Raw genomic sequence first — 227217 nt, 5'->3', positions numbered from 1 at the left:
CCGGAACGGCCGGGGGCGTTGTTCAACTTTCTGAATAAGCTGGGCGGGAAGTGGAATATTTCGATGTTCCACTACCGTAATCATGGGGCTGCGGATGGTCGGGTCGTGGCGGGACTGGTGGTGCCGGAGGATGAAAGGCACCTGGTGCCGAAGGCGCTGGCGGAGATTGGGTATCCGTATTGGGATGAGACGAATAATCCGGCGTATCGGTTATTTCTCGGCTGATGGGATCGCCTGAAACGGGGGGTGTCGGATATGGACGTACCCTCTTGATTCTGCCCGAAGGGCGTAGGAGTGCCGGGGTGGCGCTCCACCTTGCCTGCGATCCATTGCGCAGCAATGGCAAATCCAGCACACACGGTGGGTCTGAAATACCGCGTCAGCCGGGTTTACGACTGCTGCGCAGCCGATCGCGAGCAAGCTCCTACGCCTTCGGCAGAAGCGGACTGATGCCAAGCACGAAACCGCCTTCGGCAGAACCAGAGGGGTGGCCGCCTCAGGCACTCACTGCGCTGGCGTAGCCTCTGGCGCGGTTGTCGGCGCGGCTTCTGCGGCTGGCGTCGGGGCTGGCTCTGCTGGCGCAACGGCTTCAGCCTTCACCGGCTCAGGCTCGGCAGGCGCAGGCATCGGCTCGCTGCTTTGCTCGGCGGCGGCTGCCGGTTGCGTCGTTGGCGTGGCCAATGGCGCAGGGGTGGCAGCCGGGGCCGTGGCGGGCGCTTCGGCCGGTTTCTGCTCGGTCAACGCAGCCGCCTTGGCAGGTGCAGGCTCTGGCATGCCCAGATCGGTCTTGGGCTTTTCTTCGATGTGCGCCGCTTTCTTCACCTCAGGCGGCAGGAAATTTTCCACCAACCCAAAGAAGCGGTCATAAAACTTGGAAGACGCCACCGTTTCACTGGCGACCTTGACCATCGAATCATCGGTCGAGCCAATCGGCATCGACACCGAACCCAACACGCCCACACCCAGGCTCGCCGAGTTGTTCACCTTTTTCAACGCATAGCGGTCTTGCAAGGCGTTGGCGAACATCGTGGCCTTGCCATCGGCGCCACCGTCAGCGGCACAGACCACGTTGAAGCTGATTTCCATGTGGGTTTCGCCGGTCTGCTGGAAGCTCTTGTGACCGGCAATCATCTTAGGATCACTGCTGGTAATGATGTACCCCTGACTCAACAGGGCGCGGCGGCCCGCTTCGCAGGTGGCGGCATCGGAAACGGGATAGGTGCGTGAGAACGTCCCGGCGTCATCGAAGTTTTCGTGCTCGTAAATGGCCTGTTTCTTGGACGAGCAGCCTGCGGCGGCCAGCAGGGCGAGCGCCCAGCATGCAGTACGAAAGCTCAGTAATTTAGACATCAAACATCCCGGGGAAAAAGGTCGACAGAACAGTGGACCGGAGAAAACGCGGGTAAGTCTGCAACAAGCACCGCGCAGGATCAACGCAGAGTTTGCACAGATGTCGATACATACCGGGTTTTCACCGGTAATCCAGACGTCCCGGCCCCATCGCACGGCGCTATGGGGCAAATCGCAGACGCCATTACTCCACACATTAAAATCGCTGGACGGTCCGGACAATCGACCGACGGCCGATTTTACCCGCCCTAGAACCCTCACCAGACGGTCCATTTGCGAAAGCGTCGAACCCGGCATATTGTCTTTGTAACATTTGGTAATAACTTGCCAGTCGAGCACAGGGCATGCCCCTGCGGCGTCCGAGGACCATGAACTATGTCGCACGTTGTAAACTTCGCCGTGTCGGACTGGGCTCCCCGGCTGGACGCTGAAACCCAGGCAAGCATCATCGACGCACTTGAATCCGGTGATGTGGTGTTTCTGCCACAACTCGAATTCGTCCTCGAAGAAAAAGAACGCACCCTCTTTCAATCAGCCCTGCTGGGCCGCAGCAAAAACATCAGTTTCTTGCCCGCCAAAGGCGAACTCAAGGGCACCGACAGCATCGGCTCCGAACGGCACGTGCTGCAGGCCATGATGGCCCGTTTCGCCCGCGCTACAGCAGACCTCACCTCTCACCTGCTCGGTCTCTATGCCGGCGAATTGAAGCAAGCACGTACCAGCTTTCGTCCCGTGGAAATCGTTGGTCGCCAGACGTCCTGGCGCAAGGACGACTCGCGCCTGCATGTGGATAACTTTCCCTCATCACCCTGCGGCACGCAGCGCATTCTTCGGGTGTTCAGCAATGTCGACCCTGGCAACCACCCGAGACACTGGCGAGTGGGCGAACCGTTCGAATCGGTGGCCCGGCATTACCTCAAGACGCTCAAGGCGCCGCTGCCCGGCTCAAGCCGCGTCTTGCAAACCCTGGGCATCACGAAAACCCGCCGCAGCGAATACGACCACTACATGCTGCAACTGCATGACCGGATGAAGGCTGACACCGCTTATCAACAACGTGCAGGCTACACGGACGTCTCGTTCCCGTCCGGCAGCAGCTGGATGGTCTTTACCGACCACGTCTCTCATGCCGCCATGGCCGGGCAATTCGCGCTGGAGCAGACCTTCATGCTGCCGGTGGACGCGATGCATACCCCGAGCCAGGCCCCACTCCGAATTCTGGAAGGGTTGATGCAGCGACGGCTGGCCTGATACGCCAGCCGGGAAACGCCTCAGCGCTGACTCAGATCTCACCGTGTTCCAGACGCACGCCGAGAAACTCCAGCGCGCGCCAGTAGCCCGGGTACGTCTTTGCGACGCAATCCGGGTCCTGGATACGCACGCCGGACACTTTCAGCCCTGCCAAGGCAAAGCACATGGCAATGCGGTGGTCGGAGTGGGTGTTGATCAGCGCGGTGCTGCTGGTACCCGCGAGACCCGGATCGGACGCCACCAACAGATCGTCACCTTCGACCGTCGCCAGCCCCGGACGTACCTGGTTGAGGCCGTCATACAGCGCCTGAACGCGGTCGCATTCCTTGACCCGAAGATTGGCCAGATCGACAAAACGCACGGGGGTATTGTTGAACGCCGCCAATACCGCCAGCGTCGGGATCGCGTCCTGCATCTGCGAGCCGTTGATCACCGGCTGCATGTTCGGGAACTGCGCAATCATTTCCATCGCTTTCGCGTCTGGCTGAGTGAACGCCTCGGCCGCCACACCCAGATCGATCTTGCCGCTGGTGAGCGCTTCGGCCGCCCACAGGTAAGTCGCCGCCGAGGCGTCTGGCTCAATGTGGTAATCGCAGGCGGTGTAGCCGGTCGGCGACACGCGCCACAGGGCTTCATCCACCACCTCGACCTCAGCCCCGAAGGCGCGCATGCAGGCCAGGGTCAGATCGATGTAGCCACGAGCGCCAATCTCCTTGCCGGTCAGCGCCACTTCAATAGGGGCCTCACCGCAGGCCGCGACCATCAACAGGGCCGACACGTACTGGCTCGACAAACCGCCGTCGATTTCGAAGCGTGTGGCCTTGATCGCGCCCGTGCCATGGATCACGACCGGTGGGCACCCAGTGGCGCTTTCGGCGCTCAGACCGCCCTTGCGCAGCGACTCCAGCAATGGGCCGATCGGACGCTTCTGCATGTAATGGTCGCCATCAAGGGTGACGACCCCGTTGACGGTCGCGACGGCGGCCGTCAGGAAACGCACGGCGGTGCCTGCGTTCCCAAGAAACAGAGCCGCGTCAGGAACGTTCAGACGGCCACTGCTGGTGACCACAAAGCTGGTGTCGTCCGGCTCATCGATGGTCACGCCCATCTGCCGCAACGCGTTGGACATGTGCCGGGTGTCATCGCTCTTGAGCGCGCCGCGCAGGTGGCTGGTGCCCCTGGCCAAGGCCGCCAGCAGCAACGCACGGTTGGTAATCGACTTGGAGCCGGGGGGCGCGACATGTCCCGTCAACGGTACACCGGGTGGAATCACAGTGATGGTTTGGTTCATGCCCATGGTCCAGCTCTCCAAGTTCGAAATCAGCGCCGCTTTAAACAAGCCGCCAATCATGGCATTTATCGTGGTGATCTGCAGCAGCCCTATGCCACGAGCGCTGCAGGAAAAGTCAGCCGCTAGCGCGGGCTCTGTCGGTTGGCACGGTACTCACGCCCCACCTGCGCCAGCGAGGCCAGGGTGTCGTTGTGGGGCCGAAACCCCAACACATCGCGGGCTTTGCTGGAGTCCACCGTCAGCGAACCGCACAGCTTCGTGTAGGTGTCTTCCTTGCCAATCAGCCTGAACAGAAACGCCAAGAGCGAGGGCGGTACGGGAATGGACCACAGCCGCTTTTGCATGCCCTGCGCCAGCGCGACGAGGATCTGATGGGTGGACACGTCGGAGCCGTCGCTGGCGAGGAACAATTGGCCAGCGGCGTCAGGATGCTGAATAGCGAGCGCGATCAGATTCGCGAGGTTATCCACGGAGATCAGGCTACGGGCATTGCGCACCTGCGCAAGCGGGCTGGGCAGGCCTTTTTCGACCACTTTGAGCAGGGTTCGAAAATTGCCCAGCGCTTCAGCGCCGTAAACCAACGGCGGGCGAATGATCACCCACTCCGTGGGCGTTCCGTCGAGCAGCGCACGCAAACCGTTCTCGGCATCGAGCTTGGAGCGGTCATAGGCCACCACCGGTTGCGGCGCCGACGCTTCGGTAAAACGCTGCTGCTCGGAGGCATTGCCATTGACCCGGATCGTACTGACGAAGACGAAACGTTTGACCCCGGCTTCCAGAGCCAGCCGTGCAAGCCGAACAGTGGCTTCGTGATTGACCTCCCGGTAGAGCTCCGGCGCGTCATTGCGTGGGTCCATCACATGCGCCCTGCCCGCCAGGTGCACGATGCAGTCCATGCCATCAACGCAGTCCTGCAGCGAAGGCGTATCAATGAAATCCTTCGCACGATGATCGACACCGGCAACGGTCCCATTGCCTCGACGGGACAGTCCGATGACCCTGTGCCCTTGTTCGATCAACACCTGGCAAAGCCGCGTGCCAATGAACCCGGTGGCGCCTGTGACGAGAATCCGCATGATTCGCTCTCCATGGACTGGGCGGGATGATAAGCGCTGAAATGAGGGGCTGCTTTTCGCAGGCACAAAAAAAGCGACCCTGAGGTCGCTTTCTTTGTCGCTTCAAGGAGTTCAAGGGCCTTGAAGCTATGTATGGCGCAGCGGACGGGACTCGAACCCGCGACCCCCGGCGTGACAGGCCGGTATTCTAACCGACTGAACTACCGCTGCGTGTCGCACAGACTTTCATCTGTTTAACTCTTTTCACAGACTTTCGTCTGTTTAACACTTTCGAAACAAGTCTCGTGTACGTGTTTCGTATAACACTGATCGAAGGCCTTTGCTTTCAATCTCAAACCAGACTCGGAAGTCTGATCTGGAAAATATGGCGCAGCGGACGGGACTCGAACCCGCGACCCCCGGCGTGACAGGCCGGTATTCTAACCGACTGAACTACCGCTGCGCAGTGGTGGACTTTCGTCCTGCTGAATCTCAGTAGCCTTCAGCGTGCTTTAAAACTTCTCAACGATGGTGGGTGATGACGGGATCGAACCGCCGACCCTCTGCTTGTAAGGCAGATGCTCTCCCGGCTGAGCTAATCACCCTTTGCTTCGCTGAGGCCGCGAAATTTACGCAGGTGCCGAACCTAAGTCAATAGCCTGATTGAAGTTTTTTTTAAAAAGCAGTTTTGAGCTGCAAGCTTCAAGCGGGAAGTTAAAAGCAAAAAAGCGAACGCTGAGGTCCGCTTTTCACTTGAGGCTTGCAGCTTGAAGCTCGCAGCTGCCTCACTCAACGTAGATCATCTTCTTGCTCATGCCACCGTCGACCACAAACTCCTGCCCGGTCACGAAACCGGCGTTCTTCGACAACAACCACGCCACGGTCGCGGCCACGTCTTCCACCGTCCCTACCCTGCCCGCCGGATGCTGCGCGTGATCGGCGTCGGATAGCGGCTCGGCACGGCGCCTGGAAGGGTCACGGGCGTCGATCCAGCCGGGGCTCACGGCATTGACCCGTACCTGTGGGCCAAGACTCATCGCCAGCGCATGAGTCAGCGCCAGCAGACCGCCCTTGCTCGCGGCGTACGCCTCGGTGTCCGGCTCGGATTGTCGCGCCCGCGTTGAACTGAGGTTGACGATGCTGCCACCGTGGGCACGCAAATACGGGGCACAGTGCTTGGCGAGCAGCATAGGGCCGGTCAGGTTCACCGCCAGCACACGGTTCCAGTGGGCCAGATCGAGGCTTTCCAGCACCGTATTGCGAGGGTCGGCCACGGCCGCGTTGCAGACCAGCGCGTCCAGGCGACCAAACATGCCCAGTATTTCAGCGACGCCACTGGCGACCTGATCTTCACTGGACACATCCATGCCGATGAACGACGCGTTTTCACCCAGCACACCCGCCACCGCGTCGCCGCGCTGCCGATCGACATCCGTCAGCACGACCTGCCAACCCTCAGTGATCAGCCAGGCGGCGATGCCCAACCCGATTCCCCGCGCGGCGCCTGTCACCAAGGCAACGCGGCCGTTGTGCACACCGGCGGCTTCCACCACTAACTCATTCACAGGCATCACTCACAACGCGGCCAGGCCACGCGCCAGATCGGCCTTGAGGTCGGCCACATCTTCCAGACCCACCGCCACGCGGATCAGGCTGTCGCGAATGCCCGCTGCTTCACGCTCCGCCGGCGACAAACGGCCGTGGGACGTGGTGCTCGGGTGAGTGATCGTGGTCTTGGTGTCGCCCAGGTTGGCCGTGATCGAAATCAGGCGTGTGGCATCAATGAAGCGCCAGGCGCCCTCTTTGCCGCCTTTGACTTCGAAGCTGACCACGGCGCCAAACGCCTTCTGCTGACGCTTGGCCAAGTCATGCTGCGGATGGCTTTCGAGACCGGCGTAATGCACCTTCTCGATACCGTCCTGCTGCTCCAGCCATTGCGCCAGCTCAAGGGCGCTCTGGCAGTGGGCACGCATGCGGATGTTCAGGGTTTCGAGACCCTTGAGAAACAGCCAGGCGTTGAACGGGCTCAGGCTCGGGCCTGCGGTACGAAGGAAGCCGACGACCTCTTTCATCTGCTCGCTGCGACCGACGACCACGCCCCCCATCGCACGGCCCTGGCCGTCGATGAATTTAGTGGCCGAATGCACCACCACGTCCGCGCCCATGCGCAGCGGCTGCTGCAAGGCCGGGGTGCAGAAACAGTTGTCGACCACCAGCATCGCGCCTTTGGCATGCGCGATTTCAGCCAGTGCCGCGATGTCCACCAGCTCGGCAAGCGGGTTGGACGGCGACTCGACGAACAGCAATTTGGTGTTGGGCTTGATCGCCGCGTCCCAGCCGGACAATTCGGCCAGCGGGACGTAATCGACCTGAACACCAAAGCGTTTGAAATACTTCTCGAACAGGCTGATGGTCGAACCGAACACGCTCTTCGACACCAGCACGTGATCGCCTGCGCTGCACAGACTCATCACGGTCGCGAGGATCGCCGACATGCCAGTGGACGTCGCCACCGCCTGCTCCCCCCCTTCGAGCGCCGCGATGCGCTCTTCGAAGGAGTGCACCGTTGGGTTGGTGTAGCGCGAATAGACGTTACCCGGCTGCTCGCCCGCAAACGTCGCGGCCGCATCGGCTGCCGTGCGGAACACGTAGCTGGAAGTGAAAAACAGTGGATCGCTGTGTTCGCTCTCCGGCGTACGGTGCTGACCAGCGCGTACGGCGAGGGTGTCGAAACCCACGCCTTCCAGATCGCTGTCCAGTCGACCGGCATCCCATTGCTGAGTCATGCCGCCTACTCCTTGTCTGAATTAGTTGTTGTACAGATCGATGATCGCACTCACAGCCTGAGTCTTGACCTTGGAAGCGTCGTTACGCGCCTGTTCGATCTTGTTCAGGTAATGCTCGTCGATGTCACCGGTCACGTACTTGCCGTCGAAGACCGAGCAATCGAAGTTGTCGATCTTGATCTTTTTGCTGCCACTCACCGCCTCGATCAGGTCCGTCAGGTCCTGATAGACCAGCCAGTCGGCACCGATGAGGTCGGCCACGTCCTGGGTGGAACGGTTGTGAGCGATCAGCTCGTGGGCACTCGGCATGTCGATGCCGTAGACGTTAGGGAAGCGCACGGCCGGGGCCGCAGAACAGAAATAGACGTTCTTGGCGCCGGCTTCACGGGCCATCTGGATGATCTGTTTGCAGGTAGTCCCGCGTACGATCGAGTCGTCGACCAGCATCACGTTCTTGCCACGGAACTCCAGCTCGATGGCGTTGAGCTTCTGGCGTACGGATTTTTTCCGCGCCGCCTGGCCCGGCATGATGAAGGTACGGCCGATGTAACGGTTCTTGACGAAGCCTTCGCGGAATTTCACGCCCAGGTGGTTCGCCAACTCCAGCGCGGCGGTGCGGCTGGTGTCCGGAATCGGGATGACCACGTCGATGTCGTGCTCAGGGCGTTCGCGCAGGATCTTGTCAGCCAGCTTCTCGCCCATGCGCAGACGCGCCTTGTAGACCGAGATGCCGTCGATGATCGAGTCCGGACGCGCCAGATAGACATGTTCGAAAATGCACGGCGCGTATTTCGGATTGGTCGCGCACTGACGGGTGTGCAGCTTGCCGTCTTCGGTGATGTACACGGCTTCGCCCGGAGCCAGATCACGGATCAGGGTGAAACCCAGCACGTCCAGCGCAACGCTTTCCGAGGCGATCATGTACTCGACGCCTTCATCGGTGTGACGCTGGCCGAACACGATCGGGCGGATGGCGTCCGGGTCGCGGAAACCGACGATGCCGTAACCGGTGATCATGGCCACGACCGCGTAGCCACCGCGGCAACGGTTATGCACGTCGGTGACGGCGGCGAAGATGTCTTCTTCGGTCGGCTGCAGCTTGCCGCGCACGGCCAGCTCGTGAGCGAAGACGTTGAGCAACACTTCCGAGTCGGAGTTGGTGTTGACGTGGCGCAGGTCGGATTCGTAAATTTCCTTGGCCAGTTGCTCGACGTTGGTCAGGTTACCGTTGTGCGCCAGGGTGATGCCGTACGGCGAGTTGACGTAGAACGGCTGGGCTTCGGCCGACGTCGAGCTGCCCGCGGTTGGATAACGTACGTGACCGATGCCCATGTGTCCGACCAGGCGCTGCATATGGCGCTGATGGAACACATCACGAACCAGACCGTTGTCCTTGCGCAGGAACAACCGGCCATCATGGCTGGTCACGATACCGGCAGCGTCCTGGCCGCGGTGCTGGAGGACGGTGAGCGCGTCATACAGCGCCTGATTGACGTTCGACTTGCCGACGATACCGACGATGCCACACATGCGACACAACCCCTACTTAGTGGAACTGGATTTACCGATCACATCCTGCGGCGTTACCGACGGCAGGAGTTGATCCTTGAACGGGATATCAACAGGTACGCTGATCCCGCTGGCGAGCCACTTGCTGGACATCCCGAGAATCAGGTTTTTCGACCAGTCAGCGACCATTACGAACTGCGGCAGCAATCTGGACTGCTGCCACCATTGATCCTGTTGCACCGGGCCCAGGCTCAACAGCCCGACCGCAACCACAACCAGCAGGCCTCCGCGCGCGGCGCCGAAGACCATGCCCAGAAAACGATCGGTCCCGGACAGGCCGGTGACGCGAATCAGTTCCCCGATAAGAAAGTTGACCATGGCGCCGACCAAGAGTGTGGCGACGAAAAGAATGGTGCAGCCCGCAATCACGCGCGCCGAAGGTGTTTCGATGTAATTGACCAGATACTGGGCCAGCGAACCGCCAAACATCCAGGCTACGGCACCTGCGATGATCCAGGTCAGCAAGGACAGTGCTTCTTTGACGAAGCCGCGCTTGAGACTGATCAAAGCGGAGATGGCGACAATCGCAATGATCGCCCAGTCAACCGGAGTAAATGACACGTTGCAGCCTACAGACTGATGAGGCGGCGCATTTTAGCAGAGCGCTCGCCCGGCGGTAAGCAGGGATTGTGGGTGGGCGGCAATTAAGACAAACGATGGGGTCTGAGCGCGAAGCTTGAGGCTTCGCGCGAAACCTGCCTCTTATTTATGCTCGGGCTGAAAGCGCACCACGATACCCTTGAGCTTCTGCTGCTTGTCGAGCTGGTCGCGCAGGCGGTCGGCTTCGGCGCGCTCGATCAACGGCCCGACGAAGACACGATTCACGCCATCCGACGTCCGGATGTACGCGTTGTAGCCTTGGGTGCGCAACGTTTTCTGCAATGCGTCGGCGTTCGCCCGGTTCGACAGGCTGGCCACTTGGACAGCCCAGGTGATGGAAAGACCGTTCGCGTCGACTCGGTTGGTGTCCTGAGCCAGTGCAGGTGGCGCGGCAGGTGCTGGAACAGTTGCTTTTGCGGGGGCTGGTGCAGGCGCCGGAGCAGCCGGTTTTGCAGCAGGCGCAGGCTTGGATTGCGGCGCAGGCTTGGTGGGCGCCGGAGCGATCGGCATCGAAGGCGGCTGCTGATTGACCGGTTGCGTGGGCTGAGCCAATTCTTCGTCGCTCGGCACCGGCTCCTGCGGCAGCGGCTGCTGCTCGGGCACCGCCACCGGGTCAACCTTAATCTGCGCAGCGGCAGGCGCTTGAGGTGCCGCCGGGGCGTCCACCTGTACATGGCGTGCTTCATCCTGACGCGAAAACAGCATCGGCAGAAAAATCACCGCAATGGCAATCAATACCAAGGCACCGACCATCCGCTGCTTGTACGCCTTATCCAGCAAAGCCATGTGTCACTTCCTCCGTGACGCGCCAGCAAGCCATTCCAGGGCCTCGGCTACGCAATAAAAAGACCCGAACAGAACGATTTCGTCGTCAGCCGTGGCGTGAGCGCACTGCGCTTCAAGCGCCTGCGCAACACTGGGGTAGGACGTCACGACCGCGCCAAGGTTCTGTAATGCCTCGGCAATCTCTTGTGCCGAGCGACTGCGCGGGGTTGGCAACGGCGCCACGGCCCAGCTTTCGAAACAGGCGGTCAGCTCGCTCAACACGCCGTCCACGTCCTTGTCGTTGAGCAGGCCGAATACCGCCAGACGCTTGCCTTTGATCGGACGTTGATTCAAACGCTGGGCGAGGAACACCGCCGCGTGCGGGTTGTGACCCACATCAAGCAGGACGTGCAGCGGCTTGCCTTGCCATTCGAACGAACGGCGATCCAGACGCCCGGTCACTTGCGTATTCGATAGCGCCTGGCGGATCGACGCCTCCTGCCAAGGCAAGCCCAGCAGCAGGTAAGCCTGCAACGCCAGTGCCGCGTTCTGCATCGGCAGATCGAGCAGCGGCAGATCGCGCAATTCAACACGCTGGCCATCGGCACCCGTGCCGAACCAGTGCCAGCTCGATGCACCGAGGGTCAGATCGAAATCAGTGCCGCGCAGCGACAGCGGGCACTTCAAGGCGCTGGCTTGATCCAGCAATGGCTGCGGCGGGTCAATATCACCGCACAGCGCAGGACGACCTTCACGGAAAATGCCGGCCTTTTCGAACGATACTGATTCACGGGTGTTACCGAGCCATTCGGCGTGATCGACGCCAATGCTGGTCACCAAGGCCATGTCGGCGTCGATCAGGTTCACCGCATCCAGACGCCCGCCCAGGCCGACTTCCAGTACAACAGCGTCCAGCGCCGCCTGCTCGAACAGCCAGAACGCGGCGAGAGTGCCCATTTCGAAGTAAGTCAGGGATATATCACCCCGCGCCTTCTCGATGACGTCGAATGCTTCGCACAGCTGTTCGTCGGTGGCTTCGACGCCCTGCACCTGGACCCGCTCGTTGTAACGAACCAGGTGTGGCGAGCTGTAGACGCCCACCTTGAGGCCTTGCGCCTGAAGCAACGATGCCACGAACGCGCACGTCGAGCCTTTGCCGTTGGTGCCTGTCACCGTGATGACACGCGGAGCGGGACGACGCAGGCCAATGTGCAGCGCCACCTGTCGCGACCGCTCCAGACCCATGTCGATGGCCGACGGATGCAGTTGCTCCAGGTAGCTGAGCCAGTCGCTCAGAGAGCGTGCGGTCATATGTTGGCCGGTGCAGGGGGCACCACGATCGGCTCAAGTTTCGGCGCCACGAATTTAGGCGTCGGCAAACCCATCATTTGCGCCAGCAAGTTACCCAGACGCTGACGCAGCTCCTGACGGTGAACGATCATGTCGATCGCACCGTGATCCAGAAGGAATTCGCTGCGCTGGAAGCCTTCCGGCAGTTTTTCACGCACGGTCTGCTCAATGACGCGTGGACCGGCAAAACCGATCAGGGCTTTCGGCTCGGCCACGATCACGTCGCCCAGCATCGCCAGACTAGCGGAAACGCCGCCGTAGACCGGGTCGGTCAGCACGGAAATGAACGGCAAGCCTTCTTCGCGCAGACGGGCCAGTACAGCAGAGGTCTTGGCCATCTGCATCAGGGAGATCAGCGCTTCCTGCATGCGGGCGCCACCGGACGCCGCGAAGCAGATCATCGGGCAGCGTTTTTCCAATGCGTAGTTGGCGGCCTGCACGAAGCGCTCACCGACGATGGCGCCCATGGAGCCACCCATGAATGAGAATTCGAAGGCACTGCACACGACCGGCATGCCCAACAGGGTGCCGCTCATGGAAATCAGCGCGTCTTTTTCACCGGTCTGCTTTTGTGCAGCGGTCAGGCGGTCTTTGTACTTCTTGCTGTCGCGAAACTTCAGGCGGTCGACCGGCTCCAGGTCGGCACCGATCTCCTGACGGCCTTCGACGTCGAGGAAGATGTTCAGGCGCGCGCGGGCGTCGATACGCATGTGGTGGTTGCACTTCGGACAGACGTCAAGGGTCTTTTCCAGCTCTGGACGATAAAGCACCGCCTCGCAAGACGGACACTTGTGCCACAGGCCCTCAGGTACCGAGCTTTTCTTGACCTCGGAACGCATGATCGAAGGGATCAGTTTGTCTACCAACCAGTTGCTCATGCTTTCTTTCTCCAGTACCGGTGGCCAGAACGCAGTGGCATCGAAGCCACGCGCATGCCTTTAAACTAAATTCGTGTGCAGTGTCGCGAAGTGTCCTGCAACGATCGGCGCCAACGCCTGACCTGCTGCCACGACACATTCGTCGACACTGCCCTCAACTGCTTACAGCGAAACGCTTGCACGTCTTCGCCCGTTCAATTTTGGCGACCCGCGAACCGTGGTCGCAGGGTAGTGGACGGCGACCGCCGGTCTGTCGTCACATCGGCGGCCATCACCACCGGAAAAAACCGTTCAGGCCCCGTGGACCGCACTCATGAAGGCCCGGATCTTGTCGTGATCCTTGAGCCCCTTGGACTTCTCAACCCCGCCACTGACGTCCACGGCATAGGGACGAACCTGAGCAATCGCCTGGGACACATTGGCCGACGTCAATCCACCCGCCAGAATGATCGGTTTGCTCAACTGTTTTGGAATCAATGCCCAGTCGAAAGTTTCGCCCGTGCCACCCGGCACGCCAGCCACAAACGTGTCGAGGAGGATACCGCTCGCCTTGTCGTACAGTGCGCAACTGGCGGCGATGTCGTCGCCAGCCTGGACCCGCAGGGCCTTGATCCAGGGACGGTGGTAGCCCTCACATTGTTCGGGGGTTTCATCGCCATGGAATTGAATCAGGTCAAGCGGGACGGTATCGAGCAGCGCCTTAAGCGCCTCGCGTTCGGCATTGACGACCAGCCCGACGGTACTCACGAAGGGTGGCAATTGGGCGATGATCGCCTGCGCCTGCTCGGCCGTGACGGCCCGTGGACTCTTGGGGTAGAACACGAAGCCGATGGCATCGGCTCCCGCATCGACAGCGGCCAGCGCATCTTCTATGCAGGTAATCCCGCAGATCTTGCTGCGAACGGCTGACATGTAGTGAATACCTCAAGCCTTGCGAAAGTCACGGATGGTAGCAAATGCTGTTCCGGGCGTCAGCCGCCAAGTTCCGAGAAGCCTGTAAGAAAGTGCGGCCCGATGTAGCGTTCCGGCAACGGGAACTCGTCGCGGTATTCGACCTGAACCAGATAGAGGCCGAATGGGTGCGCCGTGACACCCCCCGTACGCCGAATGCGACTTTCCAGCACTTCCTTCGCCCACTCGATGGGCCGTTCCCCTGCCCCGATAGTCATCAGCACGCCCGCGATATTGCGCACCATGTGGTGCAAAAACGCGTTTGCTCGAATGTCGATGACAATCATCTTGCCGTGACGCGTGACGCGCAGGTGGTGGAGCTGCTTGATCGGTGATTTGGCCTGACATTGGCCGGCACGAAACGCGCTGAAATCGTGGGTACCCACAAGGTATTCCGCTGCCAGCGCCATGCGCTCAACGTCCAGCGGACGGTGGTTCCAGGTGATTTCCTGGCCCAGATGCGCGGGGCGAATCTGGTCGTTGTAGATCACGTAGCGATAGCGTCGGGCGATGGCTTTGAAGCGCGCGTGAAAGTGCGCAGGCATTTCCTTGGCCCACGTCACGCTGATGTCGTGGGGAAGGTTGATGTTCGCGCCCATGGTCCAGGCTTTCATCGTGCGCACCGCCTGGGTGTCGAAGTGCACAACCTGACCACAGGCGTGAACTCCGGCGTCGGTACGTCCGGCGCACATCAGGGAAACTGGCGAATCAGCGACTTTCGACAAGGCGTTTTCCAGGGTTTCCTGAACGGTCAGCACGCCGGTGGACTGGCGCTGCCAGCCGCTGTAGCGCGAACCTTTGTATTCCACGCCCAGTGCGATTCTGGAGAAACCTTCGTCGGCCATTTCGGAGGCCGCTGTTCCTGCCTCGGTGTCTGTAGTTGCCAAGTGCTTAAAGCCTGTCGATGTGCGCAAGGGCGGCCATTATACGGATGAAGGCAAAAGACACCATTGGTGACCGACAAAGGCTGGGCAATCGCAGTCGTTGTAGGAGCGAATTCATTCGCGAGAGGCCCATCTGGTCGACACATCTCTTTCGCCTGATAGATTTATCGCGAATGAATTCGCTCCCACAGGTTTCTTCTCCTTGTTTGGCCATAAACGAAAACGACCGCCGAAGCGATCGTTGTCGATGCAGCGTGAAGGTTGTCAGACCAATCGCGACAGCATCTCGCGAGCTTCGGTCTTCTGGCCGTCGTCACCTTCAGCCACGACTTCATCGAGGATGTCACGAGCGCCATCAGCGTCGCCCATTTCGATGTAGGCGCGGGCCAAGTCCAGCTTGGTCGCCGCTTCATCGGTGCCTGACAGGAAATCGAACTCCGGCTCGTCGTCCGCCAGCAGCGCGTCATCCTCGGTAAAGGTCGGCGCATCGTCGAACGGCTTGGCGATTGGCGGCTGTTCGAGACTGCTGGAAAGACGCTCAAGTTCGGCGTTGACGTCGTCGATCTCGGAAGCAAACGCTTCAGAAGCCTGATCGGTTTCGATCTCGTCCGCCAACGACAGGTCGAAGTCCGCGGGCAATTCGAGTTCGTCATCATGGCCCGGCTTGCTGGCGCCCAGATCGGCGGTTTCCTCGAACGGCGGCAAGTCGCTCAGTTCGTTGTCGAGACCCAACAGATAATCATCTTCGGCTTTGAGGGCGGGTTGATCTTCCGACAGGTTAAGGTCGAAATCCGCCAGGTCATCCGGCTCTGCCGCTTTCGCTTCAGTCTGTTCGCGAAGGATCGCGTCGAAATCCAGATCGTCCGCTGCCGCCCCACCAAACGGTGCGTCCAGGTCCAGATCATCAAGCCCGTTATCGGCATGAGGCGCGCCGTAATCTTTCACTTCGGTCGGAGAAGCGGCCTCCAGATCATCCAGACTGAGGTCGAACGCCGTGTCGAAATCGTCAGGCGGCTCAACGACAGGTGCAGGAGTAGGTTCAGGTGCAGGTGCAGGTGCAGGCTCCGCCTTATCGGTCAGCAAATCCTCAACATACTTGGCGTCCATTTCCGCTGCCAAAGCCGCCGCTGCTGCAACGCCTGCGGCCGCCGCGGCAGCTGCTGCCATGGCGGGATAGCGGGTCTTGAGCTGCTCGACTTCAGCGTGGTTCTTTCCCGTGGCCACCAACTGCCGCTCTTGAGCGACGAAACCGGCCTGATTGTCCTGCTGGGCGTAGATTTCCATCAGTTTAAGACGCAGTTCGCTGCGCTGGGGCTCTTCTTTTATCGCCTCTTCCAGCAGTGCGGCGGCCTGGTTCGTACGGCCATAAGCGATGTGGATTTCCGCCTGGACCAGCACATCAGCCGGGCGCTCACGGGTCGGCTCGATGATGACGGCCGACAGAGGTGCCGGCTTTACCGCTGGCGGAGGCACCTCCAGACCCTCAAAACTGCTTTCAGGCATGTTCATGTCGGACGCAAAGTCGGACTCTTCGGCCAGCGCACGCGCCATTTGACGGTGTCTTTCAGCCTCAAGGATGGCGTTACGACGACGCACCAGCAGCAAGACCAGTAGCAACAAGACCAGAATGGCAGCGCCACCGATCAAGCCCATCAGCATCGGGCTGGCGAGGATCTTGTCCAGCGAACTCTGGTTGTCGGGATTGACGGCATCGGGCGGCACCACCAATGGCTGATCAGGCGTCGCGCCAGTGACCTTGGCACCTTCGACCGGCAGCGCGTCTTCCGGCGCGATTTCATTCGGCGGCTTGCCAGCAGAATCCGGAGCAGCCGGTGGCGGCACGATCTGCGCAGGCATGGCCGGGTTCGCGGCGTTGTTCGGGTTGGTCACGCTGTTCGGGCTGACGGTGCCATTGGCATCGCTGGCCGGTGGCGGCGGAGGCACCGCAGCACCCGCCGCCTGCATCTTGGCCAGTTGATCGTTTTTCAGTTCGATCAAGCGCTGAAGCTTGTCGACCTGACTTTGCAGATCACCCATCCGGCTTTTCAGCTCGGCGTTGTCGCGACGGGTGCTGTCCAGATTCTCCTGGGTCACCGCGAGTTTGTTGCTCAGTTCGGCGTCGCCTGCCGCCCCTTTCGCGCCCGGTTTGTTGCCCGAGACCAGGCTGAGGTTGTCCTTGGCGTCGATCTGCGCAGGGGCTGCACCGGCGCGGTCGCGACGGGTCGCATCCACCTGGCGGGCGCCAGTCGGTAAACGACGGCCTTCGCGCCAGGCGCGGTTCTGTTCCGCGACTTCGGCCACGGCACGCGGTTGCGGCGTCGCGGTGGCTTCTTGCGGCGACGGCAGGCGCAAGACCTGACCTTTCTTCAGCCGGTTGATGTTACCCGCGATGAACGCATCGGGGTTCAACGCCTGAATCGCCAGCATGGTCTGTTGAACGGTGCCGCCATTGCGCACGCGCTCGGCGATCTCCCACAACGTGTCGTTGTTGGCGGTGGTGTATTGGGTGTATTTCGGTTCTGGGGGCGCTGCCGGGGTCGGCGCTGGCGTCGGTGCAGGCGGCGTCTGGGCAACAGGGGTTTGAGCGGGGGCCGTCGCCGGAGCAGTAGAAGGCAGCTGAGCCGTGGCTGCGGCCGCCGCTTGCGGGGAGACCTTCGGCGGATCGAGTAGCAGGCTGTACTCGCGCAGCGCCCGGCCATTCGGCCAAAGCACTTGCACCAGGAATTTCACATAAGGGTCGCGGATAGGCTTGCTGGACGTGATGCGCAGAACGCTTTTGCCGCCAGGCGTCACGACGGGGGTGAACGTCAGGTCATCAAGCACTGCGGTTTTACCGACCCCCGCCTGGGCGAACTCGGCAGAGCTGGCCAGACTGGGCACCACCTGCGCGGAAGTGAGGTCCTGCACTTGCGTGAGTTCGATCTCGGCAAGCAGTGGCTGGTTCAGGCTCGACTTCACGGTCAAACCACCAAGGCCCAGCGCCTGCGCCATTCCGGATGACAACGCCGAGGCTGCAGCGATTGCTAAAACCAGTTTACGAACCTGAACCATAGCCCATCCCTTGTTTAAAATTTCCCCGGCGACCGAGAAGATAAAGCCTGCTAGGGCGTAGGGCGTTTCTACAACGCCACAGCTAGAATGATTCTTTGAATTGTTGGCAAGTATCTTTTACACAAGCTCTTTTATCAACAATTCAGCGACCTGCACAGCGTTCAGCGCTGCCCCCTTGCGCACATTGTCGGATGTAACCCAGAAGCTCAGCTCGCGCGCATCGTCGATACCCGCCCGCAAACGTCCTACATAGACAGCGTCCTGCCCCACCGCATCGCCCACTGGCGTCGGGTAATCGCCCGCATCCACGAGATCGATTCCGTCCGCAGCATCCAGCGCAGCCCCGACCGCAGCCAGATCGAACGGGGAAGCGGTCTGCACCGACACACTCAGGCTGTCGCCAAAAAATACCGGCACTTGAATGCAGCTCGCGCCGACCTTGATTAAAGGCAGCGACAGCAGCTCACGCAACTCGTCGACCATACGTTTTTCCAGCGGGACGTGGCCTTGCGCATCCGGCACGCCGACCTGAGCGAGGACGTTGAAGGCCATTTGCCGGTCAAACACGCGGGGTTCCAGCGGGCGCACATTGAGCAGCTCGGCGGTCTGTCGGGCCAGTTCGGTCACCCCTTCCCGCCCCAGACTGGACACTGCCATGCAGGCCGTCACGTTCACGCGACGGATGTCCAGGAGGTCCCGCAACGGCCCGAGCACCATCGCCAGCGCTGTTGCGCCGGGGCTTGGGCACGCCACTTGAAAGGGTTTGGCCAGCCCGCTCAGCAACGCCCCGTTCACCTCGGGAATGAGATTCGGTGCTTGATCGACGGACAGGCCGCCCGACAGGTCGATCACCGAACAACCCGCCGCGGTCGCCCGGGGAGCATAACTGCGAGTCACCGCAGGGCCCGCCGCAAAAAACACAAGATTCACTTTGCTGAAATCGAACGTGTCGACTTCGCGTACACGCACGTTCTTGCCTCGATACGCGACCGAACTGCCTGCCGACTCGACGCTGGCCAGCAAATGCAGATCGCCCACAGGGAAGTCACGCTCTTCGAGAATCTGGACGATGGTTTCGCCGACAGTACCGGTGGCGCCGATCACGGCGATATCAAAGGACTGGCTCATGCAAAAACCTCAGAAAAATCGGGGGGCGGCACTTTAACCGCGAGAGGGGCGCCAGGCAATTCGCCTGGCAGATACAACGCTGAACCGTCAGGGCTCCAGGCCTATCGTGAAGAACTCGCCATGGCTCCAGACACCCAACCAACGCTTTCCGTCAATGACGCGGGTAACCGCCAGGTCCACCAGTTGATAGAAGACATTGCGATGGATCAGCGCCTCAAGATTGCTACGCACATGCACATAAGGCGCAGGTTCTTGAGTGACGGGGTCGATGCTGACCCGCAACGGGTGCTCGGCACTGGCGTCAATCACGTCATCGACCTGGGTGGTGAAACGCAAGACCTGTGACTCGCCCTCGCCTTCCACTTCCAGCAGGACAGCCACGAAGGGCGCATCGTCAACGGTGATACCGACTTTCTCTACGGGCGTGATCAGAAAGTAATCATCGCCGTCTCGCCGGATAATGGTGGAAAACAGCTTCACCATCGGCTTGCGGCCGATGGGCGTTCCCAGATAAAACCACGTGCCATCGCGGGCGATGCGCATGTCGATATCACCGCAAAAATCCGGGTTCCACAGATGTACAGGTGGCAAGCCTTTGCCGGTCTTGGGCAATTGCGCCAACAGGTCGTTGGCTTTTCCCGGACCACTCATACGCGACTCCTCAGCGGGCTTCGACGCCCAATAAGCTGCGAGCGTAATCCTCCATGGGTGGGCCTAGCAAATCTTCGGGCTTGGTGTCGTGCAGGGTGAGCAGGCCGCCACGGCTGTGAATGCGGGCGCTGTCGATCAGGTAACGGGTGTTGGTTTCAATCAGCATCAGTTGAATAACGCCGCTGTCGATGCCCAGACGGTCGAGGGCTTCCTGGTCGGACCACTCGTCAAAATTGCCGATACGGTCGTCTGCCTTGGCGAAACGGGTGTAGAGCAGATAATGCGCGCCTGCCGCACGGGCTTCGTTCATGGCCTCGTCCAGCCCTTCAGGTGCGCGAGCGCGGCGGACCATCGGGAAGTATTCGATGAAGCCGTTGAACGCCTCTTCGGCGACGACGTTCGGGCGCGGGTACGCTCCACCCGGCGGGGCAAACGCACCTTGAGCGATATAGATGAAGGAGTCCGGTTGCAGGCGGAAATTGTTGATCCGCCGCGTCGAGCTGTGGTCCAGCAGACCCGCGTCGCTGAGTTCGTCATGGGCGCCCTGTGCCAGATCGCTGACGTGCATGCAGCCACTCAAGGCCAGGACGGCCAGCAGTAAAACCAGACTACGCATTGTTTCCTCCAAAGTCCGACGACGGAAAACCGGCGAATGGCCGGGTAATGCAGCTTTTGCGCCATGTCGAACAATTGGGGAAGGGCCCGTCAGCCGCCAATAATCTTCATCACCGTCGCGCCACCGGAAAACGCCACGGCCTGCTTGTCATCCAGCGCCTTGACCAACAGACGTTGCAGCGCAGGCAGGGACTGGTGGCGCGGTTTGTCCAGCAGATCACCCACGTAGTGCCGATTGCTGGAAGACAAGCAGCCATGCAGCCAGCCCGTCGACGAGAGGCGCAAGCGCGAACACGTCCGACAGAACGGCACGCTTTCGTTGGCGATCACGCCAAAATACCCCTTGCCCGGAATCCGGTAGCGCACGGCGGTCGCATCCACCGGCGCGTCGGCCTGCTGGTATTCGTGATGCGCGCCAATCAGCGACAGCAGCCGGTCCAGGCTGACGAATTGCCGATGGAAACCGTTGGCGTCGTTCGCCAGATGCCCCATGCGCATCAGTTCGATGAAGCGCAACTCGTAGCCGCGCTCAAGGCAGTAATCGAGCAGCGGGACGACCTGATCCAGATTACGGTCGAGCAAAGGGACCATGTTGACCTTGATCTGCAGCCCGGCCGCCCTCGCCTGCTCCATGCCCTCCAGCACGGTGGCCAGATCGCCGCCACGGGCAATGGCTCTGAACGCTGACGGATCTAGCGTATCGAGGGACACGTTGATCCGGCGGATGCCCGCATCCAGCAGGATCGGCAGTTTGCGGGACAGCAACTGCGCATTGGTGGTCAGGCTGATGTCGGCCAGCCCCATGCGCCCCACCCGGCTCATGAAACGTTCAAAGCGAGGACTCACCAGCGGCTCACCCCCGGTGATCCGCAACCGCTCGATGCCCGCCGCTTCGATCAGGTACTCCACGCCTCGGATCATCGCCTCGGCAGACAGCTCATTGCGCGCAGCCACCAACCGCTTACCGTCGGGCACACAGTAGGTGCAGGCGTAATTGCACGCAGACGTCAGACTGATTCGCAAATTGCGGAAACGTCGGCCTTGGCGATCAACAATCATGAAAGCTCCGGGAGGTTAGGCAGCGCGCAAAAGCTGACTCATAAATCAGCTTTTAGCAAGCGTTATTCCGGACAGAGACGGTCATGAAGCGAGCGAGCAACCGCACGATGCCCTCTGACCCGCTTCATCAAGGAAACATCGCTCAGTTGCCGGGGACTTCCGGCTTGGGGTCGTGGCCGATTTCAGGGTCACGCTTGCGCTTGTTGCCCATGCGCACACCAATGTCCATCAGGAACTGGAAGAAGCCTTCCTGATCTTCCAGCACATTGCTCCAGAACGGCGAGTGATACAGCGCCACAGCGCCGTGCACCAAAGCCCAAGCGGCGCAGTAGTGGAAATACGGCGGAACGTCTTCCAGTTTGCCTTCGGAAATGCGGCCTTTGATCAACAGCGTCAAACGTTCGAAGTTCGAGGCACGGATATTGTGCAGCTGCTCGACCATCTCAGGCACTTGATTGCCCTTGACCACTTTCTCTTCCAGACGGTCGAACAGGCGATAGCGCTGCGGATCACGCATGCGAAATTCGAAATACGCGCGGGACAACGCTTCCTTGTCCTTGTCGACGTCGGCGGAGTGCAGCAGCTCGTTCAAATCGCGCTCGTAGTCGAGCATCAGGCGCAGGTAAATTTCCGCCTTCGATTTGAAATGCTTGTAGATGGTGCCTTTGCCGATACCCACGGCATCCGCGATCATCTCGACGGTAACGCTGTCTTCACCCTGTTCAAGAAACAGCTTTAACGCGATGTCTAGAATTTCCTGCTCACGGCGGCGAAACTCACGGACTTTACGAGGTTCTTTCTGCATAGGAAGAGACTGTCGGTTCAAAATCGAAGCCGCACATTATGCCTAATCGGTTTCAAATTGCACGGCTCATCCGACGATGTTCATGTTCAAGACCGATTAAGCCGCAATAGCTGCGTTTTTGACCCGCCACGCCGTGTCGGTCCACATTGCGAACGTCGGATGACGTGCTTTGCGGTATCAACAAACGCCTGGGTATTCCAAAACTGTTTAAAAAACGTACAGCCTTGCGCTGGACGCCTGCGGAATATGACCAATACTTAACACGTCGGTGCGGCATCTCCCCCAAGTGCTGGCACCGGTAAAGACACCAATGGATAGCGTGTCTTTGTTTACTCCTAATGGTCTTAACCCGGATTCACCCCCCAGAACCCGGGTTTTTTTTGCCCGTCATTTAACGCCGCGTCTCAGGCCGACTTCACCCGGGCCAGCGGGAACAGGCGCTTGAAATTGTCAGTGGTCTGCTCGGCGAAACGCTCGAAGCTCTCCCCTCTGAGCATCGCCAGGAACTCGGCCACTTCACGCACGTATTGCGGCAGGTTGGGCTTGCCACGGTAGGGAATCGGCGCCAGATACGGCGAATCCGTTTCCACCAGCAGGCGATCGGCCGGGACTTTGCTCGCCACATCCCGCAGCGCATCGGCATTGCGGAAGGTTACGATGCCTGACAGCGAAATGTAGAACCCCAGGTCCAGCGCGGCCTTCGCCATGTCCCAGTCTTCGGTGAAGCAATGCAGCACGCCCGCCTGAGGCAACGCGGCTTCACGCAACAGTTCAAGCGTGTCAGACCGAGCGCCACGGGTGTGAACGATCACCGGTTTGCCTGTCCGGTTCGCAGCCTCTAAGTGCAAGCCGAAGGACGCTTGCTGCAGTTCGGCCGCTTCTGGCTCGTAGTGATAATCCAGGCCGGTTTCGCCAATCGCCACCACCCGGGGGTGATTCAACTCGCCGAGTAGCCACTCCAGCGCAGGGGCTTCGCCCGGTTTGACGTCCAGCGGGTGAATGCCCACCGAGCAGTCCACATCGTCGTAACGATCAGCCAGGGCTTTGACGTCGCTGGCGTTGTCGGCGCTGACACCGATACACAGAAAATGCCCGACACCCCGTCCGCGCGCCGCTTCCAGCGCATTATCGAGAGAGCCTGCGTGTTGGGTGAGATCGAGACGATCGAGGTGACAATGGGAATCTACGAGCATGGGAACCGGAACAATTTACATCGTGTGAGTGGGACGGTCGGATTTGAGGGCACCGGCCAAGTAGTTTTCGATCATGTTGCGGGCGGTGTTGTCGCCGTCGTTGAACTGCACGCCAACGCCCGCCGCGCGGTTGCCCTGGGCACCTTTGGGCGTGATCCAGGTAACCTTGCCCGCGACCGGGATTTTTTCAGGCTCGTCCATCAGGTTAAGCAGCATGAACACCTCATCTCCCAGCTTGTAGCTCTTGCTGGTGGGGATGAACAGGCCGCCATTCTTGATGAACGGCATGTAGGCGGCGTACAGGACCGACTTGTCCTTGATGGTCAGGGACAGGATGCCGTTACGTGGACCCGGGCTCAAGGGGACGCTCATCTCAACTTCCTCATGGGTACTGATGTCATGCAGATGGCCAGTCTACCCCTGTCCGGTCAGAGATGCCCACTGCACCAATAACGCTTCGAGCAACAAAACACGGTTGAGGTTCGCTTTCGACAACACTTTCTGGCGCTGAAGCAGCACCCAGTCCTGCATCGCGAGGACTTTACCCTGTGGGGACTTCTGCGCCAGGTACTGCAACACCTTGCGCATGTCGGCCAGTCCCAGCCCGGTTTCGTCTTCGGTGAGCTGATAGCGCAGGATCAGGTTCGACCAGTCGCAGAACCAGTCGAAAAGCAGCAACAGCGGGACGTCTTTCCAGCCCTCAGCCAATTGCGTAGGCGATTGCTGGCCTTTAAGAAGCTTCTTGACCCCATCGACCACCAGCGCACGCTGTTCACGCACGCCTTGGGCCTGAAGACTGACGGCAGCCAGCGGCGAACCTGCGGCCAGGGTCAGCAGTTCGACCCGTTCTTCGTCGGTGCAGTCCGACAACGCATCAGCCAGCCACGCGACACTCATCGCTTCGCTCGGCAACGGACAGGCCTGTTGCACGCAGCGGCTCTTGATCGTCGGCAACAGACGGCTCGGTTGATGACTGACGAGCAACAGCACGGTATCGCCGGACGGCTCTTCAAGGCTTTTCAGCAACGCGTTGGCGGCGTTGATGTTCATCGACTCGACCGGCTCGATCAGCACCACCTTGCGCCCGCCCATCTGCGCGGTTTGCACCACGAAGCTGACCAGATCGCGCACCTGATCGACCTTGATCGCCTTGTCCGCTTCTTCCGGCTCCAATACGTAATTGTCCGGGTGGCTGCCGGCCGCGAGCAGCGAACAGGACTTACACTGCCCGCAGGCTTCAAGCCCGGAGGGACGCTGACACAACAACAGACGCATCAGGCGCTCAGCCAGCGCCCGCTTGCCGATTCCGGCTGGCCCATGCAGCAAATAGGCGTGGGCGTGTTGAGTGCGTCCGGCCAGTTGCTGCCAGAGGTTTTGTTGCCAGGGATAGGCATCAGCCATGCTGACGATCCGCCAGCCGCTTGAGCAGGTCCGGCACCAGTTCGTCGAGAGACGCCTGCACCTGATCCAGCGGCAGCGCGGCGTTCACCAGACGATAACGGTCAGGCGCTGCGGCAGCACGGTTCAGGTAGGTGCTGCGCACCGCGTCGAAAAACGCACGGCCTTCCTGCTCGAAACGATCCAGGCGACCACGGGCGGTGGCGCGGGCCAGACCGATTTCCACGGGCAGGTCGAACACCAGCGTCAGGTCCGGGCGCAACGCTCCCTGAACGAACGCTTCCAGCATGGCGATGCGTTCGACCGACAGGCCACGGCCGCCACCTTGATAGGCGTAGGTGGCATCGGTGAAACGATCGCACAGGACCACCGCGCCTCGGGCCAGCGCCGGACGAATCACGCCTGCCAGGTGCTGCGCACGAGCGGCAAAGACCAACAGCAGCTCAGTGTCGGCGTCCATGGTTTCATCGCTGGGGGCCAGCAACAGTTCCCGGATACGCTCGGCCAGCGGCGTGCCGCCGGGTTCACGGGTCAACACCACGTCAATACCGTGGCTGCGCAGGCGTTCGGCGAGGTGTTCACGGTTGGTGCTTTTGCCAGCACCCTCCGGGCCTTCCAGCGTAATAAACAAACCAGTCACAGGCAGTCCTTAATCAAAGTCATTGCGGGCGCGACTCGGCTTTATCGGCCTTGTCACTGGCCTCAGTCGGCGGCTGCGGTTTTTCAGCATTCGACGGTTCAGTCGTGGAAGGCTCAGCCCTCGACGACTCAGGCGTCGTGGTCTTTGAAGCGTCCTGCTCGGAAGGCTTCTCATCCGGAGCGGGCACCTGAGGCAAGGGAGCGGGCGCCGATTCCACCGCAGGCTTTTCTGTGGTCGGCACAGGATCGACGTCCGACGTTGGCACAATAGCCGGTGGCGACGCAGGCGCCGGGCTGGAACGGTAGTCCGCCCGACGTTTGAGCTGGTATTCCTTGACCGCCGCGTTATGGGCGTCGAGATCAGCCGAGAACACGTGACTGCCATCCCCTTTCGCAACGAAATACAGGCTGTTGCCAGCCACCGGGTTCATCGCGGCATGAATGGCTTCACGCCCCACCATTGAAATAGGCGTCGGCGGCAGCCCGGACACCACGTAGGTGTTGTAAGGCGTCGCCTCTTTCAAGAACGCCCGCGTGATCTTGCCGTTGTAGCGTTCGCCCAGGCCGTAGATCACCGTAGGATCGGTCTGCAACAACATGCCCTGTTGCAAGCGACGCACGAACACCCCGGCGATCTGCCCGCGTTCCTGTGGCACGCCCGTTTCTTTTTCCACCAACGACGCCATGATCAACGCCTGATAAGGGTCGACATAAGGAACGTCGGCAGCGCGCTTGTCCCATTCCTCTTGCAGCACATCGTCGAGGCGGTTGTAGGCCTGCTTGAGCAACTCGACGTCGGTCATGCCGCGCACGTAGCGATAGGTATCAGGAAAAAACCGGCCTTCCGGGAAGACGTTCGGATGGCCGATCTTGGTCATCAGTTCGCTGTCGCTCAGGTTAACGAGGGTTTGTTCCAGCTTGGGCTGCTTGGCCAATGCCGCGCGCACCTGGCGGAAATTCCAGCCCTCGACCAGCGTCAGGCTGTATTGCACCACTTCGCCCTTCTGCCACAGCCCCAGCAGCGACTTGGCGTTCATGCCCGGTGTCATGCGGTATTCGCCACTGTGCAGCGACTGGCCCGCGAGGTTGAAGCGCCAGTAAAGACGCAGCCAGAGCGCATCCTTGAGAATGCCTTCGCTTTCCAGACGATTGAGTACGCCGGTGGGCGACGCACCCGATGGCACGTCGAGCAGGCGCTCTTGCGTCAAATTCAACGGTTGTTGCAGCGCGTTGTTCTGCTGCCAGAAGGCCAGACCCAACAACAGCCCTGCCAGAACCACACCCGTTTCCAGCAAGACGAATAATTTTCGGATCACGAATCAGATATCCAGAAGCCCGCGGACAAGGTTTTGCAGTTTACGGGTGACAGGGCCAACGGGCCAGTTCAGTTGCTCGAAGGCGCGCACTGGCCAGATGCCGTACACGCTGTTGCACACGAACACCTCATCAGCTTTTTGCAGGTCCGACAGGCTCAGGTCCAGGGCACGTGCAGGCAGGTTGTTCTGCTCAGCCAAGGCCAGCAACTCTGCTCGCATGACCCCGGCCACGCCGCAGCGGGTCAGATCCGGCGTCAGCAGCACGCCGCCCTTGATCATGAACAGGTTGCTGTAGACGGCCTCGACGACACGGCCGGAGGTATCGCGCATCAGGCCTTCGGCGTGTTCGGCATCGTTCCACTCGGCGCGCGCCAGCACCTGCTCCAGACGATTGAGGTGCTTGAGCCCCGCCAACAGGGGTTGCTCAGCGAGGCGCGTGCGACAGGGAAATAACCGAATGCCGTGTTCTGCATGAGCCGCAGGGTAGGCAGGCAACGCGCTGGATTGAAGCAGCCGCCGAGGTTGGCCCCCCGAGGTCGGCGCATAGCCACGCAGACCTTCGCCACGGGTGACGATCAGCTTCATGACCCCTTCGTTCATCTGCGCCGCGAACGCCAGGCACTCGCGTTCGATCAGTGGAAGATCGAGCGTCATGGCCAGGCGTTTGCCACCCCGCGCAAGACGCTCCAGATGCCGTTCGAAGAGCAGTGGCTGGCCCGCCTTGACCAGAATGGTCTCGAACAGGCCGTCGCCGTAGGCCAGCCCCCGATCCTTGACGGACAGGGCGTCGGCCGGCACGCCATCGATCCAGCTCGGGATCATTCCGCGAACCGACGGAACACCAGCGAGCCGTTGGTGCCGCCAAACCCGAAGGAGTTGGACACCACGACATCGATCGGCATGTTGCGGGGCTCGTGAGGCACGAAGTCCAGATCGCAACCTTCGCCCGGCTCATCGAGGTTGATGGTCGGTGGAGCCACCTGACCATTGATCGCCAGCACGCTGAAGATCGCTTCGATGGCACCGGCCGCGCCTAGCAGGTGACCCGTCATGGACTTGGTCGAACTGACGGCCAGCTTATAGGCATGCTCACCGAACACCGATTTGATCGCGTGAACTTCGGCCAGGTCGCCTGCCGGGGTCGAGGTGCCGTGGGCGTTGATGTACTGCACTTCGTCCGGACGCACTTTGGCATCGCGCAACGCATTGGTGATGCAGCGGGCCGCACCAGCACCGTCTTCCGGTGGCGACGTCATGTGAAACGCGTCGCCGCTCATGCCGAAACCGATCAGCTCGGCATAGATGGTCGCACCACGCGCCTTGGCGTGCTCCAGCTCTTCGAGCACCAGCGCACCGGCACCGTCGGACAGCACGAAACCGTCACGGCCCTTGTCCCACGGACGGCTGGCACGGGTTGGTTCGTCATTGCGGGTCGACAGCGCGCGGGACGCGCCAAAGCCGCCCATGCCCAGACCGCAGGCCGCCATTTCTGCGCCGCCGGCGATCATCACGTCGGCTTCGTCGTACGCAATGTTGCGCGCCGCCATGCCGATGCAATGGGTGCTGGTGGTGCACGCCGTGGCGATGGCGTAGTTCGGCCCCTGCGCGCCCAAGTGGATCGACAGGAAACCGGAAATCATGTTGATGATCGAGCCCGGCACGAAGAACGGGGAAATCTTGCCCGGCCCCTGGTCATGCAGCAAACGGCTGGTGTTCTCGATGTTGGTCAGGCCGCCGATACCGGAGCCCATGGCCACACCGATACGCTCGCGATTGGCGTCGGTGATTTCGATACCCGCGTTACGCACGGCCTGAAAGCTGGCCGCCAGACCGTATTGAATGAAGAGATCGAGACGCCGCGCTTCTTTGGGCGACAGGTAATCCTCGACCTTGAATCCTTTGACCGAACCGCCGAAGCGAGTCGTGTAAGCCGAAAGGTCCGTGTGTTCGATAAGGCCAATGCCACTCTGGCCAGCCAGAATGCCTTGCCAGGTACTGGGCACATCGTTGCCCAATGGCGTCAGCATACCCATACCGGTGACCACGACGCGTCTACGCGACACAGGACTCTCCTTTTTTCTATTGACGAAACGCTGCACTGTTTAAAGAAAAAACCGCACGCCAAAGGCAGTGCGGTTTTTCCCTGACAGCGAGCAACGATTACAAAGTCTTAAGCCTGGTGGGCAGTGACGTAATCGATAGCAGCTTGAACAGTGGTGATCTTCTCGGCTTCTTCGTCAGGGATTTCGGTCTCGAATTCCTCTTCCAGAGCCATGACCAGCTCAACGGTGTCAAGGGAGTCGGCACCCAGGTCTTCAACGAAAGAAGCGGTGTTGGTGACTTCTTCTGCCTTGACGCCAAGTTGTTCGGCAACGATTTTCTTGACGCGCTCTTCGATGGTGCTCATACCGTGTGTTAACTCCTAGTGGACAAATTCGGGCAGCTGGCCGGTGGGTAAGTGTATAGAAGAGGTTTTGCGCATTTCAAGCTAAACGCAATTCCCGCTACGCCCATCGACCCTCTGCCCATTAATAGATTTCAGCTTTATAACGGATTTTAGACAGCCCGTATGACATTTTTTCGATACGGGAAGTCACATGTACATGCCGCCGTTAACGGGGATTGTAGCCCCGGTAACGTAGCCTGCACCTTCCGAGGCAAGAAAAGCGACCACGTGCGCGATCTCTTCGGCCTGCCCCAATCGACCCAGTGGAATCTGGGTCGTCAGGGAATCACGTTGTGCTTCCGGCAACTCACGGGTCATGTCGGTATCGATGAAACCCGGCGTCACCGAGTTCACGGTCACTGCCCGCGAACCGACTTCACGCGCCAATGCGCGGCTGAAACCTTCCAGACCCGCCTTCGCGGCGGCGTAGTTTACTTGACCGGCGTTGCCCATGGCACCTACAACCGAACCAATGCTGATGATACGCCCCCAACGCGCCTTGGTCATACCACGCAGGACGCCCTTGGTCAGGCGGTACAGGCTGGTCAGGTTGGTGTTGATGACGTCATGCCACTCGTCATCTTTCATCCGCATCATCAGGTTGTCACGGGTGATACCGGCGTTATTGACCAGGATCAACGGTGCGCCAACGCGCTCGGTGATCTGTGCCAGAACGGCGCTGACCGACTCATCGCTACCGACGTCCAGTGCCAGGCCGAAACCTTCGATACCGTTTTCCTTGAAGTAGGCGGTAATTTTCTCGGCACCGGCTTCGGACGTCGCAGTGCCGACCACGATGGCACCATTACGGCCCAGTTCCAGAGCGATAGCCCGGCCAATGCCACGGCTCGCGCCGGTGACCAGTGCAACTTTACCCTGACTCATGCAATTCTCCTTATCAGGCCAGCGCCGCACGGGTGGCGGCGAAAGCATCGGGGGTATTGAGGTTGGAAGTGTTGACGCCCTCGGCGCAACGCTTGTTCAGACCGGCCAGCACTTTGCCCGGACCGCATTCCACCAGTTGCAGCGCGCCATTGGCGGCCAGGGCCTGGATCGACTCGACCCAGCGAACCGGTTTGTACAACTGTTGCAGCAAATCGGTTTTCAGCGTTTCAAGGTCCGACACCACGCTGGCGCTGACGTTTTGCACCAGCGGGATCTGCGGCGCCTGCCAGTCGATGGCGGCGATGGACTCTGCGAAACGCTCAGCCGCTGGACGCATCAGTTCACAGTGCGAAGGGACGCTGACGGGCAACGGCAGTGCGCGCTTGGCGCCTTTGGCCTTGCACACGTCAATGGCGCGATCGACCGCAGCCTTGGCACCCGCGATCACCACCTGGCCCGGCGAGTTGAAATTCACGGCGCTGACCACATCCTCCTGGGCCGCTTCGGCACAGGCAGCGATGACGTCGGCGTCTTCAAGACCGAGAATGGCCGCCATGCCGCCCTGCCCCGCAGGCACGGCTTCCTGCATCAACTGACCACGACGTTCCACCAGCTTGACCGCGTCAGCCAACGACAGGCTGCCTGCAGCGACCAAGGCGCTGTATTCGCCCAGGCTGTGACCGGCGACGAACCCAGGACGCACGCCACCTTCGGCCAGCCACAGACGCCACAGAGCGATCGATGCGGTCAGGATGGCAGGCTGGGTTTTGTCGGTCTGATTGAGGCTTTCTTCCGGACCTTGTTGGGTCAGTGCCCAGAGGTCATAGCCCAATGCGTCGGAGGCTTCTTTGAACGTGTCCAGCACCAACGGGTACTGCGCGCCCAGTTCGGCGAGCATGCCGAGGGACTGCGAGCCCTGGCCCGGAAAGACGAATGCGACGGAAGCAGACATTGAAAAGCCCCTGATTATTGTCGTCTGAAAAAACGCTCGACCTGGCCGAACGCGAGAAAATTCAAAGTGTTACGACTGGCCAGTAGGATGACCCGCCAGTCACGAGGGTCACATTCTACTACAGCAATTCTTCCAGGCGCCCATGGAGACGCTCCGGCAAATTCTCCTGAATTTCGATCAAGGCCCGCTGAATGGCGCTCTGGAAGCCCTGAACCCCTGCCGAGCCATGACTCTTCACCACAATGCCCTGCAAGCCAAGAAAACTGGCGCCGTTGTGCCGTGCTGGTGCCAGATCAGCCTTGAGCCGCTTGAGCAACGGCATCGCCAACGCACCCACGGCCTTCGACAGCACATTCTGTCGGAACAAGGTTTCAATTCGCTCACCGATCATGGTCGCCAGACCCTCGCTGGATTTCAGCAGGATATTGCCGACGAACCCGTCACAGACCACCACGTCCGCCTCCCCGCGATACAGGCCGTCGCCCTCAATGAAACCGATGTAATTGAGGCCCGGCGCGGCCTGTAACAGGCTCGACGCCAGCTTGACCTGCTGATTGCCCTTGATGTCTTCGGTGCCGACGTTGAGAAGTGCGACTTTTGGCCGCGCCACGCCCAACGCTTCAGCGGCCACCGAGCCCATCACGGCGAACTGATACAGATTCTCTGCGCTGCAATCGACGTTAGCGCCCAGATCGAGCAGCTGGCAGTAACCACGCTGCGTTGGAATGGCAGCGACCATGGCGGGACGATCGATGCCCGGCAGGGTCTTGAGGACAAAACGCGACAGCGCCATCAGGGCCCCGGTGTTGCCTGCGCTCACGCAGGCCTGCACCTTGTCCTCGGCCAACAGACGCAATGCGACACGCATGGAAGAATCAGGCTTGCCCCGCAACGCCAGAGACGGGCGATCATCCATGGTGATGACTTCGCTGGCGTTCACGACGAGCAGGCGAGACCGATCGACACCAGAGTGGCGGGCGATGAGTTCTTCAAGAAGGGATTCTTGACCGACGAGGGTCAGGTGAAGCGAGGGTGTAGCGAGCAGGCAGGCAATACTGGCCTGAACAATGCTGCGGGGACCGAAGTCCCCGCCCATTGCGTCGATCGCGATGACCGGAGCGGACAAGAAATTACTCGTCAGCGCCCTTGTCGATCACTTTACGGCCACGGTATACGCCTTCTGGCGATACGTGGTGACGCAGGTGAACTTCACCGGTGGTTTTTTCTACAGACAGGGTGCTAGCCTCGAGAGCGTCGTGAGAACGGCGCATGTCACGGGCAGAGCGGGATTTTTTGTTCTGCTGAACAGCCATAATTGATTAACTCCTAAACGTTTGGGTCACGCTTTAACTGCGCCAATACACTGAACGGGTTGGACCGCGTTACCTCGTCCACGCTCGGTTCGGGCTCATCGGCGCCCGCCGGCTGCTGGCATTCTTTCGGATCATGAAGAGGCACGATGGGCAAGGCGAGCAGAAGCTCCTCCTCGATCAAGGCCTTCAGATCCAATGGATCTTCGCCGAGTTCCAGCACGTCATAGCCTTGCGGCAACGACTGGGTGTTTGCACCCTCCTTCACCACGGCGTAACTGCATTCGCTGTGGATCGGCAAGGTGACCAGCTCAAGACAACGCTGGCAAACCATTTTGACTTCAACGTCGATTTCGCTGTGGATAACCACGGCGCGTCGCTCGTCTTTTTCAAAAACGAATTTCGCCTGCACTGTACCGAGATTGTCAGCAAGCGGGTCGCAGAGTCTCTCCAAATCAGCCAGCAGCACTTCGCCCTGAAGGGTAGTGCCACGATCAGCTAATTTGCGTGGGTCAACGTGAGGTGGAATCGGGTCATTCAACATAGGCGCAGCATTCTAGGGATGACCCCGACGACTGTCAAAGGAAATTCAGGGCTGTTCGCAACCTGACCTGCTGATTACACTCGACTTTCACGTTTCGGAGAACCCCATGCTGCCTCTGCTCCTTGCCTCCAGCTCGCCTTATCGCCGGGAATTGCTCGAACGCCTGCGCCTGCCGTTCGTCTGGGCGTCGCCAGACATTGATGAAAGCCACCGCCCGCTGGAGCCGGCCTCCGAACTGGTAAAGCGCCTGGCCGGGGAAAAAGCCATGGCCTTGGCCGCACAGTATCCGGATCACCTCATCATCGGCTCCGACCAGGTGGCCGTGCTGGACGAGCAGATACTGGGCAAACCTCACACCTTCGAACGCGCCCTGCAGCAGCTCAGCGACAGCAGCGGCAAAAGCGTGAGCTTTCTGACAGGCCTTGCGCTGTACAACAGCCAGACAGGCCAGTGCCAGGTCGATTGCGTACCGTTCACCGTGCACATGCGCGACCTTGATCACGACCGCATCAGCCGCTACCTCCACGCCGAGCAACCCTACGATTGCGCGGGCAGCTTCAAGGCCGAAGGACTGGGCGTGAGCCTGTTCCGCAGCACCGAAGGCCCCGACGCCACCAGCCTGATCGGGCTTCCTTTAATAAGGCTGGTGGACATGTTGATGGCCGAGGGCGTGGCGATCCCGTAATTCTTTTTTGATTGCCACAAAAAAACCCGACCAATGGCCGGGTTTCTCACACACAACGAAATCAGCGCAGCGACGGGCCTGTGAAGCCTGCCCACATTGCGATCTGCTCGGCAACGCTGGAGCCCAGCTTCTTGGAGAAGCGGTCGAACGGTGATTCCTGAACGGTGTAATCCACCAGGTTTTTCTCGCCGATCACGTCGCGAGCGACTGAGCTGGCACTGCCCAGCCCATCGACCAACCCAAGACCCACCGCTTGTTCGCCAGTCCATACCAGGCCGGAAAACAGCTCGGGATGGTCTTTGTCTTTCAAGCGGTCACCCCGCCCTGCTTTCACGCTGGCAATGAACTGCTTGTGAGTGGTGTCCAGAACGGTCTGCCAGAACGCGGTTTCATCAGGCTTCGGCGCCTGGAACGGGTCGAGGAACGCCTTGTGCTCACCCGACGTGTACGTACGGCGGTCCACACCCAATTTCTCCATGGTGCCTACGAAACCGAAACCGGCCGCCGTCACACCAATGGAGCCCACGAGACTGGCCTTGTCCGCGTAAATCTGATCCGCCGCACTGGCGATGTAGTAAGCGCCCGAGGCGCCAAGGTCAGTGATCACCGCGTACACCTTGATGTCTGGCTTCTTGGCGCGCAGGCGGCGGATTTCGTCGTAAATGTAACCCGACTGCACCGGGCTACCGCCGGGACTGTTGATGCGCAGGATCACACCCTTGGTCTTCTCGTCGTCGAACGCGGCGCGCAGGCTGCCGACAATGTTGTCAGCACTGGCCGCTTCGGTGTCGGCGATCATGCCTTTCACTTCGATCAGCGCCGTGTGATTGCTACTGCGCGACGCGCTTTTGCCGAAGTCCATCAGCGGCGAGAACATGGCGAGCGCCACGAACAGATAAATAAAGGTCAGGGATTTGAAGAAGATCCCCCAGCGACGAGTGCGCCGATGCTCTTGAACATTCGCCAGCAGCGTCTTTTCCAGCAGTTTCCAGCTCTTTGCATCACCTGCCTCGTCCCGCTCTTGCGAAGACGGTGATTTCCATTCATCCGACATACAGCTTTACCCCAACGAAGACTCAACAACGCGCGCACACAGCCAGGTACGCAACTCGGAAAAATGATTGATGGCCAGTCGCGGCTCGTATTGCAGCAGGGAATCCAGCGCCTGAGCGCCATACCCGACGGCGACCGAATCCATCCCGGCGTTGCGGGCCATCTGCAGGTCGAACGACGCATCGCCGACCATCAGCGCTTTTTCGGGCGCGACGCCACAGTGTTGCAGGATTTCGTTGAGCATCAGCGGGTCTGGCTTGCTGGCCGTTTCATCCGCCGCACGGGTGGCGTCGAAGTAGTCGAGCCAGCCATGGGCCTTGAGCACACGATCCAGCCCGCGTCGGGCCTTGCCGGTCGCGACTGCGATCCGGTAGCCCTCGGCCCGGAAGGCCTCAAGGGACTCACGCACACCCTCGAACAGCGTCGAAGGCTCAACGTCCATGGCCATGTAACAGTCGGCGTAGTGCTGACGAAAATCGATCAGATCGTTGCCGGAAATGTCCGGGTACAACGTACGAATCGCTTCCGGCAAGCCCAGGCCGATGATTCCCTTGACGGCCAGATCGTCCCGCACCGGGCGCCCTGCCCGCAATGCGGCTTCGCGCATGGCGTCGACGATACGGCCAACGGAGTCGGACAGCGTGCCGTCCCAGTCAAAAATCAGCAGTTCGTAATCACGGCGCACTCAACAATCGCTCCACGGTCTTGGCCCACATTTCATCGACGGGCGCTTGCAGTTCCAACTTGCCACCATCGGGCAATGGCACGACCAACGCATAAGCATGCAAGAACAGACGCTTGCCGCCAAGGTCGCGAATCTCGCGGGTAAAATCCTCGTCGCCGTACTTACTGTCCCCAGCGATGCTGTGTCCGGCGTGCAGCGTGTGCACACGAATCTGGTGGGTACGCCCGGTGATCGGACGCGCCTCGACCATGGTCGCAAAGTCGCCGAAACGGCGCAGCACCTTGAACAGCGTCAGAGCCTCTTTGCCCTCTTCGTTCACTTCGACCATACGCTCGCCGGAGCGCAGGTTGCTTTTAAGCAGCGGTGCACGCACCTGCTTCTGGGCCGTTGGCCAGTTGCCACGGACCAGCGCCATGTAGCGCTTATCCACACCATCCCCACGCAATTGCTCATGCAAATGCCGCAACATGCTGCGTTTCTTCGCGATCATCAGCAAACCGGACGTGTCACGGTCCAGGCGGTGCACCAGCTCCAGCTCCTTGGCATCGGGACGCAACTGACGAAAGGCTTCAATGACCCCGAAACTCAGGCCACTGCCGCCATGGACCGCGATGCCAGCGGGCTTGTTGAGGACGATCAGGCCCTTGTCTTCATAAACGATGGCCGCTTCCAGGCGCTGTAACAGACCTTGCGCCACCGGCACAGGTTCGTCGCGCTCAGGCACCCGAACGGGTGGAACGCGCACAATGTCGCCCGCCTGAAGCTTGTACTCGGGCTTGGTCCGCCCCTTGTTCACCCGCACTTCGCCTTTGCGCAATATGCGGTAAATCAAGGTCTTGGGAACGCCCTTGAGGTACGTGATCAGAAAATTGTCGATGCGTTGACCGGCGTATTCCGGCGCAACCTCTACCAGCTGGACGCCGGGGGTTGGGGGGGTGATATTCGTCATGGCGCAAATCATAACAATTTTTTATGGATTTGAAGCACTTAATGATTGCTGCTATAGTCGCGAACGCCGCCAAAAGCGGCCTGGACAGCGGACAAACGGTATGACAACCGGCCCTGACCAACGCAATTCACGAGGGCGCGAGGCCGTCCTACGAGGCTTTCGGTGACAACGGAAGATCAGTGAGCGTAACGAGCGCAGGTGACATGAGGCCTGAAACAAGCCGGATCGCAGAGTGAAACACTCGCCATCGAGGCCCACGTTCAAGGCCAGTTCACAAAGTGCAGTCGCTGGCGATCGCTCCGGGCGAATGTGTCGGAAACCACGCCTTAATTTGAGCCATGAGGCGCGGACTTCCCATCGAAGTCCGCGTAAATGCAAACCCGCTGCGGATTCAGCGCGCGGCAGCACCCGAATTATCAGGGATACGTGTGGGGTGGAGACGCACAACCGTCGGACTGTGTAGCAAAAGGCTTTATAAAGACGCTTCATATCGTCCGCTACCGATGGTTGATTCCTCCTCCTGACAAAGCTTTTGCTGACAGGGTGTCATTTGTCACCACAGCAAGCAGGAAACGTCGTCGCGACGATGGCCCCTTTGGCCGGACATCGCTAGACACTGGAGTGTCCAAGCACTCCTGACGCGCCCTGACACCGACCGTGAGAAGTCGTGTGTGCCGAACGCCGTTTCCGGCAGCCCGGAAACCGACGGTACTACATGAAAAGAATGCTGATTAACGCGACTCAACCTGAAGAGTTGCGTGTTGCGCTGGTAGACGGCCAGCGCCTATACGACCTGGACATCGAATCCGGGGCCCGCGAACAGAAGAAGGCCAACATCTATAAAGGCCGGATCACGCGTATCGAACCGAGCCTGGAAGCGGCCTTCGTCGACTTCGGCTCCGAGCGTCACGGCTTCCTGCCGCTGAAAGAAATCTCCCGCGAATACTTCAAGAAGTCCCCGGAAGGTCGCGTCAACATCAAGGACGTCCTGAGCGAAGGCCAGGAAGTCATCGTTCAGGTCGAGAAAGAAGAGCGTGGCAACAAGGGCGCAGCCCTGACCACCTTCATCAGCCTGGCCGGTCGCTACCTGGTACTGATGCCGAATAACCCGCGCGCCGGTGGCATCTCCCGCCGCATCGAAGGCGAAGAGCGCAACGAACTGCGTGAAGCGCTGAACGGCCTGGTCGCCCCTGCCGACATGGGCCTGATCGTTCGTACTGCCGGCCTGGGCCGCAGCAGCGAAGAAATGCAGTGGGACCTCGATTACCTGCTGCAACTGTGGACCGCCATCAAGGAAGCGTCCCTGGATCGCGCCGCGCCGTTCCTGATCTATCAGGAAAGCAACGTCATCATCCGCGCCATCCGCGACTACCTGCGCCAAGACATCGGTGAAGTCCTGATCGACAGCGTCGAAGCCCAGGAAGAGGCCCTGACCTTCATCCGCCAGGTGATGCCGCAGTACGCCAGCAAGATCAAGCTCTACGAAGACAGCGTCCCGCTGTTCAACCGTTTCCAGATCGAAAGCCAGATCGAGACCGCCTTCCAGCGCGTGGTCGAACTGCCTTCCGGTGGCTCCATCGTCATCGATCCGACCGAAGCCCTGGTGTCCATCGACATCAACTCGGCGCGCGCCACCAAAGGCAGCGACATCGAAGAAACCGCCCTGCAGACCAACCTTGAAGCGGCTGAGGAAATCGCCCGTCAACTGCGTCTGCGCGACATCGGCGGCCTGATCGTCATCGACTTCATCGACATGACCCCGGCCAAGAACCAGCGCGCCGTGGAAGAGAAAGTCCGCGAAAGCCTGGAAGCCGACCGCGCCCGCGTTCAAGTGGGCCGTATCTCGCGCTTCGGCCTGCTGGAAATGTCCCGTCAGCGCCTGCGTCCATCTCTGGGTGAGAGCAGCGGCATCGTTTGCCCGCGCTGCAACGGCACCGGCATCATCCGTGATGTTGAATCGCTGTCGCTGGCGATTCTGCGCCTGATCGAAGAAGAAGCCCTGAAAGACCGCACTGCCGAAGTGCGCGCTCAGGTACCGATCCCGGTCGCCGCATTCCTGCTCAACGAAAAACGCAACTCGATCACCAAGATCGAACTGCGCACCCGCGCCCGCATCATCATTCTGCCGAACGATCATCTCGAAACGCCGCACTTCGAAGTGCAACGTCTGCGTGATGACAGCCCGGAAGCCCACAGCCTGCAGTCCAGCTACGAGATCGCCGCGGCCGCTGCTGAAGTGGAAGAAGTGCAGCCTACCGCCGCGACCCGCACCCTGGTTCGCCAGGAAGCTGCGGTCAAGACCGCACCGGCTCGCGCCAACGCGCCTGTGCCGACCGAAGTCGCCGCACCGGTCGCGCCAGCACCGGTCGCTCACGAGCCAAGCCTGTTCAAAGGTCTGGTGAAATCCCTGGTCAGCCTGTTCGCGACCAAGGAAGAGCCTGTTGCCCCAGCCGCCGTGGTTGAAAAGCCAGCTGCCGAACGCCCTGCCCGCAACGAAGAGCGCCGCAACGGTCGTCAGCAGAGCCGCAGCCGTAACGGTCGTCGCGACGAAGAACGCAAGCCACGTGAAGAACGTGCACCGCGTGCCGAGCGTGAAGAACGTGCGCCGCGCGAAGAACGTGCCCCACGTGAAGAGCGTGCACCGCGTGAAGAACGCGCCCCTCGTGAAGCCCGTGAAGACAGCGCTCCACGTGAAGAACGCGCACCGCGTGCTCCGCGCGAAGAGCGTCAGCCACGTGCCCCGCGTGAAGACCGCAAGCCTCGTGAAGAGCGCGTGCGTGAACTGCGCGAGCCTCTGGATGCTGCCCCGGCCGTCAACGTGCCTCGCGAAGAACGTCCTGAGCGCGCACCACGTGAAGAGCGTCAGCCGCGCCCGCCGCGTGAAGAACGCAAGCCGCGTGAAGAGCAGACCGCTGCTGCCGAAGACGAAACCTTGCTGAACAATGAAGAGCAGCAGGACGACAACCAGGAACACGCCGAAGGCGATCGTCCTCGTCGTCGCTCCCGTGGCCAGCGTCGTCGCAGCAACCGTCGTGAGCGCCAACGTGATGCCAACGGCGATGTGATCGAAGGTTCGGAAGGCAACGAAGGCGAAGAAAATGCTGACGAAGCCTCGAACGAAGGCGTTCGTCACGAAGGTAACCGTGCAGAAATCGCTGCAGGTCTGGCAGTGACTGCGGCCGTCGCCGAAACCGCGATCAGCGCGCACGCCGAAGCCGACGCACACCGCCAGGCTGAGCGTGCAACCGCTGCCGTTGAAGCCCCGGCTGTTGAAGCAGCTCCGGTCGAGAAAGCCGACGTCGTCGAAGCACCTGCCGTTGAAGCGCCCGCCGTTGAAACACAGGCGTCGACCGCCAAGCGTTCGATCATGCCTGAAGTGGAAGTGGCTCAGTTCGATGCGTCCCTCAGCCCATTCGAGCGTCAGGTCAAAGCGGCAGCCGAACAGGTCGATCCACCTGTCGTAGCCGAAGCGCCTGCGGTCATTGAAGCGCCGACGCCTGCGCCTGTCGCAGAAGTGCAGGCACCGGTTGAAACGCCGAAGGCTGTTGAGCCGGTCGTAGAGAAGCCTGCTGTTGAAGCGCCCGTTGCCGAGGCTCCCGTAGCCGCAGCGCCTGTCGCGCCAGCACCGGTCGTCGAAGCACCCGCCGAAACGGCCGCGCCGGAAATCGTTGCCGCCCCTGTTGCTGCCGAGCCAGCGCCAGTTGCAGCCGAGAAGCCAGCACTGCCGCAAGCCAGCACGGGGCGCGCACCGAACGATCCTCGCGAAGTTCGCCGTCGTCGTCTGGAAGCCGAGCGTCTGCAAAAGGAAGCCGAGGCTAACGCCGCTGCTGCCCCGCAAGTCGCAGAACCCGCACCTGTCGAAGCGGCTGCTCCGACCGTCGAGCACGTTGCCTCCACTCAGGAAGCCGTGACCGAGCACGCTGAAGCCGGAGAAAGCAAAGAGCCTAAACCGCTCTCGTAATCTTCACGAAACGAAAAAGCCTCACCTGTGAAAGCAGGTGGGGCTTTTTCATGCCTGCGGAATGCACAGGAACACGTTTGTCCGCGATGGCGAGCCGTGCCGCCACAGGGCGGTATTACCCTTTGAAAACCAGTGCCGAGGGTACGTCGATATCCCACAACACGCCGGGATCAGTGACCACAACCTCATTCACCTTCGCGGCTTTGAACAACCGCTTCGCCCCCTTCTCCCCCGCCAACCCCGTCAGCGATGACGCAAACCCGCGGCCGAACCCCACCGGGTGCCCGAATTGCCCTTGATAGACAGGCACACTGATCATGTCGGGCTGCAACGAGTCAGCCACACGTTTGAGGGTATCCGGATGAATGAACGGCATGTCGCCGAGCACGATAAGCCAGCCGCGATGATCGGGCTCTGCTGACACTGCAGCCGCGATGCTGTCGCCCATGCCGGGGGATTCCAGCACCACGACTTCGCCGCCGTGGCGCAAACCCAACTCCGCCACGCAGGAATATTGAGGACGGGTCAGCAGAACGATTTTGTCGACTACCCCGCTCAAATTTGAGAGCACATGCTCGATCACGCAACGCTCAACACCGTCGCGCCCCATGCACTGGGCCAGAAGCTTATTGCGATGGGCACCCGCCACCTCCCGATAGCGGGAACCCTGACCGGCAGCAAGGACAATGGCGCACAGGGTTTCACTCATGCTCAGCCTCTGATCAGGGATGATTCTGTAATGCGGGGTGCAAGGGCCACGCCAGAACGGCCGGCCCTTTTTACAACGGTGCTTCAGTACATGTTAGGTTCCATTTCCAGCGACACCCCAAACCGTTCAAGAATATCGGCCTGAATGCGTTGCGCCAGGTGCAGAATATCCAGACCCGTCGCCGCACCATGGTTGACCAGCACTAGCGATTGCAAGGCATGCACGCCTGCGTCCCCCTCGCGAAACCCTTTCCACCCAGCCTGTTCAATCAGCCACCCTGCCGCCAGTTTGACCTGACCGTCAGCCTGTGGATAAGCCACCAGGCCAGGATGCGTTTCGCGAATGCGTGCCGCCAGCTCGGCGGATACCAAAGGGTTCTTGAAGAAGCTGCCCGCGTTGCCGAGGGTTGCAGGGTCTGGCAGCTTCTCGCTGCGAATCGCGCTGATGGCTCGGCTGACGTGGATCGGCGTCGGGTTGGCGATGCCCTGCTCTTGCAAGCGCTGGCGCACCGGGCCGTAGTCCAGGTGCAGGCGAGCGGCGAAGCTGAGGCGGAAGCGCACCCGCAGGATCAGCCAACGGCCGACCTGATGCTTGAAAACGCTGTCGCGGTAGCCAAACGCACACTCCGACAGAGAAAACTCGCAGGTTTCGCCGATTTCGCGATCCATGGCCACGAGGCTGTCGAAGACGTCTTTGAGCTCAACGCCATAGGCGCCGATGTTCTGCATGGGAGCTGCGCCGACGGTGCCAGGGATCAGACTGAGGTTTTCCAGCCCCGCCAGCCCTTGGGCCAGAGTCTCTTGCACGAAGGGGTGCCAAGGCTCCCCCGCTTCAGCCTCGACCGTCGCGCCGTCGCAATTTTCATGGGTGATGCGAATACCCCGAGTGGCCACGCGCAAGACCAGTGCATTGATATCGCCGGTCAGCAGCAGGTTGCTGCCGCCACCGATGACCAACAGTTCGACCTTGTGTTCTTTCGCATACGCCAGCGCTTCACGGATGTCAGCGTCGGAGTGGGCCTCGACGAACAGCCGGGCCTTGACGTCAACGCCGAAGGTGTTGAACGGCTTGAGCGACACATTGGATTGAATCAGCAAACCCATGAACGCACCTGCTCCTCATGACGGCGACTCATCACCCTCAACCCTCCAGCAAGCGCCGTACGCGCTCCAGATCTTCGGCGGTGTCAACGCCGGCTGGCGGTGCTTCCAGCGCATCGGCCACATGAATCCGCACGCCATGCCACAAGGCACGCAGTTGTTCGAGGTTTTCGGTGTTTTCCAGCCAGCACGGGCCCCAGCTCACGAAGTCGTGAAGGAAACCGGCGCGATAAGCGTAGATGCCGATATGACGGCGGAACGGCACGCCCTCGGGCAGCGCGTCGCGGGTTTTGGCCAGTGCGTCCCGGGCCCAGGGCAGCGGTGCGCGGCTGAACGTCAGGGCCAGGCCGTTGATGTCCGAACTGACCTTGACCACGTTGGTGTTGAACAAGGCAGTCACGTCGTCGATGGGTTCTGCAAGCGTCGACATGCGGGCTTCGGGGTGCGACGCCAGATTGTCCGCGACCTGGTCGATCACCGCCGGGGGGATCATCGGTTCGTCGCCCTGCACGTTGACCACGATCGCGTCATTGGCCAACCCCAAGAGCGAGGCGACCTCGGCCAGACGGTCGGTGCCGGAATTGTGGTCATCGCGGGTCATCAACACTTCAGCGCCGAACGCTTCACAGGCTTCGACGATGCGCTGATCGTCCGTGGCCACCACGACACGCTGAGCACTGCTTTTACGCGCTTGTTCCCAGACGTGCTGGATCATCGGCTTGCCCGCGATGGTTTTCAGCGGCTTGCCGGGAAAACGGCTGGAGCTGTAACGCGCAGGGATGACAACGGTGAACGCTGCAGTCATTTGTCCAGACGCTCGTCAGTGGTCAGGGTGCGCGCTTCGCTTTCCAGCATCACCGGGATGCCGTCGCGGATCGGGTAGGCCAGACCGGCGCCTTTGCTGATCAGCTCGGTTTTGTCGGCGCTGAGCTTGAGCGGACCCTTGCAGATCGGGCAAGCGAGGATGTCGAGCAATTTGGTGTCCATAAGAAATCCTGAGCGAGTCATGGCAAAAGCCGGGTTAACTGCGTATCGAACCAACTGACGAAGGCCGGGGAAGGCACGGCTTCCACGGCCAGGTACCACCAGTCGGGCACCGCGAAGGAAGCACACTTCACGGCGTCTTTCTCGGTCATGACCAGTGGCAGGGCTGGCGTGAATGCCAAGGCCTCTGCGCTGAACTCGGCATGATCGGCGAATGCATGGGGAACCGGCCGCCAGTGTAGTCCTTCGAGGGTGTTGAAGAAACGTTGCGGGTTGCCGATGCCGGCGACGGCGTGCATGGGCTGACCGGGGGCGAAATGATCGACCGGATGGGCGTCACCGGTCTTGAGGTTGACCAAAGCGGTGGGCTTCAAGGTAAAGGCGTAGCCGTCGTCACGGTCTACAAGCGCACCGTTGTACAGCAGCGCGTCGACGCTTTGCAGCCGCTCGACCGGCTCACGCAACGGGCCCGCAGGCAGGCACCGGCGATTGCCCAGGCCCCGTGCAGCGTCGATCAGTACCAGTTCGAGGCTCCGAGCGAGGCGGTAATGCTGGAGGCCGTCGTCGGACAGAATCAGGTCGAGGGGTTCGTCCGCCAGCAATGCACGCACGGCCTGCGAGCGGTCCGGGTCGATCATCAACGGCACGCCGGTGCGTTTGACGATCAGCAGCGGCTCGTCACCGGCCTGCGCAGCGTCTTGCTCGGTACGAACCCGCCATGGAAAGCTCGGCGGTTTGGCGCCATAGCCGCGACTGACCACGCCCACGCGCAGCCCGCGCTGGCGACAGTGTTCGATCATCCACAGGATCAGCGGCGTCTTGCCGGTGCCACCCACAGTGATGTTGCCGACGACAATGACAGGCACTGGCGCGGTGTAGATGTCACCCTCGCCTGCCACGAAACGCGCACGCTTGCCGTTGACCACGCGCCGATACAAGGCTTCCAGCGGTCGCAGTAGCGTCAGGGCCGGATGGCCCTTGTACCACGCGTCAAGCAAGCGGTCGGTCAATGCCATCAGTTAGCCGATGCGGCCTCGACAGTGGTCATGCGCAAATGAGCGAAACCCAGCTTGCCCGCCGCGTCCATGGCCGTGATGACCGCCTGGTGCGGGGTTTTGCCATCGGCGCTGATGGACAACGGCAGGCTGGTGTCGCCACCGGATTCCTTCTGTAACGCGTCGATCAGCGTGTCCAGCTTGCTGTCGGCCAGCAGGGTGTTGTTCACCGAATAGACGCCGTCGGCGTTGATGGTGATGTCCACGTGCTTTTTATCCACATCGTCCGCCGAGGCGCCGGTGACGGCTTGGGGCAGGTCCACGCGTAATTGGGTCTCGCGGGTAAACGTGGTGGTGACCACGAAGAACAGCAACAGGATGAACACCACGTCGATCAGCGACACCAGGTTGATGTCGATGGTCTCCCGGGGTTTGCGGCGACGGAATTTCACTTCTTGCGGCCCTCGCCACGAGCGGCGGCCTTGAGGTCAGGCTTGGCATCGGTCAGGTCAACGTCGCGGTCGCCCTGCACCACTTCCACCAATTTGATGGCTTCCTGTTCCATGCCGACCACCAGTTCGTCCACACGGCTTTGCAGGTAGCGGTGGAAGAAGATCGTCGGAATCGCGACGGTCAGGCCGGACGCGGTGCAGATCAACGCCTTGGCGATACCACCCGCGAGCATGCCCGCGTTTCCGGTCATGCCGGTGCTGGTGAACGAGCTGAAAATGTCGATCATGCCGAGCACGGTGCCCAACAGACCCAGCAGTGGCGCCATGGCGGCGATGGTGCCGAGGGTGGCCAAGTAGCGTTCGAGTTCGTGAATGACCCGAGCGGCGGCCTCCTCGATGCACTCTTTCATGATCTCGCGACCGTGACGGGAGTTGGCCAGGCCTGCGGCGAGGATTTCACCCAGCGGCGAATCGGCGCGCAGCTCCTTGAGCTTTTCGCTGCTCAGCTGTTTGTCCTGGATCCAGCGCCATACCTGACCGAGCAGATGCGGTGGCGTGATGCGGCTGGCGCGCAAGGTCCAAAGACGCTCAATGATGATTCCGACGGCGGCAATGGAACTCAAAATGATCGGTAGCATCATCCAGCCACCAGATTTGACCAGCTCCCACACAGCGACCACCCCCTGAAAAAAAGTGGCGCTACTCTAACATACGGTCGGCACATCGCATCGCTGACTGATCCTGTCCGATGAATAACCGGCTGATCACTCTCGCCAGAAACGTCGGACAGCCCGCTCGAAGTCCACCTCGCCGAAGGTCCCCAATTGCAGCGTCAGAGCCCCACGTTCCGCACTGTCATGGGTGTCGATCTTCAGCCAGCGGTAGCGCGACATCACCAACGGATGAGGATGGCCGAACGCGTTGTTGCGGCCTCGGGAAATCAGCACACCGCGAGGCGAAACCGCCTGCAGAAAGCGTTTCGACGAAGACGTGCGGCTGCCGTGATGAGGCGCTTGCAGCCAGTCGGCGCGAACGTCGAAACCGTGCTCCAGCATGGCGCGCTCGGCAGGGACGTCGATGTCACCGGTCAACAACAGCCGCTCGCCGTTCGCTTCGACGCTCAGGACGCAAGAACCCTGGTTGCCCTCCCCGGCCTGTTCCCAGATCCAGGTGGCAAAGGTCACGTTGTCCCACGTCCAGCGCTCACCGTTCTGACAGCGCTCGACGGACAATTCGGGAGGCATGCGTTCGATGTCGCCGCCCAGCACCCTCGACACCGGAATGGCTTGATGAATGGCGGGCGCCCCACCCGCGTGATCGGCGTCGGCGTGGCTGAGGAGTATCAGGTCCAACTCGGTGATCCCGGCACGGCGAATGGCCGGAAGGACCACACGCTGACCGATGTCGAACTCGCCAAACCGTGGCCCGGCGTCATACAGCAGCGCATGGTTTTGCGTGCGCAGCAGGATCGCCAGGCCTTGCCCGACGTCCAGTTGCGTCACTTCGACTTCGCCCAACGGGACGCTTTTCTGCGGTGCGAACACGCACAGCAGCAACATCGGCCAACCCAGCGGGCGCAACGGCACGCCATTGGGCAGCAACAGCAGCAACGCGCCCAACAGACTGAAGGGCCAGACCCAGATCGGCACGGCAGGACCGGTCCAAGCGGGTATGAGGTCGGCCATCGGGCTGAGCACCCGGAAGAGCCCCTCCATCGCGCCGCCCGCCAGCCAGAGCAAGCGCTCGCCAATCGGCGGAATCACCAGCAGAAACGTGCCGAACAGTGCCAAGGGCAGGATCAAAACACTGACCCACGGGACCGCGACCAGATTGACCAGCGGCCCGCTCAGGCTGACCGGCAGGTTCAGCGCCAGCAGCACCGGCAGCAGACCGAGCGCGATCAGCCACTGGGCGCGAGACCAACTGCGCAGCCAGTGCCAGGCGCCGAGGCGTCCACCGAAGATCAGGAGGAGAATGCCGACCGCCGTGAACGACAGCCAGAAACCGGGGCGCAGACTGATCAGCGGCTCGGCGATCAACACGCCGTTGAGCGCGATCAGCATTGGCCAGACCACGCCGAGATGCCGAAACCGCAGGCGCCACAGCAGGACGAGTCCGAGCATGATGCAGGCCCGCTGCACCGGCACATCGAACCCGGCGAGAAAGCCGTAAATCAACGCACCACTCAAAGCGAGCGCGCAGGCTGAGGGCAACCAAGGGATGAACCGTGGCCACAGCCCCCAACGTGCAAGGCCCGCCACCAGACCGTAAAGCAATCCCGCCAGAAGCCCGATGTGAGTACCCGAGATCACCAGCAGGTGCACGGTGCCTGTGTCTTGCAGCACCTGCCACTGTGCCGCGCTGAGGCCCGAATCGTCCCCCAACACCAGCGCCGCGAGACCGCCCTCATGCCCTTGGGCATCGACTGCCATCAGACGCTGACGAATGCGATCCCGCCAGGGTTCTGCCGTGGCCATGATCAACTCGCCGTCAACCACCGTGCCCGTCGCTCCGATACGCTGGGCCAACAGCCAGGCCTCGTAGTCGAACGCGCCGGGGTTGGCCAGACCGCCGGGGCGTTTGAGTTTGACCGCCAACCGCCAGCGCTCGCCGCTGCGCACTTCGGCACCGCCGTACCAGGCGACGCGCATGCGATCCGGCAATCGAGTGCGCCGTGAAACAGGGTCTTCGAGCTGAAAACCCACCACGCCGTCGGCGCTCTGAGGCAAACCGACAACAGTGCCTTCGAGCCACAACGTCTGGCCGTCGAGCCGCTCGGGCAATCGATCGTCCAAGGCGGATTGCGCGGAAACGCTGGCCCACGTCAGTCCAAACAGAAAAAAAGCCAACGGGTAGGTGCGAAACGGCAACAGCATCAGCGCGAACACCGGCATCGCCAGCATCAACCAGACCGGCGGTAATGCCGGTAAAAAACGCAGGACCAACAGTCCCAGTGCAAGCGCCACCATCCCTGTGCGCATGAGGCTTTCCCCTGTCGACCGATGAAATTCACCTTCATGACTTAGCGCACAGGGGGAAGCGCGCTTTTATTAATTGTCACAATGTCTGAATTTTCATGCGTCACTATCCATGCATACTGGCCCGAATTTCTCGGCCAAGCCCCCGGATTTCCTGTATGCCACGCCACCTGATCAAGCGGTACATGCCCGATCCGAACAGCATCCGGGAACATAAATCCTTACGCTTTCTCGGCACCCTCCTTCATGACCCCAACCTCTGGCACCTCAATCGGCATTCCGTGGCGAGGGCGATGGGGATTGGTTTGTTTGCGGCGTTGATGCCGATGCCGTTGCAGATGCTGTTGGCGGCGTTTTTGGCAATCTGGCTACGCGCGAACATGCCGATTGCGGTGAGCCTGTGCTGGCTGACCAACCCGCTGACGATGCCGCCGGTGTTCTATGTCACCTACAAGATCGGCGCTCTGTTGCTGGGGCTGCCGCCGAGGCACTTTCCGGACGAGATGAGCTGGGACTGGATCAGCGGGCAGCTCACGACGCTGTGGCAACCGTTTCTGTTGGGATCGCTCGTGGCGGGCGTGGTGCTGGGGCTGGTGGGGTATTTCGGGACGATGGGGTATTGGCGGTGGTGGGTGGGACGGCAGTGGAAGCGGCGCGGGGCCAGGCGCGGATAATGCGGGCGGCGCAGAATCTGTGGGAGCGAAGTCATTCGCGAAAGGGCGATACATTCAATACATCCGTGTCGAATGTACCGCCGCATCGCGAATGAATTCGCTCCCACAGGTAAGCCCGCTGGCAGGCAGAGCTGCCGAAGGGTTACTGCCGCATACCGCGCCCGCTCACCAGCAGGCGTGCGCAGCCGAGGTACAGGACGATGGTCGCCACGACCATGAACGCCAGCGCAACGCTGATCTTGATGTCCGATACACCGAGAATCCCGAAGCGGAAGGCGTTAACCATGTGCAGCACAGGGTTGGCGAGCGACACGGTCTGCCAGAACGGCGGCAGCAGATTGATCGAATAGAACACTCCGCCCAGATAGGTCAGCGGCGTCAGCACGAACGTCGGGATGATCGAGATGTCATCGAAGTTGCGCGCAAACACCGCGTTGATGAAGCCCAACAACGAGAAGATCGTCGCCGTCAGCACCACCACAATGATGGTCACGCCCAGGTGATGCACCTGCAGGTCGGTGAAGAACATCGAGAGGATCGTGACGATCACGCCCACCATCAACCCGCGCAACATACCGCCGAGGGTGTAGCCGATCAGAATGGTGTGCGGCGAGACCGGCGACACCATCAGCTCTTCCACCGAGCGCTGGAATTTCGCGCCGAAGAAGCTCGACACCACGTTGCCGTAGGAGTTGGTGATCACCGACATCATGATCAGGCCCGGCACGATGTATTGCATGTAGGTGAAGCCGCCCATGTCGCCGATCTGTCGACCGATCAGGTTGCCGAAGATCACGAAGTACAGAACCATGGTGATCGCTGGCGGCAGCAGGGTTTGCGGCCAGATCCGCATGAAACGGCGGACCTCGCGGTACACGATGGTGTTCATGGCGATCAGGTTGGGGCGCAGCTCTGAACTCATACCGCCACCTTCGACAGATTTTTCTCGACCAGGCCCACGAACAGCTCCTCAAGGCGGTTGGTTTTATTGCGCAGGCTCAGCACCTGAACGTTTTGCAGCGCCAGTTGACCGAACAGCGCAGTGATGCCGACGGTTTTATCCACCTGCACTTCCAGCGTGCGTTCATCCACCAGCCGCGACGGATAGCCCGCCAGCTGCGGTGCTACGGCCATCGGGTCTTTGAGGTCCAGCAGGAACGTCTCGGCATGCAACGTATTGAGCAGGGTTTTCATCCCGGTGTTTTCGATGATGGTGCCGTGATCGATGATGCCGATGTTGCGGCACAGCTGCTCAGCCTCTTCCAGGTAGTGCGTGGTGAGGATGATGGTGATGCCCTTCTCGTTCAGCTCGGTGAGAAAGGTCCACATCGAACGGCGCAGCTCGATGTCCACGCCCGCGGTCGGCTCGTCGAGAATCAGCAGGCGCGGTTCGTGAATCAGCGCGCGGGCGATCATCAGGCGACGCTTCATGCCGCCGGACAATGAACGCGACGGCACGTTGCGCTTGTCCCACAGCCCTAATTGGGTCAGGTACTGCTCGGCGCGTTCCTTGGCGATCTTCGGCGGGATGCCGTAGTAACCGGCCTGGGTCACGACGATGTCGAAAGTCTTCTCGAACTGGTTGAAGTTGAATTCCTGAGGCACCACGCCGATCGAGCGCTTGAGCTGCGCTGGATTGCGATCCAGGTCGTGGCCGAAGATGTTCACCGTGCCCGTGGTCTTGTTGACCAGGGTCGAGATGATTCCGATGGTGGTGGATTTGCCGGCACCGTTAGGGCCGAGCAATGCGAAGAAATCACCCTCGGCGACGTCCAGATCGATACCCTTGAGGGCCTGGAAACCGTTGCCGTAGGTCTTGGTTAGCTGCCGGATGGACAGAGCTGAACTCATGACTGAAAACACACCAATAAAAGGAAAGAAAAGGAAAAGACGATGACAAAAGCCTGGCTGTCGGATCGTTCCGGGCCACTGATACTGCGTAGCCGAAACAATCCGTTGCAAAGTGGAACGAGCGTCAATGTTGCTTGCCCACGCCGCGCAAGTACAGCGAGATCTATTGATAGTCGTTATTAATCTAACGCGGTAACGCTCACGTCAGCGCTGTCATCACAGCCTTACGGAACGCGGGGCGCTGCTGCAAACGCTCGTACCAGGCTTTGAGGTGAGGCAGCTCTGCGCGTTCAATCGGCATTTCGAACCAGGCATAAATAAAGCTGCCCAGCGGAATGTCGCCCATACCAAACGCGTCGCCCGACAACCAGGGCTGGTGAGCGAGGGTTTCATCGACAATGCGCAGCAGGCCTTCGACGGTGCCTTTCGCAAGGTTGATCTGCATCCAGTCCTGTTGATCGGCGGGCGTGCGCAACACACCCCAGAACACGGTGCGGAATGGCCCGGCGAACGTCGACGTGGTCCAGTCCATCCATTTGTCCGCTTGGGCGCGGGCTTTGGGATCACTGGGGTGCAGCGCTGAATCCGGGGCGTATTGCGCGGTCAGGTACCGAACGATGGCGTTGGATTCCCACAGCACAAAGTCACCGTCTTCGATCATGGGCACCACGCCGTTGGGGTTCTTCGCCAGGTAGTCCGGCTGATCATTGAGGCCGAACGCGCCGCCCGCACTGATCGCCTCGTACGCCAGCCCCAGTTCTTCCGCGGCCCACAGGGCTTTGCGGACGTTGGAGGAATTCTTCCGGCCCCAGATTTTCAGCATGGTTGTTGTTCTCCTGAGTGCTAAGTGGGTGACGTTAGTGGCATATGCCTGCGGGCCGCCAGTCTAAACCATCGGGCGGGGTGGGACGTTGATTTGGCTTTACCCCCCGGTACAGAGTCCGAAATCCAGACCAGGGAAATGGCCCCGCCAAGGGGGTATTCGAGCCACACCCTCACGCGCATCGGCCATGGCTCGAACTCCCCCGACGGCGCGGGGTCACTATCGATGCGCGGGCCAGAGCGGCTGCCCGTGATGTCGATGGCGCCCGTTTGCGCCGTCATTTCGGAGGGATTCTTATGCTGTTGTTGTGGATCGTGGTGCTGGTGATCGGCGTGGCCTGGCTGGCCCATCGGCGTGTCGCCCCCTTCCCCGCCCTGGGTATCGTGGCGATTTATCTGCTGGTGATGGGATCGTTCAGCCATGCCCACGGCTGGATGATCATTCCATGGCTGCTGTGGCTGGCCGTCGCAGTGCCCTTGGCCCTGCCTGACCTGCGCCGCCAATACTTCAGCGCGCCGATGTTCGCCTGGTTTCAGAAAGTGCTGCCACCGATGTCGGAAACCGAACGCGATGCCATCGACGCGGGCACAGTCTGGTGGGACGGCGAATTGTTCAGCGGCCGTCCCAATTGGGACACGCTGCTGGCGTACCCGAAAAGCCAGCTGACCGAAGAAGAGCAGGCGTTCATCGACGGTCCCACCAACGAACTCTGCGCCATGGTCACTGACTGGGAAATCGGTCAGGCGATGGACCTGCCACCTGAAGCCTGGGCCCACATCAAAGAACACGGCTTCTTTGCGCTGATCATCCCCAAGGAATACGGCGGCAAAGGCTTCTCGGCGTACGCCCACTCACAAGTCGCGATGAAACTGGCGACCCGCAGCGGCGACCTGGCGTCCACCGTCATGGTCCCCAACTCCCTCGGCCCGGCCGAACTGCTGTTGCATTACGGCACCGACGAACAACGTAACCATTACCTGCCGCGTCTGGCCCGGGGCGATGACATCCCTTGCTTTGCGCTGACCGGCCCGTTGGCGGGTTCCGACGCGGGTGCGATGCCCGATACCGGCATTATCTGCAAGGGCCAGTGGCAGGGCGAAGAAGTCATCGGCCTGCGCCTGAACTGGGAAAAACGCTACATCACCCTCGGCCCCGTCGCGACCTTGCTCGGCTTGGCGTTCAAGGCGTTCGACCCTGAACACCTGCTCGGCGAAGAAGAGGATCTGGGCATCAGCCTGGCGTTGATCCCCACCGACACTCCGGGCGTGGAAATCGGTCGTCGCCACTTGCCGCTGGGCGCTGCCTTCATGAACGGCCCCAATTCAGGCAAGGACGTGTTCATCCCGCTTGAATACCTCATTGGCGGTCAAGACATGCTCGGCAAAGGCTGGATGATGCTGATGAATTGCCTGTCTGTGGGCCGTTCGATTTCCCTGCCTGCGGTCGGCACCGGTGCCGCGAAATACACCAGCCTGGTCACCGGCCAATACACGCAGATCCGCGAGCAGTTCAACGTGCCCCTCGCCGCTTTTGAGGGTATTCAGGAAGCCCTGGCGCGCATCGGCGGCAACGCATGGCTGATGGACAGCGCGCGGATGCTGACGGCCAACGCCGTGGACTTGGGTGAGAAACCGTCGGTGTTGTCGGCGATCCTCAAATACCACCTGACCGAACGCGGTCGCGAGTGCATTACCCACGCCATGGACGTGCACGGCGGCAAGGGCATCATCATGGGCCCGAACAATTACCTGGGCCGGTCGTGGCAAGGCGCGCCGATCTTCATCACCGTGGAGGGCGCGAACATTCTGTCGCGCAACCTGATGATCTTCGGCCAGGGCGCCATTCGCTGCCATCCGTTCGTGCTGAAGGAAATGGCCCTCGCCGGACGTGAGGATCATGATCAAGCGGTGAAGGAATTCGACGGCCTGTTGATGCAACACATCGGCTTCGCCGTGCGCAACGCGGCCAGCACGCTGGTGCTTAATCTGGGTGTCGGCCATTTCGAAAGCATGCCGGGCGATCGCTTGAGTCAGGGCTATTTCCGCGCCCTCAATCGCCAGGCGGCTGCATTCGCGATGTTGGCCGACCTGAGCATGATGCTGCTGGGCGGCGAACTGAAACGCCGGGAGCGGCTGTCGGCGCGACTCGGCGACGTGCTCAGCCACATGTACTTGGCTTCGGCGGCCCTCAAGCGCTACCACGATCTGGATTACCCGGAAGCGCTGGCGCCCCTGTTTCGCTGGTCGATGGAAGAGGCGTTGGGCGAATCGGAGCGTGCGCTGGACGAACTGCTGAGCAACTTCCCGAACCGGATTCTGGGCGCATTGTTGCGCGTGATCGTGTTCCCGTTCGGGCGCCGTCATAAAGGCCCATCGGACGTGCTGGATGCGGAAGTCGCGGAGATTATCGGGCGCGCCAAAGGCGATCCGGCGCTGGAATCGGTGCTCGCCGGTTGTTATCGCCCGACTTCGGAGAGTGATCCAGTGGGGGCGCTGCAACATGCGGCGGACCTGCTGACTGGCGCGAAATCGCTGCATGGCAAACTGCATCACGGCCTCAAGAGCGGGCAGGTGAAACCGGCGGGCGGTGAGCATGCGATCGATGCGGCACTGAACGCGGGCGTGTTGCAACCGGCAGAAGCCGAGAAGTTGCGGGCGGCGGAAGCGGCGCGCAGAAAGGTCATTGATGTGGATGATTTTGATAAGGAAGAACTGAAGGCTTCCGAAGGAAAAATCCGCTAACCCCGGATGAGCCCTCCCCTGTAGGAGTGAGCTTGCTCGCGATGCTGTTTGTCAGGCTCCATTAGTGGAGCTGACCCACCGTCATCGCGAGCAAGCTCACTCTTACAGCTCATCCTTAGCAGGCAGGCCCCATTCCAAATCATCTAATCCACCGCTCTAGCCTGCATATCTTCAATCCCTGTCCTACACTCCCCGGTAACAACAAGAAAACACCAAGGGGACGCATCATGATCGACCATCGCATGACTCATCGCTGCCTGCTTGCTGAAATCGCCTCGGGGGAGGACCTTCACAGCGGCAAACCCACCCAGACCCTGCAAACCCTTCTGCTCATCGGCTTCGTCACGCGCCAACCCAGCCCTGATCACACCTACGCCCATCTGGCCTTGACCGAGGCCGGGCATCGCTATCTCGCCGGTTTATGGCATTGAGGTAACCCCACCTTTACGCGTCGACCACTGACCACCAGTCCTCCGGGGTATCGGTCACGGGTTCGGGGAACTATACTCCCGCGCCTGTTTTTGTCTCTGAGGACTTCATCATGGCCGACGCCAATCTCGACCGCACTCTCAACCTGCTGACGCACCTGCGCGGCATTCTGGTCGCGCTCGGTGAAGCCGAACAAGTGCCCGAAGAAAGTCATGCACTGTTCATCGAACGCTATGACGAATTGCTCGGCCTGCTGCCGGTTGAGCCGATCGAAAGCCAATACCTGGGCCAAGACCTGCTGTGCCAGGTGATCCAGCGCTACCCGCAAATCGCCCATCTGGTGCCTCGCGACCTGCTCTGGTACTTCGGCGGCGACTGCCTGCACTTCATGCCCGACGACGAAATCGACCTGTACACCGCGCTGGAAGAACGCCGTTTCGAGGCCGAGGAGAACGAAGAACCGTTCGACTGGGATCAGGAAAAGCAACTGCTGGCGATGGGGCAGGAAGGGTCGCGGCACTGATCTGAGTGTTGGGTCGGCGCTGCTCTTTCAGGAAACGCCGATCTTTACTGTGAGCGAATTCATTCGCGAGAGGCCGGTACATCCGATGGAAATGCATCGTCTGGAAAACCGATTCGCAAATGAATTCGCTCCTACAGAGCTGAGCATCGAACACCTATTTCAGCAAGACGCCATGGGCATTCGGAAACACCTCCCGGTCCACCAGCCCTGACACTTGCACCGCCTGCGGAAAGATCTTCTTCGCAACGAACAGATCATCGACGCCCTGCAGGGCCGTCACATCCGACGCCTCCACCGGCTGCAACGACTCGACGCCCCAACTCTGCAAACGCTGCGACACCGGCAACGGCACATTGTTGGCGGTCGAGAACACCTGCGCATACTGCTCAGGATTCGCCTTGGCCCATTCGAACGCCTTGGCCAGTCGCTGGAGCACATCATTGAGGGCCTGGCGCTTCACCTTGTCCGCCAGCGCCTTATCCGACGCGGTGATAAACGTCAGTCCGGTGTTGATACCCTCCCCGCTCAGCAACAGCCGCGCACCGTTTTCTTCCGCGAAGGCCTGATAGATGCCGAACGTCGCCCACGCGTCGATCTTGCCCGCATGAAAGGCCGACAACGCGTCGGTGGGCATCACGAACCCGATGTTCACGTCCGATTCCTTGACCCCGGCGTTTTCAAGCGCACGAATCAGCAAGTATTGAGAAATGCTGCCCCGCGCCGATGAAATCGACACGCTGCGACCTTTCAGGTCGGCCACGGTTTTAATGTCCGAATCCGGCGGAACCAGAATCCCGATGCTACGCGATTGGCCTCGACGCACGGCGACGATGCGCAGTGGCGTACCCCCTGTTGCGGCGGCCAGCACGGGCGTGTCGCCAGCGGGTGCGAGGTCCACGGCCCCGGCGCGCAAGGCTTCGAACAGCGGCGCGGCGCCCTGGAAGTTGGCCCATTCCACTTGATACGGAACGCCGTCGAACGCCTTCGACGCCTCGACCACGGTGCGCAGCCCCTTGGCCTGATCCCCCAGAATCAGTTTGACCTTCGACCAATCCACCGCATCCGACACCGCCGCCGGTTTGTTTCCTCCGTCACCACATCCCGCCAGCACGGCACACGACAACAATAACGCGAGCCCTCGACGGCCCAGACTCCAGCGGTTAAACACCATTGAACGACATCCTTGCACGGCAGCTTCAAAAGAAAGCGGACCCAATAAGTCCGCCCGATAAGGATCATCGTAAGCGCATAAAAAACCGGGGTGAAATGTCGATTGGAAATAAGCTAATGCTCAGCTTTTTTGATTTTTATAAAATGAGTGATGCATTATTTTTATAATTAGCTTAGCGCCAAATCGAATTTCACAGGGCCCTCGGCTCCCCCTATGTTGCTGACTGGCCTCGCGCGATTGCACGCGCGCCCGTCTTTTCTACAAGGATAAGGAATCGCCCATGAGCGTCGAATTCATCGGTTACATCGCCACCCAGCCGTTCTCGGAAATTCACCCACGCAGCGGTCAGACCGTTCAGCCGGAGTACGTCGAAAAAGTCGCGCGCGCCCATGAAGACGCCGGGTTTGACAGAGCGCTCGTGGCCTATCACTCCAACAGCCCGGACAGCGCCTTCATTGCGTCCTACGCCGCCAGCGTGACCACGAAACTGAAATTTCTCATCGCCCACCGGCCAGGCTTCATCTCCCCCACCGTGGCAGCCCGACAATTCGCGACGCTGGACGTGTTCAACGGTGGCCGCACGGCGGTGCACATCATCACCGGTGGCGACGACAAGGAGCTGCGCGCCGATGGCAGCTTCATTGGCAAGGATGAGCGTTACGCCCGCACTGACGAATATTTGAGTGTCGTGCGTCAGGAGTGGACAGCGGAAAAGCCCTTCGACCATCACGGTACGTATTACCAGTTCGAGGGGGCGCATTCGCTGGTCAAGTCGCCACAACAGCCACACATCCCGCTGTATTTCGGCGGCGCATCCCAAGCGGCGATCGAGGTCGCAGGCAGGCACGCCGACGTGTACGCGCTGTGGGGAGAAACCTATGAGCAGGTCAGGGATATCGTCAGACATGTCCGGGCCGAGGCGGCGAAGCACGGGCGGACGGTGCGTTTCAGCCTCTCGCTGAGGCCGATTCTGGCCGAGACCGAGGAAAAGGCCTGGGCACGTGCGGACAGCATTCTGGAACGCGCAAAAGCGCAGGCTCAGGCGGCAGGGATTCAGCGCCGCGAACCGGCGAACGAAGGCTCGAAGCGCTTGTTGGCGGCGGCTGCGCAAGGAGCGCGACTGGACAAACGCCTGTGGACCGGGATTGCCGGGCTGCTGGGCGCCAAGGGCAACTCGACCTCGCTGGTGGGCACCGCCGAACAGGTCGCCGAGGCGCTGCTCGATTATTACGACCTGGGGATTACCACCTTCCTGATTCGCGGGTTTGATCCGCTGGAAGACGCGATTGATTACGGCAAGAAGCTCATCCCGCTGACCCGGGAGTTGGTGGCCAAGCGGGAGCAGGAGAAGCAGGAAAAGGTGGCGTAGGTTCCACATCGCATACCCCTCTGTGGGAGCGAATTCATTCGCGAGGGGGTTGTACATTCGGCACATATCCATCGGCCGTACGACCTTTTCGCGAATGAATTCGCTCCCACAGGAGGACCCTTTGCGCTGAACCCTTCTTATTCCTTATAGGCCGTCCCGTGCCGATCCAGCTCGCGGATCAACGCATTCCAATGCCGGGCCACGCCGGGCCCGTTCCCGTCCTGGAATACCCTGGCCTGCTCCTCGACCTTCTTCACCACCTCTTCTGGCGGAAAAATCAGCTCGGCGTTGCCCGCAGCCTGCGCCGCCATCTGAATATTGCAGGCGTATTCCAGATTGTGCAGTTGCTTGAACGCGTGCTCGACGCTGATACCCGCCGTGAGCAAGCCGTGATTTCTCAGGATCATCACGCTCTTGTCGCCCAGATCCGCCACCAGCCGCTCACGCTCGCCCAGGTCCTGAGCGATGCCCTCGTAGCCGTGATAGGCCACACGCCCGGAGAACGACAAGGCATGCTGAGAGATCAGCAACAAGCCATTTTTTTGCGCTGATACCGCAATGCCGTCACGGGTGTGGGTATGCAACACCGCTTGCAGGTCCGGGCGCGCGGCGTGAATGGCGCTGTGGATCACGTAGCCTGCGTGGTTGATGCCGAGGCCTGTTGGGTCATCGACAATGGTGCCGTCGATGTCGACTTTTACCAGATTCGACGCGGTGATTTCGTCGAACAGCAAGCCGAAGGGATTGATCAGAAAGTGCTCGTCAGGCCCTGGCACCCGTGCCGAGAAATGCGTGTAGATGTGATCGGTCCAGCGCTTGAGCGCCGCGATGCGATAGGCCGCTGCGAGTTTGACCCGCACCTCCCACTCTTCGGGACTGACCCGATCCCGTACGCTGCTGGCGTTGGCTGGAACGGGCAAAGAACTGACATTGCTCATGCATGACTCCCTGTGGGTCTTGAATAGACGTATCAAGGGAGCCTAAGCGCGTTGGAAAATGTTTAAAAAGCACATTTTCTTCTAAGCTAATTATCAAGTTTTTTTATTTCTTATCGTGAAGAGGTCAGGCCGCTTCACGCGCCTCCTTCAAGGCTTCGGCCACCAGACTTCCGAACGAGGCCACCGGTGCCTGTAGATTCCCGAGGAAGCGCGGGTACATCAACCACAGGTCCATCACCGGTTTGAAGTCCTTGAGCGGCACGACCGCCAGTTGATCGTGATGGGCGCTGCGTTCGAACAAAGGACGCGGCACGAGCCCCAATCCCATTCCATCGGCCACCAGCCCCAATTGCAGCTCAGTGCCGAACGTCTCCAGATTGACCTTGAGACCCAACCCCTGATCGGCCAGCGTGCGCTGCAACCCCGCACGAAAACCGCAACCGTCCGGATTGAGCACAAAGCCTTGGTCATAACATTCGGCCAGTTTGATCGGCTTTTTCGGCTGACGCTCCCTGGCGCAGACCACCACCAGCTCCATCTTGCCGATGGATTCGCCGATGATGCCTTCCGGGAAAATCTTGCCGGCCGGGAACAGCGCGGCGGCGGCATCCAGCTCACCGTTCTCGATCTTGCCGATCAGATGGCTGCCCCAGCCTGTGACGACCTGCGCGCGCAAGTCGGGAAATTGCCCGCGCAGGTGCTTGAGGGCATCGAGCAGCACGACATCGCCAATGGTCTGCGGCACACCCAGCCGCAGCAGGCCGCTGGGCGGGGTGTCGCTGGCGACGAGTTCACGCAACGAATCCATTTCCCGCAGGATCGCCAGGCATTTCTGATACACCTGCAAACCCATGGCCGTCGGCTTGAGTGGCTTGGTGTTACGGTCAAACAGCTCGACCCCCAGCGCCTGCTCGAAATTCTGCACCCGGCGCGTGATCGCGGGTTGCGTCAGGTCCAGCGACTCAGCTGCGTGGCTGATCGACTGGCAGCGAATCACCGCCACGAAGGCGTCGATATCATCAATTTTCATTCGGTTCGCACATGAAAAAAAGGGACAAGATAGGCAAAAAGCATAATTCCAAACGCAACACATGGATAGCCCGACAACCTGCCCGGGGGTTATCAAATGCTTTTTCGTTATAACCTAATCATCAATAAATAGCATATTACACCGCAGCATTATGCTTATATTGGCTGACCAAATCTGTTCTGGAGCGCACATGACTCAACCCCGACACCCCGAACGCCTGCGGGAATTCATTGGCGCTCTGGCCGAACTGATCGACAGCAATCCCCGCGAGGGCGATCTGCTGCATCGTGGCGGAAAACTGCTGGGCCAACTCGTGCGCCACGACGACTGGTTGCCGGACGAATACGCGATTCCCGATCCGACCCGCTACCAACAGTTTTTGCTGCACGCCGACTCACGCCAGCGCTTTTCCATCGTCAGTTTTGTCTGGGGACCGGGTCAGACCACGCCCATTCACGACCATCGTGTCTGGGGCCTGATCGGCATGTTGCGCGGCGCAGAGTTCTCACAAGGGTTCGCCCGCAGCGCCGAAGGCCGACTGGAACAGGAAGGCCCGGCCATTCGCCTTGAACCCGGCCACGTCGAAGCGCTGTCTCCGCGCAGCAATGACATTCATCAGGTCAGTAACGCCTTCGACGATCAAGTGTCGATCAGCATTCACGTGTACGGCGCCAACATCGGCGCGGTGAAGCGTGCCGTCTATCAACCGGACGGCAGCGAAAAACTGTTCATTTCCGGCTATTCGAATGCCTATCTCCCGAACATCTGGGACCTGTCCAAAGAGAACCACGCCCAATGACTCAAAACACCCGATCATTTGCCGACATTCGCAACGCACTGCTGAATAAGGAAGAAGTCGCTCTGGTGGACGTGCGCGAAGAAGCGCCTTTTGCCGAAGCTCACCCCCTGTTTGCGGCGAACATCCCGCTGTCGAAACTGGAGCTGGAGGTGCTGTCGCGCATCCCGCGCCGCGACACCGCAATCACCCTGTATGACAACGGCGAGGGCCTGGTTCAGCCTGCCCTCACCCGGCTGTGGGATCTTGGCTACACCGACGTAAGGCTGCTCGAAGGTGGTTTGCAAGGCTGGCGCGACGCGGGCGGCGAACTGTTCATCGACGTTAACGTGCCGAGCAAAGCGTTTGGCGAACTGGTCGAGCACCATCGTCATACGCCGTCGCTCGCCGCCGAGGAAGTGAAAGCCCTGCTCGACAGCAAAGCCGACGTGGTGGTGCTCGATGCCCGCCGCTATGACGAATACCAGACCATGAGCATTCCCACCGGCGTCAGCGTTCCGGGTGCCGAGCTGGTGTTGCGCGCCCGCGAACTGGCGCCGGACCCGAAGACCCGCATCATCGTGAACTGCGCCGGGCGCACGCGCAGCATCATCGGCACGCAATCGCTGGTGAATGCAGGCCTGCCAAACCCGGTTTCAGCCCTGCGCAACGGCACTATCGGCTGGTTACTGGCGGGGCAAACTCTGGATCACGGTCAGTCGCGCCGCTTTGCCGAGGTCAGTGACAACACGCTGTCCGCCGCTCGCGAGGATGCCCGCAAAGTGGCCGACAAAGCGGGTGTGAAGCGCGGCAAACGCTCTGACCTGAACGCCTGGCGAACCGAAGCAGCTCGCACAACGTACCTGTTCGACGTGCGCACCCCAGAAGAATACGAGGCCGGGCACTTGCCGGGCGCACGCTCGACGCCGGGTGGCCAGTTGGTGCAGGAAACCGATCATTACGCCAGCGTGCGGGGCGCAAGGATCGTGCTGGTCGACGACGACGGCGTCAGGGCCAACATGTCGGCGTCGTGGCTGGCTCAGCTGGGTTGGGAAGTGGTCGTGCTCGACGATCTGCGCCCTCAGGACTTCAGCGAGAAAGGCCCTTGGAACGCGCCGATCCCGACGCCGTGGCAGGTCGAGGAGATCAGCCCCGACACCCTGCGCCAATGGCAGGCACACGGCAGCGTCGCCGTGCTGGATTTCACCGCCAGCGCCAATTACGTGAAGCAGCACATTCCGGGCGCTTGGTGGACCTTGCGCGCCGACCTGTCCAGCGCACTGCGCAAAATCCCTGCGGCCGAGCAATACGTGCTGACCTGTGGCAGCAGCAAGCTGGCGCGCCTGGCCGTGCCGGAAGTCGAAGCGCTGACCGGCAAGCCCGTGTTCCTGCTCAAGGACGGCACGGCCAGCTGGGTGAAGGCCGGCTTCGAGCTGGAGAGCGGTGAAACCCACCTCGCCTCCCCCCGCATCGACCGCTATCGCCGCCCCTATGAAGGCACCGACGCGCCGCGTGAAGCGATGCAAGCCTACCTGGATTGGGAATTCGGACTGGTGGAGCAGTTGGGTCGGGATGGGACGCATGGGTTTAATGTGATTTAAACCGAGCTTTCCGATTTAAGACGCCTTGACGATCGTACCCACGCAGTGCGTGGGTACGCTCATGAGGCCGTATGTCCTTCAAGCCACTAAATGCAATAAATTAATATTAAAAACCACCAAAATTAACCAAATACATAATTAGCATATAACCAAAAAATACTTCTAATGCGTTTCTTATAGGCTTAAGGTCATAACCCTGAAAGCCGACCCCTTTCCAGGCGGAGGCCCAAACCTTTTTCCAAGCCTGGAGACACGCTTCATGTCCGCCCCCATTCTCAAATCGCTGCGCGTCAAAAAGCTCCTGTTGGGCGCGCTGCTGACGCTGTCGTTCGGCCAATACAGCCAGGCCGCCGAAGCCCTGCAACCGCTCTTGGTCGCCAATCAGAAATCGGCATTGAAGGTGCTGCTGGAGGTCTCCGGCGAGCTGAAGGACGTGCCCTACGACATCAAATTCTCCGAATTCCCGTCCGCCTCGCCATTGGGTGAAGCGCTGAATGCGGGCGCGGTGGACGTGGGTGCGCTGGGCGATGCGCCGTATGTCTTCGCACTCGGCGCAGGGGGTCCGCTGAAGGTGATCAGCATTACCCACGTCGACGGGCGCTACACCACGGCGCTGATCGTCCGTAACGACTCGCCGGTCAAATCCGTCGCCGACCTCAAGGGCAAGCGCATCGTCACCGGGCGCGGTTCGATCGGGCATTACCTGGCGATTCGCGCGCTCAACGAAGCAGGCCTGGAAACCAGCGACGTCAAATTTGTCTTCCTGTTGCCAAGCGAATCGCGACTGATCCTCGACAACGGCGACGCTGATGCATGGGCCACTTGGGCGCCGTATACCACGGTCGCCACCCAGAGCGGTGCACGCATCCTGCCCAATGGCCCGGACCTACTGACCAACCATTCCTACCTCGCCGCCACCAGCAAGGCGATCACCGAGAAACGTGAACAACTGGACGATTTCGTCGTGCGTCTGGACCGCGCCTACCGCTGGGTCAACGCCCATCCGAAGGAATACGCAGCCGCCCAGACCAAGGTCACCGGCCTGCCCGTCGAAGTGCATCTGGCCGTCAACCAGGACACCAAGATGGAGCGCGTCAGCATTGATGACAGCGTGATCAAGGGCCTGCAAAACACCGCCAACATCTATGAGCGCGAAGGCATTCTGAATAAACACGTCGATGTCTCCAACGGCTTCGATCCTGGCTTCAACGCCATCCGCCTCGCCGCCGAGCAGGCTGCCGAGAAAACCGATTCCCAGGCTGCGCGCTAAGCGACCGACTCCAGGAGAGCACCTCATGAGCACACCCCGTCAACTCAAATTCGGCGCGATGGTCCACGGCGTCGGTCATGGCTGGGGCGAATGGCGCCACCCGGATGCGCAGGCCGACGCGAGCACCAACTTCCAGTGGTACAAGGGGCAGGCGCAACTGGCCGAAGACGCGAAATTCGACTTCGTGTTCATCGCCGACAGCCTGCACATTCACGAGAAATCCAGCCCCCATTACCTCAACCGTTTCGAGCCGCTGACCATCCTCTCAGCGCTGGCAGCGACCACCTCGAAAATCGGCCTGGTGGCAACCGTCACTGTCAGCTACACCGAGCCGTTTCAGGTGGCGCGGCAGTTCTCGTCGCTGGACCACATCAGCGGCGGCCGTGCAGGCTGGAACATCGTCACGTCGTGGCTCAGTGGCACGGCGGAAAACTTCAGCAAAAGCGAACACCCTCCTCACGCCGTGCGCTACCGCATCGCCAAGGAACACGTCTCGACGGTCAAGGGGCTGTGGGACTCGTGGGAGGACGACGCCTTCACCCGCGACAAACAAACGGGCGAATTCTTCGACCGCGACAAGCTGCACCCGCTGAACCACCAGGGTGAGTTTTTCCAGGTCAAAGGCCCGCTGAATATCGCTCGCTCACGCCAAGGTCAGCCGGTGCTGTTTCAGGCGGGAACCTCGGAGGATGGCCGTAACTTCGCAGCGGAATATTCCGACGCAATCTTCGTCCATGCCGAGTCGTTCGAAGAATCAAAAGCCTACTACGCCGACCTCATGCGTCGCGCCAAAGGCTTCGGTCGCAACCCCGATGACCTGTCGATCCTGCCCGGCATTCGCCCGATCGTTGGCCGCGATGCCGACGAGGTGGAGCGCCGCTATCAACAGGCCGTGGAACTGGTGAGCATCGAAGACGCCATCGTTGCGCTGGGTCGCCCGTTCAACGATCACGACTTCACGCAATACCCCTTGGACGCGCCGTTCCCCGACTTGGGCGATTTGGGCTCCAACAGCCAGAAAGGCGGTTCGGATCGCATCAAGCAACAGGCGCGGGAACACAACCTGACATTGCGCCAAGTGGCGCTGGATTTCTCCCGGCCGCGTCGTGAGTTCGTCGGCACGCCGGAACAGGTCGCCGATCAGATTCAGCATTGGTTCGAGAATGGCGCTAGCGACGGTTTCATCATTAATTCGCTGCTGCCAGACGGCCTGAAATATTTCACGGAGCTGGTGATCCCCGTGCTGCAACAACGAGGCCTGCAACGCACCGAGTACACAGGCTCAACCCTGCGCGAACATTTCGGGCTTGAGTTCCCGGTGAACCGCTACACGGCGGCGCGGGAAGACGCCTCGCAGCCCGTCTCGCAAGCAACCGCGCAGGCATCGGCATGAACGCGGGGGTGAATCGCCAAGCCATCGTGACAGAGGTCGAGTCCGATGAAGCGTTCGTTGAACGCTTGCGCGGCATCACTCAGCGTCTGGCCGAAACCGCTGAGCATTACGACGACAGTGGTGAGTTTCCCCATGACAATTTTCGCCTGCTGCATGAGCACAAGCTGCTCGGCCTGACCGTTCCCCAATCGCTGGGCGGCGGCGGCGCGGACCTCAAGCAGGCGCAACAGGTCATCAGTGCCGTGGCCCGCGGTGAACCGTCCACCGCGCTGATTCTGGTGATGCAATACCTGCAACATGCGCGACTGCAACTGACGCCCAACTGGCCGGAGCACCTGCGTCGGCACGTGGGGCTGGACGCGGTGAAAAACGGCGCGCTGCTCAACGCGCTGCGTGTCGAACCGGACCTCGGCTCACCCTCGCGAGGCGGTCTTCCCGCCACGACAGCTCACCGTACGGCGGAAGGCTGGCGGCTCAACGGGCGGAAGATTTACTCGACCGGCAGTCACGGCCTGACCTGGTTCAACGTCTGGGCGCGCAGTGACGACGACGATCCGCTGGTGGGCGTCTGGCTGGTGCGCAAGGACAGCCCCGGCGTGCGCATCGTCGAGGATTGGGACCATCTGGGCATGCGTGCCACGTGCAGTCATGAAGTGGTGTTCGAGGACGTGCTGGTGCCGTTGGATCAGGCGGTCAATGTGAGCCTTGCGCGCCTGGCGCAACCGGAACTGGACGCCTCGGGTCTACTGTGGATGTCGGTGCTGTTGTCGTCGGTTTACGACGGCATTGCGCAATCGGCGCGGGACTGGCTGGTGGATTTTCTGGAGACCCGCACGCCGTCGAACCTCGGCGCCTCATTGTCGACCCTGCCCCGGTTTCAGGAAGCCGTGGGCCACATCGACACGCTGCTGTTCGCCAACCGAACCCTGATTGACGCCGCAACCCATGGCTTGACACCTGCCAGCCATGCGCCTCAGATCAAATACCTGGTGACCGCCAACGCGATCCGCGCGGTGGAATTGGCCATCGAAGCCACCGGCAATCCCGGCCTGTCCCGCAGCAACCCGCTGCAACGGCACTACCGCAACGTCGTGTGCGGCCGGGTGCACACGCCACAGAATGATGTGGTGTTGCAGGGGGTCGGGAAGGCGGTGTTTGCGGGGCGGTTGAATCAGCGGACTTGAAGCCTCCCGGTACCAGCCCGGCGTGCTGGCAATAGCGGCGGTCACACTGCCGACACGCCGGGCTGCTATGGAGGCTCCCAACCCTCTACACCACCATCACCGGCGGCTCGAAAGCTGTGATTTCCGGTACCGCCCCCACCCATTTTTCAATCTCTACCGAGGCGGTCTGCGCTGCGCAGCCTTGCGACAGGCTCGACGACCCGATGTCTTCGGTCACGACATTGGGGTTGCCGTGTTTTTCCAGGCATCGGGGCTGGGCCTTGTTCAGCGGGTCGTACCAGGCCCCCGTGGCGATTTGCACCACGCCGGTTCGAATGTCGTCGGACACAATCACCCCCGCCAGAAACGCCCCACGCTCATTCCAGACCTTGACCACATCACCCTCGGAAATGCCGCGCGCCCGGGCATCCTGGCGATTGAGGGTCAGCGGTTCCCGCCCCTGCACTTTCGACGCCTGACTGTAGCTACCATGGTCGTACTGGCTGTGCAGGCGGGTTTTCGGCTGGTTTGACAACAGGTGCAACGGGAACGTCTTGGGTGGCGTGTCGAGCCAGACCGGGTGGCCCGGGCAGTCGGCGTAGCCAAAGCCTGCAATCCGCTCGCTGAAGATTTCGATCCTGCCCGATGGCGTCGGCAATCGATTGGCCACCGGGTCCTCACGAAACGCCTGAAGCAGCACGGTATCGCTGGGTGGGTAGTCGATCTCGAACAGCCCGTCGCGCCAGAACTGATCGTAATCCGGGAGCGCGATGCCAAAGCTGTTGGCCCGCTGGTGGGATTCGTCGTAGATAAAGCGCAGCCATTGACCCGCATCGCGCCCTTCGGTGAAGACGCTCTCGAAATCCAGACGTCGGGAGAGGTCCGCCAGAATCGAATAATCGTCCCGCGACTCGCCCACCGGCTCGATGGCTTGCTTCATGGCAATCATGTAGCGGTCAGATGCCGCGCTGCCAATGTCATCGCGCTCCAGCGCCGTCGTGGCGGGCAGCACGATGTCAGCGTATTTGGCCTGAGCGGTCCAGTACTGTTCGTGGACGATGATGGTTTCCGGACGCTCCCAGGCTTCCAGCAACCGGTTCAAATCCTGATGGTGATGGAAGATGTTACCCCCGGCCCAGTACACCAGCCGAATATCGGGGTAGTGCAGCCGCTGGCCGTTGTAGTCGAAGGGCGCGCCGGGGTTGAGCAGCATGTCAGTGACCCGCGCCACGGGAATGAAATCCTTCACCGGGTTCACGCCTTGAGAAAAGCGCGGGCCTGAAAACGCCTTGCGCCCACTGCCGGTGTTGTTCATGCAGCCGTAACCCAACCCGAATCCGCCGCCCGGCAGGCCGATCTGCCCCAGCATCGCGGCGAGGGTCACGGTCATCCAGAAGGGCTGCTCGCCGTGCACCGAACGTTGCAGCGAATAGGCGATGTTGATCATCGTGCGTTTGCTGGCCATCTCTCGTGCCATCGTGGTAATGCGCGACGCGGGTATGTCAGTCAGCGCGGCCGCCCACTTCGGGGTTTTGGCGATGCCGTCTACGCGGCCTTGGAGGTACTCGATGAAGCGTTCGTGCCCCACGGTGTAACGCTGTAAAAAGTCTTCGTGGTGCAGACCCTCGTCGACCAGCACCCAGCACAGCGCCATCATCAGCGCCGTGTCACTCCCTGGCCGAACAGCCAGCCACTCGTTGTGTCGAGGGCCGACCAGATCGTCTCGCAGCGGGCTGACGTTCACGAACCTCACCCCGGCCTCGGACATCCGCTGAATCCCGCCCTCGACCAAATGATCGCTGGCGCCACCGGGGCTGCATTGGGCGTTCTTGACCGGCAGCCCGCCAAAGGCCACGAACAGCTCGCAATGCTGCGCCAGGTTCTGCCAGGAGGTGTGCGCCGCCAGCAGCCAATCCATATTGCCGACGATGTGAGGCATCAGCACCCGACCGGCGCCGAGGCTGTAGCTGTCAACGCTGTACACGTAGCCGCCAAACCCATTGAGGAAGCGGTGCAGCTGGCTTTGCGCATGATGAAAACGTCCGGCGCTGCCCCAACCGTAGCTGCCACCGAAAATCGCCCGGTTGCCGTGCTCGCCCTTGACTCGGGAGAGCTCGCTGGCGACCAGTTCCAGCGCCGTTTCCCACGGCACTTCGACGAACCCTTCCTGCCCTCGCAAATGCGGACTGCGCAATGCCGGGTGATCGCCGAAGCGCTCCAGAAAACTGCGGCGTATCGCCGGGCGACGAATCCGTGTGGGCGAATCGATGGCCCCCGGAATCGAATCGCCGATGGGCGACGGATCGGCATCCCACGACACCGGCTCCATCGCGTCGAGCCGTCCATTCACAACACGCGGGCGATAAGCGCCCCAATGCAACGACGTGAAACTCATGCCCCGAACACTCCCCCATCCTGCTCATCGAAAACCGCGTGTGGTGCCCTTAACGCTGCGCCTGTGTCGCCCCGGCCTCTGGCGTCCCGAGCACGGCACTGAACGAATCGTCGAATACATTGGCAGCCGGATAGGATTTCGTCAGCCCCTCTTTGTTGAAGAAGTCGATAGTCTGCTGGGCCTGAGCGATGGATTGCGGCGAAATGGGCACCACGGTGGTCGCCGAACGCTCGAACCAGCCCCGCGCCACATCAGGATCGGCCTTGCTCAACGCCGCCCAGGCCGTGGCATACGCATCGGTGTTCTGCTTGTTGGCCACCGACCAGGCGCGCGCTTTCTGCAAGCGCTGAATGAAGTCGGTGATCTGCGCACGTTTGTCCTTGATGGCTTTGTCATTGGCGACGATGAAACTCTGCGCCGGGATCAACGTATTGGCCGTTGCCAGCACGTGAGCGCCTTGTCGCTCCTGCTGAATGACGTAGGGGTCCCACGTGGCGATGGCGTCCACGGAACCGCCGTCCAGCGCATGGGATGCGTCGAGCGCGCTCAGATAGCGATACTCCACGGCATCGCGCGCCACGCCGGCTTTGTCCAACGCGGTGAGCATCAACTGCTGGCTCCATGAACCTTTCCAGATCGCCAGACGCTTGCCTTTGAGGTCTGCCACCGATTTGATCGACGAATCCTTGCCCACTACGATCGCCACGCCTTCCAGATTTTGCCGGGAAATGCCGATGACCTTGATCGGCGCCCCCAACGCGCCGAGAAACAGAACGGGAGCGTCGCCCAACAGGCCCACGTCCAGCGCGCCGACGTTCAAGGCCTCGGCCACCGGAGAACCGGCCGTGAATTGCTTCCACTCCAGCGAATACGGCAGGTCTTTCAGCACACCGGCTGCCTCCATGACGGTGCGGGCGCCGTAGCTCTGATCGCCAACGGTCAAGTCGGCGGCATGGGTAGACGCTATAAAAGCGGAGAAGCAAAAGGCAGATAACGCGTTGCGCAGCAGACGGGATTTGATCGACACGAGTGGTCTCCACAGGGGTTCCATCGGAACCGGTTCATGAACATGAATACCGGTCCGCCTGTGCGGTCGCCGACTGATCGCCTCGGGCCAAGCGCGAAGCTCAGTGCGGCGGGATAGAACCATAACATCGCCTTCAGCATTAAATAAATTCATTATTGTTATAAGCAAATATGCCAATTCATCAATACACCCGCAGCACGCATGGAGACTTCCCTGAGCACGCCTCAATGGATTGCTGATCGACAAGACTCTGCCAGTGATGAAAAATGTCGCTTTTGTCTCGGGACACGCTCTTCTCCCCGATGACCCATCGCGTCACGAGGTCTTGCATGCCCACGCCCGTCATCACCCAGGAACACCTACCCGATTACTGCATGGCGATCCTCTTCGGGTTGGTGACGGCGTTTCCCGGCAAAGGCAGAACGTCGCTGCTCAAACTGGTGCGCGCAGTGGGCGTCGAGGATGCCGATGGCCATCTGATCGACGCCGACAGCCTGCTGCCAATACTGGAATCCCTGGAGGATGCGGGTTGGGTCATGCTGGAGGAGCGGCACGAAGGACGCTATTACGCCGTTACCGCAGAGAAACGAAACCGGGTGTTGAGGAGCTTCCTGGAATCGCCGGACTACGGTCTCTGGATGCAGGAGATTTTCGACAGCCTGCCGCAGCTCAGTGCGTGGCAGACCCCCACCCGGTCACGAATCCTGCAAGATCTTTGGTTTCACCTGCTGGGCCACAACCTCGGAGGGCTGGCGGACTCACTGTCGCTGGCGTCCCCCCTCTTCACCCTCGCCCAATCCCCGGCTGAACACCCGATGTATGCGCTGCAACGCGATCCGGACGGACTGCAGGTGTTTGCTGAGTTCAGCGACGACATGCGACGCCTGCTGTTGGAGGATCACCTCAGCCTGCTCAACTTCTACCTCGCCCCAGCGGGGCAAAGCTATTCGCTGGCACTGCGCGAGATGGAAGCCCGCCCCCATCCGTCATTGGGGGTCGAGTTGGCATTGCAGGCGCTGTGGCGCGGCGATTGGGACACCCTTGAATACGTCGAGATGGAAGAGACAGCGCTCCTGCAACAGGTGATTCACCTGACGCTGCGAGGCCAGGTCAGCGACACACTGCTTCTGCTGCGCGCCTGGCTGGCGGAAATGCGCAAGCTCACCAAAAAGCGCAAGATTGATCTGCCGCCTATCCTCAATGCGTTCTACTGCCTGACGCTCTTTGCAGAAAACGATCCCAAGCAACGCGCCTCGCTCAAGCAGGCCGTGGCGCTGGGCAACAAGGAACGATACGGTGAGGCCTACGAGGTTTTCCCCTACCTGATGGCCCAGCTCGCGGGAGAAAAATCCCCCCCACTCCCGTCCTTCGCCCACATCACATTAAATGGGCTGCATGGCCTGCTGGTGGCCATCACGCTGTACTGGCTCGACTCGCCCCATGCGCGCACCGACGCCTGGCGCATCAAGCTGGAGGACTGCCGCGACGAGCTGCAACGCGATCAGTATCTGTGGCTCGCCGCTGAGTTCGACGCGTTGATCGCCGTGCAATTCGGCACGCCCCGGCAATTCGCCGAACTGCATCAGGCCGCCGGTCTTCGCCCGCTCGTCACGCTTCTGCATCGCCAGGAAGCCTGGGAGCACGCCCTGAGTGCCCTCAGCCAGCTTCGCCCCGGCAAGACAACCGCAACACCTGCCGCCGATGAAAAAAACACGCGCCTGGCCTGGCACGTGCTTCTCGACGGCTATTGGGAAAAAGTCGAACCCCGTGAACAGAAGCGCAATGCCAAAGGGCAATGGAGCAGCGGGCGTGCTGTCTCGCTTAAACGTCTGGTGGAAGATGGCCCGGCCATGGATTTCCTGTCCGAGCAGGACCGTCAGACCATCGGCGTGATTCAGGTGAGCTATCAGTACAGCAACCCCGAATACGAACTCCCCGCGTCCAAGGCCCTGCCGCGACTGGTCGGCCACCCAGCGGTGTTCTGGCGAGACGCCCCCGACGTGCGCATCGACTTGCAGGCAGGCCAGGCGTCACTGCACCTGCACGCCAGCGCCGAGAAGATTCGCGTGCACCTTGAGCCCCTGGGTCTGCTTGAAGCGAGTGAAACCTTCGTCCAGAAGGAAACCACCACGCGCCTGCTGATTTACCCGATCAGCCGCGAGTTGCGGAAAATCGCTGAAATCGTCGGCGAAGGGCTGGTCGTGCCCGCGTCGGCCAAAGAACAGTTGATCGAAGTGGTGAGCGCCATCGCCCCGCTGCTGCCGATCCATTCGGACATGCCAGAGCTGACCGGGCACCTGGACCGCGAGCCCGCCGACACACGGCTTTATGCCCATCTGCTGCCATTGGCCGAAGGCTTGCGTCTGCAGTTGTTGGTACGCCCGCAGGCCGATGGCAGCTGGTTCCGCCCTGGCCAGGGCGCCGAAAATCTGCTCGCCGAACGGGATGGCAAGCCGCTGCAAGTCTGCCGGGATCTGGCGGCTGAGCGACGCGCTCTGGAGCAGGTGCTGCTCGCGTGCCCGGGCCTCGCCAACGCCGACAGCGACGGCCAGGAATGGCAGCTGGATCAGCCGCAACACGCGCTGCAATTGTTGAGCGAGCTGCATGCGCTGGACGGCGAACACCTGCACTGCATCTGGCCGGAAGGCGAGCGGATGCGGATCAAGGCGCGATCAGGCCTGAAAAACCTCAATATCGGTCTGCGCCAGCAGGGTGACTGGTTCGTGGTACAGGGCAACATCACCCTTGACGACGGCCGCGTGCTTGAACTTCGTGAGCTGCTCAAGCTGATGGAAGCCAGCCCCGGCCGCTTCCTCAAGCTCAACGAGCGCGACTGGCTGGCCCTTGATGACAGCCTGCGAAAACGCCTCGACGAACTGGCGCACCTGGCTGACCGGGTCACCGATCAGGGCTTGCGCCTCAGCGCGCTGACCTCGCCCCTGTTGGCCGATCTGGCGCAGGAGGTCGGCCAGTTCGAGGCGGATGCAAGCTGGCAATCGCACCTTGAGCGGCTGCAATCCTTGCGCGAGTACCAGCCGCAAGTGCCTGGCACGCTGCAAGCCGAATTGCGCGACTATCAACACGACGGGTTCGTCTGGCTTTCACGTCTCGCCCACTGGGGCGTCGGCGCGTGTCTGGCGGACGACATGGGGTTGGGCAAAACCGTGCAGACCCTTGCGCTGTTGTTGCAGCGCGCCAGCCTCGGCCCCCAATTGGTCGTGGCGCCGACGTCGGTCACGCTCAACTGGCAGGCGGAAAGCCTGCGTTTCGCACCCAGCCTCAACGTGCGGGTGTATCAACAGCAGCGCAGCCTGGCTGACTTGGGGCCGGGGGACCTGGTCATCGTCAGCTATGGATTGCTGCAACTTGACGCGGAACTGTTCATGGCTCAACGCTGGAGCAGTGTCGTGCTGGACGAAGCGCAAGCGATCAAGAACGCTCAAACCAAGCGTTCGCAATCCGTCATGACGCTGGAGTCCGATTTCCGCATGGTCGCCACCGGCACCCCATTGGAAAACCACCTCGGCGAGCTGTGGAACCTGTTCCGCTTCATCAATCCGGGGTTGCTCGGCAGTCAGGACAGTTTCGCCGCCCGCTTCGCCACCCCCATCGAACAGGGTGACGTCGGTGCGCGTCGGGCACTCAAGGCGCTGATCCAGCCGTTCATCCTCCGTCGTCTGAAAAGCCAGGTGCTCGAAGAGCTTCCGGCCCGCACCGAGATCACCTACAAGGTGCCGCTGTCCGACGAAGAAGCCCATCAATACGAAGCGTTGCGTCGACAGGCGGTGGATCATCTGTCCCGCCTTGATCCAAAGGCCGGTAAATCCATGCAGGTACTGGCGGAAATCACCCGCCTGCGCCGCTTCTGCTGTCACCCGTCGCTGGTCCTGCCGGGCTCAACCTTGCAAAGCAGCAAGCTGGAAGCCTTCAAGGAAATCGTCGATGAGTTATTGGAGAACCGCCACAAGGCGCTGGTGTTCAGCCAGTTCGTCGACCACCTGAGCATCGTCCGCGCCTGGCTCGATCAGCAGGGCATCGCGTATCAATACCTCGACGGCTCCACCCCGCCCAAGGAACGGCAAAGCCGAGTCAACGCTTTTCAGGCAGGCGTCGGCGGCATCTTTCTGATCAGCCTGAAAGCGGGCGGCAGCGGTTTGAACCTGACTGCGGCGGATTATGTGATCCACCTCGATCCGTGGTGGAACCCTGCTGTGGAAGACCAGGCCAGCGACCGCGCCCACCGCATGGGCCAACAACGCCCCGTGACGATCTACCGCCTGGTGACTGAAAACAGCATCGAAGAACAGATCGTCGGGCTGCACGGGCACAAGCGCGATCTGGCTGACAGTTTGCTGGACGGCGGGGAAATCAGCGCGAAGCTGGATGCAGATGCGCTGTTGGAATTGCTGAAAGGCTAGATGCAAAGGTGAGGGCTTCGGCTAGGCCCTCACCTTTTCAACGATCAGGGCTGACGACACAGCGCCCCAAAAAACGCGCATAAAAAAACGCCGCTCTGTTGAGCGGCGTTTTTTTGAATTTGGAGCGGGAAACGAGACTCGAACTCGCGACCCCGACCTTGGCAAGGTCGTGCTCTACCAACTGAGCTATTCCCGCAATATGGCGTCCCCTAGGGGACTCGAACCCCTGTTACCGCCGTGAAAGGGCGGTGTCCTAGGCCACTAGACGAAGGGGACACTGCCTGAAACACCATGGTGTTGTGTTTCAGTTCCAGACTCACATCCGAAGATGCGTTCTGGTTTCACTCAACCCTGCCCTTAGGCAAAGCTGCTTAAAATTGGAGCGGGAAACGAGACTCGAACTCGCGACCCCGACCTTGGCAAGGTCGTGCTCTACCAACTGAGCTATTCCCGCATTGGCGTCCCCTAGGGGACTCGAACCCCTGTTACCGCCGTGAAAGGGCGGTGTCCTAGGCCACTAGACGAAGGGGACACGCTACAACAATCACTCCCTGCTGCGCTTCGCTGTGTGCTTTACGCTGCAAGTGGCGCGCATTCTATGGATGGTTGGAAGGGTCGTCAACCCCTCTATGAAAATTTATTCAAATCAATGACTTCGCCCTCTATTTCAGTCAACCACGGCCGATAGCGGTGTAGGCGAAAGCGCTTCTATATAGAGTGGCGCGACCAGCGCCCTTTCCGTGCCAGTGCATAGCCACTACACTCGGCGCAAAATCAATTAGATCGAGGTTTGTACGGTGACACCACTGATTATCACCCTGATGGTTGTAGCAGGCATCGTACTCCTGGTCGCAATCGGCTATCTGAATCACGTCGCCGAGCAGAAAAAGGTCGAGCGCGCTCGCACTCTCGTCGAACTCAATGATCGTCTGCGCCGTTGCAGCGAGTTGTCCGAAACCTTCCCCGGTCAACTGATGAGCCCTGCGCTCAAGCTGCTGCTGGTGCGGCTGGAATTGAACGTGGTCAAGCGCCTGATTGCGCTGGAGCGACGCAATAACCCTGGCATTCAAGAGCACGAAAAAGAGCTGGAAGCGCTGATCGCCCAAGGCGACAACATCAAGATCAGCAATCCGACCAGCCCGATTCAGACCGAAGCCAAGGCCAAGGACGTGCGCTTTCTGCTGGAAGCGATGCACGGCCAGGTCACTCGCGCCGCCCACGACGGGTTCCTGCAGACCGCTGAAGCCAAGCACTGGGTTCGCGAGATTCGCAGCATGCTGGTGCTGCTGCACATCGAGTTCTTCAACAACCTGGGGCAGCAGGCACTGAATCAGGATCAGCCGGGTCAGGCGCGTCTGGCGTTCGAGCGTGGTGTGCAGTATCTGAAGAATCAGCCGGAACCGGCTCCGTGGAAAACCCACCTGCAAGCGATGGAGCGCCAATTGGCGCGGGTCAACGCGATGGTGCTGGACCAGATCGCACCGACCGAAGACGACAACAACGAGCTGACGGCAGGTTTGAAAGCGGACGAGGTCGATGCCGAATGGAAGAAGAAGGCCATCTACGACTGATGGCGTGACCCGATCCATCGCATCGCGAATGAATTCGCTCCTACAGATGAATCCGCGTCAGACCCTGCACCTCAGGCGACGCGGCACCTCCGTAGGAGCGAATTCATTCTGGGCGGCATTCCGACGAGAGGCCGGTACAGCCACTACAGACTCGTCGCCTGAAACACCCCATCGCGAATGAATTCGCTCCTACAGATTTCCTAGACACGCATCCGCGTCGCTTCAGCAATCCGTCAATCTCAGAAAAATCGCCGCCAACGCTTCGATCCCTGCCTGATCTGCATCGCTGAATCGCTCCAGGCTCGGACTGTCCAGGTCCAATACCCCGATCAAACGCCCCTCCTTGACCAATGGCACGACCAGTTCGCTGTTGGACGCGCTGTCACACGCGATGTGGCCGGGGAATTCGTGCACGTCGAGCACGCGTTGGGTCTCGCGAGTCGCTGCCGCAGTACCGCATACGCCCTTGCCGAACGGAATGCGCACACAGGCGATTTGCCCTTGAAATGGCCCCAACACCAGTTCTTCGTTGCGGTTGAGGTAGAAACCGGCCCAGTTCAAATCTTCCAGCTGGGTATACAGAAACGCTGAAAACTGCGCGGCATTGGCGATGAAGTCGCGCTCGTCCGCGAGCAGGGATTCCAGTTGTGCCGTGAGCAGGCGATAGCCGTCGAGACCCTCGCCCGTTGCGTTCAAATCGATCATGGATGTTGCTCCAGCATTTTCAAACCCACCCAATAACGGGCGAACTGATAGGCGCAGCGGCCGTTGCGGTTGCCGCGACCGGTTGCCCAGCGCACGGCCAGAATGTCGAGTTCGTGATCGCGCTGCCACTGCAACCCGGCCTTGGCCGCCAGTTCACCGACCCAATGTTCCACCACGTTCAGGAAGTGCTCCTGAGTGAACGGGTAGAACGACAGCCACAGCCCGAAACGGTCGGACAGGGCAATCTTGTCTTCCACGGCTTCGCTCGGATGGATTTCGCCGTCCTCGCCGCGCTGCCAGTGGGCGTTGTCGCTCTCTTTTTCCGGTACCAGATGGCGGCGGTTGGAGGTGGCGTAGAGCAGGACGTTATCGGGCGCCTGCTCCAACGAACCATCCAGTACGCTTTTGAGCACGCGATAATCGCCCTCGCCGGACTCGAACGACAGATCGTCGCAAAACAGCACGAAACGCTGCGGCAGCTTCTGTAATTGCTCGACCACTCGCGGCAAATCCCCGAGATGATCCCGCTCGATCTCGATCAGTCGCAGACCGACCTTGGCGTGTTCGGCGAGCAAGGCGCGCACCAGCGACGATTTGCCTGTGCCCCGCGAACCCCACAACAAAGCGTGGTTGGCAGGCAGGCCGTCGATGAACTGCTGGGTATTGCGGCCCAGTTGCTCGCGCTGCTGATCGACGCCGATAAGGTCGGACAGGCGCATGTCCAGCGTCACGTCCAGTGGCATCAGATAACCGCTGCGCCCTTCGCGCACCCAACGTGCTGCAAGGGATGTTTCCCAATCCACCGGCTCACGAACGGCTGGCAAGAGCGGTTCAAGTCGCGCCAGAACCGATTCGGCGCGCTCCAGAAATGCGTTCAATCGAGAATCCACGATTTCTCCTTGATTTAACGGGTTAAAGGCGTTGTGCGATCAGCTATGCTTGGCCCGCAATGGACACAAGAAGTGCACGTGCCCCATGGATCAAGCGCCCCTATGGATATTCGACTTACCCACCGACTGTCGTACAAACAGGTCCGTTTGACCGTTCTGCTCGGCTTTCTATTGGGAACGCTGTTCAGCCTGATACAAATTGCAATCGATTATGCCAGCGAAGACGCTTCTATCGATCGTGAAATTCGCTCGTTGCTGCAAATCAGCCACAACCCGGCGTCGCGCGTCGCCTACAACATCGACGCCGAGCTCGCGCAAGAGCTGACCCTTGGCTTGCTTCGCTCCCCGGCCGTGATCGGTGCTCGGCTGATGGACAACAACAATGTGTTGCTGGCGTCCGTCACACGGCCGCCAGCAGAAAGCCCCTATCGCCTGATCAGCGACGGCCTGTTCGGCCAGAGCCGTGAGTTCGTGGATGTCCTGCACTTGGATCACATGCCGAACGAAGCCATCGGCGCCCTGTACCTGGATGTCGACACCTACGCGTTCGGCAGCCATTTTCTGCAACGGGCGGTGATCACGTTGCTTGGCGGCTTTGTCCGCAGCCTGGTGTTTGCCGGGATTCTATTGGGATTGTATTACCTGACCCTGACCAAACCGCTGACCGGGGTCATCCGCGCCCTGTCCAGCCGCGACTCCCGCAGCCCCACACAAACGCCACTGCCCTGCCCGCCCGGCCATGAAAACGACGAAATCGGCGTGCTGGTGCAAGTGGCGAATCAGCAGTTCGAAAACGTGGCGAGTGAGTTCTGCCGTCGTCGAGACGCTGAGAACCGCTTGACCGAGCACCTCAACGAGCTGGAAAACGTGGTCTCCGCCCGCACCCTAGAGCTCAAGTCCAGCAACGCGCGCCTCAGCCAGTCCAACGAAGAGCTACAGCTTGCCCGCAGCACGGCACTGGACATGGCCCACGCCCGCTCGGCCTTTCTGGCGCACATGAGCCATGAGATCCGCACCCCGCTCAACGGTCTGCTGGGCATGCTGGCGTTGTCACTGGACGGCCCGCTCAGCGCGGAACAACGTCAGCAACTGTCCATCGCCCATGACTCGGGCAAGGTGCTGGTGGAGCTGCTCAACGACATCCTCGACCTGTCGAAATTCGACGCGGGCCAGTTAGAGCTGGAGCGCATCCCGTTCGACCTCGGCACCCTGATCGAAGACACCGCCAATCTGCTCTCGCAAAACGCCGCGCCCAGCGTTGAGCTGACATGCCTGATCGATCCCCGCTTCCCGGCGTTGGTCATGGGCGACCCAACGCGTGTACGGCAAGTCGTCAGCAACCTGCTGTCGAATGCGCTGAAGTTCACCCGTGCCGGGCGTGTGGACGTGCGCCTGAGTCAGCAGGGCAGCAAAGTGCGCATCGAAGTGTGCGACACCGGCATCGGCATCCCTCAGGACGCACAGGCGAAGATTTTCGAGCCATTCACCCAGGCCGAAGCCGCCATCACCCGCCAGTACGGCGGCACTGGGCTGGGGCTGACCCTGACCCACAATTTGTGTAAAGCGATGGACGGGCAACTGAATATCGAATCCACCCCCGGCGTCGGAAGCCGCTTCTACGCCGATCTGCCGCTACCGGCCCACACGCCAGCCCCCGTGTGGCCCGCGCTCAAAGGCCATGTGGTGGTGGTCAGCGCCAAGGGCAGCGGCCTGACGGAGCTGCTCAGCCGCTTGCTGCCGGAATGGGGCATTGATTACCGGCACTTTTCGGCGAACCACTCACAACCCAATGTACAGCCTGATCTGCTGATCACTGATTGCCCGGAATGCCTGGTGGGGATGCGCCCTGGAACGGGCATTCCGATTCTGCTGGTGACGGCGTATGGCAATTTCATGCCAGCTGATCAGGTCATCGCCCTGGCGCCACTGCATCAACAGGCGCGCCCCCTGTCGCGGCAGATTTTGCATCAAGCGTTGCGGCAAAGCCTGCACGTCGAGGACGTTTTGAACGGCGATCGCCTGCCCAGCCCGAAACCAGTGGCCCACCGTGCGCGCATTCTGTTGGTCGAAGACAACCCGGTGAACCAATTGGTCGCGAAGGGCATGTTGAGCAAGTTGGGGTGTGACGTGGTGGTCACCAGCCACGGCGACGAAGCGATACAACAACTTGAGCGCAATCACTTCGATCTGGTGCTGATGGACTGCAACATGCCGGTGCTGGATGGCTACGAAGCAACACGCCTGATTCGCCAGAGCGGCAAATGGCCCGACCTGCCTATCATCGCCCTGACCGCCAACGCCATGCCCGAAGAGCGAGAGCATTGCCGGAACGCGGGGATGAATGACTATCTAGCGAAGCCGTTTCACAAGGAAGAGCTGGTGAACATGCTGGATCAGTGGACAGCAGCTTCGAGCGTCAAGCTTTAAGCGACAGGTTGATCAGCGCCAGGCTTGCAGCTTGACGCTTGACGCGCGCGGCGGCTTTATCTGAGCAGCGCTTCAATATCCGACTTCAGCTCTTCCGGCTTGGTCAGCGGCGCGTAACGCTTGACCAGCTTGCCGTCGCGACCCACGAGAAATTTGGTGAAGTTCCACTTGATGCGCTCGGAGCCCAGCAGCCCGGGCGCCTGTTTCTTCAACTGCACGAACAACGGATGAGCGTCGCTGCCGTTGACGTCGATCTTCTTGAACAGCGGAAAACTGACCCCGTAATTCAGCTCGCAAAACTCGGAAATCGCGCCTTCGTTGCCGGGTTCCTGTTTCCCGAACTGGTTGCAGGGGAAGCCCAGCACCACCAGCCCACGATCTTTATAGGTCTGCCACAGCTCTTCGAGCCCCTTGTATTGCGGAGTGAAGCCGCACTTGCTGGCGGTGTTCACGACCAGCACCGCCTTGCCTACGTAATCGGCAAGGGTCTTTTGCTCGCCCTTGATCGTCTGCACCGGGATGTTCAGCAACTGTTCGCTCATGGCCGCGTCTCGAAAGGATCAAACCGCCAAATTAGCGCGCCAGTGGTTGGCGCGCCATTCAATTGTTCAGCGTGATATCACGGCATCAGGCAGCGCGGGGCACCAGATCCAGGCACACCGAGTTGATGCAGTAGCGCAGTCCGGTCGGCGGCGGGCCGTCAGGAAAGACATGGCCCAAGTGGGCGTCGCACTTGGCACACACCACTTCGGTGCGAATCATGCCGTGGCTCACGTCGCGCACTTCCACCACCGCGCTGCCTTCGAGCGGCGCGTAAAAACTCGGCCAGCCGCAGCCTGAATCGAACTTGGTGGTTGAGTCGAACAAGGCTTCGTTGCAGCACACGCAGTGGTAAACACCATCGGTCTTGGTGCTGTTGTATTTGCCGGTGAAGGGTCGCTCGGTGGCCTTCAGACGGCAGACCTGGTACTGCTCTGGGTCGAGCATCTGTTTCCATTCTTCGAGGGATTTTTCCAGCTTGTCCACGGGTACACCTCCACCATTCAAAAAGCCCGATCTGTGTCTTTTCCACGGGTCGGGTGGCACGTATGATTGCGCCTTCGTTGGACGCCAGTCTGTCACCGGCCTTCAAGGCATACAAATTCATTTTGATGGCGTCGTGCTCAGCGGTTCGCGCTCCTCTCTCACGGCGAACCCTTTTATTGTCGGGATCAATCACATGCAGTTCAGCAAATCGAACAAGCTCGCCAACGTCTGCTACGACATTCGCGGGCCCGTGCTCAAGCACGCCAAACGCCTGGAAGAGGAAGGCCATCGCATCCTCAAGCTGAACATCGGCAACCCGGCGCCGTTTGGTTTCGAGGCGCCGGACGAAATCCTGCAGGACGTGATCCGCAACCTGCCGACCGCACAGGGCTACAGCGACTCCAAGGGCCTGTTCAGCGCGCGCAAGGCCGTGATGCAGTACTACCAGCAAAAGCAGGTCGAGGGTGTCGGTATCGAAGACATCTACCTGGGCAACGGCGTGTCCGAGCTGATCGTGATGTCGATGCAGGCGCTGCTGAACAACGGTGACGAAGTGCTGGTGCCGGCCCCTGACTACCCGCTGTGGACCGCAGCGGTCGCCCTGTCCGGTGGCAGCCCCGTCCATTACCTCTGTGACGAGCAGGCCAACTGGTGGCCTGATCTGGACGACATCAAGGCCAAGATCACGCCGAACACCAAGGCGATGGTGATCATTAACCCGAACAACCCGACCGGCGCCGTCTATTCGAAAGAAGTGTTGCTGGGCATGCTGGAAATCGCTCGCCAGCACAACCTGGTGGTGTTCTCTGACGAAATCTACGACAAGATTCTGTACGACGACGCCGTGCACATCTGCACCGCGTCGCTGGCGCCGGATTTGCTGTGCCTGACCTTCAACGGTCTGTCGAAGTCCTATCGCGTGGCCGGTTTCCGCTCCGGCTGGATCGCCATTTCCGGTCCGAAGCACAACGCCCAGAGCTACATCGAAGGCATCGACATCCTGGCCAATATGCGCCTGTGCGCCAACGTGCCGAGCCAGCATGCGATCCAGACCGCGTTGGGGGGCTATCAGAGCATCAACGACCTGATTCTGCCGCCAGGCCGCCTGCTGGAACAGCGCAACCGGACCTGGGAACTGCTCAATGACATTCCCGGCGTCAGCTGCGTGAAGCCGATGGGCGCGCTGTACGCGTTCCCGCGCATCGACCCGAAAGTCTGCCCGATCCACAACGACGAGAAGTTCGCGCTGGACCTGCTGCTGTCCGAGAAGCTGCTGATCGTTCAAGGCACGGCATTCAACTGGCCATGGCCGGACCACTTCCGCGTAGTGACCTTGCCACGTGTGGATGACCTGGAAGCGGCAATTGGCCGTATCGGTAACTTCCTCAAGACGTACAAGCAATAACGGTGCGTTTGTGCCGAGCATGCCCACGCCCTGCGTGGGCATGCGTCCACTGACGTTCCGCTTCACCCCGGCAACGGACGCAGAGCGTCCTACGCGGCGTTACCACACCGAGCCTGTGAATGATCGGACAACGATCAGGCCATGCAGCCCCCGATTCAAACAATGGCGCTACCGCCACCCTCCCGCTCAGGGTCCATAATGACCCGGGCGATGCAAACGACACAGTTTGAAATAGTCGCCCGGTTGAATACCCACCGACATCACCTTATATACCCCGCAACGCGTTACACATTCTTCACGAGGAGAAATTCCACACCATGATGCGCATCTTGCTGTTCTTGGCCACTAACCTTGCGGTCGTGCTGATTGCCAGCATCACCTTGAGCCTGTTTGGCTTCAATGGGTTCATGGCGGCCAACGGGGTTGACCTCAACCTCAATCAGCTGCTGATTTTCTGCGCCGTTTTTGGTTTCGCTGGCTCGCTGTTCTCGCTGTTCATCTCCAAGTGGATGGCGAAGATGAGCACCGGGACCGAAATCATCACCCAACCCCGCACCCGCCATGAACAATGGCTGCTGCAAACCGTTGAACAACTGTCCCGCGACGCTGGCATCAAGATGCCGGAAGTCGGGATTTTTCCGGCCTACGAAGCGAACGCCTTCGCCACCGGCTGGAACAAGAACGATGCACTGGTCGCTGTCAGCCAGGGCTTGCTGGAGCGCTTTTCGCCCGACGAAGTGAAAGCCGTGCTGGCCCACGAAATCGGCCACGTCGCCAACGGTGACATGGTGACACTGGCGCTGGTTCAAGGCGTGGTGAACACCTTCGTGATGTTCTTCGCGCGGATCATCGGCAACTTCGTCGATAAAGTGATCTTCAAGAACGAAGAAGGCCGTGGCATGGCGTTCTACATCGCGACCATCTTCGCCGAGATCGTCCTGGGCTTCCTGGCCAGCGCCATCGTCATGTGGTTCTCGCGCAAACGCGAATACCGCGCAGACGACGCCGGTGCCCGCCTCGCCGGTACAGGCGCGATGATCAGCGCCTTGCAGCGCCTGCGTTCGGAACAAGGCGTGCCAGTGCAGATGCCCGACAGCCTGACGGCGTTCGGCATCAACGGCGGCTTGAAGCATGGCCTGGCGGGTCTGTTCATGAGCCACCCAGCGCTGGAAGACCGCATCGAGGCGTTGCGTCGTCGGGGTTGATACGGCGCACCGCAGGTACAAGAAAGGGCGACTTCGGTCGCCCTTTCTTTTGCCATGAAAACCGTTCTACGGCCGAGGCAGGCCTCCGTTGTTACCGCCGAAACAGCCGATACGCATACTCCATCAAACGCGTCGCGCCCGCCTGTTTGAACTTGGGGCTTTGCTCCAACACGTCGCCCTCGCCGACCATTTTCACTCGCCATTCCGGCGACAGCAGTTGCTGCACTTCATCTTCATCCACCGAAAACGGCGGGCCGTCGACCTGAGACTGATCGTAGTCCAGGGTGATCAGCAGACCGCGAGAGTCTTGGGCCATGAGGCGATTGATCTGCTCGACGTAACGCCAGCGCATGTCTGACGGCAGCGCAATGATTGCGGCTCGGTCGTACCACGCAGTGCAATGCCCGACGTCCTTCGGTTTGAGCGCGAAGAAATCACCGCACCAGATTTCGACGTTCTTGTGGGCGTAAACCTTGAACGCACCGCGGGTTTCGATCTCCGGTAAAAACCCGTTTTCGCTGAACCAGGCCTGGACCGCCTTCTCGGAAAGCTCGGCGCCGAGCACCTGCAGTCCTTGATCGGCCAGCCAATTGATGTCGACGGTCTTTCCGCACAGCGGCACCAGAACGCGCTCACCGGGCTTTACGTTCAATTCAGGCCACAGCTTCACAAGATACGGATTCACCTCTGACTGATTGAAGCCAATCTGATTGATCGCCCAACGCTCATGCCAAAACTGTGGCTCCATAAATGCTCCTGATATTTCGATCAAACGGCACAAAAACTTATATTAGATTTAGATCAATGATCTGCCTGATCATGGCCACTATCTTATACGCTCAGGACGCCCGCACATGTTCCCTAGCCTGTTCATTTCTCATGGCTCCCCAATGCTTGCGCTGGAACCCGGCGAGAGTGGCCCGGCGTTGCGGCGTCTGGCGGCTTCCATGCCTCGGCCAAAAGCTATTGTGATCGTCTCCGCGCACTGGGAAAGCAATGACTTGCGCGTCAATGGCAATCCGCAACCGGAAACCTGGCATGACTTCGGCGGTTTCCCCGCTGCGTTGTTTGCCGTCCAATACCCCGCGTCCGGCCATCCCGAGACGACGCAACGGGTGGTGGATTTATTGGCAGCCGCTGATTTGCCTGCCGTTGTGGACAGCCGCCGTCCCTTTGACCACGGCGTCTGGGTGCCGTTGTCGTTGATGTACCCTCAGGCCGACATCCCGGTCGTGCAGGTGTCGCTGCCAACGCGCATGGGGCCTGAGCTGCAGACTCGCGTCGGCAAAGCGCTGAGCCAATTGCGCGAAGAAGATGTGTTGGTGATCGGCTCGGGCAGCATTACCCACAATCTGCGTGAGCTGGACTGGCACGCCGGACCGGAAAGCGTCGAGCCATGGGCATTGACCTTCCGTGACTGGATGGTGGAAAAGCTGGCCGCCAATGATGAAAACGCCCTGCACGACTACCGCCGCCAGGCGCCGAATGCTGTGCGTAATCATCCGAGCGATGAGCATCTGCTGCCGCTGTATTTCGCACGGGGTGCCGGAGGTGAGTTCAGCGCCGCGTATCAGGGCTTCACCATGGGCGCGTTGGGGATGGATATTTACCGGTTTGGGTAATTGATTGCCCGCTCCTCATTAATCACGTCGCACCAAAACGCAGACAAAAAAATCCCCGAACCAGTCGGGGATTTTTCGTTCAGACGATCAGCTCAACGCCAATCAGTCTTCGCGATAGCGACGCAGCTTCAGCTGTTTGCCTGCAACGCGGGTGTCTTTCAGCTTGGCCAGCAGACGCTCAAGGCCGTCTTCCGGCAGCTCGACGAGGCTGAAGCTGTCACGCACCTGGATGCGGCCGATGGCTTCGCGAGCCAGACCGCCTTCGTTGAGGATGGCGCCCAGCAGGTTTTTGGCAGCGATACCGTCACGCGCACCCAGCGCGGTACGGCAACGTGCACGGCCTTCAGCCAGTGGCATTGGCGCACGACGCTCGCGGTCGCCACGATCAGGACGGTCGCCCGACGGACGATCGGCACGGTCGCCACGCGGTGCATTGTTCGGCACCAATGGACGCTCTTTCTCGATGGCAGCGAGGGTCAGCGCCTGGCCGTTGGTGGCCTTGCGCAGCAGTGCGGCAGCCAGGGCACGCGGGGTGCAACCGATGTCAGCAGTCAGACGGTCCAGCAGCTCGCCATGGCTGGCTTCGGCATCGGCCACCAGTGGCGCGAGGCTGTTGGTCAGTTTCTTGATGCGGGCATCGAGAACGGCTTGCGAGTCTGGCAGGCGAACTTCGGCGACTTTCTGACCGGTCACACGCTCGATCACTTGCAGCATGCGACGCTCACGCGGGGTCACCAGCAACAGCGCACGGCCTTCGCGACCGGCACGGCCAGTACGGCCGATACGGTGAACGTAGGATTCCGGATCGTACGGCATGTCGACGTTGAATACGTGAGTGATGCGCGGAACGTCCAGACCACGGGCAGCGACGTCGGTCGCGACAACGATGTCCAGGCGACCATCTTTCAGCGAGTCGATGACGCGCTCACGCTGGTTCTGGGCGATGTCGCCGTTCAGCGCGGCAGCCTTGTAGCCTTTGGCTTCCAGAGCGCTCGCCAGGTCCAGAGTGGCCTGCTTGGTGCGAACGAACATGATCAGGGCGTCGAAATCTTCGACTTCCAGCAGGCTCAGCACGGCAGAGGTCTTCTGGTCAGCGTGAACCAGCAGGTGAGCCTGCTCGATCGCGGTGACGGTCTGGGTCTTGCTCTGGATCTTGACGTGTTTCGGGTCTTTCAGGTGACGCTCGGCGATCGCACGGATCGACTGCGGCAGGGTCGCCGAGAACAGCACGGTCTGGCGAGTTTCAGGCATGGCCTTGAAGATGACTTCGAGGTCGTCCATGAAGCCCAGCTTCAGCATTTCGTCAGCTTCGTCGAGCACCAGGTGGTTCACGGTCGCCAGGACTTTTTCGTCACGACGCAGGTGATCGCACAGGCGGCCCGGGGTAGCGACGACGATTTGCGCGCCGTTGCGGATGGCTTTCAGCTGTGGGCCCATCGGCGCACCGCCGTAGACGGCCACGACGGTCACGCCCGGCATTTGCTTGGCGTAGGTTTCGAACGCGGTGGCGACTTGCAGGGCGAGTTCGCGGGTCGGCGCGAGGATCAGCGCTTGCGGCTCGCGTTTTGCCGGATCGATGCGGTTCAGGATAGGCAGTGCGAAGGCCGCGGTTTTACCGGTACCTGTCTGCGCCTGACCGATCATGTCGTGACCAGCAAGAATAATCGGGATCGATTGCTGCTGAATGGCCGAGGGCTCTTCGTAGCCGGTAGCGATAACGGCTGCAACAATATTCGGATGAAGGTCGAGAGCGGCGAAGCCGCCGGTTTCCTGGGTCATGGGTCTGCCTCTGAGTGCATCCGCAAAGACCCATGCTTCAAAGCTGCGCGTGCCGTGTAAGACCCTAGAGTCACCCTGGCTGCTTTGTCGGCGGGGATTTGCGAAAACGTATTGATGAATGGATCGTCAAGGATAGTTCGTGTTGGAACCAGCCTGCGAAGAAGGCTTCGCAAACCCATACCGTGACGAGGGCCCTATGAAAGGCCGGCGCGCACTATACCGGAAATGCCAAAAAAAGTGAGTATTTTTTTCACACAGAGAAGTGCTTGCGTCTAACTGTCACAGGCTTTGCGCAAACCTGTGTCAGTGTCTATTTTTTTAAAGCCCGGTATTACTGGCGGCGGGGGCTTAAACGATTCACCTCATCAGTCAGGCAGCCCACCCTCCTCTTCTCCTCAGCCTGCAGGAATAGCGACATGACCTCTTCGATCAAAGGCCACGTCAGCCGGGAACAACGCGGCGCCATCATGCTCATCGGGCTCGACCGGGTGGCCAAGCGCAACGCCTTCGACATGGACATGCTCAATCAGCTCAGCCTGGCCTACGGTGAGTTCGAACGTAACGATCAGGCGCGGGTCGCCGTGGTGTTTGCCCATGGCGAGCACTTCACGGGCGGGCTGGACCTGGCGGACACCGGCGAAACACTGATGAACGGCTGGCAGTTGCCGGAAGGCGGCTACGACCCTTGGGGCGTTTTCGCAGGGCCGCGCGTCACAAAACCGGTGATCGTCGCGGCGCAGGGCTACTGTTTCACGCTAGGCATCGAACTGATGCTGGCCGCCGACATCAACCTGTGCGCCAGCAACACCCGCTTTTCGCAGCTCGAAGTGCAACGCGGCCTGTTCGCATTTGGCGGCGCAACCTTGCGCATGCACCAGATCGCCGGGTGGGGTAATGCCATGCGCTGGCTGCTGACCGGCGATGAGTTCGACGCCCATGAAGCGTTGCGCATGGGGCTGGTGCAGGAAATCATGGCGTACGAGGATTTGCTGCCGTGTGCGCTGCATCTCGCAGGTCGCATCGCCGAACGCGCACCGCTGGGGGTTCGTGCGACGTTGGCGTCGGCCCGTCAGGCGGTGTGTGAAGGGGAAGACGCGGCAGCCCGACAGCTGCCAGCGCTGATGAAACAGGTGATGTCCAGCGAGGACGCCAAGGAGGGCCTGCGCGCTTTGATCGAGCGCAGGCCGGGGTATTTCACCGGGCACTGAACGCCTCGGTCAGGTCGCAGGGCGCACGGTCTTGATCAACGGCAACAGCGAGTAACCCAGTTGCGGCGCGAGGGTTTCGGCACGCTCGATCAGCGCGTCCATGTCCAGCGTCTGGTCCAGATCAGAAGGCACGATGAGGATGACGTTGCCTTCTTTGACCGGCAGCTCCCAGTAATGGCGGTGATACAGCCCGCGCAGCAACGCCGCCCCCAGCGGTTTGCCATCGTCCGAGGCCCATTGGTTGATGATCAGCCAGCCGCCCGGATTGAGCCGCTGTTGGCATTTTTCCAGAAAGCTCCACGCCAGATGCCCCACCGCCGGCCCTGTGTCGGTGTAGAGGTCGACGAAGATCAGGTCGGCGCTTTCAGCAGTGGGCAGCAATTCCAGCGCATCGCCAATGCGGATATAGAGGCGCGGATCGTCCGCCAGCCCCATGTATTCCATGGCGAGGCGCGGTACGTCCGGACGCAACTCGATGGCCTCGACGTCGTCCAGCGGCAGAAACTTGAGGCACGCCTGGGTCAGCGTACCCGCGCCGAGGCCCATGAATAGCGCACTCTCTGGCGCTTCGTGGCACAACGCGCCGATCAGCATCGCGCGGGTGTAGTCGTATTCCAGCCACGCAGGATCAGCCGTGAACGTGCAGCTTTGCTCGATGGCGTCGCCGAACTCCAGGAAGCGGTAACCCTCCACTTCCAGCACGCGAATCATGCCGAAGTCATCGTGGACTTCAGCCAGCACGCGCTCAACACGCTCCTCGGTCATTGCTGTTCTCTCGGTCAATCGAATTTGCGAGCGGATTGTCGGCCAAGCGCACCCCGCAGGTCACGCAAATTATCGGGGCGAACTGCTAACATGACCGTCCGATTGCACTGACTTCGAGTTCACCATGAGCCAACCCTGGAGCCCCGACAGCTGGCGGAGCCTGCCCATCCAGCAACAACCCCAGTACCCCGACGCCGACCATGTTCGACGTGTCGAGCAGTCGCTGGCCAGTTTTCCGCCGCTGGTGTTCGCCGGTGAAGCCCGCGAGTTGCGCCGTCAGTTTGCCGAGGTGACCCAAGGCCGTGCGTTTCTGTTGCAGGGTGGCGATTGCGCCGAGAGTTTCTTCGAATTCTCAGCGGCGAAGATCCGCGACACCTTCAAGGTGCTGCTGCAAATGGCGATCGTCATGACCTTCGCGGCCGGCTGCCCGGTGGTCAAGGTCGGGCGCATGGCGGGGCAATTCGCCAAGCCGCGTTCGTCAAATGACGAGACTGTCGATGGCGTGACACTGCCGGCGTACCGCGGCGATATCGTCAATGGCATCGGCTTTGACGAGAAGAGCCGCGTGCCGGACCCGGATCGTCTGTTGCAGGCCTATCACCAGTCCACCGCGACGCTGAACCTGCTGCGGGCGTTTGCTCAAGGTGGCTTCGCGGACTTGCACCAGGTGCACCAGTGGAACCTCGATTTCATCGCAGGCTCGGCGCTCTCTGACAAATACAGCCAGCTCGCCGACCGCATCGACGAGACCCTGGCATTCATGCGCGCCTGTGGCATGGACACCTCCCCGCAACTGCGCGAAACCAGTTTCTTCACCGCCCACGAAGCGTTGCTGCTCAATTACGAAGAAGCCTTCGTTCGCCGTGACAGCCTGACCAACGACTTCTACGACTGCTCCGCGCACATGCTGTGGATCGGCGATCGCACGCGTCAGCTCGACGGCGCGCACGTGGAGTTTCTGCGCGGGGTGAAGAACCCGATTGGCGTGAAAGTCGGTCCGAGCATGAACACCGACGACCTGATCCGCCTGATCGACATCCTCAACCCGGACAACGACCCGGGTCGCTTGAACCTGATCGCGCGCATGGGCGCCAACAAGGTCGGCGATCACTTGCCAGGGCTGATCCGGGCCGTCGAGCGCGAGGGCAAGCAGGTGCTGTGGAGCTCGGACCCGATGCACGGCAATACGATCAAGGCCAGCAGCGGTTACAAGACCCGCGACTTCGCGCAGATTCTGGGCGAGGTGAAGCAGTTCTTCCAGGTGCATCAGGCCGAGGGGACGTACGCGGGCGGGATTCACATCGAAATGACCGGGCAGAACGTTACCGAGTGCATCGGCGGCGCGCGTCCGATTACCGAGGATGGCTTGTCGGACCGTTACCACACCCATTGCGACCCGCGGATGAACGCGGATCAGTCGCTGGAGCTGGCGTTCTTGATTGCCGAGACGTTGAAGCAGGTTCGGCGGTAAATCGACCCGAGTGCCCTGCGCGCAGATTTGGCTGAGCGCAGAGTCATTGCGGGAGCCGGCGCCCGCCGCCGACATGGCGTCAATCCGTCAGACGCGTCGCAACCCCACGTCGACAAACGCAACACGCAACCGCGCCGCACTGGCGCGGGGGCAGTTGATCAGCACTTCCGGCAGCCCCAGCCAGTCGGCCAGTCGTCGCAGGTTAACGGCTAACGCGTGCATCCCCTCCTCGTCCAGCCCCGGTTCCTCCTCGTGAACGGCGTGCACGGCCAGCCTTCCTGCCGCCCGTTCCGCACGCAAATCGATGCGAGCCGCGATGCGCTCATCGTACAGGAAGGGCAGCACGTAATAGCCGTACACCCGCTTGTGGGCCGGGGTGTAGATTTCCAGCCGATAGTGGAAATCGAACAGGCGCTCGGTCCTGGCCCGCTCCCAGATCAGGGAATCGAAGGGTGACAGCAGCGCACTGGCCGTGATTTTTCGGGGAACGCTGAAATCCGGCAGGGCATAGGCAGGCTGTTTCCATCCTTTGACCTGAACCCGTTGAATCGCGCCCGCCTCCACCAGCTCGGCCAAGCCCTGCCTCGCCGGTAAGGGGTCTTGGCGGAAGTAATCGCGAATGTCTTTCTCAGTGCCCACACCCAACGCGTGAACCGCGTGCAGCAGCAAATCGCGCTGCGCGTCCGTTTCGGCCAGTTCGGGGTGGTTGATGATGGCTTCGGGCAATACCCGCTCCGGCAGATCGTAGAGACGCTCGAACCCTCGACGCCCGGCCACGGTGACTTCGCCCGCCGCGAACAGCCATTCCAGCGCAAGCTTTTCGGCGCTCCAGTCCCACCAGGGACCCGCGCGCTCCTGACGGGTATTGAGCGTGCCCGCTCCCAGCGCGCCCTGTTCGCGAACAGCCTGCAACACGCGGGCGATGGTCGACTGCTCCTCCCGTCCGAACTTGGCCATGTGCTGGTAGATGCCCTCGCCTTGCGACGCCCGTTGCATGCGCCAGCGCATCAGCGGGTACAACTCGACCGGCAACAACGACGCCTCATGCCCCCAGTATTCGAACAGCTTTCGGTGTCGACCCTGACTCCACGCGGCCTGATCCAGCAGTTTCTGCGGATAGTTACCCAAGCGGGAATAAAGCGGCAGGTAGTGCGAGCGCACCAGCGCGTTGACTGAATCGATCTGCAGCACGCCAAGGCGCTCGATCAATCGGGTGACGTGGCGAGCCGTAATCGTCGCGGGCGGCTGACGGCTATTGAAGCCTTGGGCTGCCAGTGCCAGACGACGGGCTTGTTTGATGGACAGGTGTTGCGAGATCGGCAGTTCTGCAGGCATTCAGGACCTCCTGGACGATCTGCAAAACTACCCGATCCCGCCCTGCTCTGTCAGTGCTTAAGTGGATCGTCCCAGAACGGTCTTTCGATTTCGACAAGGACATCGGCGCGCGACAGCCCAATGTCCTTGAGCGCGTCATCGCTCAAACTTGCCAGTTGAACCCGCTCATGATGCAGCGTGCGCCAGCGGGCGACGCGAGCCGCGACCGCATGCCAGGCGCGGTCCATCATGGAGTCGCGGGACAGGGTTTTCAGCACCAGTACATAACCTTTTTGACCTTTCATCGTCTTGCCCTCCAAGTGGGGATGGCGAGATTGTCTGCCCGGGCTTAAGATCAATCCAACGAATGTTTCTGATGCAGTGCATCTGGGAGATTGATGCAATGGCCACGTACCCGAGTATCGACAGCGAGCTGCTACGCACCTTTGTCGCTATCGCCGATCAGGGCGGCTTCACTAAGGCTGGCGAGGTCGTGAACCGCACGCAGTCGGCGGTCAGCATGCAGATGAAACGACTTGAAGACGACGTGGTTCAGCGCCCCCTGTTCCAGAAAGACGGACGTGTATTGAACCTCACGGCAGAAGGGCAAGTGCTGCTGGGCTACGCGCGGCGCATCCTCAAACTGCACAGCGAGGTGTTCAACACACTGCGCGAACCGCACATGGTCGGCACCGTGAAAATCGGCACGCCCGACGATTACGTGATGCGGTTTTTGCCCGGCATTTTGTCGCGGTTCGCACAGGCGTATCCGCTGATTCAGGTGGAAGTGCATTGCGAGTCATCGGCACAACTGCTGCAACGTCAGGACCTCGACCTGAGCATCGTCACGCGCGAGCCGGGGAAGGAAATCGGCCAGATTCTGCGTCAGGAGCGTTTTGTCTGGGCCGAAGCTGCGGGATTCTGCCCACACGAACGGTCGCCGATTCCCCTGGCGATGTTCAACAGCGACTGCTTCTGCCGGTTGTGGGCCTGTAATGCGCTGGATACGGTTGGCCGCGAATACCGGGTGGCGTACACCAGCGCCAGCCTCGCGGCGATCATGGCCGTGGTCAGCGCCGGGCTGGCAGTGACGGCTCAACTGGAAAGCCTGATCACCTCGGACTTGCGCGTGCTCGGCGAGGCCAATGGGCTGCCGCAATTGCCCTCGGCAAGCATCGTCCTGTTGCGCAATCCGAGCAATCCTTCGCCCATCACCGAATGCCTCGCCGATCACATCGCCGAGGGCTTCAAGCTGTGATTTTCGCGGCTACACCCGGAAGCACAGCATGATGGCGCAGATCACCAGGAACACGCAGAACAGCGAACGCAACAGACGCTCCGGCATGCTGTGCGCAAGGGCGACGCCCCAACTGATGCTGGCCAGACCGCCAATCGCCAGCGGTATCCCCATCAGCCAGTTCACATGACCGTGCATGGCGTAGGTGGTCATGGTGATCAGCGTCGCCGGGGCCGCCAGCGCCAGTGCCAAGCCTTGAGCAGCGACTTGTGTCGCGCCAAAGATACCGGTGAGGATCGGCGTTGCGATGACTCCGCCACCGACACCGAACATGCCCGCCGTCACACCCGACCCTACACCTAGCACCCACAACCATTTGCTGTGACGCAACTCGGCACCGGCGTCGCCTTTGCGCCAATACATCTGGATCAAGTTGAACAGGGTCAGCACGATGAGAAACCCGACAAAGCCGACCCGCATGCTTTGAGCATCAATCCGCACGGCCCACAGCGACGTCAGCCAGGAAACCGTGAAGCTCGGGACGATCAGCATCATCGCGTTGCGCACCGAAATCCGGTTGCGCTGGTTATAGCGCCACAACGCCAACAGCACGTTGGGCAGCACCATCAACAGCGCCGTGCCTTGGGCCAGCTGTTGATCGAGGCCAAACAACACCCCCAGGGCAGGAATCGCCACCAGCCCGCCGCCGATCCCGAACAGACCGCCCAATGTGCCCATGGCCGCGCCCAACAACAGATACCACACCACATCAACGATCACACCCGGTCCTCTTTTCAGTCCTGCGCGCATGCTACGCAGTCAGGGGAATGGAGGAAATCCACAGACCGGCATTGGCGTCAACGAATCGTGATGAGTCGATTCACGAATCGTGTTTTATACATGTCAACGGCGACCCTGATAGACAAAGGCCTGATCAACGATTAGCCAATTTATCTGGTGCATTAAAGATCATGGCACTAAATTAGTGGCCATTCCCGATTAACCGAGGACGTACCCATGAATGCCGACGATAGCGCCACCAAGGCGGGCGCTGGCAGTTGCGACGAGTTGCTGCTGGACAATCAGCTGTGTTTTGCCCTGTATTCCACATCGTTGATGATGACCAAGGTGTACAAACCACTGCTTCAGGAACTGAATCTCACTTATCCCCAGTACTTGGCGATGTTGGTGCTGTGGGAAAAGGACGGATTGACGGTCGGAGAAGTCAGCACGCGTCTGTTGACTGACCCCGGCTCATTGACGCCGCTGCTCAAACGCCTGGAAGTCGAAGGTCTGATCAGCCGTACCCGCAGCAAGGAGGACGAACGCGTCGTGCTCTTGCACCTGACTGAACAGGGCAAAGCCTTGCACCAAAAAGCCCAGCGCATTCCTCACTGTATTCTTGCCGCAAGCGGCATCTCCGTGGAACAGCTGCAAGCATTGCAGCGAGATTTGCTGGGGTTGCGAGGGAATTTGCATCAGAGCCTCTGATCCCTCCTCATCTCACCTCAAAGGTCAGCCCGTGCTGGCCTTTTTCATTTCTGAGCATGGGGATGATGTGCCGAGCCTGGCTTTACGACCGCCGCTCCTCCCTTGACTCATTGCCTCGCGCAATCCGGTGAATGCCCAGGCGCCCGCATAAAAGACAGCTTACACCCGAGAATAAATTTCCTTTTGAATCAGTGAGTTGATCGAATTTTCGTCAATCATAAAAATTTCTTTGGAAATTTATCTTGCGCACTAAACATTAGCGCAGTACATTTCATCTCACTTGCTTAGCGCACAAACATTTAGCGCAAAGCTAAAAGACATAACCCAACGTCATCAGTGAGGAATTATCATGCAAACTCTCTATACCGCAGTCGCAACCGCAACCGGTGGCCGTGATGGCCGTGCTGTTTCCAGCGACAAGATTCTCGACGTGAAACTGGCCACCCCGAAAGAACTCGGCGGTGCTGGCGGTGAAGCCACCAACCCTGAACAACTGTTTGCTGCTGGCTACTCGGCCTGCTTCATCGGCGCGCTGAAATTCGTCGCCGGCCAAAGCAAGCGCAGCATTCCAGCTGACGCCTCGATCACTGCTCATGTCGGCATCGGCCAGATTCCTGGCGGCTTCGGTCTGGACATCGACCTGCACATCAGCCTGCCGGGTCTGGAGCAAGCGGACGCCCAAGCGCTGGTCGACGCCGCTCACCAGGTCTGCCCTTACTCCAACGCCACCCGCGGCAACGTTGACGTCCGTCTGCACGTGACTGTCTAACTCATCCGCTCGCCAAGGAGAAAAACATGAACACGTTCGGCAAGATTCTGGCTGGCTCACTCCTCGCGCTGTCCATCGGTAACGCCTTCGCCGCCACCGACACCGGCGTCGAGCACAGCACCCAAGCGTTTCTCGATGCCCTGAATGCGGGGACGGGCAAACCGATGGAGCAACTGTCGCCCAAAGACGCCCGCGCTGTACTGACCGGTGCGCAGGCAGGGGTCAAGCTGACCCTGCCCAAAGCCGATGTCAGCCAGAAGACCATCACGGTTGACGGCCAGACCATCAGCCTGACCATCGTGCGTCCGGCAGGCGTCAAGGGGACCTTGCCTGTGTTCATGTACTTCCACGGCGGTGGCTGGGTGCTGGGCGACTACCCGACCCACGAGCGGTTGGTGCGCGACTTGGTCGAGGGTTCCGGTGCGGTGGCGGTGTTCGTCAACTACACCCCTTCGCCTGAAGCGCACTACCCGACGGCGATCAACCAGGCCTATGCGGCGACGAAATGGGTGGCCGAGCATGGCAAGGAGATCAACGTCGATGGCAAGCGTCTGGCCGTGGCAGGCAACAGCGTCGGTGGCAACATGGCGGCCGTCGTCAGTTTGATGGCGAAGGACAAGGGCACACCGGCGATTCGTTACCAAGTGCTGCTGTGGCCTGTGACCGACGCCAACTTCGATACCGGCTCTTATGAACAATTCGCCGAGGGCCACTTTCTCACCCGCAACATGATGAAGTGGTTCTGGGACAACTACACCACCGATCCGAAGCAACGCGCCGAGATCTACGCCTCACCGCTGCGCGCCACGACTGATCAGCTCAAAGGCCTGCCGCCAGCATTGGTGCAGACCGCTGGGGCCGACGTGCTGCGTGACGAAGGCGAAGCCTATGCTCGCAAGCTGGATCAGGCAGGGGTGCCCGTCACGGCGGTGCGCTACAACGGCATGATTCACGACTACGGGTTGTTGAACGTCATCAGCCAAGTGCCGGAAGTGCGGTCTGCGATGTTGCAGGCGTCGCAGGAATTGAAGGTTCACCTGAAGTAAAACGACGCAGGCCGGATAGATCCTTGGGGTTTTATCCGGCCTCATCGCGAGCAAGCTCACTCCTACAGAGTCACACGTCGTCTGTAGGAGTGAGCTTGCTCGCGATGAGGCCGGTGCATTCAACCCCTATCAATGCATAGGTGATTCTCATGAACTGGTAACCGTCGCCCACAAAAAAGCCCGACTCAATGGTCGGGCTTTTTCGTGTCCAGCGTTACAAACGCAATGCTTATTTAGCACGGCCTTTGTAGGAACCGCCTTCACGGGTATCGATCTCGATCTTGTCACCGATTTCGATGAAGTCAGCCACTTGCAGCTCAGTGCCGTTGGCCAGCTTGGCAGGCTTCATGACCTTGCCGGAAGTGTCGCCGCGAGCGGAGCCTTCGGTGTAGTCAACGACGCGCACGATAGTGGTCGGCAGTTCTACGGAAACCAGACGCTCTTCGAAGAAGATCGCTTCGCAGACATCGGTCATGCCTTCTTCAACGAATGGCAGAACGGCTTCGATGTCTTCGGCGTTCAGCTCGTACATGGTGTAGTCAGTGGTGTCCATGAACGTGAAAGTGTCACCGCTGATGAAAGACAGGGTGGCTTCTTTACGGTCCAGGATCACGTCGTCCAGCTTGTCGTCGGCGCTGTAGACGGTTTCAGTCTTGTAGCCGGTCAGCAGGTTTTTCAGCTTGGTCTTCATGATCGCGCTGTTACGGCCCGACTTGGTGAATTCAGCTTTCTGAACCAGCCAAGGATCGTTGTCGATACGGATCACGGTGCCGGGTTTAAGCTCTTTGCCAGTTTTCATTACGTATATCCGAATTTGGATTGAAGTTCTTTCTAAGCCCTGTACGAAAAGCCACTTTTCGTACAGGGCTTACTACAAGGGCGCGTATCATAGCCAATTTAGATAAAACCTTACCAGCGCAGTCGTCAGATCGTCCTGCAAGGCCCGTTCCAGACACCAGCGCTCGGCATGCGCCGCCAGCTCACTTCGGTGTTTTTCCAGCGCGGCCCAACTGTGCGTCATGTCCTGTCCGGCACTCCAGTTGCGCCATACTTCGGTCAGCGCCTGCCCCGCTGCTTCGGACAACCCTGCCAGGTACAACTCCAGAAACGCATCGAGCTTGGCCCAATGGGCATCATCGTCCTGTTCATAGATGTGCCAGATAAAGGGCCGCCCCGCCCACTGCGCCCGGACGAACGAATCCTCGCCGCGCACCACGTTAAAAGCGCAGCACCATAACAGCCGGTCGTAATCCTCCTGACGCACGAAGGGCAAGACCTGAATCGTCAGTTGATCGCGAACATGCAGCGCGCCCGCCCTGAGGCCCTCGACCCCCAACCAACCCTCGACGTCGCTGATGATCCGTCCTTCCGGCACCAGCAGATGCGTCGGCTGCCGATCCTGAGCCAGGCAGGTCAGCCATGATCCCAACCCCGCATGCTCATAGGCAAACAGCGACATCAGCCGCGCGCCGGGTTGTGGATAAACGCCCAGATCGGCCAGAAACGCCTGTTGCGCCGTCGGGTTCTGCTCGAAGGCGTGGCGCCGTTCGATCAGTCCCGCCTCGCGCAACAGGCCTCCTGTGCTCTCCCTGAATCCGGGAAAGAAGAAGAACTTCTGAACGCCGCTCGATTGCAGCGACGGCAGGCCGTGACAGCCGGTGACCCATTCTTCGGCGCTGAGGTAGTCGAGGTTCAGCCACAGGGGACGCGGCTCGCGGGCTTTCATCGCCTCGATCTGCGCAGGTGGCAGATGACAGCCGAAGGCTTCGATGACGACATCGGCCGGTTCGACCGACTGCCAGTCCTTGGCCCAGACATGCACGCTGACCCCGTCCCGCCATTGCTGGGCCGCCTCGGCATCGGCACCCGGGCACAGCCGTGCGAAGGCCGACAGGTCGTCGATCCACAGGCGCACATCCATGTCGTGTTCGGCGACCAACTGCCGCGCCAGGCGATACGTCACGCCGACGTCGCCAAAGTTATCCACAACGGTACAGAAAATATCCCAAGAGGCTTTCATCCCGGCTCCCTGAGGATGTTCAAAAAAACGGATTGTCCTTTATAACGGTGCAGAATCGCCAGCCTTGGTCGTGCGACAATCGGCGGCATCGACCGTGTGCAAGTGGGGAAGTCTGCCATGTACGTCAATCACCGCGAACTGTCTGTCACGCTCCGCCCGTTGAAGCTCATTGTGTCCATCGCTGTTGGCATCTGGCTGGGTTTTCTGGCCGTTGCTCTCACGGCCTGGCTGATCTACAAAGCCCTGCCCGCCGAACAGACGCAGGCCGTCAACAATGCCGCTGCGCAACTGACGAGCCCGCCTGCAGCCAAGCCCCAACCGCCAAGCGACAACCCGATGTTCGATCAATACCGGCAGATCCTCCGTGACAGCGAAGCCCGCCAGGCCCAGGAAGCCGAACAGGCCGACCGGCAGCGCAGTTTCAACGGTCCCAAATGCCAGTTCTGGATGCAGCAAAACCAGACCGCCCCGAGCGAAAAGAGCCGCGCGGCGATTTATCAGTTCTGCGGCTGACACCTGACGAGACACAGCAACGACATGAACAAGGAACAGGTCCTACACGGGATCATCGAGAAACTGACCGTCGATCTGGACGTCGCGATTCGTGCCGCACAAACCGCCTACGAAACCGCGACCCACGAAGAAAACATCGCTGAGAACAAGTACGACACGCTGGGCCTCGAAGCCTCGTACCTGGCCGCCGGGCAGGCGCGTCGGGTCGAAGAGATTCGCCAGGCGCTGGTCGCCTATCAAAAGCTGACGCTCAAGCCATTCGATGAAGAACGCGGGATTCAATCGGGCGACGTCGTCACCCTCGAATCGGCCAGCGGCGTCGAGCAGCACCTGTTTCTGGGGCCAGATGCGGCGGGCCTGAAGGTTCACGTCGAAGGCACACTGATCACCGTCATCACCCATCGTGCGCCTCTGGGGCAGAACCTGCTGGGCAAATTCGACGGCGACGATCTCGACATCATCGTCAATGGAAGTCGTCAATCCTTTGAGATCACCCGCGTACTGTGATCCGTTGATCATTTGCAGGGTTGAAGGGTCTGACGTGTTGTGGGTATGGTGCGTTGTCGCACGACAAACGGTAAACCCGGAATATGGAACCGGGCACAAGGATTTAACCAAGGAGATATTTCATGACGAACGTCATTACCTTCCCTGACGCCCATGAACGTGATCGCCTCAAGTCCAGTGACCACAAAGGGTTGAGATACCTGAACAAGAAAGAGCGACAACTGATCGACTGCCTGCGCATGACCAGCCACGCGGGCCGTCAATATGTGTACGACTACGCGAACATCATGCACCGGTCCAAGCCGTTGTATCCCGATCAGGACGATTGAGGGTTCAGGGCGTTCAGCGCAGGTTCAGTACAAAGCCCGCGGGCGCGGGCCTATAGTGGGCCTCTCTTTTTTGCCTGCGAGAACGCCCCATGCCTGTCGACGTGCCTGAACCCGCTGCTTCCAGCCCCGCCACCGAACCCACGCCTGTGAAGGTCGATCATCTGCGCTTTCACAAAGCCCACGCGCATCTCGGGCCGACCTTTGGCAATGACGCCTTCGCGTTGAAAGCCGAGGCGTTCGCTCGGTTCTTCGGCACGCCGACGTTTCTGGGTGCGCAAACCCTCCTGGTCCTGTTGTGGGTGGGGGCCAACCTGAGCGGGCTGGTGAAATTCGACGTTTACCCGTTCATCCTCCTCAACCTCGCTTTCAGCCTTCAGTCGGCCTACGCCGCGCCTCTCATTTTGCTGGCTCAGACCCGCCAGGCTGCCCGTGACAAAGCCAGCGCCGACGCGGATGCCCAGCACCGTGAAGCCTTGGCCGTGGCCAATGAAGAACGCATGGCCCGCGCCACTCAAAACACCGCGCAACTGCTGGAGTTGATGGAGCAGAACACCCGCCTGACCGAGATGACCAAGGCACTGACCGAGCGGGTCGAAGCCCTGACCGCCGACATGCACAAGCACTTCGTGAAGCGGGACGGCACTGTCTGACTGGCAGTTTCGGGCAGTCTCTGGACATTTATGATATTGCGGTCGTCATGGATGCGCGGGATTATGGTCGTAATTTTTCCTCATCCGACAATTTGTCGGATGCCTCCCGGAGCGTACGCCCATGCACAGCACCTCTCGCGAAGAAACCCTGGCCCTCTGGCACGATCAGGAAGCCGCCATCCGCGCCCGCCTAGGCAAATCCGGCAGCATGAATCTCGCGGAGGTTGCGCAGCTTACGCCTCAGGAATTTTTCGACGGCATCGGCAACGGCGTTTACCCGCACCCACCCATCGGTGAGTTGATGGATTTCGTGCCCATCGAGTGGACACCCGGCACGTTCATTTTTCAGGGCACGCCCGGTCCCCAGCACTACAACCCGCTGGGCATCGTCCACGGCGGTTATGCCGCGACGCTGCTCGACTCTTGCATGGGTTGCTCGATTCACACGCAATTGAAAAAGGGCCAGGGCTATACGACGCTGGACCTGCGCATCAGTTACATCCGGGCGCTGACCAACAAGACCGGCCCGATTCGGGCGGAAGGCACGGTGGTGCATCTGGGCCGTTCGACGGCATTGGCCGAGGGCAAGATTTACGACGCTGACGGTCGCCTCTTCGCCACCGGGACCACCACCTGTTTGATCATGGACATGAATCGGTAGATCAGCGGCGCCGAAGCCATTTTTCGCGAATAGATTCGCTCCCACAGAGATCGGAAACCCCTGCACATGTGCAGTTGAACCAGACCTCTGGGAGCGATTTCATTCGCGATGACAATTTTTCATTCACCTGTATTTGACTGAACGATCCCCCTCCGCGCCCGCTCTACCCTTCCAGCGCATTCATGCCGCCCACTCAAAACTCCCTTGCTCCGCCCCCGGTTTTTCCGCCGGGCCCGGACCGGGATACTGGGCCTCACTTTTCACCTTCGCACTGGAGACTTTTCATGACTGTTCCTGCATTTGGCCTCGGCACGTTTCGTTTGAAAGACCAGGTCGTCATCGACTCAGTGAGCAACGGGCTGGACCTGGGCTACCGCGTCATCGACACCGCGCAGATCTACGGCAACGAAGCCGAGGTCGGCACGGCCATTGCGCAAAGCGGCGTGCCCCGCGACGAGCTGTTCATCACCACCAAGATCTGGACCGACAATTACGCCGCCGACAAACTAATCCCGAGCCTGAAAGAAAGCCTCGCCAAGCTGAAGACCGACCATGTTGACCTGACCTTGATCCACTGGCCTTCGCCGGGCGGCAAGGTGTCGGTCGCAGAATTCATGGGGGCGTTGCTGGAAGCCAAGAAACAAGGTCTGACCCGCGAGATCGGCGTGTCCAATTTCACTGTCGCGTTGATGGAAGAAGCCATCGCAGCGGTCGGTGCCGAGCACATCGCCACCAATCAGGTGGAACTGCATCCGTACCTGCAAAACCGCATCGTGGCGGACTTCGCCAAACAGCACGGCATCAAGATCACGTCGTACATGACCCTGGCCTACGGCGAAGTGCTGAAAGACCCGGTCATCGAGGCGATTGCCAAGCGCAATAACGCCACGCCCGCTCAGGTGACGCTGGCGTGGGCCATGCAGTTGGGTTACGCGGTGATTCCCTCGTCAACCAAACGCGCCAATCTGGAGAGCAACCTGAAAGCGGTCGACCTGAAACTCAGCGATGAAGACATGGCCGAGATCGCCAAGCTGGATCGCGGCCATCGCCTGACCAGCCCGGGCAGCCTCGCGCCGCAGTGGGATTGACGCCCCTGCAACACAGAAAAAAGGCGCCCAAGGCGCCTTTTTTTCGGATCGGTTTTCTTACGCCACGACAGGAATCAAAGGGTCCGCCGCCGCCAGCGCTGCTTCACGCTCGGCAACAGGCGGGTAGATCCACACCGAGTTGATCTGCTGCTTCACCGTCTTGCCTTCCTGCTTAGTCAGTTTCACCTGACGATCCCAGCCCTCAGTGAACACCGCGCCCCAGGCGCCGAGGTCCAGACAGGTGACGTATTTGACCTGGCTGTACGGGATCGGCGCCTCACCCAGCAGGTCCGCCGCGACGTTGTTGCCGGCCGAGCGCCCCAGCGCAATGGCGTGCTGACAAGTCATCAGCGCGAAATTTCCTGCGTCGTCCGTGGCGGCATAGGCGGTGTCGCCCGTGGCAAAAATGTCTGACTGACCGATTACCTTGAGATTGCGGTCCACGTGCAGACGGCCGGAAGCATCGCGCTCGCCCGGAATCTGTTCGGTCAACGAACTGGCGCGCACACCGACGGTCCAGACCACGGTGCTGGCGTCGATACGACGACCGTCCGCCAAGGTCACGCCGTTGCTATCGACGGCGGCCACCGACGCATTCACCACCCACTCCACGCCCAGTGTCTCCGTCGCCTCGACGATGGACGGGCTGATGTTCTCGCCCAGCGCCGCACCCACTTTCTCACCGCGATCAACGATGATGACGCGAACGTTGGCATCGGCACCGAGCGCGGCGCGTAAACGGGCGGGCATTTCGGTGGCGGTTTCGATGCCGGTGAAGCCGCCTCCCGCCACCACCACGGTATTGCGCGTGGCCGACTCAGGCTGTTTGGCCAGTGCCTTGATGTGTTGCTCAAGACGAATCGCTTCGGCCATCGCATCGACGTCGAACGCGTGTTCAATGCCAGGAATCGACGCCGGACGCACGACACGGCTGCCCGCGGCCAGAACCAGTTTGTCGTAGTTGATCGAAGTTCTATCGCCGTTGGCACCGGTGTAGCTGACCGATTTGCCATTCACATCAAGGGTGTCGGCCTTGCCTTTGATGAACGTCACGCCCACTGCATCGAACAACGGCCCCAGCGGCGACTGCATTTGATGCACGTCCTGCTCGTAAAAACGGGGGCGCACACCGAGTACCGCTTCCGGCGCCAATACGGTCACTTCCACGTCATTGCGGTCGTGCTTGTCCAGCAAACGCGTGGCGCTCAGCGCACTCCACATGCCACCAAAACCCGCGCCGATAATCAGAATTCGCTTTTTCATTGTGTGCTCCAAAAAAAGTAACAAGCCGCTTTCAAGGTGGGTCGCAGTGGCCATGGCAGGCAATCGCTCCACGCAGACCTGTGAAGGTTCGGATGAGTCGGAGTTTGCAGCCGCCTCAAAACAACTACGACTCTATTGATCGTAGTTGTTTTGAGCAAGCGGTATTTCAAGATCGAGGGACGTTGCCTCGCCAAAATATTCAATAAAAACGTTATAAATTAGTAATTTAACGAAGATTACCGGCCGTCCACTTTGTCACGACCGAGCGAATATCGCCTGCCACCGGTCATCTGGAAGCGCTGTTTCTTGCAGTAATCCACGCAAATTGTTAGCTTCTGCACGATCAATTCAGTCGGAGATTCGAATGTCTCTTTACAGCGCCGGTGTCGAGTACGGTATTCATTGCCTGCTGTATCTGGTGGACGAGCGTGGCGACAGCCGTGAGGCGAGCGTGCGTGACCTCGCCGAGTTGCAGGGCGTGCCTCAGGAATACCTGGCGAAAGTGTTCACCAAACTGGCGAAGGCCAAATTGGTCGTCGCGACCGAGGGCGTGCGCGGAGGCTTCAAGCTGGGCCGCCCTTCAGACGAGATCACCCTGCTGGACATCGTGACGGCCATCGATGGGCGCAAGCTGATCTTCGATTGCCGAGACATCCGGGGACGCTGCGCGGTGTTCGACGGCTGTGCGCCGAGTTGGGCAACAGAAGGCGTTTGCGGGATCAACGCAGCCATGCTGACGGCGCAAAAACGCATGGAGGAAGCGCTGGCGCAACAGACCATTCTCGACCTCGCGCGCCGCACAGGGCGCAAGGCGCCGCCGGAGTTTGGCGGTCAGATCAACGATTGGCTCAGCGAGCGCAAGGAAAGTCGTGCATCGGGCAATGACAATCAGAACATTCCGGTGATCGCGGTCGAAAAGTGATGCCCGGTCTAAACTTCATGCAAACCCGACCGCGTACAGCCCCATCGCACTGAGCACGATCACCGTACCGCCCAGCACCACCACTTCTCGCAATGGCGCGGGGATGCGCTCTTGTTTCAGGCCTTTGGCACTTTTGCGATAGCGGGCGTTTAGGGCGATCTGAATAAGCAGCGCCGCCATCAGCGAGAAGACGATGGGCATCAACGCGATCAGCCCGAAACGCGGTATCCAGCGCAGAAAAATCGTACACACCACCAGCAGGGTCATCAGCGTGCGTCGCCACGCCAGCAATGTACGCTCCGGCTGTAACCCCGGATCGTCATGCCCCAGCGTCTGCGGCCCGCGACGGCTCATGGCGCGCCATAAATGAGGAAGACGATCAGCCCCGTCGCCACCAGCGCGCCCCCCAGCGAGAGGATCGGCACCAGCACCGGCAACGGCAATGGTTTGCGCAGACGCATCGCCCGCTCAACCTTCAACCAGCGCAGGCACGCACTGGCACTGACCAGCAACGCCAACACCAGCAGCGACAACGCCACCGCACGGCGCAGGCCCGGCGTGAAGACCTCCCCGGTGAACGCTTCCACGGCGATACCACCGGCAAGAAACGCCAGCGCGGTGCGAATCCACGCCAGAAAGGTGCGTTCGTTGGCCAGGGTGAAACGTGGATCGGGTTCACAACCACCGCCCAGCAAGGATGCAGACAGGCGATCGCGATCAGGAGAAGGGGCTTTGCCGGAGTCCGGAGAATTCATGTCGCACCGTGGTCGGGTAGATGCCGATGATCATACCGGTCATGACCCGCAAACGCCCGCATTGGCAGCGACATGAGGATGTCTGTAGCCGCACGGTGGTAGCGGATTTATCAAGCTGATATCAGGCTGAAAACAGACGCGCCGTGAGGGTGTGTCCAAAGGAGGAAACACTTACGAATGACTTCACTGCTACAAGAGGCTTACTTTCCAGATAAATGACTTGGGCCTTACTATTTTTCCCTTCAAAATCCCTGACTTGTCCTACGCTTCGTGTCAGACGGTCGCAGTTGCGAAACCGGGTGCGGCGAATAATGGAGCATTCGTCACCGCGGTTTGTCTTAAATCGTAGACGTCAGCGAGGGCGGGGCTTGAGACAAGTAGAAGGAACGGACTTCGACGCCAGGAATCGGCGTCTGAAGCGTATGCCTGTGCTGTGGCTGGCGGGATTTTTTACCGTACTGGTGTGTTTTTCCATCACCAGCATCACATTGTGGCAGTTGCGCCAGACCCGTAATCATGAACTGGAAATCGCGGACACCACGGCCGCCAACCTCTCACGCTCGATGGCGCAGCAGGCGGACGACACCTTCGACCAAGCCGACATTCCCGTGGCTGGCATCGTCGAACGCCTCAACTACGACGGTTTTGCGACCGCCAAAAGCCCCCGCATGCATGACTACCTGCGCGCCACTGCGGCCAGCGTCGAGCAGATTCAGGGCTTGTTCATCTACGACAAAGACGGCAACTGGGACGCGACGTCGCTGAATCACATGCCCGCCAACGCCAATAACGCTGACCGCGAGTATTTTCAGTTTCACAAATCCATCGACAGCAACCTGCCGCACATCGGGCAGGCCATCCGCAGCCGTACCACCGGCGACTGGATCATCCCGGTGTCCCGCCGCGTCAACGATGCGCAAGGTCAGTTCGCGGGCGTCGTGCTGGCCACCATTGAGCTGGCTTACTTCGAGCGCTTCTTTGATCGCTTCGACATCGGTAAACACGGCGTCATCACCTTGACCACCGCTGACGGCACGGTGCTGGCCCGCCGCCCGACGCTGGGGAATATCGGCAGCGTGTCGATTGCCGACGGCGAGCTGTTTCGCAAGTACCTGAAAGAACATTACGAAGGCACCGCAACGGTCCGCTCGATCATTGACCATGAGCTGCGCCTGTACGGCTACAAGCGTCTGGACCGTTATCCATTGGTGGTGCTGGCGGGACTTTCGGAACAAGAGGTGCTAGAGGAGTGGCGGCAGTACGCCTGGCGCTCATTGGCGATCATCATCTGTGTCGTGATCGCCAACCTGCTGTTCGGCGTGCTGCTGTTCCAACAGATTCGCTTCGGCCTCAACGCCGAATCCCAGCTGCGCATCGCTAGCCACTCATTGGAAAAGTTGGCCCTGCAAGACGGTCTGACCGGTCTGGCCAACCGCCGCCACTTTCAGGAAATCCTCGGTCTGGAGTTCGTCGCCGGTCAGGCGAACCTGCATCCGTTGAGCCTGATCATGATCGATATCGACTACTTCAAGAGCTACAACGACAACTATGGGCACGTGGCTGGCGACAAATGCATTGTCGCGGTGGCCGAATGCATACGCAGCAACCTGAACCGCACAGGGGACCTGGCGGTGCGCTACGGCGGTGAAGAAATGGCCGTGTTCCTGCCGTACAGCGATGCCCACGGCGCCTTTGCACTGGCGGAGAAAATTCGTCTGAGCGTGCTGGCCCGTGCCATCGAGCACAAAGGCAATCCCGATGGGGTCGTCAGTATTAGCCTCGGCGTCTACGGCTGCGCGGCCCATCAATGCCCGACCATGGAGGCGTTCGTCGAACGTGCTGATATTGCGCTTTACACTGCCAAGCATGAAGGCCGCAACCGGACCGTGATGGGCTGAAACCGTTAACGTTTCGATCAGTCTCCAAGGTCGTCAGCTTAGCTGTGCGATCACGATCTGCGCGACCTTCCCGCGAAACAGCTGCAAACGGTCTTCCGGCGCATCCGCTTCGACCACCAATGCGCCGACGTCTTCGCAAGACGCCACTTGGTAATGCGCAATGCTCGCCAGCTTTGTGTTGATCACCGCCACCGCGACCTGACCGCTGCGCGCCACCACGGCCCGTTTGAACTCTGCCACCTCCATGTCAAACGCCGTCACGCCCTTCACCGCATCCAGTGCGCAGGCCCCGAGGAAGCACAGGTCAAAATTGAAATGGCTCAACTGCTGAATCGTGGTGAAGCCATACGCACTCCCCGCCACCGGGCTCAAGCGCCCGCCCAGGAGAATGACCTCGACCTTCGGCAGCTTCATCAACTCGACGGCAATCAGCGGCGCGTTGGTGGTGATCGTCAGGGCCATGTTCGGGTCGATGGCCCGGGCAATGGCGAGATTGGTCGAACCGCCGTCGATGAACACATGCTGTCCAACACCGATGAGGTTCGCAGCGGCGATGCCGAGTGCGCGCTTACGATTAGGCTCATGCTCGATCCGCGCCGTGATCGGTCCATCAGAAGCCAGCGAAATCGCACCGCCGTACACCCGTTTGCACAGCCCCGCCGCTGCCAGAGCCCCCAGGTCCCGACGAATCGAATGCTCGGAAACGTTGAACTCCGTCGCAAGGTCTGCGGCAATCACACGCCCTTGTGCAGCCAGGCGTTCAGTGATCTGACGCTGACGCTCGCCGGGGAAAACTTCGGGACTGGCAGACATAAAGGCCTCGACATCAAGCGGAATCGGTCATGAACGAGCAGGATCATGATTGCGGTTGGGGGTGGTGTCAAACCAGAGGTTGCCTATGCTCACAGGCCTGAGGACGGCGTCAACGAAAACGCGACTGCCCGCGTGATCCCCCTGAACCCCTCTCGGTTTCAGCACTCCATCTTTCTTTCGACCTTAACGGAGACATCCCACATGAAAATCGATTTGACCGGCAAGACAGCCCTGGTAACCGGTTCGACGTTGGGCATCGGTTACGCCATTGCCAAGGGCCTGGCGGAGACAGGCGCCGAGGTGATCGTCAACGGACGCAAAAAGGACGCGGTCGATGCGACCGTGGCGCGCATCCAGAGCGAAGTGCCGGGTGCGAAATTGCGCGGGGTGGCGACGGATGTGGGCACGTCGGAGGGCTGCGAGGCCTTGGTGAAGGCGGTGCCGAAGGTGGACATTTTGATCAACAACGTCGGCATCTACGGTCCGCAGGATTTCTTCGACACCCCGGACGACGTGTGGCAACGCTTCTTCGATGTCAACGTGATGTCGGGGGTCCGTCTGTCCCGCGCCTATGCCGATGACATGGCAAAAAACGGCTGGGGCCGGATCGTGTTCATCTCCTCGGAGTCGGGCCTGAACATTCCGGCGGACATGATTCACTACGGTTTTACCAAAACCTCCAATCTGTCGATTTCACGCGGGCTGGCCAAGCGTCTGGCAGGCACGGGCGTCACGGTCAATGCCGTTTTGCCGGGTCCGACCCTCTCCGAAGGCGTTGCTGACATGCTGAAAGACGAGGTGAAAAAATCCGGCAAATCCCTGGAAGATTGCGCAGCGGATTTTGTGATGGCCCATCGCCCCAGCTCGATCATTCAGCGGGCGGCGACCATCGAAGAAGTGGCAAACATGGTGGTGTACGTGTCGTCGAAACAGGCGTCGGCCACCAGTGGCGCGGCCTTGCGTGTGGACGGGGGCGTGGTGGATACCATCGCCTGATCAGCGCTGAAACGTCGGTGACCAGGGGGCACAACCGTGACACCCCTGGCCTTTCTCGGCGGTATCAAGGTGTCTATTCCTCCTCTTCTTCCTCGTCGTCCACTAACGTGAACCAGGGTTTCAGTTCGCTGAGCTCGAAGGTGTCTGACTCCGCTCTGGCTCGCCCGATGCGGGGAAAGTCAGTGGGTTTGAATGAAACGGACGAGTCCAGAAATTCCGCGCTCGCCGATACTACGGATTTGTCAGCCATGTTTGAGCCTCCCTGTCCAAAGATGCGCGTAAGAACGCCGGGAGACTATAGACCAGCCTTGCGAACCACTCGTCGATTCGCGACCCGCCGGTCATAAAACACCGTCAGTTCCCTCAAAACTCGCCGTATTCAGCGCGCATCCGACCGTTGCGCTTGACGTGGTACAGCAGCCCATCCACCTGTTCGATGAAGGACACCGCGCTGGCTTCAGCACCCGGCACCGTGGTGCCCACGCCCAGGCTCAGCGTCAGCAATGGCGAAACCTCGGATTTCTCATGGGCGATCTGCTGCTGACGGACTAATTGCATGCACTTGTCCGCCACCTTGCGTGCGGCCTCCTGATCGGTGTTCGGCAACAGCCAGACGAACTCTTCACCGCCGATGCGGGCAATGAAATCGCCGGGATTGTTGGCCGCCAGCGATAGCGTCTTGGCCACCGTGCGCAGGGCTTCATCACCCTTGATGTGCCCGTAACGGTCGTTGTACTGCTTGAAGTAATCGATATCCAGAATGATCAACGACAGTGGCTGACCGGTCTCTTGAGCACTGGCCCACTCGCGCTCCAGCACCGTGTCGAACATGCGTCGATTGGCGATGCCGGTCAGGCCGTCTTGATAGGAAAACGCTTCCAGTTGCTTTTGCAGGCGCACCAGGTGCTCCTCGGTTTTCTTGCGCTCGCTGATGTCGAACATGAAGCCCACCAACGCCTCGACTTCGCCATGCTTGCGCACCACATGGACCACGTCGCGAATCCACACGTACTCGCCATCCTTGGTCAGCGCGCGGTAATCGGCCTCATGATCGACGCCCGCCTTGGACTGCGAGACGCAGAAGTTCACCACGTAATCGCGATCATCCGGGTGCATGCGTTCCACCCAATCATTGATACCCACCCAACTGCCCTGCTCCCAGCCCAGCAATTGCTCGATCTGCGGGCCGATGTAGCTGAAGGTCATGCTCTGCCAGTCGATTCGCCACGGAATCGCCTTCGTCGACTCAAGCAGGGTTTTATAGACATCGCTCTCAGTGCCAGACGGCGGAATGGAATCGCTCATGATCGGTCACGTTTTCAGGCTGAAAAATGTGGTGAGAGCATGTTGCCACTACGCCGTGTGCGCAATAGCCGACACAGGCGAGCGTCGGGATTTCGGATCATCGGCAGCGGGCGGTCCACCAGCGGCGCCCGATGGGCCACCCGGACGCCGGTAAACAGACAAAACCTAAGGCATCAACGAATAGACCAGCGCCGAAATCGACACCAGCCCCACCACCACGACAAACACGTTGGACAGCTTGCCCGCGTATTGACGCATCGCTGGCACCTTGCGCACGGCGTACATGGGCATCAGGAACAGCAACGCCGCGATGACCGGCCCGCCCAGGGTTTCGATCATCCCGAGAATGCTCGGGTTGAGGGTTGCCACCAGCCAGCAGACCACCAACATGAAACCGGCGGTCAGACGGTCCAGCGTCCGTGGCGAAGGACGACGGCCGCTTTTGATCACCAGCCCCTTGAGGCCTTCACTGGCGCCGATGTAATGGCCGAGGAACGACTTGGTGATCGCCACGAACGCAATCAGCGGCGCAGCGAACGCGATGGTCGGGTTGCTGAAATGGTTGGCCAGGTAGGACAGGATCGACAGGTTCTGCGCCTTCGCCTCGCTCAATTGCTCGGGCGACAGGGTCAAGACGCAGCTGAACACGAAGAACAGCACCATGACCACCATCAGCCCGTGGGCGCGAGCGAGGATCTGCGAACTGCGCTGCTCGGCCTGATCGCCGTATTGGCGCTTCTGATCCACGGCGAAGGCGGAAATGATCGGTGAATGGTTGAACGAGAACACCATCACCGGGATCGCCAGCCACAGCGTGTGCAGCAAAGCAGACGGCGCAGGCAGGCTGGTCGCGGTGGTGAGGATGCCGCCGGTCCAGTGGGGAATCAGAAACACGGCGAGAAACAGCAGCGCGACGATGAACGGATACACCATCAGGCTCATGGCCTTGACGATCAGTTGCTCGCCGCAACGCACCACGGCCAGCAGGCCGATGATCAGCACGAACGCCAGGATGGCCCGAGGCGGCGGCTGAACGTGCAATTGATGTTCGAGAAAGCTGGTCACGGTGTTGGTCAGCGCCACGCTGTAGATCAGCAGGATCGGGAACACCGCGAAGAAATACAGCAGCGTGATGAGCGCGCCGGCCTTCTTGCCGAAATGCTGCTCGACCACCTCGGTGATGTCAGCGCCCTCACGACCGGACAACACGAAACGGGTCAGGCCGCGGTGCGCGTAAAACGTCATGGGGAACGCCAGCAACGCCAGGATCAGCAAGGGCCAGAAGCCACCGATGCCTGCGTTGATCGGCAAAAACAGCGTGCCTGCACCGATGGCGGTGCCAAACAGCCCGAGCATCCAGGTGGTGTCCTGACGCGCCCATTTGGTCATGCCTGTGGTCGCGCCTGCGGGCGCGGCGTCGAGGGTTCGCTCGACGCTGTTGGCCTGATCGTTCATCCGGTCGATTTCTCCGTTGCCGGTGATAGCTACAAGGTCAAAAGCGCGTCGAAAAGCTCGGCAGTCAGCGCCCCTGACCGGTTCTCTACAGGGAAAGGGGCGCGATTGTCCGGGATTAGGGAACAGAATCAAAGGGTTGTCGGAGGGATGGTCGTGCTTTCAGAGATTTCTGACGGGTCACGGTGACACGTTTACCTTCGACACCCTGCCCGTCCTGTGGACATGACAGGGATTTTGCACGACAGCACATTCTGGATCCGTTCCTGGATCGAAACCGCTTGAAACTCATCTCCATCATCCCGCGCTATCTGAACCACGCGCCCTTGGTTAGGCTCTAGTCCTTCAATCAATCGCCAACGGAAGGCAATGTATGCTCAACGCTTCGACTCTATTCACGGTATTCGTTCTGTCAGCCTCTACGGCGGTGCAAGCCGCCCCGGAACCTTGCCATTTTCTGGACAAGCCACTCGCAATGGCGCTATTCGACCGATGGAATCAATCCCTGCAAAGCGGAGACGCTGAAAAGGTGGCAGCCCTCTACACGGCCGACGCTGTCTTGCTTCCAACCGTTTCCAATACACCAAGAACCGACCACGACGGGAAAGTCGACTACTTCAAACACTTCATTGCGAACAAACCAGTAGGACGCATCGACAGCAGCACACTTATTGCGAGTTGCAACGGTGCAATCGATACCGGGACTTACACCTTCCGCTTCCAGGACAACTCGACCATTCAGGCCCGCTACACCTTCAGCTATGCGTGGGTCGATGACCAGTGGCTCATCACCTCGCATCATTCATCAGCCGTGCCCGAGGCATGACGACAGAGGTCGAATGGCCTCCCAGACCTGCCAAAGTTGACCGAAAAAATAAGAACCGTCACATTTAGTCTGTTGAACCACCCCGCCGCAACGGCACGCTGAGCTCCACGCGCAATCCGTCACTGCGGCTGTCGAATTTCAGCGAACAATCGCAGCGCTGAACGATGGCCTGCACGATGGCCAATCCGAGCCCTGCACCTGGGCTTTTGCCGTTGCGCCAGAAGCGCTGGGTGAGCTTGTCGAGGTCCGGCTCGGGAATGCCCGGCCCGTAATCCCGCACGCGGAAATGCGCCTGACCGTTGAATGTTTCCACGCTCAATTCGACCCGTGCGCCTGCCTGTGTGTGGCGCAGGGCGTTATCCAACAAGTTGCGCAATGCCGCCACGGCCAGTGCAGCCGGCATTTCGACCGGCGCTGTGGATAACTGCGACGGCAGGATCAGCTCGATGCGCGAGTCATCGCCATGGTTGGCGTCGTGAATGGCCAGCCGTGCGACCTTTTCGGCGTCGCACTGCACGCCATCGTCGAACGACAGGCTGCCCTCGACCCGCGCCAGCAACAACAGTTGCTCAAGGGTCCGGTGCATGCGGTCGGCGCCCTCTTCCGCGTGGGCCAATGACCGGTCGCGTTTCTCACCCTCGGTCATACGCGCCACTTGCAGGTGGGTCTTGATGGCGGTCAGGGGGCTGCGCAGTTCGTGAGCCGCGTCCCCTGTCAGCCGACGTTCGCGCTCAAGGGTCTGTGCGATCCGCTGAAACAGCTGATTCTGGCTGATCAGCAGGGGCTGCAACTCGCTGGGCAGATTGGGCACGTCCAGCGGCTCGACGGAATCGGCGCTGTGGCGGTTCAGCGCGTCACGCATCCGGTTCAACGGCGCCAGCCCTCGCCCGATGCCGAACCAGACCAGAATCAGGCTGCCGAACAGCGCCACCAGCACCGGCACTGAAGCCGCCAGTAGCACCGAATGGCCAAGGACGTCCCGCTCGATCTGCCGGTCTGCCGTACTGACTCGCACGTTGCCGTGCATCATCGTGTACACGCGCCAGTGCTCGCCGTTGATCATCTGATCGACGAAGCCGCTGGAATCGGCTTTCAGTGGTTCCGCAGGCGAACTTTCGGTGCGCGCCAGCACCTGGCCGCGCAACGAACTCAGCTGGCAGGCCATGCCATTGGGAATGCTCAACTCCCCGGCGCGCAGGGTTTTGCCATCGCCGTCGGTGGGCATCTGCATCTGTTCGAGCAGCCCGGCGACCATGCGCGCCGAGGCTTCTAGCCGCTGGTCGAGGGATTCCATCATCTGCATGCGCAAGTCGCGCAGCATCCACGCCGCCGCCAGCACCCAAATGACGATGAACGCCGAACCCAACGTCAGGCTCAGGCGGGTTCTCAGGCTCATCATCGCTGCGGCTCCGGCAAGTCTCCGGCAGGCCCCAGCCGATAGCCGAGGCCGCGAACCGTTTCGATGATGCCGCCACCTAGCTTGCGGCGCAGGTGGTGAATATGGACGTTGAGGGCGTTGCTCTCGACTTCGTCGCCAAAGCCGTACACGCAGTCTTTGAGCTGTTCGCTGGAGAGCACACGGCCATTGTTGTTGAGCAAGGCTTGAAGCAGCGCCTGTTCACGGCGCGACAGGTCCACCGGCTGACCGGCAAGGCGGGTTTCGCGGCTGCTGGGGTCGTAGGTCAACACACCGTGTTCGATGACATTGACACTGCGCCCGGCCATGCGCCGCACCAGCGTGTGCAGGCGCGCGCTCAGCTCGCGCAGGTCGAAGGGTTTGAGCAGGTAATCGTCGGCCCCGGCCTGAAGGCCATCGACGCGGTCGGTGACGGTGTCGCGTGCGGTGAGGATCAGCACGGGAATGTCGGTGCCCTGCTGGCGCAACTGGCGCAGCAATTTGAGGCCATCTTCGTCAGGCAGGCCTAGGTCCAGCACCATGACGTCGAAATGCGCCGCCGCCAGCATCGCCCGCGCTGCGGACGCCGTCGCCACCCGATCCACCGTCAGGCCTTGGGCATCCAGACCGGCCACGATACCGCTGGCAATCAGGTCGTCGTCTTCACAGAGCAGTACGTGCATGAGGCGGCCTCGAAAAAAAGGCGATTGAAACAGGGTGGGATTAAGGGTGGATTATGCACGATCCCCGCCTGCGGCCAGAAGCGGGAAGGCGTCGCGATCCCGCCCCCGTTAATCAGGCCTTAATCACCTCCCTTCACCCTCACGCCATCAATAATCGACCGAGGTTGGGCATGCGCAGGTTGTGGGTTCTGGTGCTTCTGTTAATTCCATTGTTGGCTCAAGCGCTACCGGGCGGGGATCTTTTCAACAAGAAGCCTGATTTTCTGCCGGTCGGACAGGCGTTCATGTTCAGCTCAGAACGCCTGCAATCCGGCGAAACCCGGCTGTATTGGCAGATCGCCGACGGTTATTACCTGTACCAGAAACGCCTCAAATTCGACGGCCTGAAACCTGAACAGCAACCGACGCTCCCGACGGGCGAAGACCACAACGACGAGTATTTCGGCCAGCAACAGGTCTATCGACAAGGCCTGGAACTGGTCATTCCCGCGTCTGCCACCGGCCAAGTGAAAGTCGGCTGGCAAGGCTGTGCGGATGCAGGGCTATGCTATCCGCCGCAAAGCCAGACGGTCGACCTGGGCGGCGGCAACGCCAATGTGGTCGACGGCCAGGCGCAGGATCAGGCGCTGGCCAGCACCCTCCAGGAACGCTCGCTGGGCTGGAGCCTGTTGATCTTCTTTGGGCTGGGCCTGTTGCTGGCGTTTACCCCCTGTTCTTTGCCGATGCTGCCAATTCTGGCGGGCGTGGTGGTAGGCAGCGGTGCCCGACCTCGCCGGGGCTTCGCATTGGCCGGGGTGTACGTGCTGAGCATGGCGCTGATCTACGCCGGGCTGGGCGTGGTCGCGGCGCTGCTCGGCGGCAATCTGCAATCGACCCTGCAACAGCCGTGGTTGCTGGGCAGTTTCGCCGGGCTGTTCGTTCTCTTGTCACTGCCCATGTTCGGTTTCTTCGAACTGCAACTGCCCGCTTTTTTGCGCAACCGGCTGGAAAACGCCGGGCGCCAGCGTCAGGGCGGCAGTCTGGTTGGCGCGGGGGTTTTGGGCGCGTTGTCAGGCTTGATGGTCGGTCCGTGCATGACGGCCCCACTCGCCGGCGCCTTGCTTTACATCGCGCAGAGCGGCAATGCCCTGCACGGCGCGCTGGTGCTGTTCGTGATGGGTTTGGGTATTGGTCTGCCGCTGCTGCTGATCGTCACCTTGGGCAATCGCTTCCTGCCGAAACCGGGGGCATGGATGGATCTGGTGAAAGGCGTGTTTGGCTTTTTGCTGCTCGGCACGGCGCTGATCATGATCCGTCCGCTGCTGTCGGAAAGCCTTTGGCTGGCGCTGTTTGGCGGCCTGCTCCTGGTCGTTGCGTACAGCGCCGTTGTGCAGACCCGGACGTTGAAACGCGCCGCGCTGATCGCTGCACCTGTCGGTCTGGTAGTAGGGTTATGGGGCGCGATGATGTTGGTCGGCGCAGCCGGTGGCGGCGACGATCCGTGGCAGCCCTTGAAGGTTTACAGCGGGTCTCGGTCCGGCAGCAGCGCCGAACGTCACGACGCCTTCACCACCCTCAAAGACCCCGCCGCGCTCGACCGCGAGTTGGCGGATGCCAAGGCCAGCGGGCAATGGGTGCTGGTGGATTACTACGCCGACTGGTGCGTCTCCTGCAAGATCATGGAAAAAACCGTGTTCGGCAAAGACGAGGTGATTCAAGCGTTGAGCGGCGTGCGCCTGCTGCGGCTGGACGTGACGGCCGACAACGACGCCAGCCGTGAATTGCTCCAGCGCTACCAGGTGCCTGGTCCGCCGACGCTGCTCTGGCTCGGTCCCGATGGGATTGAACGCCGCGAGCGACGCATCACCGGCGAAGTCGATGACAAAGCCTTCACCCGGCAATGGCAAGCCACGCGGGAGCACGGCTGATGCTGAGCGTCGCCCTCGGTCCTTTCGGACTGGCGGTTGATCACCTGCTATTGCTCGGCGCGTTGGCGCTGGCCACGCTGGTGGGCTGGCTCGTCGGACGTCGGCGGAAGGTGAACCCCGAGCGCGCGATCTTTGGCCTGTTCGTGGTCGGCGTGCTGGTCGCGCGGCTCGGCTTCGTGATTGCCTACTGGAGCCAGTACCGGCGCCACCCCTTCAATATCATCGACATCCGTGACGGCGGGTTTCTGGTCTGGCCCGGGCTCGTGACGGTTCTGATCGGCAGCGTGATCCGGGGCTGGAACCGGCCCGCGGTGCGAAAGCCGTTGGGGGCAGGCGTGGCGAGCGGCCTGCTGTTCTGGTGGCTGGCAGGATGGGCGATGAGCGTGTTGCACGCGGATGCCCGGCTGCCTGACATGACAGTGCTCAACGCTGCGGGCCAACCGGTGCACGTCCGGGATTTTCAGGGCAAGCCGCTGGTGGTCAACCTCTGGGCAACCTGGTGCCCGCCCTGTCGTCGCGAAATGCCCGTCTTGCAGGCCGCGCAACAAGCCAGCGCCGACGTGACTTTCCTGTTCATCAATCAGGGGGAAACGCCCCGCGACGTCGCGACTTTTTTCGCGAGCCAAGGTCTGCATCTGGACAACGTGTTGTTCGATGCCAATGGCCAATTGGCGGAGCACGTGGGATCAGCCGCCCTGCCGACCACCCTTTTCTATGGCCCTGACGGACGCCTCTCGGGGACGCACATGGGCGAACTGTCCAGCGCCAGCCTCCGGCATTCTCTGGACGTCATCAGCGAACCAACGCCCTCTCTTTCAAGGAGCATTCAATGAGTTTCATGCGACTTTCCGTTTTGGCCGCCTCGGGCTTGATCGCGCTGCAAGGCGCTTGGGCACAGGCCGAAGAATTGCCCGCACCGATCAAGGCGCTGGAAGCCAAGGGCGCCACCATCAAAGGCACGTTCGATGCGCCGGGCGGGCTGAAAGGCTATGCCGCGCAATACCAACAACAGGCCATGGCGTTCTACCTGACGTCCGATGGTAAACACGTACTGGCCGGGAACCTGTTCGATGAGAAAGGCGAAGACCTGAGCGAAGCGCCGCTGCAAAAACTGGTCTATGAGCCCATGACCAAAGAAATGTGGAGCCAGATGGAGAACAGCACCTGGATCGCCGATGGCGCCAAAACCGCGCCCAAGGTCATCTATCTGTTCAGCGACGCCAACTGTCCTTACTGCAACATGTTCTGGGAACAGGCGCGGCCATGGGTCAAATCCGGCAAGGTCCAGTTGCGCCACATCATGGTCGGCGTGATCCGCGAAGACAGCGCTGCCAAGGCCGCCACCCTCCTTGCCGACGCCAACCCCGAAACCGCACTGCAAAAACACGAGCAGGCTGGCCAGAGCAGCACCCTCAAAGCAATGTCCACGATTCCCAAGGACATTCAGGCCAAGCTCGACGCCAACATGAAGCTGATGACCGACCTGGGCCTGTCAGCAACCCCGTCGATTTTCTACAAGGACGCCGCCGGCCATCTGCAACAACAGCAAGGCGCGCCACGGCCCGAAGTGCTGGCGAAGATGATGGGGCCGAAGTGAAACCAACGTTCTGACGCTGACCTTCTGAGTGTGACCTTCTGACCAATGGCAACCTGGCTCGAAAAGTGGATACTGCATCGGCGCTCCATACGTGTAAAAATGTCGATCACCATTTCAAGAGCCAAAGCGGGAGGCTCGTTCAATGCGTTACGCCGAAGATCATAAAGCCCAGACCCATCAGCGCATCCTTCACGAAGCGGCTTCACGCTTTCGTCGTGACGGCATCGGCGCCACCGGTTTGCAGCCATTGATGAAGGCACTGGGCCTGACTCATGGTGGCTTTTATGCCCATTTCAAATCCAAGGACGATCTGGTCGAGAAAGCACTGCGGTGTGCCGTTGACCAATTGAATGAATCACGGGCCGCAAAGCTGGCGGGAGACGAATCCGCCGCAGCGTTCATCGACATGTACCTGGCTCCCGAGCACCGGACTCAACCGGAAGAAGGCTGCCCGTTGACCACCATGTCGTCGGAACTGGGCCAGCGCGGCCAGCCGAGCGAGATCACCGACGAACTGATCCACCGCATGCTGTCCACCCTCGAAACCGGCATGCCGAGCCAACGGGAGAGCCGCGACAAAAGCGTGATGATCATGGCGGGCCTTGTTGGGGCGATGGTGCTCGCTCGCAGTGCTAAAGACCCGCAACTGGCCGAGCGCATCCTGCAAACCACCCGCGAGCAGCTGAAGCAGCAAATCGCCGAAGCTTGAAATCGCCGAAGCCTGATATGAAAAAGCCCCTGACATGACCGTCAGGGGCTTTTTCGTTGCCTCAAGGATGCCAGCGTCGGAACAGCGCGCTCGCGTTCACCCCGCCAAAGCCGAACCCGTTCGACAATGCGTACTCGATCGCCATCGGGCGTGCCTCGCCGTGCACGATGTCGATCCCTGTGGCGGCTTCGTCCGGATTGTCCAGATTGAGCGTCATCGGGGCGATCTGGTCGCGAATGGCCAACGCAGTGAAGATCGCTTCGATCCCGCCCGCTGCACCCAACAAGTGCCCGGTAGCGGATTTGGTTGAAGTGACCGCGATGCCATTCTGGTCGCCGAACAGCGTTTTGATCGCCGCCATTTCTCCTTTGTCGCCCACCGGCGTGGAGGTGGCGTGCGCGTTGAGGTGCTGAATGTCTGACGGTTTGATGCCCGCCTGACGAATCGCCGCCTGCATCGCACGACGCGCCCCGCTGCCATCTTCCGGACCTGCCGTCAGGTGATAGGCATCGGCGCTGGTGCCATAACCCACCAGTTCGACGATGGGTTTCGCACCCCGGGCCAGCGCGTGTTCCAGGGTTTCGATCACGACGATGCCTGCGCCCTCGCCCATGACAAACCCGTCGCGATCACGATCAAAGGGGCGGGACGCACGCTCTGGCGTGTCGTTGAAGTCGCTCGACAACGCCCGCGCCGCCGCAAAGCCGCCCAGCGCCACGCGATCAACACAGGCTTCAGCGCCGCCACAGATGGCGACGTCGGCCTCACCGGCCAGAATCATCCGCGCCGCGTCGCCAATGGCTTGCACCCCAGCGGCACACGCCGTCACCGGTGCGCCCAACGGACCTTTGAAGCCGTGCTGAATCGACACGTGCCCCGCGGCCAGATTGACCAGAAACGACGGGATGGTGAACGGCGACAGTCGGCGCGGGCCACGGCTATCAGTGGTGCGTACGGCATCCGAAATGGACACGAAGCCGCCGATGCCGGAGCCGATGATCGTCGCCGTGCGCTCACGCTCCTCTTCTGTCGAAGGGGTCCAACCCGCCTGTGCGACCGCTTCTTGAGCCGCCGCGAGGGCGAACAGAATGAAGCGGTCCATTTTCTTCTGTTCTTTGGGGGGCGCTGCCTTGTCGGCATCGAACCCCGCCTCGGGGTCGTCAGCCAGCAGTGGCACGACGCCGCCCACTTTGCCAGGTAAATCCGCCACGGTTTCGTCAGGCAACCGGACGATGCCGGAACGCCCTTCAAGCAATCGGCGCCATACAGCCTCGACCCCGGTGCCCAATGGCGTCACCAGTCCCATCCCCGTCACTACAATGCGACGTTCGCTCATGCGTTCACCTTTTCAGCTTTCAGTACGTAGACCCGACGCCCATTCAAGCGCCTGGCGTTTTGTAGCGCGCTGCCGCGTGCTGCAACGAAAGATTCGGACCCAGTGCCAAGCGCGCGTTGACGAAAGCATCCCAGTCGGCAGCGTTGGCCAGCGATGGAATGGTCACCAGCTCTTTCTGGTCGAACCCGGCCAAGGCCGCGTCAACCATCTCGTTCACGTCCATCACCATCTCAGGGGGAAATGCGTTCAGGTCCATGCCTGCGCGCTCCCAGATTTCGGTGCGCGTCGCCCCAGGCATGACGGCCTGGACCTGCACGCCCTTGTCGCCAATCTCAGCGTTCAACGACTGGGTCAGGCTCAGCACATAGGCCTTGCTGGCGGTGTACACGGCGTTGAAGCGCTCGGGGATCATCGGCACCACCGAGGCGATATTGACGATAGCGCCACGCCCACGCGCCAGGAAGCCAGCCGCTGCGGCCGATGCCAGGTGAGTCAGGGCCACGATATTGAGCTGAATGAGGCGATTGACTTCGTTCAGGTCGGCCTCTGCCAACGGACTGTTGGAGGCCACACCGGCGTTGTTCAACAGAAGCGTGATCGAAGCGTCGTTGCGCAAGCGTTGCTCGACCGTGGAAATGTCTGACGCGTTGGTGAGATCGGCCTTGAGCACTTCAACGTCGACGGACGTGGTCTTGCGCAGATCGGCGGCCAGCGCCTCAAGCCGTGTCTGATCCCGGGCAACCAACAACAGGTCGTATCCCCGTTTGGCCAACCGGTTTGCGTACGTGGCACCGATGCCTGAAGAAGCGCCGGTGATCAGGGCTGTACCTTGGGTGTGGGTCGTGCTCATGGGGTTTCTCCGTGGACAGTGAGAATAGCAACGAGCGCATATTACGCCCATAATTTAGAAAATTATATGTTGAACGACATTTTCAATGTCAACCCCTCGCTGCTCCGTTACAGCGACAAGCCCCGGGCTACGGCCAAAAAAAAGACCGATCAATGATCGGTCTTTTCCATGTTATGCAGTGGTCAGTCGATGGCGAGTTTATCCCGATTTTTGTCCAGCAATGCCTTGCCGATACCTTTGACTTCGATCAACTCATCGACCGACGTAAACGCGCCGTTTTCGTCACGATAGGCGACGATCGCCTCCGCCTTGGCTGCACCGATTCCTGACAGCGTTTTTTGCAGGGCTTCCGCAGAGGCGGTGTTGAGGTTGATACGCTCGCTCTGCTCCGAAGGTGCAGCGACCACAGGCGCGGGGGCGTTGGGAGTTGCCGAAGTGGCGGGTGCCGCGTTGATGGCAACGGAAGTGCTGGCCAGCAGGCCGAACAGGAGGGACGACAGATAGGACATACGCATGAGTAACGCTCCATGACATCGTGGGTGGGGAAACAGCATTCCTGAGCTGCTTTCCAAACCTAGACGATGGTCATGAAGGGTCAATGCGGGGATGAGTGACGGAATGTGTACCGCCCGCAAGCCTAAGGAATACGGGCGCTACAGCGATTAAGCAGAAAAAATCACAGCGTAAGCGGAAGTGTCGGACTCACGGCTCGTGACGGCGTTGTTGGTGAATCCAGTCGACGATCTCACCTTCCGGTGCGTAGCCGCTGACCGTATCGCCGAGGATCTGGCGCACCTTGTCGTAATCATCGTCATCCAGCGCCTTGAGGAGCAGCGTCAGGCTCTGCTTGAACGCATCCCACGACAGGTGATCCTCTTGAGCGCTCATGATCATCGGGTGACTGGTCACCGCCACGTTGTCGCCGATCAACAGCTCCTCGTAGAGCTTCTCACCCGGACGCAGCCCGGTGAACTCAATGGAGATGTCGCCATGAGGGTTCTTGTCTGAACGGATGCTGAGCCCTGACAGATGAACCATCTTCTCGGCCAGTTCGATGATTTTCACCGGCTCGCCCATGTCGAGCACAAACACGTCGCCACCCTGCCCCATCGAACCCGCCTGAATCACCAACTGCGCGGCTTCTGGGATGGTCATGAAGTACCGGGTGATCTTCGGGTGCGTAACGGTCAGGGGACCGCCGGATTTGATCTGCGAGTGGAACAGCGGAATCACCGAGCCGGACGAGCCCAGCACGTTGCCGAATCGCACCATGATGAATCGGGTCTTGTTCACTTGGTGCACGTTCGCCCGGTCGCCGAACATCACTGGCGCTGTTTCGCGACTCAATGCCTGCAAGATCAGCTCGGCCAGCCGCTTGGTGCTGCCCATGATGTTGGTGGGTCGTACGGCCTTGTCGGTGGAAATCAGCACAAAGTTGGAGACCCCCGCCTGCAACGCCGCCTGCGCCGCGTTCAATGTCCCTACCACGTTGTTGATCACGCCTTCAGCAATATTGTGCTCGACCATTGGCACGTGTTTATAGGCCGCAGCGTGGTAAACGGTGTCCACCCGCCAGGTCTTCATCACGTCCAGCAACTTGGCATGGTTACGCACGGAGCCAAGGATCGGCAGTACTTTGACCTTCAGGGACTCACGCGCAATGCGTCGCTCCAGTTCCGAGAGGATCGTATAGAGGTTGAACTCGCTGTGGTCCAGCAGCAACAGCGTGGTGGGTTTGTGCAGCACGATCTGACGGCACAGCTCCGAACCGATCGAGCCACCCGCCCCGGTCACCAGCACGCATTGATTCTTGATGCAGTGCTCCAGCAGGTCTTCCTGGGCGGGAACGGCATCGCGTCCCAACAGGTCAGCGATGTCGACTTCCTGAAGGTCATCGACTTTCACCCGGCCAGCAGCCAGATCGGAAAAATTCGGCACACTGCGCACGTGAAGCGGGAACCCTTCCAGAAATCCGAGGATTTCCCGACGACGGGCTCTGGCCGAGGACGGGATCGCCAGCAGTATCTCCTGTGCCCCGGTCACGTCGATCATTTGCTGGATGTGCTTGGGCTTGTACACCTGCAGCCCGGAAATCACCCGATTGGAGATGGAATCGTCATCGTCGATAAACGCCACTGGGCGCATCGAACGGCCCATCCGAAGCGCCGCCACCAACTGGTTACCTGCCGCGCCTGCGCCGTAGATCGCGACTTTCGGCAATCCGTCGTCCCGCGTAGCGAAAGGCACATGCTGCACGGCGGAGAACCAGTCGCCCAAAAAATACTGACGCATTGCGAGGCGCAGGCCACCGATCATCACCAGGCTCAACCACCAGTAGTTGAACATTACCGAGCGCGGCACGACGTGCTGATGGTTGCTGTAGAGATACACGACAACGCCCAGAATCAGCGCCGACAGGCTGACCGCCTTGATGATCGCCACCAGCGCGTCATTGCCGAAATAGCGCATGACCGCCCGGTACATGCCAATTCGGATGAACAAGGGAATGGCAATGACAGGCGCGCTAGCAAACAGCCAGGTGTGAATGGTCAGTGGATTGATCAGGTCGTCGATGCCGAGGCGGACCACGAAGGCCATCCACAGCGCGAACCAGACCAGGCAGACGTCTGTCGCGACCTGAATGATTCGTTTATAACGACGCGGCAACGCGAGCAACATGACGCGCAACTTTTCCATGAATCCCTCGATCACGAGTTCAATCTCCTATCGACCTGAAACATGGGTGCTTGATTCCAGCATTACGCAAGAAATACACCACCCCTGCCGCCCGACGGGGCATTCAGCTCCGTTCAAGTTGTCCTGCCCTGAACCCGATCGCCAGGATCACCAACGGGACATAAGCGACGATCAGACCGGTCGCCCCATCGACACCGAAGTGGGTGACCGCAATGGCGACCGGCAAAAGCCAGAACAGGTTGATTACACCGACTGCGGACGTCACTGGAAGGTGCTTGCCATATCTGCGCGAGGCGAATTGGTAAGCATGACTTCGGTGAGCCTCATAGATCTTGTCTCCTCGGACGAGGCGACGGATGAGGGTAACTGTAGCGTCTACGATGAAAACCCCGAGAAGAATAAGCCATGCCCAGAGTAACTGCGAGGAAATCCACGCGGCCTGCAGTGACAGAACGCCCAATATGATGCCCAAAAACCCGCTTCCGGCATCCCCCATGAAGATTTTCGCAGGGGGAAAGTTCCAGATCAGGAAACCGAAAACCGCAGCGGCCAGCAGCAACGGTTGCCACGTCATCTCGGCATGGTCGCCCAAGAGGTAGATCAGCGCGGCCCCCAGGCACACGCAGACCGCTTCGACACTGGCAATGCCATCGATACCGTCCATGAAGTTATAGAGGTTCAACAACCACACCAGATAGAGCGCCGCCAGCCCATGGCCGATCCAGCTCAACTCAAACGTTGCACCGAAAAAGGTCACCGGCGGCAGTCCGCCCAGCCAGCACAATGCCCAGATGGCGGCGAAAAAATGGCCCAGGAGACGCCAACGCGCAGCGACATGCCCGTGATCGTCCAGAAAACCAAGCGCTGCGATGCCCAGACCAGCCCCCGCCATGGCCGCAAATGCCGCTGAACTCAGCACGCCTTCGCCGAACAGCACCGCGAGCGCCACCAGGTAGCTCACGACAATGGCTACACCGCCGCCACGAGGCGTCGGGACAGTATGCGAGCTTCTGCCATTGGGAATATCCAGCAGGCTTTTATGCAATGCATAGCGCCGAAGCCAATAGGTAAACGCGAAAGAACAGCCGATTACAGCGACCGCCAACCACCAATGATTCATTTTTGATCCGTTATAAAAAGGTCGACTGCCTGACTACCGCTACCACTGTCATTTAAATAAAAAAACAGCGACGGCCCTGGATGCCGGGAGCATCAGGGCCACCACCGTGTTGGATCAGCCGCCGTTGAGCAGTTGCTCGATCTCCTTGACCTTGGCCTCGACCAGCTGTGGGTCGCGTCGGCTTTCGACGTTCAGACGCAGCAGCGGCTCAGTGTTGGAGCCGCGCAGATTAAAGCGCCATTCAGGGAATTCAAGGCTGATGCCGTCCGTTTTGTCGATGTTCGAACAGATCGGGGTGTAATGGTCCAGCACTTTGCCGATGATGGCTTTGACGTCCGTCACCTTGTAGTTGATCTCGCCGCTGCACGGGTAGGCGGCCATGCGTTCATCCACCAGTTGAGAGAACGTCTTGCCGGAAACGGACATCAGCGCCGTGACCAAGAGCCAAGGGATCATGCCGCTGTCGCAGTAGGCGAAGTCGCGGAAGTAGTGGTGCGCGCTCATCTCGCCGCCGTAAACCGCGTCTTCCTTGCGCATGCGTTCCTTGATGAAGGCGTGACCGGTCTTGCACAGCACCGGCGTGCCCCCCGCCAGATTGACCTGATCGATGGTGTTCCAGGTCAGGCGCGGGTCATGAATGATCTTCGAGCCAGGGTGCTGTTTGAGTAGCATTTCCGCGAGCAGACCGACCAGGTAGTAGCCTTCGACGAAACGGCCGCGCTCATCGAAGAAGAAGCAGCGGTCGAAGTCGCCATCCCACGCCAGCCCCAGGTCACACTTGTGCTCCAGCAAGGCATCACGGGTGATGCTGCGGTTTTCGGGCAGAAGCGGGTTGGGCACGCCGTTGGGGAAATTGCCGTCGGGCTCGGCGTTGATGATCACCCATTCGAAGGGCAGCTGCGATTTGATCGCTTGCAGCGCTGGGCCGACGGCGCCATTGCCAGGGTCCGCGAGGATTTTCAACGGACGCAATTCGGCGCCTTCGACATATTTGAGCAGGTGCTTGATGTAAGCGCCTTTGTCGGGCCATGATTTGACGCTACCTGACTGCGCGGCGACCGTGCCGAGGTCGCCGGCGTCTACTCGCTGGCGAATGGCATCAAGGCCGGTGTCGCCACTGATCGGACGGGATTCGCCCTTGACCAGTTTCATGCCGTTGTAACCCTTGGGGTTATGACTGGCTGTGACCATCACCCCGCCATCTGCGACGTAGTGGCTGGTTGCAAAATAGACTTCTTCGGTTCCGCACAATCCGATGTCGATGACATCCGCGCCAGCGTCCAGGATACCTTGGGTCAAAGCCTGGGCCAGCGCCGGGCTTTCGAGACGCATGTCTCTGCCGACCACGATATTTTTGGCACCCAGTTCGACCACCATGGAGCGCCCAATCCGATAGGCGATGTCTGCGTCCAGATCATTGGGGACCTGGCCACGGATATCGTAGGCTTTGAAGCAACGGGTCTGAATAACGGGATAGTCGGGATTCATGTGTAAAAACCTATGCGACGAAAAAACCCGAAGGTTCCTCTGTTCAGTATGAAGCAGCCCATCCATCGGACTGCACGCTACCCTCGCGCACAACAGCTTGAGGCGAGGGTTAGGCAGTAAAAATCGAGTTTTGTTAATCACTGAGGCGTAATTATCTTCGAAACGGAGAAAACCGTCTCGAATGATTTGATAAAGCCATCCCACGCCATCAAAACGATACAGGCCATTCAGTGACGGTGTGATGAGCGTCGCAAGGCATTCATCACGTCACCACGGGACGATGCGAACGATGGGCGCTGCGGGCTTCCAGTTTCTGCTTAAGCTTTCTTTTCGCCTCCGGCTCGCCGTGGACCAGCCGGATTTCGGACGGCAACACGTCCATGCCCATGACGAAGTCCACCAGACCTTTTTGGTCAGCATGGGCAGAGTAGCCACCGAGGTTTTCCACACCGGCTTTTATCTCGTAACGTTGTTTGTCGAGCTCGACGTAGCCACCTTTTGGCCCATAAGCCTGAATGGCCGCACCGGGGGTGCCCTTCGCCTGATACCCGGTGAACACTACGTTGTGGCGCGGATCACCCAGCATGACCTTGAGGTAATCAACGATTCGTCCCCCCGCGCACATCCCGTGACCGGCAATGACAATCGCCGGCCGCCCTGTACTTGCCAGATAATTCACGGTTTGCAGATGCTGGGCGTGGCTGTTGATCGTGATCAACTGTTTGAAGCCGAGGGGCTTACGGCCGCTGCCGAGCCGCACGACGGCTTCCTCATCCCACATGTCATCAAATGACTGATACACCTGAGTCAATCGCTGAGCCAGCGGCGAATCTAGGATCACGGGCAATAGCGGCCAATTGACCGGCAGTGCTGTGTCCACCGAGGGGGATACCTCGCTCAGGCCCAATAACGCCTTGCGGTGCAGGATATCTTCGATTTCATACAGCAACTCTTGAGTCCGCCCCACACTGAATGCCGGGATCAGCACAGTGCCATGGTCTGCCAACGCCTTGTCAATGACGGCTTCAAGACGGACTTGCCGGGTGGCGCGGTCTTCATGCTGACGATCTCCGTAGGTGCTTTCCAGCACCAGCACGTCGGCGCGCTCGGGAGATTGGGGATCGGGCAGAATCGGCGTGTGGGATGAACCCAGGTCTCCGGAAAACACGACACGCCGGCGACGCTGCTCAAGGGGGTAACTGACATCGCATTCGACATAGGCCGAACCCAGAATATGACCGGCGCGCTGTAAACGGATACGACAAGTGACTGCGGGTGTTTCGACAACGCTAAACCAGGTATCGAACGGAAGCGCAATGACGCGTTCATCGATCAGTTTCAGGTAATGGGCGATCTGTTGCGTATCGCGACCCCACTCCAGTTTGAAGGCATCCTCAAGCACTAACGGCAGCAATTTGGCAGAAGCCTCACTGCAAAGGATTGGCCCTTTGAAACCCGCCGCTAACAACTGGGGAATGCGGCCCACGTGATCAGCGTGGACATGCGTCACGATCAGCAGCTTCAGGGTCTCTACAGAGAAATCGACCGCGGCTGACATGCCGAAACGTTCCCGGAGATCCGCTTCAAGACCTTGAAACAAACCGCAGTCGATCAACAGGCCGTGGGCGGCATCCAGCTGCAATTGGTGACAGGAGCCTGTAACCCCCTCCCCTGCACCGTGATGAATGATGTCTGGATAAATCATGAGCTTGCTTCCCGATCCGCTGGCTGAAAAGCGGCGCAGCTTAACCGTGCTGAATACAGGCTTCAGCCGTTAAGGTTTTGCGAGAGTTTTCGGAAGCATTCGGGAATACATTTCCTGACAGGAAATGTTAGTGCGTATGAAAGACTGCACTTCTGGAAAGTCAGGCGGCCCCAGGCCGCGATATTCAGGCCAAGCGTGACGGTTTGGGTTTGCGGCGAAGCCGTGTGGCCCACGCCAGAAAAGGACCGATCAGCATCCCCACCAAGAGCGCGAAGATCACCGGCACAGCCACCGACAGTTCAGGGGCCGCCCAGCCAAAAAACACCAACGCCACTGGCTGTTGGTTTTCAAGCATGAACACAACCGTCGCTGCCACGATCAGCAGCACGACGACAAAAAATATCAGACGTTTAAGATTTCGCATCGAGTATTCCCTCCAACGGCTATTGGAGTTCGTGTTCCTCGTCTTCGTTCACCCGGTCGCGCAGCTCTTTGCCCGGTTTGAAATGAGGGACGAACTTGCCGTCGAGGCTGACGGACTGCCCGGTCTTGGGATTGCGACCCACGCGAGGCGCGCGGTAATGCAGGGAGAAGCTGCCAAAGCCCCGTATCTCAATACGGTCGCCGGTGGCGAGGCACTGCGACATCTGCTCAAGCATGGTCTTGATGGCCAGCTCCACATCTTTGGATGAGAGCAGTCCTTGATGGGTGACAATTCGATCGATCAACTCCGACTTCGTCATATTTTTCCCTTCTTTTTCAAGCAGCTAGGTAAAGCGCTTTGAAGGTTTTAGCACGACCTAAGGTTTTTGAACAGCCCATGTTTCCACTTATGTGAACAGCGTTTCCAGGCAAGGGGCCATTATCCAGTCCAGGCCTTGTCAATCCGGGGCTTGGCGGAATACACCCATTGGCGCTTCGAGGGGCTGTTCCCCCATAAACCATCGCCCACAAAAAAGGGCGACCGAAGTCGCCCTTTTTCAACGGTCAGACAGAACTCAGTTCTGTTTTTCCATTTGAGCACGCAGCAGGTCACCCAGAGTGGTAGGACCTGTGTTCTCAGCGGTTTCAGGCTTGCTACGCAGGCTCTGAATCGCTTCTTTCTCGTCTTCAACGTCTTTCGACTTGATGGACAAGCTAATTACGCGGCTCTTGCGGTCAACGCTGATGATCTTGGCTTCGATCTCTTCGCCTTCCTTCAGAACGTTACGCGCGTCTTCAACGCGGTCACGGCTGATTTCGGAAGCTTTCAGAGTGGCTTCGATGTCGTCGGCCAGAGTGATGATGGCGCCTTTAGCGTCAACTTCTTTAACGGTACCGCGAACGATAGCGCCTTTGTCATTGACAGTGACGTACTCGGAGAACGGATCGCTTTCCAGTTGCTTGATACCCAGCGAGATGCGCTCACGCTCAGGATCAACCGACAGGATCACGGTGTCGAGCTCGTCGCCCTTCTTGAAGCGACGCACGGCTTCTTCGCCCACTTCGTTCCAGGAGATGTCGGACAGGTGAACCAGACCGTCGATGCCGCCGTCCAGACCAATGAAGATACCGAAATCGGTGATCGACTTGATGGTGCCGGAGATCTTGTCGCCCTTGTTGAACTGGCCAGAGAAATCTTCCCATGGGTTAGATTTGCACTGCTTGATGCCCAGGGAGATACGACGACGCTCTTCGTCGATGTCCAGAACCATGACTTCCACTTCGTCGCCGACTTGTACGACTTTCGAAGGGTGGATGTTCTTGTTGGTCCAGTCCATTTCGGAAACGTGTACCAGGCCTTCCACGCCTTCTTCCAGCTCTGCGAAGCAGCCGTAGTCGGTCAGGTTGGTAACGCGTGCAGTGACGCGAGTGCCTTCTGGGTAACGTGCCTTGATAGCAACCCATGGGTCTTCACCCAGTTGCTTCAGGCCCAGGGAAACACGATTGCGTTCACGATCGTACTTCAGGACTTTTACATCGATCTCATCGCCAACGTTGACGATTTCCGATGGATGCTTGATGCGCTTCCAAGCCATGTCGGTGATGTGCAGCAGGCCATCGACGCCACCCAGATCGACGAATGCGCCGTAATCGGTGAGGTTCTTGACGATACCTTTGACTTGCTGACCTTCCTGCAGGGATTCCAGCAGAGCTTCGCGCTCGGCGCTGTTCTCGGCTTCCAGGACGCTGCGACGGGAAACGACAACGTTGTTGCGCTTCTGGTCCAGCTTGATGACCTTGAATTCCAGCTCTTTGCCTTCCAGGTGCGTGGTGTCGCGCACTGGACGGACGTCAACCAGAGAACCTGGCAGGAACGCACGGATGCCGTTAACGTCGACAGTGAAGCCGCCTTTAACCTTACCGTTGATAACGCCCTTGACCACTTCTTCAGCTGCGAAAGCGGCTTCCAGAACGATCCAGCACTCAGCACGCTTGGCTTTTTCGCGGGACAGTTTGGTTTCGCCAAAGCCGTCTTCGACCGCGTCCAGCGCAACGTGTACTTCGTCACCGACCTTGATGGTCAGTTCGCCAGCATCGTTGTAGAACTGCTCGAGCGGGATGACGCCCTCGGACTTCAGGCCAGCGTGTACGGTAACCCAGTCGCCGTCGATGTCGACAACGATACCGGTGATGATCGCACCCGGCTGAAGATTGAGGGTTTTCAGGCTTTCTTCAAAGAGTTCTGCAAAGCTTTCGCTCATTTTAATTCCTGTTGATAAAGGCGAAGAATCCGCCTATCTGCCACGCTCCAGACAACGTGGGTTTCGTTCATATGAAAGGAAGCCTGCGGGACTGTGACTGGTCTCCCACATGGCTCCTTGGTCATCCAGCGAGATCGCGAAGCGCGACTTCACTCAGGATGCGTTCCAGCACCTGCTCGATGGACAATTCGGTGGAATCCAGCTGGATGGCGTCATGCGCCGGTTTGAGCGGGGCTACCGCTCGCTGGGTGTCGCGCTCGTCGCGGACACGTATCTCATCTAGCAGACTCGACAGACTAACATCGTCCCCTTTCGCCTTCAACTGCAAATATCGGCGACGGGCACGCTCTTCGGCACTGGCCGTCAGGAAAATCTTCAGCGGCGCGGCGGGAAAGACCACCGTGCCCATGTCGCGGCCATCGGCGATCAGGCCCGGAAACTCCTGAAACGCACGCTGGCGCTGGAGCAGCGCCTCACGCACCGCGGGCAGCGAAGCCACCTGCGAGGCGCCACTGCCAATCTGCTCGTTGCGGATCGCCAGAGTCACTTCTTCGCCTTCGAGAATGATGCGCTGACCGTGATCGCCGGTCGCCGCCTCGAATTGCACGTCCAGGTGCGCCGCCAGCAGCTTGAGCGCTTCTTCGTTGGTCAGATCGACCCCATGATTGCGGGCCGCAAATGCCAGTAGACGATACAGCGCGCCTGAATCCAGCAAGCACCAACCCAGACGCTTGGCCAGCAGACCGGCTACTGTTCCTTTTCCGGAACCGCTTGGTCCGTCGATCGTAATGACCGGAGCTTGAGCTTTCACGATTGCCCCTCTTGCGCTACACGAATACCCACCTGGCCGCAGAGCGCCAGGAAATTGGGGAAAGAAGTCGCCACATTGGCGCAGTCCCGGATACGAATCGGGGCTGACGCGCGCAACGACGCGATACTGAAAGCCATGGCAATACGATGATCACCATGACCGTTGACTTCACCGCCGCCGATCTTGCTACCTTCAATAATGAGGCCATCGGCGGTCGGTTCAACCCGCACACCCAAGGCGGCCAGACCTTCGGCCATGACCTGGATGCGGTCGGATTCCTTGACGCGCAATTCCTGCGCCCCGCGCAACACCGTACGCCCCTGCGCACAGGCAGCCGCGACGAAGATCACCGGAAATTCGTCAATGGCCAGCGGCACCAGCGCCTCGGGAATTACGATGCCCTTGAGTGCCGCGTAACGGACCCGCAGATCGGCCACCGGTTCGCCGCCGACTTCACGCAGGTTGTGCACGGAAATGTCGGCACCCATCAGGCGCAAGATGTCGATCACGCCAGTGCGCGTCGGGTTGACGCCCACGTGTTCGAGCAACAGGTCAGAGCCTTCGGCAATCGACGCAGCGACCAGAAAGAACGCAGCAGACGAAATATCGGCGGGCACTTCGATGCGGGTCGCCTTGAGCGTACTGCCCGCTTCGACCGACGCTGTCGCACCATTACCTGAAACCGGATAACCAAAGCCACGCAGCATACGCTCAGTGTGGTCACGGGTGGGCGCAGGCTCAGTGACGGTCGTCGTGCCGCTGGCATACAAGCCGGCCAACAACAGACAGGATTTGACCTGCGCGCTGGCCATCGGCATCACGTAAGAGATGCCTTTCAACGATTGGCCGCCGCGAATGGTCAGCGGTGGGCGACCGTCAGCGGCGGTGTCGATCACGGCACCCATTTCCCGCAACGGCTCAGCAATCCGCCCCATCGGACGTTTGGACAACGATGCGTCGCCCGTCAGCACGCTGTCGAAACGCTGCGCCGCCAGCAAGCCGGAAAGCAGGCGCATCGAGGTGCCGGAATTACCGAGATAGATAGGACCCGGCGCAGGCTTCAGCCCGTTGAGGCCGACACCGTGAATGGTCAAACGCCCATGGTGCGGGCCTTCAATGACCACACCCATGTCGCGGAAGGCCTGCAACGTAGCCAACGCGTCTTCGCCTTCGAGGAAGCCTTCGACTTCCGTGGTGCCTTCGGCGAGGGAACCCAGCATGATTGCGCGATGGGAAATCGATTTGTCGCCCGGCACGCGGATCTGGCCACGCACGCTGCCGCCCGGCTGAGCCACAAACGTCAGGTCATCCGCAGCCACTTTCTCGACATAAGCACGGCGTGCGAGGATCTTGCCGAAATGTTCGCGGGCCACGCGAGCACGGGTGAATACGCCGAGCAGTTGATGGCCGTCGCCCGCATCCACGGCGTCTCGCAAAGCATCGAGGTCATGACGGAAAGTGTCCAGGGTGCGCAGCACGGCCTCGCGGTTGGCGAGGAAGATGTCGTGCCACATGACCGGATCACTGCCCGCGATTCGGGTGAAGTCGCGGAAACCGCCCGCTGCGTAGCGGAAGATTTCCAGGTTTTCGTTGCGCTTGGCCAACGAATCCACCAGACCAAAGGCCAGCAAATGTGGCAGATGGCTGGTCGCCGCGAGGACTTCGTCGTGCCGCTCGACCTGCATGTGCTCAACGTCAGCCCCCAACGCCGACCACATCCGGTCAACCAGCGCCAACGCAGCGGGATCGGTTTCGGGCAGCGGGGTGAGGATGACCTTGTGACGACGGAACAGCTGGGCATTCGAGGCCTCGACACCGCTCTGCTCGGACCCGGCAATCGGGTGGCCCGGCACAAAACGCGCAGGCATCGCGCCGAACACCTCGCGAGCGGCGCGCACGACATTGCCTTTGGCGCTGCCCACGTCGGTCAGCACGGCATCACCGAGGTCGAGGGTCGCGAGTACGCCCAGCAGTTTTTCCATCGCCAGGATCGGCACGGCCAATTGAATAACATCGGCACCGATGCAGGCAGCAGCAAGATTGTCTTCACAGCGATCGACGACACCCAGTTCGACGGCCAGCTTGCGCGATTGCGGGTCGAGATCGACGCCCACCACCTCGCGACACAGGCCGCTTTCTTTCAAACCTTTGGCGAACGACCCCCCGATCAAACCGAGCCCGACCACCACCAGGCGGCCGATCATAGGCGCAGTCGATTGCACTGCCGTGACATCCGACATGACATCAACCACGCGCCAGAACCTTGCTCAAGGCTTCAAGGAAGCGGGTGTTCTCGGCGGGCAGACCAATGCTGACGCGCAGATGGTGGGGCATGCCGTAACCCGCGACCGGGCGCACGATCACACCCTCGCCCAGCAGACCTTCATAAACCGAGCCTGCTTCACGGCCCAGATCGACCGCGATGAAGTTGGCTCTGGACGGAATCCAGCCCAGGCCCATTTGGCGCAGACCGTCTTCCAGTTGCTGCATGCCGGCTTCATTCAGACGACGACTCTCTGCAACGAACGCCACATCGTCCAGCGCGGCACAGGCTCCGACCAGCGCGAGGCTGTTGACGTTGAACGGCTGACGAACACGGTTCAGTACGTCGGCCACGACCGGCGAAGACAGGCCGTAGCCCACACGCAAGGACGCGAGGCCGTAAGCCTTGGAAAACGTCCGCGACACCAGCAGGTTCGGGTAGTCGGCCAGGAAACTCAGGCCGTCCGGCAACTCAGTGCCCGAGGCGTACTCGATGTAGGCCTCGTCCAGCACCACCAGCACGTCGTCGGGTACGGCGGCGAGAAAATCGGCCAGCGCCTGCGGGCCAAACCAGGTGCCGGTCGGGTTGTTCGGGTTAGCGATGAAGACCACTCGGGTATTGCTGTCGATGGCGGCGAGCATGGCCGGGAGGTCATGCCCCCAATCCTTGGCTTTTGCCACGCGGGCATCGGCACCGACGGCCTGGGTGACAATCGGGTAGATCGCGAAGGCGTGTTCGCTGAACACCGCGTTCAGGCCGGGAGCCAGGTAGGCACGGGCGACGATTTCGAGGATGTCGTTGGAGCCGTTGCCCAGCGTCACTTGATTGGGCTTGACACCGCAACGCTCGGCCAGCAACTGCTTGAGGTCAAAGCCGTTGCCATCGGGGTAACGGGTCAGCTCGGCCAGCGCTTCACGAATCGCTGTCAGCGCTTTCGGACTACCGCCCAGCGGGTTTTCGTTACTGGCCAGTTTGATGATGCGAGCCGGATCGATATCCAGTTCACGCGCCAGTTCGTCCACCGGCTTGCCGGGAACGTAAGGCGATAGTTTTTGCACACCGGCCTGCGCCAGCGCGAGGAAGTCGCCGCTCATTTACCGCATTACCTCTTAGTAAAACAACAATCGCGCAGTCTCAGGCCGAGGCAACCCGGCGCAGAGACGGTGGCGATTTCAGGTCCGTCACCGCCGACAAGCCGGGCTGCTACAGAAATCGTGTGCGATCAGCGCCGCTTAGAGAACGGCTTTCGGATAGGAACCCAGCACTTTGAGCGCCACGGCTTCCTGGCTGATCCGCTCCAGCACCGCCTTGATCAGCGGGTCCCGGTGATGGCCGACGAAATCGATGAAGAACACGTAGGTCCATTTACCGCTGCGCGAAGGCCGGGTCTCGATGCGGGTCAGGTCGATGCCGTTTTCATGGAAAGGCACCAGCAACTCATGCAGCGCACCCGGCTTGTTGCTCATCGACACGATGATCGACGTTTTGTCGTCGCCCGTCGGCGGCACTTCCTGGTTGCCGATCATCAGGAAGCGCGTCGAATTGTCCGGGCGGTCTTCGATCTTCTCGGCGATGCGCGTGAGGTTGTACAGGCCCGCAGACATATCACCCGCGATGGCCGCGGAATTCCACTCGCCCTTCACGCGCTTGGCGGCTTCGGCGTTGCTGGAAACCGCGACACGCTCGACGTTCGGGTAATGCGCGTCCAGCCACTTGCGGCACTGGGCCAGCGACTGAGCGTGGGAATAAATGCGGCTGATGCTGTCGGTCTTGGTGTTTTCGCCCACCAGCAAGTGATGGTGAATGCGCAACTCGACTTCGCCACAGATGACCATGTCGTGTTCGAGGAAGCTGTCCAGCGTGTGGTTGACCGCGCCTTCGGTGGAGTTTTCCACCGGCACTACGCCGAAATTGACCGCACCGGCGGCCACTTCACGGAACACTTCATCGATGGCCGCCATCGGCTTACTGATCACGGCATGGCCGAAGTGTTTCAGCGCAGCGGCTTGCGTGAACGTGCCTTCAGGCCCGAGATACGCGACCTTGAGCGGCTGCTCCAGCGCCAGGCAGGACGACATGATTTCGCGGAACAGCCGCGCCATCTCTTCGTTGCTCAGCGGGCCACGGTTGCGCTCCATGACGCGCTTCAACACAGCGGCTTCACGCTCGGGGCGGTAGAACACCGGCTCCTCGCCCTCTGCCAGGCTGGCCATTTTCACACGCGCCACTTCCTGCGCGCAGCGAGCACGTTCGCTGATCAGCTCCAGAACCTTTTCGTCCAGGCTGTCGATGCGGACGCGCAGCGCCTTGAGTTCTTGTTCAGACATCAGCCGTGTTCCTTCTCGAATTCAGCCATGTAGGCCACCAGCGCTTCGACGGCGTCCAGGCCCAGGGCGTTGTAGATCGAGGCGCGCATGCCGCCCACCGAACGGTGACCCTTGAGGTTGAGCAGCGCACGCTCTTCGGCACCGGCCAGGAACGCCTTGTCCAGACGCTCGTCCGCCAGACGGAACGGCACGTTCATCCACGAACGGGCGTTGTGGCTGATCGGGTTGGTGTAGAAGTCGCTGGCATCGATGAAACCGTACAGACGGTCTTTCTTCGCGCGATTGCGCTTCTCCATCGCATCAACACCGCCCTGCTCTTTCAGCCACTCGAAGACGAGGCCCGACAGGTACCAGGAATAGGTGGCCGGGGTGTTGTACATCGAACCGTTGTCGGCGGAGATCTTGTAATCGAGCATCGTCGGGCAACTGCTGCGGGCGCGACCCAGCAGGTCTTCACGAACGATCACCACCACCAGGCCGCTCGGGCCGATGTTTTTCTGGGCACCGGCGTAGATCAGGCCGAACTGCGAGACGTCGATCGGGCGCGACAGGATGTCCGAAGACATGTCGACCACCAGCGGAACGTCGCCAGTCTCAGGCACCCAGTCAAACTGCAGGCCGCCAATGGTTTCGTTGGAAGCATAGTGAACATAAGCGGCGTTTTTGGTCAGGTTCCATTCGTTCTGGCCAGGAATCGCCAGGTAGTCGAACGGCTTGGCGCTAGCCGCAACGTTGACGTTGCCGAACCGACGGGCTTCTTCAATGGCCTTTTTCGACCAGATGCCGGTTTCGATGTAATCGGCCGTGCCGTTTTCCGGCAGCAGGTTCAGCGGAATCTCAGCGAATTGCTGGCTCGCGCCACCTTGCAGGAAGAGGATTTTGTAGTTGGAGGGGACGGACAGCAGCTCGCGCAGGTCTTGCTCGGCCTTTTCGGCGATGGCGGTGTAGTCGTCGCTGCGATGACTCATCTCCATCACTGACAAGCCCTTGCCGTGCCAATCCAGCATTTCAGCCTGGGCGCGTTGCAAAACAGCATCAGGAAGCGCGGCAGGGCCGGCGCAGAAGTTAAAGGCTCGCTTGCTCATATCCACTCTCGTCAACTCGTAGAATTCGAAACGGCCTGGCCACCAGGCGTGTTGCGCAAGGGCTGGCCAAAGCCAAGAGGGCCCTGCAAGGGCCCTCAAGTACAACGTCTATCAGTCCTGCGGTTCTTCGTCGGAAGTAGCATCGGCTTGCAGATCGCTGGCCGATTCGTCAGCGTCGGCCTCGGACAGGTTGGCAAGCTCGCCATCCAGCACGTCGCCGTCCAACGCTTCGCCTTCGAGCCCTTCACCTTCGACTTCGGACGGCTCCTGAACACGCTCCAGGCCGACCAGTTTCTCGTCTTTCGCCAGCTTGATCAGGGTCACGCCCTGGGTGTTACGGCCCAGACTCGACACTTCGTCGACACGGGTACGAACCAGGGTGCCCTGGTCGGAAATCAGCATGATCTCTTCGCCGTCCTGCACCTGAACCGCGCCGACCAGACGGCCGTTACGCTCGTTGCTGACCATGGCGATAACGCCCTGACCGCCACGCTTGTATTCAGGGAACTCAGTGATTGCCGTGCGCTTGCCGTAGCCACGTTCGGAGGCGGTGAGAATCTCGCTGCCTTCTTCCGGGATCAGCATGGAAATCAGCTTCTGCCCTTCGGCCAGGCGCATGCCACGCACACCGCGCGCCGTACGGCCCATGGCGCGAACGTCGGATTCCTTGAAGCGGGTGACCTTGCCGCCGTCGGAGAACAGCATGATTTCCTGCTCGCCGTCGGTGATGGCTGCGGAAATCAGGATGTCGCCTTCGTCCAGCTCCAGCGCGATCAGACCGACGCTGCGCTGACGGCTGAACGCCACCAGCGGGGTTTTCTTGACCGTACCGTTGGCGGTGGACATGAAGATGAACGGGGCCTTCTTCTTGTCTGCGGCCTTGATACGCGCCTTGCGCTCTTCTTCGGTCTCGTTGCTGTTCTCGATGTCTTCGACATCGGTTTCCACGCCTTCGGCCTCTTCTTCGTCAGCCTGCTTGCGCATGGCTTCCAGATCGACCGGCAGCATGGTGGTGATGTATTCGCCTTCGCTCAACGGCAGCAGGTTGACCAGCGGACGACCACGGGCCGCGCGGGACGCTTCCGGAATCTCGTAGGTCTTGAGCCAGTACACCTTGCCCTTGCTGGAGAACATCAGCAGCGTGGTGTGGCTGTTGGCGACCAGCAGGTGAGCGATGTAGTCCTCATCCTTGACGCCGGTAGCCGATTTGCCTTTGCCGCCGCGACGCTGAGCCTGATAGACGGCCAGCGGTTGAGTCTTCGCATAACCACCGTGGGAGATGGTCACGACGCGCTCTTCTTCCGGAATCATGTCGCCCAGGGTCAGGTCCAGACGCGCATCGAGAATCTCGGTGCGGCGGACATCGCCATATTCGGCACGGATCAGTTCCAGCTCTTCGCGGATGACTTCCATCAGGCGCGTGGAGCTGTTGAGGATGCGGATCAGCTCGCCGATCTGAGTCAGGATTTCCTGATACTCGGTCAGCAGTTTTTCGTGTTCCAGACCGGTCAGACGGTGCAGACGCAGTTCCAGAATGGCCTGAGCCTGTTCCGGCGACAGGAAATACTTGCCGTCACGCAGCCCGTATTGCGGGTCGAGGTTTTCCGGGCGGGACGATTCGGCGCCTGCGCGCTCGACCATCTCGACCACGGCGCTCGATTCCCACGGCGTGTTGATCAGGCCTTCCTTCGCTTCGGCGGGGGTCGGCGACGCTTTGATCAGTTCGATGACCGGGTCGATGTTCGACAGGGCAACGGCCTGACCTTCGAGGATGTGGCCACGCTCGCGAGCTTTGCGCAGTTCGAACACGGTGCGACGGGTGACGACTTCGCGGCGGTGACGAATGAAGGCTTCCAGCAGGTCCTTGAGGTTGAGGATCCGTGGACGGCCGTCGATCAGCGCAACGATGTTGATGCCGAATACGCTTTGCAGCTGGGTCTGGGCGTAGAGGTTGTTGAGGATGACCTCAGGCACTTCGCCGCGACGCAGCTCGATGACCACGCGCATGCCGTCCTTGTCGGACTCATCGCGCAGTTCGGTGATGCCTTCGAGCTTCTTCTCTTTCACCAGCTCGGCGATCTTCTCGATCAGACGCGCCTTGTTCAGCTGGTACGGCAGCTCGGTGATGACGATCTGCTGGCGACCGCCAACCTTGTCGATGTCTTCGACGAGGGAGCGGGCGCGCATGTAAATACGGCCACGACCGGTCTTGTAGGCTTCGACGATACCGGCACGGCCGTTGATGATCCCCGCTGTCGGGAAGTCAGGGCCGGGAATGTAGTGCATCAGTTCGTCAACGGTCAGGTCGCCGTTGTCGATCAGCGCCAGACAACCGTCGATGACTTCGCCGAGGTTGTGCGGCGGAATGTTGGTCGCCATGCCCACGGCAATACCGCTGGAGCCGTTGACCAGCAGGTTGGGAATACGGGTCGGCATGACCGCCGGGATCTGTTCGGTGCCGTCGTAGTTGGGCACCCAGTCGACAGTTTCCTTGTGCAGGTCCGCCAGCAGTTCGTGGGCCAGCTTGGTCATGCGCACTTCGGTGTATCGCATGGCCGCGGCGTTGTCGCCGTCCACCGAACCGAAGTTGCCCTGACCGTCTACCAGCAGGTAGCGCAGGGAGAAAGGCTGGGCCATACGTACGATAGTGTCGTAGACCGCAGTGTCACCGTGAGGGTGATACTTACCGATGACGTCACCGACCACACGGGCGGATTTCTTGTACGGCTTGTTCCAGTCGTTACCCAGTTCGCTCATTGCGTACAGTACACGCCGGTGCACGGGCTTCAAGCCGTCGCGCGCATCGGGCAGAGCTCGTCCGACGATGACGCTCATCGCGTAGTCGAGGTAGGACTGCTTCAGCTCGTCTTCGATATTGACCGGTAGGATTTCTTTGGCCAGTTCGCCCATGAGAAGCTCGATTCCTTTTTCTGGTGAAACCTCGCACATCCATCCGGGATGAACGAAGCTCGCCGCCGCCGGCGATTGCCTGGCGACGACTTACGACAAATCAGCGAGTTAAGCCATGGATTTGCGCAGTGAAGGGGGCCGCAATGCGCCCCCTTGGAAACCGCCGGATGTTACCACAATCGTCGTCGGACACGCAGCATTTGAGCGCCCTGCAAACACGCCATTTCGCCATCAGCGGCCTGAGAAGCGCTCACAGGCCCCTTTAGCGCTGACCCGGCTGGCCGGTAGCGCCTGCGACAAAGTGATCAATGCAAGCGTTTACGGCACATCAGCTGGGCCATTTTTGCCGTGTCAGGACGTTCGACGATGCCTTTTTCAGTCACGATGGCGTCGATCAGGTCCGCAGGCGTCACGTCGAACACCGGATTGAACGCGTCGACCTCGGCGCCGAGGCGCTGGCCGCCCACGTTCAGAATCTCGCTGCCGTCGCGCTCTTCGAGGGGAATGTCTTCACCGGTGGCGAGGTTCAAGTCGATGGTCGAACTCGGCGCGACCACCATGAAACGCACGCCGTGGTGCATTGCCGCGACGGCCAATTGATAGGTGCCGATCTTGTTCGCGACGTCCCCATTGGCGGTGATGCGGTCGGCGCCGACGATGACCCAGGTCAGACCCTTGGTTTTCATCAGGTGCGCAGCGGCCGAATCAACGGTCACGGTCACCGGGATGCCTTCGTTGGCCAACTCCCAGGCCGTCAGGCGCGAGCCTTGCAGCCAGGGGCGGGTCTCGTCGGCGTACACGCGCTCAATCATGCCTTCTATATAGGCAGCGCGAATCACGCCGAGGGCCGTGCCGAATCCGCCCGTTGCCAGCGCGCCGGCGTTGCAGTGGGTCAGCACGGTTTGCAGGTTGCCCTGATGCTTGCGAATCAGGTCCACGCCGAGCTGCGCCATGGTCAGGTTGGCTTCACGGTCGCTGAGGTGAATCGCTGCCGCCTCAGCTTCCATGGCCGGACGCGGGTCATCACCCTCTTTGATCCGATACAAGCGCTCGCGCATGCGATTCAGCGCCCAGAACAGATTGACGGCCGTGGGTCGGGCGTTGACCAGTAGATCGAAATCCTCTTCCAGCGACATTTGCCAGTGGCCGCCTTGGGCGTAGCGCTCGAACACACCAAGAACCAGGCCATAGGCTGCCGCGATGCCGATGGCCGGCGCGCCGCGCACGACCATGCTGCGGATGGCTTCGGCGACCCCTTCAGCGGTGTGATAGGCCAGCCACGTCTGCTCGAAGGGCAGCACGCGCTGGTCCAGCAGGTACAGCGTGCCATCCCGCCACTCGATGGCCTTGACCTTTTCTGCGGCCAGTAACTGATCGCGCATTGCACACCCCACATGATGAATTTTGAAGACCAGGGCGCTCAGAACATTCGAATCATTGCGGTGATCGAACCTTGGCTTTCGCGAGCTCGCTCGCTCCCACAATTTGTTTCGGATGCCAGAAATCAAAAGGCCAGCAGCTGAAAAAGCCGCCGATTATAGCGAGCCGCCCGCCAAGACGCTCGGGTATACTTCGCCGTCCCTGTATTGCGCCACTGGAAGCCCGTTCCCATGCCTGATTCCGCTGCCCCGCTCGACCTCTTGCTCCTGCCGGACTGGCTGGTGCCGGTCGAACCCGCTGGCGTCGTGTTGCCACAACACGGAATCGGCATTCGTGACGGCCTCATCGCGTATATCGGCCCCAAGGCCGAAGCCTTGCGGCAAAACGCACGGGAAGTGCGCGAGCTCCCCGGCATGCTGCTCAGCCCCGGCCTGATCAACGCCCACGGCCACGCCGCCATGACGCTCTTTCGTGGGCTGGCCGACGACCTGCCGCTGATGACCTGGCTGCAGGACCATATCTGGCCCGCCGAAGGCAAGTGGGTCGACGAAGACTTCGTGCGCGATGGCACCGACATCGCCATCGCCGAGCAGCTCAAGGGCGGCATCACGTGCTTCTCTGACATGTATTTCTTCCCGAAAGTCGCCGCCGAACGCGTGCACAACAGTGGCATTCGCGCACAGATCACGGTGCCGGTGCTGGACTTCCCGATACCCGGTGCCCGCAATCCTGATGAAGCGCTGCACATCGGCATCGAACTGTTCAACGACATGGCCCATCACGACCGCATCCGGATCGCCATGGGGCCGCACGCGCCTTACACGGTCAGCGATGAAAACCTGGAAAAAATCCGGGTCATCGCCGACGAACTGGACGCTGCCATTCACATGCACGTTCATGAAACCGCCGCTGAAGTCAGCGAGGCTGTTCAACAACGCAATGAGCGGCCATTGGCGCGGCTGCATCGCCTGGGCCTGCTGGGCCCGCGTTTTCAAGCCGTGCACATGACCCAGATCAGCGATGACGACCTGGCCATGCTGGTAGAAACCAATTCCAGCGTGATTCACTGCCCCGAGTCGAACATGAAGCTGGCCAGTGGCTTTTGTCCGGTCGAGCGGCTATGGCAAGCGGGCGTCAACGTGGCGATCGGCACCGACGGCGCGGCCAGCAATAACGATCTGGATTTGCTCAGCGAAACCCGTACCGCCGCCTTGCTGGCCAAGGCCGTCGCCGGTTCCGCCACGGCGCTGGACGCCCACCGGGCGCTGCGCATGGCGACATTGAACGGCGCACGCGCCCTGGGCATCGAAGACCAGACCGGGTCGCTGCAACTCGGCAAGGCAGCGGACATGACCGCGTTTGACCTGTCGGGTCTGGCGCAGCAGCCGGTGTACGACCCGGTGTCCCAGTTGATCTACGCCAGTGGGCGGGATTGCGTGACCCACGTGTGGGTCGGCGGCAAACAATTGCTGCAAGACAAGCGCCTGACACGCATGGACGAAGACGCGCTGATCAGGACCGCCAAGGCCTGGGGCAACTGCATCGCCGCCAAGGGCTGACGACGGGCGCACAGCTTTTTTCACGATCAGGGCCACGCGCCGTGATCGGCACCGAATTTCACGTTTTAGAGGGATCACACATGAGCAACGTCGACCACGCCGAAATCGCCAAATTTGAAGCGCTGGCCCATCGCTGGTGGGACCGCAACAGCGAGTTCAAGCCACTGCACGACATCAACCCGCTGCGGGTGAACTGGATCGACGAGCGCGTCAGTCTGGCGGGCAAGAAGGTGCTGGACGTCGGTTGTGGCGGCGGCATTCTCAGCGAGGCGATGGCCCTGCGCGGCGCCACGGTAACCGGCATCGACATGGGCGAAGCGCCGCTGGCAGTTGCCCAGTTGCATCAGCTGGAATCCGGCGTCAGCGTCGAATACCGCCAGATCACTGCCGAAGCCCTGGCTGAAGAAATGCCCGAGCAATTCGATGTCGTGACCTGTCTCGAAATGCTGGAGCACGTGCCCGATCCGTCCTCGGTGATTCGCGCCTGCTACAAGATGGTCAAGCCGGGCGGCCAGGTGTTTTTCTCCACCATCAACCGCAACCCGAAGGCGTACCTGTTCGCAATCATCGGGGCGGAATACATCATGAACCTGCTGCCTCGCGGCACCCATGACTTCAAGAAATTCATCCGCCCTTCCGAGCTGGGCGCATGGAGCCGTCAGGCGGGTCTGGAGGTGAAGGACATCATTGGCCTGACCTATAACCCACTGACCAAGCACTACAAACTGGCCTCGGACGTCGACGTCAACTACATGATCCAGACGCTGAAGGGGGCCTGAGTCATGCGCCTGAGAGCGGTTCTCTTCGACATGGACGGCACGCTGCTCGACACCGCACCGGACTTTATCGCGATCTGTCAGGCGATGCGCGCCGAGCGTGGATTCCCGCCGGTGGAAGACAAGCTGATTCGTGATGAAATCTCGGGCGGCGCCAAGGCGATGGTCGCGGCGGCGTTTGCGATGTCGCCGAATGAGCCGGAATTCGAGGCGCTGCGTCTGGAGTTTCTGGAGCGCTATCAGAAGGATTGCGCCGTCCACAGCCGGTTGTTCGACGGCATGGCCGAATTGTTGGCCGACATCGAAAAAGCCAAGCTGATCTGGGGCGTGGTGACCAACAAGCCGGTGCGTTTCGCGCAGCCGATCATGGATCAGTTGGGGCTCAGCGGACGCTCTGCGGTGCTGATTTGCCCGGACCACGTGACCAAGAGCAAGCCGGACCCCGAGCCGTTGCTGCTGGCCTGCAAGATGCTCGATCTGGACCCGGCGAGCGTGCTGTTCGTGGGCGATGATTTGCGCGACATCGAGTCGGGCCGCGACGCGGGCACCAAAACGGCGGCTGTGCGTTATGGCTATATTCATCCCCACGACAACCCCGACCACTGGGGCGCGGACGTAGTGGTGGATCACCCGCTGGAATTGCGGCGGGTGCTGGACAATGCGTTGTGCAGTTGCTGACGGCCGTAACGTGCATTCGCGCGAACCGCTTTTGATTCTGCCCGGAGGGCGTGGGAGCTGGCTTGCCTGCGATCTGCCCGGGGTCGCGTCCAACCGAAGCGGCAGCAAAACCAGCGGATGCCGTACATCTGACACAATCGAGGTGTCAGATTTTACGACTGCTGCGCAGCCGATCGCGAGCAAGCTTGCTCCTACGCTCTCCGGGCAAAAGCCGTTCGCGGCGTGCCACTTTCCAAAGGACCTATCAAAGCGAGGCCCCTCATGTTCAATTACTCCGCCCGCCCCGAGCTGCTCAAGGACCGCATCATTCTGGTCACCGGCGCAGGCCGTGGCATCGGGGCTGCTGCCGCGAAAACCTATGCGGCCCATGGTGCGACGGTGTTGCTGCTGGGCAAGACCGAAGCGAACCTGACCGCTATTTACGATGAGATCGAAGCCGCAGGCCATCCTCAACCTGCCGTGATTCCCTTCGATCTGGAAACCGCCCTGCCCCATCAGTACGACGAACTGGCGGCGATGATCGAAACCGAATTCGGACACCTCGATGGCCTGCTGCACAACGCGTCGATCATTGGCCCGCGCACGCCCGTCGAACAGTTGTCCGGCGAACATTTCATGCGGGTGATGCACATCAACGTCAACGCAATGTTCATGCTCACTGCTGCGCTGCTGCCCTTGCTCAAACTGTCTCAGGACGCCTCGGTGGTGTTCACCTCCAGCAGCGTCGGGCGCAAAGGCCGTGCGTATTGGGGCGCCTATGGCGTATCGAAGTTCGCTACCGAAGGGCTGATGCAGACCCTGGCTGACGAGCTGGAAGACGTGGCCTCGGTGCGCGCCAACAGCATCAACCCCGGCGGCACCCGCACCGACATGCGCGCACAGGCCTATCCTGCGGAAAACCCGCTGAACAACCCGACGCCTGAAGAGATCATGCCGGTGTACCTGTACCTGATGGGGCCGGACAGTTCGGGGATCAATGGCCAGGCGTTCGATGCGCAGACGAAATAGCCATCAGCTACGGGCTGCCGCCCCCTGTGGGAGCGAATTCATTCGCGAAAAATAGACCAGCCGATAGAGATGCTTCGGCTGGCCTACCCTTCGCGAATGATTTCGCTCCCACAGAAAGTCTCGATGCCAACCTGAGTCCGCGCGGTCGGCTCGTTGCCAACCCTCCTCTCGGCGGTTTTCCGTCGCCTCTTTGTAGTCCCTCGGCCTGTGATCCGGTACGTTAGTCAATTCCAAGGCGCGAGTGAGCTGTCCATCAGCCCCCCTTGACGCTAACCGTCTGATTTCTATGGTGATCCGACTGAACGTTCGAATTGGCATGACTTTCGCTCTGTCAACGTCAGGCCCGATGAGAGGCGCAGGAGCGAAAACATGAGTTTTCCAACAAGAACCAATGCCATCGATTTTGACAGTGCAAGGCTGCAACGCTTTGGGTTCTCGCACGCGCAGACGCCTGCGCAGCCGCTTCTGGACTATGACCAGCTACAACGTCGCCTGGCCCTGCAACTACAGACCAGCCTCGAAGCAGACAAGATTCTCTCGATGTTTTTTCACAACGTGAGCCAAGTCATCCCCCTCGACGCGCTCATCTACAAGCATCTGGGCACGGACCTGCGTCTGGAGTTCGGTGAGCGGGCACGGCACAACGCCAGCTACCGCATGACGTATGAAGGCGAGCAGATGGGCGAGTTGGCGTTTCAGCGGGATCAACGTTTCAGCGAAGACGAACTGGCCCAGCTTGAATCGCTGCTGACCAGCCTGTTGTACCCGCTGCGTAACGCTCTGCTGTATCGCAACGCCAGCCTGAGTGCTCTGCGCGACCCGCTGACGGGCGCGGGCAACCGAATTGCGATGGAGCAGTCTCTGACCCGGGAAATCGAAATAGCCCGACGTCAGCAGCAACCCCTCTCGGTGCTGATGCTGGACATCGATCATTTCAAAGGCATCAACGATACCCATGGCCATGCCACAGGTGATGAAGTCCTGAGAGCGGTCGCGGATGCGATCAAGGACCGCCTGCGCAACATCGATCAAGTGTTCAGATTTGGCGGGGAAGAATTTCTGATCGTACTGACCAATACCGGTCGTGAGTCAGCCGCACTGGTAGGCGAACGCCTGCGTCATGCGGCACTGCAACTCACGTATCCGGTCAATGGAAGCCCGGTGGAACTGACCGTCAGCCTGGGCTGCTCGACGCTGCTGCCGGGGGAATCCACCGACAGCCTGGTGCGTCGCGCTGACACGGCCCTGTACGCTGCAAAACGCCAGGGCCGCAATCGCCTCGAAATGGCTGGCTGATCAGGCTCAGGCGCGAACAGCGAACCGGCGATCGAACGCGGGGGCTTTCGCTTCCTGCGGCCGTTCCAACACCATGCACCGTTCCAGGAACAGGTACATGTACTCATAACTCTTGCAGATCGCCATCCTGAGGTCCGCCTGCAGTTGCTCGCTGGGGTGATTGCCGGCCAGCGTACAAATGATTTCCAGGGCTTCCCAAGGGTGGGAATCGTCATATTGAGCGTGCATTTTCAGCCACTTCATCGCGCGCTTTCGCAACTCCGGCGGGAACAAATCTGCGTATGTCTCTTGTGAACATACGACAGCAGACCACTCACCGGTCGCGCCTTCGATGGCATAGTTAGTCGCTGCGATCGCGACGACCAGCGGCTCCGACGAACAGCTGTGCCAGCACCAGTGATTCAGTGCGTGCAACTCCGACGGAACGCGCTGCGCTTGCAGGTCCTCCAGCGTGACCCCATGGGCCGCGCTCCAATTTACCCAGTAATCGGCATGATTGAGTTCAACCCGAATATTGCGCATCAACCAGCGACGCGCCATGTCTTCGCCGGGATGACGGGCGAAACGGGTTTTGGTCAGGTTATGCGCCATGTAAACCGCAAACTGTTCAACGACAGGCCATCCGCCAATCAAATACTGGCGCATGGTCTTCGAACTCAGCTGACCATCTCGCATACGTTGATAAAGTTCATGCCCTACCACGCGTGCCTTGGCGTCACTGCAATCCTCGATCAATTGCTGTGCCCAAGCGGGGTAACTGCTGGCATCCATCAGCGGACCGGTTCTAATGAACATATCGATCACTGTGTAGCTCCTTATGTTTGTGTTGCATCGGGTTATTCAGCGAAATGTCCCGGGTGCGCTGAATAACATTGGGGTCTGCCTCGCGGGCCGTGCGTGCAGACATTCACAGGTGAATAATTGCGGTCGCTCGATAACGTACCCCTGAGCGTAGTCCACACCGATTTCCAATAACGCCTGCTCTATCTGGGGGCTTTCGACGAACTCAGCGATCGTCTGTTTGCCCATCACGTGCCCGATATGGTTGATCACTTCCACCATCGCCCGGTTGACCGGATCGTCGAGCATGTCTTTTACGAAACTGCCATCAATCTTCAAGAAATCCACAGGCAAATGCTTCAAGTAAGCGAATGACGACATGCCTGCACAGAAGTCATCCAGAGAAAAGCGGCATCCCAGACTTTTGAGTTCGTTAATAAACCGAATAGCACTGCCCAAATTGGCGATCGCACTGGTTTCGGTGATCTCGAAACAGATAAGTTCAGGAGGAATTGCGTAGATTTGGAACTGCTGTCGCAAATATTCGAGGAAGGCATCATCGCCAATACTGGTGCCGGACAAATTGATTGCACAGACGGCCATCGGGCCCTTGCGGTGATTGTCACTCAAACACTCGGAGATGATCTTGAAAACGTTCTGCACCACCCAGCGATCCAGGGTGCTCATCATGCCGTAGCGCTCGGCAGCAGGGATGAAATTGTCGGGCAGGATCAGGCGACCGGATTCGTCACGCAACCGGAGCAGGATCTCTACGTGGCCATTGCCATGGGCCGCCTCTCGGCTTAACGGCGCAATTTCCTGCGAGTACAGGCAGAAACGGTTGTCGTCCAGTGCCATGTGCAGGCGTTGAATCCAGGCCATTTCACCAAAGCGCGTGGAAAGCTCCGAATCGTCGTCGTGATACACCTGCACCCGGTTCCGGCCTTTTTCCTTGGCCATGTAGCACGCCATGTCGGCGGAGCGCAGCGAGGCTTCCAGGGTCGTAGGCGTGTCGGAAATGTGCACCATCCCCACGCTGACGGTGGTCACGAACGGACGCCCCTTCCACACAAAGTGCAGGCTTTCCACGGTCTCACGCAGGCCTTCAGCGATTCGCTCCGCCGCGTCGGGCGCGCAATGCTCCAGCAGAATGCCGAACTCGTCACCGCCCAGCCGCGCCAACGTGTCGCCTTCGCGAATCCCCTGTTGCAGCAATGCGCAGATGTGCCTGAGCAATTCGTCGCCCGCTGCGTGGCCGCTGGTGTCGTTGACCAGCTTGAACTGATCCAGATCGAGGAACATCACGGCATGATTGCCCGGATGATGCCCGAGACCGCTTAACGCCAGCTCCAGCCGATACTCGAATTCGCGACGGTTGGCCAGGCCGGTCAACGCATCATGAGTGGCCTGCCACGACAGGTTGGCGATGTACTGCCGCTCCTGGGTCATGTCGTGCAAGACCAGCACGGCGCCGCTGACTTTGCCCTCCGTGCGAATCGGCGAGCCCACCAGCGCGACCGAGACCGTGCTGCCGTCCAGACGCTGGATCAATTTGGCGTTTTCGCTGCCGCCCCCCAATTTGCCGCTGAGAATGTGGTCGATGAGCGTCGCGCTCTCCTTTTGGTCGTTCTCATCGATCAGGTTGAAAAGCGCGGCCAGCGGCAGACCGGTGGCCTGCCCGGTCTTCCAGTGCGTCATTTGTTCGGCGGCGGGGTTCATGTAAGCAATGGACCCGTCGACATCGGTGGTGATAACCCCGTCGCCAATGGACTCCAGCGTAATTTGCGCGCGCTCCTTCTCGGTTTGCAAAGCAAGGGCAAACGCGTGGCGTTGTTCCAGCAATTTATGAGTGCGCAGGAGCGCGAGCAGAATCAGGAAAATCGCGGTGGTCAGGTTGACAACCACCAGAATCCGCAAGATGACCCGCGAACCCTCTCCGAGGGCATCGCTGAACGCCATCGCGGCCGGGGTGACGCCCTCGTTGATGGCGTTGATCCGGTGTCGCCACTCCATCACGTCGGCGTTGGTGGCACTGCCATCGACAATGCGCCCGTGCATTTCATGGGCGACTTCATCCAGTTGCACCAGATAACCATCGCCGATCTTCCACAGGTCGATGGCTTTTTCCAGGTAGCTGAAATGGCGGAAATTCAGGTAGAGCCAGATGATGCCCTGAGCGTCGTCGGGATGGTTACCACCCTGCAGAATCCCCGCGTTGGCGCGAGCGATGTCCGGTTCGGGTTGGTCCATCGCCACCCGCAGGTCGTGGCCGCCCTGGGGAATGGCGATGGCTTTCTGGTATTTCTGATAATTGAGTTCGTCGCGGCTGTTGGCGTAGAGGTTCAGGTAATAAATGGCGTCCTTTTGCCCTTTGGACCAGAGACTCTCTCCACCCACGTAGCTGCGCACCGCTGACATCATATAAAGGCTGACGCAACCCAAGAGCGCCTGTAACAGCACCACAGCGATAAATGGCCAAACGATGCCCAGAAGACGGGGCTTCTCGAGAATCCGCTTTTGCTTCATGGTGTCCCTTTCATCAGCACTGCCAGATACTCACTTCCCCGGCCCAGGCGCCTGCCTGAAGCTCAAGAGACTCGGCTAATTTTCCACGATGCAGCGGTCAACTCTCGCCTCTTCAAGATAGCCGCTTAAGCAGCACTCGGAGAAGCGAGAGACGTAAATATGACGCTTTTCACATTTTCATTGAACACAGCGCTCAAGCGTAGCCCAAGAATTGACGTGTTCCAGTGGCGATACGCCATTTGAGACAACATGTGAGAAAAACCGACCAGCTGTATCAGAGCTGTTGCAGGTGCCCATACAGCCGTGCATAGAGGCCGCCATCGGCAATGAGCTGCTGGTGGTCGCCGTCTTCAGCAATTCGACCACCGTCGAAGACTAACACTCGATCGGCCTGCTTAACGGCAGACAGACGGTGGGCAATGATGAGCGTCGTACGACCGCTGAGGAAGCGGTTCAGGGCTTGATGAAGGTTGTACTCAGTCGCAGCGTCCAACGCTGAGGTGGCTTCGTCGAGAATGACCACCTTGGGGTCTGCCAGCACCATGCGAGCAATGGCCAGTCGCTGCCGTTGCCCACCGGACAGCCGCACGCCGGAACGCCCGACGACGCTGTCCAGCCCGAGCGGCAAGGCGCGAATCGTGGCGTCCAGTTGAGCGATTCCCAGCGCTTGCCAACAGGCCTCGTCGGTGCGCTCGCGGCCCATTGAGAGGTTGGCGCGGACCGTATCGTTGAACAGCGCCGGGTGTTGCAGCACGATGGCGACGTTTTCACGCACCGTTTCCAGGCCGATGTCTTCGAGGCGTGCGCCGCCGAAGCGGATCGTCCCGGATTGCGGACTGTAAAGCCCCAGCAACAGCTGCATCAACGTGCTTTTGCCTCCACCACTGGCGCCGACGATGGCGACCTTTTCGCCAGGCTGGATGGACAGGTCGAGTTGGTCCAGCACGCGCTCTTCGTTGTAGCCAAAGCACACACCGTGAACATCGATACTGACGGTGTCGCGCCCCGCGAACGGGTTCACACCACCCTCGTACTGCGGTTCGTCGGCGCGGGCGAGCAATTCGTTGATCCGGGTCAGCGCGCCGCCTGCCGCGTAAAACGCGTATTGCAGGTTCAGCAATTGCTCCACCGGCCCGATCATGAACCACAGGTAGCTGAACACCGCGAGCATGTGGCCGATCGACAGGTCGGAAAACAGCACGGTGAGCATCGCGGCGGCGCGGAAAATGTCGATGCCGAACTGAAACAACAGCCCGCTGGCACGGCTCGACGCATCACTTTTCCACTGCGAAGAAACGGCATAGTCCCGCACTTCGCGGGCACGCCCACCGAGCAGGCCGAGGAAATAGCCCTGGCGATTGCCCGCTCGGATTTCCTGGATTGCATCGAGGGTTTCGGTCAACGCCTGGGTGAAGCGCGAGGTGCTGTCGTTTTCCAGCTTCTTGAGGTGTTTGACCCGCTTGCCCAGTTTGACCGTGGCGAAAATCACCAACGGATTGAACAACAGAATCAACAAGGCCAGTTGCCAGTGCATCCACACCAGAATCGCGGCGGTACCGGTCAACGTGAGCATGGCGACGAGGAATTTGCTCAGGGTTTCGCCGACGAATTTGTCCAGCGTGTCCAGGTCGGTCACCAGATGCGCCGTCACCGTGCCGCTGCCGAGGCTTTCGTATTCGCCAAGGGAAATCCGCTTCAAACGTTCGATGAGGCGAACGCGAATGCGATAGACGATATCCTTGGCCAGCCCGGCGAACGAGCGCGCCTGAATCACGTTGAACACCAGCGCCCCGAGCCGCAGGCACAGCGTGGCGACCAGCATCAGCCCGATGTAACCCACCGGTTTGTGCAGGCTGTCCGGCAGGAAGCGCTGCATGAACAGCAACGCGGCATCGCCCTTGCCCAGCAGGACTTCGTCCACCAGCAACGGCAGCAAGAGAGGGATCGGCACCGAACACAGCACCGCCAGGACGGCCACGCCATTGGCGATCCACAAGGCTTTCTTGTGATGCAGCGCGAGTGCGCGGATCTGCGCCCAGTCGAGGCGATCGACCTGAGCCAGCGGGTTCTCGGCGGTGGGCAGTGGGCGTTCTATCTCGACGTCATCACGCACGGGTGGCGCGCTCCAGCCAACGGCTGAGCAATGGCGCCAGTGTCTCCAGAGGTTGATAGCCGTTGGTCAGCAACGCGAGCTGGCCGTCACGCTCGGCCAGCAGGGTCGGGAACCCGGCGATGCCGAGGTCTTGTACCCACGAAAAATCCGAGGCCGTCGCGGCGTGCTGTTCGGCGCTGTCGAAGGCCTCGGCGAATTCAATGCGAGGCAGCCCGGCGTTTTCAGCCAGCTCGGCTAGCACCGAGGCGCTGGTCGTGTCGCGGCCTTGCAGGTAAAACGCCTGCTGAATTTCTTTCACCAGTTTCCACGCGATGTCGGGGGCCAGGCTGCGTGCTGCGACGATGGCGCGACAGGCCGGTTCTGTGTCGTAAACGAACCCGTCCGGCAAGGCATCTTCAAATTTGAAGGTTTGGCCCGTGGTGTCCTGCACCGCGTGCCAGTGTTCGAGAATGTAACGCTTGGTGGTCGGCTCAAGGGCCGCGCCGCTGCCGGTGCGCAAACCGCCCACCACCAGATGCAACGGCACCCCGGCCGCACTCGCCTGCTCGACCAGGGCCTCGGCCACGGGGGCAAAGCCCCAGCACCAGGAGCACATCGGGTCCATTACATAAAGCAGGCGGGTGTTCATGGGATCAAGCCTCGTTCGTTTGCGTTTCGTCAGGCTGCGCGTCCAGCAGACGGTAGTTGCGGCCGATCGGGTGCGGCTGATTGCGCGCCTTCGCCAGCTCGATCTGCTTCTGCCGGTCGATGGCGCTGCGGCGGGTCTTCTCGCTCAGCGTGTCCCAGCAATGCGGGCAGCTGACGCCGGGCGAGTAGTGCTCGCTGGCGCGGTCTTCGGCGCTGATCGGGGTGCGGCAGGCATGGCACTGATCGTAGTCACCTTCGGTCAGGTCATGGCGCACGGTCACGCGATTGTCGAACACGAAGCAGTCGCCGCGCCACTGACTTTCTTCCTGCGGGACTTCTTCGAGGTATTTGAGGATACCGCCCTTGAGGTGATAAACCTCTTCGAACCCCTCGCCGAGCATGTAGCTGGAGGCCTTTTCACAGCGAATGCCGCCGGTGCAGAACATCGCGACCTTCTTGTGTTTCGAAGGATCGAAGTTCGCCTTGATGTACTCCGGGAACTCGCGAAAGCTCGTGGTCTTCGGGTCGATGGCACCTTCGAAGGTGCCGATGGACACTTCGTAGTCGTTGCGGGTGTCGATCAGCAGCACTTCAGGGTCAGCGATCAGTGCATTCCAGTCCTGCGGCTCGACATAGGTGCCCACGGCCTTGTTCGGGTCGACGCCTTCGACGCCCAAAGTCACGATCTCTTTCTTGAGCTTGACCTTGGTGCGGTAGAACGGCTGCTCGTCGCAGTACGACTCTTTGTGGTCGATGTCGATCATGCGCGGGTCGTTCTTGAGCCAGGCCAGCAGGCCGTCGATGCCTTCACGGCTGCCGGAAACGGTGCCGTTGATGCCTTCTTCGGCAATCAGCAGGGTGCCCTTGATGCCGTTGTCGACCATGGCGTTAAGCAGGGGCTCACGCAGTTCGACGTAGTCCGAGAGGGTGACGAATTTGTACAGCGCCGCGACGACGATGGGTGCGGTTTGGGTCATGTTGCGTCTCCAGGTGGTGACCCTCGCAAAGGGCCTACCGGATAAAAAATTCAGATGAACACGTGCCGACCGGGCAACGCGGCGCGGATTCTAGCAAAAATCAGAGGTCAGCAGACAGGGCGGGTGATCGGTGGGGAATTGATGCAGGTCAATAACGAGCGGCGAAGGCATGCAAGGCATGCAAGGCATCAGGATTGCCCGAACTACCGCTATCGCGAGCAAGCTCACTCCTACAGGAACGTACGCATACCTGTAGGAGTGAGCTTGCTCGCGATGAATGCGGTGATCATCGCTCGAAACGGGAAATCAATCATGCCCCCCGGCACAGGTCGGCGACGCAGGCGCAGCGCCGATTTTTGCCCACTCTTCCGGGGTGTAGGTGTGCAGCGCCAAGGCATGGAACTCACCCATCAGGCCACCGAGCAGGCCGTAGACCTTCTGGTGGCGCTTGACGGCGTTGAGGCCAGCGAACTGCTCGCTGACCACCACGGCCTTGTAGTGAGTGTCCGTGCCGCGACTGTGCATGTGGCTTTCATTGAGCACCTGGAGGTACTCGGGCTGAAAGACCGTCAACGCGGATTCGATTCGCTGTTGCATGCTCATGTCAGGCTTCGCTTATGGCTTCTTGGCAGGGGCTGCCGGGGCGGTACCCTTGCCGGCTGCACCGGCGGGCACCAGTTCCTTGGTCATGGACTCCAGCAGACCGGTCACCACAGGCACGGCCGGTTGCAGCTTGTCCTGGGTCATCTGGAACGATTGCTGGCTGATCTGCGGCATCTTGGCCTGGACTTTCTTGCCCAGCGGCGACTGATAGAAGGCCACCAGATCTTTCAGCTCTTGCTCGCTGAAGTTGTCGGTGTAGAGCTTGACCATGTCAGGCTGCAGCTTGTCCCAGCCAATGGCCTTGTCCAGCGCGGCGTTGGCCTGGGCCTGGTATTTTTCCAGCACGGCTTTCTTGGAATCTGGCGCTTTGGTTTCGGCGAAACGCTGGGCGAACATTTGCTGCGCTTGCATGTAGATCGGCGCACCCAACTGATCGGCGTGAGCCAATTTGAGGAACGCAACAGCACTGGCCTCGTGGCTGGCGGTGGCAGCAAGAGCCTGGCCGCTGGCACATACCAGAGCGACCGCAGCACAGATGGCGCGAAGACGGGTCATCGAGTTTCCTTATCTAGCAGGCGAGGCTGAACCCCAAGGCCGCACATTCTGCGCCCCTTTCCGTGCTGCGCTCAACCCCCGGCGCTACGAGCGGTCGAATAGGCTCCGCACGACAATCGAAGGCAGCAAAGGTTTCACACGACCCCGCTCGCCCTTTTGTCGCACACTGACCACTCTTGTCCTTGCCGCGCAGCCGTTAGCGGGAACCGAACCGGGCTGCGGGGTACTAAACTGCGCTATTTCGATCCTAAGGAGTGAGTCCAGTGAGCCGTACCGAAACCGATAGCATAGGTCCGATCGAAGTCCCTGAAGACGCTTACTGGGGGGCGCAAACCCAACGTTCGCTGATCAATTTCGCCATTGGTCAGGAGCGCATGCCATTGCCGGTCCTGCACGCGTTGGCGCTGATCAAGAAAGCCGCTGCGCGGGTCAATGACCGCAATGGCGACTTGCCCGCCGACATCGCCCGCCTCATCGAACAGTCCGCCGACGAAGTACTGGGCGGCAAGCTGGACGACCAGTTCCCGCTGGTGGTGTGGCAGACCGGCAGCGGCACGCAAAGCAACATGAACGTCAACGAAGTGATCGCCGGGCGCGCCAACGAGCTGTCCGGCAAGGGTCGCGGCGGCAAATCGCCGGTGCACCCCAACGATCACGTCAACCGCTCGCAAAGCTCCAACGACTGTTTCCCGACGGCCATGCACATCGCCGCCGCGCAGGCCGTCAAAGAGCAGTTGCTGCCCGCGATTGCCGAGCTGTCTGCAGGCATCGCCGAGCAGTCCTCGCGCCACATGAAGCTGGTGAAAACCGGTCGCACCCACATGATGGACGCCACGCCGATCACCTTCGGCCAGGAACTGTCGGCCTACGTCGCGCAGTTGGAATACGCGGAGAAAAGCATTCGCGCCGCCCTCCCCGCTGTCTGCGAATTGGCACAAGGTGGCACCGCCGTCGGCACCGGTCTGAACTCGCCTCACGGTTTTGCCGAAGCGGTTGCCGCCGAGCTGGCCGCGCTGTCAGGCCTGCCGTTCGTGACGGCACCGAACAAGTTCGCTGCACTGGCGGGGCATGAGCCACTGACGGCCCTCTCTGGCGCGCTGAAAACCCTCGCCGTGACGCTGATGAAAATCGCCAACGACCTGCGCCTGCTCGGTTCGGGCCCGCGCGCCGGTCTGGCCGAGGTCAAGCTGCCCGCCAATGAACCGGGCAGTTCGATCATGCCGGGCAAGGTCAACCCGACCCAGTGCGAAGCGCTGTCGATGCTGGCCTGTCAGGTGATGGGCAACGACACCACCATCTCGTTCGCGGCGAGTCAGGGTCACCTGCAACTGAACGTGTTCAAGCCGGTGATCATCCACAACCTGCTGCAATCGATCCGCCTGCTGGGCGATGGCTGCCGCAACTTCAACGAGCATTGCATCGCGGGCATGGAGCCGGACGCGGGCAAGATGGCCGAGCACCTGGAACGCGGCCTGATGCTGGTGACGGCGCTGAATCCGCACATCGGCTACGACAAGTCGGCGCAGATCGCCAAGAAAGCGTACAGCGAAGGTTTGACCTTGCGCGAAGCGGCCTTGCAGTTGGGGTTCCTCACCGACGCCGAGTTCGACGCGTGGGTACGTCCCGAGAAGATGCTGGAGGCCGGCAGCAATGGCTGAGCCGATCAGCGGCGCCACGCCACTGGAGGGCTATGGCAAACGCATCCTGATGGTCATCGGTTCGCCGAAGACCGCCAGCCTCTGCCACGCTCTGGGCGATGCATACGCCCAGGGCGCACGCAGCCAAGGCCACGTGGTGCGGGTGCTGAAGCTGGAAGAACTGGACTTCGATCCGACGCTGCACAACGGTTATGCATCCAGCCAGACACTGGAACACGACCTGCTGGAAGCCCAGCGCGAGATTCACTGGGCGCAGCATCTGGTGTTCGTCTACCCGGTCTGGTGGGGCGGGCTGCCGAGCCTGCTGAGCGGCTTCTTCGAGCGCGTGTTCATGCCCGGTTTCGCGTTCAAAGCCCACGGCCGTCATCACCCGTCCAACGAACTGCTCAAGGGCCGAACCGCAGAAATGCTGGTGACGCTGGACACGCCTTCGCGGTACTTCCGCTGGGTGTTCAAGGCGCCTGCCCATCGTCAGATCAAGCACGCGATTCTGGAATTCTGCGGGATCAAGACCACGCGCTTGACGGAGTTTTCGCCGGTCAGGACGGCAACGGAAGAACAGCGCCAGCAGTGGATTCATCAGGCCGAGGCGTTGGGTAAGCGCTGAGGGTGTTTTTGGGGTGGGTCAATGGATTCGTCAGTTGACTGATCCGACGCTTTCGCGCCAGGTCAGCCAACGCATTCCCACCTGACCCGCCGCATTCTTTGGAGTAAAGTATCGAACGTTCAGCCAACCTTTCCGTCTCACGCTGTGGAAACGTCATTTGGCTGTCGTACCCCAGGTTTAGCCGTCCTGAATCGTTTCCGAACAGACTCCCAGACCGGAGAAGGCTATGTTGAGCAAGCGTGAGCAAGACCCCGAGACCGCCGTGCGTTTCCGCAGCGACCGCGTCTCCCGCGTCAACGGCATGTATTTCTTCAGTACCCGCGAAAATACCCTTGAAGGCCCCTTCTTCACCAAGGAAGACGCCGAGCGGGAAACCGACGCCTATATTCGGCGCATGCAGGCCGGGCAGCTGTCTTCGTCCGAGCCGCCAACGTCGTTGAATGGCTGACGGTCAGCTGTGATTGCGGCGAAAGGTGTCTTCACCCATCGCCGCGATTTGTCCTTCGATCAAAGCCTCGAACGGCCGCAACAACGCCGCAAATGAACGATCCGGTTCCAGCGTGTGCAGGGCGTGGGTGATCGCTTCCAGCGTCGACAACGCATCCGGCCCCGGCGCCTTGCGCAAGCGGTAACGGGATGACGGCATGTTTTCCAGCGTGACCCTCGGCAGTGCCGCCAACAGCGGGTTCAGGTGCAGCAACTTGCGGGCCTTGCGCCATGTGCCGTCGGGCACCACCAGCAGCGTGGGCGACGAATCCGACGTCTGGGCCGTGAGCGCCACAGCCTCTTCGCCAGGAAATAACAGCCGGGCCTGATAACCCGGCACGTTCAACAGGTCCGCCAACCCTTCGAACACCTCCCCCACCACCAACTGGGCGTTACTCAGCCCCAGCGCCGCCAGCCGCGCCGTGTTTAGCGCGTGATTGACCTCACTGGGATGTTGCAAAATCAGCACGCGAGTGCGGCTGTCCAGACGGGGAATCAGCGCGCAGAGGCAATGATCTTGAGGGCGATGACAGCGGTCGCAACAGGCACGGGACATGTTCGGGCCCTCTTAGAGCGGGTTGAGCTGGGCTTTGAGCAGGTCACGGAACGTCTGAATCAACGGCTCGCGACTGCGGCCCCGACGCAGGATCATCGAGAACGGCGCCTGATAGCCGAATGTGGCAGGCAACAGCACGCGCAGGTGCTCGGAATCGACCCAGGATTGTGCGTAATGCTCGGGCAAATATCCGATGTACGCACCGGAAAGCACCAGAATCAGCTGGGCTTCCATACTTTCCACGGTCGCAGCGCTGTGCTTGAAGCCGTGTCGCGCCAGTTCCGCCTGACTCCAATAACCACGCCCGACCATGCGCTGCTGGGTAATCACCGGCTCCGGAATGCGCCGCTCGTTGAACAGCGGATGCCGATTGCTGCAATACAGCCAGTGCTGTTCGCGGTACAGCGGCTGATACAGCAAGCCGTTCATGCGGGTGGAAAACGAGCCGATCGCCAAATCCAGCCGGTTATCCAGGACCCCCAATTGCAACTCGTAAGGGCTCATGACCGAGAGGTGCAAATGCACCGCCGGATGCTCTTCGCTGTATGCCCCGATCACTTCGGCGAACGGCAACGCCCGGTCGCTGACGGTGGAGTCCAGCACACCCAGGTTCAGCGTCCCGCGCAGTTCGCCCTTGAGTGCGGCTGCGTAGAGTTCAAAGCCTTCCAGCTCCCCCAGCAGGCGCAGGGTTTCCTGATGAAACAGCTCGCCCTTGCTCGTCAGGCTGAACCCGCCACGGCCGCGATGGCACAGCACGATACCCAGCGTCGACTCCAGCTGACTCATGTAAGTGCTGATCGCGGAGGTCGACAGGTTCAATTCTTGCTGCGCACTGGCGAAGCCCTGATGGCGGACCACGCAGGTGAAGATACGCAGCAGTTTCAGATCGGGTAATGCGCTGGCCATGATGCATCCAGGTATCGAAGAACGGCCAGCTTACCCGATACTTCAGAAATCTCTGAACTAAGTATTTTGCCTCAGCGATTGTTCACCAGGCCCTCGGTTCGCAGAATCCGCCCATTGCTAACCACTATTAATCACTCACCGATGAGGCAATCCCGTGGACAAGATTTTCCACCAACCACTGGGCGGCAACGAAATGCCGCGCTTCGCCGGCATCGCCACCATGATGCGTCTGCCCCACCTGCAAACGGCCGCCGGCCTCGATGCCGCCTTCATTGGCGTGCCGCTGGACATCGGCACCTCGCTGCGCGCAGGCACCCGTTTCGGACCTCGTGAAATCCGCGCTGAATCGGTGATGATTCGCCCTTACAACATGGCCACGGGGGCAGCGCCTTTCGATTCGCTGTCGGTTGCCGACATCGGCGACGTCGCCATCAACACCTTTAACCTGCTGGACGCGGTGCGCATCATCGAAGAGGCCTACAACGGCTTCCTCGAACACGGCATTATCCCGCTGACCCTGGGCGGTGACCACACCATCACCCTGCCGATCCTCCGTGCCATTCATAAAAAGCACGGCAAGGTCGGTCTGGTGCACATCGACGCCCACGCGGACGTCAACGATCACATGTTCGGCGAGAAGATCGCCCACGGCACCACTTTCCGTCGCGCCGTGGAAGAAGGCTTGCTGGATTGTGACCGCGTGGTGCAGATCGGCCTGCGTGCGCAGGGCTACACCGCCGAAGACTTCAACTGGAGCCGCAAACAAGGATTTCGCGTGGTGCAGGCCGAAGAGTGCTGGCACAAGTCGCTGGCGCCACTGATGGCCGAAGTGCGCGAGAAAGTGGGCGGCGGTCCGGTGTACTTGAGCTTCGACATCGACGGCATCGACCCGGCCTGGGCGCCAGGCACCGGGACCCCTGAAATCGGCGGCCTGACCACCATTCAGGCCATCGAAATCATCCGCGGGTGCCAAGGGCTGGATCTGATCGGCTGCGACCTCGTGGAAGTTTCGCCACCGTACGACACCACCGGCAACACCTCGCTGCTGGGGGCCAACCTGCTGTACGAGATGTTGTGCGTGCTGCCGGGGGTTGTTCACCGGTAACGCTCGGAGTTTGCCTTTTGCTGGGGTTTGCTGGCGAAACCCTGGCCCCTCTGTAGGAGCGAATTCATTCGCGAAGAACAGTACAGACGATGGAGATGCATTGTCCGCACAGGCCTCTCGCGAATGAATTCGCTCCTGCAGGTCCAGCGCATACCCCACGTTCTTATTTCAACTGAATAACAAACTCACCCGCTGACTGCCTGCGTCACTTCAGCCGGATGATTCGCGACTCACTATAAAAACAATGATCGGAGACACCTCCATGGCTTTAGATATTTTCGTCGTGCTGATTTACGCGGCCGGCATGCTGGTACTGGGCTGGTACGGCATGCGCAAGGCCAAGACCCACGAAGACTACCTCGTTGCCGGACGCAACCTCGGCCCTAGCTTGTACATGGGCACCATGGCCGCCACCGTGCTGGGCGGCGCCTCTACTGTCGGCACCGTACGTCTCGGCTACGTCCACGGCATTTCCGGGTTCTGGCTCTGTGCCGCGCTGGGCGTCGGCATCATCGCGCTGAACCTCTTCCTCGCCAAACCACTGCTCAAACTGCGCATCTTCACCGTTACGCAGATCCTCGAAAAACGCTACAACCCCATGGCCCGCCAAGCCAGCGCCGTGATCATGCTCGCCTACGCGCTGATGATTGGCGTGACCTCGATTCTCGCCATCGGCACGGTCATGCAAGTGCTGTTCGACCTGCCGTTCTGGGTCTCGGTGATTTTGGGCGGCGGCGTGGTGGTGGTGTACTCCACCATCGGCGGCATGTGGTCGCTGACCCTCACCGACATCGTGCAATTCGTGATCAAGACCGTGGGCCTGATGTTCATCCTGCTGCCGATCTGCCTGTACCGCGTCGGTGGCTGGGACGAACTGGTCGCCAAGCTGCCCGCGTCGAGCTTCAGCTGGACCACCATCGGCTGGGACACGATCATCACCTACTTCCTGATCTACTTCTTCGGCATCCTGATCGGCCAGGACATCTGGCAACGCGTGTTCACTGCTCGCACCGAGAAAATCGCCAAGTACGCAGGCTCCGTTGCAGGGGTGTACTGCATCGTCTACGGCCTGGTCTGCGCACTGATCGGCATGGCCGCTCACGTGTTGCTGCCGGACCTGGCCAACGTCAACACGGCCTTTGCCGCCATCGTCAAAGCCTCATTGCCGGACGGCATTCGCGGCCTGGTGATCGCCGCTGCACTGGCCGCGATGATGTCTACCGCCAGCGCAGGCCTGCTCGCAGCCTCCACCACCTTGACTGAAGACCTGTTGCCAAAACTGCGCGGTGGCAAGCAATCGAGCCTGGGCATCAACCGCCTGTTCACAGCATTGACCGGCCTCGTGGTGTTGGCCATCGCGCTGGTGGTGAACGACGTGATCAGCGCGCTGACCCTGGCCTACAACCTGTTGGTGGGCGGCATGCTGATCCCACTGATCGGCGCCATCTATTGGAAGCGCGCCACCACGGCGGGCGCCATCACCAGCATGAGCCTGGGCTTCATCACTGCGCTGGCGTTCATGCTCAAGGATGGTCTGGACGCCAACACCCCGATCTACTACAGCCTAGCGGTTGGCCTGGCGAGTTTCGTGGTCGTCAGCCTTGTGTCGCCTCGCTCCGTAGCCGTGGCACGGGCGGTCTGACTGGAATGGCTCCAGACGTAACGTTACTGAAACAGATCAAGGGCGCCTTCGGGCGTCCTTTTTTATGGGCAGTTACACAATTTCATCTTGAACCCGTCATTCGACTCGGCGAAATCTGGGCTAGCCTTAGCCAAGACAGCACTGGAGGCAATGTGCCTCAACGGGGTCATATCAAGGAGCGAAGCACGATCCAGCTGTCAGGCCGCAAACCTCTGTGAATGAAGTCGGGGTTAGTTCGAACACAATCAGGCAGAGGCTTCCCCATGAACCGCAGCGAAATCCAGCAGCACATTTTCGATACACTCGGGAAAATCCTCGTCGACAAATCGATCATCCAGGAACAAGCCGATCCGATGGTGAGCGAACTCTTTCTGGACGAAGAGGACTTTGGCAATTTCTTCGAAGACCTTCAAACCGACTTCAATATCACCCTACCCTCTCGCGTCAAATCCGAGCTCTCACACCTTCCAGAAAACCCCGATTACAGCCAACTGACGCTGCAAGGCCTTGTCGATCTGATTCTTGTGCAAATGAAAAACAGGAAACCGCACTGAATTGGACGCGTCAGCACGGAAAAAGATGAGAGAGGGCTACAGCGAAGCGCCCATGGTCGGGCGTGACCCGTGAGGTACAGCCGAAAAAAATCGAGCGGGCTATCGTGCGATAGCACCGCTGTTCACGGGTGGGTCAATCGAAGGTGACGAAGGCCGAAGGCTTAGCGGCGCGGGCGGCGACGCTGGTCATCGTCGGTGCGAACGGGAATGGGCTGCAGCTTCGGCCGTTCGATCAAGCCGAGAGCAACACCTACATCGTGAAGCCATTCTTGCAATTTGCTGTTCATATAACGCCCCCTTCAGGGAAATGCCGGCAGCCAACTTCTGGTCCGCTTACCGCAGATCATAGTGCTAAGTCGCACTTTACGCCTGCTACGGAGTGTCGCGGCAGGAAATTTTCGCTTTCTTTACGTTGAGACATTTCAAAGCGACGATCCCCCGCCTTCTCCCGACCAACGGCACTCCTTCAAGCGCCCGATCAGTTGGCCACGGCAGGCGTCAGTGCAGCGGATTCATGGGCCTGAGTGCGCCGGGCGAAGACAAAGAACAACACCCCACCCAAAAAACATCCGGTAAACCATGCAAAGTTCGCCATCGGTTGCAAGGCCGGTACGAAAGTGATCGCAATGCCCACCAAGGTCGCCAGAACAAGCGCCTTGACCGCCGTGTAATTCACGCCTCCGGTGTACCAGTAGCGACCGCTGGGGCCGTCGTTGAACAGCGAATCCACGTCGATCTGCTGTTTTTTGATCAGGTAATAGTCCACCAGCAGAATGCCGAACAAGGGGCCGATAAAGGCCGCCAGTACATCCAGGGTGTAATGGATCACGGCCGGGTTGTTGAAGAGGTTCCACGGCGTGATGAAGATCGAGGCGACAGCGGCGATCATCCCACCCACACGCCAGCTGATCTTGCTCGGTGCGACGTTGGCGAAGTCAAAAGCCGGAGAGACGAAGTTGGCGACGATGTTGATGCCGATGGTCGCCGTCACGAATGCAAAGGCCCCCAGGAGCACAGCCACGCTGTTGTCGATGCGGGCAACAGTGGCAATCGGGTCGTGCAGCATCTCACCGAACACCGGCAAGGTGCCGGAGACAATGACGACCGTGACCAGAGAGAACGCGAGAAAATTAACGGGAAGGCCCCAGAAATTGCCGCGACGCACCTCGGACATGCTCCGGCAGTAGCGACTGAAATCACCGAAATTGAGCGTAGGACCGGAAAAGTACGACACCACAAGCGCAGTGGCCATGATCACTTGGGCCATCGCGTCCCAGCCGGTCAGGGACTTCTCGGACAGCGTAAAACTGATGTTGGCCCAACCGGCTTTCCAGACGATCCAGCCCGCCAGCAGGAACATCACGGCGTAGACCACCGGCCCTGCCCAATCGATGAACCGACGAATCGAATCCATGCCGGTCCAGAACACCGCAGCCTGTACCAGCCAGAGCGCGAGGAAACCGAACCAGCCGAGGTAGGACAACCCAGCGAAATGCGGTTCCGCGTAGACCGACATCTGTGGGAAAAATCGCAGAACCACGATGATCAACGCACTGGAGGCCAGGTAAGTCTGTACGCCGTACCACGCCACGGCGATCAGGCCGCGAATCACAGCCGGGATATTCGCGCCGAAAACGCCGAACGCCAACCGACAGATCACCGGATAAGGCACTGCCGCCTGCTGGCTCGGTTTGGCCAGCAGGTTGGCAATCACTTGAATGATGCAGATCCCCAAGAGCAGCGCGATCAGTACCTGCCAACTCGCCAGCCCCAGTGCAAAGAGGCTCGCAGCGAACACGTAACCGCCCACGCTGTGCACGTCACTCATCCAGAACGCAAAAATGTTGTACCACGTCCACTTCTGCGGCACGGGTCCCAGGTCTTGGTTATACAGGCGGGGGCTGTAGCCCTTGGGCATTGGCTCGGTCATCGCATATCTCCCTGAGAGGACAGGCTGGCTCCCGAGGCAGAGAGGTGGAACACACTGCGTACGGGAGCAAGCGCGGGTTGTATACGAACCAATAGGCAGAATGCGTGCCATCGCTATTTTAGCGAGCGCATGAGAATGCTAAATAGCGGTTTTATAAGGGATGAAAGCGAGGGCAGTAGCAGAAAGACAGTACTGTTTAGGGGACCGCTTGCGCCCACTGACAGTGCAGTGCTGCCTGATCGGGGTGCGTTTTCAGCACCAAAGATTGCCAGTGATTAATATGTATACAAACTGCAGATTTATTGTCCTGTATAAATTTCACGTGTGAGCGTCACTTATGTAGGGAGCGGACTCATTCGCCAGGTATCGTCCAGCCGATAGACATGCGTCGCCTGTCCAGGCCATTCGCGAATGAATTCGCTCCCACAGTTGAGTCCGCGTAAAGCCCCGCGTTTCGCGAAGGCTTTGGAGTTCGCTCCCGGAGATGTTCAGCGTCGCCTCAAATCACTCCGGCAACTGCACGACGCCGTCTTCATCGGTGAGGGCTCGCTCCAACAGGTCGGCCGGCAGGTTTTTACTCGCCCTGGCCCCCAGGAGTTTGAGTTGCTCACTGCGGCTGACCAGGTTGCCACGCCCTTCGACCAGCTTGTTGCGCGCCGCACCGTAGGCTTTGTCCAACTGCTGCAAACGGCTGCCGACTTCATCGAGGTCCTGAATAAAGAGCACGAACTTGTCGTACAGCCATCCTGCCCGCTCGGCGATTTCGCGAGCGTTCTGGCTCTGGCGTTCCTGCTTCCACAAACTGTCGATCACGCGAAGCGTGGCCAATAGCGTCGTCGGGCTGACGATCACGATGTTGCGATCAAATGCCTCTTGGAACATAGTCGGTTCTGCCTGCAACGCCGCCGAAAACGCCGCTTCGATGGGCACAAACAGCAACACGAAATCCAGGCTGTGCAGACCTTCAAGCCGCTTGTAATCCTTGCCCGACAACCCCTTCACGTGGTTGCGCAACGAAAGCACATGCTGCTTGAGTGCGACCTGACCGATCACTTCATCCTCGGCCGACACGTACTGTTGATACGCCGTCAGGCTGACTTTGGCGTCCACCACCACCTGTTTGTCGCCGGGCAGCATGATCAACACATCAGGCTGGAACCGTTCGCCATCCGGCCCTTTCAGACTGACTTGAGTCTGGTACTCGCGGCCTTTTTCCAGCCCGGCATGTTCAAGTACTCGCTCCAGAATCAGCTCGCCCCAGTTGCCTTGGGTTTTCTGCCCTTTCAGCGCACGCGTCAGGTTGGTGGCCTCGTCGCTCAAGCGCTGGTTCAGCAGCTGGAGGCGCTCCAGCTCCTTGCCCAGCGAGAAACGCTCGCGGGCTTCCTGTTGATAGCTTTCTTCCACGCGCTTTTCGAAGGACTGGATGCGTTCCTTGAGTGGGTTGAGCAACTGGCCCAATTGCTGTTGGCTGGTCTCGGCGAAACGTTGCTCACGCTCGTCGAAGATTTTGCCCGCCAGTTCTGCAAACTGCGCCCTCAACTCATCGCGAGAACCTTGCAAGTCGTTCAGGCGCTGCTGATGACCTTCCTGCTGCTCGCGCAACTCGGCGCTCAGCGACGCGCATTGCGCGTCCAGCCGACGCAGTTCTGCTTCTTTAAGCGTGCGCTCATGACCCCATCCTTCCTGAGCCAACCGCGCCGCACCGTGCTGCTGCCGCAGCAATTCCACTTCACGCCGCAATGCGGCCAGATCGGCCTGCTTCACAGCATTGGCCTGACCCAGGTCGCTGATTTCGTCTCGGCAGGCATCAAGCTGGGCATTAAGACCGTCTTGTGCCATCTGCGCATTGCTCAAGCGCTCGTCGAGCAGCGCGACCTCCGCTTCGCGCAGGGTGATCCGACGTTGCAACTGCCACGCCAATGCCAGCAACGGTACCGCCGCTGCCCCCAACCCCAGCAACAGGCTGGTGAGGTCCAAAGCCATAAACATTTCCCGACTCCACAATCGATGCTGGCGGCATTATGCGCACAAGCGGCGCTGTCGTCAGATCAGGATCAAGGGTTCGATGAGGCGGGGGTCGCCACTTTGTCAATTCGCAGAGCCGCGGGCTAGAGCAAGCGCTTGGGACAATCCACAGAACCTGTGGATAACTCAGTGGACAACACCCCCTGAACCCCCGCAAACGTAGGCAGAATGGGGCCTGCGTTCAAACTGACGATTTTTTCACCAATGAAAAAAAGCGATGATTTTCATTGACTTAATAATTCGATACATGAAATCAAGCTGTTAGGGCCGATTGTGACAGTGAGATGGCAGCTAACCGATCTAATGTGCACAAGTCAATTTCCAATCGCTATATAGCCACCCCGAAAACATGCCTAAGCGTGTAGGATCGGTCTGAAAAGAGGCAGACGGCCAGCATTCAGTCCCTTCCTCATAGCTGAACCTGCGCTGAACCGAATTTGCGCTCTCCGGATCAGACTTGCTTTGTCTCCCCGCATCGGATAGCATTGCCACCGTTAGTACCAAGCTGAAAGTCAATTCTGATCGAACAAATCCCTCAATCCACATTTGCCAAACTGCAGATGGACTGAAAAAAGGGATCGATCACCTCGATGGTTTACAGACATGAACTCGCACAGCCTGCCGAACGATCGGAGGTGTGGAGAAGCAATCATGGCCTGCTCAAACCAGCCTGCAAATTGATCAGGATCTTCACCCCGAGCATCGAACCTTTGCTCCTGTTGTGTCGCCTGCCCTCCGAAGTACCTACCAGTCAGCCCAGCGCCACATGATAATCGCGCTTCAACTGGCTGCTTTTGTTCCAGACAGGTTCTGCGCCCTGCCCTGACTCGCCTTCGAGCATCGGCCCGCGTTTACTGGAACGTTTTTATTTTGCACGCCTCTTATTGCGTGTCGATTCAGGAAACACCATTACATGACTACTCATATCCAGACTCAGGATGCCATCCGCACCCTCACCAATGCCTTTGCTCCGATGGACTGCCTGATCATGGCCGCCCGCAAAGGCTGCTTCAGCTTCACTATCGTCAACGAACACGGCATCGCCCGTCACAGCGAACGTCTTTACCCGGATCAGTACTCCAGCGCCGAACCGCTGCAAGCCGTGATCGACCGTACACGTCAGGCGCTGATCGCCTGATACCGTTCGTCGGGTAAAAAAACGTACGCCAAGCCTCACCCCTAAAACGGTGGGGCTTTTTTGTGCCTGTTTTTCATATGAAAAAGCCGCTGCGTTCATTGCCAGATGAAATATGCACAGCGTTACAGATCGGGAAATATTTTAAAAACAGTCTTTTACACCGCAAATATGAGACTACGCTTCAACTCAAGCGGTCTGAGCCGCTTCCGGTGGGCCCGGATTCCATTTCCGCTGCCAAGCGTCAGGGTCCGCCGGCTCATTAACCTCCCGAGGGTGTTATGGGAATCGCCGCCAGTGAATTGCGCCGTTATGTGATCCGCCCCACGCTGATCTATCTCGGTCGCCAGCATCCAGGAGCAGAAGCCTTTCTGCTCGCCGTCGCCGCCAGTCAGTCCGCACTGGGCGCAGCGCTGGACACCCAGCGTGGACACGGGCTTTACGGCATTTCCGACGCACGCCACTACCAACTCTGGGATGGCTACCTAGCCAAAGACCCCGAGCTCGCCAGCCTGGTCAGAGGCCTCGCGAGCCAGCATGCATTTCTCACCGGACCGGATCTGGAGCTCACCGTCAACCTTCGATACTCCACGGCCATCGCCTGGATGATGGTTGAGGCCAGCCGACTCACCCTGCCTGCCGAAACCGATGTGAAGAGAATGGCGCGTATTTGGCGCAGGATATTTCAGCCTCAGGGCCGCCTGCAGGATTTCATGACGGCCTGGCAAACCACAGTTCGCCCTTTATATCAGGGCGAACCAGCCATTTTGTGACTCAGCGGTTTCGCTGGAGATCGCAGCACGTTTACTCGGATTGTCCTACAAAAACTGCTCTAACTCGGGTGATCCAGCCTATAGCGCGCTATGAAAAATATTGGTAATTTCCGCGCGGTGATCAACAAGGAGTTCTAACAATGAAAAAAACAATGATCAAATCCAGCCTCAGTCTCGCCATCACTCTTGCCTCCACCCAAGTTTTCGCATCCGGTTTTGCCCTGAACGAACAAAGCATCAGCGGCATGGGGACCGGCTTCGCGGGCCGTTCCTCGTCCGTCGACGACGCCAGCATCGTTTATGGCAACCCGGCCGGCATGTCGCGGCTCAAGGGCCAACAAGTCACCGTCGGTGTCGCCGCCATTGATGCGTCGACCGACATCAAGGATGTCAGCGGTCGCAGCTCCGGTACCAATAAAGGCGACATGGTGCCGTTCACCGCCGTTCCCATGGGTTTCTACGTCAATCCTGTGGATGATCACTGGGCATTCGGCTTGGGCGTCTACGCCCCGTTCGGCCTGGTGACCGATTACGAAAGCAGCTTCCAGGGCCGTAACTTCGGCAGCAAGAGCATCGTGAAGGTCGTGACATTCCAGCCGACCATCAGCTATGCCTTCAACGATAAAGTGTCGATCGGTTTCGGCCCGACCATCAACCGCATCTCCGGTGCGTTGGAGTCCAACCCGAACCTGAGCGGCGTGACCGCGCCAATCACCGGCCGTCCTGCGGGCGACGGTCGCGTGCAGGTCAAAGGCGATGACGTGGGCTACGGCTTCAACGCCGGTATCCTGGTCCAGGCCACCGACACCACCACGCTCGGTCTGACCTACCACTCGAAAGTGACCTACAAACTGGAAGGCCACACTGAGGTGACGCCAGGCGCTGGCGTACCGCCTGCCCTGCTGAGCGCAGGTCGTTATGACGCCAAATTGAGCCTGGACACCCCTGAGTCGGTGGACTTCTCGGTCACGCAGAAAATGAACGATGCGTGGAAGCTCTACGCCGGTGCGACCTGGACCCGCTGGAGCCGCCTGCAAGACATCACCGTCAAGAACTCGGGCGTGAGTGGTGGTGCACTGGCACCTCGCCTGTTCGGCACCATTACTGAAGAGCAGAACTGGCATGACACCTGGGCTTACGCCATCGGCACGTCGTATCAGCTGAACAAGGCTTGGGTGCTGCGTACGGGCCTGACCTTCGATCAGTCGCCAACCAACAACGACAACCGTTCTCCGCGCATCCCGACGGGCGATCGGACCATCTTTAGCCTGGGTGCCGGTTACAGCCCTACCGACAACATCACGATCGATGTCGCCTACTCGTACTTGAAAGAAGAGTCTGTGAAGGTTCGTGACGTCAGTCCGCTGGGTCAAACGTACAACGCCAAATACGAAAACAGCGCCAACGGCTTCGGCCTGGGCCTGACTTACCGCTTCTGATGCAGTTGGCAGGACAGGCCGATCACCTGTTCGCCATACAGAAAACCCCGCAGCCAGCGATGGATGCGGGGTTTTTCGTTCAGGGGTGCCAGCGGTCAATCGGAAAAATCGGCTAGCAGCGTAGCGTGTCGCGATGGGCCATCTTCGCGGTGTGTGCCATGTGCGAGCCTGCACCCTTGCACGACCCCCACTGTGGGCGAATTCATTCGCGAAGAGCCGATACATTCGGCGCATCGCCATCGCCTGAACGTCATTCGCGAATAAATTCGCTCCCACAGGGATTCGGCGGCGTGCCGGAAATCGGGGAACGACACGGTCCTGCTGCAAAGCAGGACCGCGATCAGCATCAACCAACGCACCCACACACGGCCTCAAACCTCACGGCTTCGAAGCAATCGCTTTTTCCACAGCCGAAATCAGCTCAGGATCATCCGGTTTGGTCATGCTGGAAAAACTCGCCACCACGTTCCCCTTCCGGTCCACCACGTACTTGTAGAAATTCCACTTCGGCGCATTGCTCTGTTCCGCCAGCACCTTGAACAGGTTGATCGCATCTGAACCCCGCACCGGCTGCGGCTCGGTCATGGTGAAGGTCACGCCGTAATTCACGTAACAGACTTTGGCGGTCTCGGCGGCGTTATCCGACTCTTGCTTGAAGTCATCCGACGGCACGCCCAACACTTCCAATCCCTGCCCTTTGAACCGTTGATTCAACGCCTCTAGCCCTTTGAACTGCGGCGCGAAGCCACAAAAACTCGCGGTGTTCACCACTAGCATCGGCTTGCCCGCGAACTGTTTGCACAGGTCGATATCCTGCTTGGCTCGCAGCTTCGGCAGCTCGCCTTGTAATAAAGGAGGGCAATCCGCAGCCATGGCGACACCGCCCATGGCGAGCAGAAGAACAGGAAGGGAAATCCAGCGAAGGTTCATGTCGGCATCCATTCAAGGCAGAGAGTCGGGCGATAGAAACCACACGCTACTCTCTGTCGTCATCGATGCCTAGGGACGACCAAGAACGCCCAGGCTCAGCAGGTCATACCCAATTGCAGAGCGCCCAGCCCAACGCTGTGCCAGCCCCACCAGGCCAGCGCCAGCAGCGTCGCCACAATGGCAACGCCTGCCAGCCAGGGCGTCAACCGGGTCACAGTGCCACCGGCTGGAGCTGCAGGCGCGCCACGGGCCGCTCGCGTACCGGCCAGTTGAGAGCGGCCGCCATCAGGCTCAACGCAATCGAGACGTGCCAGATCATGTCGTAACTCCCGGTATGGTCATACACCACGCCCCCCAGCCAGCCGCCCAAAAAGGCGCCCAACTGGTGGAAGAGGAACACGATACCACCGAGCATCGACAGGTTACGCACGCCGAACAGCGTGGCGACGGTGCCATTGGTCAACGGAACGGTGGACAGCCAGAGCAGCCCCATCGCCATGCCGAACAGGTAGGCCGTGGTCTGGGTCAACGGCACCCAGAGGAACAGCACGATCACCACCGCTCGCAGCAGGTACAGCGCCGTCAGCAGTCGCGGTTTGGACATCCGCCCGCCCAACCAACCCGCGACGTAGGTGCCGAAAACGTTAAACAGCCCGATCAAGGCCAGCACGGTGGTGCCCACGGTGGCGGGCAAATGCTGGTCCACGAGATACGCAGGGAGGTGAACGCCGATGAACACCACTTGAAACCCGCAGACGAAGAACCCGAACGCCAGCAGCCAGAAACCGGAATGCGTGCAGGCCTCTCGCAAGGCCTCCTTCAAGGTCTGCTCACCTGCAACGACGGGCGCGGGTTTGTCCTTGAGCATCGCCACCAGCGGCAGGATGAACGCCACCAGCAAGCCCAACGCGACCAGCGCCATGGACCAGCCCAGCCAGCCGATCAACCCCAGGGTGCCGGGCAGCATGGCGAACTGCCCGAATGAACCCGCCGCGCTGGCGAGCCCCATGCCCATGCTGCGTTTTTCAGGGGGCAAGGCACGCCCCACCACGCCGAGAATGATCGAGAACGTTGTGCCTGACAGCCCGATGCCAATCAGCAACCCGGCACTCAGGGACAGTGTCGCCGGTGAGTCGGCCATGCTCATCAATCCCAGCCCCACGGCATACAGCACGCCCCCCACCAGTACGACTCTGGCAGCACCGAAGCGATCAGCCAGCGCGCCAGTGAAGGGTTGGGCCAAGCCCCAGACCAGGTTCTGCAGCGCGATGGCAAACGCAAAGACCTCCCGACCCCAGCCGAACTGCGCGCTCATGGGCGGCAAAAACAACCCGAAGCCATGCCGCGTTCCCAGCGAGAGGGCCAGAATCAGGGCACTGCCCAACAAGACCCAGCCACTGGTACGCCAGACGGATGTCATTTTTTATCTCCAAAAGCGGTGCGTGGGGCATTAGTTGCATATGCCACTAAATCAGATTCAGGCACGCTACGCGTGAGCACAAAGGGTGTCAATCAAGGTGACGGGAACGGACAAGACCGGTTCGCTGGAAGGTCGTATCTGGATCAGCGCAACACTAACGTCACCACCACCAGCGTCTCCAGCAACTCCAATAACGCCCCGGCGGTATCGCCCGTGCTGCCGCCCAGCCGCTGGATCATCAATCGACGAAGCCCGAAAAACCCGACCATCGCGAACAGTACCGACCACAACCCGGCCCAGCCCGCCACCAGGACACAGGCCAGCGTCGTCAACGCCAGCACTTGCGCCCCAAGACGACGCGGGAGGTGATCCGCCAGCGCCTGGCCCAATCCACCCGCTCGCACGTAAGGCGTAGTGAGGAACAGCCCCAGCATCGAAGCCCGTCCGATGACGGGGGCCAACAGCAGGCCAACGCTGTGGTGCTGTTCGACCAGCGCCAGTACGGCGGTGAATTTCAGCAGCAGCACGATCACCAGGGTGACCACGGCAATCGGCCCACTGCGAGGGTCTTTCATGATGGTCAGGGTGCGTTCGCGGTCGCCGAAACCACCGAGCCACGCATCGGCACTGTCCGCCAGCCCGTCCAGGTGCAGGCCGCCGCTGAGCAGCACCCACGCGGCCAGTAGCAAGGCGGCGTGAAGCAGAAGAGGAGCGCCGTCGAGCAGTAGGTTCAGGCCCATCAGGATCGAGCCGAACAGCACGCCCACCAGTGGATAAAACAGCAGCGATCGCCCCAACGCTTGAGGTGCGGGCATGCCCGGCAGGCGAATGGGCAGGCTGCTGAGAAATTGCAGGGCGATCCAGAACGGCAGCATTTACACCTCCGTCAGCGCGCCATCCGCGTCGACATTGATCCCGAACAGGCTGCCATGACCGACGACCACCTGTAGCAGCTGCTCACGGGGCAAACCGCGAGCCTGGGCCAGCAACAGGCGCATCACGCCGCCATGGCTGATCAGCAGAATCCGCTCGCCCTCGTAAGCGGCGTGAAGACGTCGGACCGCGCCATGCACACGCTGGGAAAACGTCGACACTGGCTCGCCATTGGGCGGCGTGAAGGTGTAGGGGTTTTCCCAGAAGCGACCCAGCCCATCGGCGTCGGTCTCCATCAGTTGCGCGGTGCTCACGCCTTCCCAGTCGCCGAAATGCAGCTCTTGTAGATCGGGTTCGAGTTGCAGCGGCAAGGACAACCGCGCCGACAGTTCTTCCGCGAACCGCGCGCAGCGTTGCAAAGAGGAGCTGACAATTTGGTCCCACTCGCCACGCAGCGCAACGGCATCACGCATCTGCTGCCAGCCGGTCGGGGTCAACGCATCGTCCAGACTGCCGCGCAAGCCGCCACCCTGTTCGGTTTCACCATGACGCAGCAGGTCCAGGTGCAACGTCATGCCGGGCGATCCGCCACGGCGGCTTCAGCGAACGTCGCCATGCCGTTGTGCAGATCGCACGCCAAACGCAACAGCGGCACCGCCAACGCAGCACCACTGCCCTCGCCCAGCCGCAGGCCCAGTTCCAGCAAAGGCTCGGCCTGCAAGGTCTCCAGCACATGGCGATGACCCGGCTCAGCGCCGCGATGGGCGAAGAACAGCCATTCGCGGCACGACGGGTTCAAGCGCACGGCCACCAACGCCGCCACGGTGCAGATAAAGCCGTCCACCAGCGCGGCGATACCCTCTTGAGCGCAGGCCAGGTACGCGCCGACCAACGCGGCCACTTCGAAACCACCCAGCGCACGCAAGCTGCCCAGCGCATCGCCGGAATGAGCCGCATGCCGTTGCAGCGCCTGTTCGATGACATGAGCTTTATGGTTGATGCCTTGCGCGTCCAACCCGGTTCCCGGCCCTACCAACAGCGGCGCCGGGCAGTTCAGCAACGAGCAGGCGACTGCGCTGGCGGCCGTGGTGTTGCCGATGCCCATCTCACCGCCGATGAACAGCTCAGTGCCGACGGCTTTGGCGCGCAACACGCTGTCACGCCCGCCTGCCAACGCGCCTTCCAGCTGTTCCTGAGTCATTGCCTCGGCCTTGGCGAAATTGACCGTGCCCGCGCCAAGGTTCAGGTGACGCACACCCGGCAGGTTCAGCGGCGAGACGGTGCCGAGATCGACCACATCCAGCTGTGCCGAAAGCTGTTTCGCCAAGACGCTGATCGCCGCGCCGCCCATGATGAAGTTGTGCAGCATCTGCCCGGTGACTTCCTGGGGATAAGCCGACACCCCTTCCGCGACGACGCCATGATCGCCCGCAAAAATCGCGATCCAAACCTTATCTAGCGTAGGTTTAACCTCGGCTTGCAGACCGGCCAGTTGCACGGCGACCGCTTCCAGCTGGCCCAACGAGCCAGTCGGCTTAGTCAGTTGCTGCTGCCGGGCCAACGCCTGCTCACGGCTGGCTTGATCGACTTCTCGGGACGGCGCGAGCCACCAGGCATTGCTCATAGCGGGGTTCCTTTCAGGGTCATGGGCAGACCGGCGACGGTAAACACCACACGCTGGCACCGTTCGGCCAGCGCCTGATGCAGCCAACCGGCTTCATCGACATAACGACGGGTCAGTTCACCGAGGGGCACGACGCCCAGCCCGGTTTCGTTGCTGACAAAAATGATGTCGCCCGGCAGCTGCGCCAGGCAGTCGAGTAAGACGTCGCGCTCCTGCGCCAGTCGCTGCGGATCGTCCAGCATCAGCAGATTGGTCAGCCACAGGGTCAGGCAGTCCACCAACAGGCAGGTGCCCTCCTCTGCGTTTTCTTTCAGCACGCGGGCCAGCTCAAGCGGTTCTTCGACCAGCCCCCACGTGTCCGGGCGACGTGCGCGGTGCGACGCCACCCGTTGATTCATCTCGCCGTCCAGCGGCTGGCTGGTGGCGATGTACACGACATCGAGGCCACTGTCGCTGGCCAGCTTTTCCGCCAGCCGACTCTTGCCGGAACGCGCACCGCCGAGGATCAGTTGCAACATCAAACAGGCTCCAGTCCGCAGAGTTCGCGCAGCAGTTTGCCGTCCAGATGGTTCTCCACCAGATCGGCCAACCGCTCGATGTCGCGCTCGCGCAGCCCGTGATAATCGACAGACTGTACGTCTTGCAAACCGGCCCAGCGCAGCAAGGCGCTGCTGGACGCCGGGTTTTCGAACAAACCGTGCAAATAGGAGCCGAGCACTTGGCCATCGGCGCTTTGCGCGCCATCGCATCGGCCGTCGCTGAGCTGTACCAATGGGCGCTCAAGCGCAGGTCCGGTGGTCACGCCCGCATGAATTTCATAGCCGCTGACGTTTGCATCTTCCAGGGTCAACCGCCCGGTGACATTACGCAGCTGCTTTTCCTTTTCCAGCACCGTGCTAATGGCCAACAGGCCCAGACCGGGGCTCGACCCTGCGGCGCCTTCGAGCCCCAGCGGGTCATGCAGCTCCTCGCCGAGCATTTGCAGACCGCCGCAAATCCCCAGCACTTTGCCGCCGTAGCGCAGATGCCGGGCGATGGCCGTGTCCCAATCGTTGTTGCGCAGGTAGGTCAGGTCGCTGCGCACGCTCTTCGAACCCGGCAGGATGATCAGGTCGGCGGGGGGGATCACCTGACCCGGTCCGACGAATTGCAGATTGACCTGCGGGTGCAGACGCAGCGGGTCGAAATCGGTGTGATTACTGATGCGTGGCAGCACCGGCACGACGACGTTCAGCACCTGTTCGGCCTTGTCGGTCTGACGCTGATCGAGGCCGTCTTCGGCCTCCAGATGCAGGTCCATGACATACGGCAGAACGCCCACCACCGGTTTGCCGGTGCGCTGTTCAAGCCAGTCCAGACCCGGTTGCAGCAAGGCGATATCGCCCCGGAAACGGTTGATGATGAAGCCCTTAACCCGCGCCTGTTCGCTGGTGGACAACAGTTCCAGCGTGCCCACCAAATGCGCGAAAACACCGCCGCGATTGATGTCGGCCACCAGCAACACCGGGCAATCCACCGCCTCGGCAAAGCCCATGTTGGCAATGTCGCCCGCCCGCAGATTGATTTCCGCTGGCGACCCCGCGCCTTCGACCATGACCACCGGCCAGCCTTCGCTCAGCCGTTTATGGGAGGCCAGCACCGCCTGCATGGCGATGGCTTTGTAGTCGTGATAAGCGACGGCGTTCATGGTGGTCACCGCGCGCCCGTGGATGATCACTTGCGCGCCGGTGTCGCTGTTGGGTTTGAGCAGCACCGGGTTCATGTCGGTGTGCGGTTCGAGGCCACAGGCCTGAGCCTGCACGGCTTGCGCCCGGCCAATCTCGCCGCCATCGGCGGTCACGGCACTGTTGAGCGCCATGTTCTGCGGCTTGAATGGCACCGTGCGCACGCCCTGGCGGGTCAGCCAGCGGCACAGCGCGGTCACGAGCGTGCTTTTACCGGCGTCCGACGTGGTGCCTTGCACCATGAGGGTTTTGCCAGCCTTCGGATGATTCATGCACGCTCCCCGGAAAATTCGCTCAACGCCTGCGCCAGTCGCTGCCAATCCGCTTCATCCCGAGGCAGACCAAAACGCAGGCTGCTGTGAGCCGGGCTGTTGTTGAGGAAGATGCGCAACAAAATCCCGCGTTGGGCGCAGAACTCGTGCAGCTCAACAGCCATCGGCGTCACCAGCCATTGGAACAATGCGCAGCCCCCTTGGGGCGCGAAGCCGTATCGGGTCAGCACCTCGACCAGACGTTCACTTGCGTGCGCTGTGCGCTCTCGTTGCACACGATGACCTTCGACGTCGTCAAAGCAGGCTTTGCCCAGAATGCGTGTAGGACCGCTCACCGACCAGGGTCCGATCTGTTTGGCCAGGACTTTGAGAAAACGCGACTCGGCCAGTACGAAACCCAGGCGCACGCCTGCCAGACCGAAGAACTTGCCAAAGGAGCGCAGCACGATAAGACCGGGGCGTTGGGTTTCGGCGGCGAGGCTCAGGTGTGGCGTGTTGTCCATGAACGCTTCGTCCACCACCAGCCAGCCGCCGCGTTGCGCCAGCCGCGCATGCCATTCCAGCAAGCGTTCCTGGGTCAGGCTCAGGCCTGTGGGGTTGTTCGGGTTGACCACCACCAGCACGTCGAGGACATCAATGAAGCGCTCGACCTCATGCTCCAGCACTTCGCGCACCAGAAATCCGTTGCTGCGCCAAGCCTCGGCGTGTTCGGCGTAACACGGCGACAGCACGCCGACCTTGCCCGCCTGGCGCAAACGCGGCAGCGCCTGAATCGCGGCTTGGGAACCGGCCACGGGCAGCAGATCCGCCACGCCGTAATACGCACACGCGGCCGCTTCGAGGCCGTCATCGGTTTCAGGCAAACGCGCCCACGCTGAATCCGGGATCGGCGGAATCGGCCAGGACCAAGGTGAAATCCCGCTGGACAGGTCGAGCCAGTCGGCCTCATCGATGCCGTATTTCTGTACTGCACCCCGCAACCGACCGCCGTGTTCAAGCATAGAATTCAGTCCCCAGACACAACATCAGCAACCACAGCCAGACGCCACGCTGCACCAGTTGCCAGCCTCGATCAATGGAATTCGCATCGGCCGGTGCACCTTCGCCTAATTGCGGACGCTGGTGCAGCTCGCCATGGTAAATCGCCGCGCCGCCGAGTTCGACGCCCAAGGCACCGGCACCTGCCGCCATGACGGGACCCGCGTTCGGGCTGTCCCATTTGGGGGCCTGCGTCCGCCAGCAGCGCAACGCCAGTCGGGTTTTGCCGAGCACTGCGTAGGTCAACGCCACCAGACGCGCAGGAATGTAATTGAGCAGGTCGTCAATCTTTGCCGCCGCCCAACCGAAACGTTCGAAGCGTTCGTTGCGATAGCCCCACATCGCGTCGAGGGTATTGCTCAGGCGATAGAGGATCACGCCGGGCGCGCCCAGCACGACGAACCAGAAGATCGCGGCGAACACGGCGTCGCTGCCGTTTTCCAGCACCGATTCGGTGGCGGCGCGGGCGACCTCGGTGGCGTCCAGTTCAGACGTCTGGCGACTGACGAGGAAACCCACGCGATGCCGCGCCTCTTTCAGGTCATCGCTGCGCAAGGCCTGCGCCACCGGCGCCACATGTTCGCCCAGGCTGCGCAGGCCAAGGGCACAGTACAGCGCGGCGACTTCTACCAGCCAGCCGATATAAGGCAGCCAACTGAGGAAGGTCACCAACAGGGTCAGCGGGATGACCGCAATGAACCACGCCGTGACGCCATGGCTGCGCCAGCCGCGACCGCCGCCGTTGAAACGTTGCTCGATGCGCTCGGCATATCGGCCGAAGGCCACCAGCGGGTGGTTTCGTTTTGGCTCGCCCAGCAGCGCATCCAGCGCGACCCCGGCGACGCTCAACAACGCCACGCTCATGCGCTCACTCCCCATGTGTTTTCGTAGACCAACTCTTGCAGTGGACGCGCCTGCGCCCACCCCTCCAATACCAGCATCGGCGCCGGGTAAAATTCCTTGACCGGGCCCAGACACAGGATCGCCAAAGGTTTTGAACCGGTTGGCATCTCCAGCAGGTCGGCCAGCGCTTGAGGTTCGAATAATGAGACCCAGCCCATGCCCAACCCTTCGGCCCGGGCCGCAAGCCACAGGTTTTGAATTGCACAGGACAACGACGCCATGTCCATCTCCGGCAAGGTGCGACGGCCGAAAATGTGCTTCTCACGATCGTCCATCAAGGCCGCGACGAGCACTTCGGCGCAGTCGTTGATGCCTTCGACCTTGAGTTTCATGAAGTCGTCGGAGCGCTCGCCCAAGGCTTCAGCGGTGCGGATGCGCTCTTCTTCAACTTGGGCCTGAATCTGGCGGCGCAGTTGACGGTCGCTGATCCGAATGAAGCGCCACGGCTGCATCAGACCGACGCTCGGCGCGTGGTGTGCGGCTTCCAGCAGGCGGGCCAGCAACTCCGGTGTCACGGAGCCGCCGGTGAAATGCCGCATGTCCCGGCGTTCGGCAATGGCCCGGTAGACCGACGCGCGTTCGGCGTCGCTGAAGGCGTGATCAGTCACGAGAGCACCTCGCCATGGCTGACCACACGTGCACCTGCTGTAGGAGCGAATTTATTCGCGATGCGAAGGTACGGCCGATAGAAAGGCTTCGGATGTACCGCCCTCTCGCGAATGAATTCGCTCCTACAGGAAACCGTGTTCCCACCGGAAAATCGGGTCAGTCCTACGATGGAGAACACCGACAGACACGTCATGGCAAAAACAGCGCCGCCATCGCCTGTGGGTTGGACGGGAAATAGAAGTGCACGTACGACGCCGTCATCCGCCCGTCCCGGTACACCGCTTCCGCGCCACGCCCGCCGTTGGGACTGACGCCACGGGCAATCGGGGTCAGTTCGGTGCTGGTCAGCGAATGATGATAGGTATGCCCGCGCAAGGTCCCTTCCGGCAATTCGACCGATTGCAGGGCCAGGGCGGCCAGGCGTTTCTGCATCACCGCCTCGCCGTCCAACAGGCCCACCAGTTCGGCGCGTTGGCCGTCTACGTCGGTCAGGGCGTTCAGCAGGTAAAGCATGCCGCCGCACTCCGCGAGCAGCGGCTTGCCTGCGGCGTGGTGAGCGCGAATGGCGTCGAGCATCGAGTGGTTCTGACCGAGCGCCACGTGATGCAGCTCCGGGTAACCACCGGGCAGGTACAGGCTGTCTGCGTCTGGCAACTGGCTGTCGCGGATCGGTGAGAAAAACAGCAGCTCAGCGCCCATCGCCCGCAACAGGTCGAGGCTGGCGCCGTAGGTAAAGGCGAACGCCTCGTCACGGGCAACGGCGATGCGCACGCTGGCCAACAGCGGCTCAGCGGGCACGCTATCGGGCGCTTCGAAGGTCACGGCGGGTGGCAACGTCGAATCGCAGGTGCTGGCCAATGCATCGGCGGCCGCGTCGAGGCGCACGTCCAGGTCGTTCAGTTCGCTCGCCTGAACCAGCCCCAGATGGCGACTCGGCAGTTCGATGCCGGTTTCCCGCGACAACGCGCCATACCAGCGCAAGCCTTCAGTCAGGCTGCCTTCGAGCAACTGGGCATGACGCACGGTGCCCACCCGGTTGGCCAGCACGCCCGCGAAGGGCAGGTCCGGTTGATAGCGCGCGAGGCCCAACGCCAGCGCCCCGAAGGTTTGAGCCATGGCCGTGCCGTCGATCACGCCCAGCACCGGCACGCCGAAACGCCGCGCCAGATCCGCGCTGGAAGGCGTTCCGTCGAACAGCCCCATCACACCCTCGATCAGGATCAGATCAGCATCGGCGGCGGCTTCCCACAGCAGGCGTCGGCTCTCATCCTCGCCGACCATCCACATGTCCAATTGATAAACGGGATTACCGCTGGCGCGTTCGAGAATCATCGGGTCGAGAAAATCCGGACCGCATTTGAACACTCGAACGTTACGACCCTGATTGCGATGCAGACGGGCTAACGCCGCTGTCACAGTGGTTTTGCCTTGGCCGGACGCGGGCGCCGCGATCAAAACCGCAGGGCATCGACGAGCCTCACTCACAGCTCAATGCCCTTCTGCGCCTTGATGCCCGCCTGAAACGCGTGCTTGACCACGCCAATCTCGGACACCGTGTCAGACAGGTCGATCAATTCCTGCTTCGCGCCACGGCCGGTGACGACCACGTGCTGCATCGGCGGACGCGCCTGGAGGTCGCTCAACACCTGTTCCAGATCGAGGTAGCCGTGTTTGAGGGCGATGTTCAGTTCGTCGAGGATCACTAGGCCGATCTCGGGATCACGCAGAAATTCTCGGGTCACGACCCACGCCGCCTCGGCCGCCGCGATGTCACGCTGACGGTCTTGGGTCTCCCACGTGAAGCCTTCGCCCATGACGTGATAGCGCACTTGCTCGGGGAAACGGCGGAAGAACAGCTCTTCGCCCGTGGCGTTGCGGCCTTTGATGAACTGCACCACGCCGCACTGCATGCCGTGGCCCATGGCCCTCGCCAGCATGCCAAACGCCGAGCTGCTCTTGCCCTTGCCGTTGCCGGTCAGGACCAGCAACAGGCCGCATTCATTGGGGGCGCTGGCAATGCGCTCGTCCATCACCGCCTTTTTGCGCAGCATGCGCGCCAGGTGGCGTTCGTCACGTTCGGGGGATTCGCTCATCTCAGCTCTCCGCTTGAGGGCAGGTGTGGCAAACGGAGGGCACGGACAAAGGCTGACAGCAGGCACCGGACAAACGCCGAGCCTGCGCAGAGCATCGCCCTCCGTGATGCTGTTGAATGGATCAGGCCGGTCTCCGGACTCATGAGCGAAACAGGGGCGGCGCGCCTTCCCATGTTCATCGAACACAGTGGCATCGTGCGCAGCCTTGACTCATTTACCGTTGCGGAGGCAGCGCCGGAATTGATCGCAAAGGCGTTCGCACCGGCTTCCCTGTTTCACCCTTTTTAGCGGGCACCTGAAACAATCGGCGAAGGTTAGAGGGTTGACTACCGAGCGTCAATCGAAGCGGCGAAGGATCTGCCGCATCCCTGAAGCAGCACGGCTTGCCAGCAGTGGCGTCCGCGAGTTTTAGCAAGGAAGGCGAGTCAGGTGTTTGCTGCGCAACAACCACGCAGCAAACCACAGGGAAAAGGATCAGTTGCTGCGCGCGAGATTCGACGGCTGGATCACACGTTTGGCGTTCAGCCAGGCTTTCTGCCAGTACGGCTTGTCGAGGCTGTCGAGCTTGACGGTGCCACCGGTGGCAGGCGCATGCACGAAGCGGCCTTCACCGACATAGATCCCGGCATGGCTCACGTTCGAGCCGCCGCCCGTGGCGAAGAACACCAAGTCGCCAGTCTGCAACTGACTGCGGTCGATGTCCGGGCCTCGCAGGGTGATCATTTCACGGGTCGAGCGCGGCAGGGTGATGCCAGCAGCGTCGTGATAGACGTAGCCAATCAAACCACTGCAATCGAACCCCGAATCAGGCGTATTGCCACCCCAACGGTACGGCGTGCCAACAAGGCCGATGGCACGTAACAGCACGTCATCCGCAACGGGAGAATTGAATTGAGGGGGAGCAGCGATCACAGGCCGATAGGCGACCTTGGGGGGAGATGGCGGCGGAGTGCTGGAACAAGCGGCCAGCAATGCAGCCAGTGAAGCAACAGCCAGGCGAACCGTAATCGACATAAACACAACAACCTTCCTAGGATGCGGCTTACTCTGCCGGAGGCCGGAACCTTGCGCAATCAGGGTTTCCCCTAACTGCGCGGCCCGTATTTAACGGTGTTGGCGCTTGATTGTAGTCGAGGTCATGGCGGTCGTGGTTTCTGGAACCTGGGAAGGTGCCATGGCCAGCGCGCGCTTGGCTTCGATGAACGTACGGGCCCAGTAAGCATCGTCGAGGCTGTCGACGCGCACACCGCCACTGCGACGGCTGCTGGAGTGGATGAACTGGTCATCGCCCAGGTAGATGCCGGCATGGCTGACGCGGCCGCGGCCTGCGGTGCTGAAGAACAGCAGGTCACCAGGCTTCAGGTCGTTACGCTTGACCAGAGGAGCGTCGATATTGATCATTTCGCGGGAAGAACGCGGCAGGCTCATGCCCGCCTCTTCGCGGAACAGGTAGCCAATGAAACCGCTGCAATCGAAGCCGGACGTGGTCGAGGTGCCGCCGAAACGGTAGCGAGTCCCGATCAACGATTTGCCACGTTCCAGAATGCTGTCAGCCAGGACCGGCAACTGATACGGCTTGTTGTCGGAGAACTGGGCCAATTCGTCTTCGGTGGCGATTTCGTCATCCAGTACGGAAGAGGAGTAATCGGCACGCTTGGCGGTTTGTGCGGTGGCAGAGTCCCGGAATTGCGGGTTCTGCGACTGTTGTTGCGACGCTGGCATCTGGGCCGCGCAGCCGAACAGCAGCGTTACGAGTGCGAGAGGCACGAGGGGTGCGAAGCGATTCAGCATGGGCACGACCGTGGCGGATGTGTAAAGAAGCCGAGACTATGCCCTCAATCGTCATCATTTGCAAATTCAATCGAATCAAATGTGACTTACCAGGTCCTCCATCACATCTAAGGCTCTACACCTCAGAAATGCATCCATGTGAATGGAGTGATCGGTCGACGAGGGGTTGATCTCGGCGGTAAAGCCTCCTGCCACCCGCGTCCGAAACATCGGCTCGTGGATATAAGGGAAGCTGGCAGTGGTTCCGATGCTGAGCACAGCGTCAAAGCCTTTTGCCATCTCTTCGTACAGCACATTCAATGCCAGCTCTGGCAGCATCTCTTCAAACAAGACGACCGGCGGTCTCAGCACGCCATGGCACTGCGTGCATAAAGGCGGCAAGGGCCGTTGCAGGTGCTCGCTCAACTGTGGGTCTTCAGCGCCACAAGACTGGCAATAGAGCGGCGCCAACTGGCCGTGAATCTCGATCAACCGCTCCGGCGGACTCCCCGCCGCACGGTGATAGCCGTCAACGTTCTGCGTCAACACCCAGCATTCCGGTTTGCGCCGCTGCAACTCAGCGATGGCGTAATGCGCCGCATTGGGCTGTCCGCCGAGGCACGCGCTGCCTAATTGGGCAATGTATTTCCAGCACAGGGCGGGGTCGCGACGTAGCATCGGGCCGGACAGCGCCATTTCAATGGGCAGCCCGTCGTCGGTATGGCCGTTATAAAGGCCGCCCACTCCGCGATAAGTCGGCAGGCCGGAATCCGCCGACAGCCCGGCACCGGTGATGATCAGAATGCGTTTGGCATGACGCAGGGCCGCTGCGGTCTGCAGGACCAGCGCCTGATCGACCACGGGCGGATTCACCAACCCAAGGTCTCTTTAAGGAAGGGAATGGTCAGCTTGCGCTGGGCCTGCAAGGACGCCTGATCGAGTTCTTCGAGCAGATCGAACAGCGCACTCATGCTGCGTTTGCCCCGGGTGAGGATGAAATGCCCGACTTCATCCGTCAGGTGCAAGCCACGGCGCGAAGCGCGCAATTGCAGGGCACGGAGCTTTTCTTCGTCGGACAGCAGGCGCATCTGGAACACCAGCGCCATGGTCAGCCGCGACTTCAGGTCGGCCAGCTTGACCGGCAACTCGCGAGGGGAGCACGACGCGGCGATCAGCAGACGGCGGCCGCTGTCACGTAAGCGGTTGAATAGATGAAACAGCGCTTCTTCCCATTCAGGCTTGCCGACGACGGCCTGAATGTCGTCGAGACACACCAGCTCATATTGCTCAAGGTGATCGAACAGCTCGACGCCTTCATCGATGACTTCAGCCATGGGCAGGTAAACGGCGGGTTCGCCCATCTGCTCGAAACGCAGGCAGGCGGCTTGCAACAAGTGCGTGCGCCCTACCCCGTGCTTGCCCCATAAATAGATGAGGCTTTCAGTCCACCCGGCCTCGGCTTCGCACAGGCGCTCGACGTAGCCGAGTGCAGCGGCATTGGCGCCTGGATAGTAATTGATAAAGGTGGCGTCATCACGCAGACGCACACTCAGGGGCAGCTGAACTGGTTTCATGCTGGCTGAACGGCTCGGTGAAGAACCGCCAAGGGGCCTCTGTGTAAAGTGTGCAAAGTTTATACCCGCAGGACGGGCCGCACAATGCGCCAGAGGGCGTGCAAAATCAAAGGCTTGCGTCTATCCCGGGCCAGGCCGCGGATTATGGGCGTCACACCGATACCCTGTAGGAGTGAGCTTGCTCGCGATTGCGCACTGCCAGACTCTATTTCTGAGACTGATATACCGCGATCGCGAGCAAGCTCACTCCTACAGACAGGTCGCGCCCGAACACCTACAAATCCGGATCTTCCATCCCGCCGTAGATATCCGACTCTTTATACAAATCGTGCACATGCCGCACCAGCACCATGATCACCGCCGCCACCGGCAGGGCCAGCAGGATGCCGGTGAAACCGAACAGTTCGCCACCGGCCAGGATCGCGAAGATAACCGCCACGGGATGAAGGCCGATCCGATCGCCCACCAGCAACGGCGTCAGCACCATCCCTTCCAGCGCCTGACCGACCATGAACACCGCGACAATCCCCAGCATCGGGTACAGATCCCCGCCGAACTGGAAGAAACCCGCCAGAATCGCCGAGCCGATGCCGATCACGAAGCCCATATAAGGCACGATGGCTGCCAGACCCGCGATGACCCCGATCAACAGACCAAGCTCAAGGCCGACCAGCATCAGGCCCGCCGCGTAAATCACCCCAAGCGCCACCATCACCAGCAACTGACCGCGAATGAACGCACCCAGCACTTCGTGGCACTCATCGGCCAGCGCCACGATCTTCTTCTCGCGATGACGGGGGAGCAGGCTGCGCACCTTCGCCATCATCACGTCCCAATCACGCAATAAATAGAAGCAGACCACCGGGATCAGCACCAGATTGGTCAACCAGCCGATCAGCGCCAGCGTCGACGTCGTGGCCTGGGCCAGAATGATTCCGACGATGTCGCCGGTCTGCCCCATGTGTTCGGAGATCGCCGCCTTGACCTTGTCGAACTTCCAGAACCCGTCCGCCAGCCCCAATTTCGCCTGAGTCCACGGCAGCGCGGTGTGCTGCAACCAGTCGAGTATCTGCGGCGCCAGTTCGTACAAGCGGTACAGCTGCTTGGCGAGCATCGGCACCAGCACCAACAACAGCCCCATGAAAATGAGGGTGAAGAACACGAAGACCGTTACCACACTCCAGGTGCGTGAGAATTTCAGCTTTTCCAACCGATCTGCCAGGGGATCGCCCATGTAAGCCAGCAGCAGCGCCACCAGAAACGGCGTAAGGATGGCGTGCAGCAGCCAGACAAACAGGCACAGCAGGACAACCCCGCCCAGCCAGAACCAACGACGTGTATCAGTCATTACCGCCCCTCAACCCAAAATAAAATGCTTCACGCACGCCGTTATGAACCCGCTCACCAGCGGAAGTGCAGTGTTTGTGTGGCGACAGGCGCGGGGACCGGCGCAGGTGCACCCGGCGCAGCACCGACAGCAGGCACTTGTCCGGCATCGACCGGCGCTGCAGCGACCTCACCCGCTGGCACCTCCTGCAACTTCGCCAGGGACAATTGCGAGCGCAGCTGGTCGGTGCTGCCGCTGACGTCAAACGTCACCCGATCCGCGTCTACCGATTTGAGGCGGCCACCAAACGGCTCCAACAGACGGCCCAGTTGGGCGTAACGCTCCAGGGTCATGCCCTGGACTTCCAGCGCCATGCTCGATGAGGCGCCCGGTTTGACCACGAAACGCGGCGCCAGACGCTGACTCACCGACAGCAGCACCGCGTCGGCCAGCTCGGCGGAACTGGCCCCGCTGGCGCTGCCCTGCTCCATCTTGTCGCCCAGCCACAGGTGCCATTTGCCCTGCCACTGACCGCTATTTTCCTGTGCGTGAACGGCAAGAATGGCGTCAGAGCCATAGCGCTCGGACGCCTGCTTCAGCGGCGCGACGTCCGTGCCGTCGAGGGTTTTGGCGTTGCCGATGCCCTGCTCACCCAGGTCCGCCAGCGGCAGACGCAGCGGCAGGCCCCGATGCTGGGCGGCGCGGCGCAGCGGTTCTGCACTCGGCTGGCCGTCACCGACCAGATTGGCGCCATCAGTGGCGTCGTTCAGCCACCAGGCCATGATCACCGGACGGTTTGAGCCCCACAGCGACAAACCGGCCTGACGCAATGCCCGGTCGGTGCTCGATGGATCGAAATCCACCTGCAAGGACTCGGGCGGCCCTGCGTCATAGCCGTACTGACTGATGATCTGCTGCGGGTCCTTGCGCACGTCGGCAAGGCCCGGCCCTTGAGCGGCCTTCGGGTCACCGGTCAACCGAATGACCAGGGTTTCCAGCGCAGCCTGGGTCGCACGGGTTTTCTCATCGGGGCTCTGCCCGCTGACCGGCTCGCGCACCTGATAGAGATTGTTCACCGTCTCGGCCAGGGCCGGGAGGCTCATGAGGGACAGACAACCTGCGAACAGGCAGTTTTTAAGGCGCATAAGAATTCCCACGAAACAAATATCGCAGCCTGATAAATAGCTGCATGAACATGACTGGCTCGACTGAGACCGCGCGGCGGTCCGAATCGCTCACTCTGGAGACGAACTTACACCTTTTAGGGCGACCGACGAACGGCTAAACCCTGAACGAACGGGTTATTTTTTCTTCATCGATGGCCCTGCCCGTCGGCCCAAGGATGGCCGCTTGGGCCCAACCCTGATAAAATCGCGCGCCTTCGCAGACCGGCGATGACACGGCCACGCGCCGCACCCACCTCGGTCGTTACCCCGAATCCCCCCTAAAGGCCTGGATCATGAGCAAGCAACCCTCCCTGAGCTACAAAGACGCCGGTGTAGACATCGACGCCGGTGAAGCATTGGTCGAACGCATCAAGAGCGTCGCCAAGCGCACCAAGCGCCCGGAAGTGATGGGCGGCCTGGGTGGCTTCGGCGCGCTGTGCGAAATCCCGGCCGGCTACAAACAGCCGGTCCTGGTCAGCGGCACTGACGGCGTCGGCACCAAGCTGCGCCTGGCCCTGAACCTGAACAAACACGACAGCATCGGCATCGATCTGGTCGCCATGTGCGTCAACGACCTCGTCGTCTGCGGCGCAGAGCCGCTGTTCTTCCTCGACTACTACGCCACCGGCAAACTGAACGTCGACACCGCCGCTCAGGTCGTGACCGGCATAGGCGCAGGCTGCGAACTGGCGGGTTGCTCGCTGGTCGGCGGCGAAACCGCTGAAATGCCTGGCATGTACGAAGGCGAAGACTACGACCTGGCCGGTTTCTGCGTTGGCGTCGTGGAAAAATCCGAAATCATCGACGGCTCGAAAGTGGTGGCGGGCGACGCCCTGATCGCCCTGCCGTCGTCCGGCCCGCACTCTAACGGCTACTCGCTGATCCGCAAGATCATCGAAGTCTCCGGCGCCGACATCAAAACCATCCAGCTGGACGGCAAACCGCTGACCGACCTGCTGATGGCGCCGACCCGCATCTACGTCAAGCAACTGCTCAAGCTGATCAAGGACACTGGCGCCGTCAAAGCCATGGCCCACATCACCGGCGGCGGTCTGCTGGACAACATCCCGCGTGTCCTGCCAGAAGGCGCACAGGCCGTGGTTGACGTGGCGAGCTGGACCCGCCCTGCCGTGTTCGACTGGCTGCAAGAGAAAGGCAACGTCGACGAGCACGAAATGCACCGCGTCCTGAACTGCGGCGTCGGCATGGTCATCTGTGTGGCGCAGGAACACGTCGAAGCCTCGCTGAACGCCCTGCGTGAAGCCGGCGAGCAGCCATGGGTCATCGGCCAGATCGGCGTCGCGGCCGAAGGTGCTGCACAAGTCGAGCTGAAAAACGTCAAGGCACATTGATGTCCGACGTGGCGATGCCGGAAGCGTTGAAGGCTGACATGCCCCAACCCTGCGACGTGGTGGTGCTGCTGTCCGGCACTGGCGGTAACCTGCAAGCGATGATCGACAGCTTTCAGGACGGTTCGAGCCCGGCTCGCATTCGCGCGGTGATTTCCAACCGCGCCGATGCCTACGGGCTTGAGCGCGCGAAGAACGCGGGCATCGACACCCGCGTTCTCGATCACAAAGCCTACGAAGGTCGCGAGGCCTTCGACGCGGCGCTGATCGAACTGATCGATTCGTTCTCGTCGAAACTGGTGGTACTGGCCGGTTTCATGCGCATTCTCACCCCGGGTTTCGTGCGTCACTACCACGGCCGGCTGCTGAACATACATCCGTCACTGCTTCCCCTGTATAAAGGCTTGCACACCCATCAACGGGCGCTCGAAGCGGGCGATGCCGAACATGGGTGCAGCGTGCACTTCGTCACAGAGGAACTCGATGGGGGCCCTCTGGTCGTACAGGCTGTTGTTTCGGTAGAGTTGCACGACACGCCTGCCACGCTGGCACAACGGGTTCACGCTCGGGAACACCTGATTTACCCGCTGGCGATCCGCTGGTTCGCTGAAGGCCGTCTGGCCCTGAGCGAACAGGGAGCGACCCTCGACGGTCAGCCATTGGGCTCAAGCGGCCATTTGATTCCGGCCATTCAATGTGGCCCCTCACTGTAAAGACGGGAGAAATTATGCGTCGCGCTTTGCTCTTCGCCCTCGCTCTGTTCGCCATTCCTGCGGTCAACGCGGCAGACCTTCAACCTTTCGCCGCCAGCTACACCGCTGATTTCAAACAGCTCCCGGTCGGCGGCGGCAGCGCCACCCGCAGCCTGGAAAAAAACGCCAACGGCACCTGGACCCTGAGCTTCAAGGCCTCGATGATGATCGCGAGTCTGACCGAGGTCAGCACCCTCAAGGTCGACAAGGATCAACTGCTGCCACAGACCTACCACTTCGAACGTGGCGGTTTGGGCAAGAGCAAAACGGTTGACCTGGTGTTCGACTGGCCCACCAAATTCATCACCGGCACCGACCGTAACGACGCGGTGAAAATCCCTCTGAACACCGGTGTTCTGGACAAATCCACCTATCAACTCGCCCTGCAGCACGACGTGGCAGCGGGCAAGAAGAGCATGACCTATCAGGTTGTCGACGGTGACGAAGTCGATGCTTACGATTTCCGCGTGCTGGGCACCGAGAAAGTGGCCACCAAGGTCGGTTCGGTCGATGCGATCAAGGTCGAGCGCGTGCGCGACCCGACGCAGAACAAGCGCACCACCGTGATGTGGTTTGCCAAGGATTACGACTATTTGCTGGTGCGTCTGCAGCAGGTCGAGACCGACGGCAAGGAATACAACATCATGCTGCAGGACGGCACGGTGAACGGTAAGTCGGTCAAGGGCAGCTGATTTTTCGCTCCTGCCATTGACCTCGAAAAGCCCGCTGACATCAGCGGGCTTTTTATTGCATGCTCGACCGTCGGGATTAAAGCGTCACGTCACTTGCCATGGGATTGGCGTGATGTCATAAGGACACCAAAAAACGGACAAGGATGGTTATCTTGCGCATATTTCGCCGTGCATTGCTGCTGTTGCTCGCTGTGGTCGTGCTGATTCTGGCGGTGGTGATTTATTACATCATCAACCCGAAACTGCCTGAATACACGCCTGTCGAGCAGGTGCAGTATCAGCCTCAATGGGACGACAGCGACCGTCAGACCTATTACTTCACCCCACAGGGGACGCAAGTCAAAGGCCTGCACTACAACTGGCTCACGGCGTTGGAGATGCCATTCTCCGAAGACCGCTTCGCCGCGCCCGAACACCTCGCCCGTTTCGGGTTCCTGATCGATCCCAAGCAGGTCGCCACCGCGCTGAACCCCGGCAACCTGCCCGTCGGTTTCACCCGCCATCAGAACCCTGACCATACCGTCGAGTACCTGGACATCACCTGTTCCGCGTGCCACACCGGCGAATTGCATTTCAAGGGGCAGGCCCTGCGCATCGATGGCGGCAGCGCGCAGCATGTCTTGCCGTCCAGCGTGCCAACTCTGCGCGGTGGGAGTTTCGGTCAGGCGCTGGTCGCCAGCCTCGTGGCGACTTATTACAACCCGTGGAAATTCGAACGTTTCGCCCGCCGCGTGCTGGGCGACCGCTACGATGCCTCCCACGATCAGCTGCGTGACGAGTTCAAGCAGTCACTGAACACCTTCGCCAAAACCGCGTGGAACGACACCCATCGTGGCCTCTACCCCACCGAAGAAGGGCCAGGCCGGACCGATGCCTTCGGTCGCATCGCCAACGCCACCTTCGGCGACGCCATCTCGCCCGACAACTACCGCATCGCCAATGCCCCCGTGGACTATCCGCACCTGTGGGACATCTGGACCTTCGACTGGGTGCAGTGGAACGGCTCGGCCAAACAGCCAATGGCGCGCAACGTCGGGGAATCCCTCGGTGTTGGCGCGACCCTGACGTTCTTCGACGCTGCAGGCCAGCCGCTCAAGGTGGCTGACCGCTACCCCTCCAGCGTCCGGGTGCGCGACCTCGACACCATCGAACGGGCCTTGCAGCGCCTGAAGCCACCGGTCTGGCCAGAGCAACTGTTCGGCCCGGTGAACAAGCCGCTGGCCGCTCAGGGTCGCGCTTTGTTTGCCGAAAATTGCGCAGGCTGCCACGTCCCGCCCCACAGCGTGGTGGACGGCCGGACCGTGCAATACCTGAACATGATCCCGGTGGCGGAAGTCGGCACCGACCCGAACACGGCCAATAACATCGCCGACAACCACTACGACGTGAGCGCGCTGAAGTGGACCCAGGACGAACTCGACCACCTCACCAACGTTCATCTAGTCCCTAAACCGACGACACCGCTGGACACGCACAACGTGACCTCGGCCAAAGCGCTGGCGTACATCACTGCCTACGTCGAAAACAACGCCTACAACGCGGCCAACGTCCCCATCGCCGATCGCCCCGCCATGGACGGATTCGGCCTGCCCATCGCGGTTCAGGAATTGCGCGCGTACAAAGCCCGGCCGCTGGACGGGATCTGGGCCACACCCCCCTTCCTGCACAACGGCTCGGTGCCGACGATCTATCAGTTGCTCTCCCCTCAGGACGAGCGCAGCACGACTTTCTACAAAGGCACCTTCAACTACGACCCCTTGCACTTGGGCTTCGAAACCGCAGCCTTTAAAAACGCCTTTCTGTTCGACACGAAAATCTCCGGCAACCACAACAGCGGTCACGAATTCCGCGACGGCAAGCGAGGCAACGGCGTGATAGGACGCGGCCTGTTGCCTCAAGAGCGCTGGGCGTTGGTGGAATACCTGAAAGTGCTGGGCGGACCGCTGGAGCAACAATTGCCATGATCACTCGACATCGCGACACGCAACACACTTGGCTCGGGCGGCTCTGGCTGCGTCTGGGTTCATTTCTGGGCAAGACCCTGCTGTGGCTCATCGGGCTGGGCCTGTTGGGCTGGGCGGTATCAAGCGTCTGGTTCGCCTGGCAGCACCGCGGTCCGGTGCCCGTGGAAGAACAGATTCCGCCCGGTGAAGCGGCCATGAGCCAAGGCATCATTCAAACGGCGGTGCGCATCGTCGACCAGCACCGCGAGCCCACGCGCTACCTGCGTGATGCCCATGCCAAGGCCCACGGCTGCGTGAAGGCCGAAGTGAGCGTGCTGAAAGACCTCGACCCGGCCTTGCGCCAAGGGGTGTTCGCCGAGCCGGGTAAAACCTGGCAAGCGGTCATGCGCCTGTCTAACGGCAACGCCTATCCACAATTCGACAGCATTCGGGATGCGCGGGGCATGGCGCTCAAACTGCTGGACGTGCCAGGCAAACAATTGCTGGCAGACCAACAAAGCCGAGCGGAACAGGACTTCGTGATGTTCAGCCACCCGAACTTCTTCGTCAGCGACGTGGCCGAATACGCACAGAACATCGGGGCCCAGGCCGACGGCCAGAAAGTCCTGGCGTTCTTCCCCAGCCTTGACCCGCGAAGCTGGCAAGTGCGGCACCTGTTCATCGCGTTGGCAACGCTGTCGCCTGCACCCGCCAGCCCGACGGAGACCACGTATTACTCGGTCTCCCCTTACAAGTTCGGCACCGCCAACGCCAAGTTCCGGGTCGCGCCGGACCCGCAAAGCTGCCCGCCGTACACCCTGCCCAAACAGAACCGGGACCTGCCGAACTTCTTGCGCACGGCCTTGAATCAGCAGTTGTCCACCGACCGCGTCCCCGCGTGTTTCGTGTTGCAGATTCAGCGGCAGAATCCGCAAACGTTCATGCCGATCGAAGACACCAGCATCGAATGGAAGGAAAGCGATGCCCCGTTCGACACCGTGGCGAAGGTTCGGGTCGCGCCCCAGGATTTCGATACACCCGAGCAAAACCTGGCGTGCGACAACCAGTCCTTCAACCCGTGGTTTGGCGTAGAAGCGCACCGACCCATCGGCGGCATCAACCGTCTGCGCAAAGCGGTGTATGAAGCCGTCAGCGACTACCGTCACAGCCGTAACGCGCTTTAGGAAAATTGAGGCTTGGGGATCGAGGCATAGCGCCGGTTTCGTGGCGTATTTTGTTCCTCAAGCCTTTATGAAAGATTCTTCATGCCCTTCAAGCGAGTGCGACAAAACGCCGCACACCCTTCAAAAACAGGCATTTGCACCACTGTTACGCAATCGGCAAATAACTCTTGCAGAAATCGCTCGTTTACTTAGCAAGCTACCCAATTCTATAAAGGAGCCACTGCGACGTCCTGCCGCAGATTTCAAAGAGTCAGGAGTTTCCGATATGACTGTAACTGTAAGTGAACGCGACGACGCCCACATTTCCCACGAAAGCATCGCTGACGGCATCCAGATCTTCGAAGTGCGCCAACAAGATCAACTGGTAGGCCTGTTCCACCACGAATCGGACGCCCAGCGTTACGCATCAGAGCTTGCAGAACAAGAAGCCAAGAAAATGGCAAGCAACACGTAGTTCAAGCAACACGTCACTACTGAATCGCATCAAAACAAAACCCGCCGAGGCGGGTTTTGTCGTTTTACAGCGATATTCAGCAACTCCGATCGCCCCTGTGGGAGCGAATTCATTCGCGATACGGTGTGACAGTCACGAAGCGACGTCGGATGTACCGGCCTCTCGCGAACGAATTTGCTTACACGTGGTTCACCGTTTACAGGTGTCCGAGTTACCACATCAGATCGTCAGGGATCTTGTACGCGGCGTACGGATCGTCGCCATCCGGCTCTTCCGTCGGCTCGCTGAGCAGCACGATACGGCGTGGATCACGCTCCTGCACTTTCAGCGCGGCCTCGCGAGGGATGACTTCATAGGTGCCGCCGTGGTGAACGATGGCCAGCGAACCGTTGCTCAGCTTGCTGCGCATCAGCGAGTTGACCGACAGGCGCTTGACCTTCTTGTCATCGACGAAGTTGTAGTAATCCTCGGTGGTCAGCTTCGGCAGACGGGTCGCCTCGATCAGCTGCTTGACCTGCGCGGTACGGGCCTTCTGCTCGGCTTTTTCCTGCTGCTGGCGATTCAGCTCCTGATCGCGCTTGGCCTTTTCGGCCATGGCGTCCTGGGCGGCGCGCTGGGCGGCATCGTCGGCAACGGCCTGGCCCTTGTGCACCAGACGTTGCTCTTTCTGCTTGTTCTTGGCGACCTGTTTGGCCTGCTTCTCGTTGACCAGACCTGCCTTGAGCAACTGGTCACGAAGGGAAATACCCGCCATTTATCTTCTCTCTCTCAATGATCGACTCAACCGCAGTTGGGCGTGTTCTTTTCCTGGCGCTTGGCTTCGCCCCAGAGCGCATCCATTTCTTCAAGGCTGCAATCTTCGATGGGGCGGCCGGTCTCGCGCAAGGCGTGTTCGATAAAACGAAAGCGCCGCTCGAACTTGCCGTTGGCGGCGCGCAGTGCATTTTCCGGATCGACCTTGAGATGGCGTGCCAGGTTGACCACCACGAACAGCAAATCGCCGATTTCCTCGTGGATGCCTGCCTGATCGTTGTCGGCCATGGCTTCAAGGACTTCCTGCAGTTCCTCGCGCACCTTGTCGACCACCGGCAGCGCTTCGGGCCAGTCGAAACCGACCTGCGACGCGCGCTTCTGCAATTTGGCAGCGCGGGACAAGGCAGGCAAAACATTCGGCACGTCGTCGAGCAACGACAACTGCTCCGGGGCCTGGGCCTTTTCGGCGCGTTCCTCGGCCTTGATCGCTTCCCAGCGGTGCTTCACCTGGTCTTCACTCAGGCGCGGCGTTTCCAGCGGCGCATACAAATCCCCGGTGGGGAATACGTGAGGGTGACGGCGAATCAGCTTGCGGGTGATGCCATCGACCACGCCGTCGAATTCGAACCGCCTTTCCTCCCGCGCCAACTGGCAGTAATACACCACCTGAAACAGCAGATCGCCCAACTCACCGCGCAGGTCATCGAAGTCACCGCGCTCGATGGCGTCGGCCACTTCGTAGGCCTCTTCGAGAGTGTGCGGCACAATGGTCGCGTAATTCTGCTTCACATCCCACGGGCAGCCGTATTGCGGATCGCGCAGGCGCGCCATGAGGTTCAGCAGATCATCCAAGGTATACATTCAAAAAATCTCTTCACTCTTAGCCGCAAGCCGCAAGCTGTACACAGACAACTTGCAGCTTGCAGCTCAAAACTCACAGCTGCTTCTAGGGCGTGCGATTACGCCGCGTCTCGATGATGTTCGGCAGCTGCGAAATCCGCCCCAACAGGCGACCCAGCGCATCCAGCCCCGGAATTTCGATGGTCAGCGACATCAGCGCGGTGTTGTCTTCCTTGTTCGAGCGGGTGTTGACCGCCAAAACGTTAATGCGCTCGTTGAGCAGCACCTGAGAGACGTCACGCAACAGGCCGGACCGGTCGTAGGCGCGGATGATGATGTCCACCGGGTAGGTGAGGACCGGCACCGGCCCCCAACTGACCTGAATGATCCGCTCAGGCTCGCGCCCGCCCAGTTGCAACACCGAGGCGCAGTCCTGACGGTGAATGCTCACGCCACGGCCTTGAGTGATGTAACCGACGATGGGATCGCCCGGCAACGGCTGGCAGCAGCCAGCCATTTGCGTCATCAGGTTGCCGACGCCCTGAATCTGAATGTCGCCGCGCTTGCCAGGCTTGTAACCGGTGGCTTTGCGCGGAATCAGCTCCAGTTGCTCGTTGCCCCGCTCTGGCTCGACCAGTTGCTGCGCCAGATTCATCAATTGCGCCAGACGCAGGTCGCCCGCCCCGAGGGCCGCGAACATGTCTTCGGCGATCTTCATGTTGGCCTTTTCCGCCAACTTGTCGAAGTCCACCTGCGGCAACGCCAGACGCGCCAGTTCGCGCTCCAGCAACACCTTGCCCGCCGCGACGTTCTGGTCGCGAGCCTGCAGTTTGAACCAGTGAACGATCTTCGCCCGTGCCCGCGAGGTTGTGATGTAGCCAAGGTTCGAGTTCAGCCAGTCGCGGCTCGGGACCCCATGCTTGCTGGTAATGATCTCGACCTGCTCGCCGGTTTGCAGGCTGTAGTTGAGCGGCACGATGCGCCCGTTGATCTTGGCGCCACGGCAGTTGTGGCCAATCTCAGTGTGCACGCGATAAGCGAAGTCCAGCGGTGTCGCGCCCTTCGGCAGGTCAATGGCGTGACCGTCCGGGGTGAACACGTACACCCGGTCCGGCTCGATATCGACGCGAAGCTGCTCGGCCAGACCGCCGATGTCGCCCAGCTCTTCATGCCACTCCAGGACCTGACGCAGCCACGAGATTTTCTCTTCGTAGTGGTTGGAGCCGGACTTGACGTCAGTGCCCTTGTACTTCCAGTGCGCGCAAACGCCCAGCTCGGCCTCTTCGTGCATGGCGTGGGTGCGGATCTGCACCTCCAGCACCTTGCCTTCCGGGCCGATCACCGCGGTGTGCAGGGAGCGATAACCGTTCTCCTTGGGGTTGGCGATGTAATCGTCGAACTCTTTGGGGATGTGCCGCCACAGCGTGTGGACGATGCCCAGCGCGGTGTAGCAGTCGCGCATTTCCGGGACCAGCACGCGTACGGCGCGAACGTCGTAGATCTGGCTGAATTCCAGACCCTTGCGCTGCATTTTTCGCCAGATCGAATAGATGTGTTTGGCCCGGCCACTGATGTCGGCCTTGACCCCGGTGGCCAGCAGTTCGTTTTCCAGCTGCGACATGACGTCGGTGATGAAGCGCTCGCGATCCAGGCGGCGTTCATGCAACAGCTTGGCGATCTGCTTGTACTGTTCCGGCTCCAGGTAGCGGAAGGACAGGTCCTCCAGCTCCCACTTGATGTGACCGATACCCAGTCGATGGGCCAGCGGTGCATAGATGTCGAAGACTTCCCGGGCGACCCGGTTGCGCTTCTCGTCGTCGGTGTTTTTCACGGCGCGAATGGCGCACGTCCGTTCAGCCAGCTTGATCAGCGCGACACGCACGTCATCGACCATCGCCACTAGCATCTTGCGCAGGTTTTCTACCTGGGCCTGCGTGCCGAGAACGAGTGATTGCCGGGGGCTGAGACTGGCGCTGATGGCGGCCATGCGCTGCACGCCGTCGATCAGCTTGGCCACCGTCGACCCGAAACGCTGGCTGACGTCGGGCAGAGGAATCTTGCCCTCGCGTACGGCGCGGTAAATCACGGCCGCAATCAGCGAGTCTTGGTCGAGCTTGAGGTCGGCCAGGATTTCAGCGATTTCCAGGCCCGTCTGAAAACTCGACGTGCCTTCCGCCCAGAGGTTCTTGGCGGCGTTGTCCTGTTGCTCGGCTTCACGGGCAAATTCACAGGCTTCCTTCAAAGCCTGTCGGTCCACTGCGAGGTCGACGCTGACCACATGATCAAGCCATGCGTCGAGGTTGATACTGCCGTCTGTGTTTATCGGCTGGTGCGCTCTCACCTGTACCATGTTGCTTACCTTCCCTAAGGCGCGATGAAATGCGCCATCAGTCGCCGGCCTTCTCAGCGCATGCTCCTTGCGGGCCTTGCAAGGTCTCGCATGCGCGGGCCAGTCGGATTAAACGAGTTTCCCTGTGAGACGTCGGCTTGCTTCCTGAAGCCCTGCTTGTCTCACTTACTCGCTTCAAATAACGCCATTGCCTCGACATGTGCTGTCTGCGGGAACATATCGAGAATTCCGGCACGTTTTAATCGGTAGCCCTGCCTGATCAATTCGACCGTGTCGCGCGCCAAAGTTGCCGGGTTGCACGACACATACACCAACCGTTCGGCCCCCAGTTTCCTGAGTTTGCCGACCACCTCGAACGCCCCGTCACGCGGGGGGTCGAGCAGGACCGCGGAAAAACCTTCCGCCGCCCACGGCGCTTTGTCCAGTGGTTGCGACAAGTCCGCCTGATAAAACTTCACGTTGTGCAAATCGTTGCTCGCCGCGTTCTCGGCAGCCCGTCGAACCATGACGTCGACCCCCTCCACCGCCACCACTTCGCGCGTGATTTGCGCCAGCGGTAGAGCGAAGTTACCAAGCCCGCAGAACAAGTCCAGCACTCGTTCATCCGAACGAGGCGCAAGCCACGAAAGCGCCTGTGCAATCATCGCTTCGTTGACCTGTGCGTTGACCTGCACGAAGTCTCCGGGCCGGTACGCCAGCTCAAGATTCCACGGCCCCAGATGAAAACCCAATTGTGCTGCCGGGTCCGCAGACTGCGGCTCGCCCTCGCCGTGCAACCAGAGTTGCGCGCCGTGGGTGTCGCAAAATGCCTTCAGGGTGTCCAGGTCCTTTTCCACCAGCGGCGCGGTGTGGCGCAACAGCACAGCGTTAGCCGAACCGCTGAACAGCTCGACATGCCCCAGCGCCTGGGGTTTGCTCAAGCTGCGCAACATGGCCGGTAACGCCGTCATGATCGGTTGCAAGGCCTGTACCAGCACCGGGCATTCGTCGATGGCGATGATGTCCTGACTTGAGGCCGCGCGGAAGCCGACCTCCAGCTGTTTACCCTTGGCGTCCCAGCGAACGGCGACGCGCGCGCGTCGACGGTAGGCGAATTCATCGCCGGTCAACGGAGCGGCCCACTCTTCGGGTTCGACGCCTGCGACCCGGCTCAGCTGCTCGGCGAGCATGCGCTGTTTCAGGGCAAGTTGTTCGTCGTGGGGCATCTGCTGCACGCTGCACCCACCGCAACGACCGAAGTGCTTGCAGGGTGCCGGGCGGCGCAACGGGCTGGCCTGAAACACGCGTTCGGTGCGCGCCTCGACCACTTTGCCGTGGGCGCCCAATACGCGCGCTTCCACCTCTTCGCCAGCCAGACTGCCCGCAACAAACCAGGTCCGGCCCTCGACGAAGCCGATGCCGCGCCCGTCGTTGGCCAGTCGTTCGATGCTCAAACGTTGCTTTTTACCGGTCGGGACCTGCGTTGTCCGGGTGCCACCACTGGGCTGGAAACGCAGGCCTGTTTCACGCTTGGCCATCAGTTGGGCGCATCGTAGACACCGGTCGACAGGTAACGGTCGCCACGGTCACAAATGATCGCGACCATGACCGCATTCTCGACTTCCTGAGACAAACGCAACATGCCCGCTACCGCGCCGCCCGAAGACACGCCGCAGAAGATGCCTTCTTCGCGGGCCAGACGACGCATCACGTCCTCGGCCTCGCTCTGGGCCATGTCCACGATGCGGTCGACACGGTCGGCCTGATAGATTTTCGGCAAATATTCATGGGGCCAGCGACGAATGCCGGGAATCGATGCGCCGTCCATGGGTTGCAGGCCGACGATCTGAATGTCCGGATTCTGTTCCTTGAGGTAACGCGAGGTGCCCATGATGGTCCCCGTGGTTCCCATGGAACTGACGAAATGGGTGATGGTGCCGCCGGTCTGCCGCCAGATTTCCGGGCCGGTGCCGACGTAGTGCGCTTCAGGATTGTCGCCGTTGGCGAACTGGTCCAGCACCTTGCCACGGCCTTCGGCCTGCATGCGCTCGGCGAGGTCGCGGGCGCCTTCCATGCCTTCTTCCTTGCTGACCAGAATCAGCTCGGCGCCATAAGCGGTCATGGCGGCCTTGCGTTCGGCGCTGGAGTTGTCCGGCATGATCAGGATCATGCGATAGCCCTTGATCGCCGCAGCCATGGCCAGGGCGATGCCGGTATTGCCGGAGGTCGCTTCGATCAGGGTATCGCCCTGGTGGATCTGACCGCGCAGCTCGGCACGGGTGATCATCGACAGCGCCGGACGGTCCTTCACGGAACCGGCCGGATTATTGCCTTCGAGCTTGAGCAGCAACGTGTTGCTGGTGTTCCCGGCCATGCGTTGCAGACGCACCAGCGGGGTGTTGCCGACGCAATCGGCGATGGTTTGATACTGCAGGGTCATGGCGTGTTCGAGGTCCAGACGTGCGGGGGTCGCCTATCATACCGGCAATCGCCCCAAGCCCATATCACGCAAAGTGAGTGGGATATAACCAAAGGGCATAAAGCAGGCCCCGGTGTTTGAGCTTGATCGCAAATTCCCCTGTAGGAGCGAATTCATTCGCGAAGCGGCTGCCCAAGCAACACCTGTCCATCGCCTGATCCATTTTTCGCGAATGAATTCGCTCCTACAGGTCAGGTGACGAGCTCTGTTTCTTTGGCAGGCAAGCGCATGATCATCCGCAACCCCCTCTGGGTGTTCTCGGCCCACATGTCACCGCCCTGCAAGCGCAAGGAATTGCGGGCGATGCTCAACCCCAACCCAAACCCTCCATCCCCGGGCCGGGCGCCATCGAGGCGGATGAACGGCGCAAAGATGCGCTCAAGGTCGCTTTCGTCCACCCCGCCGCCCTGATCCTCCAGCCACAACAGCCAGTCCTCGCCCTCCCGACGCCCACCCAAGCGCACGATGCCGTCGGAGGGTGAATGACGAATCGCGTTGCGCAGGATATTTTCCAGCGCCTGCGCCAAGGTATTGAGATGACCCCGGACCCAGCAGTCGCTGTCCAGATCGCAGACAAACTGCCGCGAAGGCCAGCAGCTTTCGAAACCGGCGTTGTCCACCAGCATGTCCCACAGCGCCAGCATCTGAATGTCTTCGTCGGGCAGCTTTTCTCGCTCGGCATCGAGCCAGGCCAGATGCAGGGTGTCGTCCACCAACCGACGCATGCCGTCGACTTCCCGGCTCAAGCGTTCGCGCAGCTCCGGCAGACTCTGCTCACTGTCACAGGCCACTCTCAATCGGCTCAGCGGTGTGCGCAGTTCATGGGACAGGTCGCGGAGCAACTGCTGCTGAATCTGCACTGTCGATTGCAGGCGGGCGGCCATATGATCAAAGGCACGGTTGAGTTCGCCCAATTCGTCCTGCCGGGAGGTCATCTGTGGCGACAGGCGATTGGACAGACGGTCCGCCCGCCACGCATTGGCCTGCTCTCGCAGCTGGTTGAGCGGGCGGATGAGCAATCGGTACAGCCCGATGCACAGCAGCAAGGTGAACAACGCCGGAATCACGACATTGGTCAGCATCTGCCAGACCAGCGCATAACGCCCTGGCTTGAAGCGTTCCGGCAGTTCGATGATCAGGCTGCCGACGCCGGGGTCATTGGGAAAGGGGATCTTCAGCCAGGGGGTATTTTTTTGTCGGCGACTCATGGGCCAGTCGACGCCGCGCATGAAGGTCAGGCGCTGCATCTGGTTGTCGTCGAGAGGGATGCTGCTCAGCGATTGCAGGTCGTGGCCGATGACGCCCACCCAGCCGGGCTCATGGCGCCGGAGTTCACGCAGCCAGTCATCGATGCCCTTCTCGTTGCCCACCACCCATGCTTGTTCCGCTTCGGCGGCATAACCGTTGAGTACGCGTCGGGCTTCAGGGGAAAGAAAGGCATTCTGGGTTTCGACATAACGCCCCCAATACCAACTGAGCCAGATCATCAGCAGGCAAAAACCCACCAGCAGAAAGGCCAGTTTCCAGAACAGCGAATGCCTGCCCGGCAAACGGGAACGACGATCAGGCATCCGCTTCCGCCGCCGTCAGCACGTAGCCCTTGCCCCACACCGTGCGCACCTGATGCGCTTCGTAGCCAATCGCCTTGAGCTTGCGACGGATCTGGCTGACGTGCATGTCGAGGCTGCGGTCATGCTGGGAATACCCGCGCTGCAACACATGTTGATAAAGGAAGGGTTTGCTCAGTACGTCCTCGGGGTTGCGCCACAGGGTTTCCAGCAGGCGGTATTCGCTGCGGGTCAACTGCGCGGCCTTGCGACCGAAGGTGACATCGCACAGGCCCTCGTCGAACGTCAGTTCATTGATGCTCAGTGCCACCGGTACGTCGATCACGGTGTTGAAACGGCGCTCCAGTTCAACCCGCCGCAGGATGGCTTCGATGCGCACCCGCAGCTCATCGACGCTGAACGGTTTGGGCAGGTAATCGTCGGCGCCATGGCGAAAGCCGGTGATGCGGTCCGCTTCAGCGCCCAACGCCGACATCAGGATGATGGGCGTCGCATGGCGACGACGCAGGTGAATGAGGATGTCCAACCCGTTCATGCCTGGCAGCAAAATATCCATCAGCACCACGTCGAAGACCTGTTTCTGCGCACGTTCGAGCCCTTCCGAGCCGTTCTGGCACCAGGTGACGTGAAAGCCGCAACGGTCCAGTTGATCATGGACGAACGCGCCGAGCACGGGATCGTCTTCAATGGCGAGTATGCTCGGTCGGTGGATGCTGGCGGGATTCATTGGCGTCTGCGATTGATTCTCAAGGCGGCGATTATTGGTGATTGCGCGCTGGTCGGCAATGGCGACTGATCGGAGATGTGCGTAGGAGCGTTCTGTATTGACCATTTAGCCGGGAAGGCCCGCGCGCAAGTGGCTACACTGCGCAGATTACCCAAGGTCGAAAGGCAACCCTGGCGCAGGTCTTGCTGCAATCACGCGCAAGACGTGGGCATATGAACGAGATTGCCGGAGAAAAAGTGTGCTGAACAAACTGGGCATCAAAGGCCGCGTATTGCTGCTGACCCTGCTGCCGACGTGCCTCATGGCGGCGTTGTTGGGGGGCTATTTCACCTGGATGCAGCTCTCGGAACTGCAAACCCAGCTGCTCAAGCGCGGTGAAATGATCGCCAACGAGTTGGCCCCGCTGTCAGCGGCGGCCTTGGCTGCGGCGGACAAACCGATGCTGGAGCGCATCGCCGGTCAGGTACTGGAACAGGCTGACGTTCGCGCCGTGTCCTTTCTCGACGCTGACCGCGCCATGCTCGCCCATGCCGGTCCGACCATGATCAACCAGCCACCCATCGGCAACAGCACCCACATGCTGCAGCGGTCCGACAACGACGCCACGCGCTACCTGATGCCGGTGTTCGGTCGCAGCCGCCACTTGACCGGCGAGGTCATTCCCGACGAGGCCGACCGCCTGCTGGGCTGGGTCGAACTGGAGCTGTCCCACAACGGCACCTTGCTGCGCGGCTACCGAAGCCTGTTCGCCAGCCTGCTGCTGATTGGCGCCGGTCTGGGTCTCACCGCCATGCTCGCGCTGCGCATGAGCCGCACCATCAACGCCCCCATCGCGCAGATCAAGCACGTGGTCGCGCAATTAAAGGACGGCAATCTGGAAGCGCGACTGCCGCCCATGGGCAGCAACGAACTGGACGAACTCGGCTCGGGCATCAACCGCATGGCCGCGACGTTGCAAAACGCCCAGGAAGAATTGCAACACAGCATCGAACAGGCCACGGAAGACGTGCGCCAGAATCTGGAGACCATCGAAATCCAGAACATCGAGCTGGACCTGGCGCGCAAGGAAGCCCTTGAAGCGAGCCGTATCAAATCTGAATTCCTGGCCAACATGAGCCACGAAATCCGCACGCCGCTCAATGGCATCCTCGGCTTCACGCACCTGCTGCAAAAAAGCGAGATGACGCCACGTCAGTACGATTACCTGGGCACCATCGAAAAATCCGCCGACAACCTGCTGAGCATCATCAACGAAATCCTCGATTTCTCGAAGATCGAGGCGGGCAAGCTGGTGCTCGACGCGATCCCGTTCAACCTGCGGGATCTGTTGCAGGACACGCTGACCATCCTCGCCCCCGCCGCCCACGCCAAACAGCTGGAGCTGGTGAGTCTGGTGTACCGCGACACACCGCTGTCGCTGGTGGGTGACCCGCTGCGGCTCAAGCAAATCCTGACCAACCTGGTGAGCAACGCCATCAAGTTCACCCGGGAGGGCACCATCGTCGCCCGCGCCATGCTGGAGGACGAGCAGGACGATAAGGTGCAACTGCGCATCAGCGTCCAAGACACCGGCATCGGCCTTTCGAATCAGGACGTGCGGGCGCTGTTTCAAGCCTTCAGCCAAGCCGACAATTCTCTGTCCCGGCATTCGGGCGGCACTGGCTTGGGCCTGGTGATTTCCAAGCGTCTGATCGAGCAGATGGGCGGCGAAATCGGCGTGGAAAGCACCCCCGGAGAGGGCTCGGAATTCTGGATCAGCCTGACCCTGCCAAAAACCCGCGACGACCTCGAAGACCTGCCCGCCCCACCGCTGATCGGTCGCCGGGCGGCGGTGCTCGAACATCACGACCTGGCGCGTCAGGCCCTGGAACACCAGTTGGAAGACTGTGGCCTGCAACCCATGGTGTTCAACAATCTGGAAAACCTCATCAACGGCGTCACCGTGGTGCATCAAACACCCCACGCCATCGAAATGGCGGTGCTCGGCGTGACCGCCCATGAGCTGCCGCCCGAGCGCCTGCGTCAGCAAATCTGGGACCTGGAAAACCTCGACTGCAAAGTGCTGGTGCTGTGCCCGACCACCGAGCAGGCGCTGTATCAGGTGTCGGTGCCGGACCCTTACAGCCAACTGCAGGCCAAACCGGCGTGTACCCGCAAACTGCGGCGCGCCCTGTCGGAGCTGGTCAGCCCGAAACAGCTGCGCACCGAAGTGCCCGAGCCGGTGTCCAGCCGCCCGCCACGTATCCTCTGCGTGGACGACAACCCTGCCAACCTGTTGCTGGTGCAAACCCTGCTCGAAGACATGGGGGCCAAGGTGCTGGCGGTGGACAGCGGCTATGCAGCGGTTCAGGCGGTGCAAGACGAAACGTTCGATCTGGTGCTGATGGACGTGCAGATGCCGGGCATGGACGGTCGCCAGGCGACCGAAGCGATTCGCGGCTGGGAAACCGAGCGCCAGATTACCTCGCTGCCCATCGTCGCCCTCACTGCCCACGCCATGGCCAACGAAAAACGTGCGCTCTTGCAAAGCGGCATGGACGATTACCTGACCAAACCGATCAGCGAGCGGCAACTGGCTCAGGTGGTGTTGAAGTGGACCGGTCTGGCCCTGCGCAATCAAGCGCCGGAACGTCATCATGAAATCAGCCACGGCAGCCTGAACATGCAGGTGCTGGATCATGAGGAAGGCTTACGGCTGGCGGCGGGCAAGGCCGATCTGGCTGCGGACATGCTGGCGATGTTGCTGGCTTCGCTGAACACCGACCGTGAAGCCATTCGCTCGGCCCGCGAAGCGAACGATCATATCGCGTTGATCGAGCGCGTCCATCGTCTGCACGGCGCGACCCGTTACTGCGGCGTGCCGCAACTGCGGGCCGCCTGCCAACGCAGCGAAACCCTGCTCAAACAGGATTCGCCGGACAGCGACAAAGCGCTGGACGAGCTGGAAAAGGCAATCACACGGCTGGAGATCGAAGCGCGGGTGAGTGCTTGATGTGGGTCAATTGCCTATAAGCAGTGTCACTGTAGGAGTGAGCTTGCTCGCGATGGCCATCTCTCAGTGACAGCGTTGTAGACTGACAAACCCTTATCGCGAGCAAGCTCACTCCTACAGGGGTGCAGTGTCAGTCATGAACTCCGTTGGAAGGAACCCCCATGCGCACCCTCCTCTACAGCAGCCAGACCTACGACCGCGACAGCTTCCTCGCCGCAAAAAACCCAGGGGGCATCGACCTGCACTTCCAGCCCGCACGCCTGACGCTTGACACCGTGGCACTGGCCAGCGGTTACCCGGTGGTGTGCGCTTTCATCAATGACGACCTGAGCACGCCAGTCCTTGAATGTCTGGCCGAAAGTGGCACGAAGCTGATTGCCTTGCGCTCAGCGGGTTTCAACCACGTCGACCTGCCGACCGCCCGGCGTCTGGGCATCAGCGTCGTGCGCGTACCGGCCTACTCGCCCCATGCGGTGGCGGAGCATGCCGTGGCGTTGATTCTGGCGCTGAATCGCCAGCTGCATCGCGCCTACAACCGCACCCGCGATGGCGACTTCACCCTGCACGGCCTCACCGGGTTCGATCTGGTGGGCAAGACGGTGGGCGTGGTCGGCACCGGGCAGATCGGCGCCACGTTTGCGAAGATCATGGCAGGGTTCGGCTGCCAACTGCTGGCCTATGATCCCTTTCCCAATCCGCAGGTCGAAGCGCTCGGTGCACGCTATTTGCCGCTGGATGAACTGCTCGCCCACGCGCAGATCATCAGCCTGCATTGCCCGCTCAACGAACACACCCGGCATGTGATCAACGAGGCATCGCTGTCGCAAATGCAGCGTGGCGCGATGTTGATCAACACCGGGCGCGGCGCGCTGGTCGACACCCCGGCGCTGATCGGCGCGCTGAAATCCGGTCAGCTGGGTTATCTGGGGCTGGACGTCTATGAAGAAGAGGCGCAGCTGTTTTTCGAGGACCGTTCGGACTTGCCGTTGCAGGACGATGTTTTGGCGCGGTTGCTGACATTCCCCAATGTGGTGATCACCGCCCATCAGGCTTTCCTGACCCGCGAGGCGCTCGGCGCGATTGCGCGGACGACGCTGGAGAACATTGCGGGCTGGGCGAGTGGCAGTCCGCAGAATCTGGTCTGAACGCCGATCACCCTGTGGGAGCCAATTCATTCGCGAAGCGGACGGACAGACGGCACATCTCTATCCCTGATCCATCCTTCGTCGGTATGCCGCCCAGAATAAATTCGCTCCCACAGGTCATGAGTCACCCTTGCGCTGCGCTCGGCCGTCGCCCGGCGCGGGCAGTTCAGTTCTAAAGTGTTAGCATGCGCGCCTATTTGGAGACCCCCATGGCCGAACACGATTTTCGCTACAGCATGCTGACCCCGCACCACACCCTGATCGAATGCCGCAGCCTGGCGATCGGTCGCTACCAAGTGACCGGCAACGGTGGCTCGATCAAGCACGACGACGTGCTGCTCGTCACCGTCAAAGGCAGCAAAGACCTCTACATGCGCCTGAACGTCGAAAAAGTCCGTCACCTGATCAACCCGCCCGGCCAGTGGGTCGCGGTGGCCAACGGCCCGGCGTTCACCGAGCTGGCAATCCACCAGTGGAAGGTCAACTGCAACGGCTGTGGCAAGGAGCAGGACATCGAGTTCATGGTCGACGCCAAAGAAGGCAAGAAAGCACTGAAGCCCGCTGCCACCGCGCGCATCGCCGATCTGGGTTGGAAGACCGTCGGCGAGAACCACCTGTGCCCGGCCTGCGCCAAGAACGCTGCATGAAAACGCTCTGGCTGACCCTGATGGCCGCGACCTTGCTGTCGGGTTGCGCCGCCGACACCGACGCCCTCAAGCGTAACCACGGATACGTGCTGGAGTGGATCGGGGAACGTCCATTGATCGATAGCAGCCACCTGACCATGACCTTGGGCAAGGATGGCCGGGCGTATGGCAATGCGGGCTGCAATCACTGGTTCGCCGGGTATCGGCTGGAGGGCGACACGATCACCTTCGGCCCGGTCGGCAGCACCCACAAACTCTGCGCCCCGGCGTTGATGGAGCAGGAACACCGGTTCCTCGAAGCGTTGGGCAAGGTTCAGCATTGGGACGTGTCGGAGGTTGAGCAGCTGGAGCTGTGGCCTGCCGAGGGTTTGCCGTTGCGGTTCTGGCTGGAAGATAACTGACTTCCGACTGTAGGAGTGAGCTTGCTCGCGATTACGTTTTTTCTGTGACGAACGCAGCGCCTGACACAGCGCTATCGCGAGCAAGCTCACTCCTACAGGTAATCTGCAGCAGCTATCAACCCTTCCCTTTCAACTCCGCCAGCTTCTGCGTCACGCCCGCCGCCGTCTGTTCGCCCATCAACTGCTCACGCACCTTGCCCTTGTCGTCGATGATGTAAGTCACCGGCAGCGCTTCGCTTTTGGGGATGTCGTATTGCTCGGCCGGGTCTTGGGCGAGCACGGTGAATTTGATCCCCAACGCGTTGGCCGCGTTTTTCAGGTCTTCACCCTGCAGATTGTCGAAGTTGACCCCGAAGACGCTGACGTTCTGCCCTTTCAACTGCTCGGACAGTGCGTTCAGTTCCGGAATTTCCGTGCGGCAAGGGCCACACCATTCAGCCCAGTAATTGACTACCAGCCAGTGCTTGTCGATTCGATCACTGGCGACTTTCTGACCGTTCTGATCAGTGCCCAGGTCCACGCCGCACCCGCTGAGCAACACACTCCCGATAAGCGCTACCGCTGCTGCCAACCGCCTTGCCATGATGCTTGTTCCTTTCGTTGAAAACGCGATGCGGACCTGATGTTGGTCTTTACCGAGACGCCTGTAGAATACCCGCCACCCCACGAAAGATGCGACCCGCAAATGACCGATCTGACGCTTTATCACAACCCGCGCTGCTCCAAATCACGTGGCGCGCTGGAATTGCTCGAAGAACGCGGCCTGACGCCGACCGTCGTGCGCTACCTCGAAACCCCGCCAAGCGCCGCGCAATTGCGTGATCTGCTGGGCAAGCTGGGCATCCATGCCCGCGCCCTGCTGCGCACCGGCGAAGACGAATACAAAACCCTGAACCTGGCTGACAGCAGCTTGAGCGACGACGGACTGATCGACGCCATGGCCGCCCATCCGAAGCTGATCGAACGGCCAATCCTGATTGCAGGCGACAAGGCTGTGATCGGCCGTCCGCCAGAGAAGATCCTGGAGCTGCTGCCGTGAGCGCGCCCTACATTCTGGTGCTGTTTTACAGCCGCAACGGCTCGACCAGTGAAATGGCGCGGCAGATTGCCCGGGGTATCGAGATGGGCGGGATGGAGGCGCGGTTGCGCACCGTCCCGGCGATTTCCACCGAATGCGAAGCCGTGGCGCCAAGCATTCCAGAGACCGGCGCGCTGTACGCGACCCTCGATGATTTGAAGAACTGCTCGGGCCTGGCGCTGGGCAGTCCGACCCGCTTTGGCAACATGGCGGCGCCGCTGAAATACTTCCTCGATGGCACCAGCAACCTGTGGCTGACCGGCGCGTTAGTCGGCAAACCGGCGAGTGTGTTCACATCGACCGCCAGCCTGCACGGCGGCCAGGAAACCACGCTGATGTCGATGCTGCTGCCGTTGCTGCACCACGGCATGCTGGTCACCGGTCTGCCCTACAGTGAAGCAGCGCTGATCGAAACCAGCGGCGGCGGCACGCCGTACGGCGCCAGCCATCACGCGGGGGCCGACGGCAAGCGTCCGCTGGATCAGCACGAGACCACGCTGTGTCGCGCGCTGGGTCAGCGTCTGGCCAAGACCGCGCTGTTGCTGGAACCTTCCCGTGGCTAAAAAGCCCAAAGTGCTGCCCCTGCTGGACTGGCTGGAACCTCGGGTTCGCTGGAGCCGGGTGGCGGCGCTGTCGTGCTTTTTGGGACTGATCGCGTTGCTGGGCGTTTATTACCTGGTCATTGCCGACCTGCATGGCGCGCGGCCTTGGGTGATTCTCGCGATTGAACTGGTGCCTCTGATTCTGTTGGCGCCCGGCATGTTCGTCGGCAGCCCTCGGGGGCATTCGTGGGCCTGTTTCGTGGTGAACCTGTATTTCATCAAAGGCGCACTGGCCGCGTTCGATCCCAATCGTGCCGGGTTCGGTGTGTTGGAAATGCTCGCCAGCCTCGCCGTGTTCACCAGCGCGTTGCTGTATGCGCGCTGGCGGTTTCAACTCAACCGCAAATTATCCGGCGAAGGCGCATGACGCAGAGCGCCACCTGTAGGAGCTGGCTTGTCCTGCGATCGGCGGGGAACCCGTCGTAAAAGGTGGGCACACGGTTTGCCTGATACACCGAGGTGCTTGATCTTACGACGACTGCGTCGCCGGTCGCAGGACAAGCCAGCTCCTACAACGGATCTAATTCGTCCGCATTTACGTAATTGGTTTGGAGAGGGCATGCAAGATTACAAATGGCTCAATGAATACTGCCTCAACCGCTTTGGTTCCGCCGCCGCGCTCGAAGCGCACCTGCCCACCCCCGCTACCCCGAAGAAGCTCAAGGCCATCAGCGACGACCGCTACCTGTCGACCATGGCCCTGCGCGTCTTTCGTGCGGGCTTGAAGCACAGTCTGGTGGATGCCAAATGGCCCGCGTTCGAGCAGGTGTTCTTTGGTTTCGATCCGGAGAAAGTCGTGCTGATGGGCGCCGATCACCTGGAGCGGCTGATGCAGGATGCGCGGATCATTCGCCACCTCGGCAAGCTCAAGAGCGTGCCGCGCAATGCCCAACTGATCCTCGATATCGCCAAGGAACACGGCGGCTTCGGCCACTTCATCGCCGAGTGGCCGGTGACGGACATCGTCGGCCTGTGGCGTTACCTGGCCAAACACGGCAACCAGATGGGCGGGCTGTCGGCGCCGCGTTTCCTGCGGATGGTCGGCAAGGACACCTTCATCCCCAGCGAGGATGTGGTGGCAGCGCTCAATGCACAGAAGATCGTCGATAAAGTGCCCAGTAGCCAGCGCGATCAGGCGGCGGTGCAGGCGGCGTTCAATCAGTGGCACGCCGAAAGTGGCCGCCCGCTGTGCCAGTTGTCGATGATGTTGTCGTATACCGCCAACCACTGATCTTTTTTTCGTGCGCGGCACGCAGACACAGCGCGACACAAATCGGACGTCGTATACAATATCCGACATTCGCCATTGCCTGAGTCTCTCGCGTGCCTTTCCTTCTTTCTGACGCCCCTAACCTCGGCGTTGCGCCCTCCGCGTCCGAGGTCATCGCCACGTTCCTGCGCGAGTCGATCATTTCCGGCCAGTTCGCCGAGGACGAGCCGATCCGTCAGGACGACATCGCCCGCGTGTTCAACGTCAGCAAGATCCCGGTCCGGGAAGCGCTGAAACGCCTTGAAGCCGAAGGCCTGGTGCAGTTCCAGCGCAACAAGGGCGCGGTGGTCACGCGGATTTCCGAGCCGGAACTGGCGCAGATTTTCGAAGTGCGGGTATTGCTGGAAGTGCAGGCGATTCGTCTCGCGGTGCCAAGGCTGACCCAGGCGCAGATCGACCGCGCCAGCGCCATCTGCGACGAGTTCGTGGGTGACGATGACATCGGGCGTTGGGCCGAGCTGAACTGGGCGTTTCACACCTGCCTGTACGAAGCGGCACAACGGCCGTTTCTGCTGAACATGATTCGCTCGATTCACGACAAGGTCGAACGCTACCTGCGTGTGCAGATGAGCTTTGACGAAGGCAAGGAGCGGGCCGATCTGGAGCACCGGGAAATCCTCAAGGCCTGTGCCGAACGAGACGTGGACAAGGCGGCCGAGTTGATCGAGCACCACATCATTGGCGTATGTCGCACCCTCTACGCTCACTTGCCCAATGCCGTGCTCAGCGAAATCTGACACCCGCGACTGTGCCGATTTCGTCATTTCACGGGACGAAATCGGTCAAGACCCTTGCCTGTATTCCCGCCAATCTGATTGACAACGAACTCGACATTGATCTGAGGCGCGGCCACTGATCTGTAGGAGTGAGCTTGCTCGCGATTGGGTGCTGCCAGCTGCTTATCCGGTGCGGACACACCGTGATCGCGAGCAAGCTCACTCCTACAGGGATTGGCGTATGCCGAGAGATCAGCGCTATCTCATGCTGCTTGAGGGTGATTCCATGAAACGCATCCAGATCCTCGATTCCCACACCGGCGGCGAGCCCACGCGGCTGGTGCTCGACGGTTTCCCCGACCTCGGCAAGGGCAGCATGGCGGAACGTCGCCAAGTGCTGGCGGATGAATTCGATGACTGGCGTGCGACAACGGTGCTGGAGCCTCGGGGCAGCGATGTGCTGGTCGGCGCGCTGCTGTGCGAGCCGGTGGACCCCGAGGCCTGTGCCGGGGTGATCTTCTTCAACAACGCTGGCTACCTCGGCATGTGCGGCCACGGCACCATCGGGCTGGTGGTGTCGCTGGCGCATCTGGGCAAGATCGGACCGGGGGTGCATCGCATCGAAACCCCCGTGGGCACGGTGCAGGCCACCCTCCACGAAGACCGCTCGGTGAGCGTCAACAACGTGCCCTCCTATCGCTATCGCAAGAATTTCATCGTCGAGGTCCCGGGCCTTGGCAACGTGACCGGTGACATCGCTTGGGGCGGCAACTGGTTCTTCCTCATCGCTGACCACGGCCTGAGCGTCACCGGCGACAACCTCGACGCCCTGACCGATTACACCTGGAAAGTGCGCCAGGCTTTGGAAAACCAAGGCATTCGTGGCGAAGACGGCGGCATCATCGACCACATCGAACTGTTCGCCGACGACGATCACGCCGACAGCCGCAACTTCGTGCTCTGCCCCGGCAAGGCCTATGACCGCTCCCCATGCGGCACCGGCACCAGCGCCAAACTGGCGTGCCTGGCCGCCGACGGCAAGCTCGAACCCGGTGCGCTCTGGCAACAGGCCAGTGTGATCGGCAGCCAGTTCGAAGGCAGCTTCCAGTGGCAGCACGGCGAGCGTCAGATGGGCGACCGGATCATCCCGACCATCCGAGGTCGCGCCTACATCAGCGCCGAAGCCACGCTATTGCTGGATGAGGAAGACCCGTTCGCTTGGGGCATTCGTTCTTGATCCCAAATGCCACGTCCGGGGGCGCCGCCGATGTGATCGTCATCGGTGGCGGCATCGTCGGTGCGGCCTGCGCGGACGAACTGGCGAGCCACGGGCTCAACGTTCTGGTCCTCGATTGCCAGCGCCCGGCCGCCACGGCAGCGGGCATGGGCCACTTGGTGGTGCTCGATCACAGTCCCGCCGAACTGGCGCTGGGCGAATATTCGGTGCGCCTGTGGCGCGAGCTGGCACCGCACCTGCCGGATAACTGCGCCATGCGCAACAACGGCACGTTGTGGCTGGCCTGCAACGAGGGCGAGATGGCCGAGGCCGAGCGCAAACAGGCAGCGTTGAGCGCGTTCGGATTGGGCTGCGAACTGATGAGTGGCGAAGCGTTGGCGAAGGCCGAACCGTCGTTGCGTCCCGGCCTGTTTGGCGCGTTGAAAGTCACCGGCGACGGCATTCTCTACGCCCCCAATGCGGCACGCTGGCTGTTGCAACGTCAGCCTCGGCTCGTGCGTCAACAGCAGGCCGAAGTCGTGGCGGTCGAAGGCAATCGCGTGCGGCTGGCGGACGGCCAGTGGTTGCAGGCCGAGGCCGTGTTGCTCGCCAATGGCATCTACGCAAAAGACCTGTGCCCGGAACTGCCGCTGCAAGCCAAGAAGGGCCATCTGTTGATCACCGATCGCTACCCGGCGCAGATCACCCACACGTTGGTCGAGCTCGGCTACGTCACCAACGCCCACAAGGGCGACGGTCCGTCGGTGGCGTTCAACCTGCAACAGCGTCCGACCGGTCAATTGTTCGTCGGCTCGTCCCGGCAGTTCGACAGCCACGACCCGGCCATCGACCCCGCGATGCTGGGCCGGATGCTGCGACGGGCAATGGAGTTTTTGCCCGATCTGGGCGACCTGAACGGCATTCGCAGCTGGACCGGCTTTCGCTCGGCCAGCCCCGACGGCCAGCCGCTGGTAGGTGAACACCCGAATCAACCCGGCCTGTGGTTGGCGGTCGGACACGAGGGGCTGGGCGTGACCACCGCCACCGGCACGGCCAAATTGCTGGCCGCGCAATTGCTGCGCACCCCGCCGCCCATCGAGCTTCAAACCCATCTGCACGCTTACTTGCCACAGCGTTTCATCGGAGCCCACGCCCATGCCTGAATTACGCATCGACGGCCAGCCGTTTCGCTTCGCCCAAGGCACCACCGTCGCGGCCGCTTTGACGGCCTGCGGTGATCGTTGCAGCCGAACGTCAGTCACTGGGCAGCGTCGGGCGCCGTTGTGTGGCATGGGCATTTGCCAGGAATGCCGGGTGAGCATCGACGGCCTGCGACGTTTGGCCTGCCAGACGATCTGCCGCGACGGGATGCAGGTGGAGACGCAGCCATGACCGATCACGTCGACCTGCTGATCATCGGCGCCGGGCCTGCCGGAATGGCCGCTGCCCTTGCCGCTGCGCCCAAGGGCCTGCGCATCGCGATCCTCGATGACAACCCGCTGCCGGGCGGGCAAATCTGGCGCGACGGGCCACAGGCGCAATTGCCTGCACGGGCCAGCGACATGCGGGGGCGACTGCAACAACAGGCCAATATTCAGCTGCACAGCGGCACCAAAGTCGTCGCCCTGGCAGGCCCGAAACAGCTGCTGTTGGAAGACGCCGAGCGGGGTTGGGTACTGGGCTACGAACAGCTGATTCTGTGCACCGGCGCCCGCGAGCGGCTGCTGCCCTTCCCTGGCTGGACCCTGCCCGGCGTCACTGGCGCGGGGGGATTGCAGGCGTTGATCAAGGGCGGCTTGTCGGTGGCGGGCGAGCGCATCGTGATTGCCGGCAGCGGGCCGTTGTTGCTCGCGTCGGCCGACACCGCGAAAAAGAACGGCGCTGAGGTGGTGCGCATCGCCGAGCAGGCTTCGTTCGCTGCGGTCAGTCGTTTTGCAGCGGGCTTGTGGCGCTGGCCGAACAAGGCGATTCAGGCCGCGACGCTGGCCAGTGCCGCCTATCGAACATCGGCCCATGTGCTGGAGGCGCTGGGTTCGGGGCGGCTGGAAGCGGTTCGGGTTCAGGTGGGGAATCGGGTCGAGGACGTGCCCTGTGATCGGTTGGCGTGCGGGTTCAGCCTTGTGCCTAACGTGGAACTGGGCACGGCCCTGGGTTGCCGGGTCGAGGATCACGCGGTTGCCGTGGATGAGTGGCAGGCCACGAGTCTCGCGGATCATTTTGCCGCCGGAGAATGCACGGGGTTTGGTGGCAGCGAGCTGGCATTGGTCGAGGGCAAGATTGCCGGGCTGGCGGCGACGGGGCAACAGGATCAGGCGCGTCAGCTGTTTGCGGAACGGGGGCGGTGGCAGGGGTTTGCGGACCGGCTGAATCACGCGTTCGCCCTCGATCCTGCGCTGAAACAGTTGGCGCGGCCGGACACGTTGGTGTGCCGCTGCGAGGACGTGCCTTACTCGGCGCTCGCCGTTCATGAAAGCTGGAACGCTGCCAAGCTGAACACCCGTTGCGGCATGGGCGCCTGCCAGGGACGCGTCTGCGCCACGGCCGCGCAGACGTTGTTTGGCTGGGAATCGCCGCTGTTACGGCCGCCGTTCAGCCCTGCCAGGGTAGCGACGTTGGCGTGTTTGGGTGACTCGGACTCCGTAGTTTAAAGAGGCGATTGGCAGCACTCGATTGGCTTCTGATTCTGGCCGAAGGCCGTAGGAGCAAGCTTGCTCGCGATCTGCTGCGCAGCGGCAGCAATATCAGCCACCTTCGTTGTGTCAGGCATACCGCATCCACCGGGTTTACGACTGCTGCGCAGCCGATCGCAGGCAAGCCAACTCCCACGGCCTTCGGCCAGAAGCGCGATCTCGACTAGGCGTCGCCCCTCATATACCGCATCATCGACCTCGTCCTTCTGATGCGGCGTGCTCCCCCGTGAACATGATTGACCTGCTTCCTACTTCGCCCCTGCACGATCTCGATCAACTGCTCACCAGCCTCGATCGGGTCGCGCCGTTGCTCGATGCCATCCCCGGCGTGGTGTTTTTCGTGAAGGATGCACAAGCCCGTTATGTGATGGTCAATCAGACGCTGGTACAGCGCTGCGCCTTCAAGGAAAAACACGATCTGCTGGGCCGCACCGCCGAGGATGTATTCCCCGCTCGCTTCGGTCCGTTGTACACCGCGCAGGATCGGCGCGTGCTGGCCGATGGCAGGCAGCTGAACGATCAGTTAGAGCTGCACTTGTATTACGGCAATCAGCCGATCTGGTGCCTGACCCACAAGATTGCCTTGCGCGATGACCAAGGCGTGATCATTGGCCTGGCAGGCATCTCGCGGGACCTGCAAATCCTGCAATCGCATCCGGCTTATCAGAAGCTGGCCGAGGTCGATGCCTACATTCGTGAGCACTTTTCCCGACCGATCACGCTCCACGAACTGACCGCCATCGCCGGGCTTTCCATTGCGCAACTGGAACGGCACTGCAAACGCATCTTTCAGCTCACGCCCCGGCAGATGATTCACAAGGCCCGGCTTGGGGAGGCTTCGCGCTTGCTGCGTGAAGACCTGTCAATCACCGACGTGGCCATGCGCTGCGGCTACACCGACCACAGTGCGTTCAGCCGACAATTCCGAGCGTTGACCGGGGTTTCGCCAAGTGAGTATCGGGAGTCGCAGAGTGGCCTTTGAACACCACACATGGAGACTACCGTAAGCAACGCGTGGCGTCGGCTTATAGCGAGAGTGAATAAAAGTTCCGGTTTTAAAAAAGCACCCTGTCACCGGCATGACCGTTGGTCTAGTTTGGTGTAAGACGCTGGAGAGTTCTTTTGACAACGGCCCGATAGCCTCTAATGTTCGAAGGGCTAGCTGCGATGAAAGAGGTGCGCCAGCCGTCGATAACATGTTTAACGGGTGCACCTATGGACAGCCTCGCACACCAAATCGCAGAGCAGATCATTGCCGCCTTTCAAAGAATCAGAGCACTGTTGTTTACCATGTCCATCGGCAGCGCGCTGTTGCTGTCCAATGTCTATCTGGACGAGCTCTCATTCACCGATGCTCAGTTGAAGCTCTCTTACCCCCTGAGAGACGCTTTAAGCCAGGCACGTGAACACACCACCGACCCCGTTGAGCGGTCAGCGCTAACGTTCAGAATCGATAGAATCGACAATACTCGTCGCAGCCAAAACAAGTTGCATGAGCTGAACCTGCCTATTGTCGGTCTCACCATGTCGGCGAACGATGCCGTTATCATTATTGATATATTCCTGACCGCCTTGGCGTTGTGGGCACTTTACTCCGTTCATCAGATCCGTGACGCGTTGGCAGAGAAAGAAATAAAAAACTCACTGCCTGCTGTCGCTCCACTTATCCGAAGCGCTGCAGTATTTACTTATAGAGCACCTGCCACGTGGTTCAAACGCGTCATGATCTACGGCATGTTTATGTTACCGACGCTGGCCGTGTTCATCGTGTTGCTGATCGATATTTACAGCATGGTGACCTACGACCGCCCCGAAGTCCTGCGGTCGATGTCGACTGTCATCTTTAGCCGCTTTCTTATTGAAGTGATCTCAATCGTCATACTTGCCATTACCACGCGTGCGCTCATCCTGAACAGTCATCAACTTTCGGAAGCGCTCTACATCGTCAAGACCCCCGACCCTGCCGGAGCTTCTTCTCTAAAGAGCTGATGTCGATATGACCCACTCATCGTCACGATGCCCATTGCAAAAAATCGTTGTCGCCATTCACGGGGTTGGATCGCAGACTCGAAGCGACACCATCCGCACCGTTGCGCATCGATTTGGCTGCATCGGCAAACAACCACCGCCGGTCATGCCGCTGGGCTTCTTCCAGCTTGGCAATGTCGGTGAAGTTCATCTCAGCCGTCTGGAGGTGGACGCTGAACATGAACTGTCGAACATCGGATTCGCTGAAGTGTATTGGGCGGATATTCCAAGAACCGTGGTAACACAAGGCGACACCCTCGAAGAGAGCAAAGCCTGGGGTAATACGATCGTTGCCAGAGCGCAAGCGATGTATTGCCAGAAGGTACCCCAACAACAGCCAAAACTAGACGGCGCTGACTTCGCACTCACTGCGGGTGTGACTGAGGAGATTATCGAAGCCATCACCCTGATGGAAAATCTGGCCTGGGTGTTTAAAAAATTGGGCCTGTTTGAAATCAACATCTCGTCGTTGCTTGCTGACTATCTGGGAGATGTACAACTGGTCGCAGAATTCCATGGCTATCGACAGCTGATCGTTAACCGTTTTCATGATGCGATGACGCAATTGCTCGAACGGTTTGAGGGTGCCTACTCAGGCGCGCAGGAAATTTATATTGTCGCCCACAGTGAGGGGACTGTAATCAGCTTTCTGGCGCTGTTGGAAGCGCTCTCAAGTCCCGTAGGTCGAGAGTCCACGGGTGAGAACGGACGAAAGATCACCTACCGCTGGGTGCAATACGTCCGGGGTTTCATGACCCTCGGTTCACCGATCGATAAACATCTCCTGCTTTGGCCCAAACTCTGGCCTTCAGATCGTTTGGACACTCAAGACTATCCACAGAAGGGCAAAGATCAGCCGGTCGCATTCGTGACAACGCCGTCTGAAACTCGAGTTCAACTGCCCAGCCAGATCAAATGGCGTAACTACTATGACTGTGGCGATCCTATCGGTTTCCAACTCGACAGCGCCCGAAAGTACCTGAAGAAATTGCGGTGCGACGCGTTCGAATTTGAAACCCGTCACGACATCGGCTTCACCCGCTACTGGTTTCCGGGGAAGGCACATATTGACTATTGGAATGATTCGACGGTGTTCCGTCATTTTGTCGATGACGTCGTTTTATACAAGTCCCCGACGGCTGCGGTCCCTGTTTCAAGTCCTCCGGCGCCCAAGACACGTCCGTTCGTGGGCGCGATCAGTCTCTTGATGCCTTATCTGTTATCGGTAGCGATGCACGCGACAGCTGTCTATATCATGTTGAAATCCGTTGTAACGTTCCTTGCGCAGCACAATTGGTCAGCCCTGATGCTCGGCCAATGCGTAGTGTCTCTTTCGATTTTATTGACCGCCGTGACCGTTAGTGGGCGTTTGCCGCGTCTCGTGAAGCGATCGGAAAGTCGCTGGAGGTTGTTGGCATTTCTGATATTCGCTGCGGGGGGAGGCATCAGCATGGCGATATTGCCAACAGCCGTGGCCGACTTTCTTGCCGGGCCACTGGTCCGATGGGATGTTCTGCGCGCCGTCCTCTTCACCTGGACCGGCCCTTTTATCTTGCTGGCGGCCTGCGGCTGCATTGCATCTTCCGGGTGGTGGGTTCGCCGAATCCCTCGTATGGGCCGAAAACTGATGGTGGGGTTAGGGGTTCTGATGATCACCGTCGCGATCGCCATGGGTTATCTGGACGCAAGTGCGCAAGCTACGGTGTCAGACTCAGCGGTGGCGGAATCTCCCGCGCTCTGGCCCCTGATTCTATCGGCGCTGGCCTTCATCTACCTGTGGTGGCTAGGCATTGTGACGTTCGATCTGGCGTTCATCTGGCATCGCTACATTCGCAGTTCGGTTGCGCTGGACAACCTGAGAAGCTGGGACGCCATGTGCGATGCGCCGCCTAGAACGCTCAGGAAAAGACGAGCGGGATAAGTGCGTTCACTCGCTCATCGAAGGTTATGAAAGTCACGGCATTCCCCTGACCAGTCACTGCGCCGGGTAGGGGTGACGATGTTGCCGAATGCGCACGTACGACGCACCCCACGCCTTTTTGCTCCTTTATGTAACATCCGGGGGCGCTCCTTTCTCGCTGCCATTGCCGCCATGACGCACTAACCCACTGATTCGCCACGCCTCCCTGAACGACTGCAAAATGGGCACGCCCCATGCATAGAAAATATCGTATACGAAATTACTTATCCGGCCGTTTCCTTACTTGCATCCAACGAGGCTTCTATGAAAAAGCATGCTGTTGCAGTAGCCCTCCTCGCCGTCATGAGTTCCTCCTTCATCAACGTGGCCTTCGCCGATAAGCTCGATGACATCATCGACTCCGGGAAATTGCGCTGCGCGGTGACCCTGGATTTCCCGCCGATGGGCTCCCGGGATGACAAGAACAACCCGGTCGGATTTGACGTCGATTACTGCAACGATCTGGCGAAGGTGCTGGGGGTGACGGCCGAAGTGGTTGAAACGCCGTTTCCGGATCGTATTCCAGCGTTGGTGTCCGGGCGCGCCGACGTGATCGTGGCCTCGACCTCCGACACCCTCGAACGCGCCAAGACCGTGGCGATGACCATCCCCTACTTCGCGTTCCAGATGGTGGTGCTGACCCGCGACAACACCGGCATTACCAAATACGAAGACCTCAAGGGCAAGAACGTCGGCAACACCAGCGGCACCTATGAAGCCATTGCCCTGGAGAAAGACCAGAAAGCCTGGGGCACCGGCAGCTTCCGCGCCTATCAGACCCAGAACGACACCATCCTCGCCGTCGCCCAAGGCCACATCGATGCGACCGTGGTCACCAACACCGTGGCCGCCGCGACCCTTAAATCCGGCAAATACAAGGGCCTGAAAGTCGCGGGCAATGCGCCTTACGTGATCGATTACGTGTCGCTGGCGGCGAAGCGTAACGAATATGGCCTGATCCATTACCTGAACCTTTTCGTCAACCAACAAGTGCGCACCGGTCGTTACGACGAGTTGTGGAAGAAGTGGGTGGGTGATGAAATCAAACCTGCCAACTTGACCGTTCCGGGGGTTTATTACTGAGTCCGATATGACCACGGCAGTAGCGGCTCGGCGCGATTTTCACGCCGCACGCTCAACCTGTGGGAGCGAATTCATTCGCAATAGGCCGGTACAGCAGACGCAGAAATATCGTCTGTGCCCTTTTTTCGCGAATGAATTCGCTCCCAAGGATTGATGATTCGCCGCAATACTCCGGTGGCCCATCCCTTCTTAGGAGCCCACGATGTCTGAAGTTTCGTTGAACGGTCGGTGTCTGGTGGCAGGCAGTGCCCAAGGCGCGTTGTTGTACGCCGACATGGGCCTGAGTTTCTGGGGCGGGGTCGAGCCGTTTACCGGTGAGGTGATCGACCGGCATCACCCCCTCAGCGGCCAAATCATCACTGGCAAAGTGCTGGCGATTCCCAGCGGGCGCGGGTCGTGCACCGGCAGCAGCGTGTTGCTGGAACTGATCCTCAACGGCCATGCCCCCGCCGCGTTAGTGTTCGAACGGGTCGAGGACATTCTGACCCTCGGCGTGCTGGTCGCCGAGCAGATGTTCGGGCATTCGATCCCGGTCATCAGCCTCGGCGAAGCGGGTTTTGCGGCCTTGCGTGAGGTGAAATTCCTGCGCGTAGAAGACGCGCGTGTTACCGCTTTCGACAGTGCTCCGCCTGCAATGGCACCCCGTTCGCCCGTCCAGAAAGCCGCGCTGCACAGCAAGATCACCCTGACCGAAATGGACCAGGGCTTTCTCGACGGCGCCTACGGCAAGGCCGCGCAAGTGGCGATGGGCATCATCCTGCGCATGGCCGAGCTGCAAGGCGCGACCGAATTGCTGGACATCACCCAGGCGCACATCGACGGCTGCATTTACACCGGTCCTGCCAGCCTGCGCTTCGCCCGGCAACTGGTGGACTGGGACGCGAAAGTCCGCGTTCCGACCACCCTCAACTCCATCTCTGCGGACAAGCGCCGCTGGCGCGAGCTGGGCGTGGACCCGGCGCTGGGCGAGCCGTCCAGCCAACTGGGCGACGCCTATCTGGACATGGGCGCCCGGGTCAGTTTCACCTGCGCACCCTACCTGCTGGACAGCGCGCCGGAGCTGGGCGAGCAGATTGTCTGGGCCGAATCCAACGCGGTCGTCTACGCGAATAGCGTGATCGGCGCGCGCACGCTGAAATACCCGGATTACCTCGACATCTGCATCGCCCTCACTGGTCGTGCGCCAAAAATCGGCTGTCACCTGACGCAACAACGGTTGGCCACGCTGCGCATCGACGTGCCCGATGTCGGCGAGCTGGACGACAGTTTCTACCCGTTGCTCGGCTATCACGTCGGTCTGCTCTGCGGCGCCAACATCCCGGTCATCTGCGGCCTGGAACACAAGGCGCCGACCCTCGACGACCTGAAAGCCTTCGGCGCGGCCTTCGCCACCACCTCCGCTGCACCGATGTTTCATATCGCGGGCGTGACCCCGGAAGCGGCCACCGTTGAACTGGCCCTTGGCGGACATCCGCCAGACAAGGCATTCGGCATCAGCGACCTCGACCTGCTGCACAGCTGGCGCGAACTGAACAGCGCACAAAGCCCCGACGTGGACGCCGTGACCTTGGGCAATCCGCATTTCTCCCTGAGCGAATGCGCCACCCTCGCCCGCCTTTGCCAAGGCCGGCGCAAGCTCGACAGCATCGCCGTAGTCATCACTTGCGGCCGGGCGACCCTCGAACGTGCACAACAGGCAGGCCATGTCGCGACGCTGGAGACCTTCGGCGTGCAGTTCGTGACCGACACCTGCTGGTGCATGCTCGGTGAACCGGTGATTCCTCCGAAAGCTCGCAACCTGATGACCAACTCCGGCAAATACGCGCACTACGCACCGGGTCTGGTGGGGCGTCGCGTGCACTTCGCCAGCCTGGCCGAGTGTGTCGAAAGCGCTTGCACGGGCCTGGCCGGCGGGCGCTTGCCGGTCTGGCTGCACGCTGCCGAAAAGGCGGAGGCGCTGGCGCATGTTTGATTACAACTTCCACTGGCGCGCCGCGTTCAAAGCCTTGCCGGACATGCTCGACGGCGCTGTCGTCACCTTCCAGACGGCGGCCCTGTCGATGATTCTCGGGGTCACCATCGCGCTGTTTCTGGTGTTCATGCGTCAGGGCAAAAACCCGATATTCCGAGGCTTCGCCGCGACCTGGATCTCGATTGCCCGCAACACCCCGTCGCTGTTTCAGGTATACATCCTCTACTTCGGCCTGGGCTCGTTCGGGTTGCACGTGAGTTCGTGGGTTGCGCTGCTGGCGGGGATCACCATTAATAACGCGGGTTATCTGGCGGAAAACTTCCGTGGCGGTTTGAAGGCCGTGCCGGATACCCAATTGCGCGCCGCCCGCTCGCTGGGCATGAGCGCACCCCAGGCCTACCGGCTGATCGTCATCCCGCAATTGCTGCGCATCGTCTACTACCCGCTGACCAACCAGATGGTCTGGGCCGTGCTGATGACGTCCATGGGGGTGATCGTCGGCCTGAACAACGACCTTACCGGCGTGACCCAGGATTACAACGTCAAGACCTTCCGCACCTTCGAGTTCTTCGCCATCGCGGCGGTGCTGTATTACCTGATCGCCAAACTGATCGTGGCCGTGGCGCGGCTGCTGTCGTGGCGCCTGTTCCGGTATTGAGGGATCGACCATGTTCAACAGCACATTCAGTTGGGGCGATCTGCAATTCATGCTGCAAGGGGCGTGGATCACGATCCTGCTCACCATTGTCTCGATGCTTATCGGCACCCTCGCCGGGGTCGTCTGCGGCATGGCCCGGGCGTTGCTGCCACGCAGCACAATTCCATTGGCGTGGCTGCTCGACGTGTTTCGCAGCGTGCCGTTGCTGATCCAGTTCGTGTTGTTCAACGCACTGAAAAGCATCGCCGGGCTTAACTGGAGCGCCTTCACCGTCGCGTGCATCGTGCTCGGTCTTTACGTCACCGCGTACTGCACCGAGATCGTCCGCAGCGGCGTGCTGTCGGTCCCGCTCACGCTACGCCGCGCCAGTCGTTCGCTGGGCCTGAGTTACTGGCAGGACCTGCGCCAGATCGTCATGCCGATGGCGACCCGCGTGGCGTTTCTGGGTTGGGTCAACCTGTTGCTGTCGGTGATGAAAGACACCGCGCTGGTGATGTGGATCGGCATCGTCGAACTGCTGCGCGCCTCGCAGACCATCGTCACGCGCATTCAAGAACCGCTGCTGGTGCTGTGCATCGCAGGCCTCATTTACTACGTCATGAGTCTGGTGATCGCCCGCCTGGGTGCGCGCCTGGAAACGAGGTGGCAGGAAAATGATTGAGATCGACAACGTACACAAATCCTTTGGCGAGCTTGAAGTCATCAAGGGCGTGAGCCTGCAGGTGGAGAAAGGCGAAGTGGTGTCGATCATCGGCGGCTCGGGTTCGGGTAAATCGACGCTGCTGATGTGCATCAACGGCCTGGAGTCGATCAAAAGCGGCAGCATTCGCGTGGACGGCACCGAAGTGCACGCCAAGAGCACCGACATCAACAAGCTGCGGCAGAAGATCGGCATCGTCTTTCAGCAGTGGAACGCCTTCCCCCACCTGACCGTGCTGGAAAACGTGATGCTCGCCCCGCGCACCGTGCTGGGCAAAAGCAAGGAAGAAGCCGAGGCGCTGGCAGTCAAGCAGCTGAAACACGTGGGCCTGGGCGACAAGCTCAAAGTCTTCCCCGGCAAGCTTTCCGGTGGCCAGCAACAGCGCATGGCGATTGCCCGGGCGCTGGCGATGTCGCCGAATTACATGCTGTTCGACGAGGCCACATCGGCCCTCGACCCGCAGTTGGTCGGCGAAGTGCTGGACACCATGCGCATGCTCGCCGAAGACGGCATGACGATGATTCTGGTGACTCACGAGATTCGGTTCGCCCGCGATGTGTCGGACCGTGTGGCGTTTTTCCGCAATGGCCTGGTGCATGAAATCGGCACGCCGGATCAGGTGATTGGCAACCCGCAACGGCCCGAGACGGCGGATTTTTTGCGGTCGATTAATTAGAAAAGCTGAGGGCTGCAAGAGTCGGATCTACCCGGCCTGACCAGAAGGTTCAGGTCTGTGGAGATCAAAACTGTGGGAGCGAATTCATTCGCGATTGGCCGGTACAGCCGACACAAAAATATCGTCTGTACCTTTTATTCGCGAATGAATTCGCTCCTACAGGTTGTGCTGTTTCATCAGATAAATCGGTTTCGTCAGACCAACCGAGTTCGACAGGAGGGCTTTAAAGCATGCGCTCATCGAAAGTGATTCACGTGGTCAGTTGTCACGCCGAAGGTGAAGTCGGCGACGTCATCGTCGGCGGAGTCGCCCCACCACCGGGCGATACGATCTGGGAGCAGTCGCGCTGGATCGAGAAGGACAACGTACTGCGCAACTTCATGCTCAACGAGCCGCGCGGCGGGGTGTTCCGTCACGTCAACCTGCTAGTGCCGCCCAAGAACCCGAAGGCGCAAATGGGCTGGATCATCATGGAACCCGCCGACGTGCCGCCGATGTCCGGCTCCAACTCGCTGTGCGTCGCGACCGTGCTGCTGGACAGCGGCATCCTGCCGATGACCGAGCCGGAAACCCGCCTGATTCTGGAAGCGCCGGGCGGGCTGATCGAAGCCATTGCCCAATGCCGTGACGGCAAGGTGCAGAGCGTCGAGGTGCACAACCACCCCTCCTTCGCCGATCAGCTCGACGTGTGGATCGAGGTGCCGGGGCTGGGGTCGATTCAGGTCGACACCGCCTATGGCGGCGACAGCTTCGCCATTGTTGACTCGACGAAACTGGGCTTTTCGCTGACCGCCGACGAGGCCAAGGACCTGGTGGAAACCGGCCTCAAAATAACGAAGGCCGCCAATGAACAACTGGGTTTCACCCACCCGCTGAACAAGGACTGGAATCACATTTCCTTCTGCCAGATCGCCGCGCCCGTGAACTACGACGGTGGCGTGGCCAATGCCGCCAATGCGGTGGTGATCCGCCCCGGCAAGATCGACCGCTCGCCCTGTGGCACGGGATGTTCAGCGCGACTGGCGGTGCTGCATGCCAAGGGTCAACTGAAGGTCGGCGAACGCTTCATTGGCCGCTCGATCATCGGCTCGGAGTTTCATTGCAAGATTCAGCGCGTGACCGAAGTCGCCGGACGACCTGCAATCGTCCCGAGCCTGTCGGGGCGTGCGTGGATAACAGGGACCCATCAACACATGCTCGACCCGAGCGACCCATGGCCGGAGGGTTACAAGCTGACCGACACCTGGCCGGTGGGGTTGAAGTTGTGATTTGAAGAAACACGCAATACCTGTAGGAGCGTGGCTTGTCCCGCGATGTGCCGGGAACCGGCAGCAAACCCTGCAAACGCGAGCCATCTGACACACCGCGCATGCAGGTTTTACGACGACGTTGTCGCCGATCGCGGGACGAGCCACGCTCCTACCTATAAACGCATTAAACGGGCGCAATGTGCCCAAACTAGAACGTATACGAAATACTTTCCATCCCGAAAAGGAGTCTGTCATGAGTCAATCCGTATCCTGGAACGGTGTCTTCCCTGCCGTCACCACACAGTTCAACGAAGATTTTTCCCTCAACCTGGAGGCAACCCACAAGGTTATTGCCAACCTGGTACGCGATGGGGTGTCGGGGTTGGTTATCTGCGGCACGGTGGGTGAGAACACCTCCCTCAGCGTGTCGGAAAAGATCAGCCTGGTCGAAGCCGCGAAAGACGCTTCGGCGGGTCGGGTGCCGGTGATTTCCGGGATTGCCGAGTTCACCAGCGCCAACGCCAGCATCGTGGCAAAAGACGTGCAGAAAGCCGGGGCCGACGGGATCATGCTGATGCCCGCGCTGGTGTATTCCTCGAAGCCCTTCGAGACCGCCGCGCATTTCCGCACCGTCGCGTCCGCCTGCGACCTGCCGATGATGGTCTACAACAACCCGCCCATTTATAAGAACGATGTAACCCCGGACATCCTGATTTCCCTGGCCGACTGCGACAACATCGTCTGCTTCAAGGATTCGTCGGGTAACACCAACCGTTTTATCGACGTGCGCAACGAGGTGGGCGACCGCTTTGTGCTGTTCGCCGGGCTGGATGACGTGCTGGTAGAAAGTGTTGCCGTGGGCGCGGTGGGCTGGGTGTCGGGCATGTCCAACGCCTTCCCGAAAGAGGGTGAAACCCTGTTCCGTTTGGCCAAGGCCGGGCGTTTCGCTGAGGCAATGGCACTTTACGAGTGGTTCATGCCGCTGTTGCACCTGGATGCACGCCCGGACCTGGTGCAGTGCATCAAGCTGTGCGAAGCCATCATGCAACGCGGCAGCGCCCTCACCCGCCCACCGCGCCTGGCGCTGCCGGACAGTGATCGTGAGTACGTGGAGGGGCTGATGAAGACGGCGTTGGCGAACAAGCCGGTGTTGCCGGAGGTGGGGCTTTAATACGGCGGATTTGACCTCAACCGTCCCCTGTAGGAGTGAGCTTGCTCGCGATAGCGGTGTGTCAGGTAAGTATTCGAGTCTGACAAATGTTAATCGCGAGCAAGCTCACTCCTACAAAGGGATTTTCGGTGCTGCCTAGATATTCACCACATTCACAAACCGCGACGCGGCGGTCTCGTCGATCTTCAGGCTCGTGAAGTCGAACAGGTTGCGGTCCGCCAGTTGCGACGGCACCACATTTTGCAGGCTGCGGAAGATCATTTCCGAACGGCCCGGGGTCTTGCGGTCCCATTCCTGAAGCATGTCCTTGACCACCTGGCGTTGCAGGTTTTCCTGCGAGCCGCACAGGTTGCACGGGATGATCGGGAATTGCTTCATGTCCGAATAGGCCTGGATATCTTTCTCGGCGCAGTAGGCCAGCGGGCGAATCACTACGTTACGGCCATCGTCGGCGCGTAGTTTTGGCGGCATGGCCTTGATCGTGCCGTTGAAGAACATGTTCAGGAAAAAGGTCTCGACGATGTCATCGCGGTGGTGACCGAGGGCCATTTTGGTCGCACCGATTTCGTCCGCGAAGGTGTACAGCGTGCCGCGACGCAGGCGCGAACACAGCGAGCAGGTGGTCTTGCCTTCCGGAATCAACTCCTTCACGACCGAGTAGGTGTCTTTCTCGACGATGTGATACTCGACGCCCAGCTCTTTCAGATAAGCAGGCAGGACGTGCTCGGGAAACCCCGGCTGTTTCTGGTCCATGTTCACGGCGACGATGGAGAACTTGATCGGCGCGACTTTCTGCAAATGCAGCAGCACGTCGAGCATGGTGTAGCTGTCCTTGCCGCCAGACAGGCAGACCATCACCTTGTCGCCCTCTTCAATCATGTTGAAATCGGCCACTGCCTCGCCTGCAAGCCGACGCAGACGTTTCTGCAGTTTGTTCTGATTGACTGAAAGGGTGCCCATGGCGCTGTGGTCCGCTCGCTGTGACGTAGGGGAAGAAAGGGCCGGTATTTTACGCATAAACGTTACGGCTGGTAATGCCTGTCGGTCCTGTAACGCGATGGACGATGAACCACGCCGTTCATCCGGTCACACCGGTCGGCTGATCACCTTCCGCTATTAACACCCGCCTTGAACGCGCCAATTACTCTAACGCCCCCGTTTTTCTAGCCTCTCAGGTTCCTATACTCCCAGAGAGGTCGCAGCCATGCATTTCCCCTTGTCGAGATTGTGGCCTTGCCCTGACGGCATCAGGCAATCAGGCGCGACGGCATCCATGATGAGGAGTTACGGGCATGATCCATCACGTTTTGGGGCTGTTCACACACCCCGATCAAGAATGGCAACAGATACGTGGCGAGGAAGAAGAAACCATCGGCCACATGTACCTCACCCACACCCTGATTCTGGCGGCGATCCCTGCCGTGTCCGCGTACATCGGCACCACGCAGGTGGGCTGGGTCATCGGCAATCGTGCGCCGGTGATGCTGACCAGCGAAAGCGCGGTCTGGATGACGCTCATGTCCTACATCGCCATGCTGGCCGGGGTGGCGGTGATGGGCGGGTTCATTCACTGGATGGCCCGCACCTACGACGCCAGTCCCAGCCTCGCCCGCTGCGTGGCCTTCGCGACCTACACCGCGACACCGCTGTTCATCGGCGGACTCGCCGCGCTCTACCCTCATATGTGGCTGGGGATGATGGTCGGCCTGGCGGCGGTCTGCTACACGGTTTACCTGCTGTACGTGGGGTTGCCGGTGTTCATGAACATTCACCCGGACGAAGGCTTCATGTTTTCCAGTTCCGTGCTGGCGGTGGGCCTCGTGGTGCTGGTGGCGATCATGGCGTTCACGGTGGTGCTGTGGGGTGTCGGAGTGGGGCCTGAGTACACGAATTGATGGGGTCGGCCCTTTATTCGCTGAAACACGATACCTGTGGGAGCGAATTCATTCGCGAGACGGTGGTACAGCTGATGAATCTTCATCGGATGTACCGGCCAATCGCGAATGAATTCGCTCCCACAGGTAAGCGCACGCCGGCTAGCCGTGCTGCTACAAAGATTTGCGGCTCATTCACGACCATTCGGCAGCTTCAGTTTTCGGCCTGCCCCTGCTTTGCGGCATACTCGCCTCCTCTGGAGACCGATGAAGCATGCTTGAGCAACTCAATACCCGCGTCGAATCCTGTTACCAACAAGCCGAAGATTTTTTCAAACGCCCCTTCAAACGCCCTGTCGTCAGCCTCAAGCTGCGCGGCCAGAAGGCGGGTGTCGCGCATCTGCATGAAAACCTGCTGCGATTCAATCCGCAGCTGTACCGCGAAAACAGCGAAGATTTCCTGCGCCAGACCGTGGCCCACGAAGTCGCGCACTTGGTGGCCCATCAACTGTTCGGCGACACCATTCAGCCCCACGGCGAGGAATGGCAGCTGATCATGCGCGGTGTGTACGAACTGCCGCCCAACCGTTGCCACACCTACGAAATCCAGCGGCGCAGCGTCACCCGCTACATCTACCGC

At 60.5% G+C, this 227217-nt stretch carries 210 protein-coding genes, 7 tRNA genes, 2 pseudogenes and 1 riboswitch; of the genes and pseudogenes, 85 read left to right on the top strand and 134 right to left on the bottom strand.

Features of this window, described 5'->3' with window-relative positions; genetic code table 11:
• Positions 1-225, top strand: a pseudogene (locus GVN17_RS19015) (threonine ammonia-lyase, biosynthetic); the annotation flags it as partial.
• Between the two features lie 279 nt (positions 226-504).
• On the opposite strand, the gene GVN17_RS19010 reads toward GVN17_RS19015, so the two are convergent.
• Complete coding sequence (locus tag GVN17_RS19010; protein WP_166596789.1) at positions 505-1350, bottom strand: DUF2242 domain-containing protein; 846 nt, start codon at positions 1348-1350, stop codon at positions 505-507.
• A 375-nt stretch (positions 1351-1725) separates the two neighbouring features.
• Here GVN17_RS19010 and GVN17_RS19005 point away from each other — a divergent pair, with 375 nt between their 5' ends.
• Positions 1726-2601: a Kdo hydroxylase family protein gene (locus tag GVN17_RS19005; protein WP_166596788.1), complete on the top strand. Its 876-nt coding sequence runs from the start codon at positions 1726-1728 to the stop codon at positions 2599-2601.
• 31 nt (positions 2602-2632) lie between these two features.
• On the opposite strand, the gene GVN17_RS19000 is transcribed toward GVN17_RS19005, so the two are convergent.
• The 33 genes and pseudogenes from GVN17_RS19000 to GVN17_RS18840 all read right to left on the bottom strand — a co-directional run bounded on the left by GVN17_RS19000 (position 2633) and on the right by GVN17_RS18840 (position 32722).
• A complete protein-coding gene (locus GVN17_RS19000) occupies positions 2633-3898 on the bottom strand; it encodes a 3-phosphoshikimate 1-carboxyvinyltransferase (RefSeq protein ID WP_166596787.1) in 1266 nt (421 codons plus the stop codon).
• Between the two features lie 116 nt (positions 3899-4014).
• On the bottom strand, positions 4015-4968 hold the full coding sequence (locus tag GVN17_RS18995) for an NAD-dependent epimerase/dehydratase family protein (RefSeq protein WP_166596786.1): 954 nt from the start codon (positions 4966-4968) through the stop codon (positions 4015-4017).
• Between the two features lie 133 nt (positions 4969-5101).
• Positions 5102-5178 (bottom strand) — tRNA-Asp (locus GVN17_RS18990).
• A 155-nt stretch (positions 5179-5333) separates the two neighbouring features.
• Positions 5334-5410: transfer RNA gene (locus GVN17_RS18985), tRNA-Asp, on the bottom strand.
• A 66-nt stretch (positions 5411-5476) separates the two neighbouring features.
• Positions 5477-5552, bottom strand: a tRNA-Val gene (locus tag GVN17_RS18980).
• A gap of 180 nt (positions 5553-5732) precedes the next feature.
• A complete protein-coding gene (locus GVN17_RS18975; RefSeq protein WP_371928576.1) occupies positions 5733-6497 on the bottom strand; it encodes an SDR family oxidoreductase in 765 nt (254 codons plus the stop codon).
• Between the two features lie 24 nt (positions 6498-6521).
• Positions 6522-7733 (bottom strand): O-succinylhomoserine sulfhydrylase, encoded by a 1212-nt coding sequence (locus GVN17_RS18970; protein WP_166596784.1) that lies wholly within the window; start codon positions 7731-7733, stop codon positions 6522-6524.
• Positions 7734-7754: 21 nt separating this feature from the next.
• Positions 7755-9263 (bottom strand): amidophosphoribosyltransferase, encoded by a 1509-nt coding sequence (purF, locus tag GVN17_RS18965; RefSeq protein ID WP_166596783.1) that lies wholly within the window; start codon positions 9261-9263, stop codon positions 7755-7757.
• Positions 9264-9275: 12 nt separating this feature from the next.
• Entirely contained in the window at positions 9276-9863 is a 588-nt protein-coding gene (locus GVN17_RS18960) for a CvpA family protein (RefSeq protein ID WP_166596782.1), read from the bottom strand.
• Between the two features lie 141 nt (positions 9864-10004).
• Entirely contained in the window at positions 10005-10688 is a 684-nt protein-coding gene (locus GVN17_RS18955; RefSeq protein WP_166596781.1) for an SPOR domain-containing protein, read from the bottom strand.
• Positions 10672-11978: pseudogene (folC, locus tag GVN17_RS18950) on the bottom strand (bifunctional tetrahydrofolate synthase/dihydrofolate synthase). The gene GVN17_RS18955 and the pseudogene folC overlap by 17 nt, the downstream one beginning before the upstream one ends.
• Complete coding sequence (gene accD / locus GVN17_RS18945; RefSeq protein WP_166596779.1) at positions 11975-12895, bottom strand: acetyl-CoA carboxylase, carboxyltransferase subunit beta; 921 nt, start codon at positions 12893-12895, stop codon at positions 11975-11977. Before accD ends, folC begins: the two are co-directional and overlap by 4 nt.
• A gap of 291 nt (positions 12896-13186) precedes the next feature.
• The gene (locus tag GVN17_RS18940; RefSeq protein ID WP_166596778.1) at positions 13187-13807 is read right to left on the bottom strand and encodes a phosphoribosylanthranilate isomerase; all 621 of its coding nucleotides are present in this window, start codon (positions 13805-13807) and stop codon (positions 13187-13189) included.
• A 59-nt stretch (positions 13808-13866) separates the two neighbouring features.
• Complete coding sequence (gene truA / locus GVN17_RS18935; RefSeq protein WP_166596801.1) at positions 13867-14691, bottom strand: tRNA pseudouridine(38-40) synthase TruA; 825 nt, start codon at positions 14689-14691, stop codon at positions 13867-13869.
• Between the two features lie 303 nt (positions 14692-14994).
• The gene (locus tag GVN17_RS18930; RefSeq protein ID WP_166596777.1) at positions 14995-17781 is read right to left on the bottom strand and encodes a FimV family protein; all 2787 of its coding nucleotides are present in this window, start codon (positions 17779-17781) and stop codon (positions 14995-14997) included.
• Between the two features lie 117 nt (positions 17782-17898).
• Positions 17899-18909, bottom strand: coding sequence for an aspartate-semialdehyde dehydrogenase (locus tag GVN17_RS18925; RefSeq protein ID WP_166596776.1), 1011 nt, complete (start codon positions 18907-18909; stop codon positions 17899-17901).
• 87 nt (positions 18910-18996) lie between these two features.
• A complete protein-coding gene (locus GVN17_RS18920; protein ID WP_166596775.1) occupies positions 18997-19560 on the bottom strand; it encodes a DUF1285 domain-containing protein in 564 nt (187 codons plus the stop codon).
• Between the two features lie 10 nt (positions 19561-19570).
• Entirely contained in the window at positions 19571-20176 is a 606-nt protein-coding gene (locus tag GVN17_RS18915; protein ID WP_166596774.1) for a DUF4823 domain-containing protein, read from the bottom strand.
• Positions 20177-20265: 89 nt separating this feature from the next.
• Entirely contained in the window at positions 20266-21234 is a 969-nt protein-coding gene (locus GVN17_RS18910) for a GTP 3',8-cyclase MoaA (protein ID WP_166596773.1), read from the bottom strand.
• 142 nt (positions 21235-21376) lie between these two features.
• Complete coding sequence (locus tag GVN17_RS18905; RefSeq protein WP_166596772.1) at positions 21377-22039, bottom strand: TetR/AcrR family transcriptional regulator; 663 nt, start codon at positions 22037-22039, stop codon at positions 21377-21379.
• Positions 22040-22443: 404 nt separating this feature from the next.
• The gene (locus GVN17_RS18900) at positions 22444-23232 is read right to left on the bottom strand and encodes a TatD family hydrolase (RefSeq protein WP_166596771.1); all 789 of its coding nucleotides are present in this window, start codon (positions 23230-23232) and stop codon (positions 22444-22446) included.
• Between the two features lie 15 nt (positions 23233-23247).
• Positions 23248-23604 (bottom strand): PilZ domain-containing protein, encoded by a 357-nt coding sequence (locus tag GVN17_RS18895; RefSeq protein ID WP_037011754.1) that lies wholly within the window; start codon positions 23602-23604, stop codon positions 23248-23250.
• Between the two features lie 42 nt (positions 23605-23646).
• A complete protein-coding gene (locus GVN17_RS18890; RefSeq protein WP_166596770.1) occupies positions 23647-24633 on the bottom strand; it encodes a DNA polymerase III subunit delta' in 987 nt (328 codons plus the stop codon).
• A complete protein-coding gene (gene tmk, locus GVN17_RS18885) occupies positions 24626-25270 on the bottom strand; it encodes a dTMP kinase (RefSeq protein WP_166596769.1) in 645 nt (214 codons plus the stop codon). The genes GVN17_RS18890 and tmk overlap by 8 nt, the downstream gene beginning before the upstream one ends.
• A 19-nt stretch (positions 25271-25289) precedes the next feature.
• The gene (gene mltG, locus GVN17_RS18880) at positions 25290-26585 is read right to left on the bottom strand and encodes an endolytic transglycosylase MltG (RefSeq protein WP_166596768.1); all 1296 of its coding nucleotides are present in this window, start codon (positions 26583-26585) and stop codon (positions 25290-25292) included.
• 3 nt (positions 26586-26588) lie between these two features.
• Positions 26589-27404 (bottom strand): aminodeoxychorismate lyase, encoded by an 816-nt coding sequence (gene pabC, locus GVN17_RS18875; protein WP_166596800.1) that lies wholly within the window; start codon positions 27402-27404, stop codon positions 26589-26591.
• Entirely contained in the window at positions 27404-28648 is a 1245-nt protein-coding gene (gene fabF, locus GVN17_RS18870) for a beta-ketoacyl-ACP synthase II (RefSeq protein WP_166596767.1), read from the bottom strand. Before fabF (GVN17_RS18870) ends, pabC begins: the two co-directional genes overlap by 1 nt.
• 107 nt (positions 28649-28755) lie before the next feature.
• Positions 28756-28992, bottom strand: coding sequence for an acyl carrier protein (gene acpP / locus GVN17_RS18865; RefSeq protein ID WP_081567453.1), 237 nt, complete (start codon positions 28990-28992; stop codon positions 28756-28758).
• A gap of 186 nt (positions 28993-29178) precedes the next feature.
• A complete protein-coding gene (gene fabG / locus GVN17_RS18860) occupies positions 29179-29916 on the bottom strand; it encodes a 3-oxoacyl-ACP reductase FabG (RefSeq protein ID WP_166596766.1) in 738 nt (245 codons plus the stop codon).
• A gap of 13 nt (positions 29917-29929) precedes the next feature.
• Positions 29930-30868, bottom strand: a complete 939-nt coding sequence (gene fabD, locus GVN17_RS18855) for an ACP S-malonyltransferase (protein WP_166596765.1) — start codon at positions 30866-30868, stop codon at positions 29930-29932.
• Positions 30869-30986: 118 nt separating this feature from the next.
• A complete protein-coding gene (gene plsX / locus GVN17_RS18850) occupies positions 30987-31994 on the bottom strand; it encodes a phosphate acyltransferase PlsX (RefSeq protein WP_166596764.1) in 1008 nt (335 codons plus the stop codon).
• Positions 31995-31998: 4 nt separating this feature from the next.
• Positions 31999-32181 carry a 50S ribosomal protein L32 gene (gene rpmF, locus GVN17_RS18845; RefSeq protein ID WP_003179396.1) on the bottom strand — a complete coding sequence of 61 codons (183 nt, stop codon included), beginning with the start codon at positions 32179-32181 and terminating at the stop codon, positions 31999-32001.
• Between the two features lie 13 nt (positions 32182-32194).
• Positions 32195-32722 (bottom strand): YceD family protein, encoded by a 528-nt coding sequence (locus GVN17_RS18840; RefSeq protein WP_166596763.1) that lies wholly within the window; start codon positions 32720-32722, stop codon positions 32195-32197.
• A gap of 106 nt (positions 32723-32828) precedes the next feature.
• Between GVN17_RS18840 and GVN17_RS18835 the strand changes: the two genes are divergently transcribed.
• Complete coding sequence (locus GVN17_RS18835; protein WP_166596762.1) at positions 32829-33407, top strand: nucleoside triphosphate pyrophosphatase; 579 nt, start codon at positions 32829-32831, stop codon at positions 33405-33407.
• A gap of 61 nt (positions 33408-33468) precedes the next feature.
• On the opposite strand, the gene sppA is transcribed toward GVN17_RS18835, so the two are convergent.
• From sppA to rluC, 3 genes are read right to left on the bottom strand one after another with little or no spacing between them, the layout of a single operon-like run.
• Positions 33469-34461 (bottom strand): signal peptide peptidase SppA, encoded by a 993-nt coding sequence (gene sppA, locus GVN17_RS18830; protein WP_166596761.1) that lies wholly within the window; start codon positions 34459-34461, stop codon positions 33469-33471.
• A 6-nt stretch (positions 34462-34467) separates the two neighbouring features.
• Positions 34468-35145, bottom strand: a complete 678-nt coding sequence (locus tag GVN17_RS18825; RefSeq protein ID WP_166596760.1) for an HAD-IA family hydrolase — start codon at positions 35143-35145, stop codon at positions 34468-34470.
• Positions 35135-36094 carry a 23S rRNA pseudouridine(955/2504/2580) synthase RluC gene (rluC, locus tag GVN17_RS18820; RefSeq protein WP_166596759.1) on the bottom strand — a complete coding sequence of 320 codons (960 nt, stop codon included), beginning with the start codon at positions 36092-36094 and terminating at the stop codon, positions 35135-35137. The genes GVN17_RS18825 and rluC overlap by 11 nt, the downstream gene beginning before the upstream one ends.
• A gap of 715 nt (positions 36095-36809) precedes the next feature.
• On the opposite strand from rluC, the gene rne reads away from it, so the two are divergent.
• A complete protein-coding gene (rne, locus tag GVN17_RS18815) occupies positions 36810-40055 on the top strand; it encodes a ribonuclease E (RefSeq protein ID WP_218576292.1) in 3246 nt (1081 codons plus the stop codon).
• Positions 40056-40170: 115 nt separating this feature from the next.
• On the opposite strand, the gene GVN17_RS18810 is transcribed toward rne, so the two are convergent.
• The 8 genes from GVN17_RS18810 to GVN17_RS18775 all read right to left on the bottom strand — a co-directional run bounded on the left by GVN17_RS18810 (position 40171) and on the right by GVN17_RS18775 (position 47276).
• On the bottom strand, positions 40171-40764 hold the full coding sequence (locus GVN17_RS18810) for a nucleotidyltransferase family protein (RefSeq protein WP_166596757.1): 594 nt from the start codon (positions 40762-40764) through the stop codon (positions 40171-40173).
• 83 nt (positions 40765-40847) lie between these two features.
• Positions 40848-41867, bottom strand: a complete 1020-nt coding sequence (gene murB, locus GVN17_RS18805; protein WP_166596756.1) for a UDP-N-acetylmuramate dehydrogenase — start codon at positions 41865-41867, stop codon at positions 40848-40850.
• A 37-nt stretch (positions 41868-41904) separates the two neighbouring features.
• Positions 41905-42669: a 3-deoxy-manno-octulosonate cytidylyltransferase gene (kdsB, locus tag GVN17_RS18800; protein ID WP_166596755.1), complete on the bottom strand. Its 765-nt coding sequence runs from the start codon at positions 42667-42669 to the stop codon at positions 41905-41907.
• Positions 42666-42851: a Trm112 family protein gene (locus GVN17_RS18795; protein ID WP_003174668.1), complete on the bottom strand. Its 186-nt coding sequence runs from the start codon at positions 42849-42851 to the stop codon at positions 42666-42668. The genes kdsB and GVN17_RS18795 overlap by 4 nt, the downstream gene beginning before the upstream one ends.
• 17 nt (positions 42852-42868) lie before the next feature.
• A complete protein-coding gene (gene lpxK, locus GVN17_RS18790) occupies positions 42869-43864 on the bottom strand; it encodes a tetraacyldisaccharide 4'-kinase (protein WP_166596754.1) in 996 nt (331 codons plus the stop codon).
• Complete coding sequence (locus tag GVN17_RS18785) at positions 43864-44295, bottom strand: biopolymer transporter ExbD (RefSeq protein ID WP_166596753.1); 432 nt, start codon at positions 44293-44295, stop codon at positions 43864-43866. Before GVN17_RS18785 ends, lpxK begins: the two co-directional genes overlap by 1 nt.
• On the bottom strand, positions 44292-44966 hold the full coding sequence (locus tag GVN17_RS18780) for a MotA/TolQ/ExbB proton channel family protein (RefSeq protein WP_166596752.1): 675 nt from the start codon (positions 44964-44966) through the stop codon (positions 44292-44294). The genes GVN17_RS18785 and GVN17_RS18780 overlap by 4 nt, the downstream gene beginning before the upstream one ends.
• Positions 44967-45059: 93 nt before the next feature.
• On the bottom strand, positions 45060-47276 hold the full coding sequence (locus GVN17_RS18775; RefSeq protein ID WP_166596751.1) for a DNA internalization-related competence protein ComEC/Rec2: 2217 nt from the start codon (positions 47274-47276) through the stop codon (positions 45060-45062).
• A gap of 155 nt (positions 47277-47431) precedes the next feature.
• On the opposite strand from GVN17_RS18775, the gene GVN17_RS18770 reads away from it, so the two are divergent.
• Positions 47432-47947 (top strand): DUF2062 domain-containing protein, encoded by a 516-nt coding sequence (locus GVN17_RS18770; protein ID WP_166596750.1) that lies wholly within the window; start codon positions 47432-47434, stop codon positions 47945-47947.
• A gap of 142 nt (positions 47948-48089) precedes the next feature.
• On the opposite strand, the gene GVN17_RS18765 is transcribed toward GVN17_RS18770, so the two are convergent.
• From GVN17_RS18765 to GVN17_RS18755, 3 genes are all read right to left on the bottom strand, one after another.
• Positions 48090-48869, bottom strand: coding sequence for an ABC transporter permease (locus GVN17_RS18765; RefSeq protein WP_166596749.1), 780 nt, complete (start codon positions 48867-48869; stop codon positions 48090-48092).
• Positions 48866-49798 (bottom strand): ABC transporter ATP-binding protein, encoded by a 933-nt coding sequence (locus GVN17_RS18760; RefSeq protein WP_166596748.1) that lies wholly within the window; start codon positions 49796-49798, stop codon positions 48866-48868. The genes GVN17_RS18765 and GVN17_RS18760 overlap by 4 nt, the downstream gene beginning before the upstream one ends.
• A gap of 199 nt (positions 49799-49997) precedes the next feature.
• Complete coding sequence (locus GVN17_RS18755; RefSeq protein WP_166596747.1) at positions 49998-50621, bottom strand: glutathione S-transferase family protein; 624 nt, start codon at positions 50619-50621, stop codon at positions 49998-50000.
• Between the two features lie 296 nt (positions 50622-50917).
• Here GVN17_RS18755 and GVN17_RS18750 point away from each other — a divergent pair, with 296 nt between their 5' ends.
• The 3 genes from GVN17_RS18750 to GVN17_RS18740 all read left to right on the top strand — a co-directional run bounded on the left by GVN17_RS18750 (position 50918) and on the right by GVN17_RS18740 (position 54314).
• Complete coding sequence (locus tag GVN17_RS18750) at positions 50918-53362, top strand: acyl-CoA dehydrogenase (protein WP_166596746.1); 2445 nt, start codon at positions 50918-50920, stop codon at positions 53360-53362.
• Positions 53363-53589: 227 nt separating this feature from the next.
• Complete coding sequence (locus tag GVN17_RS18745) at positions 53590-53793, top strand: hypothetical protein (RefSeq protein ID WP_166596745.1); 204 nt, start codon at positions 53590-53592, stop codon at positions 53791-53793.
• A 110-nt stretch (positions 53794-53903) separates the two neighbouring features.
• Positions 53904-54314 carry a PA2817 family protein gene (locus GVN17_RS18740; protein WP_166596744.1) on the top strand — a complete coding sequence of 137 codons (411 nt, stop codon included), beginning with the start codon at positions 53904-53906 and terminating at the stop codon, positions 54312-54314.
• 154 nt (positions 54315-54468) lie between these two features.
• Here the strand turns inward: GVN17_RS18740 and GVN17_RS18735 are convergent, their stop codons facing one another.
• On the bottom strand, positions 54469-55485 hold the full coding sequence (locus GVN17_RS18735; protein WP_166596743.1) for an ABC transporter substrate-binding protein: 1017 nt from the start codon (positions 55483-55485) through the stop codon (positions 54469-54471).
• 280 nt (positions 55486-55765) lie between these two features.
• On the opposite strand from GVN17_RS18735, the gene GVN17_RS18730 reads away from it, so the two are divergent.
• Positions 55766-56854 carry an LLM class flavin-dependent oxidoreductase gene (locus GVN17_RS18730; protein WP_166596742.1) on the top strand — a complete coding sequence of 363 codons (1089 nt, stop codon included), beginning with the start codon at positions 55766-55768 and terminating at the stop codon, positions 56852-56854.
• Positions 56855-56991: 137 nt separating this feature from the next.
• Here GVN17_RS18730 and GVN17_RS18725 read toward each other — a convergent pair whose 3' ends face one another.
• Complete coding sequence (locus GVN17_RS18725) at positions 56992-57792, bottom strand: class II aldolase/adducin family protein (RefSeq protein WP_166596741.1); 801 nt, start codon at positions 57790-57792, stop codon at positions 56992-56994.
• Positions 57793-57916: 124 nt separating this feature from the next.
• Complete coding sequence (locus GVN17_RS18720) at positions 57917-58822, bottom strand: LysR family transcriptional regulator (RefSeq protein ID WP_166596740.1); 906 nt, start codon at positions 58820-58822, stop codon at positions 57917-57919.
• 190 nt (positions 58823-59012) lie between these two features.
• Between GVN17_RS18720 and GVN17_RS18715 the strand changes: the two genes are divergently transcribed.
• The 5 genes from GVN17_RS18715 to GVN17_RS18695 all read left to right on the top strand — a co-directional run bounded on the left by GVN17_RS18715 (position 59013) and on the right by GVN17_RS18695 (position 65045).
• Positions 59013-59621, top strand: coding sequence for a cysteine dioxygenase (locus GVN17_RS18715; RefSeq protein WP_166596739.1), 609 nt, complete (start codon positions 59013-59015; stop codon positions 59619-59621).
• Positions 59618-61198, top strand: a complete 1581-nt coding sequence (locus tag GVN17_RS18710) for a rhodanese-related sulfurtransferase (RefSeq protein WP_166596738.1) — start codon at positions 59618-59620, stop codon at positions 61196-61198. The genes GVN17_RS18715 and GVN17_RS18710 overlap by 4 nt, the downstream gene beginning before the upstream one ends.
• 259 nt (positions 61199-61457) lie before the next feature.
• Complete coding sequence (locus GVN17_RS18705; protein WP_166596737.1) at positions 61458-62468, top strand: ABC transporter substrate-binding protein; 1011 nt, start codon at positions 61458-61460, stop codon at positions 62466-62468.
• A gap of 25 nt (positions 62469-62493) precedes the next feature.
• Entirely contained in the window at positions 62494-63861 is a 1368-nt protein-coding gene (locus tag GVN17_RS18700) for an LLM class flavin-dependent oxidoreductase (RefSeq protein WP_166596736.1), read from the top strand.
• Positions 63858-65045: an acyl-CoA dehydrogenase family protein gene (locus GVN17_RS18695; RefSeq protein WP_166596735.1), complete on the top strand. Its 1188-nt coding sequence runs from the start codon at positions 63858-63860 to the stop codon at positions 65043-65045. The genes GVN17_RS18700 and GVN17_RS18695 overlap by 4 nt, the downstream gene beginning before the upstream one ends.
• A gap of 85 nt (positions 65046-65130) precedes the next feature.
• Here the strand turns inward: GVN17_RS18695 and GVN17_RS18690 are convergent, their stop codons facing one another.
• Entirely contained in the window at positions 65131-67419 is a 2289-nt protein-coding gene (locus GVN17_RS18690) for a molybdopterin guanine dinucleotide-containing S/N-oxide reductase (RefSeq protein WP_166596734.1), read from the bottom strand.
• Positions 67420-67468: 49 nt separating this feature from the next.
• The gene (locus GVN17_RS18685; RefSeq protein ID WP_371928574.1) at positions 67469-68446 is read right to left on the bottom strand and encodes an ABC transporter substrate-binding protein; all 978 of its coding nucleotides are present in this window, start codon (positions 68444-68446) and stop codon (positions 67469-67471) included.
• 329 nt (positions 68447-68775) lie between these two features.
• Here GVN17_RS18685 and GVN17_RS18680 point away from each other — a divergent pair, with 329 nt between their 5' ends.
• Positions 68776-72864 carry a DEAD/DEAH box helicase gene (locus tag GVN17_RS18680; RefSeq protein WP_166596732.1) on the top strand — a complete coding sequence of 1363 codons (4089 nt, stop codon included), beginning with the start codon at positions 68776-68778 and terminating at the stop codon, positions 72862-72864.
• A gap of 120 nt (positions 72865-72984) precedes the next feature.
• On the opposite strand, the gene GVN17_RS18675 is transcribed toward GVN17_RS18680, so the two are convergent.
• From GVN17_RS18675 to GVN17_RS18660, 4 genes are all read right to left on the bottom strand, one after another.
• Positions 72985-73060: transfer RNA gene (locus tag GVN17_RS18675), tRNA-Gly, on the bottom strand.
• 4 nt (positions 73061-73064) lie between these two features.
• Positions 73065-73140, bottom strand: a tRNA-Glu gene (locus tag GVN17_RS18670).
• Positions 73141-73242: 102 nt separating this feature from the next.
• Positions 73243-73318 (bottom strand) — tRNA-Gly (locus tag GVN17_RS18665).
• A 2-nt stretch (positions 73319-73320) separates the two neighbouring features.
• Positions 73321-73396: transfer RNA gene (locus tag GVN17_RS18660), tRNA-Glu, on the bottom strand.
• 265 nt (positions 73397-73661) lie between these two features.
• Between GVN17_RS18660 and GVN17_RS18655 the strand changes: the two genes are divergently transcribed.
• Positions 73662-74435 (top strand): hypothetical protein, encoded by a 774-nt coding sequence (locus GVN17_RS18655; RefSeq protein ID WP_166596731.1) that lies wholly within the window; start codon positions 73662-73664, stop codon positions 74433-74435.
• 222 nt (positions 74436-74657) lie between these two features.
• Here the strand turns inward: GVN17_RS18655 and GVN17_RS18650 are convergent, their stop codons facing one another.
• Both GVN17_RS18650 and GVN17_RS18645 read right to left on the bottom strand, forming a co-directional pair.
• Positions 74658-75140 (bottom strand): GAF domain-containing protein, encoded by a 483-nt coding sequence (locus GVN17_RS18650; protein WP_166596730.1) that lies wholly within the window; start codon positions 75138-75140, stop codon positions 74658-74660.
• Positions 75137-76030 (bottom strand): ATP-binding protein, encoded by an 894-nt coding sequence (locus GVN17_RS18645; protein WP_166596729.1) that lies wholly within the window; start codon positions 76028-76030, stop codon positions 75137-75139. The genes GVN17_RS18650 and GVN17_RS18645 overlap by 4 nt, the downstream gene beginning before the upstream one ends.
• 102 nt (positions 76031-76132) lie before the next feature.
• Between GVN17_RS18645 and GVN17_RS18640 the strand changes: the two genes are divergently transcribed.
• On the top strand, positions 76133-78457 hold the full coding sequence (locus GVN17_RS18640) for an ATP-binding protein (RefSeq protein WP_166596728.1): 2325 nt from the start codon (positions 76133-76135) through the stop codon (positions 78455-78457).
• A gap of 56 nt (positions 78458-78513) precedes the next feature.
• Here the strand turns inward: GVN17_RS18640 and GVN17_RS18635 are convergent, their stop codons facing one another.
• Together GVN17_RS18635 and msrB are read right to left on the bottom strand one after the other, a co-directional pair.
• Positions 78514-78999 carry a glutathione peroxidase gene (locus GVN17_RS18635; RefSeq protein ID WP_166596727.1) on the bottom strand — a complete coding sequence of 162 codons (486 nt, stop codon included), beginning with the start codon at positions 78997-78999 and terminating at the stop codon, positions 78514-78516.
• A gap of 85 nt (positions 79000-79084) precedes the next feature.
• Entirely contained in the window at positions 79085-79483 is a 399-nt protein-coding gene (gene msrB, locus GVN17_RS18630; RefSeq protein WP_166596726.1) for a peptide-methionine (R)-S-oxide reductase MsrB, read from the bottom strand.
• Between the two features lie 193 nt (positions 79484-79676).
• On the opposite strand from msrB, the gene GVN17_RS18625 reads away from it, so the two are divergent.
• Together GVN17_RS18625 and htpX are read left to right on the top strand one after the other, a co-directional pair.
• On the top strand, positions 79677-80888 hold the full coding sequence (locus GVN17_RS18625) for a pyridoxal phosphate-dependent aminotransferase (protein WP_166596725.1): 1212 nt from the start codon (positions 79677-79679) through the stop codon (positions 80886-80888).
• A 317-nt stretch (positions 80889-81205) separates the two neighbouring features.
• Positions 81206-82093 carry a protease HtpX gene (htpX, locus tag GVN17_RS18620; protein ID WP_166596724.1) on the top strand — a complete coding sequence of 296 codons (888 nt, stop codon included), beginning with the start codon at positions 81206-81208 and terminating at the stop codon, positions 82091-82093.
• Between the two features lie 91 nt (positions 82094-82184).
• Here htpX and GVN17_RS18615 read toward each other — a convergent pair whose 3' ends face one another.
• Positions 82185-82841, bottom strand: a complete 657-nt coding sequence (locus tag GVN17_RS18615) for a thiopurine S-methyltransferase (protein ID WP_166596723.1) — start codon at positions 82839-82841, stop codon at positions 82185-82187.
• A 106-nt stretch (positions 82842-82947) separates the two neighbouring features.
• On the opposite strand from GVN17_RS18615, the gene GVN17_RS18610 reads away from it, so the two are divergent.
• A complete protein-coding gene (locus GVN17_RS18610) occupies positions 82948-83715 on the top strand; it encodes a class III extradiol ring-cleavage dioxygenase (protein ID WP_166596722.1) in 768 nt (255 codons plus the stop codon).
• Between the two features lie 102 nt (positions 83716-83817).
• Here GVN17_RS18610 and GVN17_RS18605 read toward each other — a convergent pair whose 3' ends face one another.
• A complete protein-coding gene (locus GVN17_RS18605) occupies positions 83818-85494 on the bottom strand; it encodes a DEAD/DEAH box helicase (RefSeq protein ID WP_166596721.1) in 1677 nt (558 codons plus the stop codon).
• Positions 85495-85910: 416 nt separating this feature from the next.
• On the opposite strand from GVN17_RS18605, the gene GVN17_RS18600 reads away from it, so the two are divergent.
• Positions 85911-86702, top strand: coding sequence for a crotonase/enoyl-CoA hydratase family protein (locus GVN17_RS18600; protein WP_166596720.1), 792 nt, complete (start codon positions 85911-85913; stop codon positions 86700-86702).
• A 9-nt stretch (positions 86703-86711) separates the two neighbouring features.
• Here GVN17_RS18600 and GVN17_RS18595 read toward each other — a convergent pair whose 3' ends face one another.
• On the bottom strand, positions 86712-87467 hold the full coding sequence (locus tag GVN17_RS18595) for a spermidine synthase (protein WP_166596719.1): 756 nt from the start codon (positions 87465-87467) through the stop codon (positions 86712-86714).
• A gap of 124 nt (positions 87468-87591) precedes the next feature.
• Here GVN17_RS18595 and GVN17_RS18590 point away from each other — a divergent pair, with 124 nt between their 5' ends.
• Positions 87592-88938, top strand: a complete 1347-nt coding sequence (locus GVN17_RS18590; protein ID WP_166596718.1) for a class II 3-deoxy-7-phosphoheptulonate synthase — start codon at positions 87592-87594, stop codon at positions 88936-88938.
• Between the two features lie 87 nt (positions 88939-89025).
• Here the strand turns inward: GVN17_RS18590 and GVN17_RS18585 are convergent, their stop codons facing one another.
• Together GVN17_RS18585 and GVN17_RS18580 are read right to left on the bottom strand one after the other, a co-directional pair.
• Positions 89026-90273: a winged helix-turn-helix domain-containing protein gene (locus GVN17_RS18585; RefSeq protein WP_166596717.1), complete on the bottom strand. Its 1248-nt coding sequence runs from the start codon at positions 90271-90273 to the stop codon at positions 89026-89028.
• A 50-nt stretch (positions 90274-90323) separates the two neighbouring features.
• Entirely contained in the window at positions 90324-90557 is a 234-nt protein-coding gene (locus GVN17_RS18580) for a DUF1127 domain-containing protein (protein WP_166596716.1), read from the bottom strand.
• 98 nt (positions 90558-90655) lie between these two features.
• Here GVN17_RS18580 and GVN17_RS18575 point away from each other — a divergent pair, with 98 nt between their 5' ends.
• Positions 90656-91510: a LysR substrate-binding domain-containing protein gene (locus tag GVN17_RS18575; protein ID WP_218576303.1), complete on the top strand. Its 855-nt coding sequence runs from the start codon at positions 90656-90658 to the stop codon at positions 91508-91510.
• A 9-nt stretch (positions 91511-91519) separates the two neighbouring features.
• Here the strand turns inward: GVN17_RS18575 and GVN17_RS18570 are convergent, their stop codons facing one another.
• On the bottom strand, positions 91520-92266 hold the full coding sequence (locus tag GVN17_RS18570) for a sulfite exporter TauE/SafE family protein (protein WP_166596799.1): 747 nt from the start codon (positions 92264-92266) through the stop codon (positions 91520-91522).
• A gap of 240 nt (positions 92267-92506) precedes the next feature.
• Here GVN17_RS18570 and GVN17_RS18565 point away from each other — a divergent pair, with 240 nt between their 5' ends.
• The 3 genes from GVN17_RS18565 (at position 92507) to GVN17_RS18555 (ending at position 94795) form a co-directional block, all read left to right on the top strand.
• Positions 92507-92980: a MarR family winged helix-turn-helix transcriptional regulator gene (locus GVN17_RS18565; protein WP_166596714.1), complete on the top strand. Its 474-nt coding sequence runs from the start codon at positions 92507-92509 to the stop codon at positions 92978-92980.
• A 349-nt stretch (positions 92981-93329) separates the two neighbouring features.
• Positions 93330-93749, top strand: a complete 420-nt coding sequence (locus GVN17_RS18560) for an organic hydroperoxide resistance protein (protein ID WP_166596713.1) — start codon at positions 93330-93332, stop codon at positions 93747-93749.
• Between the two features lie 26 nt (positions 93750-93775).
• Complete coding sequence (locus tag GVN17_RS18555; protein ID WP_166596712.1) at positions 93776-94795, top strand: alpha/beta hydrolase; 1020 nt, start codon at positions 93776-93778, stop codon at positions 94793-94795.
• A 229-nt stretch (positions 94796-95024) separates the two neighbouring features.
• Here the strand turns inward: GVN17_RS18555 and GVN17_RS18550 are convergent, their stop codons facing one another.
• Positions 95025-95594 carry an elongation factor P gene (locus GVN17_RS18550; RefSeq protein ID WP_166596711.1) on the bottom strand — a complete coding sequence of 190 codons (570 nt, stop codon included), beginning with the start codon at positions 95592-95594 and terminating at the stop codon, positions 95025-95027.
• A gap of 87 nt (positions 95595-95681) precedes the next feature.
• A complete protein-coding gene (earP, locus tag GVN17_RS18545) occupies positions 95682-96815 on the bottom strand; it encodes an elongation factor P maturation arginine rhamnosyltransferase EarP (RefSeq protein WP_166596710.1) in 1134 nt (377 codons plus the stop codon).
• Positions 96816-96932: 117 nt separating this feature from the next.
• On the opposite strand from earP, the gene GVN17_RS18540 reads away from it, so the two are divergent.
• The 6 genes from GVN17_RS18540 (at position 96933) to dkgB (ending at position 100563) form a co-directional block, all read left to right on the top strand.
• Complete coding sequence (locus tag GVN17_RS18540; protein ID WP_166596709.1) at positions 96933-97328, top strand: hypothetical protein; 396 nt, start codon at positions 96933-96935, stop codon at positions 97326-97328.
• 24 nt (positions 97329-97352) lie between these two features.
• Positions 97353-97835, top strand: a complete 483-nt coding sequence (locus GVN17_RS18535) for a transcription elongation factor GreAB (protein WP_166596708.1) — start codon at positions 97353-97355, stop codon at positions 97833-97835.
• A gap of 122 nt (positions 97836-97957) precedes the next feature.
• Complete coding sequence (locus GVN17_RS18530; RefSeq protein WP_166596707.1) at positions 97958-98164, top strand: hypothetical protein; 207 nt, start codon at positions 97958-97960, stop codon at positions 98162-98164.
• Positions 98165-98253: 89 nt separating this feature from the next.
• Positions 98254-98814, top strand: a complete 561-nt coding sequence (locus tag GVN17_RS18525; RefSeq protein WP_166596706.1) for a DUF1003 domain-containing protein — start codon at positions 98254-98256, stop codon at positions 98812-98814.
• 121 nt (positions 98815-98935) lie between these two features.
• A complete protein-coding gene (locus GVN17_RS18520) occupies positions 98936-99475 on the top strand; it encodes a PaaI family thioesterase (protein ID WP_166596705.1) in 540 nt (179 codons plus the stop codon).
• A 284-nt stretch (positions 99476-99759) separates the two neighbouring features.
• Positions 99760-100563, top strand: coding sequence for a 2,5-didehydrogluconate reductase DkgB (gene dkgB, locus GVN17_RS18515; RefSeq protein WP_166596704.1), 804 nt, complete (start codon positions 99760-99762; stop codon positions 100561-100563).
• A 57-nt stretch (positions 100564-100620) separates the two neighbouring features.
• Here dkgB and GVN17_RS18510 read toward each other — a convergent pair whose 3' ends face one another.
• A complete protein-coding gene (locus tag GVN17_RS18510; protein WP_166596703.1) occupies positions 100621-101826 on the bottom strand; it encodes an NAD(P)/FAD-dependent oxidoreductase in 1206 nt (401 codons plus the stop codon).
• A gap of 364 nt (positions 101827-102190) precedes the next feature.
• Between GVN17_RS18510 and GVN17_RS18505 the strand changes: the two genes are divergently transcribed.
• Entirely contained in the window at positions 102191-102748 is a 558-nt protein-coding gene (locus GVN17_RS18505) for an Rrf2 family transcriptional regulator (protein WP_166596702.1), read from the top strand.
• 15 nt (positions 102749-102763) lie between these two features.
• On the opposite strand, the gene GVN17_RS18500 is transcribed toward GVN17_RS18505, so the two are convergent.
• Positions 102764-103102, bottom strand: coding sequence for a DUF202 domain-containing protein (locus GVN17_RS18500; RefSeq protein WP_166596701.1), 339 nt, complete (start codon positions 103100-103102; stop codon positions 102764-102766).
• The gene (locus tag GVN17_RS18495; protein ID WP_166596700.1) at positions 103099-103503 is read right to left on the bottom strand and encodes a YidH family protein; all 405 of its coding nucleotides are present in this window, start codon (positions 103501-103503) and stop codon (positions 103099-103101) included. Before GVN17_RS18495 ends, GVN17_RS18500 begins: the two co-directional genes overlap by 4 nt.
• Before the next feature lie 368 nt (positions 103504-103871).
• Between GVN17_RS18495 and GVN17_RS18490 the strand changes: the two genes are divergently transcribed.
• A complete protein-coding gene (locus tag GVN17_RS18490; protein ID WP_166596699.1) occupies positions 103872-105401 on the top strand; it encodes a diguanylate cyclase in 1530 nt (509 codons plus the stop codon).
• A 33-nt stretch (positions 105402-105434) separates the two neighbouring features.
• Here the strand turns inward: GVN17_RS18490 and GVN17_RS18485 are convergent, their stop codons facing one another.
• Positions 105435-106214, bottom strand: a complete 780-nt coding sequence (locus GVN17_RS18485; RefSeq protein ID WP_166596698.1) for a DeoR/GlpR family DNA-binding transcription regulator — start codon at positions 106212-106214, stop codon at positions 105435-105437.
• Positions 106215-106415: 201 nt separating this feature from the next.
• On the opposite strand from GVN17_RS18485, the gene GVN17_RS18480 reads away from it, so the two are divergent.
• Entirely contained in the window at positions 106416-107210 is a 795-nt protein-coding gene (locus GVN17_RS18480; RefSeq protein WP_166596697.1) for an SDR family NAD(P)-dependent oxidoreductase, read from the top strand.
• A gap of 73 nt (positions 107211-107283) precedes the next feature.
• On the opposite strand, the gene GVN17_RS18475 is transcribed toward GVN17_RS18480, so the two are convergent.
• From GVN17_RS18475 to GVN17_RS18465, 3 genes are all read right to left on the bottom strand, one after another.
• Positions 107284-107460, bottom strand: a complete 177-nt coding sequence (locus tag GVN17_RS18475) for a hypothetical protein (RefSeq protein ID WP_166596696.1) — start codon at positions 107458-107460, stop codon at positions 107284-107286.
• 113 nt (positions 107461-107573) lie between these two features.
• Complete coding sequence (locus GVN17_RS18470) at positions 107574-108515, bottom strand: sensor domain-containing diguanylate cyclase (RefSeq protein WP_166596695.1); 942 nt, start codon at positions 108513-108515, stop codon at positions 107574-107576.
• A gap of 165 nt (positions 108516-108680) precedes the next feature.
• Positions 108681-109970, bottom strand: a complete 1290-nt coding sequence (locus GVN17_RS18465; RefSeq protein WP_166596694.1) for a serine/threonine transporter — start codon at positions 109968-109970, stop codon at positions 108681-108683.
• A gap of 370 nt (positions 109971-110340) precedes the next feature.
• Here GVN17_RS18465 and GVN17_RS18460 point away from each other — a divergent pair, with 370 nt between their 5' ends.
• The gene (locus tag GVN17_RS18460; protein ID WP_166596693.1) at positions 110341-110793 is read left to right on the top strand and encodes an SgcJ/EcaC family oxidoreductase; all 453 of its coding nucleotides are present in this window, start codon (positions 110341-110343) and stop codon (positions 110791-110793) included.
• Positions 110794-110857: 64 nt separating this feature from the next.
• Here the strand turns inward: GVN17_RS18460 and GVN17_RS18455 are convergent, their stop codons facing one another.
• Complete coding sequence (locus GVN17_RS18455) at positions 110858-112192, bottom strand: ATP-binding protein (protein WP_166596692.1); 1335 nt, start codon at positions 112190-112192, stop codon at positions 110858-110860.
• Positions 112189-112872, bottom strand: a complete 684-nt coding sequence (locus GVN17_RS18450) for a response regulator (protein ID WP_166596691.1) — start codon at positions 112870-112872, stop codon at positions 112189-112191. The genes GVN17_RS18455 and GVN17_RS18450 overlap by 4 nt, the downstream gene beginning before the upstream one ends.
• Positions 112873-113042: 170 nt before the next feature.
• Between GVN17_RS18450 and dsbD the strand changes: the two genes are divergently transcribed.
• The 4 genes from dsbD (at position 113043) to GVN17_RS18430 (ending at position 117085) form a co-directional block, all read left to right on the top strand.
• Positions 113043-114779 carry a protein-disulfide reductase DsbD gene (gene dsbD / locus GVN17_RS18445; protein WP_166596690.1) on the top strand — a complete coding sequence of 579 codons (1737 nt, stop codon included), beginning with the start codon at positions 113043-113045 and terminating at the stop codon, positions 114777-114779.
• Positions 114779-115612 carry a TlpA disulfide reductase family protein gene (locus tag GVN17_RS18440; protein WP_166596689.1) on the top strand — a complete coding sequence of 278 codons (834 nt, stop codon included), beginning with the start codon at positions 114779-114781 and terminating at the stop codon, positions 115610-115612. The genes dsbD and GVN17_RS18440 overlap by 1 nt, the downstream gene beginning before the upstream one ends.
• Positions 115609-116376: a thiol:disulfide interchange protein DsbG gene (gene dsbG / locus GVN17_RS18435; protein WP_371928572.1), complete on the top strand. Its 768-nt coding sequence runs from the start codon at positions 115609-115611 to the stop codon at positions 116374-116376. Before GVN17_RS18440 ends, dsbG begins: the two co-directional genes overlap by 4 nt.
• 142 nt (positions 116377-116518) lie before the next feature.
• Complete coding sequence (locus GVN17_RS18430; protein ID WP_166596688.1) at positions 116519-117085, top strand: TetR/AcrR family transcriptional regulator; 567 nt, start codon at positions 116519-116521, stop codon at positions 117083-117085.
• A 61-nt stretch (positions 117086-117146) separates the two neighbouring features.
• On the opposite strand, the gene fabF (GVN17_RS18425) is transcribed toward GVN17_RS18430, so the two are convergent.
• The 17 genes from fabF (GVN17_RS18425) to mtnA all read right to left on the bottom strand — a co-directional run bounded on the left by fabF (GVN17_RS18425) (position 117147) and on the right by mtnA (position 139743).
• Positions 117147-118421, bottom strand: a complete 1275-nt coding sequence (gene fabF, locus GVN17_RS18425; protein ID WP_166596687.1) for a beta-ketoacyl-ACP synthase II — start codon at positions 118419-118421, stop codon at positions 117147-117149.
• A gap of 43 nt (positions 118422-118464) precedes the next feature.
• Positions 118465-119271 (bottom strand): SDR family oxidoreductase, encoded by an 807-nt coding sequence (locus GVN17_RS18420; RefSeq protein WP_166596686.1) that lies wholly within the window; start codon positions 119269-119271, stop codon positions 118465-118467.
• 182 nt (positions 119272-119453) lie between these two features.
• Positions 119454-119786 carry a helix-hairpin-helix domain-containing protein gene (locus tag GVN17_RS18415; protein ID WP_166596685.1) on the bottom strand — a complete coding sequence of 111 codons (333 nt, stop codon included), beginning with the start codon at positions 119784-119786 and terminating at the stop codon, positions 119454-119456.
• A gap of 187 nt (positions 119787-119973) precedes the next feature.
• Positions 119974-121968, bottom strand: coding sequence for a nucleoside-diphosphate sugar epimerase/dehydratase (locus tag GVN17_RS18410; protein ID WP_166596684.1), 1995 nt, complete (start codon positions 121966-121968; stop codon positions 119974-119976).
• A gap of 103 nt (positions 121969-122071) precedes the next feature.
• Positions 122072-123088, bottom strand: coding sequence for a glycosyltransferase family 4 protein (locus GVN17_RS18405; RefSeq protein ID WP_166596683.1), 1017 nt, complete (start codon positions 123086-123088; stop codon positions 122072-122074).
• Between the two features lie 114 nt (positions 123089-123202).
• Complete coding sequence (locus GVN17_RS18400; RefSeq protein ID WP_166596682.1) at positions 123203-124576, bottom strand: phosphomannomutase; 1374 nt, start codon at positions 124574-124576, stop codon at positions 123203-123205.
• 262 nt (positions 124577-124838) lie between these two features.
• Positions 124839-126281 (bottom strand): MBL fold metallo-hydrolase RNA specificity domain-containing protein, encoded by a 1443-nt coding sequence (locus GVN17_RS18395; protein ID WP_166596681.1) that lies wholly within the window; start codon positions 126279-126281, stop codon positions 124839-124841.
• Positions 126282-126465: 184 nt separating this feature from the next.
• The gene (locus GVN17_RS18390; protein WP_166596680.1) at positions 126466-126705 is read right to left on the bottom strand and encodes a lipopolysaccharide assembly protein LapA domain-containing protein; all 240 of its coding nucleotides are present in this window, start codon (positions 126703-126705) and stop codon (positions 126466-126468) included.
• 19 nt (positions 126706-126724) lie between these two features.
• Positions 126725-127024 (bottom strand): integration host factor subunit beta, encoded by a 300-nt coding sequence (ihfB, locus tag GVN17_RS18385; RefSeq protein ID WP_166596679.1) that lies wholly within the window; start codon positions 127022-127024, stop codon positions 126725-126727.
• Between the two features lie 255 nt (positions 127025-127279).
• Positions 127280-128965: a 30S ribosomal protein S1 gene (gene rpsA, locus GVN17_RS18380; protein WP_081567543.1), complete on the bottom strand. Its 1686-nt coding sequence runs from the start codon at positions 128963-128965 to the stop codon at positions 127280-127282.
• Positions 128966-129086: 121 nt separating this feature from the next.
• Positions 129087-129776, bottom strand: coding sequence for a (d)CMP kinase (gene cmk / locus GVN17_RS18375; protein WP_166596678.1), 690 nt, complete (start codon positions 129774-129776; stop codon positions 129087-129089).
• The gene (locus GVN17_RS18370) at positions 129773-131980 is read right to left on the bottom strand and encodes a bifunctional prephenate dehydrogenase/3-phosphoshikimate 1-carboxyvinyltransferase (protein ID WP_256665304.1); all 2208 of its coding nucleotides are present in this window, start codon (positions 131978-131980) and stop codon (positions 129773-129775) included. Before GVN17_RS18370 ends, cmk begins: the two co-directional genes overlap by 4 nt.
• 40 nt (positions 131981-132020) lie before the next feature.
• Positions 132021-133133 (bottom strand): histidinol-phosphate transaminase, encoded by a 1113-nt coding sequence (gene hisC, locus GVN17_RS18365; RefSeq protein ID WP_166596676.1) that lies wholly within the window; start codon positions 133131-133133, stop codon positions 132021-132023.
• Between the two features lie 138 nt (positions 133134-133271).
• Positions 133272-134366 carry a prephenate dehydratase gene (gene pheA, locus GVN17_RS18360; protein ID WP_166596675.1) on the bottom strand — a complete coding sequence of 365 codons (1095 nt, stop codon included), beginning with the start codon at positions 134364-134366 and terminating at the stop codon, positions 133272-133274.
• Positions 134366-135451, bottom strand: coding sequence for a 3-phosphoserine/phosphohydroxythreonine transaminase (gene serC / locus GVN17_RS18355; RefSeq protein WP_166596674.1), 1086 nt, complete (start codon positions 135449-135451; stop codon positions 134366-134368). The genes pheA and serC overlap by 1 nt, the downstream gene beginning before the upstream one ends.
• A gap of 111 nt (positions 135452-135562) precedes the next feature.
• Positions 135563-138361, bottom strand: a complete 2799-nt coding sequence (gene gyrA / locus GVN17_RS18350) for a DNA gyrase subunit A (protein WP_166596673.1) — start codon at positions 138359-138361, stop codon at positions 135563-135565.
• A gap of 305 nt (positions 138362-138666) precedes the next feature.
• Positions 138667-139743, bottom strand: coding sequence for an S-methyl-5-thioribose-1-phosphate isomerase (gene mtnA / locus GVN17_RS18345; protein ID WP_166596672.1), 1077 nt, complete (start codon positions 139741-139743; stop codon positions 138667-138669).
• A 228-nt stretch (positions 139744-139971) separates the two neighbouring features.
• Between mtnA and GVN17_RS18340 the strand changes: the two genes are divergently transcribed.
• From GVN17_RS18340 to GVN17_RS18320, 5 genes are all read left to right on the top strand, one after another.
• Positions 139972-141300 (top strand): TRZ/ATZ family hydrolase, encoded by a 1329-nt coding sequence (locus GVN17_RS18340; protein WP_166596671.1) that lies wholly within the window; start codon positions 139972-139974, stop codon positions 141298-141300.
• Between the two features lie 80 nt (positions 141301-141380).
• Positions 141381-142079 carry a bifunctional 2-polyprenyl-6-hydroxyphenol methylase/3-demethylubiquinol 3-O-methyltransferase UbiG gene (gene ubiG / locus GVN17_RS18335; protein WP_166596670.1) on the top strand — a complete coding sequence of 233 codons (699 nt, stop codon included), beginning with the start codon at positions 141381-141383 and terminating at the stop codon, positions 142077-142079.
• Between the two features lie 3 nt (positions 142080-142082).
• The gene (gene mupP, locus GVN17_RS18330) at positions 142083-142754 is read left to right on the top strand and encodes an N-acetylmuramic acid 6-phosphate phosphatase MupP (protein ID WP_166596669.1); all 672 of its coding nucleotides are present in this window, start codon (positions 142083-142085) and stop codon (positions 142752-142754) included.
• Positions 142755-143015: 261 nt separating this feature from the next.
• Positions 143016-143762 (top strand): YciK family oxidoreductase, encoded by a 747-nt coding sequence (locus tag GVN17_RS18325; RefSeq protein ID WP_166596668.1) that lies wholly within the window; start codon positions 143016-143018, stop codon positions 143760-143762.
• Positions 143763-144131: 369 nt separating this feature from the next.
• Positions 144132-145058 (top strand): GGDEF domain-containing protein, encoded by a 927-nt coding sequence (locus GVN17_RS18320; protein ID WP_166596667.1) that lies wholly within the window; start codon positions 144132-144134, stop codon positions 145056-145058.
• A gap of 6 nt (positions 145059-145064) precedes the next feature.
• Here GVN17_RS18320 and GVN17_RS18315 read toward each other — a convergent pair whose 3' ends face one another.
• From GVN17_RS18315 to GVN17_RS18285, 7 genes are all read right to left on the bottom strand, one after another.
• Positions 145065-145862 carry an iron-containing redox enzyme family protein gene (locus tag GVN17_RS18315; protein ID WP_166596666.1) on the bottom strand — a complete coding sequence of 266 codons (798 nt, stop codon included), beginning with the start codon at positions 145860-145862 and terminating at the stop codon, positions 145065-145067.
• Between the two features lie 36 nt (positions 145863-145898).
• The gene (locus GVN17_RS18310) at positions 145899-148364 is read right to left on the bottom strand and encodes an EAL domain-containing protein (RefSeq protein WP_166596665.1); all 2466 of its coding nucleotides are present in this window, start codon (positions 148362-148364) and stop codon (positions 145899-145901) included.
• Between the two features lie 274 nt (positions 148365-148638).
• Positions 148639-150426 carry an ABC transporter ATP-binding protein gene (locus GVN17_RS18305; protein ID WP_166596797.1) on the bottom strand — a complete coding sequence of 596 codons (1788 nt, stop codon included), beginning with the start codon at positions 150424-150426 and terminating at the stop codon, positions 148639-148641.
• Between the two features lie 43 nt (positions 150427-150469).
• Positions 150470-151072, bottom strand: coding sequence for a DsbA family protein (locus tag GVN17_RS18300; RefSeq protein WP_166596796.1), 603 nt, complete (start codon positions 151070-151072; stop codon positions 150470-150472).
• Between the two features lie 37 nt (positions 151073-151109).
• Positions 151110-152081, bottom strand: coding sequence for a rhodanese-related sulfurtransferase (locus GVN17_RS18295; protein ID WP_166596664.1), 972 nt, complete (start codon positions 152079-152081; stop codon positions 151110-151112).
• Positions 152082-152387: 306 nt separating this feature from the next.
• Positions 152388-152684, bottom strand: a complete 297-nt coding sequence (locus GVN17_RS18290) for a BolA family transcriptional regulator (RefSeq protein WP_166596663.1) — start codon at positions 152682-152684, stop codon at positions 152388-152390.
• A gap of 12 nt (positions 152685-152696) precedes the next feature.
• On the bottom strand, positions 152697-153239 hold the full coding sequence (locus GVN17_RS18285) for a DUF2059 domain-containing protein (RefSeq protein WP_166596662.1): 543 nt from the start codon (positions 153237-153239) through the stop codon (positions 152697-152699).
• A gap of 263 nt (positions 153240-153502) precedes the next feature.
• Between GVN17_RS18285 and GVN17_RS18280 the strand changes: the two genes are divergently transcribed.
• The 3 genes from GVN17_RS18280 to GVN17_RS18270 all read left to right on the top strand — a co-directional run bounded on the left by GVN17_RS18280 (position 153503) and on the right by GVN17_RS18270 (position 155952).
• Positions 153503-154897 carry a class II fumarate hydratase gene (locus GVN17_RS18280; RefSeq protein ID WP_166596661.1) on the top strand — a complete coding sequence of 465 codons (1395 nt, stop codon included), beginning with the start codon at positions 153503-153505 and terminating at the stop codon, positions 154895-154897.
• The gene (locus GVN17_RS18275) at positions 154890-155504 is read left to right on the top strand and encodes an NAD(P)H-dependent oxidoreductase (protein WP_166596660.1); all 615 of its coding nucleotides are present in this window, start codon (positions 154890-154892) and stop codon (positions 155502-155504) included. The genes GVN17_RS18280 and GVN17_RS18275 overlap by 8 nt, the downstream gene beginning before the upstream one ends.
• A gap of 226 nt (positions 155505-155730) precedes the next feature.
• Positions 155731-155952, top strand: a complete 222-nt coding sequence (locus tag GVN17_RS18270) for a DUF6316 family protein (protein WP_166596659.1) — start codon at positions 155731-155733, stop codon at positions 155950-155952.
• Between the two features lie 3 nt (positions 155953-155955).
• On the opposite strand, the gene GVN17_RS18265 is transcribed toward GVN17_RS18270, so the two are convergent.
• Positions 155956-156546, bottom strand: a complete 591-nt coding sequence (locus GVN17_RS18265) for a tRNA-uridine aminocarboxypropyltransferase (RefSeq protein ID WP_166596658.1) — start codon at positions 156544-156546, stop codon at positions 155956-155958.
• Positions 156547-156558: 12 nt separating this feature from the next.
• The gene (locus GVN17_RS18260; protein ID WP_166596657.1) at positions 156559-157452 is read right to left on the bottom strand and encodes a LysR family transcriptional regulator; all 894 of its coding nucleotides are present in this window, start codon (positions 157450-157452) and stop codon (positions 156559-156561) included.
• A gap of 154 nt (positions 157453-157606) precedes the next feature.
• Between GVN17_RS18260 and speB the strand changes: the two genes are divergently transcribed.
• The 3 genes from speB (at position 157607) to GVN17_RS18245 (ending at position 160753) form a co-directional block, all read left to right on the top strand.
• Positions 157607-158557, top strand: a complete 951-nt coding sequence (gene speB / locus GVN17_RS18255; RefSeq protein ID WP_166596656.1) for an agmatinase — start codon at positions 157607-157609, stop codon at positions 158555-158557.
• Between the two features lie 262 nt (positions 158558-158819).
• Positions 158820-160199 carry a sodium:solute symporter gene (locus GVN17_RS18250; RefSeq protein WP_166596655.1) on the top strand — a complete coding sequence of 460 codons (1380 nt, stop codon included), beginning with the start codon at positions 158820-158822 and terminating at the stop codon, positions 160197-160199.
• Positions 160200-160462: 263 nt separating this feature from the next.
• Positions 160463-160753: a hypothetical protein gene (locus GVN17_RS18245; protein ID WP_166596654.1), complete on the top strand. Its 291-nt coding sequence runs from the start codon at positions 160463-160465 to the stop codon at positions 160751-160753.
• Positions 160754-160914: 161 nt separating this feature from the next.
• Here GVN17_RS18245 and GVN17_RS29725 read toward each other — a convergent pair whose 3' ends face one another.
• From GVN17_RS29725 to rmuC, 3 genes are all read right to left on the bottom strand, one after another.
• Positions 160915-161040: a PA1414 family protein gene (locus GVN17_RS29725; RefSeq protein WP_256665300.1), complete on the bottom strand. Its 126-nt coding sequence runs from the start codon at positions 161038-161040 to the stop codon at positions 160915-160917.
• A gap of 191 nt (positions 161041-161231) precedes the next feature.
• Positions 161232-162683, bottom strand: a complete 1452-nt coding sequence (locus GVN17_RS18240; RefSeq protein WP_166596653.1) for an NCS1 family nucleobase:cation symporter-1 — start codon at positions 162681-162683, stop codon at positions 161232-161234.
• 504 nt (positions 162684-163187) lie between these two features.
• Positions 163188-164552: a DNA recombination protein RmuC gene (rmuC, locus tag GVN17_RS18235; protein ID WP_166596795.1), complete on the bottom strand. Its 1365-nt coding sequence runs from the start codon at positions 164550-164552 to the stop codon at positions 163188-163190.
• 1069 nt (positions 164553-165621) lie between these two features.
• Here rmuC and GVN17_RS18230 point away from each other — a divergent pair.
• The 3 genes from GVN17_RS18230 (at position 165622) to GVN17_RS18220 (ending at position 168055) form a co-directional block, all read left to right on the top strand.
• A complete protein-coding gene (locus GVN17_RS18230) occupies positions 165622-165846 on the top strand; it encodes a hypothetical protein (protein WP_166596652.1) in 225 nt (74 codons plus the stop codon).
• Positions 165847-166124: 278 nt separating this feature from the next.
• On the top strand, positions 166125-166616 hold the full coding sequence (locus GVN17_RS18225) for a hypothetical protein (RefSeq protein WP_166596651.1): 492 nt from the start codon (positions 166125-166127) through the stop codon (positions 166614-166616).
• A gap of 140 nt (positions 166617-166756) precedes the next feature.
• On the top strand, positions 166757-168055 hold the full coding sequence (locus tag GVN17_RS18220) for an OmpP1/FadL family transporter (protein WP_166596650.1): 1299 nt from the start codon (positions 166757-166759) through the stop codon (positions 168053-168055).
• Between the two features lie 378 nt (positions 168056-168433).
• Here GVN17_RS18220 and GVN17_RS18215 read toward each other — a convergent pair whose 3' ends face one another.
• The 18 genes from GVN17_RS18215 to GVN17_RS18130 all read right to left on the bottom strand — a co-directional run bounded on the left by GVN17_RS18215 (position 168434) and on the right by GVN17_RS18130 (position 185357).
• On the bottom strand, positions 168434-168985 hold the full coding sequence (locus GVN17_RS18215; RefSeq protein ID WP_166596649.1) for a glutathione peroxidase: 552 nt from the start codon (positions 168983-168985) through the stop codon (positions 168434-168436).
• Between the two features lie 211 nt (positions 168986-169196).
• Entirely contained in the window at positions 169197-170405 is a 1209-nt protein-coding gene (locus GVN17_RS18210) for an MFS transporter (RefSeq protein ID WP_166596648.1), read from the bottom strand.
• A 143-nt stretch (positions 170406-170548) separates the two neighbouring features.
• Positions 170549-171280, bottom strand: coding sequence for an adenosylcobinamide-GDP ribazoletransferase (locus tag GVN17_RS18205; protein ID WP_166596647.1), 732 nt, complete (start codon positions 171278-171280; stop codon positions 170549-170551).
• Positions 171281-171853 carry an alpha-ribazole phosphatase family protein gene (gene cobC / locus GVN17_RS18200; RefSeq protein WP_166596646.1) on the bottom strand — a complete coding sequence of 191 codons (573 nt, stop codon included), beginning with the start codon at positions 171851-171853 and terminating at the stop codon, positions 171281-171283. It lies immediately after the preceding gene.
• On the bottom strand, positions 171850-172902 hold the full coding sequence (gene cobT, locus GVN17_RS18195; RefSeq protein WP_166596645.1) for a nicotinate-nucleotide--dimethylbenzimidazole phosphoribosyltransferase: 1053 nt from the start codon (positions 172900-172902) through the stop codon (positions 171850-171852). The genes cobC and cobT overlap by 4 nt, the downstream gene beginning before the upstream one ends.
• The gene (gene cobU, locus GVN17_RS18190) at positions 172899-173420 is read right to left on the bottom strand and encodes a bifunctional adenosylcobinamide kinase/adenosylcobinamide-phosphate guanylyltransferase (RefSeq protein WP_166596644.1); all 522 of its coding nucleotides are present in this window, start codon (positions 173418-173420) and stop codon (positions 172899-172901) included. Before cobU ends, cobT begins: the two co-directional genes overlap by 4 nt.
• On the bottom strand, positions 173420-174898 hold the full coding sequence (locus GVN17_RS18185) for a cobyric acid synthase (RefSeq protein ID WP_166596643.1): 1479 nt from the start codon (positions 174896-174898) through the stop codon (positions 173420-173422). Before GVN17_RS18185 ends, cobU begins: the two co-directional genes overlap by 1 nt.
• Positions 174895-175899 carry a threonine-phosphate decarboxylase CobD gene (gene cobD / locus GVN17_RS18180; RefSeq protein ID WP_166596642.1) on the bottom strand — a complete coding sequence of 335 codons (1005 nt, stop codon included), beginning with the start codon at positions 175897-175899 and terminating at the stop codon, positions 174895-174897. Before cobD ends, GVN17_RS18185 begins: the two co-directional genes overlap by 4 nt.
• The gene (cbiB, locus tag GVN17_RS18175; RefSeq protein WP_166596641.1) at positions 175892-176800 is read right to left on the bottom strand and encodes an adenosylcobinamide-phosphate synthase CbiB; all 909 of its coding nucleotides are present in this window, start codon (positions 176798-176800) and stop codon (positions 175892-175894) included. Before cbiB ends, cobD begins: the two co-directional genes overlap by 8 nt.
• Entirely contained in the window at positions 176797-177447 is a 651-nt protein-coding gene (gene bluB, locus GVN17_RS18170; protein WP_166596640.1) for a 5,6-dimethylbenzimidazole synthase, read from the bottom strand. The genes cbiB and bluB overlap by 4 nt, the downstream gene beginning before the upstream one ends.
• A gap of 190 nt (positions 177448-177637) precedes the next feature.
• Positions 177638-178933, bottom strand: a complete 1296-nt coding sequence (locus GVN17_RS18165) for a cobyrinate a,c-diamide synthase (protein WP_166596639.1) — start codon at positions 178931-178933, stop codon at positions 177638-177640.
• Complete coding sequence (cobO, locus tag GVN17_RS18160; RefSeq protein ID WP_166596638.1) at positions 178930-179541, bottom strand: cob(I)yrinic acid a,c-diamide adenosyltransferase; 612 nt, start codon at positions 179539-179541, stop codon at positions 178930-178932. Before cobO ends, GVN17_RS18165 begins: the two co-directional genes overlap by 4 nt.
• A gap of 106 nt (positions 179542-179647) precedes the next feature.
• A riboswitch (cobalamin riboswitch) is annotated at positions 179648-179855 on the bottom strand.
• A 160-nt stretch (positions 179856-180015) separates the two neighbouring features.
• Entirely contained in the window at positions 180016-180555 is a 540-nt protein-coding gene (locus tag GVN17_RS18155) for a C40 family peptidase (RefSeq protein ID WP_166596637.1), read from the bottom strand.
• Between the two features lie 90 nt (positions 180556-180645).
• Positions 180646-181332 (bottom strand): C40 family peptidase, encoded by a 687-nt coding sequence (locus GVN17_RS18150; protein WP_166596636.1) that lies wholly within the window; start codon positions 181330-181332, stop codon positions 180646-180648.
• Positions 181333-181407: 75 nt separating this feature from the next.
• Positions 181408-182172 (bottom strand): NAD-dependent deacylase, encoded by a 765-nt coding sequence (locus GVN17_RS18145; protein ID WP_166596794.1) that lies wholly within the window; start codon positions 182170-182172, stop codon positions 181408-181410.
• Between the two features lie 8 nt (positions 182173-182180).
• Positions 182181-182885, bottom strand: coding sequence for a DnaA regulatory inactivator Hda (hda, locus tag GVN17_RS18140; protein WP_166596635.1), 705 nt, complete (start codon positions 182883-182885; stop codon positions 182181-182183).
• A gap of 274 nt (positions 182886-183159) precedes the next feature.
• Positions 183160-184233 carry an AI-2E family transporter gene (locus GVN17_RS18135; protein WP_166596634.1) on the bottom strand — a complete coding sequence of 358 codons (1074 nt, stop codon included), beginning with the start codon at positions 184231-184233 and terminating at the stop codon, positions 183160-183162.
• Between the two features lie 53 nt (positions 184234-184286).
• Positions 184287-185357, bottom strand: a complete 1071-nt coding sequence (locus tag GVN17_RS18130; protein WP_166596633.1) for a DUF2066 domain-containing protein — start codon at positions 185355-185357, stop codon at positions 184287-184289.
• 314 nt (positions 185358-185671) lie between these two features.
• Between GVN17_RS18130 and purM the strand changes: the two genes are divergently transcribed.
• The 6 genes from purM to GVN17_RS18100 all read left to right on the top strand — a co-directional run bounded on the left by purM (position 185672) and on the right by GVN17_RS18100 (position 191752).
• Positions 185672-186730: a phosphoribosylformylglycinamidine cyclo-ligase gene (gene purM / locus GVN17_RS18125; RefSeq protein WP_166596632.1), complete on the top strand. Its 1059-nt coding sequence runs from the start codon at positions 185672-185674 to the stop codon at positions 186728-186730.
• A 38-nt stretch (positions 186731-186768) separates the two neighbouring features.
• Positions 186769-187440 carry a phosphoribosylglycinamide formyltransferase gene (gene purN / locus GVN17_RS18120; protein WP_166596793.1) on the top strand — a complete coding sequence of 224 codons (672 nt, stop codon included), beginning with the start codon at positions 186769-186771 and terminating at the stop codon, positions 187438-187440.
• A 14-nt stretch (positions 187441-187454) separates the two neighbouring features.
• Positions 187455-188171, top strand: a complete 717-nt coding sequence (locus tag GVN17_RS18115) for a DUF3108 domain-containing protein (RefSeq protein ID WP_166596631.1) — start codon at positions 187455-187457, stop codon at positions 188169-188171.
• A gap of 152 nt (positions 188172-188323) precedes the next feature.
• Positions 188324-190135 (top strand): di-heme-cytochrome C peroxidase, encoded by a 1812-nt coding sequence (locus GVN17_RS18110; RefSeq protein WP_166596630.1) that lies wholly within the window; start codon positions 188324-188326, stop codon positions 190133-190135.
• On the top strand, positions 190132-191298 hold the full coding sequence (locus tag GVN17_RS18105) for a catalase family protein (protein WP_166596629.1): 1167 nt from the start codon (positions 190132-190134) through the stop codon (positions 191296-191298). Before GVN17_RS18110 ends, GVN17_RS18105 begins: the two co-directional genes overlap by 4 nt.
• Before the next feature lie 265 nt (positions 191299-191563).
• On the top strand, positions 191564-191752 hold the full coding sequence (locus tag GVN17_RS18100) for a hypothetical protein (RefSeq protein ID WP_166596628.1): 189 nt from the start codon (positions 191564-191566) through the stop codon (positions 191750-191752).
• Positions 191753-191963: 211 nt separating this feature from the next.
• Here the strand turns inward: GVN17_RS18100 and GVN17_RS18095 are convergent, their stop codons facing one another.
• The 7 genes from GVN17_RS18095 to GVN17_RS18065 all read right to left on the bottom strand — a co-directional run bounded on the left by GVN17_RS18095 (position 191964) and on the right by GVN17_RS18065 (position 200448).
• Positions 191964-192506: a DUF2058 domain-containing protein gene (locus tag GVN17_RS18095; protein WP_166596627.1), complete on the bottom strand. Its 543-nt coding sequence runs from the start codon at positions 192504-192506 to the stop codon at positions 191964-191966.
• A gap of 26 nt (positions 192507-192532) precedes the next feature.
• Positions 192533-193366 (bottom strand): nucleoside triphosphate pyrophosphohydrolase, encoded by an 834-nt coding sequence (gene mazG / locus GVN17_RS18090; RefSeq protein ID WP_166596626.1) that lies wholly within the window; start codon positions 193364-193366, stop codon positions 192533-192535.
• An 85-nt stretch (positions 193367-193451) separates the two neighbouring features.
• Positions 193452-195695, bottom strand: a complete 2244-nt coding sequence (relA, locus tag GVN17_RS18085; protein ID WP_166596625.1) for a GTP diphosphokinase — start codon at positions 195693-195695, stop codon at positions 193452-193454.
• Between the two features lie 161 nt (positions 195696-195856).
• Positions 195857-197212, bottom strand: coding sequence for a 23S rRNA (uracil(1939)-C(5))-methyltransferase RlmD (gene rlmD / locus GVN17_RS18080; RefSeq protein ID WP_166596624.1), 1356 nt, complete (start codon positions 197210-197212; stop codon positions 195857-195859).
• On the bottom strand, positions 197212-198114 hold the full coding sequence (gene cysM, locus GVN17_RS18075) for a cysteine synthase CysM (RefSeq protein WP_166596623.1): 903 nt from the start codon (positions 198112-198114) through the stop codon (positions 197212-197214). The genes rlmD and cysM overlap by 1 nt, the downstream gene beginning before the upstream one ends.
• Before the next feature lie 230 nt (positions 198115-198344).
• A complete protein-coding gene (locus tag GVN17_RS18070; protein ID WP_166596622.1) occupies positions 198345-199724 on the bottom strand; it encodes a sensor histidine kinase in 1380 nt (459 codons plus the stop codon).
• The gene (locus GVN17_RS18065) at positions 199717-200448 is read right to left on the bottom strand and encodes a response regulator transcription factor (RefSeq protein ID WP_166596621.1); all 732 of its coding nucleotides are present in this window, start codon (positions 200446-200448) and stop codon (positions 199717-199719) included. Before GVN17_RS18065 ends, GVN17_RS18070 begins: the two co-directional genes overlap by 8 nt.
• A 238-nt stretch (positions 200449-200686) precedes the next feature.
• Between GVN17_RS18065 and GVN17_RS18060 the strand changes: the two genes are divergently transcribed.
• The 4 genes from GVN17_RS18060 (at position 200687) to GVN17_RS18045 (ending at position 205633) form a co-directional block, all read left to right on the top strand.
• Complete coding sequence (locus tag GVN17_RS18060; protein WP_166596620.1) at positions 200687-203440, top strand: ATP-binding protein; 2754 nt, start codon at positions 200687-200689, stop codon at positions 203438-203440.
• A gap of 161 nt (positions 203441-203601) precedes the next feature.
• Complete coding sequence (locus GVN17_RS18055) at positions 203602-204585, top strand: 2-hydroxyacid dehydrogenase (protein ID WP_166596619.1); 984 nt, start codon at positions 203602-203604, stop codon at positions 204583-204585.
• Positions 204586-204794: 209 nt separating this feature from the next.
• Positions 204795-205232, top strand: coding sequence for a hypothetical protein (locus tag GVN17_RS18050; protein ID WP_166596618.1), 438 nt, complete (start codon positions 204795-204797; stop codon positions 205230-205232).
• Complete coding sequence (locus GVN17_RS18045) at positions 205229-205633, top strand: META domain-containing protein (RefSeq protein ID WP_166596617.1); 405 nt, start codon at positions 205229-205231, stop codon at positions 205631-205633. Before GVN17_RS18050 ends, GVN17_RS18045 begins: the two co-directional genes overlap by 4 nt.
• A gap of 115 nt (positions 205634-205748) precedes the next feature.
• Here the strand turns inward: GVN17_RS18045 and GVN17_RS18040 are convergent, their stop codons facing one another.
• Positions 205749-206216 (bottom strand): TlpA disulfide reductase family protein, encoded by a 468-nt coding sequence (locus tag GVN17_RS18040; RefSeq protein WP_166596616.1) that lies wholly within the window; start codon positions 206214-206216, stop codon positions 205749-205751.
• A gap of 102 nt (positions 206217-206318) precedes the next feature.
• Between GVN17_RS18040 and arsC the strand changes: the two genes are divergently transcribed.
• The 19 genes from arsC to GVN17_RS17945 all read left to right on the top strand — a co-directional run bounded on the left by arsC (position 206319) and on the right by GVN17_RS17945 (position 224703).
• Positions 206319-206672, top strand: a complete 354-nt coding sequence (gene arsC / locus GVN17_RS18035; RefSeq protein ID WP_166596615.1) for an arsenate reductase (glutaredoxin) — start codon at positions 206319-206321, stop codon at positions 206670-206672.
• Complete coding sequence (gene wrbA / locus GVN17_RS18030) at positions 206669-207274, top strand: NAD(P)H:quinone oxidoreductase (RefSeq protein WP_166596614.1); 606 nt, start codon at positions 206669-206671, stop codon at positions 207272-207274. Before arsC ends, wrbA begins: the two co-directional genes overlap by 4 nt.
• Complete coding sequence (locus GVN17_RS18025) at positions 207267-207680, top strand: DUF2069 domain-containing protein (RefSeq protein ID WP_166596613.1); 414 nt, start codon at positions 207267-207269, stop codon at positions 207678-207680. The genes wrbA and GVN17_RS18025 overlap by 8 nt, the downstream gene beginning before the upstream one ends.
• Before the next feature lie 192 nt (positions 207681-207872).
• Positions 207873-208544: a DNA-3-methyladenine glycosylase I gene (locus tag GVN17_RS18020; RefSeq protein ID WP_166596612.1), complete on the top strand. Its 672-nt coding sequence runs from the start codon at positions 207873-207875 to the stop codon at positions 208542-208544.
• Positions 208545-208636: 92 nt separating this feature from the next.
• Complete coding sequence (locus tag GVN17_RS18015; RefSeq protein WP_166596611.1) at positions 208637-209320, top strand: GntR family transcriptional regulator; 684 nt, start codon at positions 208637-208639, stop codon at positions 209318-209320.
• 265 nt (positions 209321-209585) lie between these two features.
• Positions 209586-210536 carry a 4-hydroxyproline epimerase gene (locus tag GVN17_RS18010; RefSeq protein ID WP_166596792.1) on the top strand — a complete coding sequence of 317 codons (951 nt, stop codon included), beginning with the start codon at positions 209586-209588 and terminating at the stop codon, positions 210534-210536.
• Positions 210533-211678 carry an FAD-binding oxidoreductase gene (locus GVN17_RS18005; protein ID WP_218576288.1) on the top strand — a complete coding sequence of 382 codons (1146 nt, stop codon included), beginning with the start codon at positions 210533-210535 and terminating at the stop codon, positions 211676-211678. Before GVN17_RS18010 ends, GVN17_RS18005 begins: the two co-directional genes overlap by 4 nt.
• A complete protein-coding gene (locus GVN17_RS18000) occupies positions 211671-211907 on the top strand; it encodes a (2Fe-2S)-binding protein (protein ID WP_166596610.1) in 237 nt (78 codons plus the stop codon). The genes GVN17_RS18005 and GVN17_RS18000 overlap by 8 nt, the downstream gene beginning before the upstream one ends.
• Complete coding sequence (locus tag GVN17_RS17995) at positions 211904-213163, top strand: FAD/NAD(P)-binding oxidoreductase (protein WP_166596609.1); 1260 nt, start codon at positions 211904-211906, stop codon at positions 213161-213163. The genes GVN17_RS18000 and GVN17_RS17995 overlap by 4 nt, the downstream gene beginning before the upstream one ends.
• A gap of 274 nt (positions 213164-213437) precedes the next feature.
• On the top strand, positions 213438-214187 hold the full coding sequence (locus tag GVN17_RS17990; RefSeq protein ID WP_166596790.1) for an AraC family transcriptional regulator: 750 nt from the start codon (positions 213438-213440) through the stop codon (positions 214185-214187).
• Positions 214188-214420: 233 nt separating this feature from the next.
• On the top strand, positions 214421-215194 hold the full coding sequence (locus GVN17_RS17985) for a hypothetical protein (RefSeq protein WP_166596608.1): 774 nt from the start codon (positions 214421-214423) through the stop codon (positions 215192-215194).
• A 34-nt stretch (positions 215195-215228) separates the two neighbouring features.
• On the top strand, positions 215229-217154 hold the full coding sequence (locus GVN17_RS17980) for a hypothetical protein (protein WP_218576287.1): 1926 nt from the start codon (positions 215229-215231) through the stop codon (positions 217152-217154).
• A 303-nt stretch (positions 217155-217457) separates the two neighbouring features.
• Positions 217458-218276, top strand: a complete 819-nt coding sequence (locus GVN17_RS17975; protein WP_166596606.1) for a transporter substrate-binding domain-containing protein — start codon at positions 217458-217460, stop codon at positions 218274-218276.
• A gap of 202 nt (positions 218277-218478) precedes the next feature.
• Entirely contained in the window at positions 218479-220248 is a 1770-nt protein-coding gene (locus GVN17_RS17970; RefSeq protein ID WP_166596605.1) for an aconitase X, read from the top strand.
• The gene (locus GVN17_RS17965) at positions 220241-220906 is read left to right on the top strand and encodes an amino acid ABC transporter permease (RefSeq protein ID WP_166596604.1); all 666 of its coding nucleotides are present in this window, start codon (positions 220241-220243) and stop codon (positions 220904-220906) included. Before GVN17_RS17970 ends, GVN17_RS17965 begins: the two co-directional genes overlap by 8 nt.
• Positions 220907-220916: 10 nt before the next feature.
• The gene (locus GVN17_RS17960) at positions 220917-221567 is read left to right on the top strand and encodes an amino acid ABC transporter permease (protein ID WP_166596603.1); all 651 of its coding nucleotides are present in this window, start codon (positions 220917-220919) and stop codon (positions 221565-221567) included.
• Positions 221560-222282, top strand: coding sequence for an amino acid ABC transporter ATP-binding protein (locus GVN17_RS17955; protein ID WP_166596602.1), 723 nt, complete (start codon positions 221560-221562; stop codon positions 222280-222282). Before GVN17_RS17960 ends, GVN17_RS17955 begins: the two co-directional genes overlap by 8 nt.
• A gap of 230 nt (positions 222283-222512) precedes the next feature.
• Complete coding sequence (locus GVN17_RS17950; protein ID WP_166596601.1) at positions 222513-223550, top strand: proline racemase family protein; 1038 nt, start codon at positions 222513-222515, stop codon at positions 223548-223550.
• A gap of 235 nt (positions 223551-223785) precedes the next feature.
• The gene (locus GVN17_RS17945; protein ID WP_166596600.1) at positions 223786-224703 is read left to right on the top strand and encodes a dihydrodipicolinate synthase family protein; all 918 of its coding nucleotides are present in this window, start codon (positions 223786-223788) and stop codon (positions 224701-224703) included.
• A 135-nt stretch (positions 224704-224838) separates the two neighbouring features.
• Here GVN17_RS17945 and ttcA read toward each other — a convergent pair whose 3' ends face one another.
• Positions 224839-225663 (bottom strand): tRNA 2-thiocytidine(32) synthetase TtcA, encoded by an 825-nt coding sequence (ttcA, locus tag GVN17_RS17940; protein WP_166596599.1) that lies wholly within the window; start codon positions 225661-225663, stop codon positions 224839-224841.
• A 332-nt stretch (positions 225664-225995) separates the two neighbouring features.
• Between ttcA and GVN17_RS17935 the strand changes: the two genes are divergently transcribed.
• Positions 225996-226598, top strand: coding sequence for a Yip1 family protein (locus GVN17_RS17935; RefSeq protein WP_166596598.1), 603 nt, complete (start codon positions 225996-225998; stop codon positions 226596-226598).
• 253 nt (positions 226599-226851) lie between these two features.
• Positions 226852-227217: SprT-like domain-containing protein (locus GVN17_RS17930; RefSeq protein ID WP_166596597.1), on the top strand; the 366-nt coding region annotated here is incomplete at its 3' end.

Origin of the sequence: Pseudomonas sp. SLFW (assembly GCF_009905615.1) — a bacterium.
Classification (GTDB): domain Bacteria; phylum Pseudomonadota; class Gammaproteobacteria; order Pseudomonadales; family Pseudomonadaceae; genus Aquipseudomonas; species Aquipseudomonas bambusae.
The sequence above is the reverse complement of the archived record's forward strand: the minus strand, read 5'-3'. Positions and strand labels throughout refer to the sequence as shown.

Excerpts from the sequence above, each read along its gene's own strand:
- GVN17_RS18065 (WP_166596621.1), bottom strand. The coding sequence starts at position 200,448 with ATGAATCCCGCCAGCATCCACCGACCGAGCATACTCGCCATTGAAGAC.
- rne (WP_218576292.1), top strand. The coding sequence starts at position 36,810 with ATGAAAAGAATGCTGATTAACGCGACTCAACCTGAAGAGTTGCGTGTT.
- GVN17_RS18610 (WP_166596722.1), top strand. The coding sequence starts at position 82,948 with ATGTTCCCTAGCCTGTTCATTTCTCATGGCTCCCCAATGCTTGCGCTG.
- GVN17_RS18650 (WP_166596730.1), bottom strand. The coding sequence starts at position 75,140 with ATGATCGATTTGAACGCAACGGGCGAGGGTCTCGACGGCTATCGCCTG.
- GVN17_RS18730 (WP_166596742.1), top strand. The coding sequence starts at position 55,766 with ATGAGCGTCGAATTCATCGGTTACATCGCCACCCAGCCGTTCTCGGAA.
- GVN17_RS18070 (WP_166596622.1), bottom strand. The coding sequence starts at position 199,724 with ATGCCTGATCGTCGTTCCCGTTTGCCGGGCAGGCATTCGCTGTTCTGG.
- murB (WP_166596756.1), bottom strand. The coding sequence starts at position 41,867 with ATGGGTTTGCTGATTCAATCCAATGTGTCGCTCAAGCCGTTCAACACC.
- cbiB (WP_166596641.1), bottom strand. The coding sequence starts at position 176,800 with ATGAGCGTGGCGTTGTTGAGCGTCGCCGGGGTCGCGCTGGATGCGCTG.
- GVN17_RS18970 (WP_166596784.1), bottom strand. The coding sequence starts at position 7,733 with ATGACTCAGCAATGGGATGCCGGTCGACTGGACAGCGATCTGGAAGGC.
- GVN17_RS18760 (WP_166596748.1), bottom strand. The coding sequence starts at position 49,798 with ATGAGTTCAGCTCTGTCCATCCGGCAGCTAACCAAGACCTACGGCAAC.
- GVN17_RS18475 (WP_166596696.1), bottom strand. The coding sequence starts at position 107,460 with ATGGCTGACAAATCCGTAGTATCGGCGAGCGCGGAATTTCTGGACTCG.
- GVN17_RS18230 (WP_166596652.1), top strand. The coding sequence starts at position 165,622 with ATGACTACTCATATCCAGACTCAGGATGCCATCCGCACCCTCACCAAT.
- GVN17_RS18370 (WP_256665304.1), bottom strand. The coding sequence starts at position 131,980 with ATGATCGGCCGCCTGGTGGTGGTCGGGCTCGGTTTGATCGGGGGGTCG.
- GVN17_RS18940 (WP_166596778.1), bottom strand. The coding sequence starts at position 13,807 with ATGTCAGCCGTTCGCAGCAAGATCTGCGGGATTACCTGCATAGAAGAT.
- GVN17_RS18225 (WP_166596651.1), top strand. The coding sequence starts at position 166,125 with ATGGGAATCGCCGCCAGTGAATTGCGCCGTTATGTGATCCGCCCCACG.
- pheA (WP_166596675.1), bottom strand. The coding sequence starts at position 134,366 with ATGTCTGAACAAGAACTCAAGGCGCTGCGCGTCCGCATCGACAGCCTG.
- ttcA (WP_166596599.1), bottom strand. The coding sequence starts at position 225,663 with ATGGGCACCCTTTCAGTCAATCAGAACAAACTGCAGAAACGTCTGCGT.
- GVN17_RS18310 (WP_166596665.1), bottom strand. The coding sequence starts at position 148,364 with ATGAAGCAAAAGCGGATTCTCGAGAAGCCCCGTCTTCTGGGCATCGTT.
- GVN17_RS18010 (WP_166596792.1), top strand. The coding sequence starts at position 209,586 with ATGAAACGCATCCAGATCCTCGATTCCCACACCGGCGGCGAGCCCACG.
- GVN17_RS18265 (WP_166596658.1), bottom strand. The coding sequence starts at position 156,546 with ATGTCCCGTGCCTGTTGCGACCGCTGTCATCGCCCTCAAGATCATTGC.
- accD (WP_166596779.1), bottom strand. The coding sequence starts at position 12,895 with ATGAGCAACTGGTTGGTAGACAAACTGATCCCTTCGATCATGCGTTCC.
- fabG (WP_166596766.1), bottom strand. The coding sequence starts at position 29,916 with ATGAGTCAGGGTAAAGTTGCACTGGTCACCGGCGCGAGCCGTGGCATT.
- acpP (WP_081567453.1), bottom strand. The coding sequence starts at position 28,992 with ATGAGCACCATCGAAGAGCGCGTCAAGAAAATCGTTGCCGAACAACTT.
- GVN17_RS18635 (WP_166596727.1), bottom strand. The coding sequence starts at position 78,999 with ATGAGCGAACAGTTGCTGAACATCCCGGTGCAGACGATCAAGGGCGAG.
- GVN17_RS18210 (WP_166596648.1), bottom strand. The coding sequence starts at position 170,405 with ATGACATCCGTCTGGCGTACCAGTGGCTGGGTCTTGTTGGGCAGTGCC.
- rlmD (WP_166596624.1), bottom strand. The coding sequence starts at position 197,212 with ATGGCCAAGCGTGAAACAGGCCTGCGTTTCCAGCCCAGTGGTGGCACC.
- GVN17_RS17990 (WP_166596790.1), top strand. The coding sequence starts at position 213,438 with ATGATTGACCTGCTTCCTACTTCGCCCCTGCACGATCTCGATCAACTG.
- sppA (WP_166596761.1), bottom strand. The coding sequence starts at position 34,461 with ATGTCGGATGAATGGAAATCACCGTCTTCGCAAGAGCGGGACGAGGCA.
- cobU (WP_166596644.1), bottom strand. The coding sequence starts at position 173,420 with ATGTTGCAACTGATCCTCGGCGGTGCGCGTTCCGGCAAGAGTCGGCTG.
- GVN17_RS17960 (WP_166596603.1), top strand. The coding sequence starts at position 220,917 with ATGTTCAACAGCACATTCAGTTGGGGCGATCTGCAATTCATGCTGCAA.
- rpmF (WP_003179396.1), bottom strand. The coding sequence starts at position 32,181 with ATGGCTGTTCAGCAGAACAAAAAATCCCGCTCTGCCCGTGACATGCGC.
- GVN17_RS18420 (WP_166596686.1), bottom strand. The coding sequence starts at position 119,271 with ATGAGCACGACCCACACCCAAGGTACAGCCCTGATCACCGGCGCTTCT.
- GVN17_RS18470 (WP_166596695.1), bottom strand. The coding sequence starts at position 108,515 with ATGAGCGATTCCATTCCGCCGTCTGGCACTGAGAGCGATGTCTATAAA.
- GVN17_RS18395 (WP_166596681.1), bottom strand. The coding sequence starts at position 126,281 with ATGATTTATCCAGACATCATTCATCACGGTGCAGGGGAGGGGGTTACA.
- mupP (WP_166596669.1), top strand. The coding sequence starts at position 142,083 with ATGCGCCTGAGAGCGGTTCTCTTCGACATGGACGGCACGCTGCTCGAC.
- GVN17_RS18215 (WP_166596649.1), bottom strand. The coding sequence starts at position 168,985 with ATGAACCTTCGCTGGATTTCCCTTCCTGTTCTTCTGCTCGCCATGGGC.
- GVN17_RS18095 (WP_166596627.1), bottom strand. The coding sequence starts at position 192,506 with ATGGCGGGTATTTCCCTTCGTGACCAGTTGCTCAAGGCAGGTCTGGTC.
- GVN17_RS18045 (WP_166596617.1), top strand. The coding sequence starts at position 205,229 with ATGAAAACGCTCTGGCTGACCCTGATGGCCGCGACCTTGCTGTCGGGT.
- GVN17_RS18740 (WP_166596744.1), top strand. The coding sequence starts at position 53,904 with ATGGCCGACGCCAATCTCGACCGCACTCTCAACCTGCTGACGCACCTG.
- GVN17_RS18390 (WP_166596680.1), bottom strand. The coding sequence starts at position 126,705 with ATGCGAAATCTTAAACGTCTGATATTTTTTGTCGTCGTGCTGCTGATC.
- GVN17_RS18455 (WP_166596692.1), bottom strand. The coding sequence starts at position 112,192 with ATGATGAGCCTGAGAACCCGCCTGAGCCTGACGTTGGGTTCGGCGTTC.
- kdsB (WP_166596755.1), bottom strand. The coding sequence starts at position 42,669 with ATGACTGCAGCGTTCACCGTTGTCATCCCTGCGCGTTACAGCTCCAGC.
- cobT (WP_166596645.1), bottom strand. The coding sequence starts at position 172,902 with ATGAGCAATGCCTGGTGGCTCGCGCCGTCCCGAGAAGTCGATCAAGCC.
- gyrA (WP_166596673.1), bottom strand. The coding sequence starts at position 138,361 with ATGGGCGAACTGGCCAAAGAAATCCTACCGGTCAATATCGAAGACGAG.
- GVN17_RS17995 (WP_166596609.1), top strand. The coding sequence starts at position 211,904 with ATGACCGATCACGTCGACCTGCTGATCATCGGCGCCGGGCCTGCCGGA.
- lpxK (WP_166596754.1), bottom strand. The coding sequence starts at position 43,864 with ATGGCATTGACCGACCGCTTGCTTGACGCGTGGTACAAGGGCCATCCG.
- GVN17_RS17945 (WP_166596600.1), top strand. The coding sequence starts at position 223,786 with ATGAGTCAATCCGTATCCTGGAACGGTGTCTTCCCTGCCGTCACCACA.
- GVN17_RS18150 (WP_166596636.1), bottom strand. The coding sequence starts at position 181,332 with ATGCTGAATCGCTTCGCACCCCTCGTGCCTCTCGCACTCGTAACGCTG.
- GVN17_RS18250 (WP_166596655.1), top strand. The coding sequence starts at position 158,820 with ATGGCTTTAGATATTTTCGTCGTGCTGATTTACGCGGCCGGCATGCTG.
- GVN17_RS18300 (WP_166596796.1), bottom strand. The coding sequence starts at position 151,072 with ATGTGCTCCTGGTGCTGGGGCTTTGCCCCCGTGGCCGAGGCCCTGGTC.
- GVN17_RS18715 (WP_166596739.1), top strand. The coding sequence starts at position 59,013 with ATGACTCAACCCCGACACCCCGAACGCCTGCGGGAATTCATTGGCGCT.
- GVN17_RS18605 (WP_166596721.1), bottom strand. The coding sequence starts at position 85,494 with ATGACCCAGGAAACCGGCGGCTTCGCCGCTCTCGACCTTCATCCGAAT.
- GVN17_RS17950 (WP_166596601.1), top strand. The coding sequence starts at position 222,513 with ATGCGCTCATCGAAAGTGATTCACGTGGTCAGTTGTCACGCCGAAGGT.
- GVN17_RS18770 (WP_166596750.1), top strand. The coding sequence starts at position 47,432 with ATGCCACGCCACCTGATCAAGCGGTACATGCCCGATCCGAACAGCATC.
- GVN17_RS18430 (WP_166596688.1), top strand. The coding sequence starts at position 116,519 with ATGCGTTACGCCGAAGATCATAAAGCCCAGACCCATCAGCGCATCCTT.
- fabD (WP_166596765.1), bottom strand. The coding sequence starts at position 30,868 with ATGTCTGCTTCCGTCGCATTCGTCTTTCCGGGCCAGGGCTCGCAGTCC.
- GVN17_RS18290 (WP_166596663.1), bottom strand. The coding sequence starts at position 152,684 with ATGAGCATGCAACAGCGAATCGAATCCGCGTTGACGGTCTTTCAGCCC.
- GVN17_RS18495 (WP_166596700.1), bottom strand. The coding sequence starts at position 103,503 with ATGAATTCTCCGGACTCCGGCAAAGCCCCTTCTCCTGATCGCGATCGC.
- GVN17_RS18130 (WP_166596633.1), bottom strand. The coding sequence starts at position 185,357 with ATGCGCCTTAAAAACTGCCTGTTCGCAGGTTGTCTGTCCCTCATGAGC.
- GVN17_RS17985 (WP_166596608.1), top strand. The coding sequence starts at position 214,421 with ATGGACAGCCTCGCACACCAAATCGCAGAGCAGATCATTGCCGCCTTT.
- GVN17_RS18020 (WP_166596612.1), top strand. The coding sequence starts at position 207,873 with ATGCAAGATTACAAATGGCTCAATGAATACTGCCTCAACCGCTTTGGT.
- GVN17_RS18735 (WP_166596743.1), bottom strand. The coding sequence starts at position 55,485 with ATGGTGTTTAACCGCTGGAGTCTGGGCCGTCGAGGGCTCGCGTTATTG.
- GVN17_RS18220 (WP_166596650.1), top strand. The coding sequence starts at position 166,757 with ATGAAAAAAACAATGATCAAATCCAGCCTCAGTCTCGCCATCACTCTT.
- GVN17_RS19005 (WP_166596788.1), top strand. The coding sequence starts at position 1,726 with ATGTCGCACGTTGTAAACTTCGCCGTGTCGGACTGGGCTCCCCGGCTG.
- GVN17_RS18440 (WP_166596689.1), top strand. The coding sequence starts at position 114,779 with ATGCTGAGCGTCGCCCTCGGTCCTTTCGGACTGGCGGTTGATCACCTG.
- GVN17_RS18185 (WP_166596643.1), bottom strand. The coding sequence starts at position 174,898 with ATGAATCATCCGAAGGCTGGCAAAACCCTCATGGTGCAAGGCACCACG.
- GVN17_RS18530 (WP_166596707.1), top strand. The coding sequence starts at position 97,958 with ATGACGAACGTCATTACCTTCCCTGACGCCCATGAACGTGATCGCCTC.
- dsbG (WP_371928572.1), top strand. The coding sequence starts at position 115,609 with ATGAGTTTCATGCGACTTTCCGTTTTGGCCGCCTCGGGCTTGATCGCG.
- GVN17_RS18550 (WP_166596711.1), bottom strand. The coding sequence starts at position 95,594 with ATGAAAACTGGCAAAGAGCTTAAACCCGGCACCGTGATCCGTATCGAC.
- purM (WP_166596632.1), top strand. The coding sequence starts at position 185,672 with ATGAGCAAGCAACCCTCCCTGAGCTACAAAGACGCCGGTGTAGACATC.
- GVN17_RS18905 (WP_166596772.1), bottom strand. The coding sequence starts at position 22,039 with ATGCAGAAAGAACCTCGTAAAGTCCGTGAGTTTCGCCGCCGTGAGCAG.
- GVN17_RS18055 (WP_166596619.1), top strand. The coding sequence starts at position 203,602 with ATGCGCACCCTCCTCTACAGCAGCCAGACCTACGACCGCGACAGCTTC.
- GVN17_RS18680 (WP_166596732.1), top strand. The coding sequence starts at position 68,776 with ATGCCCACGCCCGTCATCACCCAGGAACACCTACCCGATTACTGCATG.
- GVN17_RS18405 (WP_166596683.1), bottom strand. The coding sequence starts at position 123,088 with ATGAATCATTGGTGGTTGGCGGTCGCTGTAATCGGCTGTTCTTTCGCG.
- GVN17_RS18810 (WP_166596757.1), bottom strand. The coding sequence starts at position 40,764 with ATGAGTGAAACCCTGTGCGCCATTGTCCTTGCTGCCGGTCAGGGTTCC.
- GVN17_RS18415 (WP_166596685.1), bottom strand. The coding sequence starts at position 119,786 with ATGCGTATGTCCTATCTGTCGTCCCTCCTGTTCGGCCTGCTGGCCAGC.
- relA (WP_166596625.1), bottom strand. The coding sequence starts at position 195,695 with ATGGTACAGGTGAGAGCGCACCAGCCGATAAACACAGACGGCAGTATC.
- GVN17_RS18325 (WP_166596668.1), top strand. The coding sequence starts at position 143,016 with ATGTTCAATTACTCCGCCCGCCCCGAGCTGCTCAAGGACCGCATCATT.
- GVN17_RS18750 (WP_166596746.1), top strand. The coding sequence starts at position 50,918 with ATGCTGTTGTTGTGGATCGTGGTGCTGGTGATCGGCGTGGCCTGGCTG.
- GVN17_RS18540 (WP_166596709.1), top strand. The coding sequence starts at position 96,933 with ATGTACGTCAATCACCGCGAACTGTCTGTCACGCTCCGCCCGTTGAAG.
- GVN17_RS18580 (WP_166596716.1), bottom strand. The coding sequence starts at position 90,557 with ATGAAAGGTCAAAAAGGTTATGTACTGGTGCTGAAAACCCTGTCCCGC.
- GVN17_RS18755 (WP_166596747.1), bottom strand. The coding sequence starts at position 50,621 with ATGCTGAAAATCTGGGGCCGGAAGAATTCCTCCAACGTCCGCAAAGCC.
- GVN17_RS18920 (WP_166596775.1), bottom strand. The coding sequence starts at position 19,560 with ATGAGTGGTCCGGGAAAAGCCAACGACCTGTTGGCGCAATTGCCCAAG.
- cobO (WP_166596638.1), bottom strand. The coding sequence starts at position 179,541 with ATGAGCGAATCCCCCGAACGTGACGAACGCCACCTGGCGCGCATGCTG.
- GVN17_RS18690 (WP_166596734.1), bottom strand. The coding sequence starts at position 67,419 with ATGAGTTTCACGTCGTTGCATTGGGGCGCTTATCGCCCGCGTGTTGTG.
- ubiG (WP_166596670.1), top strand. The coding sequence starts at position 141,381 with ATGAGCAACGTCGACCACGCCGAAATCGCCAAATTTGAAGCGCTGGCC.
- GVN17_RS18560 (WP_166596713.1), top strand. The coding sequence starts at position 93,330 with ATGCAAACTCTCTATACCGCAGTCGCAACCGCAACCGGTGGCCGTGAT.
- GVN17_RS18500 (WP_166596701.1), bottom strand. The coding sequence starts at position 103,102 with ATGAGCCGTCGCGGGCCGCAGACGCTGGGGCATGACGATCCGGGGTTA.
- GVN17_RS18205 (WP_166596647.1), bottom strand. The coding sequence starts at position 171,280 with ATGCTGCCGTTCTGGATCGCCCTGCAATTTCTCAGCAGCCTGCCCATT.
- GVN17_RS18745 (WP_166596745.1), top strand. The coding sequence starts at position 53,590 with ATGATCGACCATCGCATGACTCATCGCTGCCTGCTTGCTGAAATCGCC.
- GVN17_RS18765 (WP_166596749.1), bottom strand. The coding sequence starts at position 48,869 with ATGAGTTCAGAGCTGCGCCCCAACCTGATCGCCATGAACACCATCGTG.
- GVN17_RS18000 (WP_166596610.1), top strand. The coding sequence starts at position 211,671 with ATGCCTGAATTACGCATCGACGGCCAGCCGTTTCGCTTCGCCCAAGGC.
- GVN17_RS18285 (WP_166596662.1), bottom strand. The coding sequence starts at position 153,239 with ATGACCCGTCTTCGCGCCATCTGTGCTGCGGTCGCTCTGGTATGTGCC.
- GVN17_RS18895 (WP_037011754.1), bottom strand. The coding sequence starts at position 23,604 with ATGAGCGTCCCCTTGAGCCCGGGTCCACGTAACGGCATCCTGTCCCTG.
- fabF (WP_166596687.1), bottom strand. The coding sequence starts at position 118,421 with ATGAGCGAACGTCGCATTGTAGTGACGGGGATGGGACTGGTGACGCCA.
- GVN17_RS17970 (WP_166596605.1), top strand. The coding sequence starts at position 218,479 with ATGTCTGAAGTTTCGTTGAACGGTCGGTGTCTGGTGGCAGGCAGTGCC.
- GVN17_RS18565 (WP_166596714.1), top strand. The coding sequence starts at position 92,507 with ATGAATGCCGACGATAGCGCCACCAAGGCGGGCGCTGGCAGTTGCGAC.
- GVN17_RS18555 (WP_166596712.1), top strand. The coding sequence starts at position 93,776 with ATGAACACGTTCGGCAAGATTCTGGCTGGCTCACTCCTCGCGCTGTCC.
- purN (WP_166596793.1), top strand. The coding sequence starts at position 186,769 with ATGCCCCAACCCTGCGACGTGGTGGTGCTGCTGTCCGGCACTGGCGGT.
- GVN17_RS18115 (WP_166596631.1), top strand. The coding sequence starts at position 187,455 with ATGCGTCGCGCTTTGCTCTTCGCCCTCGCTCTGTTCGCCATTCCTGCG.
- htpX (WP_166596724.1), top strand. The coding sequence starts at position 81,206 with ATGATGCGCATCTTGCTGTTCTTGGCCACTAACCTTGCGGTCGTGCTG.
- GVN17_RS18410 (WP_166596684.1), bottom strand. The coding sequence starts at position 121,968 with ATGGAAAAGTTGCGCGTCATGTTGCTCGCGTTGCCGCGTCGTTATAAA.
- purF (WP_166596783.1), bottom strand. The coding sequence starts at position 9,263 with ATGTGTGGCATCGTCGGTATCGTCGGCAAGTCGAACGTCAATCAGGCG.
- GVN17_RS18505 (WP_166596702.1), top strand. The coding sequence starts at position 102,191 with ATGTCTCTTTACAGCGCCGGTGTCGAGTACGGTATTCATTGCCTGCTG.
- GVN17_RS18590 (WP_166596718.1), top strand. The coding sequence starts at position 87,592 with ATGAGCCAACCCTGGAGCCCCGACAGCTGGCGGAGCCTGCCCATCCAG.
- GVN17_RS18915 (WP_166596774.1), bottom strand. The coding sequence starts at position 20,176 with ATGCGTAGTCTGGTTTTACTGCTGGCCGTCCTGGCCTTGAGTGGCTGC.
- dkgB (WP_166596704.1), top strand. The coding sequence starts at position 99,760 with ATGACTGTTCCTGCATTTGGCCTCGGCACGTTTCGTTTGAAAGACCAG.
- GVN17_RS18525 (WP_166596706.1), top strand. The coding sequence starts at position 98,254 with ATGCCTGTCGACGTGCCTGAACCCGCTGCTTCCAGCCCCGCCACCGAA.
- GVN17_RS18910 (WP_166596773.1), bottom strand. The coding sequence starts at position 21,234 with ATGATTGTTGATCGCCAAGGCCGACGTTTCCGCAATTTGCGAATCAGT.
- cysM (WP_166596623.1), bottom strand. The coding sequence starts at position 198,114 with ATGACCCTGCAGTATCAAACCATCGCCGATTGCGTCGGCAACACCCCG.
- GVN17_RS18695 (WP_166596735.1), top strand. The coding sequence starts at position 63,858 with ATGAACGCGGGGGTGAATCGCCAAGCCATCGTGACAGAGGTCGAGTCC.
- dsbD (WP_166596690.1), top strand. The coding sequence starts at position 113,043 with ATGCGCAGGTTGTGGGTTCTGGTGCTTCTGTTAATTCCATTGTTGGCT.
- GVN17_RS18340 (WP_166596671.1), top strand. The coding sequence starts at position 139,972 with ATGCCTGATTCCGCTGCCCCGCTCGACCTCTTGCTCCTGCCGGACTGG.
- GVN17_RS19000 (WP_166596787.1), bottom strand. The coding sequence starts at position 3,898 with ATGGGCATGAACCAAACCATCACTGTGATTCCACCCGGTGTACCGTTG.
- earP (WP_166596710.1), bottom strand. The coding sequence starts at position 96,815 with ATGAAAGCCTCTTGGGATATTTTCTGTACCGTTGTGGATAACTTTGGC.
- GVN17_RS18925 (WP_166596776.1), bottom strand. The coding sequence starts at position 18,909 with ATGAGCCAGTCCTTTGATATCGCCGTGATCGGCGCCACCGGTACTGTC.
- cobC (WP_166596646.1), bottom strand. The coding sequence starts at position 171,853 with ATGACGTTGCACCTGGACCTGCTGCGTCATGGTGAAACCGAACAGGGT.
- GVN17_RS18615 (WP_166596723.1), bottom strand. The coding sequence starts at position 82,841 with ATGGAGCCACAGTTTTGGCATGAGCGTTGGGCGATCAATCAGATTGGC.
- GVN17_RS18700 (WP_166596736.1), top strand. The coding sequence starts at position 62,494 with ATGAGCACACCCCGTCAACTCAAATTCGGCGCGATGGTCCACGGCGTC.
- hda (WP_166596635.1), bottom strand. The coding sequence starts at position 182,885 with ATGAAACCAGTTCAGCTGCCCCTGAGTGTGCGTCTGCGTGATGACGCC.
- GVN17_RS18725 (WP_166596741.1), bottom strand. The coding sequence starts at position 57,792 with ATGAGCAATGTCAGTTCTTTGCCCGTTCCAGCCAACGCCAGCAGCGTA.
- GVN17_RS19010 (WP_166596789.1), bottom strand. The coding sequence starts at position 1,350 with ATGTCTAAATTACTGAGCTTTCGTACTGCATGCTGGGCGCTCGCCCTG.
- GVN17_RS17965 (WP_166596604.1), top strand. The coding sequence starts at position 220,241 with ATGTTTGATTACAACTTCCACTGGCGCGCCGCGTTCAAAGCCTTGCCG.
- GVN17_RS18135 (WP_166596634.1), bottom strand. The coding sequence starts at position 184,233 with ATGACTGATACACGTCGTTGGTTCTGGCTGGGCGGGGTTGTCCTGCTG.
- GVN17_RS18460 (WP_166596693.1), top strand. The coding sequence starts at position 110,341 with ATGCTCAACGCTTCGACTCTATTCACGGTATTCGTTCTGTCAGCCTCT.
- GVN17_RS18835 (WP_166596762.1), top strand. The coding sequence starts at position 32,829 with ATGCTGCCTCTGCTCCTTGCCTCCAGCTCGCCTTATCGCCGGGAATTG.
- rpsA (WP_081567543.1), bottom strand. The coding sequence starts at position 128,965 with ATGAGCGAAAGCTTTGCAGAACTCTTTGAAGAAAGCCTGAAAACCCTC.
- GVN17_RS18295 (WP_166596664.1), bottom strand. The coding sequence starts at position 152,081 with ATGACCCAAACCGCACCCATCGTCGTCGCGGCGCTGTACAAATTCGTC.
- GVN17_RS29725 (WP_256665300.1), bottom strand. The coding sequence starts at position 161,040 with ATGAACAGCAAATTGCAAGAATGGCTTCACGATGTAGGTGTTGCTCTC.
- GVN17_RS18575 (WP_218576303.1), top strand. The coding sequence starts at position 90,656 with ATGGCCACGTACCCGAGTATCGACAGCGAGCTGCTACGCACCTTTGTC.
- GVN17_RS18485 (WP_166596698.1), bottom strand. The coding sequence starts at position 106,214 with ATGTCTGCCAGTCCCGAAGTTTTCCCCGGCGAGCGTCAGCGTCAGATC.
- GVN17_RS17955 (WP_166596602.1), top strand. The coding sequence starts at position 221,560 with ATGATTGAGATCGACAACGTACACAAATCCTTTGGCGAGCTTGAAGTC.
- mazG (WP_166596626.1), bottom strand. The coding sequence starts at position 193,366 with ATGTATACCTTGGATGATCTGCTGAACCTCATGGCGCGCCTGCGCGAT.
- GVN17_RS18320 (WP_166596667.1), top strand. The coding sequence starts at position 144,132 with ATGAGTTTTCCAACAAGAACCAATGCCATCGATTTTGACAGTGCAAGG.
- GVN17_RS18510 (WP_166596703.1), bottom strand. The coding sequence starts at position 101,826 with ATGAAAAAGCGAATTCTGATTATCGGCGCGGGTTTTGGTGGCATGTGG.
- GVN17_RS18795 (WP_003174668.1), bottom strand. The coding sequence starts at position 42,851 with ATGGACACCAAATTGCTCGACATCCTCGCTTGCCCGATCTGCAAGGGT.
- GVN17_RS18275 (WP_166596660.1), top strand. The coding sequence starts at position 154,890 with ATGGCTGAGCCGATCAGCGGCGCCACGCCACTGGAGGGCTATGGCAAA.
- GVN17_RS18465 (WP_166596694.1), bottom strand. The coding sequence starts at position 109,970 with ATGAACGATCAGGCCAACAGCGTCGAGCGAACCCTCGACGCCGCGCCC.
- GVN17_RS18995 (WP_166596786.1), bottom strand. The coding sequence starts at position 4,968 with ATGCGGATTCTCGTCACAGGCGCCACCGGGTTCATTGGCACGCGGCTT.
- serC (WP_166596674.1), bottom strand. The coding sequence starts at position 135,451 with ATGAGCAAGCGAGCCTTTAACTTCTGCGCCGGCCCTGCCGCGCTTCCT.
- ihfB (WP_166596679.1), bottom strand. The coding sequence starts at position 127,024 with ATGACGAAGTCGGAGTTGATCGATCGAATTGTCACCCATCAAGGACTG.
- GVN17_RS17935 (WP_166596598.1), top strand. The coding sequence starts at position 225,996 with ATGATCCATCACGTTTTGGGGCTGTTCACACACCCCGATCAAGAATGG.
- GVN17_RS17975 (WP_166596606.1), top strand. The coding sequence starts at position 217,458 with ATGAAAAAGCATGCTGTTGCAGTAGCCCTCCTCGCCGTCATGAGTTCC.
- GVN17_RS18155 (WP_166596637.1), bottom strand. The coding sequence starts at position 180,555 with ATGTCGATTACGGTTCGCCTGGCTGTTGCTTCACTGGCTGCATTGCTG.
- GVN17_RS18105 (WP_166596629.1), top strand. The coding sequence starts at position 190,132 with ATGATCACTCGACATCGCGACACGCAACACACTTGGCTCGGGCGGCTC.
- GVN17_RS18900 (WP_166596771.1), bottom strand. The coding sequence starts at position 23,232 with ATGCTCGTAGATTCCCATTGTCACCTCGATCGTCTCGATCTCACCCAA.
- GVN17_RS18040 (WP_166596616.1), bottom strand. The coding sequence starts at position 206,216 with ATGGCAAGGCGGTTGGCAGCAGCGGTAGCGCTTATCGGGAGTGTGTTG.
- GVN17_RS18240 (WP_166596653.1), bottom strand. The coding sequence starts at position 162,683 with ATGACCGAGCCAATGCCCAAGGGCTACAGCCCCCGCCTGTATAACCAA.
- GVN17_RS18520 (WP_166596705.1), top strand. The coding sequence starts at position 98,936 with ATGCACAGCACCTCTCGCGAAGAAACCCTGGCCCTCTGGCACGATCAG.
- GVN17_RS18640 (WP_166596728.1), top strand. The coding sequence starts at position 76,133 with ATGGATATTCGACTTACCCACCGACTGTCGTACAAACAGGTCCGTTTG.
- GVN17_RS18245 (WP_166596654.1), top strand. The coding sequence starts at position 160,463 with ATGAACCGCAGCGAAATCCAGCAGCACATTTTCGATACACTCGGGAAA.
- GVN17_RS18625 (WP_166596725.1), top strand. The coding sequence starts at position 79,677 with ATGCAGTTCAGCAAATCGAACAAGCTCGCCAACGTCTGCTACGACATT.
- cobD (WP_166596642.1), bottom strand. The coding sequence starts at position 175,899 with ATGCTTGAACACGGCGGTCGGTTGCGGGGTGCAGTACAGAAATACGGC.
- GVN17_RS18100 (WP_166596628.1), top strand. The coding sequence starts at position 191,564 with ATGACTGTAACTGTAAGTGAACGCGACGACGCCCACATTTCCCACGAA.
- GVN17_RS18260 (WP_166596657.1), bottom strand. The coding sequence starts at position 157,452 with ATGGCCAGCGCATTACCCGATCTGAAACTGCTGCGTATCTTCACCTGC.
- GVN17_RS18930 (WP_166596777.1), bottom strand. The coding sequence starts at position 17,781 with ATGGTTCAGGTTCGTAAACTGGTTTTAGCAATCGCTGCAGCCTCGGCG.
- GVN17_RS18720 (WP_166596740.1), bottom strand. The coding sequence starts at position 58,822 with ATGAAAATTGATGATATCGACGCCTTCGTGGCGGTGATTCGCTGCCAG.
- GVN17_RS18840 (WP_166596763.1), bottom strand. The coding sequence starts at position 32,722 with ATGTTGAATGACCCGATTCCACCTCACGTTGACCCACGCAAATTAGCT.
- GVN17_RS18595 (WP_166596719.1), bottom strand. The coding sequence starts at position 87,467 with ATGACCGAGGAGCGTGTTGAGCGCGTGCTGGCTGAAGTCCACGATGAC.
- hisC (WP_166596676.1), bottom strand. The coding sequence starts at position 133,133 with ATGAGCGGCGACTTCCTCGCGCTGGCGCAGGCCGGTGTGCAAAAACTA.
- GVN17_RS18480 (WP_166596697.1), top strand. The coding sequence starts at position 106,416 with ATGAAAATCGATTTGACCGGCAAGACAGCCCTGGTAACCGGTTCGACG.
- GVN17_RS18705 (WP_166596737.1), top strand. The coding sequence starts at position 61,458 with ATGTCCGCCCCCATTCTCAAATCGCTGCGCGTCAAAAAGCTCCTGTTG.
- GVN17_RS18535 (WP_166596708.1), top strand. The coding sequence starts at position 97,353 with ATGAACAAGGAACAGGTCCTACACGGGATCATCGAGAAACTGACCGTC.
- GVN17_RS18270 (WP_166596659.1), top strand. The coding sequence starts at position 155,731 with ATGTTGAGCAAGCGTGAGCAAGACCCCGAGACCGCCGTGCGTTTCCGC.
- GVN17_RS18890 (WP_166596770.1), bottom strand. The coding sequence starts at position 24,633 with ATGGCTGATGCCTATCCCTGGCAACAAAACCTCTGGCAGCAACTGGCC.
- GVN17_RS18600 (WP_166596720.1), top strand. The coding sequence starts at position 85,911 with ATGACCTCTTCGATCAAAGGCCACGTCAGCCGGGAACAACGCGGCGCC.
- GVN17_RS18775 (WP_166596751.1), bottom strand. The coding sequence starts at position 47,276 with ATGCGCACAGGGATGGTGGCGCTTGCACTGGGACTGTTGGTCCTGCGT.
- rluC (WP_166596759.1), bottom strand. The coding sequence starts at position 36,094 with ATGACGAATATCACCCCCCCAACCCCCGGCGTCCAGCTGGTAGAGGTT.
- GVN17_RS18955 (WP_166596781.1), bottom strand. The coding sequence starts at position 10,688 with ATGGCTTTGCTGGATAAGGCGTACAAGCAGCGGATGGTCGGTGCCTTG.
- GVN17_RS18400 (WP_166596682.1), bottom strand. The coding sequence starts at position 124,576 with ATGAATCCCGACTATCCCGTTATTCAGACCCGTTGCTTCAAAGCCTAC.
- GVN17_RS18050 (WP_166596618.1), top strand. The coding sequence starts at position 204,795 with ATGGCCGAACACGATTTTCGCTACAGCATGCTGACCCCGCACCACACC.
- arsC (WP_166596615.1), top strand. The coding sequence starts at position 206,319 with ATGACCGATCTGACGCTTTATCACAACCCGCGCTGCTCCAAATCACGT.
- GVN17_RS18450 (WP_166596691.1), bottom strand. The coding sequence starts at position 112,872 with ATGCACGTACTGCTCTGTGAAGACGACGACCTGATTGCCAGCGGTATC.
- GVN17_RS18585 (WP_166596717.1), bottom strand. The coding sequence starts at position 90,273 with ATGCCTGCAGAACTGCCGATCTCGCAACACCTGTCCATCAAACAAGCC.
- mtnA (WP_166596672.1), bottom strand. The coding sequence starts at position 139,743 with ATGCGCGATCAGTTACTGGCCGCAGAAAAGGTCAAGGCCATCGAGTGG.
- truA (WP_166596801.1), bottom strand. The coding sequence starts at position 14,691 with ATGGCCGACGAAGGTTTCTCCAGAATCGCACTGGGCGTGGAATACAAA.
- GVN17_RS18710 (WP_166596738.1), top strand. The coding sequence starts at position 59,618 with ATGACTCAAAACACCCGATCATTTGCCGACATTCGCAACGCACTGCTG.